We start from the raw sequence: 227,914 nt of genomic DNA, 5'->3' as shown, positions 1-227,914 counted from the left end.
CCGTTCCCTTCGCACGTCCGGTCCGGTGAAGGCCGGCGCGTCGGTGGGGTGGACCGGGAGGCCCTCGTGGGCCCGGTGGTGGACCGTGAGGCCGAAGCCGAACGGTTGCGTGTCTGGGCGCGGGATCTGCGGCGGGGGCGTCCGTTGCCGTGGGTTGCGCTGTCGGCGGCGCAGGCCGAGGAGCTGCGGGGCATCGAGGCCGTGGAGGAGAGCCTGGAGGGACGTACGGCGCGCGCCGTGGGGCGGGCGGAAGCGCACCTCGCGGGGCGGCCCGGCGGGCACGTCGCGGGGCGCACCGCTGGACGGGCTGAGGCGCACCTCGCGGGGCGCGCCACGGCCATGGGCGGAAGTGAGCTGGGCGGGGCGGGAGTCGCGGGGTTGCGGCGGCCTGTGCCGGGGTGGCCGCGCGGGCTGCGGGCGGTCCTCGCCCGGCTCGCGCCCGGTTCCCCGCTGCTGCCCATAGGGGCACGGGTGGCCGTCGGGTGTGCGCTGGCGGGCTGGGCGTCGATGGCGGTCGGCGTCGGGCACCCGTACTGGGCCGTGGTCACCGCTGCCTCCATCTACCAGGCCAACACCACCCTCTCCTGGCAGCGCGCGTTGCAGCGCACCCTCGGCAATCTGCTCGGGCTGGGGTTGTTCACCGCGCTGCTGCCGCTGATCCACACCGGGCAGCTCGCGATGATCGCGTTGGCGCTGGCCTTCCAGATCGGCGCGGAGGCGTGCATCACCCGTAACTACTGGCTGGGCTCGGTGTGGGTCACGCCGATGGCCCTGCTGTTGACCGAATTCGGTAGCCATCTGCCGGCAACGACGCTGATCGCGGACCGCTGGATCGACACCGTGGTGGGTGCGGGGGTGGGCCTGGTCTGCTGCATCGCCGTGACGAATCGGCGGGCGGCGGACCGTATCGACGTCGCGCTGGAGCGGGTGGCGCGGGCGGAGGCCGCCGCCTCCCGGCTGCTGGCGGCGGGCCCGGCGGATGGGGCGGGAGCAGCGGACGGTACGGGGCGGACGCAGACGACGCAGACGCCGGAAGGGACAGCAGGGACGGCAGGGGCGGCGGGGGCCGACGACGCTCTGGAGGCCGGTTGGGCGCGGGATCGGCTGGTCGGCGCGCTGGTCGAGCTGCGCGAAGCCGCGGAGGTGGCGGCCGGCGAGTGGTGGCAGCGCGCCCTGCCGGAGGAGCGGATCGCGCACGCCGAGCAGCAGGGGCATCGTGCGCTGGCGGGTCTGGTCCGGCGGCTTTCGGCGCCGGCGCTGGCCGCCTGAACTGCGCGCCCGGGCGCCCGCCCGCGCGGCGGCCGGCGACCTGCGGAAGGCACAATTGGGGGCGTACGGAATGGCCGAGAGGAGTGCGGGTGACCGAGGACATCGTCGCAGGGGTGCTGCGCCAGTGGCAGCAGGTGCACCCCGGGCTGGACACCGGCCCGATGGCGGTGATCGGGCGGCTCAACCGCTGTTCCGCGCTGCTGCAGCAGGCGGCCGACGCGCCGCTGCGACGGGCCGGGCTCACCCGTCCGGAGTTCGACATCCTCGGTACGTTGCGCCGGATGGACCGCGAGCTGACCCCGGGGCGGGTGGCCCGTGAGACGTTCGCTTCCGGCGCCGCGGTGACCAAGCGCGTGCGGCAGTTGGAGGAGCGGGGACTGATCGCGCGGCGGCCCGACGACCGGGACCGGCGGGTCGCGCATCTCTCGCTCACCGACGAGGGACGCGAAACCATCGACCGGCTCCTGCCCGAACAGCTCCGGTACGAGGCCGCGCTGCTCGACGGCATCGGTGATCAGCGGCAGGAGGAACTCTCCGAGGCGCTGGGCGAGTTGTTGGTCGTGCTGGAAGGGCGGCTCGGCAGCTTGATGGAGTGAGGCGGGCGGCGGACGCCCCCGCCGCCCCCACACTCGCAACCCGCGCCCGCCCCCACCTCCGCGCCCTCGCCCACACCCTCCCCCGCACAGATTCTTCTTCCCGGTGGGCAGGCGTACCCGCCGCGCGAACCCGGCGGCCTCGGATCCGTACGTTCCGGCCGCCGGGCCGCGTCCCTCACGGTTCCAGGCGTGCGATCCGGCCTCGTTCGCCGGCGGCCCAGCAGCCCAGGTCAGGGGTGCAGTCGACGGTGTCGTACGAGCCGTTGTCGAAGGAGTGCCAGGTACGACCGCCGTCCAGCGTGAGGTCGCTGCCGGACGGGCCCACGGCCAGCGCGAGGCGTCGGGAGTGCGGGAGCCAGGCGACGCCGGAGCGGTATGCCTGCGGGGGTGCGGGGGTCGCCTTCCAGCTGGCGCCGGCGTCGTTGCTGAGGGCGGCGGCGTGGGGCGAGGGCTGGTCGGGGCGATAGTCGCCGCCGACCGCGAGGCCGTGGGTGCGGTCGCGGAACGCGAGGGCGAAGACGCCGCGGGCCGGGTCGCCCGCCGGGAGGGGCGCGTCGCTGACCGACCAGGTACGGCCGCGGTCGGCGGTGTGCAGGACGCGGGCGGTGGCCGCGCCACCGGTGGCGATCCAGGCGTCGTGGCTGCCGCTGGAGACCAGGCACTGACCGCTGGCGGCGAACGCGGCCTCGCCGTCCTGCGCCGGGGGCATCCCGTCCGACGGCAGTACGCGCCAGCTGCGTCCGCCGTCCCCGGTGGACAGGATGCGGTACTTGCCGTCAACGGGGTCGCTGAGTGCGATGCCGTGGCGCCGGTCGAAGAAGGTGAGGCAGTCGTAGAAGGCGCGGGGATCGGCGTTGCGGAAGCTTTCGGTCCAGGTGGCCCCCGCGTCGTCGGTACGGAAGACCCGCGAGGCCGCTCCCTCGCCGATCGCGAGGATCACCGCCCGGCGCGCGTCAAGTGCCTCGATGTCGCGGAACTCCAGCGCCCCGGCACCGGGCGGGGAGATGTCGGTCCAGTGTTTGCCCCCGTCGTGGGTGCGCAGGACGGTGCCGGACGTACCCGCGACCCAGGCGGTGGTACGGCTGACGGCCGCCAGGCCGCGGAAACGGGCGGTGCTGCCGCTGCCCTTGAGGCGCCAGTGCCAGCCGGCGTCCGGGGTGGGACGCGTGGCGGCCGAGGGTGCTGCGCCGACCGGTGCGGCCGCCGCCTGTGGGACGGCGGACGGCACCGCGAACGCCGTAAGCGCCGTAATTGCCGTAAGCGCCGTAAGTGTCGCGGCAGCGGAAAGGGCGGCGCCCCGACGCAACGGCCTCCGTGCGGAACCAGGGGCAGGCTGCCTTCCCTTGTCGTACCTGCCCGAAATCCAGCCGCTGCACAACGAGCGCCCCATGCGCCGCATTCGCCCCACCCCGCTCAGGTTGTGCGCTGGAAGCTAGTCCAGCCCGACCTTCCCGTCCAGACCACAAGAAGGCCGGTGAACAGCCGGCGCGGTGGGCACAGTCAGCACAGTCGACGCAACCAAGGCAGTAAGGGCAGTAAGGACAGCAAGGGCAGTAACCGCAATAGGAACAGACAGAACAGACAGAGGAGTCAGAGCAGTCAGGACAATCAGGGCGAGTTGAGTGCGCGGCAGACGCGCGGGTTCCTCGTAATGCCCCGGCTTGCGCCGCCGACCGCGGATACTGACATAACGTCAACCGCTCGTCGGCGTCGCCAAAGAGGGCATTTCGCAAAATTCAACGGCGCGTGACACAGGTCACGTGGGTTCCATGGGAATCCAATGCACCTCACGCGACGGCCCGGCCGTCCTAGTGGTTGTAGACCCAGGAATTCGCAACAATTGCAAGGGAGCCGGCGATGTCCAGCGTCATCGACCAAGCCGTTCAGGCCCGACTCATCGCAAGCGCTCCCCAGTCGCGGGCAATCCCGGCGAGCCTGCGCTACGACCGCGCCGACCCCTTCGCGGTTCGCTTGGCCTTTCCGCCCGCCGCTTCGCTGGACGGGGCGGAAGTGACCTGGACGTTCGCGCGGGAACTGCTGGAGGAGGGTCTGCGCGAGCCGGCCGGTGCGGGCGACGTGCAGATCTGGCCGGCCAATCCCGACGGCGAACGCGACGTGGTCGTGGTGGAGTTCCACACCCTCGACGGGATGGCCCTGGTGCAGTTCGACGCGCAGGACCTGCGGAGTTTCCTGGACCAGGCGTACGAGATCGTGCCCAGGGGCGGCGAGATCCAGCATCTGGACGTCGAGGCCGACTTGGCCGCCCTGCTGCGCGGGGCGTGAAGCCGGAGCTCCACCCACCCGTTCCCGTTCCGGACACGCCTGATCGCGTCCCTCCCCCCGAGCGACTGACGCCTCCTGGCCGGCCCGACCGCCGTACCGGCCCGACCCTCCCGCGCCCCTCCTACCGCCCCGCCCCCTCCCTCCCCTTCACCCTCTCCTGCCCCTCCACTCCCTCCCCGGCGTCCCCGAACAGGTGCGCCAGTTTCAGGTCGAGCATGCGGAGCGCGTCCTGCGGCTCATGGACGCCCAGCAGGACGTAGGTGGCGAGCCCGTCGACGGCGCTGATCAGCAGCATCGCCTCGTCCTCGGTCGCACGCTCCGGGGATAGCTCACCCCGTTCGGCGGCCCGCCGGAGCTGGTCGGCGAAGAAGGCGCGGAGCTGCGGGATGCCGTGCTGCGCTTCGGCGCGCAGGGCGGGGTCGTGCACGGCGCGGGCGTAGTACGCGGCGCCGACCAGGAGACCGATGCGGCTCTTGTCGTCCAGCGGCAGCATGCCGGACAGGCAGGCGCGCAGGACGGCGCGTGGTGTGGGTTCCTGGTCGAGCGATTCGATGCGTTCGCGGATCCGGCCGGCCGCCAGCCGGTTGATGTGCTGGAGGGCGAACACCAGCATTTCGTCCTTGGTGCGGAAGTAGTGCTGCAGCCGGCCGAGCGAGATGCCGGCCTCGGCAGCGACGTCGCGCAGGCTGGCGCCGTCCAGCCCGCGGGTGCTGGCGATCCGCCAGAGCGCCTCGGAGATTTCCTGGCGCCTGGCTTCGTGGTCCACCTTCTTGGGCACGGACGCGACTTCTTTCTTGCGGTGGGCGGGAGCGCAGGGGCTGCCCTGCTCCCGCCCCGGGCTTGGTGGCTTCGCGGGCTTTGTGACCTCCGGCGCACCACGGTTCTCGTGCGTGAAGGGCCTTTCCCGAAGTCGGCGACATGTCGGGCAGGGCCCGGCGTGCAGCCGCCCGGTCCGCTTTTACAAGTCGCTCGTACGGTTATAACGTACCCGTACTCAATACGCTTGACTTGGAAACCGGTGACCCGCATGCCCGAACCCGCCACCCCGCTGCTGCGACCGCCCCGCCACCGCGTCGATCCCCGGGCGCGCCGCTGGTGGACGCTCCAGGCCCTGCTGACCCTCAGCGGCCCGATGCTGCTGATCGCGCTCGTGATGGCGGTGCTGTCGATACTGTTCTTCCCCGGCGCGCTGCCGTGGCTGGGGCCGTTGCTGCTGGTCGTGCTCGTCGTGCCGGCCGTCGGCTATCTGCTGGTGATGCCCCGGTGGCGGTACGCGGTGCACGCGTGGGAACTGGGCGGGCGTGCGGTGTACGCGGCGGGCGGCTGGTTCTGGCAGAAGCGGCGGATCGCGCCGCTGTCCCGGGTGCAGACCGTGGACACCGTGCGTGGTCCGCTGCAGCGGCGGTACGGGCTGGCGACGGTGACCGTGACCACCGCCTCGACCGCGGGTGACATCAAGATCGCCGGACTGTCCGACGCGGACGCCGAGGAGCTGTCCCGGCGGATCGGTGAGGCCGCGCAGGACGTACCGGGTGATGCCGCATGAGCGCGCCCCGGGACCCCGGGACGCCCGGGCTCGCGCCGACCGCGTCCGGCACGTCCCCCACCGCTCACCCTGACGCTCCCCCTTCCGCGCCCGCCACCGCTCCCCCCACCTCAACCGCACCGTGGCGGCGGCTGGACCCCCGTACGCTGCTGGTGCACTGCGGCTGGATGGGGGCGCCGCTCGCCTCACTGGCGCTGACGGCGCTGGCCACCGGAGGGCGGATCACCACCGGCGCCTGGATCACGCTCGCCGCCATCGCCGCCTCGTTCGCCGTCGTCACCACGCTCGGGCTGATCCGGTGGGCCCGTACGGAATTCCGGGTCACCGCGGACACCCTGGAGGTACGGAGCGGGCTGCTGAACCGGCGGTTGCGGAGCGTGCCGCTGCGCCGGATCCGCACCGTCGACCTGACGGCGTCGCCACTGCACCGGCTGCTGGGCGTGACCGTCCTGCGGGCGGGTACGGCGGGCTCGGGGGACGGCGGCAGCGAGCTGTCGCTGGAGGCGCTCACGGTCGCCGAAGCGGACCGACTGCGAGCGGAGTTGCTCGCCCGGGCCGAGGCCGAGGGCGCGGCGGACGACCCGGTGGTGGCGCGGATCAGCTGGCGCTGGCTGCGCTATGCGCCGCTGACCTTCTGGGTCGTCGGCGGGGTGTTCGTCGTGGCGGGGTCGGTCTACCGGGCGCTGGACGGGATGGGCATCGAGCCGTGGAAACTCGGCTTCGTGCAGCGGGCGTTCGCCGAATTCGGCGCGAGCGCGCTGTGGCTGACGGTGCCGGCGGCACTGCTGGTCGTGCTCGCGCTCGGCTCGGTCGGCGCGATCGCTCTCTACGTCGAGAACTGGTGGCACTACAGCCTGGAGTGGACCGACGCCCGCTCGCTGCGGGTGCGCCGCGGGCTGTTCACCACCCGCTCGGTGACCATCGAAGGGACCCGGCTGCGGGGTGTGCTGCTACGCGAACCGCTGCTGCTGCGGGCCGGCGGCGGCGCACTGGTCCGCGCGGTGGCCGGCGGGCTGGGCAACCGTGAGGAGAACCGCAAGCGCAGTGGGCTGCTGCCGCCGGCGCCCCGCACGGAGGCGCTGCGGGTCGCGAGCGGCGCGCTGCGGGCGGCGTTCCCGGAGGCCGAGCCGTTGACCGGGCATCCGCGGGCGGCGCTGCGCCGGCGGCGGACGCGCGGCCTGCTGTTCGTGGTGGTGCCCGGCGCTGCCGTCCTCGCGGGTCTCGGTGTGGCGTTCACGCCCGTACTGCTGCACTGCGCGTGGATCTACGCGGCGGTCACCACGCCGGTGGTGTGGTGGCTGGCCCGCGACGCGTACCGCAGTCTGGGGCACGGCATCCGCGGGGCGTACCTGGTCGCCCGGTCGGGGACCTTCAGCCGCGACACCCTGGCGCTCCAGCGGTCGGCGATCGCCGCCTGGACGTTCTCCACCTCGCCGTTCACCCGCCGCTCCGGGCTGGTGACGCTGACCGCGGCGGTCGCGGCGGGCGAGGACGGATACCGGGTCCGGGACCTCGCGGCCGAGGCGGCGCCTGGCTTCGCGGCGGCGGTGACCCCGGGGTTGCTCGACGAGTTCCTGGTCCACCGGCAGGGCTAGCCCCCGGGCCCGTCGGGAGGGCCCGTTCCGGTCCACCGGAAGGGCCCGTTCCCGGTCCGCCGGGACGGCGCGTGCCCGGCCCACCCGGTGGCGCGGCTGCGTGGGAGGCGCCAGGGGGCGCCAACTGCCATAGGCGAGGGGGATATCCAGCACACCCCCGTCAACATGAGATACATCACACCCCTGTCGCGTGCACGGCGAGAGTGGGCACACCGTCTTACTGGACGAGCCTTGCCCATGCCCGACAGCCGTGAGGGAGCAGCGCGATGAACACCGTCATCGACCAAGCCGTCCAGGTCCGTCTCATCGCGACGACTCCCGGCCCGTACGCGGTCCCCGCGATGCTGCATTACCAGCCCGCCGACCCGCTCGCGGTGCGGATGTCCTTTCCGCCGGAGATATCGCTGGACGGCTCGGCGGTGGACTGGGCGTTCGCCCGTGAGCTGCTGGACGAGGGGCTGCGGGCGCCGGCCGGGCGGGGTGACGTGCGGGTGCGGCCGAGCGGCCCGGACCGCACGGTGATGGAGTTCCACGCCGACGAGGGCATCGCGATGGTGCAGTTGAGAACCGAGGACGTGCGGCAGTTCCTCGCCCGTTCCTACGCGGTCGTGCAGGCGGGCAGCGAGTCGGCGCACCTGGGCATGGACCGCGCCCTGGCGGAACTGTTCGGCGCAGCGTGAGCCGCTGACGGCTGACGGGCGGGCCGGGCGCGGGGAACGGAAGCGCCCGGCGGGCCGGCCGGCCGGAAACGGACTTCAGCACCCGGCGACACACGGCGACGCCCACGTCCGGCGCCGAAAACGGCGCAGAAACCTGCGCAGAAGCCGCGGAACCCAGCGACCCGGCACCCCCACACGCACCGGAAACCAGCACCGGCACCCCCAAACGCACCGGTGCGGCCGCCGGCCCCGCGAAGGACCAACTGCCGCACCGGCGCCGTCCCGCCGTTCCTGGCGCTGCCGAAGCGCCGTTCCTAGCGCTTGGGGAATCCGAATCCGTAGCCCTGCTGCTTCATCCAGGGCAGCAGCCGGTCCAGAGAAGCGACGGTTCGGGAGCGGTCGCCGCCGCCGTCGTGGAAGAGGACCGTGGGGCCGTTGGTGAGTTCGCCGCGTACCGTCGCGTCGATCGCCTCGACGCTGCCGCTCTCGAAGTCCTTACTGTCGACGTTCCAGCCGAGCGGGCGCATGCCGTGGTCGGCGGCGAGCCGGCGGCTGTAGGGAGTGAAGGCGCCGCCGGGGGCGCGGTAGTACTCGACCTTCGCGCCGCCCGCCGCGTCCTCGATCATCTTCTGCGCGTCGAGTATCTGCCGGGACTGGTAGCTGTCCGGCTGGTGGTCCATGCCGGTGTTGTGGCTGACGGTGTGGTCGCAGAGCTTGTGCCCGGCGGCCACCACCTGCTGGACCAGCTCGGGGTGGGCCCGGGCCTGCGGGCCGATCATGCAGAAGACCGCCTTGACGTCATGCTTCTTCAGCACCTCCAGCACCTTCGGGGTCCAGACGGGGTCCGGGCCGTCGTCGATGGTGATGTTGAGGCTGCGGCCGGGGCGGTCCGAGGCGTGCACGATGGACGGGTCGACGGGGGCGATGCGGGGCGCCTTCTTGGGCTGCTGGGAGTTGCTGAGGGTGTCCGCCTCGGCCTGGGAGGGCCCGCCGAGTTGGCCGGAGGCGATCGCCCCGACGATCCCCAGCGACACCACGGCCGCCGCCACCACTCCGATGATCCCGCCCTCAATGCCGAAGCGCCGCGCCATCGTTATCCCGTCCCTCGTGCCGTGCTGGTGTCCGTACCGGACGGCGCCGGGCGCTGGTCCGCCCGGCCGCCTTCCACCACCACAGATGCACGGGGGAGCGAGCAGGCTGCTCCTGTTACGGATCCATCATGAAACTTATTGATACTGGACCCATGCCACGTGTACTTCTGATCGAGGACGACGCCGCCGTACGGGACGGGGTGACCCTGGCGCTACGGCGGCGCGGCCACGAAGTGGCGGCGGCGGCCAGCGGGGAGGAGGGCCTCGCGGTCCTGCCGGGTTTCCGGCCCGACATCGTGCTGCTCGACCTGATGCTGCCCGGCAAGGACGGCTTCCAGGTGTGCCGGCTGATACGCGCCGAGCGGCAGCTGCCGATCATCATGCTCACCGCACGTGGCGACGATCTCGATGTGGTGCTCGGCCTGGAGGCGGGCGCCGACGACTACATCGTCAAACCGGCCCGTGGTGAGGTCCTGGAGGCCCGGATCCGGGCGGTGCTGCGTCGTACGGCGCTGCCCGCCGACGGTGCGCCGGCCGTGGAGCCGGGGCCCGCTCCGGTCGAGACGTACGGCGAGCTGGCCATCGACCGGGCCGGGCTGGTGGTCGGCAAGGGTGGCCAGGACCTGGCGCTGGCGCCCTCCGAGATGAAGCTGCTGCTGTTCCTGTCGGCCACCCCGGGGCAGGTCTTCAGCCGTCAGCAGCTGCTGGAACACGTCTGGGAGCACAGCTATCACGGCGATGCGCGGCTGGTGGACGCCTGTGTGATGCGGCTGCGGACGAAGATAGAGGACATCCCGCGCAGCCCCCGTTACGTGCAGACCGTGCGCGGCTTCGGCTACCGCTTCGGGCCGCTGTGAACCGCCTCGGCCGCCGGGTGCCGTCGCGCACCCTGCTGCGCGGACTGCGGGCCCGGCTCGTGGTGGGGTTCCTGGTGGTGGCCGCCGTCAGCGCGCTGACCACCGCGCTGCTGACCTACCGCGAGGCCCGTAACGCCATCCTCCAGCGCTCCCAGGACATCGCCGTCAACGATCTGCGCGCGCAGGTCAATTCGCTGGCGCCGGAGCTCACGGTGCCGCCGGCGCAGGCGGACCTGGACAACTTCCGGGTCCAGCTGGAGCGCTCCGGAAAATCCCGCGAATGGGATATTTCGGTGCATTACCGCGGCGTGCCGGACAGCGACGAGGGCGGGCTGCGGCGCGGGGTGGTGATCCCCGCCGACCTCAAGTCGTCGGTGGAGAAGCGCCATGTGCCGGCCTTCCAGCGCATCGACCGGGCCGGTGCCCCCTGGCTGGTGATCGGCATGCCGGTCCGGCAGTCCGACGGCCAGGCGTCCGCACTGTCCGTCTACGCCCAACTTCCACTGAGCGCGGAGGAAGCCAACGTCGAGGCGCTGGTGAGCGCCGCACAGCGGGGCGCGCTGCCGGTGCTCATCCTCGCGGTGATCCCGGCGCTGCTCGCCGCGCGCGGGGTGCTGCGGCCCGTACGGGGCCTGCGGCAGGCCGCCGGGCGGATCGCCGAGGGCAAGCTGGACACCCGGCTGGAGGTCAAGGGCGCCGACGAACTCGCCGATCTGTCGCGGACCTTCAACGACATGGCGGCCCGGCTGGAGGAGAGCATGGCCGAGCTGCGCCGGCTGGAGGCCAACTCCCGGCGGTTCGCGGCCGATGTCTCGCACGAGCTGCGGACGCCGCTGGCGGCGATGACCGCGGTCACCGACGTGCTCGACGAGGACGCCGACTCCCTCGACCCCGACACCGCCTCCGCGGTCCGGCTGATCAGCCAGGAGACCGGCAAGCTGGCGCGGATGGTGGAGGACCTGATGGAGGTCTCCCGGTTCGACGCGGGCGCCGCGGCGCTGCACCCGGACGAGGTGGACGTCGGCGAGACCATCCGGAAGACGCTGCAGGCCAGGGCCTGGCAGAAGCGGGTGACGGCGGAGCTGCCGGAGGACGTGCGGGCCCGGCTCGATCCGCGGCGGCTCGACGTGGTGGTCGCCAACCTGGTCGGCAATGCGCTGCACCACGGCGGCGAGCCGGTCCGGGTGGTGCTGCACGCGCCGGAGCCCGGCGCGGACCGGCTGCTGATCGAGGTCTTCGACAGCGGCCCCGGCATAGACCCCGAGGTGCTGCCGCACGTCTTCGAGCGCTTCTACAAGGCGGACTCGGCCCGCGCCCGCTCGGAGGGCAGCGGCCTGGGCCTGGCCATCGCGATGGAGAACGTCCGGCTGCACGGCGGGACGATGCGGGCCGCCAACTGCCCCGAGGGCGGTGCGGTGTTCACGGTCGATCTGCCGCTGCGGCACGACGAGCCGAACGAGACGGCGGACGCGGAAGGGGCGGACGCGACGAGCGCCGCGGGCCCCCGCACCGCGAAGGAGAACGACGTATGAGCACCACGAACGCCCCCGTACGGCGAGCGGCACGGACCCGGCGGGTGGTCGGCGGCGTGGTCTCCGGCGCACTGGCCGGTGCGCTGGCCGGCTGCGGCATCGCGCCCACGGACGTGATCGATGCCGGTGAGCCGGCGAGCGGGGTCAAGTCACCGGGCCAGCCGGCGGCCGACGTCCAGCTGTTCTTCTACGGGCCGTCCGGGCTGCGCTCGGCGACCCGCCCGGCGAAGGCCCCGGTCGATCCCGAGCAGGCCATCCAGCTGCTGATGGACGGGCCGAACCACGCCGAGCGGATGCGGGGCCTGTCCAGTGTGCTGCCGAAGTTCCCCGGCCGGCTGACCGCCGCCACCGGCGAGGGCACCGTCGTGATCACCCTGCCGATGAACGCCAAGCTGCTGGACTCCGCCTCGCTGAACCAGCTGGTGTGCACCGCGGCCAACGCCCGGGTGCCCGGGAACAAACCAGCCGGGCAGGTCGTCGTGACCCTGGTGGGCGACAGGGTGCGGGTCGGCCCCATGGTGTGCGGCGGCAACAACGCCTTCCCGGTGGTCCAGCCCACCCCGACGGTCTCGCAGCCCAGTCCCACCGGCACCAGCACCGGCTCCGGCAGCATCGGCGGCGTAGGCTGACAGCACCGGCAAAGAGGCCACGGTACGGGGAGATGTGATGACCGAGCGCAAACCCCCTGGGGTCACCTTCGAGACCTGGGTCGACAGGCAGATCCGTGAGGCGACGGAGCGCGGCGACTTCGCCCGCCTGCCCGGCGCCGGCAAGCCCCTCCCCCACCTCGACCAGCCGTACGACGAGATGTGGTGGATCAGGGAGAAGATGAGCCGGGAGCACCTCTCCTGTCTGCCGCCGACCCTCGCCCTGCGCAAGGAGGCCGAGGAGGCCCTGAAGGCGGCGGCCGTCGCGCCCAGCGAGGCCGCCCTGCGCCGCATCCTGACGGCCGTCAACGACAAGATCCGTGCGGCGCTGCGCACCCCGCTGGAGGGCCCGCCGCTCAACCTCACCCCGTACGACATCGACGAGCGGGCCCGTGAGTGGCGGGAGCGGCACGGCAGTTGAGCGGACGCGGCGGCCCGTTCCGGCCCGTTGTCACGCCGCCGGTCCCAGGCGGACGCGCAGGAAGCACGGGCGGTACAGCGCGACATCTCCGTTGAGCCGGGAGTCGGGCGGGACGCCGGGCGGGCCCAGCCAGTTGATGTCGTAGCTGAGCAGCAGCCGGCCGTCCGCGGTGAATTCCGGGTGGGCCTGGGGGTTGTAGACGACGACGTGCCGCGGGTCGGGCGCCGGCGGACGGGGCGGGGTGAGGTGCCCGTGCGGGCCGTGCCAGGGGCCCTGGGGTGCGCAGGCCCAGTAGCTGGTGAGGGAGCGCATCCCGGCGGAGCCGTCTCCCCCGGTGTCCATGGTGAACAGCACCCAGGCCGGGCCGTCGCGGACGACGGTGAAGGCGCTGCCGACGCCCCGCCGGCCGGCGACCCGCAGCACCGGCCGGGCCCGCTCCGGCCGCCGTTGCCACCGGCCGCCGTCCCGGAACCGCCAGCTCCCCCGGTCGGCGAGCCGCCCGGCCGGGACCCGGGCGAGCCAGGCGCCGGAGCCGGGTGCGGACGGCGGGTCGTCGCCGCCGAAGACGTAGGTCCAGTCGCCGTGCCGGACCGCGGCGGCCCCGTAGAGGACCCGTTCGCCCGGGTCGGCGGCGGTCCGGCCCACGGCCTCGCGGATGCTCTCCAGCCGCAGGCCGGGCAGCGAGAGGGTGGCGACCTCGGTGGCGCGTGGCACCCCGAAGATCCACGGTCCCGTCCCGGGCGCGCGGTTCCACAGCAGGACCCGGACGACCTTCTCGTGCGCTCCGGGCGTACGCGGCTCCACCACCGCCCGCACCGGCCAGCGCAGGCCGCCGCCCGGCGGGTCGGGGAAGAACGGCCCCGGGGCGGACGGCGGGCCGCCGGTCAGGGTGCGTTCCGGCCGGCCCGAACGGGACATCAGCACGGCGGAGTTGTGCCGCAGGAGTGGCGTTCCGCCGCCGTCGGCGGTGCGGCGGTGCGGCCCGCCCCGCCGGCCGGGCGGTGGCTGGATGCGGTCGAGGTAGGTGTCGGAGAAGAGCCAGAGCGTACGGCCGTCGGGGAGGCGCACCGAGTGGGTGCCGTCGCCGCCCGTCCAGTCGTCGCCCCGGGTGTTGTCGTCGCCGTAGCGGGCGAACGCGGCGGTGCGGCGGGAATCGACCGACCAGGAGGCGATCCGGCGGCCGGTGCAGGGTGCGGCACGGTCGGGCGCGGCGTCTCCCGGCAGCGTCCAGAGGGGGGCGGTGGCGGCCAGCAGCAGGGCCGCGGCGGTCGTGGTGCGCGGGGTCGGTGCCGTGGGCATCGCGTTCCTCGTTCGGGTGCGGTGCCCACCGTACAGAACCGGTCAGTGACGCATAGATATGAACATCCATGAGTGGTCAACGAGTGCAACGTCACAGCTGGAGCCCCTGCTCCAGCTAACGGTCGTTCGCTTAGCCTGCTGCCATGACCGCCGAGTCCACCGAACTTCCCCTGGCCGCGGCCTTCCCTGATGCCGACCGAGAGCAGTGGCAGCGTCTCGTCGAAGGCGTGCTGCGCAAATCGGGCGTCACGCAGGCAACGGGTGCCGCCGCCGAGGACGCCCTCGCCACCGACCTCCAGGACGGGATCCGCATCCGCCCCCTGTACACCGCAGAGGACGGCGCGGCCCCCGTGGGCCACCCCGGCTTTCCGCCGTTCGTACGCGGCGGGAGTCCCGAGGGCACGACCGTGGCCGGGTGGGACGTACGCCAGCGGCACGTGCAGACCGATCCGCGGCGCGCCAACGAAGCGGTGCTCGCCGACCTGGAGAACGGCACCACCTCGGTCTGGCTGACCGTCGGGGACGGCGGGGTGCCGGTGGCCGGTCTGGCGGAGGCGCTCAAGGGCGTCTATCTGGACCTGGCCCCGGTGGTTCTGGACGCGGGCGCCGATTTCGCCCCGGCCGCCGAGGAGTTGCTGCGCCTGTACGCCGCGTCGGGTGTGCCGCTGAGCGAGGCCGTCGCCTCGCTGGGCGCCGATCCGCTCGGCCTGCTGGCCCGTACCGGCGACGACAGCAAGCTGCGGGTGCAGCTGGAGGCGGCGGCCCGGCTGGCCGGCCGCTGCGTCGCCGAGGCGCCGGGAGTGCGCGCGCTGACCGTCGACGCGCTGCCCTACCACGAGGCGGGCGGCTCGGCGGCCGAGGAGCTGGCTGCCTCGCTGGCCACCGGCGTGGCCTATCTGCGGCAGCTGACCGGCGCCGGGCTGGACGTCGACGACGCCTGCCGGCAGCTGGAGTTCCGCTACGCCGCCACCGCGGACCAGTTCCTGACCATCGCCAAGCTGCGCGCGGCGCGCCGGCTGTGGGCGCGGGTCGCGGAGGTCTGCGGCGTCGCGCCGGAGGCGTCCGCACAGCGTCAGCACGCGGTCACCTCCACGGTGATGATGACCCGTCGGGACCCGTGGGTGAACATGCTGCGCACCACCGTCGCGGGGCTGTCCGCAGGGGTGGGCGGCGCGGACGCGGTGACGGTGCTGCCGTTCGACGCGGCGCTCGGTGTGTCCGACGCGTTCGCCCGCCGGATCGCCCGCAACACCCAGTCGGTGCTGCTGGAGGAGTCGCACCTGTCCAAGGTGATCGACCCGGCGGGCGGCTCCTGGTACGTGGAGCACCTCACCGACGAACTGGCCCGCGCCGCCTGGGCGTTCTTCCAGGACATCGAGGGCGCCGGCGGCCAGGCCGCGGCGCTGCGCTCCGGGATGCTCGCCGACCGGCTGGCGGCCACCTGGGCGCGCCGCAGCGAGGACCTGGCGCGCCGGCGCGAACCGATCACCGGTGTCAGTGAGTTCCCGCACCTCGCCGAGGCGCCGGTGGACCGCGAGCCGGCACCCGCCCCCGTCGGCGGGGGATCCCCCCGGACGGGCTCCGGCGGAGGGCTGCCGCGGGTGCGCAGGGATGATGCGTACGAGCGGCTGCGGTCGCGCTCCGACACCCACCTGGCGGCGTCCGGGGACCGTCCGAAGGTGCTGCTGGCGGGCTTCGGCCCGGTCGCGGCGCACACCGCCCGGGTGGCCTTCGCCGCCAACCTCTTCCAGGCGGGCGGCATCGAGCCGGTGCAGGAGACGGTGGACGCGGAGTCGGCGGCCGGGGTCTTCGCCGGTAGTGGCGCGCGGATCGCCGTGCTGTGCTCCAGCGACGCGGTGTACGGCGAGCAGGCGGCGGCCGTGGCGGCCGCGCTGAAGTCGGCCGGGGCGCTGCGGGTTTACCTCGCCGGCAAGCCGGGCGAGCGCCGGGAGGAATTCGAGGCGGCCGGGGTGGACTCCTTCGTCTTCGCCGGCTGCGACGCGGTCGAGGTGCTGTCCTCGGCCCTGGACGTCATGGAGGTGGCGTGATGGTGGAGATCCCGGACTTCAGCACCGTGGAGCTGGGCACGCCGGACGCCTCGTCCGGTGACGGCCGGTGGGCGGAGGCGGTGGCGCAGGCCACCGGCAAGGGCGTCGCGGACCTGACCTGGGAGACGCCCGAGGGCATCGACGTCAAGCCGCTCTACACCGAGGCGGACCTGGCGGGGCTGGACTTCCTGGGGACGTACCCGGGGATCACACCGTATCTGCGCGGCCCGTACCCGACGATGTACGTCAACCAGCCGTGGACCATCCGGCAGTACGCCGGCTTCTCCACCGCCGAGGAGTCCAACGCCTTCTACCGCCGCAACCTCGCGGCGGGCCAGAAGGGCCTGTCGGTCGCCTTCGACCTGCCGACGCACCGCGGTTACGACAGCGACCATCCGCGGGTCACCGGCGACGTCGGCATGGCGGGCGTCGCCATCGACTCGATCTACGACATGCGGCAGCTCTTCGCGGGCATCCCGCTGGACAAGATGACGGTGTCGATGACGATGAACGGCGCGGTGCTGCCCGTTCTCGCGCTGTACATCGTGGCGGCGGAGGAACAGGGCGTACCGCCGGAGAAGCTGGCCGGGACCATTCAGAACGACATCCTCAAGGAGTTCATGGTCCGCAACACCTACATCTATCCGCCGCAGCCCTCGATGCGGATCATCTCCGACATCTTCGCGTACACCTCGCAGAAGATGCCGCGCTACAACTCCATCTCGATCTCCGGCTACCACATCCAGGAAGCCGGCGCGACGGCCGACCTGGAGCTGGCGTACACCCTCGCAGACGGGGTGGAGTACCTGCGCGCGGGGCTGGCGGCCGGTATGGACGTGGACGCCTTCGCCCCCCGCCTGTCGTTCTTCTGGGCGATCGGCATGAACTTCTTCATGGAGATCGCCAAGCTGCGCGCGGCCCGGCTGCTGTGGGCGCGGCTGGTCCAGAAGTTCGACCCGAAGAACCCCAAGTCGCTGTCGCTGCGCACCCATTCGCAGACCTCGGGCTGGTCGCTGACCGCGCAGGACGTGTTCAACAACGTCACCCGGACGTGTGTGGAGGCGATGGCGGCGACGCAGGGCCACACCCAGTCGCTGCACACCAACGCCCTCGACGAGGCGCTCGCCCTGCCGACCGACTTCTCCGCCCGGATCGCCCGCAACACCCAGCTGTTCCTGCAGCAGGAGTCGGGCACCTGCCGGGTGATCGACCCGTGGGGCGGCAGCGCCTACGTCGAGCGGCTGACCCACGACCTGGCGCAGCGGGCCTGGCAGCACATCGAGGAGGTCGAGGCGGCCGGCGGCATGGCCAAGGCGATCGACGCGGGCATCCCGAAGCTGCGGGTGGAGGAGGCCGCGGCCCGTACCCAGGCGCGGATCGACTCGGGCCGGCAGGCGCTGATCGGCGTCAACAAGTACCGGGTGGAGACCGACGAGGAGATCGAGGTCCTCAAGGTCGACAACTCCGCGGTGCGGGCCCAGCAGATCGAGAAGCTCAAGCGGCTGCGCGCCGAGCGCGACGAGGACGCCTGCCAGCAGGCGCTGCGGGCGCTGACGGAGGCGGCGAAGTCCAAGCCCGGTACGGGACTTGAGGGCAATCTGCTGGCGCTGGCGGTGGACGCGGCCCGGGCGATGGCGACGGTCGGTGAGATCTCGGACGCCCTGGAGACGGTCTACGGGCGGCACTCCGGCCAGATCCGTACGATCTCCGGTGTGTACCGAGACGAAGCGGGCCCCTCCTCCGGTGTAGAGCGCACCCGGACGCTGGTGGCCGAATTCGAGCGGGCCGAGGGACGCCGGCCGCGCATCCTGGTGGCCAAGATGGGCCAGGACGGCCATGACCGCGGCCAGAAGGTGATCGCCACGGCCTTCGCCGACCTGGGCTTCGACGTCGACGTCGGCCCGCTGTTCCAGACGCCGGCCGAGGTCGCCCGCCAGGCCGTCGAGGCGGACGTGCACATCGTCGGGGTGTCGTCGCTGGCCGCCGGCCATCTGACGCTGGTGCCCGCGCTGAAGGAGGCGCTGGCGGCGGAGGAGCGGGAGGACATCACGATCGTGGTGGGTGGGGTGATCCCGCCGCAGGACGTGCAGCCGCTGCGCGACATGGGCGCCGCGGCGGTCTTCCTGCCCGGTACGGTCATCCCCGATGCCGCGCACGACCTGGTGCGCGACCTGGCGTCGGTCCTCGGCCACGAGCTCTGAGCGGGGGGCCATGCCTGCGACGATCGATGTCGAACGGTACGCGGAGGGTGTCCGCGCGGGTTCCCGGGCCTGGATCGCCCGCGCCGTCACCCTGGTCGAGTCCACCCGCCCCGACCACCGGGCGGCGGCGCAGCGGCTGCTGGTCGCGCTGCTGCCGTACTCGGGTTCGGCCCGCAGGGTGGGCATCAGCGGGGTGCCGGGTGTCGGCAAGTCGACGTTCATCGACGCGCTCGGCACGCTGCTGACCGGGTTGGGGCACCGGGTGGCGGTGCTCGCCGTCGACCCGTCCTCCAGCCGTACCGGTGGCTCCATCCTGGGCGACAAGACCCGGATGGAGCGGCTGGCGACCGACCCGGCGGCGTTCGTCCGCCCCTCCCCCACGTCCGGGACGCTGGGTGGGGTGGCGCGGGCCACCCGCGAGTCGATCGTGGTGATGGAGGCCGCGGGCTACGACGTCGTCCTGGTGGAGACGGTCGGGGTCGGCCAGTCCGAGACGACCGTGGCCAACATGGTCGACACGTTCCTGCTGCTGACCCTGGCGCGCACCGGCGACCAGCTCCAGGGCATCAAGAAGGGCGTCCTGGAGCTGGCGGACCTGGTGTCGGTGAACAAGGCCGACGGTCCGCACGAGCGGGACGCCCGCTCCGCGGCCCGCGAACTGGCCGGCGCGCTGCGGCTGTTGCAGCCTGCGGACGCGGCCTGGACGCCGCCCGTGCTGACCTGCAGCGCCCGCGAGGGCACCGGCCTGAAGGACCTCTGGGACCGCGTGGAGCAGCACCGCACCCTGCTCGAATCCACCGGGGCGCTGGCCGAGCGCCGCCGCACCCAGCAGGTCGACTGGACCTGGTCGATGGTCCGCGAGCGGCTCATCGACCGGCTCCAGGAACACCCGGAGGTGCGCCGGCTGGGCCCGGAGGTCGAGCGGGCGGTGCGCGACGGGGAGCTCACCGCGACGCTGGCGGCCGAGCAGCTGCTGGCGGCGTTCGGACCGGCGGACGGTGCGGCCGGCTGACGCCTGGCGCCGGCCCGGGTGTTGCGCGCGACTTCGCAATAGTGACGGGTCCCGGGGTACTCACCCGGGCACCTGAGTAGCCGTGCTCATGACGGCCCCCGCACCCGGCCCCGAGGATGGCGAGGACCGTACGGGCGGGACGACCGAGCAGCATTCGGGGGGCCATCATCACTCCGCAGGACGTCGAACAGGGGCTGTACGAGGGCAATCCGCTGGCCGCTCTGATCGAGGGCTTCTGCCTGGCCCCGGCGGCCGGCGGCGATCTGGAGTCCCGCCCGGTCATCCACGTCCAGCTGCGGCCGGAGGCGACGCTGTCGGCCGTCGAGGCCGACCGGCTGGCCCGGCTCTGCCAGCAGGGCGTCCGGCGCCGGCTCGCCGCCACCGGCCGGTACGCCGGCGCCCCGTCCGAGGAGTGCCCCGCCGTTCAGGAGCTCGCGATCGTCCTGCATCCGTACGGCACCGGCCCGTTCGCCGCGGTCCGCGAGGACGGCTGAGACCCGGACAGCACACCTAGGGCATCTCTTCCAGGGCCGCCCGCGTCCGCCGGCCCCGTTCGTCGAAGTGGGCCACCGCCATGTCCCGGAACCGCCGGGCGGCCAGGGAGAGATAGCGGTCCTCGGACCGCACCAGGTCGAGGGTGCGTACGCAGTCGGGGGTGTCCAGCCGCAGCCAGCCGAGCGGTGCCCCGGAGAGGTCGGCCCGGGCGAGCGAGGGCATCAGGCCGATGCCGAGACCGGCGGCGATCAGGAAGTGGGTGGCGCCGGGTTCGTCGCCCTCGCAGGCGATCACCGGGCGCCGTCCGGTCGCCGCGAACAGCCGCTCCAGCAGGGCGCGTTGCCAGTGCCCCGGCCGGGTGGTGATGAAGGGCTCCTCCACGAGGTCGGCCGGCGCGATCCGGTTCCGCCCGGCCAGCGGGTGGGCGAGCGGCACGGCGAGCAGCACCTCTTCGTCCAGCAGCCGTACCGCGTCGAGGCCGGGTCCGGGCAGCGGCTGCGAGGCGAAGCAGAAGTCGGTCTCCCGGGAGCGCAGCCGGCCGAGCATCCTCTCCGGCGTGCACTGGAAGCACCGGACGGCGACGCCGGGGTACGCGGCCCGGAAGGCGGCCAGCAGTTCGGTGAGCGGCAGCAGGGTCTCCGCGGCGACCGCGACGCTGCCGTCGTCGAGCCCGGCGGCGTCGGCGACCTCCCGCCGGGCGTCGTCGAGTTCGTTCAGGGCCCGCTCGACCCGGGCCAGGAAGGCGGATCCGTAGCGGTTGAGCCGGATCGTCCGTCCCTGCCGGTCGAAGAGCGGCACGCCGAGTTCGGCCTCCAGCCGGGTGATCGTGCGGCTCACCGAGGGCTGGGCCACCCGTAGTTCCTCGGCCGCCCGGCTGATGTGCTCACGGCGCGCGACCTCCCTGAAGTAGCGCAGCGACAGCAGATCCATCGGCTCGTGGGGCCTTCCAGCGGTGTGTGACGCGACCGGGAGATCGTCACACACCGCGGGCCCGCGGGGCCGCTCGGCGGGTCAGCCGCGTACCGGCACCGTCGCCCACACCGTCTTGCCCGAGGTGTCCGGCGACGTCCAGCCCCACTCCACACTGAGCTGGTCGACGATGTGCAGCCCGCGGCCGGATTCGGCCAGCGGGTCCTGCGGGGTGACGACGGGTGTGGTGGTGGCGGCGTCGGACACCGCACACAGGACGGCACTGTCCTGCCGGGTCAGCGCGAGCCAGGCGGGGCAGAAGCGCAGGGGCGTGCCGGGGGTGCGCTCGTCGGCCGCCGGGGAGCCGTAGCGCAGTGCGTTGCTGACGAGTTCGGAGACGACCAGGGCGGTGTCCTCGGCGGCGTCGGCACACACCCGCCAGCCCTTGAGGGTCGCGCGGGTGAACTGGCGGGCCTCCGCCACGGTGTGGGCGGAGCTGCTGAGGGCGCATGCGGCGAAGCCGTCGGGATCAGGCAGCCACCAGCTCTCCTCACGCGCTTCATCCCGAAGGGCGCCGTGCACGGTCTCTGCCGGATGTGCCGTCATCAACATCTCCGCTGAAGGGATTTCGGGTCTGGGCCGAACTGCCTCGGAGAGCTAATATCCTCGTCAGCCGTCCCTCGATGCAAGTGCATCTGCAATTACATCGGTAAGGACGGCCGCAGAGGGGCTCGTTCACGCCATCGTGATCGCGGGCCCGTGATCGGTCGGAGGAGCCTCCTCCAGCAAGGGAGCAACTGTGATGAAGCCGGTGACCAACGGCATACGGGCGACCAGCATCGAGGGCGCGGTCTGGCGCAAGAGTCGCCGCAGCAACCCCAGCGGCAACTGCGTTGAACTGGCCGTTCTTTCGGACGGCGGGGTGGCGGTGCGCAACTCCCGGTTCACCTCCGGGCCGGCACTGGTCTACACGCGCGACGAGATGGCAGCCTTCGTCCAGGGCGCCAAGGACGGCGACTTCGACGATCTCGTCAAGCGCGTCTGAGGCATATGCCGCCGAGATTGGCGCATATGTCGTCCGGGTAGTCACCACGGCTGTACGAACACTCGTGGCGGTGGGACACTGGGCGTTCGCCCGACCACTCAGGGGAGTCAGCATGAGCGCCGCGCAGCCGAGCAGCGAGCCGTCCCTGCGCCGCTATCTCGACCATCCGCGGGGCGGTCCGACCGTCCTGCGCATCGTGCTGGGCACCCAGTTGCGCCGGCTGCGGGAAGCCGCGGGCATCACCCGCGAGGCCGCCGGCGACGCGATCCGCGGTTCGCACGCGAAAATCAGCCGTCTCGAACTCGGCCGGGTGAGCTGCAAGGAACGGGACGTCGCCGACCTGCTGACGCTCTACGGCGTCACGGACGAGGGCCTGCGTGCCGACTTCCTGAAGCTGGCCCGCCGCACCAGCAGCCCCGGCTGGTGGCACCAGTACAGCGATGTGCTGCCGGGCTGGTTCGAGACCCACCTCGGCCTCGAGGAAGCCGCCTCGGTGATCCGTACGTACGAGGTCCAGTTCGTGCCGGGCCTGTTGCAGACGGCGGAGTACGCCCGCGCGGTGGCGCAGCTCGGCCATCCGCGGTCGAAGCCCGAAGAGATCGACCGGCGGGTTCAACTCCGCGTTCAGCGGCAGCAGTTGCTCACCCTGCCGGATGCGCCGCGGGTGTGGGCGGTGATCGACGAGGCATCGCTGCGCAGACCGCTCGGTGGCCCCGAGGTGATGGCGGGCCAGCTCAGACATCTGCTGAAGATGGCCGAACTGCCGAACGTGACGCTGCAGATCGCGCCGTTCAGCCTCGGTGGGCTGGCGGCGGCCGGTGGCCCGATCACGATCCTGCGGTTCCTGGAGCCCGACCTTCCCGACATCGTCTACCTGGAGCAGCTGACCAGCGCGCTCTATCTGGACAAGCGGGACGACGTCGATCACTACCTCGCGGTGATGGACCGGCTCAGCGCCCAGTCGGAGTCGCCGCGCGAGTCGTTGGCGATACTGGAGCGGCTGCTCAAGGAGAACTGACACCGGCGGCGCGCGGACCGGGGGCGGTTCCTGCGGCCGGTGACGAGGCGGCGCCCGCGGGCCCCGCCTCGCGTCCTTTCCCGCCTACACCTTGCGGGCCACACCCCCGTACTCGATCCACTCCTGGGTGAGCTGCTTCGGACCGATGTCCGCATCCGGCTTCCAGGTGGACACCTCCAGCAGGCCCGGCTCCAGGATCTCCAACCCGTCCAGGAATCCGGCGAGTTCATGGGCCTGGCGCACCCGGCCCCACTGCCCGTGGGTCTGCACCCGCATGAACTCGGTGACGAAGTCCCGCGTCGCGGCGTCCTCGCTGACCAGTTGGCACACCACGAGGAAGCTGCCGGGCGCCAGCCGGTCGGCGACCCGCTTGATCAGGCCGGCCGGGTCGTCGGAGTCCGGGATGCAGTGCAGTACGGAAACGAACAGCGCGGCCACCGGCTGGTCGAAGTCGATGAGCCGCTCGACCTCCGGGCTGCCGAAGATGCCGTCGGTGTCCCGCATGTCCGCCTGGATCACCGCGGTGTTGGCGTTCTCCTCCAGCAGCGCCCGGCCGTGCGCCAGCACGATGGGGTCGTTGTCGACGTAGACGACGCGCGCGGCCGGGTCGATCCGCTGGGCGACCTGGTGGACGTTGTCCTGCGTGGGAAGACCTGAGCCGTGGTCGATGAACTGCCGTATGCCGTGCTCGCCGGCCAGCCAGCGGACCACCCGCTGCAGGAAGCGCCGATTGTTGATCGCCAGCACCTGGGTGCTCGGCACCACCTTGCTCAGCTCTTCGCACGCCTCGCGGTCGACGGCGTAGTTGTCCTTGCCGCCCAGGTAGTAGTCGTACATCCGCGCGACGCTCGGGATCGTGACATCGACGGCGCCGGACTGCGGTTGTGTCTCCTGGCTCATTCCACACTTTCCTGTCGCTCGACAGCCCTCAGCGATGGCGCAACGGTGGACTCGTTCCGTGTCGGAACGACCACGCGGCGCAGCGTCCAACATACCTATCGCGTGGCGGATGTTGCAGACGGGAGACGGGATAATTGCTCGTCAGCAGCCGGTAAAACAAAGCCAGTTGTCCGACCGCCGGGACGCGGCCGTCCGACGCCCCGCCACCTGCCGACTTCCGGCCACGCCTGTCCGTGGCCGCTTCCCAGCGGCTACCGCAGCGCGGCCTCGACCAGGCCCCGGATCTCCTCCTCCAGCACGCCCCCGCCGCCCAGCAGCCGGTCGAAGACCAGTCCGTCGACACAGGCCAGCAGGGTCAGGGTGCGGCCCTCGGCATCCGCCGCACCGCGTGCGGCGAGGAAGTCGCGCAGGGCGGTGCGTGCGGCGTTCTCGCGCGGTACGAGGATCTCCCGCAGTTCCGGGTGGCGCACGCTCTCGACGGCGCACGCGTACCGCGCGAGGGACCGCCGCCGGCCGTCCCCGGTGAGCCGCCGCTCGGTGAACGCGGCGAGCCCGGCCACCAGTTCCTCGACGTCCCGCGGCGGCGGCGCCTCCCCCGCCTGCCGCAGCTCCGCCTGGTCGAGGTCGACCAGGCGCCGGACCAGCGCGGTGAGCAGCGCCTGACGGGTGCGGTAGTACGCGGAGGTGGTGCCCGGTGGCAGGTCCGCTGCCCGGTCCACGGCGCGGTGGGTCAGTCCCCGCATTCCTGCCCCGGCGAGCACGTCGAGGGCGGCGTCGGCGAGAACGGTGCGTCGGTCGGTGGTCACCACCCCTTTCTACACCTGTAGAGAGAGGCCGGGTACGCTCCTTCTACATCTGTAGAAGATCGTGCAGGGGCATCGGGAGAAGAGGGGCCTGGCATGGGCAGCAGCGCGGTGGTCGTCGGCGGGGGCATCGGGGGGCTGGCCACGGCCGTCGGCCTGCGCCTGATCGGCTGGGACGTGACGGTCGTCGAACGGGCCCGCGTCCTCGACGACGCGGGCGCGGGCATCTCCCTGCACGCGAACGGCATCGGCGCGCTGGACGCCCTCGGCGTCGGCGACGCCGTACGGGCGGCCGCCCGCCCGCAGTACCTCGGCGGCACCCGGACCCCGGACGGAAGCCGGCTGGCCGTCATGGACGGGGCCGCGCTGGAGCGCGCCCTCGGCACTCCGATCGTCGGCATCCCCCGCGCCGCGCTGCACCGGATACTCCGCACCGCGCTGCCGGCCGAGTCCCTGGTGATCGGCTCCGAGGTGACGTCCGTGGACCGCTCCGACCCCGCCCGGGTACGGATCTCCCTCAAGGACGGCTCGCTCGACGCGGATCTGGTCGTGGCCGCCGACGGCGTCAACAGCCGGCTGCGCCGCGGGCTGTTCCCCGGACACCCCGGCCCGGTCCACAGCGGGTCGACCGTGCTGCGCGCCCTCACCGCGCACCCGGTCGAGCTGCGGACCGACTTCGAACCGACCTGGGGGCGGGGCGCCGAGTTCGGCCATCTCGCGTTCACCGACGGCCGGGCCGAGTGGCACGCCGTCCTCAACTCCCCGGCCGGCGTGCGCTACCCGGACCCGCTCGCCGAGATGCGCCGCCGGTTCGACGGCTGGCACGACCCGATCCCGGCGCTGCTGGCCGCGACCAGGCCCGAGGACGTCCTGCACCACGACATCACCGAGCTGGCCACGCCGCTGCCCGGCTACGCCGTGGGCCGCGTCGCGCTCCTCGGCGACGCGGCCCACGCCATGACCCCGAACCTCGGCCAGGGCGCCTGCCAGGCGCTGGAGGACGCGGCCACCCTCGCCGCCGCGCTCCGCACCGAGTCGACCGTGCAGGCGGCGCTGACCCGCTACGACGCCGAGCGGCGCCCCCGGAGCCAGGCCGTCGCCCGCGCCGCCCGCCGGGCCGGCCGCCTGGGGCAGCAACTGACCCACCCCGTCGCCGTCGCCCTGCGCAACACCGCGCTCCGGCTGGCGCCGTCCGGCGTGGCCGTCCGCACCCTCCTGCGCCACGCCGACTGGACACCGCCGCGACTGGGCTGACGGGCAAACAGGGGAGGCCGGCTCCGCCGCGGCGGGTTTCTCATCGCGCTCTCACGCCGCCCTTATCGACCGGTCACGCCCGTTTCCTACGGTCATCGAAGGAGCGTCGCGCACCCGGCCGACGGCCTGGAGGAGCGTGCACCGTGTACCACCTGACCGGCGTGACCACCTGCTGCCGAAGCGGCCGGGACGGGGACGGGGTGCGGGTCCTGGACGAGGTGGGGTTCTTCGTCGAGGACGGAGGGACGCTGGTCGTACGCGGCCCGGCCGGCCCGGGCATGTCCACGCTGCTGCGGATCCTCGGCGGGCTGGAGCGGCCCAGCCGGGGCAGTGTCGTGCTCAACGGCACGGATCTGGCCGTCGTGACCGAATGCCGGCTGGCCCGCATCCGGGCGGAGGCGATCGGTACGGTCGCGGGCGGCGGCGGTGCCGGGGCGGCTCCCTCGGTGCCGGCGGGCCTGTCGCCCGGGCTGACCGCCCGGCAGAACGTGGCGGGCGCGCTCGTACCGCTGCGGCTGCGCCCGGCCGACCGCCGGGAGCTGGCCGGCGAGGCGCTGGCGGAGGTCGGGCTCGGCGACCGGTCCGAGGCGTATCCAGGGGAGTTGGACGAGGGGGCGCGGCGGCGGGTGGCGCTGGCGCGGGCATTGGTGAAGCGGCCGGCGGTGCTGCTGGCGGACCGGCCGACGGACGGGCTGGCCGGGGACGCGCGGGCCGGGATGGCCGAGCTGTTCGCACGGCTGTGGAGCGAGCGGCGGGTCAGCTGCATCGTGGCCACCGAGGACGAGGCGCTGGTCCGGCGGGCGCCTCGGCTGGTGACGCTGTCGCAGGGGCGGGTGACGGCCGCGCCGCGCCGACGTCGACAACCGGCCACCGCTGCTGGTGGCCCGGATACCGGGGCGGTAGAAGGGAGAGATGACCACGGAGAAGTGTGAGCCGAGTCCGGAGCCGAGGGCGACCGCACCGGGTACGCCGCCGCCCGGCCTCGCGGAGATGGTCCGCGCCAACCAGGCCAACTGGGACGCCCGTACCCCCGTTCACGTGGCGAGCGCGTTCTACGGGCTGGACGGTTCGCGGTGCGCCGAGGACTGGTTCGCGCCGTTCGAGTGGGTGGATCTCGGCGAGGTGGCGGGCCGGGACGTGCTGCATCTGCAGTGCCATCTGGGCACCGAGACGGCCGCGTTCGCCGAGCGGGGCGCGGCGCACACCGTGGGGCTGGACTTCTCGGCGGCGGCCGTCACCGAGGCCCGCCGGCTGGCCGGCGAGGCGGGCCTGGCGATGGAGTTCGTCCGGGCGGACGTGCACGACGCCGTGGCGGCGCTCGGCGGCCGCCGCTTCGACGTCGTCTACACCGGCAAGGGGGCCCTGTGCTACCTGCCGGACCTCACCGCCTGGGCGGGCGTCGTCAACGCGCTGCTCCGGCCCGGCGGAACGTTCTACCTGGTGGAGTTCCATCCGCTGCTCGACGCGCTGGGGCCGGGCCCGAGCCCGGATCCCGCGCGTCAGCAACTCCGGCTGCACCACGACTACTTGGCGGGCCGTGGGCCCCTCCGGAGCGACAGCCCCGCCACCTACACCGACGGACCTCCCCTCCAGGGGGCGACGACCAGTTACGAGTGGCGGCACGGCCTCGGTGAGGTGATCTCGGCCGTGGTCGGCGCGGGGCTGACCGTCGAGCTCGTACGGGAGACCGAGCTGCTGCCCTGGAAGCGGTTCGACTCCATGGTGCGGGCCGAGAACGGCTGGTGGCGGCTGCCGCCGTCGGAGCCGATCATTCCGCTGCTGTACGCCCTGCGGGCGGTGAAGCCCACGGAGCAGGCGGCGGGCTGAGCGGGCCGGTCGGGTGAGCGTCGCGGCCCGCGGACCGGCGGAGATCAGCCGAGCCGCCGGTACACCGTCCGCAGCAACTGGTCCTTCGCCGGGCCGGTGACCCGCCACTCCAGGTGCCACTCGTCGGCGGTGACGGCGGTGAAGGTGCCCTCGTAGCGGTCCGCGGCGCACGGGTGGACGGCGCTCCACCGGCCGGTGGAAAGGTCGAGGTCGTGGAAGGTCCGGCCGTCGGCGAAGTCGACTTCCGCGGTGCCGTCGGGGCGGGGCCGCAGGCGCAGCGTGCGGCTCGCCGGGTACGTCGTGCCGTCCCACGTCAGCCGGCCCTCCTCGACGTGCAGCAGCGCCTCGTCGCCCGCCTCCGCCGCCGCGTCCGGCCGGAATCCGGCGGTCCCGCGGAAGCTGCCGTGGGTGCCGGTCCGCAGATCGCGGACGGTGCGTTCGATGCTCCAGCGTCCGGCGAGGTACCCGGCGACATCGGCGACCGGGTACGGCGCCGGCTCCCGTACGCCCCGGTGCGCCGGCTGTGGCGCGGACTCGTTCGACGACATCCCCCCATTGTCCCGCCCGGGCCCGCCGTCACCCCATCGGCCCCACCCGCGCCGCGTCCCGCTCTCCCCCGGCCCCTCGTACCGTGCGGACCCGCAGCGCCGGTCTTACGCTCAGTGGCAGTGACGTCACGTGGTCCGGCGGCCGTGCGCCGTCGGCCGGGCGCGCGTCGCCACCGCCTCGTACGAGCCCGGAGACCGGAGGCACCACCATGCCGGAGCTGTTCATCGGCGGTCAGTGGACCGCAGCGGCCAACGGGCAGGTGCGGGAGATCCGCTGCCCGGCGGACGGCACCCTGGTCGCGACTGTGGACGAGGGCGGGCCGAAGGACGCCGCCGCGGCGATCAGCGCGGCCCGTACCGCCTTCGACGACGGGCCCTGGCCCGGGACGCCGGCCGCCGAGCGCGGCCGGCTGGTGCTGCGCGTCGCCGAGCTGCTGGAGCGCGACAAGGACGAGCTGGCCAGGGCGGAATCGCTGGACACCGGCAAGCGGCTGGTCGAGAGCGAGTACGACATGGACGACATCGCCGCCTGCTTCCGCTACTTCGGCAATCTGGGCGCGTCCGGCGGCACCGACCGGGTCGTGGACACCGGCATCGCGGCGGCGGACAGCACGGTGCGGCACGAGCCGGTCGGCGTCTGCGCGCTGATCACCCCGTGGAACTACCCGCTGCTGCAGACCGCCTGGAAGGTCGCCCCCGCGGTGGTCACGGGCAACACCTTCATCCTGAAGCCCAGCGAACTGACCCCGCACACCGCCATCCATCTGATGCGGCTGCTGGACGAGGCCGGGCTGCCGGCCGGTGCCGGCAATCTGGTGCTGGGCACCGGCCAGGACGTCGGCGCGCCGCTGACCGAGGACCCCCGGGTGGACATGGTGTCGTTCACCGGCGGGCTGCTCACCGGGCGGCGGATCATGGCGGCGGCCGCGCCCACGGTGAAGAAGATCGCGCTGGAACTGGGCGGCAAGAACCCGAACATCGTCTTCGCGGACGCCGATTTCGACACCGCCGTCGACTACGCGCTGATGGCGATCTTCCTGCACTCGGGCCAGGTCTGCTCGGCGGGCGCCCGCCTCCTCGTCCAGGACGAGCTGCACGACGCGTTCGTCGACGAGCTGGTCACCCGTGCCCAGGGGATCCGGCTCGGCGGGCCCTTCGACGAGCACGCCCGGACCGGACCGCTGATCTCCGCGGCGCACCGCGCGAAGGTCGAGCGGTACGTCGCGGCCGGACTGGAGGAGGGCGCGGTGCTGCTCTGCGGCGGCGCGGCCCCCGACGATCCCTCGCTGGCGAACGGCTTCTACTACCTGCCGACGGTGCTGGACGAGTGCACCCCGGACATGTCGGTGGTGCGCGACGAATCGTTCGGCCCGGTGCTGACCGTCGAGCGGTTCCGCGACGAGGACGAGGCGGTCTCGCTCGCCAACGACACGGTGTACGGGCTGGCCGGGGCGGTGTGGACGCAGGACAGCGGGCGTGCGCACCGGGTCGCGCGGCGGCTGCGCGCGGGGACGGTGTGGATCAACGACTTCCACCCCTATGTGCCGCAGGCCGAGTGGGGCGGGATGAAGCAGTCGGGCATCGGGCGGGAGCTGGGTCCCGCCGGGCTGGCGGAGTACCAGGAGGCCAAGCACATCTGGCGCAATACGGAGCCGCGGCCGCAGAGGTGGTTCGAGTGACCGGTCCCGGCCCCTCGCGTCCGGACAACGGGCGCGAAGCCGCCCCCCACGACAACTCCCACGATGACGCCTCGCTCGCCGAACTCGGGTACAAGCCCGAGCTCAAACGCACCCTGGGCAACTTCCACACCTTCGCCGCCGGCATCAGCTACATCTCGATCCTCACCGGCACCTTCCAGCTGTTCTACTTCGGCATCGCGCACGGCGGTCCGGCGTACTGGTGGTCCTGGCCGATGGTCTTCGTCGGGCAGCTGATGGTGGCGCTGTGCTTCTGTGAGCTGGCCGCCCGCTACCCGGTGGCCGGATCGATCTACAACTGGGCCAAGCAGCTGGGCGGCCCGCACGTCGGATGGCTCGGCGGCTGGATGATGCTGACCGCGTCGATGGTGTCGCTGTCGGCGGTGGCGCTGGCGTACCAGGTGACGCTGCCGCAGATCTCGTCGTGGTTCCAGTTCATCGGCGACGGGACGGGGAAGTCGGCGGCCGCCAACGCGGTGCTGCTCGGCACGATCCTGGTCACCTTCACCACCCTGGTCAACGCCTTCGGCGTCAAGCTGATGGCCCGGATCAACTCCGCCGGCGTGGCGATCGAGCTGATCGCCGCCGTCATCCTGGTCCTGCTGCTCGCCGCACACATCACCCGCGGGCCCAGCGCGGTCCTGGACACCTTCGGCCTGGGCGAGGGCCAGTCCCTCGGCTACTTCGGTGCGTTCCTGACCGCGTCGCTGGCCTCGGCGTACGTCATGTACGGCTTCGACACCGCGTCGTCGCTCGGTGAGGAGTCCAAGGACCCGGCCCGCAACGCGCCCCGGGCGATCCTGCGCGCGCTCATCGCGTCGTTCCTCATCGGCGGTCTGATCCTGCTCTTCGCGCTGCTGGCGGTGCCCGACCTGCACGCCAAGGAGCTGTCCGTGGACGGCCTCCAGTACGTGGTGCTCGCCACCCTCGGCTCGACGGTGGGGCTGGTCGTGCTGTGGTGTGTGGTCATCGCGATCACCGTGTGCGAACTGGCGGTGCACACCGCCGGCATCCGGCTGGCCTTCGCGATGGCCCGGGACAACAACCTGCCGGCCGCGTCGCTGCTGGCCAAGGTGAGCCCGCGCTTCCAGACACCGGTGCTGCCCGCCGTCGTCATCGGTCTGGTGGCGGTCGGCATCCTGTTCCTCAACGTCAACCAGCCGCAGATCTTCTCGGTGATCACCAGCATCGCGATCATCATGATCTACCTGGCCTACCTGGCGGTGACCCTGCCGATGCTGGTGCAGCGGCTGCGCGGCAACTGGACCCCGCGGGAGGGGAAGTTCTCCCTGGGCAGGTTCGGGCTCCCGGTGAACTTCCTCGCCGTCTGCTGGGGCATCGGAATGTCGGTCAACCTGGCCTGGCCGCGGGCCGCGGTCTACAACGCGACCGGCCCGCAGCACTGGTACCTGCGCTGGGGCGCGTTCCTGTTCATCGGCGTCGTGGGGCTCGGCGGCTTCGCCTACTACTGGTTCGTGCAGCGCAAGAAGACGGGTGTGCTCGCCATGCACGCCGCCGTCCGGCCCGACGACGACATCCCGGACTCCCCCACCCCCCGCACCCCCTGACTGGAGACGGCACGATGTCCCAAGAGACGCCCGTGGACGAGTTCGACTACGTCGTGGTCGGCGGCGGCACGGCCGGTTCCGTCGTGGCCGCCCGGCTCAGCGAGGACCCCGACGTCACCGTCTGCCTCCTGGAGGCCGGCCCGTCCGACGTCGGTGACGACAACGTGCTGCGCCTGGACCGCTGGATGGGGCTGCTGGAGTCCGGCTACGACTGGGACTATCCGGTCGAACCGCAGGTGGAGGGCAACAGCTTCATGCGGCACGCCCGCGCCAAGGTGCTCGGCGGCTGCTCCTCGCACAACTCCTGCATCGCCTTCTGGGCACCGGCCGAGGACCTCGACGAGTGGGCGGCGCTGGGCTGCACGGGCTGGAGCGCGGCCGACTGCTTCCCGCTCTACCAGCGGCTGGAGAGCAATGACGCGCCCGGCGACCACCACGGCCGCAGCGGCCCGGTCACCCTGCGCACGGTCCCGCCCCGCGACCCGTGCGGCGCCGCCCTGCTCGAAGCCTGCGCGGCGGCCGGCATCCCCACCACCCCGTTCAACACCGGCGAAACCGTCGTCCGCGGCGCCCACTGGTTCCAGATCAACTGCCGCCCCGACGGGACGCGTTCCTCGGCGTCGGTGTCCTATCTGCACCCCGTCATGGGCGACCGCCGCAACCTCGACGTACGGACCGGACTCCAGGCCAAGCGCCTGAACTTCGACTCCGCGCGGCGCTGCACGGGCGTGGACTACCTCGCCCCCGACCTGATCCACACCCGTACCGTCAACGCCCGCCGCGAGGTGGTCGTCTCCTGCGGCGCCATCGACTCACCCAAGCTGCTGATGCTCTCCGGCATCGGACCGGCGGCTCACCTCAGCGCCCTCGGCATCGAGCCGCTCGTCGCCGCCCCCGGCGTCGGATCCAACCTCCAGGACCACCCGGAGGGCGTGATCATGTGGGAGGCGAAGCAGCCGATGGTGACCTCGTCGACCCAGTGGTGGGAGATCGGGATCTTCGCCGACACCGAGCCGGGCCTCGACCGGCCGGATCTGATGTTCCACTACGGCTCGATGCCCTTCGACATGAACACCTACCGGCGCGGCTACCCCACCTCGGAGAACGCTTTCTGCCTCACGCCGAACGTCACCCGCGCCCGCTCCCGCGGCACGGTCCGGCTGCGCACCCGCGACTTCCGCGACAAGCCCAAGGTCGACCCGCGCTACTTCACCGAGGAACACGACGTACGCGTCATGATCCACGGTCTGCGCCTCGCCCGGAAGATCGTCTCCCAGGACCCGATGGCCGGCTGGGCCGGCGCCGAACTCGCTCCCGGACCCTCCGCACACACCGACGCCGAGCTGTTCGCCTACCTCCGCGACACCCACAACACCGTCTACCACCCGGCCTGCACCGTCCGGATGGGCGCACCCGACGACCCGGCGGCCCCCCTCGACCCGCAGCTGCGCGTCAAGGGCGTCACCGGTCTGCGGGTGGCCGACGGCTCGGCGATGCCGCTGCTGACGACCGTGAACCCCTGCATCACCACGATGATGATCGGGGAGAAGTGCGCAGACATGATCAAGGGCGCCTCCTGAGGGCGCCCGCTCGACAGGAGAGTGGCCCCACCCTTGGGCGGGGCCACTCCCACATTCACGACCTACGAGGTGGGCTCCCTTCGCCGGCATTGTCCGGATCAGGTGCTTGGGGTCGCCGTCCGGTCTTGCGACCATTCGGCCTCTCAGCCCGACCGTCGTTCACGTCCTCAGCGAAAGCCAGGGCTCTCTAAACCTGAGGCCACTTCGGCACGAACTCCCTCGCTCGCCCCGTAGGTCTAAGTACAGAATACTCCGCACATACCGGAATGGAACCCCCAAATCGGGCAGATTTCGAACGGCTCCACGCGCGGCCGGCACCCAGCTGAGCGACCGCGGCCCGCACACGAAAAATGCGGACCGGGAAGCTTCCCGATCCGCACTCGTTGGTACGTGGTGTCCGAGGGGGGACTTGAACCCCCACGCCCGATAAAGGGCACTAGCACCTCAAGCTAGCGCGTCTGCCATTCCGCCACCCGGACTAGGTGTCATCGTCGTGGGGCGTTCCCCGCGGCGACATGGATAACCATACCAAGCTTTCGGAGTGCCTTTCACCTGCGTATCTGTGGGGGCACGAGCCGCGGGTACGGGCGGGAGGCGCCGCCGGGGGCCGCGTCGGGTCCCCGGCGGCGCGCAGGTCAGGGCATCAGGTGGTAGTCGGGGAAGTTGCCCGGCAGGCGCTCGCCGGGCGGGCCCTGGGTCACCGCGCGGACCAGGAGCTCACCGCCGACGAAGGCGCCGCGCCAGGAGTTGCCGAAGCCGCCGAAGAGCTCGTCGCGGTCGCCGCGGGAGCGGGGGGCGCCATGGCCGATCTTGAAGGCGCGGATCTGGGGGGCGAGCCGGTCGTAGGTGTCCTGGTCGTCGGTGGAGAGGGTGGCGACCAGGGCGCCGTTGCTGGCGTTCATGGCGGCGAGCAGCTCGGCCTCGGTGTCGACGAGCACGAGGGTGTCGACGGGGCCGAAGGGCTCGGCGTGGTGCAGCGGGGAGGACGGCGGCGGGGCCAGCAGGGTCGTCGGGGGAAGGTAGGCGGAGGTGTCCTGGCCGGGGAGGAAGCGGCCGTCGGCGAGGCTGCCGCGGTGCAGCGGGACGGCTCCCCGGGAGATCGCCTCGGCGGTGAGGTCGGCGAGTTCCTTGGCCTTGGCGGCGTTGATCAGGGGGCCGAAGTCGAGCTCGGGGAGGGGGTCGGCGGGGTCCGCGACGGCCAGGGGGTGGCCGAAGCGGACGGCCCGTACGGCCGGGAGGTACGCGGTGAGGAACTCGGCGAAGGCGTCCCGCTGGACCACGAAGCGGGGGTAGGCGGTGCACCGCTGCTTGGCGTAGTCGAAGGTCTTGCGCAGCAAGGGGGTCAGGGCCGGCCAGTCGGTGAAGTTCCAGATGCCCCAGGTGTTGAGGCCCTCCTGTTCGAGGATGTGGCGTTTGCCCAGGTCGGCGACGGCGGTGGCGACGCGGGCGCCGGTGTCCCGGCCGCCGACGAAGGACACGCAGCCGATCTCCGGTGCGCGGACCAGGGCGGGCGAGAGGTCGCCGCCGCTGCCGCTGACGAGGGTCACCGGGACGCCCTCGCGGGCCGCCAGGGCGCAGGCGAGGGTGAGACAGGCCAGCCCACCGTCGGTGGGGGTCTTGGCGATCACCGCGTTGCCGGCCAGCGCCTGGACGAGCATCGCGTGGATGAGCACCGACATCGGGTAGTTCCAGCTGGCGATGTTGCTGACCGGGCCGGGCAGCGGCACGCGGCCGGCGAGCATCCGGTCGATCTCGGAGACGTACCAGCGGACGCCGTCGATGGCGCGGTCGACGTCGGCCCGGGCGAGCTTCCAGGGTTTGCCGATCTCCCAGACGAGGAGCAGGGCGAGCAGGTCGCGGTGCTCGGTGAGGGCGTCGAGGGTGGCGTCGACGCGTGCCGTGCGCTCGGCGAGCGGGACGTGGCGCCAGCCGCGGTGCTGGTCGAGCGAGGCGCGTACGGCGTGCCGGGCGGCGTCCGCGTCGAGGCGGGGCGGGCCGGCGATGGGGGTGCCGTCGACAGGGCTGGTGGCGGGCAGCGGATCGCCGTCCGGGTGCCAGGTGCCGGCCCAGAGGTTGAGGGCCTGGCCGTCGCGGAACGCCTCGGGGGCGGCGGTCAGGCTGCGCCGCCAGGCGTCCGGCCAGGAGGTGCCTGGCTTGAGGGTGAGCTGCGGGGTGGTGGCCATCGGTGTCTCCGCTCTCGGTGCACGGCCGGAGGGGCAGGGTGGTGGCGCTCGGCGGCTCCCGAAGGAACCGCTACTGGACGGTAGTGCTCCCGGGGGCACCTCGGGGCGGGGTGCGGGCCAGGTATGGCGAGTCTCACGCGGGTGGGTGCGTCGCAGAGCTGACGCAGGGCCAGTTCGTGGACGGAGCGGGCGAGTTGGCCGGAGCGAGCGGCGGCGTGCCGTTCGTCTTCGTCGTCAACTACGCCTTCGGCGCCGGCGATTACCGCGAGGTGGTGCTGGACCTGATGGGCGTGTACGTGCTTCGGCGCCCGGGCCCACGACGGCGCCGGGTGCCCCCTTCCGCAGCCGATCAGCCGCGAGGTGGTCTGGGGGCGGCGGACGGCGACGGGGGTGGGCGGTGCCGCCTCGGCACCGCCCACCCCCGTCGTCCGCGCGTCCCGCTCAGCCGGCGGCGGGTCCGGCCGTCCCGGCGGGCTGCTCGCCCGCCTCCTCCTGCGTACGGTCGGCGATCGCCCGGTGGTGGCGGACCACCTCGTCGATGATGAAGTTCAGGAACTTCTCCGCGAACGCCGGGTCCAGCCGGGCGTCCTCGGCGAGCCGGCGCAGCCGCTCGATCTGGGCGGCCTCGCGGGCCGGGTCGGCGGGCGGCAGGCTGTGCCGGGCCTTGAGCTCGCCGACCTGCTGGGTGCACTTGAAGCGCTCGGCGAGCAGATGCACCAGGGCGGCGTCGAGGTTGTCGATGCTGCCGCGCAGGTAGAGCAGGCGCTCGCGGGCCGCCTGGTCGGCGACGGAGGCCGCCTCGCCGCCCGCCGGTGCTGTCCCGTCGCTCATGTGCCTCTCGCCATCCGTGGTCGTTCGGTGATGATCGGATGCACACTACCCGGCCGGGGGCCGGCGACCCGGGCCGGTCTCGCGGATCGGACGTCCGGCGGATCAGCCGCGCAGCCGCCGGAGGCAAGGGGTGGACCGCCGGGCCGTGGACAGCGAGCCGGCGTGCTCGCCGCGCGATGCGGAGGAGTTCGGCCCAGGCCCGGCCGGTGCGGGCGGCCCGCGTCGACCGGCCTTGCCGCACCGGGTGCGTACGCCCGGTGGCGGGCTCCCCCACAGAACCCACCACCGGGCTGTCTTGCGCGGGCCGCGCCGGCGGCCCGGGCTCCGTCGCGGGCGCCGCGGCCCCGGTCCCGAACACGCGGCCGTTTCCCGGCCCCGGCTCATGGGCATACCCACGCCGCCACCGGTCCATCCCTCCTGTGTGGCCCCGCACTTGCGGTGTTCCGCCGGCCCACGGCCCGGCATGTCCGGACCGTCCCCGTTCCGCCCGCTCCCCCGGCTGCCGGCCGAGGACATACGCGTCCCGCCGGCCGGGACCCGGCACCGGCTCGACGTGACGATCGGCGTGCGGCCCCGCCGTCCGGCCTCAGCCCTGCGTGCGCTGCCGCTCGTGGTAGCTACGGCGGGTGTGCTCGGTGTGGGCGCGCATGACGGAGGTGGCGCGCGCACGCGGGCACGCCCGGTGACGTACCTCACGAACCACCCCGTACCGCCCGTCAACCCCTGGGACAATGACGGCCGTTGGGCGGCCGACCGACCCTCGGCCGCGGACCGCACAAGGGGGCCACACCGGATGAGCACGGACCGCATTCCGCTCGCAGGGGCCGACGTCGCCGTCGTCGGCGGCAGCATCGCCGGCTGCGCCACGGCACTGGCCGCGCACCGCGCCGGGGCCGCCCGGATCACCGTCCACGAACGCACCGACGGCCACCTCGCCGACCGCGGCGTCGGCCTCGCGGTGCACAACGACCGCTACGCCGAACTGTCCGCCGCCGGCTACCTGGACGCGGCGATGCCGTGGGTGCAGCTGACCACCCGCCGCTGGTACGTCCGCGACGGCGCCGCCCCGCTCGGCCGGCAGATCGCGGCACTGCCCTTCCCGTTCCGCTCGTACTGCTGGGGGCCGCTGTGGCGGGAGTTACGCGGGCGGCTGCCGGCCGACACCGTGTTCCGGCAGGGGGTGACGGTCCGCGCGGTCAGCGACGCCGCGGACGGCCCCCGCCTCCACCTGGACGACGGTGCCGGCGGTCGCCGTACGGACCGCTTCGACCTGGTCATCGGCGCCGACGGCTATCGCTCGGTGGTCCGGGAGGCCGCGTTCCCCGGCGTCCGGCCGCGCTACGCCGGCTACCTCGCCTGGCGCGGCGCCGTCCCCGCCGAGCGGCTGACGGAACTCGACTTCCCGGGCCTGGGGCCGGCCCCCTGGGCACAGGAGGACTGCGTCTACGGCGTCTTCCCCGGCGGCCACGTCATCATCTACCGCATCCCGGACGGCCACGGCGGCCACCGCGCCAACTGGGTGCTCTACACCTCCCCGCCCGCCGGCGACGGCCTCGACCTGGACTCCCCCACCAGCCTGCCGCCCGGCACGCTCACCGAGGCGATGCACACCCGACTCGCCCACGTGGCACGGGAGTTGCTGCCGCCCTACTGGGGCGGCCTGGTGGGCCTGACCCCGCCCCACGAGGTGTTCATCCAGCCGATGTACGACTTCACCGCGCCGCGCTACACCGCCGGGCGGCTGCTGCTCGCGGGCGACGCGGCCACCGTGGCCCGCCCGCACACCGGCGCGGGCGCGGTCAAGGCACTCCAGGACGCCGCCGCCCTGGAGACCGCGCTGCGCGCTCTGCCCGAGCGGCCGGACGCCCTGGAGACCTACGGCACCGAGCGCGGCGCGACCGGCCGCACGATGGTCGAACTGGGGCGGGGGCTGGGCCGGTTCCTCGTCCAGGACACCCCCGACTGGCGCACGCTGGACCAGGCCGGTGTGGCGGACGCCTGGGCCGCCGCCGACGGCTCGGGAGCGTTCGGCGGCCGTGCGCTGCGGAACGGCGTCCGCACGCCGCCCGACTGACGCGACACCGGCGCCCGCCGGCCCGGGCGCCGGGGAGGCCACGCGCCCCGGGGGCCCGCCGGGCCGCCGGGCCGGGCGTTCCCGCGCTCGGCCGGCGCGCCCGCTCCCGCCGTGCGGCGCCCGGGACGGCGGGCTGCCGCGGAGCCGGCCGCAGCCCCGCCCCGCACGTGCAGGACAATGAGAGCGTGCAGGTCACCTCAATAGGACAGCGGGGTGACGCACGGCAACCTCCGCATCAGGGGCCGCTTCGGCCCCAGCACGTACGGCAGCGCTGAATCCAACACGTGGGATTGATCAGGCATGGGACGAGTCACGGAACGACGCAGGGTGATCCGCATCCGGGACGGGGCGGTCTCCACCCGGCCGGACACGCTCGTGGCCGAGGAACCCCTGGAGATCCGGCTGAACGGCAAGCCGCTGGCGATCACGATGCGTACGCCCGGTGACGACTTCGCGCTCGCCGCGGGCTTCCTGGTCAGCGAGGGCGTGCTGGGCGCGGCCGAGGAACTGCAGAACATCCTGTACTGCGCGGGCGCCACGGAGGACGGGGTCAACACCTACAACGTGGTGGACGTCAAGACCGCGCCCGGCGTCGTGATCCCGGACCTCACCCTGGAGCGCAACGTCTATACGACGTCGTCGTGCGGGCTGTGCGGCAAGGCCAGCCTGGACGCGGTGCGCACCACCGCCCGCTGGCAGCTGGACACCGCGCCCGACACCCCGGTCCGCATCGAGCCCGCGACGCTCTCCGCCCTTCCCGACCGGCTGCGGTCCGCCCAGCGGGTGTTCGAGCGGACCGGAGGGCTGCACGCCGCGGCGCTCTTCACCACGGAGGGGGAGCTGCTGGACGTCCGGGAGGACGTGGGGCGGCACAACGCCGTCGACAAGATCGTCGGGCGGGCACTGCAGCAGGGGCGGCTGCCGCTGTCGTCCGCGGTGCTGATGGTCTCCGGGCGGGCGTCCTTCGAGCTGGCGCAGAAGGCCGTGATGGCGGGCATCCCGGTGCTGGCCGCGGTCTCGGCGCCGTCCTCGCTGGCGGTGGACCTGGCCCAGGAGACCGGGCTGACCCTGGTCGGGTTCCTGCGCGGCACCTCCATGAACGTCTACGCGGGCGAGCACCGCCTCACGCTGGACGCGACGGCGACCACGGGCTGAGCCTCGCGCGGCCGCTCGGACCGGCCGGCCCCCTCCGCCGCTGCGCCACTGCCGCCCGGGTCACTCCCCCGGCAGCGCGACCCGGGTCAGCAGGGCGATCAGCTGCTCGCGTTCGGCGGGGGTCAGGGCCGCGGTCAGCTCCGCGTTGGCCTCGTCGCCGAGCTGCTGGGTGCGGCGCAGCCGCCGTCTGCCGTCGGCGGAGATCCCGATGGCGTTCTTGCGCCGGTCCGTGGGGTCGGGGGTACGGGTGACCAGCCCGTCCCTCTGCAGGTCGTTGACGAGCGCCACCATGTCCTTGGGGTCGATGCCGAGGGTCCGGCCGAGCTCCGCCTGGGAGACCGGGCCGAGGTCGGCGACCGCCGACAGCACGGCGTGGTGCATCATCCGCATGCCCTCGGTGGCCAGGGCGTCGGCGACGAGGCGGTGGCCACGGGCGGCGGCGCGGCCCAGCAGCCAGCTGGGGAGCGCGCGGATGCGGCTGGGGGCGTAAGGGGTGTCGGACATGGGGCCACCCTATCGAGAAACCGTTGGGCTCCCCAACGAAAAGTCCCGGAAAACCATTGGCTCACCCAACGGTATGGGGTTATCGTTGGGGCACCCAATGAAACCGGTCGGACTCACCGACCGCTCCCTACGGAGGTGCCGGCCCGTGCGCCGTGTCCGATTCCACGCCTACGGCGGTCCCGAAGTCCTGCGCGTCGAGGAGGCCGAGCCGCCGGTGGCCGGTCCCGGTGAACTCCTGGTGCGCACCGAGGCGATCGGGGTCACGCTCCCCTGCGTGCGCCGGACCCACGGCGACGGCAACGGCGGCGGCGACCCGCTGCCCGCCGTGCCCGGTGGGGAGATCGCCGGAACGGTCGTCGCGGTCGGCCCCGAGGTCACCGGCTTCGCCGTCGGTGACCGCGTCACCTCGCTCACCTTCAAAGGCTCCTACGCCGAACTCGCCCTCGCGCCCGCCTTCCTGGCCGACCGCATACCGGACGACGCGAGCGCGGTGGAAGCGGTGGCGCTGGTGCGCAGCGGCCAGGTCGCGCTCGCCGCGCTGAGCACCGCCGCGCCGCGGGACGGCGAGTCCGTCCTGATCACCGGCGCGGCCAGCGCCACCGGGCATCTCGCCGTCCAACTGGCCAAGCTCCAGGGGGTGCCGCGCGTGGTGGCCGCCGTCAGCTCCGCCGCCAAGGCGGAGTTCCTGTACGGGCTCGGCGCCGACGAGGTGGTGACCTACGACCAGGACTCGTGGGGCGAGCCGGCCGACATCGTGCTGGACGGCGTCGGCGGCGAGCTGCTGCCGCGCGCGCTGGCCGCCGTGACGGAGGGCGGGCGGCTGATCTTCTTCAACTCCGGTGGCGGCACGGTGCCGGCGTACGAGCTGCTGGCGGGCTCCAAGACCGTCACCGGCCTGACGATGCGCCGGTTCACCACCGTCCACCGGGAGCGCTACGAGCAGCATCGCGCGCAGCTGTGGGAGCTGGCCGGAGCCGGCCGGCTGCGCGTCGCCATCCATGCCGAACTCCCGCTGGAGGAGGCCGCGAAGGCGCACGAGATCATCGAGGCGCGGGCCAATCTCGGCAAGGTGGTGCTGCGGCCGTGACGCCCGCGGGACGCCTGCCGGACCGGCCGCACCCGCCGTACGTCCCGGCCCCCGGGCGCATCCCTCACACCCGGCCCGCCCGGCACACCCGCCGCACCCGGCGCAGTGTCTGCGGGCCGGGAGAGTGAATTCCGGCTGCCGCACGGAGAACCGACGCAGGCTCCTTGTCGCGGTCCGCACGCGGCAGTAGCTTCCGTCAGGGATGCACATAGGACGTTGGATGTCCTGATGACCCGACCGCCGATCCCTCGAAGGGCAGGCCGGACCATGACGTCAGTTCTCCGCGTACACCCCAGTCCCCACGGAAGACCTCACGGGCCCCGGCGCCGCCGCGGGCCCGCCCTGCTCGCCGCGCTCACCGCCGCCGTCCTCACACTGGTACCGACCGGCCCCGCACACGCCACGCCTGACGGGGCGTCGGGCGATCCCGCCGCCACCGCCCCGCCCCCCGCCGGCGGTTTCGAGCAGCAGGTCCTCTTCAAAGCCGCCCAGGAAAAGGGCTACTTCTGCTTCCGGATACCGGCCGTCGTGAAGTCGTCGCACGGCACCCTGCTGGCCTTCGCCGAGGGCCGGCGGCACGACTGCGGCGACTCCGGCGACATCGACCTGGTCGTCAAGCGCTCCACCGACGGCGGCCGCACCTGGGGCCCGCTCCAGGTCGTCAACCACGGCGACGGGGACACCCACGGCAACCCCGCGCCCCTCGTCGACCGCCGTACCGGGCGGATCCTCCTCGCCGAGACGTATAACAAGGGCCGGACCGACGGCCTCAGCTGCGACGTCCCCTGTGACCGGACCCCGCACCTCCAGTACAGCGACGACGACGGCGCGACCTGGTCCCCGCCCCGGGACCTGACCCCCACCATCCGTCCCCCGCAGTGGAATTCCTGGTACGCCACCGGCCCCGTGCACGGCATCCAGCTCACCCGCGGACGGCACGCCGGCCGGCTGGTCTTCGGCATAAACTCCGAGAGCTACGCGGACAGCCGGGTCACCGCCAACCACGCCGCCCTGGTCCACAGCGACGACGGCGGCGCCACCTGGAAGGTCGGCGCGCTGGACACCTGGCCCATCGCCGCCGACGGCACCTTCCGCCAGAAGCCGTCGGAGATGACGCTCCTGGAGCGCTCCGACGGTTCGATCTACGTCAACGGCCGCGAGCAGGACGGCACCGACCTGGGCCACCGCACCGCCGCGGTCAGCCGCGATGGCGGCAACTCCTTCGCCGCGCCGTTCCGTGCCGTCCCCGACCTCTACGCGCCGATGGTGCAGGGCTCGGCGCTGCGCCTGCCGCACTCGGCCGCCGCGGGCGGGCGCAGCCGCACCCTGTTCGCCGCGCCCGCCGACCCCGACCGGCGCCGCACCATGACCGTCCGCTCCTCCTGGGACGAGGGCCGCACCTGGGAGGGCGTCGACCGGGGCGCCCGGGTCACCACCGACTGGTCCGGCTACTCCGACCTGGTCGCCGTCTCCCCCGAGGTCACCGGCCTGATGTACGAGGGCGGCGCGGTCGACGCCCGGGACGAGATCCGGTTCGTCCGGTTCACCGAGGACTGGCTCGGCCCGCGCCGCGCCCCGGACCCCACGACCCGCGACCTCGCGCCCGGCGCCCGGCCGGCCCTCGTCCTCGGCGGCGCGAGCCCGACCGACGGCCGGTTCGGCAGGGCGCTCTCCTTCGACGGCAAGGACGACGCGGTACGTCTGCCGTTCCGCGGCTCACTCCCCCTGGGCACCCACGACTTCACCTGCAGCCTGTGGTTCCGCTACGCCGCCCCGAGCGGGGAGGCGCCGCTGCTGTGGATGGGCGGGGTGGGCACCCGGTCCCCGCAGGTCGCGCTGGAGGGCGACCCGAAGAACAACCGGATCATCGCCCGGCTCACCGCGGTCGACGGCGCCCGGCCTGCCGCCACCGCCCAGGCGGCGACCGGCGGCGCGTACAACGACGGCGCCTGGCACCACCTCGCGCTGCGCCGTACCGCCGGGCGACTGGAGCTGACCGTGGACGGCACCGGGACCACCGTCGCCGCCGACGTCCCCGGCTCGGTCAGCCGCGGCTCGGTCTTCGGCGTGCACCTCGGCCAGCGGCCGGACAGCCGCGCCCAGTTCACCGGCGCGCTCGACGACGTACGGGTCTACCGGCGCGCGCTGACCGACGCCGAACTGTCCGCCGTACGGTCCGGGGACTCCTCGGTGCGGGCGCCGGTGGTGCTGGCGCTGCCGCTGGACCGGGTGAGCGGACCGGCCCGGTAGGACGCGTCGCCGGCCGCGGCGGGGGCGTCCTCCCGCCGCGGCTCGGCGCGGGCGGCGAACCGCTTCGCCAGCACCGCACACACCATCAACTGCATCTGGTGGAACAGCATCAGCGGCAGCACCATGAGTCCGGCCTGGGCGCCGAAGAGGACGCTGGCCATGGGGAGCCCGGCGGCCAGACTCTTCTTGGAGCCGGCGAAGGTGATGGCGACGCGGTCCCCGCGGGGGAACCCCAGCTTCTTCGCGCCGTAGGAGGTGGTCGTCAGCATCACCGCGAGCAGGACCGCCTCCACCCCGAGCAGGCACAGCAGCCGCAGCAGGGACACCTGGTGCCAGATGCCCTGGACCATGCCGGCGCTGAAGGCGGTGTAGACGACGAGCAGGATCGATCCGCGGTCGACGTGGCCCAGCACCTTCTTGTGGCGCGTGAGGAAGGGTCCGATCCAGCGCCGCAGCACCTGCCCGGCCAGGAACGGCAGCAGCAGCTGACAGACGATCGGGACCAGCGAGCCGGCCGAGAAGCCGCCGCCGTCCCCGTGCAGCAGGAGCCCGGCCAGCAGCGGGGTGACCACGATGCCGACGAGGCTGGAGAACGAGCCGGCGCAGATCGCCGCCGCGACGTTGCCGCGGGCGATCGAGGTGAAGGCGATCGAGGACTGGACCGTGGACGGCACCAGGCACAGGAAGAGCAGCCCGGTGTAGAGGGTCGGCGGCAGGACGTACGGGACCAGCGCGCCGGCGGCCAGCCCGAGCACCGGGAAGACGGCGAAGGTGCAGGCCAGCACGGTGAGGTGCAGCCGCCAGTGGCGCAGGCCGTCGAGCGCCTCGCGGGTGGAGAGCCGGGCGCCGTAGAGGAAGAAGAGCAGCGCGACGGCGCCGGTGGAGGCGCCGCCGGCGACCGTGGCGGCCGGTCCGCGGGCGGGCAGCAGGGCGGCCAGCGCGACGGTCCCCGCGAGCGCGAGGAGGTAACCGTCCACGGGGAGCCAGGAGGGCAGCTTGAGCAACGGGCGGTGCATCGTCTCTCTTCGGTCGGCGGCTCTCGGGCGGCGGCCCGGACGGTGCCCCATCCAGGGTGCCGGGCGCGACGGCGATCGGGAACCCCGCTTACCGTGGTCACTGTCATCATGAAACGCGATGAACATGTTGAGCAGGAGGCCCATGTTCGAGCCCGCGCAGCTGCGCACCTTTCTCGCGGTGGCACAGACGCTGAGCTTCACGCAGGCCGCGCACCGGCTCGGGCTGCGTCAGTCGACGGTCAGCCAGCACGTACGGAAGCTGGAGGAGGCCGCCGGGCGGCGGCTGTTCGCCCGGGACACCCACGGCGTGCAGCTGACCGAGGACGGCGAGGCGATGCTCGGCTTCGCCCGGACGATCCTGGAGGCGAACGAGCGGGCCGCGAGCTTCTTCGCGGGCACCCGGCTGCGCGGCCGGCTCCGCTTCGGTGCCTCGGAGGACTTCGTGCTGACCCGGATGCCGGAGGTGCTGGAGGAGTTCCGCCGGGAGCATCCCGAGGTGGATCTGGAGCTGACCGTCGAGCTGTCCGGAACCCTGCACGAACTGCTGGCGGCCGGACGGCTCGATCTCGTCCTTGCCAAACGGCGTCCGGAGGACCCGCGCGGCCGGCTGGTGTGGCGCGACCGGCTGGTGTGGGTGGGCACCGAGCGACTCCGGCTGGATCCCGAGCGGCCGGTCCCGCTGGTGGTGTACCCGCCTCCGGCGGTGACCCGGGCCCGCGCGCTGGAGGCGCTGGAGAGCCAGGGCCGGCAGTGGCGCATCGCGTGCACCAGCGGCAGCCTGAACGGACTGATCGCCGCAACTCGGGCAGGTCTGGGCGTCATGGCACATGCGAAGGGCATGATCCCGCCAGGTCTGGTCCAAGTTCCGCCGCGGGCCGGACTGCCGGAACTGGGCGGGGTGGATTTCGCTCTTCTCCACGGGGACCGGGACCGCGCGGCGCGCGGCCCGGCGGAGGCGCTGGCCGACGCGATCCTCGCGGGCGGCGACAGGCTGCAGTTCCCGTAGCCGCGGGGGCTTTTCCGGGCGGATCGGCCGGTCGGCGCGAGAACCGGTGGCAGGTGCAGAGATTTGGTGCAGATATGGTCCCGGCGTCGTGATCGTACGGCGTCGAAGCGGCTGGATCATGTCCACGCTTCTCCGGAGTAGCCCGTTTTCTCCGGTTGGCCAGTTCGCGCGGGGACGTCTTCGCGCCGTGGTACCGCACTGCCGGATGTCGTCCCTGTGGGGTACGGTCGCGGCCTTGTGAGCAACACCACGAGGAGCTGGGTCATTGCGCGAGTTCACCGTCCCGCCTTTGGCGACCGCGCCCCGGGTCGGCGGGCTGGCGGATGCCATCTACGACCACGCCGAAGCCGATCCCGATCGCGTCGCCCTCGCCCGTAAGGACGACGAGGGCAACTGGGAGGACGTCACCGCCGGACAGTTCCGGGACGAGGTCCTCGCCCTGGCCAAGGGACTGCTGGCGCAGGGCGTCCGGTTCGGTGACCGGGTCGGCATCATGTCCCGTACGCGCTACGAGTGGACCCTGTTCGACTTCGCGCTCTGGTCGATCGGCGTCCAGTCCGTACCGCTCTATCCGACGTCCTCGGCCGAGCAGGTCTTCTGGATGCTGCACAACGCCGGCGTCTCGGCGTGCCTGGTCGAGCACGAGGACCACGCGATGACCGTCGGCTCGGTCATCGACCGGCTTCCGCAGCTGCGCAAGCTGTGGCAGCTGGACGCGGACCCGGTGGCCGAACTGACCGCGGCCGGTGCGCACATCGAGGACGACGTGGTGCACCGCCACCGCATGGCCGTCACCCCGGACGCCACCGCGACGATCATCTACACCTCCGGCACCACCGGCCGCCCCAAGGGCTGTGTGATCACTCACGCCAACTTCATGGCCGAGGCCGACAACATCGTCATGCGCTACGAGACGGTGTTCACCTCCAAGCACAACGACGAGGCGGCGACGCTGCTGTTCCTGCCGCTGGCGCACGTCTTCGGGCGGATGGTCCAGGTCGCCGCGATCCGCGGTCAGGTCAAGCTGGGGCACCAGCCGGAGCTCGCGGCCCGTGCGCTGCTGCCCGATCTGCAGACCTTCCGGCCGACGTTCATCCTCGCGGTGCCCTACATCTTCGAGAAGGTCTTCGCCGCGGCACGGCGGAAGGCGGAGGCCGAGGGCAAGGTCGCGCCGTTCGACAAGGCGGTCGACATCGCGGGCCGCTATGCCGAGGCGCAGGAGAACAAGGCGTTCGGCCTCGGCTCCGGCCCCGGCGCCTCGCTGCGGATGCAGCACCAGCTCTTCGACAAGCTGGTCTACAGCAAGGTCCGGGCGGCGATGGGCGGCCGGATGCGGTACGCGATGTCCGGCGGCTCGGCGATGGAGCGCCGGCTCGGGCTGTTCTTCGCCGGCGCCGGCGTGCGGATCTTCGAGGGCTACGGCCTGACGGAGAGCACCGCGGCCGCCACCGCCAACCCGCCCGAGCGGACCCGCTTCGGCACCGTCGGCACCCCCATCCCCGGCACCACCGTGCACATCGCGGAGGACGGCGAGATCTGGCTCTACGGCGGCCAGGTCTTCCAGGGCTACCACAACGACCGCAAGGCGACCGACGCCGTGCTGCACGACGGCTGGTTCTCCACCGGTGACCTGGGGGCCCTGGACGAGGACGGCTATCTGACGATCACCGGCCGCAAGAAGGAAATCCTGGTCACCTCCGGCGGCAAGACGGTCTCGCCGGTGGGCCTGGAGGAGCGGGTGCGGGCGCATCCACTGGTCGCCCAGTGCATCGTCGTCGGCAACGACCGGCCGTTCATCGCCGCCCTGGTGACGCTGGACCCCGAGGCGGTCGCCCACTGGCTGGCCATGCGCGGCAAGCCGGAGATGCCGCCGACGGACCTGGTGCGCGACCCGGACCTGGAGACCGAGATCCGGCGGGCCGTCGTGGCCGCCAACACCCTGGTCTCCCAGGCCGAGTCGATCCGAACATTCCGGATACTGGCCCACCAGTTCAGCGAGGAGCACGGGCTGCTGACCCCGTCGCTGAAGCTGAAGCGCAAGGCGATCGAGACGGCGTACTCGGTGGAGGTGGACGCGCTGTACCAGGGGTGAGTCGGGGCAGCGGCACGCGCCGCCCGCACCGCATCCCCCGTACGGCGGAGGCGGATCGCCCCGGGCCGGATGTCCGGCCGGTCTGCGCAGTCCTCACGGCCGGGGCGTTCACTCAGTGCGAACGGGCATCGGCCGTACGCGGGAATGCCGGGCAGCGGATGATCGTTGAACGAGTGGCAAGACGAACGTCGACGTAAGGACCGATTCCCCCGTGAGCAAGGTTCCCGCCATCACGCTCAACAACGGCATCGCCATGCCGCAGCTCGGCTTCGGCGTCTGGCAGATCCCCGACGACGAGGCGTTCACCGCCGTCGGTCAGGCCCTGGAAACCGGCTACCGCAGCATCGACACCGCGGCGATCTACGGCAACGAGGAGGGCACCGGCAAGGCGCTCGCCGCCTCCGGCATCCCCCGTGAAGAACTGTTCGTCACGACCAAGCTGTGGAACAGCGCCTCCGAAACATGGACGCGGGACAGCGTCCTCCGCGAGTTCGACCTGTCCCTCAGCAAGCTCGGGCTCGACTACATCGACCTGTACCTGATCCACTGGCCGCGGGCCATGCGCGACGACTACCTCACGATCTGGCGGGCCTTCGAGGAGATCGCGCAGAGCGGCCGTGCCAAGGCCATCGGCGTCTCGAACTTCCTGCCGGAGCACCTGGAGCGACTGATCGGCGAGACGTCCGTTGTCCCGGCCGTCAATCAGATCGAGCTGCACCCGCATCTCCAGCAGTCCGAGTCGCGCGCCGCGCACGCCCGGCACGGCATCGCAACCGAAGCGTGGTCGCCGCTGGGCCAGGGCAAGGACCTCCTGGCGGACACGACCATTGCCGGGCTCGCCGAGAAGTACGGCAAGAGCCCCGCGCAGGTCGTGCTGCGCTGGCACATTCAGCTCGGCAACGTCGTGATCCCCAAGTCGGTGACCCCGTCCCGGATCCGGGAGAACATCGACGTCTTCGACTTCGAGCTGGACGCCGAAGACCTGAGTTCGCTCGCCTCCCTGGACGTGGGCAAGCGCCTGGGGCCCGACCCCGCCACCTTCGACGTGTGACCTGGTGCTGCCGATTCCGCCGCTGCCGTTGTTCGGCAGCGGCGGACCTCGTTAGCCGGGCGGGAGGCAGGCTCGCCTTTGCAGGGTGGGCGCGACCCATGCACATCCCGGCGGCGTCGTGGTGAGCGCGGATGGTCGTGCGAAGGACGATCGCGACCTCACACAGCCCCGGGCGCCCCAGTGGTCTGTTCGGTGGTCAGGCGGGCCCGCCAGTCACGGACGTAGTCATGGGACATGGAGGCCAGGCGGGCTATCTCCGCGTCGTCGCGACCGTCGGCCCACGCCAGGATCCGGGTCACGGTGCGGTTCCGCGCGGCGCGGAAGTCCTTGAGCATGCCTTCGAGGCGTTCGACCTCCTCGCCTTCGTGGACAAGCTGCTGGTCGACGGCGGCCCGTTCGTCGGCGCGCAACTGCTGCAGATAGGCGGACAGGCCCGTCAGGACCAACCCTTCCTCGTGTGCGGCGCTCTGGAAGCGTTCTGCCAGGGCCGCCAGCAAGCAGTCCGGCACATCGGCGAGGGTGGCTCCGGGAGGCTTGGCCGCCTCCCAGGTGTCCCTGCCGGCCTCTGCCGTCTCCAGCCAGCGGCGGGCCTCCGTAGGAGTACGGTCGCCGCACGCGCGGGCGCGATAGGCGTACAGGGCGGCACGGTGGCCGTAGAAGGTGAAACCGTCCTCGATCTGCCGGTCGGCGGCGCGGCACATCCGCCCCGGGACACCGCCGTAGCCCGAGTCGGGCCGGTAGTCGGCGTAAGCCTCCAGTTCCGCGTCGGTGGCCACTCCCCAGGACGGGTCACACAAGTCGGGGTTGCTCGCGAGGAACTCGCTGACCTCGACCCGCCATGTGGGGACCGGGCTCATCCGGAGCCTGGGCCAGATGACCTCTCCGGAGGAAGCGAAGGTGTAGGTGGCGGCCTGCTCGATGTCGTCCCAGGCGGTGGCGGCCTCGGCGGACCACTCCAGTTCGCCGTCCGGCCCCGTACGGTGTATCGACTCCACGAGCCGCTGTACGGCGGGCAATATGCGCCATGCGAGCGCATGCAGCTCCTCGGCGGTGAAGAAGCGCCAGGAGTAGCCGCGCTGCTCGTCGTGCGCAAGGTGGGTCAGCAGGTACACGAGAACGCCGGGGGGCGGCAGCGTCCCGTCGCCGAGTGCGCTGCGCGGTACGCCGGGGAGCTGGCTGTCCAGGTTCTCGCGCGAAGCCCGCCAGTCGATGTCACCGAACCAGACCGCACCACTCCGGGCGTCGACGGCCAACCATTGGTGGTATCCCACTCCCGGGCCGTACCGCTCCTCTTGCTGCTCGGCGTCTTCGTCGTGCCAGACGTATTCGGCGGGGGGCGGCGTCAGCTCCACGGCTACGAAGCCGTCCTCCGGGCGGTAGCCGGTGAGGATGCGAGCCGTGCTCGGTGCGCTGTCGGCGGCGGTCATGAGGGGTTTCCTCTCGGTGGAACAGCAACCGCCGCAACCGTAGAGCGCCCGTCGATCACTAGTTCAATTTTCAGTCACTTGCGACCCACTCGGCACAGCAGGCGCGCGCATCCCGCGCCTCGGCGTCCGCAAGGTCTACGCGCGTGCATGCGGACATCAAGTTGGCCACATTCACACGGTCTTCATGATTTGCTCACCTCACGGCCCAGGTGGTCCTGCGCTGGCACCTCCAGCTCGGCAACGTCGTCAGACGGCGCCGTGGCGCGCGGCCGGGTCCCGGCCCGAGTGGCGGGCCGGGCCGAGCGCGGCAAATGTGGAGAGTGAGCGCGGTGCGGTCCCGTGGTGCGCCCTGGGCCCGGCGCCTCGTTCCGCCCTGTCCTCCCGGGCCGCCACGGCACGGGAGGCGCCCCCGTCGAGGAGGCCACGATGCCTGAACCCACCCCCGCCTATCAGCCCGGGACCCCCTGTTGGGTCGATCTCGCGGCCCCCGACCAGCAAGCCGCCATCGACTTCTACTCGCAGGTGTTCGGATGGACCGGAGAGATCGGGCCGCCCGAGACCGGCGGCTACGCCGTGTGCCTGCTGAACGGCAAACCGGTGGCCGGCATCATGGCCGCGATGGCCATGGGCGGCCAGCCCCCGCCGCCGACCGTCTGGACCACCTACCTGGCCTCGCGCGACGCGGATGCCGACGCCCAGGCGGTGAGCGACGCCGGCGGCACGATCCTGATGCCCGTGATGGACGTGATGACGCTCGGCCGGATGTGCATCGCCGGCGACCCCACCGGAGCGGTCTTCGGGATCTGGCAGGCCGTGGACTTCCCCGGCGCCGGCATCGTCAACGAGCCCGGTGCGCTGATCTGGAACGAGCTCAACACCACCGACCCCTCGGCCGTCTCCGCCTTCTACAAAGCCGCCCTCGGTATCGAGAGCGCCCCCATGGAAGGCGCCGACAACTACTACGCGCTCAAGGTGAACGACCGCCCGGTGGGCGGAATGCAGCCGATGTCCGAGCAGATGCCGCCGGACACGCCGTCGCACTGGCTCGCGTACTTCGCGGTGACGGACACCGACGAGACCGTCGAGAAGGTGACCGCGGCCGGCGGGGCGGCGCTCCAGCAGCCGTTCGACATGATGGCCGGCCGGATGGCCGTGGTGACCGACCCGCAGGGCGCCACCTTCGCCGTCATCAACCCCAAGCCGATGAACCAGGGCTGATTTCCCGGCACGCCCCGCTGCGCCACGGCGCGGCGGGGCTCGTCGTCCCAGCCGGCGACCCCACCCGACGGCCGCCGTGGCGGTGCCCCTAGGGTCTTGGCCTGTGGCAACTCCGGGATGGATGCCGCCGACGGACACCGAGCGGCGGCTGTGCGAAGCGACGGCGCGTGGTGACCGGGACGGACAGGTCGCGGCGATAGCCGGTGAGGACCTGTATCTCGCGGCGCCGCAGCCGGGCCAGGACCCGCTGCCCGTCTACGACGACCCGGTGGCGGGCGGCACCTGCATCCCCGTCCTGACCCGGGGCATGCTGCCGCCCTGGCAGCCGCAGCAGTTCTTCGACCGGGTCTCGCTGGCGGAGCTGGCGGAGGACTGGCCGAACGACCGGTGGCGGCTCGCGGTCAACCCCGGCACGCCGTGCGCCGCGTACCTCGCCGCGGTCCCCGCACAGCGGGCCGGCTGGCTGCGGGCCCGCGCCCAGGTGGGCGCCCGCCCCGGCGGACTGCTGGTCACCCACTTCGGCGGGCCGCTGCACGGCCCGCTCGCCCTGGGGCTGGCGTGCGGCGCCCCGCTCGCGGTGCAGCACAGCGTGCCGTGGAACGAGCTCGGCACCGTCTTCCTCGACCATGCCGCGGACGCCCGGACGCTGCACGAGCAGTGGTCGGTGACCGACCACGCCGGCTGGCAGCAGCGGCTGGACCAGCTGCTCGGCGGCCAGTTCGTGCCGGCCGGCACCGAGACGGCACTGCGCGCCCGGGCGCAGCGGCCGGCCACCGGGGACGACGGGCGGGACGCCGACGCCCGGGGTCAGGCGCAGCCCGCGGACGCCGGGGACGCCACCGGGGCCACGGCTGACCTCCCCGCGCTGGTGACCTCCTACGAGGAGCGGTTCCGCGCGGACGGACTGCTGCCGCCCGACGGCCGGGTGGTCTCGCTGCGCGCACTGGACCTCGCGCACGCCGTGGCGCTCGTCCGCTGGGGCCTGGGTGCCCGCCTGTGCGCGCCCCAGCAGGCCGAACAGGCGGTGACGCGGGTCGGCGCGCGGGCCCGGGAGACGTACGGCTCGTGGCAGGAGTTCGCCGCGGGTTACGCGCTGGGCCGGGTGCTGGCGTTCGACAACGGCTGGTTCGGGCCGCAGTACGCGGAGACCCTGCACCTCCACCGGGTCCTCACCCAGGACCCGTCCTCGCCGTGGCAGGGCCTGCCCTTCGCCTGAGGGCGGACGGCGCGGGCCGGCGCCGCGCACCGGCCGCAGACGCGGCGACCGGAACGCGGGCCTTCGGTGTAGACGTATGCCATGGATGTAGCGGTTTGCCTGTTCACTTCCGACCTCCGGGTCCACGACCAGCCGGTGCTGCGCGCCGCGCTGCGCTCCGCGAAGCGTGTGGTGCCCCTGTTCGTCGTCGACCGGGGCGTGGCCGACGCGGGCTTCATGGTCCCCAACAGGGCCGCCTTCCTGGCCGGCGCGCTGGCCGCGCTCGACGCGGGACTGCGGGAACACGGCGGCCGGCTGGTCCTCCGTACGGGGGATGTGGTCGCCGAGACCCGCCGGCTCGCCGCCGAGGCCGGCGCCGGGGAGGTGCATGTCGCGGCCGGGGTGAGCGGCTACGCGCTGCGCAGGGAGCGGCGGCTGGCCGACGGACTGGCCGGGGACGGGCGGGCGCTGGTCGTGCACGACGCGGTGATCACGGCGGTGCCGCCCGGTGCGGTACTGCCCTCCGGGCCGGGCCGGGACCACTTCGCGGTGTTCACCCCGTACTTCCGGCGCTGGCAGGCCGAGGGCGTGCGCGCCGTGGTGGCCGCGCCGCGGTCGGTGCCCGTCCCGGAGGCGGTGCGTTCCGGCGCCCTCCCCTCGGCGCGGGACCTGTGCCCGGACGGCACACCGTCACCGGCCCTCCCCGAGGGCGGCGAGGGCGCCGGACGCCGCCTGTTCGGGAACTGGCAGCGCTCCGGGCTGGCCGGCTATCAGGACGGCCAGGACGATCTGGCCGGCGATGCCACCTCGCGGCTGTCGCCGTATCTGCACTTCGGCTGCCTCTCCCCGGTGGAGGTGGTGCACAAGGCGGCCGCGCACGGCGGCGCCGGTGCCGAGGCTTTCGTACGGCAGCTGGCCTGGCGGGACTTCCACCACCAGGTGCTGGCCGCCCGCCACGACGCGGCACGCGCGGACTACCGCACCAGGCACGACCGCTGGCGGTACGACGAGGCCGAGGTGACGGCCTGGAAGGAGGGCCGCACCGGCTACCCGGTGGTCGACGCCGGGATGCGGCAGCTGCTGCACGAGGGCTGGATGCACAACCGGACCCGGATGCTGGTGGCGAGCTTCCTGACCAAGACGCTGTACGTGGACTGGCGAGTGGGCGCGCGGCACTTCCTGGACCTGCTGGTGGACGGCGATCTGGCGAACAACCAGCTCAACTGGCAGTGGATGGCGGGCACCGGCACCGACACCCGGCCCAACCGGGTGCTGAACCCGCTGGTGCAGGCCCGGCGGTTCGACCCGGAGGGTGCCTACGTACGCCGCTGGGTGCCGGAGTTGGCCGGTGTCGAGGGCGCGGCGGTGCACCGGCCCTGGCTGCTGACCGACCCCGGGCCGGCCGCCGGCGGCTATCCGGAACCCGTGGTGGATCTGTCCGACGGGTTGCTGCGGTTCAAGCGGGCGCGCGGGCAGGAGTAGTCCCGCGGCGGTGGTGGACGTACGTCCGGCCGTCGTCCCCGGCCCTCGCCGGGGCCGGAGAGCCACGGCGTCGGGGATGATGCAGGACGTAACCAGGGAGAGGACGGATACGACATGGGCGACAGCGGTATGCGCCGTGGGATGGACCGGACGCTGCTGGACCGCGCGCTCGGCGCGGCGGGACCGCGGAAACCGCCCGGCCGGCCCACCTGGGCCCAGTGCCGCACCGCACTGCGCCGTACGCCGCTGTCCGTGTGGCACGACGATGTGACGGACTGGGCCGCGAGCCTGACGTACTACTCGGTGCTGGCGCTGCTGCCGTCGCTGATCGTCACGGTCTCGCTCATCGGCCTCGCCGACCCGTCGGCCACCGAGCAACTGATCAACCAGATCAGCTCGATCGCGCCCGCCGAGTCGGGGCCGACCGTGCACCGGGCGCTGGTGAGCATGGCGCAACAGCGCACCGCCGCCTGGGTGGTGGTGGGCGGCGCCCTGGTCAGCGCACTGTGGTCGTCGTGCAGCTATCTGGCGGTGTTCCGCCGGGCGCTGCACGCCATGCACCGTACGAAGGACGACCGGCCGCCGTGGCGGAAGGCGCCGCGGATCCTGGTGACCGCGTTGCTGCTGATGGCGCTGCTGATCAGCAGTGCGGTGGCGCTGCTGGTGAGCGGTCCGATCGCGGCCTGGGCGGGGCGGGCGGTCGGGCTCGGCGAGGCCGGCGAGGCGACCTGGAACCTGCTGAAGTGGCCGCTGCTGCTCGTCCTGGCCACGGTCCTCGCGATGGTGCTGTTCCGCTCCGGGCCGCCCAGCTCACGCGGCGTGCGACGGGCCGCCCCCGGTGGGGTGGTCGCCGTCCTGCTGTGGCTGGTGTCGTCGGCCGGCTTTGCCCTCTACGCCTCGTACGTGGGGACCTTCAACCGGCTCTACGGCTCGCTCGCGGGGTCCGTGGTGTTCCTGATCTGGCTGTGGTTCTCACATCTGTCGCTGCTGTCCGGCGCCATGTTCAACGTCGAGCTGGCGCGCGCCGGCCGGGTGGTCAAGCCGCGCTCCGGCGACTGAGGGCGGCTGCCCGGCGGGCCGGGCGCCTCAGCGGGCGCCGTGGGCCGGGGCGATCTCGTCGATACGACGGGCCAGAGCGAAGTCGAGATGCGTGATCCGGCCGCCGATGCTGTGGGTGTTCACCGCGACGCCGAGCCGGTTGTACCCCAGGCTGAGATCGGCGTGGTGGTTCAACTCCTCCTGGATCCGGGCGATGTGCACCACCATCACGGCCGCCGGCAGATGCCCGTGGAAGGCGTAGGTGCGCCGCAGCATCCCTCCCTCGGCGGACCAGCCGGGCAGCTCCGCGAGCCGCTCCTCGATCTCCTTCTCGTCGAGCGGTTCCACCTGAGCGCTCATGGCATCCACCTCTCGCCGTGTGCCGTCACCGGTGAGCCCGGTGACGTCTGCCCGGTCCCGCGCCCCTGCCCGGTCCCGTGTGTCCGCCTGCCGTAGCGCGACCCCACATCTCGATCGTACGTCGCGGCACCCATCGGTTAACGTCACTGCCATGACGACCGCTGCCGTGTCCGAGCCGGCGACGACCACCGGTGTGGGGGCCCTGTTGCGTGAATGGCGCGACCGGCGCCGCATCAGCCAGCTGGAACTGGCGCTCCGCGCCGACTCCTCGGCCCGCCACATCAGCTTCATCGAGACCGGGCGCTCCCGTCCGAGCCAGGAGATGGTGCTGCGCCTCGCCGAGCACCTCGACGTCCCCGTACGGGAGCGCAACGCCCTCCTGATCGCGGCGGGCTACGCCCCCACCTTCCCCGAGACGCCCCTGGACGACCCCGCGATGGACGCCCTGCGCACCGGCATGGAACGGCTGCTGACCGGCTACGAGCCGTTCCCCGCGCTCGTGGTGGACGGCATGTACCACGTACAGGCGGCGAACCGCGGCATCACCATGCTGCTGGAGGGCATCGACCCGGCCCTGCTGCGGCCCCCGCTCAACGCCATGCGGATCACCATGCACCCGGGCGGGCTCGCCCCCCGCATCCGCAACTACCCGGAGTGGCGCGCCCATCTCCTCGCCCAGATGGACCGTCAACTGGCCCTCATGCGCTCGGCACCGCTGCGCGCGCTCTACGACGAGGTGAGCGGCTATCCCCTGCCGCCGGGCAGCGGCGAGCAGAGCACCGGGTCCGCCCATGCCCCCTTCGCCCTCCCCATGGTGATCGAGCACGGAGGCACGGTGCTCTCCTTCCTTTCCACCATCGCCACCTTCAACACCCCCATGGACGTGACGGTCTCCGAACTGGCACTGGAGACCTTCCTCCCTGCCGACCCGGAAACGGCCGCCTATCTCCAGCAACGGGCCCGGTAGCGGCCGGAGTTGCCGCGTACGGCCCGAAGCGGGCCTCTCCGGCTCAGGAGAGGCCCGCTGCTCCCGCTACGCGGCGGCCGGCACCCGGTCGAGAAACCCGGACACGGACCGGATCCGCCCGTCCTCGCCCAGCCGCGCCACATCGAACCCGGCGACCGGCGCCGACCCGTCCGCCGCACTGACCAGCTCCCACCCGAACCGCACCAGGTCGTGGTGCCCGTCCACGTCCCCCACCTGCCGGAACGCGAAGCCGGGGAACTGCCCCTGGGCACCGGCGATGACGGCCGCCAGCCCCTCGTGTCCCGCGACGTCCACCAGCGGGTCGGTGTAGGTGGCCCCCTCGTCGAACGCCACCGCCACGGCCTTCGCGATCGCCTCGTCCGTCCCCGCGTTCCACGCCGCGAAGTACCGCTCAACCGCCGTCGCGTACCGCTCGTCCTGTCCCATGACCCGCTCCTTCTCTTCCACATCTCCGTCAACGAAACGCACTTCACAGACCGGCCCACGGGGCGGAGTGCGCCGCCCCGTGAACCGCTGCCCTCAGCCTGCCGGGCGACGGCGCGGAGGGCGATTACGCGGGAGGTAATGACGGCGGGGCGGGGGATGGCGGCCCCGCCGGCCGACCCACCGCGCGGGGCGTGGCAGGGATGTACGCCGCGCTGTTCAGCGAGTGGAGACGGCCGGGCACCGCTGCTGAAGCCGGAGACCGTCACCGAGTGCGCCCGTCCACCACCGCGGAACCGACCTGATCACCGGCAACGACGACGTCTTCGGCCTGGGCCGCGGTACGGGCGGCCACCGGGCGCCGGGCAGCGAAGTCCCGGGCGCGTCCGAGGGCTGCTCGGCCGGGTGGGTTCGGGGGCGGTGCCGGTTGCCCGGGGGATGGCGTTGCGCAGCTCGTCCGGCGGCATAGCCTTGGGGGTATTGCCTCGCTTGCCCCGGTTTTGTGCCGCTGGGCGGCATCCGGCGGTGACTGCGGCAACCCGCGCCACCCGTGTCGCGGGGGTGGCCGGTGAGCAAACACCGACGAGAGGACAAGCCATGAGCAACCCGAGCCCCGACGAGAACGCCCCTCCGAACGGGTCCGCGGAGGCCGCGGACACCCAGGCCGCCCTGATCGAGCTCGCGAACAGTGTGGCGCTGCTGCCGCAGACCCCGCCGGTGGAGGGCGAGGAGGAGCGCCCCGAGGGCTCCATCGCCCTGCCGGTGATCGAGCAGGACGGCAATCGGTACATTCCCGTGTTCACGACCGAGGAGGCGCTGGTGGCGGCCGGTGGGGACCCTGCCACCGCGCTGCGCATACCGGTCCTCGAGCTGGCCGCGAACTGGCCGGCGGACGACCTGTGGCTGGCGGTGAACCCGTCCGCCGAGGAGGGCCTCGCGCTGCCCGCAGACCTGGTGCGGGCGCTGCCCGTGCTGAGCCAGAGCGGAGGCCAGGTCGGGGCTCCGGGCCAGGTCGGCGGGGACGGGGGCCCACCCCTGCTCTGAGCGCCCGCCCGGGCCGGCTGCCGTTCCCCCCGCCGGAGTGCGGCGCCGCGGTGGCCCGCTCGGGTGCGTACCGACCTCGTCCCGGGCCGGCCGGACGCCGGGCCCGGGGTGGGTGTGGTCAGCCCTACCTCCGGGTGCGGGGAAGCCCCCGGGGGCTCCGGGGGTGGTCCGGCTGTCGGTGGGCGGGGCGGAGCCGAAGACTCGGGGTATGACGACGGGTGGTCTTGGGGTTTCCGCTGCGGACGCGCCGCCGGGCGGTGACGCCGCGGGGCTGTCGCGGCCGGCGGCGGCCGGGTTGCCGAGGTGGCGGCGCGGCTCCTGCGCGGTGCGGATGCCGCTGGTGGGCGCGGCGTACGCCGGGGGCTGGGTGGCCTTCTTCGCCCTCGGGGACAGCTGGTGGCAGCTGGCGGTGGCCGGCGGCTGGGCGCCGGTGTTCGGGCAGATCGCGCTGGTCAGCCATGACCTGGCCCACGGGCGGATCTTCCGCGGGCGGCGGGCGAGCGGGATCGGCGGGCGGCTGTGCGGCAACCTCGGCGTGGGGATGTCGTACGGCTGGTGGATGGAGAGGCGGTCCCGGCAGCACGCCCACCGCCCGCAGGAGGAATTCTCCGCGGAGGGGTCACCGGGCCTCCTGGCATGGGCGCGGCGGCAGGCCGGCGCCGCCGGGGGACCGCCGCGGGGCGTCGGGCGCCACCGGCTGCAGCGGTTCTTTCCGCTGCGCACGCTGGAGGGGTGCCTGCTGCGGGTGGCGAGCATCCGGGCGCTGCGCTCCCCCACACTGACGTGCTGGGGTACGGAGGCCGTGCTGCTGCTGGCGCACCTCACGCTCTACCTCGGTGCGCTGTTCCTGGTGCTGTCGCCCGGCAAGGCGCTGGCGTTCCTGCTGGTGCACCAGGGGGCCTTCGGGATGTTTCTGGGCCGGGCGTTCCCGCCCGCTCACCGGGCCGCGACGAGACCGGCGCAGGCCGGCCGGTGACGCCCGGCCGGACGGCCCGCGCCGGCAGTATCGAGCCCGCCGGGCCGCTCGGCTGGTACGCGACTGCTCAGGTGGTTTCCCGGCCCGCCGGGGCGGCTGCCGGAAGCCGCTCCGGCTCCGGGGACTGCCCCGCCACCTGCGACTGCTCCGCCTCCGGGGCCTCCGGCAGGCGGCCGGTGCGCCGGGCGGCCATCCAGGCGTAGACGAGGATGCCGGCGAACAGGAACAGCACGCCCTGGTAGATCGCGGCGTAGCCGGCGCCGGCGACGAGCCAGAAGGTGAAGCCGAAGGCGGCGAGGGCCAGGACCAGGTCCCGGGCGAAGCGCGCGGGGCGCACCTTGTCGCGGCGGCCGGTGAGGAGGAAGTAGACCTGGGCGCCGGCCGCGAGGAGGTACGGCACGGTGGCGGAGAAGGTCGTGATGAGGACGAGGATGTTGAAGACGCCGCCGGCGCCGATGAAGTAGTTGATGACGGTGAGGGCGCTGGCGAGGACGCCGGCGGCCAGCACGCCGAAGGTGGGGACGCCGCGGCGCTTGATCAGGAAGGGCGCCGGGAAGAGACCGTCCTTCGCGGCGGCGTACGGGGACTGGGCGCTCATCAGCGTCCAGCCGTTGAGGGCCCCGATGATCGAGACGACCGCCGCGCCCGCGACCAGCGTGCCGCCCCAGTGGCCGCCGAACATCGCGTTCACCGCGTCCGAGAACGGGGCCGTGGACCTGACCAGCTTGTCGTGCGCGACCGTGCCGAAGACGGCGAGGGTACCCAGCAGGTAGACCACGGCGGCGCCGAGCGTGCCCAGGACGGTGGCCCGGCCGACGTTCCGCTCCGGATCGCGGACCTCGCCGGCGCTCATCGCGGCGGACTCCACGCCGACGTAGGAGTAGAGGAGGATCGCGGCGGCCGCGGACATCCCGCCGAGCGCGCTGCCGCTGCCCTCGTGGAACGAGCCGAGGTTGTGGGGGTCGAAGAAGAACAGCCCGACGACGGCGATGAACAGCAGCGGAACGAACTTGAGGACGGTGGAGACCAGCTGGACGGCGCCCACGTAGCGGGTGCCGGCGAGGTTGGCGAGGGCCGGCAGCCACAGGGCGCCGAGCGCGACCACGAGATCGGTGCCTGCGGAGGCGTGGCCGGGCACCAGGACGTGCACGTAGCCGACGGCGGCGACCGCCAGCGCGGCGTTGCTGACCCAGGTCATGGTCCAGTACGACCAGGCGGAGAGGAAGCCGGCGAAGTCGCCGAAGGCTTCCCGCGCGTAGACGTAGGGGCCGCCGGTGTGCGGGTGGCGCTCGGCCAGCCGGCCGAAGACCAGGGCCAGGGCGATGGCGCCGACGGTCAGCACGCCGAGGGCGACCAGGCTGATGGTGCCGAACGGTGCCACGGACGCCGGCAGCAGGAAGATGCCACCACCGATGATGTTTCCCATCACCAGGCAGGTGGCGGTCACCAAACTCATCCGGAACGGCTGCTTGGCTTCATTCTGCAGGTCAGTGCCGGTCTCGGGGTGCTGAGCGACAGGGCTGCGGTGCATGCGTGGGGCGTCTCTCGTCGTGCCGGGTGCCCGAGGTCGCCGGGCCACAGCACATGGTCACCGCCGAGGGGCACGCGTCAAAATCGCCGGGAATACTGCGGCCCGGGGCGCCTCCGGGCGAAGGATCTGCGGCCGGACGGCCCTCCGGCCGTAATCCCCCGATCCGCGATGCTCAGTGATCGGACCGTCGACGGCCGGTGCCGACGCCCTTCAGGACCGCCGGTCACCAGGGCCTTCCACGCGCTGCGGCGCTCTCGCTCTGCTCCCCGTCCCGCTTCCCGCCCGCGCGGGCCAGGCCGGGGGTCGGCGCCCGCTACCGGCCGGACGGTTCGTTCGTGGCTTCTTCCAGGGGGAGTTGGGGGCCGTCGGCCTCGCGGAGCCAGCGGCGCAGCACCCGGTGGACGGCCTCGGCACCGGTCAGCGGCTCACCGTCCGGTGAGGGCGGGGTCAGTTCGGCCGGCCAGAGGAGGAAGGGGTGGCTCTGTGCGCCGCCCAGGCCGCCGTGCGAGCCGATCTGCTCCTCGAAGGCGTGCACCGCGCCGGTCGCCGGGTCGCAGGCGGAGTTGATCATGAGGTCGGCGGCGTGCGGGAAGTGGGCGGTGCGGCGTACCGCGGCGGCGGCATCCGCCCCGAACGGCGCCAGCGGGTCGCTGCCGAGCACGCGGCCGGTGTCGAGACGGTGTTCGGCACCGGCCGGACCGAGCACCACGGGGCCGTGCTCGGCCGAGCGGACCAGCACGAAGCCGATGCCGGGGTGGTCGGTGAGGGTGCCGAGCAGGGCCGGGTACCGGCGGTCCAGTTCCTCGCGGGTGATCCGGCCCGGCACGTCGGGGAACGACACCAGGCCCAGGTTGCCGGAGGCCAGCACGAGCGGGTGGGTGGTGTTGCCGTCGCGCTCCACCGGGCCGGCGTCCCCCGGGGCGTCGCCCACGGGTTCCTCGGGGCGGTGCAGGGCGGCGCGCGCGGCTTCCCGGGCCTCGGCACCGCTCGGTGTCCGGCCGGCGCGCCGCCGCACCGGGAGCCCGCAGCCGGCGCGTACGAGGGCGCTCAGGCTCAGGCCGTAGTGCTGGTGGAAGGTCGGGCCGTGGCTCTGGCCGTGGTCGGAGAGCAGCACGATGCGGTAGGGGCGCGGGGCGTGTGCGGCGGCCCTGGCGATCAGTGCGACGGCCCGGTCGAGACTGCGCAGGACCCGGTGGGTGTCGCGGTGCGCGGGCCCCGAGTGGTGGGCCACTTCGTCGTAGGCGACCAGATCGGCGTAGACGGCGGTGCGGCCGGCGAGCAGGTCGCCCATGACGGCGGCGACCACCACATCGCGTTCGACGACGGTGGCGAAGGCCCGGATGACGGGGTACAGGCCGCCGCGTTTGACCCGCGGCAGCTCGCGGCGGCAGCGGGTGCGCAGCGACTGGACGATTTCCCGGACGACCTCGGCGACGAACGAGACGGCGGTGCGGGTGGCGTTGGCCGGGTCGGAGAAGTACGCGAAGTAGCCGGCCCGGGAGCGGTTGTGCCTGCCGCGCCGGGCGGCCACCGACATCACGAGCGCGACCTGGTCGGCACCGCCGCTGAAGAGGTTGCCGCGGCTGGCGCCGTCACAGGCGAGCAGCCCGCCGTCGCCGGTGCGCTCGACGGCCCGGCGCTGGAGTTCGGCGGCGCTGGTGGGGCGGTTGCTGACGACCAGCCGGCCGGTGTCCTTCTCGTACCAGCGGAAGGCGGGCAGGTCCTCGTTGCTGCCGTGCAGCAGGGCGAGCTGGCTGGCGCCGGTCTGGCTGGACCAGTCGGTGCGCCAGGGGGTGAGGCGGTGGCTGGTGCCGGTCCAGCGGGCGACGGTCGGCATCAGGGGCCGCTCGCCGCTGGTCGCCTCGCGCAGCAGATCGTGGCCCAGGCCGTCGAGCTGGAGGAAGACCGTGCCCGGGGTGTCCGGGCGGGGCGCGGCGGGTGCGGCGGCGCCCGGCGAGCCGCACCAGCCTGCGGTGGTACGCCTCGTCGTTGCGGACCGCGAGGAAGGCGGAGGTGGCCGAGGAGGCCGCGGACATCGCGGCCGCGACGATCACCGCGGTCTCCGGTGCGGCCTGGCCGCGGCCCGCCGGGATCAGGTCGAGGGCGAGCAGCAGCAGCGAGCCGTTGAGGAAGAAGACCAGCAGGCCGAGGACGAGCGCCGGCACCAGCAGCAGGGCCCGCACCAGGAGCGGCCACACCAGCGCGCTGAGCAGGCCGAAGGCGCCGGCGCCCAGGGCCGCGGTGAACGCGGTACGGGTGAGGCTGTCGCCGCTGCCCGACTGGAGCCGGAAGTCGGGCAGCAGTGCGGCGAGCAGCAGCAGGGTGAGGCTGGACATCAGCCAGACCGCGAGCACCCGGAAGAGGGCGCCGCCGAACGCTTTCCACCGCGCCATCCGCACGCTCCGTCCCACCGCAGACTCCGGTCCACGCCGGCTGCGCGGCCGTGCCGCCAGCGTGTCACAACGCGGACGAGGGCCGCAGTCCCCGGTGCCCGCGGCGGCCCTTCCCCCGGCAACCGGTTCACCGGTCGGATGGGGGAGGATCGGAGGATGGAGGTCACCTGGTGGGGACATGCCACTGTGACGGTCGAGGACTCCGGAGTGCGGGTGCTGACCGACCCGCTGTTCGTCCGCCGGCTGGCGCATCTGCGGCGCCGGCGGGGGCCGCTGCCGCCCCCGGAGGCCGCGCGCGCCGATCTCGTGCTGGTCTCGCATCTGCACGCCGACCACCTGCACCCCGCGTCGCTGGCCCGGCTCGCGCCGGGGACCCGGCTGGTGGTGCCGCGCGGGGCGGGCGCCGCGGTGCCGGCGCTGCGCAGGGTGGCCGTGGCGCGGGAGCTGCGGGTCACCGAGCTGCGGGCGGGCGAGGAGTGCCGGGCCGGTGCGGTGACGGTGCGGGCGGTGCGGGCGGCGCACGACGGGCGGCGGCTGCCGTACGGGCCGCGCCGGGTGCCCGCGCTCGGTTATGTCGTGCACGGCACGGCGCGGACGTACTTCGCGGGTGACACCGGGCTGTTCGAGGAGCTGACGGACGAGGTCGGGCCGTGCGATGTGGCGCTGCTGCCGGTGGGCGGCTGGGGGCCGTTCCTCGGGCCCGGCCATCTGGACGCGCGGCGGGCCGCGCAGGCGGCGGCGCGGCTGGCGCCGTCCAGCGTGGTGCCGGTGCACTACGGCACGTACTGGCCGATCGGGCTGGATGCCGTACGGCCGCACGAATTCCATGCGCCGGGCGTCGAGTTCGAGCGCCAGGTCGGGCTGATGGCGCCGGAGGTGACGGTGCACCGGCTGGAGCACGGGGCGTCGGTACGGCCGGAGGTCGTGCGGTGAGCGCGTGGACGGCGGCGGCCCTGGCGTCCGCGGCCGCGCTGCCGCGGGCGGGCGAGGTGTGGGCGAGCGTGCCGCCGGAGTCGACGCAGCAGGCGGTGGGGTATCCGTCGCTGTTCCTGCTGGTGGTGCTGGGTTCGCTGGTGCCGGTGGTGCCGACGGGGGCACTGGTCAGCTCGGCCGCGGTGGTCGCGCTCCATCACACCGCGCCGTACTCCCTGCTGTTCGTCTTCGTGGTGGCGGCCAGTGCGGCGTTCCTGGGTGATGTGGGGCTGTACTGGCTCGGGCGGCGCGGCAGTCACTCCCGTAACGGCTCGCGCTGGCTGTCGCGGCTGCGCGACCGCGCCGCGCCCGAGCGGCTGGAGCTGGCGCAGCGCAAGCTGCACCGGCACGGCGTGCTGGTGCTGGTGCTGTCGCGGCTGGTGCCGGCCGGGCGGATCCCGGTCATGCTGGCGTGTCTGCTCTCGGCGATGCCGCTGCGGCGGTTCGTCCGCGGTGACCTCCCGGCGTGTCTGGCGTGGGCGGCGACGTACCAGCTCATCGGGCTGCTGAGCGGTTCGCTGTTCAGCGAGCCGTGGCAGGGGGTGGCGATGGCGGTCGGGCTGGCGGTGGTGATCAGCGCGGCACCGGCCGGGTGGCGGCGCTTCGGTCCCGCCGGGCGCGGCGGCGGGGACGGCGCCTGAGACACCCGGACGGCTCGTCCCCGTACCGTGCCCGCGCGGCGGCCGGGCCGGCTCAGCTCGCGGCCAGGCCCTCCTCGGCCCCGGTCAGCACCCGGGACGCGCCGACCGGCAGGTCCCAGAGGTCCTCGCGGGGCCGGCCGGTGGTGGCCCAGGCGGCGCGGACCCGGCGCAGCGGCTCCAGCGGCGGCTCGCCCGAGAGCAGGAACGTCGACCAGTGCATCGGCACCATGACCCGGGCACCGAGGTCCTGGCAGGCCCGCACCGCCTCCTCCGGGTCGGTGTGCACCGGCCGCAGCATCCAGCGCGGGTCGTACGCGCCGATGGGCAGCAGCGCCAGGTCGATGCCGGGGTAGCGGCGGCCGATCTCCTCGAACCAGTGGCCGTAGCCGGTGTCCCCCGCGAAGTGGACCCGTCGCCCGTCGGGTGCGGTGAGCAGCCAGCCGCCCCACAGGGAACGGCAGGTGTCGGTCAGGGTCCGCTTGCTCCAGTGGTGGGCGGGCACGAAGTCGACCCGCACCGGGCCGCCGGGGGCGGGCAGTTCGACCGCCTCCCACCAGTCCAGGTCGGTGACATGGGTGAAGCCGCGCCGGCGGGCCCAGCGGCCCAGTCCGGCGGGGAGCAGCAGCGGGGTGTCCCGGGGCAGCCGCTTGAGGGTGGGGACGTCGAGGTGGTCGTAGTGGTTGTGGCTGATCAGGACGGCGTCGACCGGCGGCAGGTCCTCCCAGCGCACGCCCACCGGGGTGACCCGGGCGGGCGTACCGAGGATCTTGCGGGACCACACCGGGTCGGTGAGCACGGTCAGGCCGCCGATCCGGATGATCCAGCTCGCGTGCCCGGCCCAGGTGAGCGCGAGGGTGGTGGCGGTGGCGGCGGGCATCGGGCCGGGTTCGAAGGGCAGTTGCTGGATCTCCAGGAGGGTGCCGGGAGCCGGGCGGAGCTTGCCCTCGCGGGCGATCCGGGCGAGCGCCCGGACGCCGGGCAGCGGCGCGGTCAGCCGGTCGGTGAAGTCCCGCGGCCAGGTGCGGGTTTCGCCCAGGGGGCGGGGCTCGGCGAGCGGCGGGGCGGTGGTGGACAGGGCCGGCGCGCGGGCCTGCTCGGCGTACGGGAGCCGCTCGGTGTCGGCGGGCTGCTCGGTGAGGGAGCGCTCGGTCTGTTCGGTCATCGAGGGGCTCCATTCGGTGGACGGTACCGGGGCAGGTGGGGGTGGGTCGCGGGCGGCGCCCGGGGCCGGCGGCTCAGCCGTCCGCGGCGGCCGTGAGGGCGGCCAGTGCGCGCGAGAGGGCGGTCAACGCCTCGCTGATGTGCGGGAGTTCCAGCGGGTCGGGGGCGTCCAGGGCGCGTTGCCGCAGCTCCCGGTCGGTGCCGAGCAGGCCCTCGGCACCGAGCCGGACCCGCAGGGCGCCGGGCGCGTCGCCGAAGCGGTGGCCGCCGCGCGCCGCCCAGGGCGCCAACTTCCTTTCCAGCGCGGTGGATTCGACGATGCCCCGGGTGGCGAGGGGGCGGCGCAGCGGTTCGAGGTCGGCGTACAGGTGGCTGCCCGAGCGGGGCGGGCGGCAGACGGCGCCGGCGTCGGTGACGGTGCGGTGCAGCGCGGCGGCGAGCGTGCCGTGCAGTCTGGCGACGGCGGCGATGCGGGCGCGTACCGCCTCGGGTTCGCCGAGTGCGTGGGTGACGGCGCAGCCCAGCGGGCCGGGCAGCGGGGCGTCGAGGCCGGTGAGCGCGTCCAGCGCGGCGGCCCGCAGCTCGGCGCCCCGGCCGGTGGCGGGGAACCGGGCCAGCGCCACCGGCCAGGCGTCGGGCACGAGTGTGGCCCGCAGGTCGGTGAGGACCACGACCCCGTCGGGCAGCATCTCGGCGGGGCTGAGCACGACGGTGTCGTGCGGATCGTGCAGCAGGTCGCGGCGGGACTCGTCGCTGAGGACCCAGAGCCCCTCCCCGGCCGCCGCCTCACACACCTCGTGCAGCTGTTCGGGCGCCGGGCAGGTGCCGGTCGGGTCGTCGGCGACGGAGAGCACCAGCACCCGCGGGGTGTCGCCGTGCATCCGGGCCCGGTGGACGGTCTCCAGCAGCGCGAACGGATCGGGCATGCCGCCCGACTCCACCGGTACGGGCGCGAGGTGCACCGGCCGCCCGAGCAGCCGGGCGGGTGGCGCGTACCACTCGGCGCAGGGCCGTGGCAGCACCACCCCGCCGTCGGCGGCGGCGTACAGCGCGAGCAGCAGAGCACCCGCCCCGGGCCCGGCCAGGACCTGGCCGGGCCCGGTGTCCAGGCCGCGGCGTTCCCAGTAGCCGCAGGCGGCGATGCGCAGCGGGTCCCCACCGCCCGGCGGCTCGGCGTCGGTGCGGCCGGCGGCCGCGGACAGGTGCGCGGCGAGGTCCGGGAGGACCGGCAGGCCCGGCGGCGGCTCGGGCGGCGGCTCCGGGACGGTCCGCTGCATCCGTACCTCCACTCCACGACGGCGGGTCGATCGTGGGCCCCTCAGACGAGGGGCGGCCCCGACCACCTTGGCAGATCGCGGGGGTGCCGCCCGGGGGCGACACGTCAGCGGGGGCCTAATGGGCCGAGCGCGCCACCGCTTCGTAGTGATGCACCGTCACCACCGCGCCTCTCCCCCAGTCCTGCTGCTCGGTGCGGCGACGGACCCAGCCGCGCCGCTCGTAGAGGGCGATGGCGTCGGTGTTGGTCGACTGGACCTCCAGGACGGGGTTCAGGCCGCGGGCCGCCGCCTCCTCCTCGACGGTCCGCAGCAGGCGCAGGCCGAGACCGAGGCCGCGGGCGGCGGGAGCGACGTACAGCCGGCTGACCTCGCTTCCGCACAGCGCGGCGTGGCCGACGACCCGGCCGTCCGCCTCGGCCACCCAGGCGGCGCTCAGCCCCGCGGGGGTGAGCCAGCCCGGCGGGTCGTCCGGCCAGTGGTGCGGATAGCCGCTGTGGGTGTGAACCTGGGCGAGTACGGCCACGCAGGCATCGAGGTCGGTGTCCCGTCGTCTCCTGATCATCGGGGCATGCAAGCACGTTTTGCCCTCTCCGGGGTACAGGAGCCGCATGCGATCACTACTGAGCAACCTCGACCGGCGCACCTTCAACCTGATCGCCGCGCGGGAGTGGCCGGGAGCGCAGCGGGTGCTGCCCCGGCTGACCCGGAGCGCCAATCACGGGCTGCTGTGGATGGGCATCGCGGCGGGCGGGGCGGCGCTGGGCGGGCGGCCGGCGCGGCGGGCGGCGCTGCGCGGGGTGGCCTCGCTGGCCGTCGCCTCGGCCACGGTGAACACCCTCGGCAAGCGTTCGGTGAGACGGGCGCGACCACTGCTGGACAGCGTGCCGGTGATACGGCGGCTGTCCCACCAGCCGTTCACCTCCTCCTTCCCGTCGGGGCACGCGGCCTCGGCGGTGGCGTTCGCCACCGGGGTCGCCTTCGAGAACAAGTGGTGGGGGCTGGCGCTGGCGCCGGTCGCCGCGTCGGTGGCGTTCTCCCGTGTCTACACGGGCGTGCACTATCCGGGCGATGTGCTGGCGGGGGCGATGCTGGGGGCGGGTGCCGCGTTCGCCGTACGGGGCTTCGCGCCCACCCGGGCCCAGCTGGCGCCGCCGGCCCGGCCGCGCGCCGAGGCGCCCGCGCTGCCCGGCGGGCGCGGTCTGGTGGTGGTGGCGAACCAGGGTTCGGGGGCGCGCACCGGCACCCGCCCGGACCGGAGCGACGAGGTGCACGGGGTGCTGCCGGAGGCCGAGGTGGTGATGTCCGACGGGCCGGACGGGCAGCCGCTGGAGAAGGTACTGGAGGCAGCCGCGGAACGGGCGCGGGAGTTGGGCGGTGCGCTGGGCGTGCTCGGCGGGGACGGCACGGTCAACGCCGCGGCGGGGGTCGCGGCGCGGTACGGGCTGCCGCTGGCGGTGCTGCCCGGCGGGACGCTGAACCACTTCGCCTACGACCTGGGGGTGGAGACCGTCGCGGCGGCGGCGCGGGCCGTGGAGACCGGTGAGGCGGTCGCGGTGGACCTGGCGCGCTTCCGGACCGAGCCGCACAAGCAGGGGCAGAACTTCCTCAACACCTTCTCGGTCGGGGTGTATCCGGAGCTGGTGCGGATCCGGGAGCGGTGGGCCGGCCGGATCGGCGCCTGGCCGGCCGGGGTGCTCGCGGCGTGGGAGGTGCTGCGCAGCGCCGAGCCGCTGAGCGTGCTGATCAACGGCCGGCAGCGGGAGGTGTGGCTGCTGTTCGTCGGCAACTGCCAGTACCGGGGGCTGGGGTTCGCGCCGGTGCGCCGGCACGACCTGGCGGACGGGGTGCTCGACGTGCGGGTGGTGCACGGTGGCCGGCTGGCCCGGACCCGGCTGCTCGCCGCGGCTCTGATGGGGACCCCGCGCAGCTCGCCGGTGCTCGGCGAGGCCCGGCTGCGGCGACTGCGGATCGGTGGGCTCCCGAACGGCGCGACGGTCGCGTTCGACGGTGAAGTCGCCAACGTCCGAGGCGAGTTGACACTGGAGAAGGATCTGGAGGCGCTGACGGTGTACCGCCTGCTGCCCGATTAGCGGGGAAGGGTAGTGATCGCATTATGAGACGCCACTCTCATGATGCGAGACCGCGGCGTACGGTGTGAGCTCCACGCCGCAGCCTTGCGAAGGAGCTGGACCATGCCGCAGGAGACCGCCGTCTACACCCACGGCCACCACGAGTCCGTACTGCGCTCCCACACCTGGCGCACCGCCGCCAACTCGGCCGGATACCTGCTCGATTCGCTGAAGCCGCACATGCGGATCCTGGACATCGGCTGCGGGCCGGGCACCATCACCGCCGACCTGGCCGCGCTGGTCCCGGACGGGCAGGTCACCGGCCTGGAGTACGCGCCCGAGGTGCTGGCGCAGGCGCGCGCCACCGCCGCCGGGCGCGGGCTGGACAACGTCAGCTTCGCGGTCGGCGATGTCCACGCGCTGGACTACCCCGACGACACCTTCTGCGTCGTCCACGCCCATCAGGTGCTCCAGCACGTGGGCGACCCCGTCCAGGCGCTGCGCGAGATGCGCCGGGTCACCAAACCGGGCGGGCTCGTCGCCGTCCGCGATGCGGACTACTCGGCGATGACCTGGTACCCGGAGGTGGCGGGGATGACCGACTGGCAGCGGCTGTATCTGCGGGTGGCCCGCGCCAACGGGGGCGAGCCGGACGCCGGGCGCCGGCTGCACGCCTGGGCCCGGCAGGCCGGCTTCGCGCCGGAGGCGGTCACCGCCACCGCCGGCACCTGGTGCTACCGGACCCCGGCCGAGCGGTCCTGGTGGAGCGAGCTGTGGGCGGACCGCACGGTCAGCTCCTCGTACGCGCGGATCGCGGTCGGCAGCGGGCACGCCACACGGGAGGAGCTGGACCGGATCTCCCGGGCCTGGCGGACCTGGGGAGCCGAGGAGGACGGCTGGTTCGCGGTGCTGCACGGCGAGATCCTCTGCCGGGTGTGACCGGGCGCGGGGCCCTCCGTCCTGACGCGGACGGCTCCGCACCTTCCCCCTGACGGCCCAGCGCCACCCCCTTTCGGGCAGATAAATCCTATTAATGCCGGTATGGATGAGTCGTGACCCGACAACGACTGGCCTCCATAGCCGCGCTGACCGCAGCCCTGGCGGCGGGCTGCGGTACCCAGCCGACCGCCGCCCCCGACCACCCCTCCCCACCCGCCCGGCCGGGCGCCGCCCAGGCGTCCACCGCGCCCGGCTTCACCCTCCTGGCCACCGGCGACGTGCTGCCGCACGGCGAGATAATCAAGCAGTCCGGCAGCGACGCGCACGGCGACGGCCATGACTTCCACGCGATGTTCGCCGGGGTGAAGCCGGTGGTCTCCGCCGCCGACCTGGCGATCTGCCACATGGAGACGATCTACGCCAAGGACAGCGGGCCGTTCACCGGGTACCCCGCCTTCAAGTCCCCGCCCCAGGTTGCCGCCGCCCTCAAGGACGCCGGCTACGACTCCTGCTCCACCGCCTCCAACCACACCCTGGACGACGGCGCGGACGGTGTGCGCCGCACCCTCGGCGCGATGGACGCGGTCGGTCTGCGGCACACCGGCTCGGCCCGCTCCGCCGCCGAGGCCGCCCGGCCCGATCTCCTCACGGCCGGCGGCGCGAAGGTCGCCCAGCTCTCGTACACGTACGGGACCAACGGGATCCCGCTGCCCGACAAGGCGCCCTGGACGGTCAACCTGATCAACCAGAAGAAAATCATCGAGGATGCCCGGGCGGCCCGCAGGGCGGGCGCGGACGTGGTCGTCGTCAGCATCCACTGGGGCACCGAATGGCAGCAGCCGATCGACGAGCAACAGCGCACCCTGGCACGGGCGTTGACCGCCTCGCGAACCGGTGACCGGCCGGACGTCGACCTCATCCTGGGCACCCACGCGCACATCCCGCAGGCGTACGAGAAGGTCAACGGCACCTGGGTCGTCTACGGCATGGGCGACCAGCTCGCCGGTCACATGTTCAACCACAGCGACCAGCCGGACGGCCGTGGCAACCTGAGCTCGATGGCCCGCTTCACCTTCGCCGCGCCGGCCCGGCCGGGGCAGCGCTGGACGGTCCGCAAGGCGGAGTTCATCCCCCAACTCACCGATGTCAACGACCGGTTCCGAATCGTCAACCTCAACGCGGCGCTCGCGGCGCAGCCCGGCCGCGGCGACTACGCCAGGGCCCGCGACGCCATCCGGGACGCCGTCCTGGCCCGCGGCGCGGATCGGTCCGGGCTGATCATGGCCAAGTGATCGCGCACCGGCGGGCAGCCCAACTAGGGTTGCCCGCATGGACATTCTCGGGACCTCATTGCGGGTGTGCGTCGGTGATCTCAATGCCGCGATCGACGTCTATGAACGGCTGACCGGCGCCGAGGCGATCCGGTTCCAGCGCGGCGGAGTGGCGGTCGCGGCCGTCGGGTGCTTCTTCCTGATGAGCGGTCCCGAGGCGGAGCTCTCGGTGCTGCGGAAGATCACCGCCACGCTCGCCGTGCAGGACGTCGACGAGGCGGTGGCCGACCTGAAGGCCGTCGGCGCGGACATCATCGCCGGTCCGCTGCCGACGCCCATCGGCCGCAACCTGGTGGCCCGTCACCCGGACGGTTCGATCTTCGAGTATGTCGACCGCCGGCAGGGCGCGGAGGGCTGAGCAGCCCCCCGCGCCCCCGCCGTCACGACCCGGTGCTCAGGACATCTCCAGGACGATCTTGCCGCGGGTGCGGCCCTCCTGGCTGCGACGGAGCGCCTCGGCGGCCTCCGACAGCGGGAAGACCGCGTCGACGTGCACCGTCAGCTTTCCGGCGTCCGCGAGCGCACCGAGCGCGGTCAGACCGGCGCTGTCCGGGCGCACCCACACCAGGTGGCCGCCCTTCTGCGTGACCTCGCCGTCAGCGATGGAGGCCACCCGGCCGCGGTCCTTGAGCAGTTCCTGCGACAGGTCGACGACGCCGCCGCCGACGAAGTCCAGCGCCACGTCGACGCCTTCGGGGGCCAGCGCGCGCACCCGGTCGGCGAGGCCCTCGCCGTAGGTGACCGGCTCGGCGCCCAGGGACCGCAGGAAGTCGTGGTTGCGCTCGCTGGCGGTGCCGATGACGCGGACGCCCTGGGCCACCAGGATCTGGACGGCGAGCGAGCCGACGCCGCCGGCCGCGGCGTGCACCAGGGCCGTCTCGCCCGCCGCGGTGCCCACCCGGCGGCTCGCCTGATAGGCGGTCAGCCCGGCGAGCGGCAGCCCGGCGGCCTGCTGCCAGTCGAGCGCGGCGGGCTTGCGGGCCAGGGTCCGCACCGGGGCGGCGACCAACTCGGCGTAGGTCCCGTGCTGGATCTCGTCCTTGCGGACGTAGCCCATGACCTCGTCGCCGACCTCGTACTCGGGAACGTCCGCGCCGAGCGCCTCGACCACACCCGCCACGTCCCACCCCGGGATGAGCGGGAAGTGCGCGTCCACCATCGGGTCCAGATAGCCCGCGAGGACCTTCCAGTCGACGGGGTTGACCCCGGCCGCCTTGACCCGGATCAGGACCGAGTCCGGGGCCACCTTGGGGTCGGGCTGGTCGCCGTACTCGAGGACGTCGGGGTCGCCGTAACGCTTCGCACTGATTGCCTTCATGATCGCCACAACGTGTGACGGCCCGGGATCATTCCTGGCCCGGGGAGAAGGTCACCGGATCGGCGCACGCCGCCCGGGCCCGGCCCGGTCAGCAGGGCTGCGCTCCCAGCGCGCGCAACAGGAACGGCAGCAGTTCGCGGACCGCCGCGTCGCCGGAGGAGGAGTCGTCGGTCGTGCCCGCGTGCGCCGCGTCGGGGGTCAGGAAGAGCCTGCTGACCATCGAGCCGACGACCAGGTCGGCGAGCACGTGGGAGTCCTTGAGCGGCGGGATGTCGCCGCGGTCGACCGCGCGGCGCACCACCGTGGCGGCCCGGTCGCGGACCGGCTGGATGATCGCGGTGTCCAGCACCCGGGCCAGCGCCTCGTTGTGCGCGGCTTCGCCGATGAGGACGTGCAGCAGCCGGCCGCCGGGGCCCTGGAGCGTGCCGGCCTTGTCGCGCAGCAGCACGGCCAGGTCGCCTTCGAGGCTGCCGGTGTCCGGCTGCGGGCCGAGGTCGCTCGCCCAGCGGACGGCGGTGCCCACGACCAGGTCTTCCTTGGAGCGCCAGCGGCGGTAGAGGGTCGCGGTGGAGACCCCCGCCCGTTTGGCGACCGCCGCGGTGGTCAGCCCGCCGTAGCCGCTCTCCTGGAGGACCTGGACGGTGGCCTCCAGCAGGGCCCGGTCGCGTCCGGCGTCGCGCGGGCGGCCCCGGGCCGGCTGCCGCCCGGCGGGGGCGGTCTGATTGCTGTCGGTACGTTCGGCCACCCCCGGAGTCTACCGGTCACCCATTACGAAACGAAAAGTTTTCGTTTCATGTAGCCTCGGCGGCATGGCATCGCACACCCCCGTCACCGCCCCCACCACCGAGCTGGACGCCGCCGCCCTGGTCGGCCGCCTCCGCCGCACCTTCGCCACCCGCCGCACCGCCTCCCCGGACTGGCGTCGCGGCCAGCTCGAAGCCCTGCGCACCCTGCTCACCGAGCACCGCGACGAGTTCCTCGACGCGCTCGCCGCCGACCTCGGCAAGGGCCCCGAGGAGGGCTACCGCACCGAAATCGGCTTCACCCTCAACGAGATCGAGCACACCCTCGACCGGCTCGACGACTGGCTGGCGCCGCGCCCCGCCGAACTTCCCGAACGGCTGCTCCCGGCGACGGCCCGGGTGGTCCGCGAACCGCTCGGCACCGTTTTGGTGATCGCCCCCTGGAACTACCCGCTCCAGCTGGCCCTCGCCCCGCTCGTCGGCGCCCTCGCCGCGGGCAACTGCGCCGTCGTCAAGCCCAGCGAACTCGCCCCCGCGACCTCGGCCGCGCTCGCCCGGCTGCTGCCCCGCCATCTGGACCCCGAGGCGGTGGCCGTCGTCGAGGGCGCGGTCCCGGAGACCACCGCACTGCTCGCCGAGCGCTTCGACCACATCTTCTACACCGGCAACGGCACCGTCGGCCGGATCGTGATGGCGGCCGCCGCGCGGCATCTGACGCCGGTCACCCTGGAGCTCGGCGGCAAGAGCCCCGTGGTCCTCGACCGGGGCACGGACCTGGCGGCCGCCGCCCGGCGGCTGGTCGCCGGCAAGTTCCTCAACGCCGGCCAGACCTGCGTCGCGCCCGACTACGTCCTCGCGATCGGCGAGACCGCCCGGGCCGTCGAACCGCACCTCGCCGAGGCCGTCCGCGAGGCGTACGGCGACGATCCGGCGACCGCCCCGGAGTACGGACGGATCGTCAACGAACGGCACTTCGACCGGCTGACCGCCCTCCTCGACAGCGGCCGCACCGTCCTCGGCGGCACCCACCACCGCGCCGACCGCTACCTCGCACCCACCGTGCTCGCCGACGTCTCCCCCGACTCCCCGGTGATGCGGGAGGAGATCTTCGGCCCGGTGCTGCCGATCGTGCCGGTGCCGGACCTGGACGCGGCGATCGCCTTCATCAACGACCGCGACAAGCCGCTGGCGCTGTACGCCTTCACCGAGTCCGACCACACCAAGCACCGCCTCCTGACCGAGACGTCCTCCGGCGCGCTCACCTTCGGGCTGCCGGTCGCCCATCTCACCGCCCCCGACCTGCCGTTCGGCGGGGTCGGCGAGAGCGGCATGGGCCGCTACCACGGCGAGTACTCGCTCGACACCTTCAGCCACACCAAGGCGGTACTGGACAAGCCACTGGGATGACACCCACCCGGCACCGCCGCCCGTACGCGAGGGCGAACGCGGGCGTAGGGGCGCCCCAGGGGGCACCCCGGTCACCGGGCGCGCGGGCGGTACGCAAGCGCAACCACCCGCCGACAGTCGCGGCGGCCCGCGGCGGGCTACGCCGGCCGCATCCGGTACTCGTACCGCTCGGGGAGCGGGTGTTCGGTGCGGGCGCGGGTGCGGACGGTGTCGGTGACCGGGCCGCCGTCCGCGAGCAGCCGCTCGGCGATGGCGTACCAGGTGTCGCCGAGGGTCTCGTCGCCCTCCCGCAGGTCGGCGATCTCGAAGCCGGCGTCGAAGATCTCCCGGGCGGCGGCCGGCCGGCCCTGGGCGAGCCGGACCCGGGCGGTCAGCAACCGGAAGCACCCGCGGTCCAGTTCGGTCCGCGGCAGGCCGGCCAGCAGCGCGTCGGCGGCCTCGGTCCGGCCGGCCGCGAGCAGTGCGGGGACGGCCTCCCGGGCGAGCGCGGTGCGCACCGCGTGCCGGACGCGGGCGTGCGGGCCGCCCGCCGCGGCCGCGCGGGCCGCGGCGGCAGCGGCCTCCGCGTACCGGTCGGCGGCCCGGGCCGGCTCGCCCGCCGCGGACTCGGCGACGGCCAGGCAGTACAGCGGCAGCGCGCCGGCGCCGTGGGCGAGCGCGCGCTCCCAGCTGCGGACGGCCTGGGCCCGGTCCCCGGCCTGCCACTGGGCGAGGCCCAGGTGGTAGTCGGTGGCCGGGCCGGACGGCGCGGACTCCAGCAGTTCGCGCCAGGCCGGCGCCGTCAACGCCGCGCCGGGCAGCGGGTCCTCGGCGGGCAGGGTCCCGGTCCGCAGCAGCGTCAGCCAGGGTTCCTGCTCGGGCCCGAGGGTGGCCGCGGCGAAGGGCGTGCCGGGCAGGTCCAGGCCCGCCCGGGCGACCTCCAGCGCGCCCCAGCCGGAGCCGGTGGCCAGCGACTCCTTGGGTTCCCGGTCGGCGTACGGCAGCCAGGCGGCGTAGGCGGCGTCGACGTCCGCCCGCGGCAGGGCCGCCTCCAGCCGGTCCGCGACCTCGCCGCGGGCCGCCGCCCATTCCGTGCCGTGCACGGTCGCCGGGTCCGCCGCCAGCGGGCCGTACGCCTCCAGCCAGCTGAACTCGGCGCCGCCGTCGAGCGGCAGATGCTCCAGCTGGGTGCGGGCCAGCCCGGCCTGGATCTCGGCGTAGCCGCCGGTGCCCGGCTCGGTGAGCCAGCGCTGCCAGCGCCGCCCGGCCCGGCCGGCGCCCCACAGGAAGAGCTTGCGGCCGCGCAGCGTGTCGGTGGAGGTCTGCACCAGGCCGTGGCCTTCGGCGTCGAGCGAGGTGATCCAGCGGCGGGCGCCGTCGGGCAGGTCGTAGAAGTAGTCGGCGGGGAACTCGCTGCGCAGCGGGTAGGTCCGGTCCGCGCCGTCGCACTCCGGGACCGGGACGCGCCGCAGGGTCCGTTCGTAGCCGAAGTGCCAGGCTTCCTCGGCGGGCGCCAGGACGCGGCTGCCCTCCGCCTCGGGGACCGCGATGTTGGACCACCAGTAGACCGGGGCGGTGTGGTGGTGCGGGTTGCGGATCCGTACGCCCACGTAGAGGAAGTCGGAGCCGTCGGGCAGCCACAGGTCGACCTGGAAGGGCAGGTCGCGCAGCCGCTCCCACTCCCACAGCCGCAGCATCTCCCCGCCGTCCGGGGCGGGCACCCGGGCGGCGTGCAGCGGGGCGCAGGAGAGGGTGGTGTGGCCGGTGGCGCCGATGTTCCACTCGATGCCGCCGGAGAACCAGGCGCCGTTGAGCGCGAAGGCGGCGGGCTGGAGGACCGGGTTGCGGTAGAGCAGTTCGCGGCCGGTCGGCTTGTGGTGCAGGGAGTGCACGCGGCCGCCGAGGCCGGGCAGGACGGTGGCGCGCAACCGGTCGTTCTCGACGACCAGCGCGTCGAGGTCGGTGCTGCGGCGGTCCCGGCCGTAGCCGTCGCGCATCCGGGTCGGCAGGATCGAGCGCAGCGGCTGGTAGCCGAGCTGCCGGGCCATGTCGGCGGGCAGCCCGGCGTCCTCGGGTACGTCGACGCGGTGCAGGTCGTGGCCGCCGAGGAGGGCGGGGAGCGGGTTGTCCGGGCCGAGGGGGGCGGCGGGAAGGGTCAGGGTGGTGCGTCGCACACTCGTGGCCACGGCTGCCTCGCAATGCTGGACCGGGCCACCCCGGCTGCGGCGGCCTCCTGTTGACCATGGAACCCCGTGCCCGCCGGTCTGAACAGGGCCGTTCGCGGCCAGGTGCGGTCAGGGTTGCGCAAAGACGTCCTCAAGGAGGCCGGCGAGCAGGGCGGCACCGTCCCCCGACGGGTCGCGGTCCGGATCGTAGATCGTGACGTTGACGCCTGCACAGCGCGGCGAGGCCGCCAACGGGGCGAGCAGTGCGCGCAGTTCACCGGTCAGCAGCCCGCCGGGGTCGGGACTGTCGACGGCCGGCATGACGGAGGGGTCGAGGACGTCCGCGTCGAGGTGGATCCAGAAACCGTCGAGCGGGGGGCTCTGGAGGTGCTTCAGCGTGTCGCGGGCCACCGCGTCCGGGCCGCGCCGCCGGATCGCGCCGACCGGGGTGTGGCGGATGCCGAGCCCGGCCATCTCCTCCTGGTCCTCGTCCGCGTCGCGGATCCCCAGCACGCACACGTCCGCGTCGCGGACGTACGGCCGCAGTCCGTCGAGGTCGGTGAGGTCCGCCTGTCCGCGCCCGGTGATCTGCGCGACGCCCTCGCCGGCGGCGGCCCCCAGCGGACCCGACACGGCGACGTTCCCCGGGTGCCGGAAGTCGCCGTGCCCGTCCACATAGGCCACGCCGTAGCGGCCCAGCCTCCGCAGTCCGAGTACGGCACCGAGCAGGATGCTGCAGTCCCCGCCGAGCACCACGGGGAAGTCGCCGTCGCGTACGTGCCGCTCGACGCGGCCGGCCAGCTTGCGGGTGTAGCCGGCGAGGGCGGCGGCGTTGAAGTCCCCGTCCTCCCCCTCCCGCCACTCCCCCAGGTCGTAGCGCGGCGGCACCACCACCCCGCCCTCCAGCGCGCCGAGCCGGCGCAGCAGGCCCTGCTCGCGCAGTGCCCCGGCGAGCTTGTAGCAGCCGGGGACGCATCCGGGCGCGGGCGGCCGGAGCCCCAGGTTGGAGGGAGCATCAATGAGGACCGTGCGACGCATACGGAGATCCTCACACAGGTCACCCGGGAGGAACGGGGACTCGGGAAGATCCGCCGGGCCGGCTCGCCACGGCGTCGGGACCGGCCGGAAGGGCCGTCAGCGACCCGCCGGATCCTGCTGGTTGGCGAGCCGGGACGGCACGGCGGAGGACGACGCCCGCACGCGGCACGGGATCAGGCCGTCCCCTCCTCGGTCATTTCGCTGGTGATCGCCCAGCGCTCGTGGTCGCGCCAGGCGCCGTCGATGAAGAGGAAGTCCGGGGAGAAGCCCTCCAGGCGGAAGCCGGCCCGCTTGACCAGGGCGATCGACTGTTCGTTGGTCGGCTGGATGTTGACCTCCAGACGGTGCAGACCCAGCTCCGTGAACGCGTACCGCAGCACGAGGCGCAGGCCCTCGCTCATCAGGCCGCGGCCCGCCGCGTGCGCGAAGGCGCCGTAGCCGATCGCGCCGCAGCGGAAGGCGCCGTGCACGATGTTGTTGACGGTGAGGTAGCCGGCGATCCGGCCGCCGGGGAGTTCGCAGATCAGGAACCCTTCGCGGGTGGGTTCCCGGAGCCGGTCCAGGTAGCTGTCGTAGGCGTCGCCGGTGGCCGGCGGGAAGAGCCAGGGGTGGTGCAGTGCGGTGCTCTCCCGCGCGGCGGTGGTGAACTCTTCCCGGTCGGCGGCGGTGAAGGGCCGGATACCGACCCGTGGGCCCCGTGCCAGGTAGCGGTCGCTGGTCGTCATTCGCAAGAGCGTACGGAGCGACGGTGGGGGCCCGCCAGCCGGTGGGCGGCTACCGCCACACCGGCGCGTCGGCCGACAGGTGGCCCGGCGGGGACGCCCAGGTGGCCGGGGAACCGTCGAAGGTGACGGGCGGCAGGGCGTGGCGCAGCCGGCCGAGCGGGCTGTCGGTCTCCCCCAGGTGGGGCGCGGGGTCGTAGCCGGCGTCGCCGTCGGCCGGGTCCGCCGGGGCGAGGCCGTGGGTCAGCCACCGGGCGGTGCGGGCGAGCGCGAGCGTGGCGAGGAAGGAGCCGCCGGTGCGGGTCCGTTCGGTCAGTGCGCGCAGTACCGCGGCGGCCAGGAGGTAGCCGGTGCCGTGGTCCAGCGCCTGGGCGGGCAGGGCGCCGGGGGTGCCGCCGCGCGTCGCTCCGCCGCTGCTCCGGTGCGCGTCCTCGGCGTCGGCGCCGGGGCCCGCCTCGACGGCGGCGATGCCGGTGGCCACCTGCACCAGACTGTCGAAGCCGCGGCGCCCGGCCCACGGTCCGTCGTCGCCCCAGGCGGACAGCCGGGCCACGACCAGTCCGGGGCGGCGCGCGGCCAGCGCCTCGGGGGTGAGGCCGAAGCGGTCCAGCGCGCCCGGGCGGTAGCCGCTCACCACGACGTCGGCGCCGGCCAGCAGTTCCTCGAAGGCGGCCCGGCCGGCCCGCGAGCCGAGGTCCAGCGCGGTGGAACGCTTGCCGAAACCGGTGTCGCTGTGGGCGTCCTGACTCTCCGGCAGCTGGGGCGCGTCGATCCGCAGCACGTCCGCGCCGAGCAGCGCGAGCGTGCGGGTGGCGACCGGGCCGGCGATGACGCGGGTGAGGTCGAGGACCCGGAGCCCGGCGGCCGGCAGCGTCGCACCGCCGGCCGTCGGCGGCAGCGGGCGCGGCGGTGTGCCGGCGCCCGGGGTGCCCGGGCCGTCGAGGGCTTCGAGGGTGAGCAGCGGGTGGGCCGCGACCGCCACGCCCTGGGGGTGCGCCGCCCACTCCTCGGGGCTGCGGGCCGCCACGGCGAGGCCGCCCGCCGCGTGGACGGTCTCCTCGATCTCCTCGGCCCGGCGGCCGGCCAGCACGGTCCCGACCTCCGGCACACCTGCGGTCGCGGGCAGGTCCAGGGCGCGCAGCAACCGGGCGCGGTGGTGCGGGTAGTTGGCGTGGGTGCGCACCCAGCCGTCGGCGGTGCGCCAGAACCGGGAGAGCGGCGCGAACGTGTCGGGGGTGCGGCCGTCGATCCGCAGCCGGCGCTCACTGAGGAAGGCGGTGGCGACCGCGCCGTCCTCGACCCGTACGGCGGGGACCGGGCCGCCGTCCCGGCGGGCGGCCAGTTCGGCCGCGGCCAGCGCGCAGACCGCGACCGTCGCCCGGGCCAGCGGCATGACGGGGAGCCGGGCCGGCAGCAGGCCGGGCGGCCCGCCGTAGGAGATCCGTCCGGTCAGCGCCGGGTCGCCGCCGAGCGCCCGCCACGCCTGCTCCGTACCGTCCCGCCCACCGCTGCCCCGTTGCCCCATGCCCGCAGTGTGGCACGGCGCCGGGTTCAGGCCCGCGCCGCTTCCCGTTCCGCCGCGCTCGGTGCGGCGAGCGCCAGCCGTCGGTGGAAGCGGCGCAGCATCAGCCGGGCCATGACGGGGTGGACGTGGCGTACCAGGGCGAAGTAGAGCCGGCCGGCGGTGTTGTGGAGGCGGACGACGGTGCCGAGCGTGACCGTGCCGTCCGCGACGAGGATCGAGGCGCGGAAGTCCAGGTGGCGGGCGTCCTCGCCGAGCAGGATCTCACCGCCGGCCCGACCGACGACCGGGAAGGACGCGCCCAGCAGCACCCCCTCCCAGGCTTCCGGTTCGCGTGGCATCCCCGGCAGCAGCCTCATCTGCCAGGCGTCCCGGAAGTCGGTGCGCGGGAAGGCCCGGTGAGCCAGCCGGGCGGCGGCGGGGAGTTCGACGGCGCGGGGGCGTTCCCAGCGCAGCCGGTGGAGCAGCCGGACGCGGGCCGGACGGCGGGCCGGGGTGGCCGGGGCACGGCCGGTCGCGGCCCGTTCGAGGTTGTCGAAGAGTTCCTCGACGACCGTGCCGTGCACGGCACGGATCACCAGCGACCACAACAGGCGGCGGGCGAAGGGGAGTTGGCTGCGCAGTACGTGTTCCACCCGGCAGCTGGCGGGCGTCAGCGGGTGCACGGTGATCTCATGCCAGCCGTCCTGGCCGCCGGTGAAGGCGAAGCGGATACGGCGGCCCGGCTCGTAGGCGTCGACGCGGTAGCGGACGGGGCCGTGTCCGCCGTCGGCGCCGACGCCCAGCGGGCGGTCGAAGCGCATGGCCGGCCAGACGGGCGTCGGGAAGAGCGGGTCCCGGTCGCCGCCGAGCCGGTCGAGCAGGGCGCCGACGGCCTCGGCCGGGGCGGCGACGGTGCGGGCATGGACGTCTCTGACGGTACGCACGGAGCGCCTCCATACGGTTGCGTATGTTTGACCGTACGGTAGCGTATGGACATGGCACGACAGCGGGCGAGGGAAGCGGGCGGCGGCGCGGCACGGCAGCGGCTGACCGCCCGGGACTGGGCCGACGCGGCCCTCACAGCCATCGGGGAGGGCGGCCTCGCGGCGGTGGCGGTGGAGCCGCTGGCCGCCCGGCTGGGCGCAACGAAGGGCAGTTTCTACTGGCACTTCGCCAATCGGGACGCGCTGATCGAGGCGGCGCTGGAGCGCTGGGAGGAGGTCGGCACGGAGGCCGTCATCACCGAGCTCGAGGCCGAACCCGACCCCGCCGGGCGGCTGCGCCGGCTGCTGCGGCGGGCCATGGACGGGGCCGCGGAAGACCCCCTGGAGGTCTCCCTGCTCGCCACCGCGGGGCAGCCGCGGGTCGCCGCGGCGCTCACCCGGGTCACCGAGCGGCGGCTCGCCTATCTCGCCTCACTGTTCGCCGAGGTGGGGTTCACCGAGGACGAGGCACGGCGCCGCGCCCTGCTCGCGTACACCGCCTACCTGGGCCACACCCAGCTGGGGCACGCGGTCCCGCAGAGCCTGCCGGCCGGCGCCGCGCATGAGCGCTATCTCGACGGGGTGATCGACACGCTGGTGCGCCCGGCCCGATCCCCGAAGAAGGAGAAAGAGCCGAACTCGTCCGGAAATTAACCAAGTTGGCCGAACTGCGCGTAGACGATCTCGGTGCCCCCGGCATGAAGTGGAGATCAGCGCGGCCCATACGGCGCGCTTCAGCGTTGACATCTCACCCACGAGCGGGTTCGAGTCCACTCCAACCCCTCGGGCACGGGAGGATTTCGTGGCCGAAGCAATCCCCTACTTCCAGGACCGCAGCTGTCCGTATCACCCGCCGGCCGGCTACCGGCCGCTGCGCGAGGCCGGGCCGCTGACCCATGTCACGTTCTACGACGGCCGCAAGGTATGGGCGGTGACCGGCCACGCCGAGGCCCGGACGCTGCTGAGCGACCAGCGGCTGTCCGCCGACCGGCAGAACCCGGCCTTCCCGATACCGGTCGAGCGCTTCGCGGCGCTCCGCCGGGTGCGCACCCCGCTGATCGGGGTGGACGACCCGGAGCACAACACCCAGCGCCGGATGCTGATCCCCAGCTTCAGCACCAAGCGGGTGGCCGCCCTGCGGCCGGAGATCCAGCGGATCGTGGACGAACTGCTCGACCGGATGCTGGCGCAGGGCCCGCCCGCCGAGCTGGTCTCCGCCTTCGCGCTGCCGGTCCCGTCCATGGTGATCTGCTCGCTGCTCGGCGTCCCGTACGCGGACCACGAGTTCTTCGAGGAGGAGTCCCGGCACCTGCTGCGCGGGCAGACGGCCGAGGAGGCGGAGGACGCCCGGATCGCGCTGGAGGAGTACTTCACCGGGCTGATCGCGCACAAGGAGAAGAACCCGGGCGACGGACTGCTCGACGAGCTGATCGCGGACCGGCTGCGGGCCGGCTCCCTGGAGCACGAGGAACTGGTCCGGCTCGCCATGATCCTGCTGGTGGCCGGCCACGAGACCACCGCCAACATGATCTCGCTCGGCACCTTCACCCTCCTCGAACACCCCGATGAGCTGGCCCGGTTGACGGCCGAGGAGAGCCTGATGCCGGCCGCCGTCGAGGAGCTGCTGCGGTTCCTGTCGATCGCCGACGGCATGCTGCGGGTGGCGAAGGAGGACATCGAGATCGGCGGGACGGTGATCCGCGCCGACGACGGGGTGCTGTTCCCCACCTCCCTGATCAACCGGGACGACACGGCCTATCCGTCGCCGGACCGGCTCGACCTCAGCCGCTCCGCCCGCCACCACGTCGCGTTCGGTTTCGGCATCCACCAGTGTCTGGGCCAGAACCTCGCCCGGGCCGAGATGGAGATCGCCCTGCGCTCCCTGTTCGCCCGGATCCCGGATCTGCGACTCGCCGTGCCGGCTGCCGAGATTCCGTTCAAGCCGGGAGACACTCTGCAAGGAATGATCGAACTGCCGCTGGCCTGGTAGCGGCCAGGTCGGCGGACGACCGAAAGGGGTCCGGAATGCGGATCACCATCGACAGCAACGTCTGTATCGGCGCCGGCCAGTGCGCCCTGACCGCTCCGGGGGTGTTCACCCAGGACGACGACGGTTTCGGCGCCCTGCAGCCCGGCCGCGAGGACGGCGCGGGCGACCCGCTGGTGCGGGAGGCCGCCCGCGCCTGCCCCGTGCAGGCCATCACGGTCACGGACGACTGAGCCACCCCCTTCGCGGCCGGTGCGGCCGCTGCGCGCGGAGAGCCGGCCCCGGCCCCCGCGGCGCACCCGACACCCACCGCCCCTGACGTCATCCCTACGGCATCCACCCCATCCGCTACCGCAACACCCCTTGCGTGACGGGCAGTTCGAGGACCCCGGTGTCCCCGGGCGCGCTGGTGACCGTCACCGGCTTCACGCCGCGATTGCCCGCATAGGCGTCGTCGCTCGCGGCGAGGACCAGGCGCAGTCGGTGCCCCGGCCCGTAGCGGTGCACGATGCCCGGCAGTTCCACGGTGAACCGCCGGGTCACATCGGGCACCCGGGCCGGGGCCACCAACCGGTGCACCAGCGTCTTCCTGCCGTCCGGCGCGACATCGTAGAGCTTGGCGAAGAGCACCAGCTTGTCGGCCGCGTCCGAGGAGTTCTGCACCTGCTCCGTCCGCGGCGAGACCACCTTCAGCGTCACCCTGGGCGCGCCCACCACGTCCACCGGCCGGCCGGTCACCGGTGCGGACGTCCAGTCCAGGAAGGTGCCCCTGGCGTCGAACGGCTCGGGGTCCTTGAGGCCGAGCAGGCCCGACAGCGAGCTCTCCGAGTGGCTGGTGGCGACCCGCAGATTGCGGTACGTACGGCTGCCGCGCGCCACTTTGCCGCGCGCGCCGACGAGCTTGCCGTCGCCGGAGAGGTAGAGCCGCAGGTTCGCCGCCGGGACGGCGGACGCGGTCCCGTAGGCGGACCCGCCGGTCACCCAGTCCCGGTAGTACGCGAACGCCGGGCCGGTGCCGGCCGCCGTGCGGTGGCGCAGATACCGGTCGAACCAGGAGAGGATCCGCCGCCCGACGTAGCTGTCCGTCAAGTTGCCCTTCGCCAGGTCGAGTTCGCCCTTCGCGGGGTGCTTCATGCCCCCGCTGTGGCCCCACGACTGCCAGATCATCCGGGCCGGGGTGCCCTGAGCGGTGAGGGCGCGGTAGGTGGCGGTCGCCTCGTTGAGGTTGAAGAGGGTGTCGGCCTGGCCCTGGACCAGCAGCGTCGGCGCCTTGACCGACTTCAGGTAGGAGACCGGGGAGACGCTGCGCGCGTAGTCGAGCATCGCCTTGGTCTTCTCGGCCGGATAGCGGCCCGAATCCAGCAGCCGCTTGGTCTCGCAGGCCCGCGCGACGAAGTGCAGACAGCCCGCGCCGCCGGTCCGCGACCGGTCCAGATTCGGGTGCAGCAGCCCCTGCGCCTCGCCGAGCAGGAAGAACCCGTCGGTCCACTGCCACTTGTACGCACCGGGCAGCGGCCCGCTCACCCCGTGCGTCCGGCCGGCGTTGTCCGGGTCGAGGGAGTAGGAGAGGTCGTTCCAGGTGATGAGCGGGACCAGGGCGTCGACGCGGTGGTCGACCGCCGCGGTGGCCAGCTGGATCGCGCCGCCGTAGGAGCCGCCGATCATCCCGGCCCGCGGATCGCCCGCGCCGTCCGTGACGACGTAGTCGATGCGGGTGCCGTTGTCGGCCGTACGGGTGCCGGCCAGCAGGTCGAGCAGTCCGCTCGCCGCCCGGCCGTCGATCCGCGGGTCGTCGAGCGAGATCGGGCACCCGGTCTTGCCGAAGCCGAGGCCGGACCAGGCCAGCGCCACATAGCCGCGGGCGGCGAAGGACTTGGCGATGGCATCGGTGGAACCGTCGGCCTTGCTGCCGCCGAAGCCGTTGGTGGTGAGCACGGCGGGCGCCGGGTGCGCGGCATCGACGCCGGCCGGGCGGTAGACGTCCGCGTCCAGGGAGCAGGTGCGCTCCCCCGCGCGGACGGTGACCTTCAGGGCGCTGACCTTGTACGGGTCGGCGGCCGCGGCCGCGGGGGCACTCTGAAGGAGGGGCGCGGCGAGGGCGCCGGCGGCCAGCAGGGCGAGGGACGTGCGGAGTACGGGGCGGGACACGGCTCGGGACTCGCTGGGCACCAGGACCTCCACAAGGACACGTCGTACCAGCCAGTCGGTAACGGCGCGCTCATGTTGTGACACGAGTAACGGACGTGTCAACGCTCCCGGCACGCGTCTCTGTTAGGACGTCCGTTCACCACCGTCCCCTGGGCGGGGCGGAGTTGGGACGTACCGTGCGGCCGCGGTCCGCCGGGGTCAGGTGAGCGCCGGGACGGCGCAGCGGAGGGTGCCCGCCGTGGCGTCCAGCTCGGCGGCGACGCCCAGCGGAACGGTCAGCGCGGAGGCGCCGTGCCCGAAGCCGAACTCCTCGGCCACCGGCACGCCGAGACCGCCCAGCCGGTCCACCAGCACCTCCCGCACCCGCTCGTAGGGACCGCACTGCGCCCAGGAGCCGAGCAGGATCCCGGCGACGCCGTCCAGCCAGCCGGCGCGCAGCAGCTGGGTCAGCGCCCGGTCGATGCGGTACGGCGGCTCCCCGACGTCCTCCAGGAGCAGCAGGGCGCCCGCCGCGCCGGGCCGGGCCCGCGGCGTGCCCAGCTCGCTGGCGAGCATGGCCAGACAGCCGCCGGCGGTGATCCCGCGGGCGCGGCCGGGCACCAGCGGCCGGGACGACGGGGAGACGAGCGTACGGACGGTCTCCGGCACGAAGAGCATGCGGCGCAGCTGCTCGCGGGTGGCGTCGTCCTTGAGGAAGACCTCGCCCGCGACGGCCGGCCCGTGCAGGGTGGACACCCCGGCGCGGACCGCGAACGCCTCGTGCAGCACGGTCACGTCGCTGAAGCCGATCAGCGGTTTGGGGTCCGCGGCCCTGATGGCGTCCCAGTCCAGCAGGTCGACCATCCGCTGGGCGCCGTAGCCGCCGCGCGCCGCGAAGACCGCCTTGACGGACGGGTCGCACCAGGCGTCCTGGAAGTCGCGGGCCCGGTCCGCGTCGCTGCCCGCGAGATGTCCCAGGACGGGGTGGACGTCCCCGACGTGCGGTGCGGGGACCGGGTCGAGGTCCCAGCCGCGCAGCACGTCCAGGCCGCGGTCCAGCCGCTCCGGCAGGATCGGGCCGCTGGGCGCGAGCACCACGACCCGGTCGCCGGCCCGCAGCCGCGGCGGCCGGCGCAGCCCGTCGGTCGTCGCGCCCGTCATCGGTCCAGCTCCAGTGCGGGCACGTCGTCGCGGCGGAAGCCGAAGGTCTGGGCGTAGAGGGAGAGTTCGGCCTCGATCGCCCGGACGATGGTGTCCGCACGGCGGAAGCCGTGCCCCTCGCCCGGGAACGTCAGATAGGCGTGCGGGATGCCGCGCCCGGCCACCGCGGCGAGGAAGCGTTCGCACTGGGCGGGCGGGCAGATCACGTCGTCCAGGCCCTGGAGCAGCAGGAACGGGGCGGTGATCCGGTCGGCGCGGTGCAGCGGCGAGCGCTCGCGGTAGCGGTCGGGGACGTCGGCGAGCGGGCCGATCAGCGACTCCAGGTACTGCGATTCGAAGTCATGGGTCTCACCGGTGGCCCAGCCGGCCAGGTCCAGGACCGGGTAGCTGATGGTGCCGCAGGCGTAGAGGTCGGTGGCGGTCAGTGAGGCGGCCGTGGTCCAGCCGCCGGCGCTGCCGCCGCGGAGGGCCAGGCGGGCGGGGTCGGCGGTGCCCTCGTCGGCGAGTGCCCGGGCGACGGCGGCGCAGTCCTCGACGTCCACCACGCCCCACTGCCCGCGCAGCCGCTCGCGGTAGGCGCGGCCGTAGCCCGTCGAGCCGCCGTAGTTGACCTCGGCGACGCCGATGCCGCGGGAGGTGAAGTAGGCGATCTCCAGGTCGAGCACCATGGGGGCGTGGCTGGTGGGGCCGCCGTGCGCCCACACCACGAAGGGCGGCAACTCGCCCTCGGGGGCGGTGTGGTCGGGGTGGTGCGGCGGATGGATGTGGGCGTGGACCTCCCTCCCGTCGGGGCCGCTGAAGGTACGGCTCCGGGGCCGGGAGTAGTAGGCGGGGTCGACGACGTCGACGTGCCGGCGGGCGATCACCCGGGCGCGGCCGGTGCAGGTGTCCAGCTCGACGATCTCGTACGCGCTGTGCGGGCCGGCGGCGATGCCGATGACCCGGCTGCCGTGCGCGGCGAGGGTGGGCGCCCACTCCGTCCACGGGCCCGCCGCGTCGACGAGGTCCCCGGCGACCGGGTCGAGGATGCCGAGGGCGGTGGCGCCGCGGCCGTGGATGACGGCGAGGGTGCCGTTCTCCAGCGGCAGGAACCAGCGCTGTCCGAGGTTCCACAGCGGGCCGGCGAACTCCTCCTCACGGCCGGGGCACAGGGCGTGGCGCACCGGGCCGCCGTCGCCGGCCGCGTCGAGGTCCAGGCGCTGCAGCTCCCACCAGCCGCCGAGGTCCGAGGCGCACAGCAGCGAGCCGTCCGGGGCCCACTCGACCTGCGGGACGGATTCGCCGCTCCCGCCGGTGCCCGGCGTACCGGAGCCGCCGAGGGCCCCGGCGACCGGCCGGACGTCCTTGAACGCGCCCTCGGCGGTGACCTGGGCCAGCATCACCAGGGTGCCGTCCCAGGGCATGTGCGGGTGGTCCCAGGCGAGCCAGGCGACCCGCCGCCCGTCGGGTGAGCGGCGCGGGCCGGTGACGAAGCGGTGCCGGTCGTCGCTCAACTCCCGTACGGAGGAACGTCGTTCGGCTGCCGAGCCGTCGAGCGGCACGGCCGCGATCACCCGGCGCACCTCGGTCGGCCGGTCGCCGGTGAACTCCTCCAGGACGCACCACACCTCGCCGCGCTCCGGGCACAGCACCGGGTCGGCCCAGCGCAGTCCGCCGCCGGTGCCGGAGAGCGGGGTGAGCGGGCGCGGCGCGGCGCCGCTGTCGGGTTCGTAGGCGTAGAGCCGCTGGTCGGTGAAGTCGCTGAAGACGACGAGCGGGCCGCGTGCGGTGACCGTGCCGGCCCAGGGCTGGCCGCCGTACTCCAGCACCCGGCTGCGGACGTTCCAGGGCGCGGGCAGCACCGACGCGCACCGGCCGTCGGGCCGGCGGCGGACCAGGGCCCGCCGGCCGCCCTCGGCGGGCCGCGGCTCGGTCCACCACACCTCGTCGCCGACCATGCCGACGAAGGCCGGCCGGCCGTCGTGCGCCGCGACCGTGCCGGCGTCTACCGGTGACGGCCAGGTGCCGTAGGGAGCGGTGGTGACCATGGTGCGATTCCTCTCGTCCACCGGTCGGGCAGTGCGCGGCGCGGGGTCAGGCCGCGCGCAGGAAGTGATCGAGCACCCGGACCCCGAAGTGCAGCCCCTCGACCGGTACGCACTCGTCCACGCCGTGGAAGAGCGCCTGGTAGTCGAAGCCCTCGGGCAGCTTCAGCGGCGAGAAGCCGTAGCCGGTGATGCCCAGCCGGGAGAACTGCTTGGCGTCCGTGCCGCCGGACATGCAGTACGGCACGACGTGGCCGTCCGGGTCGAAGCGTTCGATCGACGCCCGCATCGCGGCGTAGGTCGGGGAGTCGACCGGGGCCTCCAGGGCGACCTCGCCGTGGTGGTAGTCCCAGCTGACCTCGGGCCCGGTGAGTTCGTCCATGGTCGTACGGAACTCCGCCTCGCCGCCGGGGACCACCCGGCCGTCCACATAGGCGACGGCCGACCCCGGGATCACATTGACCTTGTAACCGGCCGTCAGCATCGTCGGGTTGGCGCTGTTGCGGACGGTCGGCTCGACCAGCTTGGCGGACGGGCCGAGCTTGCCCAGCAGCGCGTCGACGTCGCAGTCCGGTGCCTCGACGTCCACCTCGATGGCGTGCAGCGCGGCGAGTTCGCGCAGGGCGGCTCGCACGGTCGGGGTGAGCCGGACCGGCCACTCGTGCTCGCCGATCCGGGCGACGGCGGCCGCGATCCGGCTGACGGCGTTGTCGCGGTTGACCTTCGATCCGTGCCCGGCCCGGCCGCGGGCGGTCAGCTTCAGCCAGGCCGTGCCGCGCTCGCCGGCCGCGATCGGGTAGAGCTGCATGCCGCCACCGGCGTGGAAGGTGAAGGCGCCGGACTCGCTGATGCCTTCGGTGCAGCCCTCGAAGAGGTTGGCGTGGTGGTCGGCCAGGAAGCCCGAGCCGTCCTCGGCGCTGGCCTCCTCGTCGGCGGTGAAGGCCAGCACGATGTCCCGCCGCGGCCGTACGCCGGTGCGCGCCCACTGCCGTACTGCGGCGAGCACCATCGCGTCCATGTTCTTCATGTCGATGGCGCCCCGGCCCCAGACCACGCCGTCGCGGACCTCCCCCGAGAAGGGGTGCACGCTCCAGTCGGCGGGCTCGGCGGGCACCACGTCCAGATGGCCGTGGACCAGCAGCGCATCCGCCGCGGGGTCGGTGCCGGCGATCCGGGCGACGACGTTGGTGCGTCCCTTGCTGCGCTCCAGCAGCGTCGGTTCGATGCCCGCGTCGGCCAGCCGCTCGGCGACGTACTCGGCGGCCGGGCGCTCACGGCAGGCGCCGTCGCCGGCGTTGCTGGTGTCGATCCGGATCAGGTCGGAGGTGAAGCGCACCACCTCGTCCAGCGCCTGCCGGTCCACCCCGGCCGCCTGCCCGGCGACGGGGTCCGCGGTCCTTGCGACCTCAGCCATATTGTTCCTCCACGGCCGACGAGACGACGGTGGTCACCGTCTTGAAGCACCGGATGGCTTCGTACATGTTCTGACTGGTATACGCCACGCGGCGTTCCCCGCTGCGCTCCACGCCGGGCACGCAGGTCGCCGCGCCCACCAGATGCTCGGCGTCGAACTCCAACTCGAAGCGGAACGGGCCGCGCCGGGCGGGTTCATGACGTACCGCGAGCGCCGCGCCCTTGCGGGCGGCGGCCCGGATGTCGGCGGCCGTGCGGGCCGGTGGCCGGCAGACCGCGGCGTAGCGCGACACATAGTCCTTGACCGCCACCCCGGGGGCCTGCGGGGCGTAGCCCAGGGCGTCCTGGCAGGTGCGGTCGTCGCCGGTGACCAGCACGACGGGCACGCCGTACTCGGCGACCACAAGGGAGTTGAGGTAGCCCTCGCTCGCCCGGGTGCCGTCGACCCAGACGCCGGTGAGCGAGTTGGCGAGGTAGGTGTGCGCGAGGACGCCCTCGGTACCGGCCCCGGTGTGGTAGCCGACGAAGGCGATGCCGTCGACGTCGCCGTGCTGGACGCCCTCGACCATGCTCAGCGACTTGTGCTTGCCGGTGAGCATCTGCGCCCGCTCGTCGAGCTGTTCCAGCAGCAGATTGCGCATGGACCAGTGCGCCTCGTTGACCAGGACCTCATCGGCGCCACCGTCGAAGAATCCGACAATCGCCGCATTCACGTCGGACGTGAACATATGGCGGCAGCGCTCCCACTGCGGCGTACCGGGAAGCACGTCGGCGGGCCAGGTCACGCCGGTCGCGCCTTCCATATCGGCGGAGATGAGGATCTTCACATTCACCAGTCCTATCGCAGCTAGGAGGCGGTACGCACGAGTCCTGACATCACTCGTTCACAACGGTTTCGAGGGCGCCGGGTGGGACTTGTCCACCCTAACCAGGCGCCCGCGAGTGACACCCCGTCCAGCCCCTTTCAGGGCCGCACTGTTGGCCGCAACACCACTCACAGCAGGGCTCCGGAGTCCCCGAATGCTCGTGTGGCGCACGATCCCACACAGTTTCTGTCGCAAAGCGGAAGGACTTCCGCCAGAATTCCGATCGAGTACCGACGGACTTCTGTCAGCTGCCGACGGCACTTGCCCGGTGAGGTAGAACATGCCGGACCGGCCTCCCACATGATGAGACAGAGGCAGAAATATGAGCAACGCACTCAACGGCGTTCGGTTAGCACAGCCCGACGACATGCGGGCCGACACCGATGAAGAGCAGCTGTCCAGGCTCACCGAACTGATCACACAGACTCTTTGCGAACGCAATCCGCGCTTCCGGGAACTACTGGAGCACGGCGCCCACCCCCAGGTCACCCGGCTGATCGCGGAGGTACTGCGCGGCGGCCGGCCGCTGCCCGAGACCGTGCGGGCGGTCATGCTGCGCAGCGGCACCGACCTCCACCTCGTCGCGTCCGCGCTGGGCGACTGCCTCGTCAGCGGCCCCGGCGAGGCTCCCGGCCTGCTGATCCCCGGCGCACTCGCCGACGGCCCGGACGGCCGGGCCCGGCTCAAGGGCGTGCTGCGCCACCGCGCGGCCGCGGTCGGTCACGCCGTGCCGGCGCAGGACGCCGCGGCCTCCGTACGCTCGGCGTCCCGGCTGCTGGACCTGGCCTCCGCGCACGACGGCCCCGACGCCGGCGTGATGTTCGTCGACGACCACCTCTCCTCACTGATCCTCCTGGAGGACGAATCGCTGACCCGCACCCTGATCGCCCGCCGGCTGAGCCCGCTCGCGGGACTGTCGGCGGAGCGGTGCGAGCGACTGGAGGCCACGCTGCTGGCGTGGCTGGGCGGCATGGGGGCGCCCGAGGTGGCCAAGGCGCTCAGCATCCATCCGCAGACGGTGCGCTACCGGATGCGCCAGCTGGAGAAGCTGTTCGGCGCCCGGCTCCGCGATCCGCGGACCCGCTTCGAGATCGAGATGGCGCTGCGCTGCCGGCGGCTGATCGCGGGCGCGCACCACCGCCGGGCAGCCGCGGCCCGCCGCCGGGTCCCCCGCCAGCGCCGCCCCGTGCCCCGCCCCTAGGAGGCCCCCGGGAAGCCCGCCCCGATCTGTCCGGTTTGGCGAATGTCACACGCCACCCCACGTCGCAAATATGGACAATTCACCCCGCTCGCCCGGGGTGCCCGCTCGTGCGCCACGTATCGTCCAGCCTCATGCACGGAACCCGCACCTCGACCTGGACGCGCCGCGGGCTGGCCGCGGCGGCGGCCGCCGGATCGCTGCTCACGGTGCTCACCTCGGCCTCCTCCGCCTCTGCCGCGGCCGTCACCGCCGACGCCCGGCTCGACGGCAGCAAGGTCGTGTGCACCTCGAAGAAGCCCGGGCTGGCCCCGACGCTGTCCCACGACATCGCCGACGCCCTCGACGGCCGCAAGGGCGCCTCGGCGCTGGCCGTCTACGACCGGCACACCGGGACGCACTGCGAGTTCCGGGCCGGCTCCCGCTTCGACTCGGCGAGCGTGGTCAAGGTCACCGTGCTCGGGGCGCTGCTGCGGCAGGCCCAGGAGGCGCACCGCGCGCTGACCCCGCAGGAGGTCCGGCTGACCACCGCCATGATCACCAAGTCGGACAACGCCTCGACCGACGCGCTGTGGCACCGGCTCGGGCCCGCGGCGGTCCGGCACTTCCTGGCCCTGGCCGGGATGCGGGACACCGTTCCCGGCCAGGGCGGGTCCTGGGGTCTCACCCAGATCACCGCCGCCGACCAGCTCACGCTGATGCAGCTGCTCACCACGGACAACACCGTGCTCACCCCGGCCTCCCGCGGCTACGCGCTCGACCTGATGCACCGGGTCGCCCCCGACCAGCGCTGGGGCGTACCCGCCGGTGCGCCGGCCTCGGCGAGCGTGCACGTCAAGAACGGCTGGCTGCCGCGCACGGCCGGCGGCTGGCGGGTGCACAGCGTCGGCACCTTCACCGACAACGGTCACGACTACGGGATGGCCGTGCTCTCCACCGGAAGCCGCACCATGGGCGACGGCGTGGCCACCGTCGAGAGTGCCGCCCGCGTCGTCCACCGCGACCTTCAGGGCTGACCGCCGCCCGGCACCGGCCCACCTCCGCGCGGGGCAGCTCCGCCCCTGCACCTGAACACGGGCGAACTCCCGTAGCAGCGGCAGCAGTTCACGCCCGGACAGCCGCCGGCCCGCAACCGGGCTGCTCCGAGGCGTCGTTGGCGACGAAGACCGCGATCCGCCGGGTGGCGGGCGCGCCGTGCTTCTCGTCCCGGGGGCCGATCACCCGCGCAGGCAGCCGCCGCTGCCTGAACTCCCCCGCGCGGTACAACTATGCACTCGCCCGGGTGACCCGCCGCCCGATCGCCCCCGCGGGCCACCGAACGGCGATATCAACGCCCAATGACGCAGGCAGACCTCACGGGGGTTCCCGAGACGGCGTTGTGGACGCTCCATCACCGGGCCGCCGAAGCCGCTCGCCCCGACACGGTGCTGCCCGACCCTCGCGCCGTACGGCTCGTCGCCGAGCTGGACTTCCCCTTCCGGGAGCGGCTGGGCGCCGTCCGCCCCTGGGTGGCGCAGGCCATCGCCCTGCGCGCCCTCGGCTTCGACCGGGTGGTGCGTGACTTCCTCGCCACCCACCCGGACGGCACGGTGATCGCGCTCGGCGAAGGACTGGAGACCCAGTTCTGGCGGGTGGACAACGGTCGCGTCCGGTGGGTCGGCGTCGATCTGGCCGGCCCGCTGGTGCTGCGCGAGCGCGTCCTGCCGCACGGGCCGCGGCAGCGACTCATCGCCTGCGACGTCCGCGCCACCGCGTGGATGGCGGACATCGATGCCTCCCGCGGTGTCCTGGTGACCGCGCAGGGCCTGCTGATGTACCTGCAACGGGCCCAGGCCATCCGGCTGCTCGCCGCCTGCGCCGGGGCGTTCCCCGGCGGCACGATGGTGTTCGACACCGTCTCCCGGCGCTTCAGCGCCCGCACCCGTGCCGGGGCGAAGGGGCCGGGCGGCCACCGTCTGCCCGCGATGTCCTGGGGCATGGACGCGCACGAGCGGGACCTGCTGCGCACCGCCCATCCGGCCATCACGGAGGTGGCCGACGTGCCCCTGCCGGCCGGCCGTGGCCTGGTCGGCTATCTCGCGCCGCGCGCCGGGACCCTGCCGCTGCTCCGCGGCGACCGCCCGCTCATCACCCGGCTTCGCTTCGGGCCCGGTCCACGCCCCGGAGAAACTCCGCCACCCGCTCGGCGATCCGCTCCGGACCCGCATCACTGACCGCGCGTGACGCCTCCGGCCACACCTCGGCCGTGGCGTGGCGCAGCGTACGCGCCCGGGCCGCGCCGGGGCCGGGAAGCAGACCTTGAAGTCCCGCGTGCCGGAGGCGCTCAGCCGCCCTCGATGTGCTCCGCGACGATCCGCTCGAACGCCGCCGCGTCGCGGAACGCCCCGATCCGCCGCCGTGCCCCTTCCGGCCCGATCCGGGGCACCGGAAAGTCGACCTCCACCACGGCGCCCGCTCCACCCGCTTCCTGCCCCCGAAATTCGTTACGAGGGAGGGAAGTTCAGCCCTTCAGCCGGCTCAGCCGCTCACCCCCTCAGCCTTCCGTGCCCGCCGCGTCGAGGAAGGCCGCCACGGTCGCGGAGAAGCCGGCGGGGTCGTCGAGCCACGGGAAGTGGCCGGCGCCCGGCTGGACGGTCAGTTCGGCGCGGGGGAACGCCTCGGCGACGGTGGCGGCTACGCGGGGCAGCGGCCCGCCGTCCCATGCGCCGGCCAGGACCAGGACCGGCGCGTCCAGCCGTGCGAGGGCGGCGCGGGCGGTGGCGGGATCGAAGGCGCCGGCGGTGGCGTAGCGCTCCGCGGCCGGCTCGTTGGTCTGGGCCACCTCGTCGGCGGCGTGTGCCCGGGCGGCGGCGTCCCAACGGCCGTAGAAGAACGGCATCGCGGCGTCCCAGTCGGCATCGGTCGCGGAACCGGTCCAGAGGGCGTCGAAGGCGGCACGGGCGCCGGGGAACCACGGTTCGGCCGCGCGCAGGTCGGCCGCCTCTTGGCGGTGCTCGACGGTGAAGTCGACGCCCAGGGCGCGGGCCCGCGAGGCGACCAGGGTGAGGGAGCGGACGCGGTGCGGGTGGCGGGCCGCGTGGAGCAGGGCGAGGTCGCCGGCCGCGGAGTGCGCGAGGATGTCGACGCGGGACAGCCCGAGGTGCTCGCGCAGCGCCTCGACGTCGTCGACCTGCCGGTCACAGCGGTAGGTCGCCGGGTCGGTGGGGACGCCGGAGTCGCCGGTGCCGCGCAGGTCGAGCCGGACCAGCCGGCGGTGCCGCGACAGGCCGCCGAGATCGCCGAGGTAGGCGGAGGCGCGCATGGGGCCGCCGGGGAGGCAGAGCAGGGGTTCGCCCTCCCCCACGAGGTGATAGGCGAGGGCGGTGCCGTCGGGTGCGGTGAAGGTGGGCATGGCGTCATGATCGACACCGCGCGATGATCTTGGCAAGGGGCGTGCGGCGCGACGGACGGCGGCGAGCGCCGCCGGCCGCCGCGCCGGGAGGCGGACGCTCAGTCCTCGTGACCGAGTTGCAGGTCCCGTTCGGTGCGGCCGCCGCCGGCCACCTGGAGGACGGTGGCCACCGGTGGGTACCCGGCGGCGATCACGGTGTACTCACCGGCCGACAGGTCCACGAAGCGGAACAGCCCGTCGGCGGCGGTGGTGGCGGTGTCGACGACGTTGCCGGCGGCGTCCAGGAGGGTGACCCGGGCGTCCTCGACCGGACGTCCGCCGCCGGCCCGTACCGTCCCGCGCAGCACCGCCCCGCCGGCGAGTTCGATGTCCTGCCGGGTCTCCCGGGACGCCTGGACGGTGACCGGCAGGGCGGCCGGCCGGAACGCCGGGGCGCTGGAGGCGAGGGTGTACTCGCCGGCCACCAACTCCCCGATCACATAGGCGCCTTCACGGCCGCTGCGGGTGGTCGCGACGACCTCGCCGCGGACGTCGGTGAGGGTGACCATGGCGTCGCGGACGGGCGTGCCGTCGGCGGTGGTGACGGTGCCCGCGAGGCGCCCGGCGCCGCCGAGCACCACGTCCAGCTCGACCGGCCGCTCGCCGACGGTGACGCTGACCGCCTGCGGCTGGTGCCCGCCGGCCGCCGCGATGAGCACGTACGAGCCGGTGCCCGGCGTGCTCAGCGCGTACCGCCCGTCCTCGCCGGTGGCGCCGCGGCCGATCTGCCGCCCGGCGACATCGATCAGGGTGAGTGCGGCGCGCGGCACGATGGAGCCGTCGTGGTGCTGGACGGTGCCGCAGACGGGGACGCCGGAGTGGCCGGCCGCCGCGTAGGCGTGGGCCTTTCGGTAACTGCTCGCGGATCCACGGGAGTTGACCGGCGGCTGGTCGGCGGGCGGGCGGGCCTGCGGCACGGCGGCGGTGTCGGCCCCGTCGCCGTACGGCGGGTGCGGGGTCGGGGCGGCCTGCGGGGCATGGGAGGTGTGGGACACCAGCGGTTTCTCTTTCAGGAAGACGGCGAGCACGAAGCCCAGGACGAGCACCGGCACGAGGTAGAAGAAGATCCCCGGCATGGCGTGTGCGTAGGCGGCGACATAGCTGTCGCGCAGCGAGGCGGGCAGCGCGCGCACCAGTTGCGGGGTGATCGACTCCGGATCGGGCAGCCGCGTCGACGCCGGCAGCCGGTCGTCGAGCCGGCGGGCCAGCCGGTCGGCGAGGAGGGTGCCGAAGAGGGCCGCGCCGACGCTGCCGCCGATCTGCCGGAAGTAGTTGGTGGCGCTGGTCGCGGTCCCCAGGTCGGAGCGGCGTACGGAGTTCTGCACGGCGAGCACCAGCACCGGCAGCACGCAGCCGATGCCGAGGCCGAGGATCCCCATCCAGAGGCTGTACTCCTCGCGCGGGGTGTCCTGCCGGAGTCGCGTCAGCAGCCACATCCCCACCGCGGCCGCCGCGCAGCCCAGGAGGGGGAAGACCTTGTAGTGGCCGGTGCGGCTGATCAGCCGGCCGGAGACGACGGAGGCCAGCACGATGCCGCCCATCATGGGCAGCATCAGCAGACCGGACGCGGTGGCGGAGGCGCCGTCGACCATCTGCAGGAAGGTCGGCAGGTAGCTCGCCGCGCCGAAGAGCGCGAGTCCGACGGCGGCACCGATCAGGCCGGTGATGTTGAAGACCGAGTCGCGGAACAGCCGCAGCGGGACGAGCGGTTCGCTGGCGAAGTACTCGACGGCCAGGAACAGCAGGGCGGTGCCGAGCGCTCCGGCGCCGAGGCCGAGGATGACGCGCGAGTTCCAGGCGTACTCGGTGCCGCCCCAACTGGTCAGCAGCACCAGGCAGGTGGAGAAGGCGGCGAGCAGCAGCGCGCCGGCGATGTCCAGTTTAGGGCGGCCGGCGGGCCGGGGCAGCTTGAGGACGAAGGCGATGAGCAGCAGCGTCAGCGCGCCGAACGGGACGTTCAGGTAGAAGCACCAGCGCCAGGAGACGTGGTCGGTGCAGAATCCGCCGACCAGCGGCCCGGCCACGGAGGCGATGCCGAAGGCCGCGCCGATCAGTCCCAGGTAGCGGCCGCGGGCCCGGGGCGGTACGAGGTCGGCGATGATCGCCTGCACGCCGATCATGAGCCCGCCGCCGCCGGCGCCCTGGACGGCCCGGAAGAGCACCAGCTCGTGCATCGTGCGGGACCAGCCGGTCAGCGCCGAGCCGGCGGTGAAGACGAGGATGGCGAAGAGGAAGACGGGCTTGCGGCCGAAGAGGTCGCCGAGCTTGCCGTACAGCGGCAGGCCGATGGTCGAGGCGAGGAGATAGGAGGTCACCGCCCACGACATCGTGCCCAGGCCGTGCAGCTCGCCGACGATCTTCGGGAGCGCGGTGGCGACCACGGTCTGGTCGAGGGCCGCGAGCAGCAGCGTGAGCATCAGCCCGAGGAAGACCGCGCGGAAGCGGCGCGGGCTGAGCGCCACCGGCGCGCCCCCGCCCGGCCCGGCCGCTCGCGTCGCGGCGGCCGGAGCCGTCGTCGCGCCGGGTGCGGGCGGGCCGGTCCGGCCGGCCCGCGCGCTCAGGGTGGTCCCGCCCACGTGCTGCTCCCCTCGTCACGCCTGTTGCCGCCCAATTACTCGCATCGGGCGACAACAGCGATCAAGCGGGACGAAGGGGGATCTGCCGGGCGGGACCGGACGTCAAGTACCTTGCCCCGGGCGCCCATTGGGCTCCCATCAGGGCTTTCGGTACGGATGCGTTCCGACGGGCCGCACGCTTCGGCTCACCGGAAACCACCCGAACCGGTGAGTGTGACGACACGCGCCCAAGGTGACGGAAGTGACGCGGCGTCACTTCTCCATGTGAGCGGCGAGCTTGTCGAGGAGCGCGTCGTAGATCCGTCCGAGGCCCTTCGGCGCGAAGGTCTTCTCGAAGAAGCCGCCGACACCGCCGGCACCCTGCCAGGTCGTGGTGACGACGACCTTGGCGCGCTTCTCACCGGCCGGGGTGACGACCCAGGTGGTCACCATGGAGGAGTTGCGGTCCTTCTCGACGAGCTGGCCGTCGGTCGGCTCGTCGACCTCCAGCAGGCAGTCGCGCACCCGCTTGCTGGTGGCCTGGAGCTTCCAGTGGACGAGGGTGCCCTTGCCGTCGCCGCCCTCGCGGACCTCGTACTCGCTGAAGTGCTCCGGCAGCAGCTGCCGGCGCGTACCGGCGTAGTCGGCGAGCGCGTCGAACACGTCCTCCGGGTCCGCCGCGATCTCGCGCTGCGTGGTGGCCTCGACCTGCCCCATGTGCGTCTTCCTCCAGTAGTCGGCTGCCGCTCCTGCGATGCGCCGCCAAGCCAACCACCACTGGGGGGCACGCCCAAAATCCGGGTTGACGAACCACAAGGGAACACATGTTCTATTATGGCGGACGGGGGGTCGTCAGGATCCAGAAGGAGGCCCGATGCGCTGGGAAAATCTGGGCGAAAGTCCCTCCGCGCTGTTCGGCACGGATGTCGTCAGCCGGACGATCGACACCCCCGAGTTCCACGGGATCACCTTCCACGAGGTACGCGCCCGCTCGATCGTCAACCGCGTACCGGGCGCCTCCCGGATGCCGTTCGAATGGACGGTGAACCCCTACCGCGGGTGCAGTCATGCCTGCGTCTACTGCTTCGCCCGCAAGACGCACAGCTATCTGGACCTGGACACCGGGCTGGGCTTCGACTCCCAGATCGTGGTGAAGGTCAACGCCCCCGAACTGCTCCGCCGCGAGCTGACCGGGCGCCGCTGGCGCGGCGACCACATAGCGATGGGCACGAACGTCGACTGCTACCAGCGCGCCGAGGGCCGCTACCGCCTGATGCCCGGCATCCTCGCGGCGCTGCGCGACCACGCCAACCCGTTCTCGATCCTCACCAAGGGCACGCTGATCCTGCGCGACCTGGAGCTGCTCCGGCAGGCCGCCGCGGTCACCGACATCGGCATCTCGGTCTCCGTCGGCTTCCTGGACCGGGAGCTGTGGCGCACGGTCGAGCCGGGCACCCCGGCACCGGAACGCCGGCTGGACGTGGTGCGTACGCTCACCGCGCACGGCATCCCGTGCGGTGTCCTGATGGCCCCGGTGATCCCGTTCCTCGGCGACTCCCCGGAGCAGCTGCGGGCCACGGTCCGGGCCGTCGCGGAGGCGGGCGCGGGCTCCGTCACCCCGCTCGTCCTGCACCTGCGGCCCGGTGCCCGGGAGTGGTTCATGGCGTGGCTGGGCCACCACCACCCCCGGCTGGTGCGGCGCTACGAGGCGATGTACGCGGACGGCGCCTACGCCCCCAAGTGGTACCAGCGCCGGATCACCCGCCAGGTCCACGAACTCGCCACGGAGTACGGCATCGGGCCGACCCGGCCGGGCGCGGCCCGCCGCATCCCGCCGACCCCGGCCCCCGCGGCCGGCCGAGCGGCCGAAACCGCGGCGGAACCCACCCAGTTGACCCTGCTCTGACGCCTGACGCCTGACGCCTGACGGCGGCCCGGTGGGGCCGTCGCCCGCTCACCCCGCGGGGACCACCCCGTCCAGGGCCCGCGCCAGACGGTCGCGCGCCTCCGTCTGGGCGGCGATCCGCTCGTCGAGGGCGGCGAGCCGCTCACGGGCGATCCGCAGCCCCTCGGCGGACGGCGGCGCGGTGGTCATGTCGCCGTCCAGGCACGCGAGGAAGCACCGGACGTCGGCGAGGGTGAGCCCGGCCGTCAGCAGATGCCGGATGTTGCGCACCCGTACGGCCGTGCGCGCGTCGTAGACGCGATAGCCGTTGGCGGCCCGCTCGCAGGCGATCAGCCCCTCGCGCTCGTAATGGCGCAGCGCGCGCGGCGACGCACCGGTGATCCGCGCCAGCTCGCCGATCCGCATCAGGGCTCCTTCCGTGGGCCGCCGGTTTCCGCACCGTTCTACAGGACGGCCGGCGGACGGGGCCCGTTCAGCCCACCACCGCTCCCCCGTCGACCGGCAGCACCACGCCGGTCACGAACGAGGCCGCGGGCGCGGCGAGCCGGGTGACGGCCCAGGCCACCTCTTCGGGGCGGCCCACCCGGCCCATGGGCGTGTGCGCGATCTGCCACTTCCGAACGGCCTCCCGCCGCTCCGGGGACCAGCCCTGGTGCAGCGCGATCGGCGTCTCGATCGCGCCGGGAGCGACCGCGACGACCCGGACGCCGCGCGGTGCGAGTTCCACCGCCCAGCTGCGGGTGAGGAGTTCGAGGGCGGTCTTGGTCGCCGCGTAGACCGCGTTGCCGGGCCAGCCCCGCTGGCCGACGGAGGTGCTGACGTTGACCACCACCCCGCCGGTCCGCTCCAGGTGGGGCAGGGCCTCCTGGGTGAGCAGCACAGGGGCGACGAGGTTCGTCGCCAGTTGGGGCGCCATGCCCTCCCGGGTGTAGCTGCCGAGCGCGCCGTTGCCCACCACCGCGGCGTTGTTGACCAGTACGTCGAGCCGGCCGTACCGCTCCACCGCGTGGCGTACGGCGGCCTCGGGTGCCCCGTCCGCGGTGATGTCGGCGACGTAGGGCGTGATCCCGCCGCCCCCGGAGCCGTCCTGCGCCGCTGCCCCCTCGGCTGCCCCGGCCGCGGTCTCCGCCAGCGGCTCGGCCCGGCGGCCCACCGCCACCACCCGGGCGCCCTCCGCCGCGAAGGCGTGCGCCGTGGCCCGTCCGATGCCCGTACCGGCCCCGGTGACGAGCACGACCCTGCGATCCGATCCCGTTCCGGGCGCGTCCGGCCCGGTCTGCGTGGTGCGTTCCATGCCGGAAGTCTCGAACCCTGACGCCTGTGACAAGGTCAAGCGGCACCTCTCCCGGCGGCGGCCGCGCCCCTCCGCGGACGACGGCCGTTGCCCGGTCGTCCGCTTGACCGGGCCCCTACCCTCTCCGGCATGGACAGTTCCACGGGCAGCACGCGTTCCGGGCACCAGCAGCCGCCGCACCCCGTACGGATACGGGAGATGACCGAGGCCGATGTCGCCGGGGTCTCGGCGGTCCGGGTGCGCGGCTGGCAGGCGGCCTACCGCGGGCTGATGCCGCAGGCGTATCTGGACGCCATGAGCGTGACGGCGGACGCCGCGCGGCGGCGGTCGTGGTTCGCGCGCCGGCCACCGGAGGTGGCCGACCTGGTGGCGGAGGCGGCCGGCGAAGTGGTCGGCTGGGCGTCGGTCGGCCCGGCCCGGGACCCCGACATCGCCCCCGGCGCCGAGGAGTTGCCCGCGCCCCGGCCGACCGCCGGTGAGCTGTTCGCCCTGTACGTGACGCCCCAGCTGATCGGCACCGGCGTGGGACGCGCCCTGATGGCTGCCGGCACGGACCGCGCCCGGGCGAAGGGGTTCCGCGCCCTCTACCTGTGGGTGGTACGCGGCAACACCCGTGCCCGGCGGTTCTACGAGCGGGCCGGCTTCGTTCCGGACGGGGCGGAGGAGGCGTACGAGGTGGGCGGCCGCAGCGTCCCCGAAGTTCGCTACTGGCGCCCGCTCACGGCGAGGACGCCGTAGCCGCGGTGGACACCGGCAGGGGGCGCAGGAGCAGCAGCCCCCGAAGGCCATGATCGTACGGCGTGCAGCGAAAGCACCGCGCGCCGGTTTGCCTCCTTCTGACGTTTATGACTCCCGGGCGCGAGTCCGCCCCCTTTCACGCCGTTACCGGCGTGCACTCCCTCCTGTTTGGCTTGCTCCTGCGCACGGCCACCTTGTTCCCCACCGGCCGTTCTGCTCACTTCTGTTCACCTCCCGGGAGGGAATGTGTCCGTACCGGACAGTGTCACCGGTTCCGCCACCGACGAGCCCGCTCTCGAACCATCCGCAGACGGTGCGCCCACCAGCCTCGGCACACAGGCCGCGCGCCAGCTGGCGACCACCACCAAGTCCGAGCCGCAGATGCAGGCCATCACCTCGCGGTGGCTGCTGAAGTCGCTTCCGTGGGTGGACGTCAAGGGCGGTACCTACCGGGTCAACCGGCGTCTGCAACTCCGCGTCGGCCGGGGCCGTGTCGAGTTCGAGCAGAACGGTGCGGACGACATCAGGGTGATCCCGCGGACACTCACCGAGCTGCCCGCGCTGCGCGGTTACGACGACGGCGAGGTCCTCAAGGAGATCGCCGGCCGCTTCCGGGCCCGGGAGGTCCGGGCCGGCCAGGTCCTCTTCGAGGCCGGCCAGCCCGCCACCGAGGCGTACCTCGTCGTGCACGGCCGTTTCGCCCGCTACACGGCCGGCAAGTACGGCGAGGAGGAGATCATCGGCGTCGTCACGGACGGCGACCAGATGGGGGACGAGGCGCTCGGCCGGCCCGACCCGCTGTGGCGGAGCTCGGTACGGGCCGAGACGGCCGGCGTCCTGATGGTGCTGCCCTGGGACGTGCTCCGGGAGTTCACCGACCGGGTGCCGTCCCTGGCCGCCCATCTGACGGCGTACGCGGAACGGCAGCAGCTCCCCATGAACCGGAAGGGCGAGGCGGAGGTGCCGGTACAGGCGGGCCACGTCGGCGAGCCCACGCTGTCCGGCGGCTTCGTCGACTACGACCTCGCCCCGCGCGAGTACGAACTCTCCCTGACCCAGACCGTGCTGCGGGTGCACAGCCGGGTCGCCGACCTCTACAACGAACCGATGGACCAGACCCAGCAGCAACTCCGGCTCACCGTGGAGGAGATCCGCGAGCGCCAGGAATGGGAACTGGTCAACAACCGGGAGTTCGGGCTGCTGCACAACGCCGACTACGGGCAGCGGATCAGCACCCACACCGGCCCGCCCACCCCCGACGACATGGACGAGCTGTTGTCCATGCGCCGCAAGACCCGGCTGTTCCTGGCCCACCCGAAGGCGATCGCCGCCTTCTTCCGGCAGTGCAACAAACGCGGTCTGGTGCCGGGCACCGCGAACGTCGACGGGCACGAGGTCCCCGCCTGGCGCGGCGTCCCGATCTTCCCGTGCGGCAAGATCCCGATCAGCGAGTCGCACACCAGCAGCATCATCGCGCTGCGCACCGGTGAGGCGGACCAGGGCGTCGTCGGCCTGTACCAGACCGGCCTCCCCGAGGAGTTCCAGCCCGGCCTCAACGTCCGGTTCATGGGCATCGACCAGGCCGCCGTCATCAAGTACCTCGTCACCGCCTACTACTCGCTGGCCATCCTCGTGCCCGACGCGGCCGGGGTCCTGGAGAACGTCCAGATCGGCCGGAACGCCGACTGACCGGGTGGAGTCCCGAACCATGAGCACGCCCCCGAAGACCACGGCCGGATTCACGCTGCCCGGCCCGCCCACACTCACCCGCACCCCGCGGACCCGTCCCGGCGGCGCCGTCCCCGGGCTGAGGTACCGGCCCGCCGCCCCCGCCGACCCGGAAAAGGTCGAGGAGATCGACCGCAGGCTGGAGACCTGGGCCCGCGAGCTGGATCTGTTCCCCTCGGAGTGGAGCGGGGACTTCGCAGAGTTCCAGTTCGGCCGGGCCGTCGTCCTCCAGCACCCCGGCGCGGCCGACCTCGAACGCCTCACCGCCGCGGGCAAGTTGCTGCTGGCGGAGAACATCGTCGACAACTGCTACTGCGAGGAGGACGAGGGCAGGGGCGGCGCGCACCGCGGCCTCGGCGGCCGGCTGATCATGGCCCAGTCGGCCCTCGACCCGTACCACGGCACCCCCGAACACGAGGAGGAGTGGCGCCGCGGCGTGCAGGCCGACGGACCGCTGCGCTCGTACCACGTGGCCCTGAAGGACTACGCGGCCCTCGCCACCCCCAGCCAGACCGACCGGTTCGTCCACGACATCGCCCGGCTGCACCTCGGCTACCTCGCCGAGGCTGCCTGGGCGGAGACGCGGCACGCACCCAAGGTCTGGGAGTACCTGGTGATGCGGCAGTTCAACAACTTCCGCCCGTGCCTGTCCATCGTCGACGCCATCGACGGCTACGAGCTGCCCGAGGCGCTCTACGCCCGTCCCGAGATCCAGCGGGTCACCGCGCTGGCCTGCAACGCCACGACCATCGTCAATGACCTGTACTCGTTCACCAGGGAGCTGGCGAGCGATCCGGACCACCTGAACCTGCCCCAAGTCGTCGCCGCCAACGACCAACGCGGTCTGAAGGCCGCGTACTTGAAGAGCGTCGAGATCCACAACCAGATCATGGAGGCGTTCGAGACGGAGTCGGCCCTGCTGGCCGCCACCTCTCCCCTCATCGAACGGTACCTCCAGGGCCTGGCCGACTGGGTGTCCGGCAACCACGAGTGGCACGCCACCAACACCGACCGCTACCAGCTTCCGAACTACTGGTAGACCGCACCGCGCACCACAGCAAGGAGTCACCGTTGACCATCGCTCCCGCCGGCACCGCCCGCACACCGGTGCCGACCCAGTCCACGTACCAGTCCCGCGTCGCGGACTACTGGAACGCCGAGGAAAACCCGGTCAACCTCGAACTCGGGAAGATCGACGACCTCTACCACCACCACTACGGCATCGGGGGCGCCGACCGGTCGGTGCTCGACGAACCGGATCCCGACCGGCGCCGCGAGCGGGTCACCGCCGAACTCCACCGCCTGGAGCACGCCCAGGCCGAGCTCCTCGCCTCCCACCTCGGTGACGTCTCCGCCGCCGACCGCGTCTTCGACGCCGGGTGCGGACGCGGCGGCGGCAGCGTGGTCGCGCACCAGCGCTACGGCTGCTCCACCGACGGGGCCACCATCTCCGCCAAGCAGGCCGACTTCGCCAACGAGCAGGCCCGCAAGCGCGGCATCGACGACAAGGTGCGCTACCACCACCGCAACATGCTCGACACCGGCTTCACCTCCGGCGCGTACGCGGCGTCCTGGAACAACGAGTCGTCGATGTACGTCGAGCTGGACCTGCTCTTCACCGAGCACGCGCGGCTGCTGCGGCGCGGGGGACGCTATGTGGTGATCACCGGCTGCTACAACGACGCCTACGGGCGCGCCTCCCGCGAGGTGTCCCTGATCAACGCCCACTACATCTGCGACATCCATCCCCGCTCGGCGTACTTCAGCGCGATGGCCCGCAACCGGCTCGTGCCCGTACACGTCGAGGACCTGACGGAGGCCGCGCTGCCGTACTGGGAGCTGCGCCGGGAGGCCGACCATCTGGTCACGGGCATCGAGGACACCTTCCTGAACGCCTACCGCAACGGCAGCTTCCAGTACCTGCTGATCGCCGCCGACCGGGTGTGAGGACGCCGGGGCCGCGCCGCGCGTCGGCGCTGCCCCGGCGAGGCTCTCAGGTCTCCCGCTCCGCCGTCCCGGGGCCCCCGGGTGCCCCAGCGGCCCTGGCCCCCTCCCCGGCCCCGGACGGCTCCGCTCCCTTGGTCCCGCTGCCGCGCTGCGCCGGCACCTCGTGCACCCCCAGCCGTGCCAGCGACGCCGCCGCGGCGGCCGCCAGCCGGGGGTGGGCGACAGCGGCCGTGAGCACCGGGACGGCCCGCCGGTCACCCAGCGCGCCCAGGCCCTCCACGCAGGCGAGCGCCACCCGCCAGTAGGGGTTGTGCGGGGTCAGCAGCCGCTCCAGCGTCGCGATCAGCGCCGGTACGGACTGGGGCGCGCGCAGCTCGGCGAGCAGCCGGACCGGATGCAGGGCGTAGGCGGTGCGCAGCGGGTTGGTGGCGAGCGCGGCCGCCGCACGGGCGGTTCGTGGGTCGCCGAGCCTGCTCAGCGCGTGCGCGGCGGTCGCGCAGCGCACCGGGTCGCGGTAGTTCAGCAGCAGGACGAGCGTCTCGAAGGCGCGCTTGTCGCCGGCGCAGCCGAGGATGAAGGCGGCGATCTCCCTGGCCCACAGGGGGCGTTCCACGGCGACCAGCATCCGGGCCAGTTCCTCCCGCCCCGCGGGGGTGTTCTTGCGGGCCAGCCCCAGTAACCGCTCGTAGGCGACCAGATCCTGTGGGGAGCGGAGTTCGGCCCGCACCCGGTCCGTCAACTCGTGGAATTCGTCTTCCATTTGCCGCTTCCCTCCCGCCGGGCCACCCCGGTCCCTGCGACGTGGCCTGCACCACAGCCTAATGACCCCGACTACCCCTGGCGCTCTGGTTACCCACCGGTTAACCTGCTGGGACGAGCAGCACCCCTGCTCGGGCGGCCTGGTGACGCAGCCGCCACAGAGTGAAGTCGGTTCGGCACAGCACGACACACCTACGGAGACGACGGCACGGCCCCGGGACAGGGCCCGCCGCAGCTCCGCTCCCGCCGGCGCTGCCAGCAGCGCTGCGGCTGCCAGCGGCTTTTGCCGCGGCTCGGCCGCCGCGCCTTTTCCCTGGCCACGCGTCCGCGCGGACACCCTCAGTCGTCACTTCTCCCCTGCCTTCAGGGGAACACCCTCAGGAGTCTCGCGATGGGCCCTCACTCCACCCCAGATCTGCCAACTGAAGCCGCCCCCTTGCCCTTGGCCACCGTGGCCGTCGTCGGTCTCGGCACCATGGGCACCGGCATCGCCGAGGTCCTGACCCGGGCCGGCCGCGAGGTCATCGGCATCGACACCGACGCCACCGCGGCCCGCCAAGCCGTCGCCGCCCTCGAAGCCGCCACCACCCATGCGGTGCGGCGGGACCGGATCACCGAGCGCGAGCGCCAGGACGCCCTGGCCCGCTTCCGTACCTTCACCGACCTGCAGGCCGCCGCGGACGCCGACCTCGTCATCGAGGTGGTGCCCGAGGACTACGAGCTCAAGCGCCAGGTCTTCGCCGAACTGGACGCCGTGGTGCGCCCGGACACCATCCTCGCCACCGGCACCAACGCCCTGTCCGTGACCCGGCTCGCGGCCGACTCGCAGCGCCCCGAGCGGGTGCTCGGCGTGCACTTCTTCAACCCCGCGCCGGCCATGAAGCTGGTCGAGGTGGTCTCCTCGGTCCTCACCGCGCCGACCGCGGTCGCGGCCGTCACCCAGCTCGCCCGCGACCTGGGCAAGGACCCGATCGCAGTCGGCGACCGGCCCGGATTCGTCGCCGACGGCCTGCTCTTCGGCTACCTCAACCAGGCCGCGGCGATGTACGAGTCCAGGTACGCGACCCGGGAGGACATCGACGCCGCGATGCGGCTCGGCTGCGGTCTGCCCATGGGCCCGCTGGCGCTGCTCGACCTGATCGGCGTGGACACCGCCCGTACGGTCCTGGAGGCGATGTACGCCGACTCCCAGGACCGGCTGCACGCCCCCGCGCCGATCCTGGGGCAGCTGGCCGAGGCAGGGCTGACCGGCCGCAAGTCCGGCCGCGGCTTCTACACCTACGAGGCCCCCGGCAGCGGCACGGTGGTCCCGGACGCGGAGAGCCCGGCGGCCGCCGACGCACTCGGCGCCGGCCGTACGGTCGCCTCCGTCGGCGTCGCCGGGTCCGGCACGATGGCGAGCGGCATCGCCGAGGTGTTCGCCAAGGCGGGCTTCAAGGTCGTGCTGGCCGCCCGCAGCCCGGAGAAGGCGGAGAAGGCCAAGGCCCGGATCGCCAAGTCGCTGGGGCGCTCGGTGGACAAGGGCCGGATGACCGCCGAGGCCCGGGACGCCGCGCTGGCCGCGATCACCCCGGCCGGGTCGCTCGACGCCTTCGGGGACGTGGACCTGGCGGTCGAGGCGGTGGCCGAGGACCTCGCGGTCAAGCAGGAGCTGTTCCGGACGCTGGACAAGGTCTGCAAGCCCGGCGCCGTCCTGGCCACCACGACCTCGTCGCTGCCCGTCGTCGCCTGCGCCCGCGCCACCTCGCGCCCGCAGGACGTCATCGGCATGCACTTCTTCAACCCGGCGCCCGCCATGAAGCTGGTCGAGGTGGTGCGTACGGTCCTGACGGCCGACGACGTGCACGCCACCGTGCGGGCGGTCTGCGCCAAGGTCCGCAAGCACCCGGTGGACTGCGGTGACCGGGCCGGATTCATCGTGAACGCGCTGCTGTTCCCGTACCTCAACAACGCGATCAAGATGGTCGAGCAGCACTACGCGACCCTGGACGACATCGACGCCGCCATGAAGCTCGGCGGCGGTTACCCGATGGGCCCGTTCGAACTCCTCGACGTGGTCGGCCTGGACGTGTCCCTGGCCATCGAGAAGGTGCTGCACGCCGAGTTCCGCGACCCCGGGCTCGCCCCGGCGCCGCTGCTGGAGCACCTCGTCGCGGCCGGCTGCCTCGGCCGCAAGACCGGCCGCGGCTTCCGTGAGTACGCCCGGCGCTGACCCGTGGCGCCGCTCCCGCCCGACAGGGGGAGGCTGGGGTGGACTGCTGGAACCCGACGGCGGTCCACCCCCGCTCACAAGGGCGGAGGCGGCACCTCATGCCGCAGGCCGCGTAAATATGCAGTACCGTCCCCACATGTCCCAGCCCGCTCGTACGCAGCCCTCCGACACCCCCGACGCCACTTCTCCCGGCACCCGCCGCGCGGCCGCACAACGGCTCAAGATGCGCCGCGAATTGTCGGCGGCGGCCATGGAGCTGTTCGCGACCAAGGGCTACGAGGCGACGACGGTCGATGAGATCGCGGCCGCCGCGGGCGTCGCCCGGCGGACCTTCTTCCGCCACTTCCGCTCCAAGGAAGAGGCGATCTTCCCCGACCACGACGACACCCTCGTACGGGCCGAGGCGGTCCTGGACGCCGCCCCGCCGCACGAGAACCCGCTCGACACGGTCTGCCGCGGCATCAAGGAGGTCATGCGGATGTACGCGGCCTCCCCGGCCGTCGCGGTGGCCCGCTACCGCCTCACCCGCGAGGTACCCACCCTCCGCGAGGCCGAGATCGCCTCGGTGGCCCGTTACGAGCGACTGTTCACCCGCTATCTGCTGGGCCACTTCGACGAGGGCGCGCACCGCGAGGGCGACGACGACCCGCTGCTCGCCGAGGTCGCCGCGTCCGCCGTGGTCACCGCGCACAACCACGTCCTGCGCCGCTGGCTGCGGGCCGGCGCGGAGGGCGATGTCGAGGCGCAGCTGGACCACGCCTTCGAGATCGTCCGGGAGACGTTCGGCGCCGGCATCGGCGCGGGCCGCACCACCACGGGGGAGCAGCCCGCGGCGGCCGTCTCCAGGGAGGGCGAGGTGCTGGTCGCGGTGGCCCGCACGGACGCCCCGCTGGAGGAGGTCATGCGCACGATCCGCAAGGCCATCAAGGAACGGAAGTAGCGGCGGAACCTCCACCACCGCACAACGTCGCGGCCCGGAGCCCGGGTACGGACCGGGCCGCGACCCGAACGGCCTAATCCCGTCCCTGCGTACGCTGCGTAGGGGCGGGATTTCTTTGCGTGACGACCATGCCTCCGATCGGGGCATCTGTTGCTCATGCGTGCCCCCTGGATGACATCTGAGAGAAATTCTTGGCACTCAGTGTCTTGTCGACTGGCACGCGGTGTCATACGTTGAGGGTGTCCGGGCGGCCGGCGTGCAGTGAACCATCGCGCGCCGGCTGTCCCACCAGCCCTACGCGGCTGGCCGCCCGGACGCCTGCGTCACAGGCACCCCCAGCAGCCGCTGGGCTCCGCGCTCACCACAGCGCTGCCAGGCACCGCGGCCGACGGCTCTGCGACCACCGCAGAGGCGACGGAAGCGGCGCCACCCCGGCCGAACCGACGGCACCACCTCCCGCTCCACCCCCGACGTTCCCTCAAGCCGTTTCCCAGACGAGCTTCGCCGGAGGCACACCGTGAACAAGATCCTGGACGCAATCCTCTCCCCCGACGCCACCAGCGCAGACTTCGCCGCGCTGCCCCTCCCCGAGTCCTACCGCGCGGTGACCGTGCACAAGGACGAGGCCGAGATGTTCGCCGGCCTGCCCACGAAGGAGAAGGACCCCCGTAAGTCGCTGCACGTCGAGGACGTGCCGGTGCCCGAGCTCGGCCCCGGCGAGGCGCTGGTGGCCGTGATGGCCTCCTCCGTGAACTACAACTCCGTGTGGACCTCGATCTTCGAGCCGCTCTCGACGTTCGCGTTCCTGGAGCGCTACGGCAAGCTCTCCCCGCTCACCAAGCGCCATGACCTGCCGTACCACGTCATCGGCTCCGACCTGGCCGGCGTCGTGCTGCGCACCGGTCCCGGCGTCAACGCCTGGGGCCCCGGCGACGAGGTCGTCGCGCACTGCCTGTCCGTCGAGCTGGAGTCCTCCGACGGCCACAACGACACCATGCTCGACCCCGAGCAGCGCATCTGGGGCTTCGAGACCAACTTCGGCGGCCTGGCCGAGATCGCCCTGGTCAAGTCCAACCAGCTGATGCCCAAGCCCAAGCACCTGAGCTGGGAGGAGGCGGCGGCGCCGGGTCTGGTGAACTCCACCGCGTACCGCCAGCTGGTCTCCCGCAACGGCGCCGGCATGAAGCAGGGCGACAACGTCCTGATCTGGGGCGCGAGCGGTGGACTCGGCAGCTACGCCACCCAGTTCGCGCTGGCCGGCGGCGCCAACCCGATCTGCGTGGTCTCCAGCGACCAGAAGGCGGAGATCTGCCGGAAGATGGGCGCCGAGGCGATCATCGACCGCAACGCCGAGGGCTACAAGTTCTGGAAGGACGAGCGCACCCAGGACCCGAAGGAGTGGAAGCGCTTCGGCAAGCGCATCCGCGAATTCACCGGCGGCGAGGACATCGACATCGTCTTCGAGCACCCCGGCCGCGAGACCTTCGGCGCGAGCGTCTACGTCACCCGCAAGGGCGGCACCATCACCACCTGCGCCTCGACCTCGGGCTACATGCACGAGTACGACAACCGCTACCTGTGGATGTCGCTGAAGCGGATCATCGGCTCGCACTTCGCCAACTACCGCGAGGCGTGGGAGGCCAACCGCCTGATCGCCAAGGGCAAGATCCACCCCACCCTGTCGAAGACGTACACCCTCGAGGAGACCGGCCAGGCGGCGTACGACGTGCACCGCAACCTCCACCAGGGCAAGGTCGGCGTGCTGGCGCTGGCCCCCGAGGAGGGCATGGGAGTGCGCGATGAGGAAATGCGCGCCAAGCACCTCGACGCCATCAACCGGTTCCGGAACGTCTGAGCCTCTCGGGCTTTCCTGAACCCCGAAGATACGGGCCTGATATGACTGAGCGTCAGAAGGATCGTCCGTGGCTGATGCGGACCTACGCCGGGCACTCCACCGCCGAGGCGTCCAATGAGCTGTACCGGCGCAACCTCGCCAAGGGCCAGACCGGTCTGTCGGTCGCGTTCGACCTTCCGACGCAGACCGGTTACGACCCCGACCACATCCTCGCCCGCGGTGAGGTCGGCCGGGTCGGGGTCCCGGTGTCCCACCTCGGCGACATGCGGCGGCTGTTCCAGGACATACCCCTGGACCAGATGAACACCTCCATGACCATCAATGCGACGGCCATGTGGCTGCTGGCGCTGTACGAGGTGGTCGCCGAGGAGCAGGGTGCCGACATCAGCAAGCTGTCGGGCACCACGCAGAACGACATCGTCAAGGAATACCTCTCGCGCGGGACGCACGTCTTCCCGCCCGGGCCGTCGCTGCGGCTCACCACCGACATGATCACGTACACGGTGGCGCACCTCCCCAAATGGAACCCGATCAACATCTGCAGCTACCACCTGCAGGAGGCCGGGGCCACGCCGGTGCAGGAGATCGCCTACGCCATGTCCACCGCCATCGCGGTGCTGGACGCGGTGCGCGACTCCGGCCAGGTGCCGCCGGAGAAGTTCGGCGACGTCGTGGCCCGCATCTCGTTCTTCGTGAACGCGGGCGTCCGGTTCGTCGAGGAGATGTGCAAGATGCGCGCCTTCGGCCGCATCTGGGACAAGATCACCCGCGAGCGCTACGGCATCGAGAACGAGAAGCAGCGCCGCTTCCGCTACGGCGTCCAGGTCAACTCGCTCGGGCTGACCGAGGCGCAGCCGGAGAACAACGTCCAGCGCATCGTGCTGGAGATGCTGGCCGTGACGCTCTCCAAGGACGCCCGCGCCCGCGCCGTCCAACTCCCGGCCTGGAACGAGGCGCTGGGGCTCCCCCGCCCCTGGGACCAGCAGTGGTCGCTGCGCATCCAGCAGGTCCTGGCGCACGAGAGCGACCTGCTGGAGTACGAGGACATCTTCGCCGGCTCGCACGTCATCGAGGCCAAGGTGGACGCCCTGGTCACCGACTGCCTCGCGGAGATCGAGCGGATCCAGGAGATGGGCGGCGCGATGGCCGCGGTGGAGTCCGGCTACCTCAAGTCGCAGCTGGTCTCCGCGCACGCCGAGCGGCGCGCCCGGATCGAGGCCGGCGAGGAGAAGATCGTCGGCGTCAACTGCTTCGAGGGCACCGAGCCCAACCCGCTCACCGCGGACCTCGACACGGCCATCATGACCGTCGACCCGGCCAACGAGGCACGCGTGGTGCAGGCGCTGCACGAGTGGCGGGACAACCGCGACGAGACGCGCGCCCAGGAGGCGCTGTCGGTGCTGAAGAAGACCGCGGCGGGCGACGCCAACCTCTTCGCGGCCACCCTGGAGTGCGCCCGCGCCGGCGTCACGACCGGCGAGTGGTCCTGGGCGCTGCGGGACGTCTTCGGCGAGTTCCGGGCACCCACCGGTGTCTCCAGCGCTCCCCTGGCGGTCGCCGCCGAGGCGGGCACCCCGCTGGCCGCGGTCCGCGAGAAGGTCGCCAAGACGGCGGCCGAGCTCGGCACCGGCAAGCTGCGGCTGCTGGTCGGCAAGCCCGGCCTGGACGGTCACAGCAACGGCGCCGAGCAGATCGCGGTACGGGCCAGGGACGCCGGCTTCGAGGTGATCTACCAGGGCATCCGGCTCACCCCGGAGCAGATCGTCTCGGCGGCGGTCGCCGAGGACGTGCACTGCGTGGGCCTGTCCATCCTGTCCGGCTCGCACGCCGAGCTGGTACCGGACGTCCTGGACCGGCTGCGCCGCACCGGCGTGGATGACATGCCCGTCATCGTCGGCGGCATCATTCCCTCCGCCGACGCCACCGCGCTCCGGGAAGCCGGTGTGGCGGCCGTCTTCACCCCCAAGGACTTCGGTATCACGGAGATCATCGGCCGTATCGTCGACGAGATCCGGAAAGCCAACCAGCTCGACCCTCTGGAGGTCCCCGCATGACAGCCCCCGGCAATCGCCTGCGGCCCCGTCGCTCCTGTCTCGCGGTCCCCGGCAGCAATCCGCGTTTCCTGGAGAAGGCCCAGGGCCTCCCGGCGGACCAGGTCTTCCTGGACCTGGAGGACGCCTGCGCCCCGCTCGCCAAGGAGGGCGCCCGGCACTCCATCGTCGAGGCGCTGAACGGCGGCGACTGGACCGGCAAGACCCGGGTCGTGCGGGTCAACGACTGGACGACGCACTGGACGTACCGGGACGTCATCACGGTCGTCGAGGGCGCGGGGCCCAACCTCGACTGCATCATGCTGCCCAAGGTCCAGGACGCCCAGCAGATCGTGGCGCTGGACCTGCTGCTGACCCAGATCGAGAAGACGATGGGCTTCGAGGTCGGCCGGATCGGCATCGAGGCTCAGATCGAGAACGCCAAGGGTCTGGTGAACGTCGACGGGATCGCCGGCGCCTCGCCGCGCCTGGAGACCATCATCTTCGGCCCGGCCGACTTCATGGCGTCGATCAACATGAAGTCCCTGGTGGTCGGGGAGCAGCCGCCCGGCTATGGCGCCGATGCCTATCACTACATTCTGATGCGCATTCTGATGGCGGCAAGGACCTACGATTTGCAGGCTATCGACGGCCCGTACCTTCAGATTAAGAACATTGACGGCTATCGCGAGGTGGCCGGCCGGGCCGCGGCCCTCGGCTTCGACGGCAAGTGGGTACTGCATCCGGGTCAGGTCGATGCCGCCAACGAGGTGTTCTCGCCCTCCCAGGAGGACTACGACCACGCCGAGCTGATCCTGGACGCCTACGAGTGGCACACCTCGGAGGCGGGCGGCAAGAAGGGGTCGGCGATGCTCGGCGACGAGATGATCGACGAGGCGAGCCGGAAAATGGCGCTCGTCGTCTCCGGCAAGGGCCGGGCCGCAGGCATGATCCGTACATCCAAGTTCGAAGCCCCGGAGGCGTGAGCACGATGCAGTTCGGCCGTACCTATGAGGAATTCACCGTCGGCGATGTGTACAAGCACTGGCCGGGGAAGACCGTCACCGAATACGACGACCACCTCTTCTGCCTGCTCACGATGAATCACCACCCGCTGCACATGGACAGCAACTACGCGGAGCAGACCACCGACTTCGGCAAGAACGTCGTGGTCGGCAACTACATCTATTCGCTGCTGCTGGGCATGTCGGTGCCGGACGTCTCCGGAAAGGCCATCGCCAACCTGGAAATCGAGTCGCTGAAGCACGTGGCGCCGACCTTCCACGGCGACACGCTCTACGGTGAGACGACGGTGCTCGACAAGACGCCGTCGAAGTCCAAGACGGACCGCGGCATCGTGTATGTCGAGACCAAGGGCTACAAGCAGGACGGCACCCTGGTCTGCGTCTTCCGGCGCAAGGTCATGGTCCCCACGGCCACCTACATCAAGGAGCGCGGCGGCGAACAGCCGGGCCGCCCGGAGCTCAAGGCCCCCGCGGCCAAGAAGGAGAAGTAGTCGCCATGACCCGTCTTGCACAGACCGAGGGCCTGACCGACATCCAGCGGGAGATCCTCTCCACCGTCCGCGACTTCGTGGACAAGGAGATCCTGCCGGTCGCCACGGAGCTGGAACACCGCGACGAATACCCGTCGCAGATCGTCGAGGGCCTGAAGGAACTCGGCGTGTTCGGCCTGATGATTCCCGAGGAGTACGGTGGCCTGGGTGAATCCCTGCTGACCTACGCGCTGACCGTCGAGGAGATCGCCCGCGGCTGGATGAGCGTCTCGGGCATCATCAACACCCACTTCATCGTGGCGTACATGCTCAAGCAGCACGGCACGCAGGAGCAGAAGGACTATTTCCTGCCGAAGATGGCGGCGGGTGAAATCCGGGGCGCCTTCTCGATGTCGGAACCGGCGCTGGGCTCGGACGTTTCGGCCATCTCCTCCAAGGGCGTGCGGGACGGCGACGATTACGTCCTCAACGGCCAGAAGATGTGGCTCACCAACGGCGGTTCGTCCACGCTCGTCGCGGTGCTCTGCCGCACGGACGAGGGCCACCCGGAAGGCACCGCTCCGCACAAGTCGATGACGACCTTCCTCGTGGAGAAGGAGGCCGGCTTCGGTGAGGTGCGGCCCGGCCTGACCATCCCGGGCAAGATCGACAAGATGGGCTACAAGGGCGTCGACACCACCGAGCTGATCATGGACGGGCTGCGGATCCCCGCCGATCGGGTGCTCGGCGGCACCACCGGACGTGGCTTCTATCACATGATGGACGGCGTCGAGGTCGGCCGGGTCAATGTCGCGGCGCGTGGCTGCGGCGTCGCCCAGCGCGCCTTCGAGCTGGGCGTTTCCTACGCGCAGCAGCGGCACACGTTCGGCAAGCCGATCGCGCAGCACCAGGCCATCCAGTTCAAATTGGCAGAAATGGCAACAAAGGTCGAAGCGGCCCATGCAATGATGGTTAACGCCGCTCGCAAAAAGGACTCGGGTCAGCGAAACGACCTCGAGGCGGGCATGGCGAAGTACCTGGCCTCCGAGTACTGCAAGGAGGTGGTGGAGGACGCGTTCCGTATCCACGGTGGCTACGGCTTCTCGAAGGAGTACGAGATCGAGCGGCTCTACCGCGAGGCCCCGATGCTCCTGATCGGTGAAGGTACCGCCGAGATCCAGAAAATGATCATTGGTCGCCGGCTACTCGAGGAGTACCGAATCCAGGGGTGAACATCCCATTTGGGCGGTTTTGGTCTAGACGAAGATCACACCCCGTCATCGTACTTCGGCCACGGATTGGCTCTGGCTCTTGGCCAGTTGCCGCTCGCAACCGATAGCATCCCCGGAAAGCCGCCGTCCCCCGTATCCCTACGCGGCATCCTCCGCTACGAAGGTCATCCATGCCCCACAGCCAATCCTCTGCACAACGCGGTCGCGTCCGCCTCGCGCGCGGAGCGTCGCCGTGGCTCCTGCCGACCGTTGCCACGGCAGCGGTCAGCCTCGCCCGGTCCCGCCGGTCCGGTCGCTGGGCGGCCGTTGCCGTACCCACCACCGCCCTGGCGGCGGGCATGCTGTGGTTTTTCCGCGACCCCGAGCGGGAGATCGCTCAGGGCCGCGTCATCTCCCCGGCCGACGGCGTGGTGCAGAGCATCATGCCGTGGAAGGACGGACGCACCCGCGTTGCGATCTTCATGAGCCCGTTGAACGTGCATGTCAACCGTGCGCCGCTGGCCGGCACGGTGACGTCCGTGGAGCACATCCCCGGCGGATTCGTTCCGGCGTTCAACAAGGAGAGCGAGAACAACGAGCGGGTTGTCTGGCACTTCGACACCGAGCTCGGTGACATCGAGATGGTGCAGATCGCCGGCGCGGTGGCCCGCCGTATCGTCCCTTACGTGCCCCAGGGCACCAAGGTGGAGCAGGGTGAGCGGATCGGTCTGATCCGCTTCGGCTCGCGCGTCGACGTCTACCTCCCGGAGGGCGTCGAGGTGGCGGTCGAGGTCGGCCAGGCGACCACCGCGGGGGTGACTCGTCTTGACCGTGATTGATCCCGAGACACAGGCGGGCTGGGCGCCCGAGACCGACGAGGACGAGGACGACATGCCGCTGTCCACGCGGCTGTCAATAGCGGACACCCTCACTCTCGGCAACGCCATCTGCGGTTTCATGGCCGTGTACTTCACGACCACCGGCGTGCTGATCCCCCACCTCACGGGGACCGAGGACGGCGGGATGGCGCGGCACAGCGCGGCCATGGCCGTGATCCTGATGCTGTTCGCGTCGGTCTTCGACCTCTTCGACGGCCTGGTGGCGCGCAAGCTGCGGGCCTCGGCGATGGGGGCCGAGCTCGACAACCTCTCCGACCTGATCAGCTTCGGGCTGGCGCCCGCGTACTTCGTCGTGACCTGGGGCATGGTCGCCCAGGACGCCCACCAGCGGGTGTCGGTGGTCGCGGCGGTGGTGGTGCTGCTGGCGGTGGTGCTGCGGCTGGCGCGGTTCTCCTGCGTCACCCTGCGCGACGGCATCTTCCAGGGCATGCCGAGTCCCTTCGGCGCGCTGACCGTCGTCGCCATCGTGCTGCTGGAGCTGCCGTTCCTGCCGACGCTGCTGGCGATCATCGGGGTGGCCTGGCTGATGGTGAGCCGGGTCGAGTACCCCAAGCCGCGGGGCCGGCTCGCGGTGGCGATGCTGAGCTGGATCGTGCTGAGCATGGGCATGCTCGCGGCCTGGGCGCTGGACGCGCCCGGCGGGCAGCTGCTGCTGCAGACCGGCTGCTCGCTCCAGGTGGTCCTGGGCGCGATGATCCCGCTGTTCGCGACGGCCCGGAGGGTCAACACCTTCCGCGACAACCGCCGCGAGTCCCGCGCCGAGTCGCGCGCCGCGCAGCTTCCCTAGCGGTCCACCACGTCGTACGACGACGGGAGCCCCGGGCGAATCGATCGCCCGGGGCTCCCGTCGTGTCTGCGGCCGTCGGGGCCGCGGCGCCGGCTCAGACCAGGAAGTCGCGTGCCAGGCTCTCCGCCGCCCGCTCCAGCAGCGGGCCCGCCTCGGCCATGCAGCGCGCCGGGTCGGACTCCAGGTCCGTCAGGGCGTAGGCCCGCCGGATACCGGCCCGGTCGAGGGCCTCCTGGGGCAGCTGGAGCCGGCCGCAGACCGCGACCACGTCCAGGCCGGCCGCACGGGCCGCGGCGGCCACCCCGGCCGGTGCCTTGCCGTGCAGCGTCTGCTCGTCCAGCGAGCCCTCGCCGGTGATCACGAACGTGGCCTTCGCCAGCGCCGGCCCGAAGCCCAGCACGTCGAGCATCACGTCGATGCCCGGCCGGAACGCCGCGTCCAGGCCGACCAGCGCGCCGTAGCCGATGCCGCCCGCCGCGCCCGCGCCGGGCGCCAGGGCGTACTCCGCGGCCTTGGGACCGACCGCGCGCTCCAGCACCTCGGCGTAGTGCGCCAGCGCGGCGTCCAGCGTCGCGACGTCGTCCTCGCCGGCGCCCTTCTGCGGGCCGTAGACGGCGGGGGCGCCCTTGGGGCCCGTGAGCGGATTGTCGACGTCGCTGGCGAGCACGATCTCGGTCCGCGCCAGCCGGGGGTCCAGGCCCGAGAGATCGGCCGTGGCCAGCTCGCCCAGCGGGCCGCCGCCGGGGCCGACCGGCTCACCGTCCGCATCCAGGAAGCGCGCGCCCAGCGCCGCGAGCATGCCCGCGCCGCCGTCGGTCGTGGCACTGCCGCCGACGCCGAAGACGATCGAGGTCGCGCCCGCGTCGAGGGCCGCGAGCAGCAGCTCGCCGGTGCCGTACGTGGTGGCCGTCAGGGGCGCGAAAACGCCCCCGGGGAGGTGCTGGAGACCGGATGCCTCGGCCATCTCGACCACCGCGGTGCCGTCCGCGCGCAGCGCGAAGGTGGCCGTCACCGGGGTGCCGGTGGGGCCGGTGACCCGCGCCTCGTGGCGGGTGAAACCGGCCGCGAGCGCCGCGGCGACCGTGCCGTCGCCGCCGTCCGCGACCGGGACGGCCGCGACGTCCAGCCCGGGGACCGCGCGCCGCAGCCCGGCCGTGACGTGCTCGGCGACCTCGACGGCCGTGAGGGAGCCCTTGAACTTGTCCGCGGCGATCAGCACATGTGCTGTGTTTGTCCTTGCTGCGTCCGCCACCGTGTTTCCCCTTGCTTTCGAACTGGCAGTCGCGCCGCTGTGACCTTATCCGGCGAGCGGCCCCGCGAACAGGGCATACCGCTCCGCGGACGCTTCCGAGCGCCCGGGGGGTGCGCCTCGAAGATCGGCCGGACAGGCCCTAGGCTCGCGCCGTGACGACCATGGATTACGCCACCTATATCGCCGGCCTGCCCCGCGTGCTCGCGGGGGCGGGCGCCGTCTTCCGGGACGCGGACGGCCGCATCCTGCTCGTGGAGCCGAACTACCGCGACACCTGGATCCTGCCGGGCGGCACCGTCGAGTCGGACGCCGGCGAGTCGCCCCGCCAGGCCGCGCGCCGGGAGACCGCCGAGGAGATCGGCCTGGACGTCGAGCTGGGCGCGCTGCTCGCCGTCGACTGGGTGCGCGGGGAGGGCCGGCCGCCGCTGGTGTCATACCTCTTCGACGGCGGAGTGCTGGGCACCGAGCAGCTGGCCTCGATCCGCCTTCAGGACACCGAGCTGCTGTCCTGGCGCCTGGTCCACTGGGACGAGGCCCAGACGCTGGTGAACCGGGAGATGGCGCTGCGCCTCGGCGCGGCCCTCAAGGCCCTCGCGGACGGGTGCGGCCCGGCGGAACTGGAGGACGGCGTGCCGCCCGTGGGCGCGCGCGGCACCCGTAAATGAGGTGAGGGACGGGCGGCGGCGTCCCTAGGCTGCCGCCATGGAAGAGATCGCCGCCAAGGTCGCCGGGGTGCCGGGAGTCGTCGGAGTGATGCTCGGGGGGAGCCGGGCGCGCGGGACGCACCGGCCGGACTCCGACTGGGACCTGGGCGTCTATTACCGGGACGAGCCCGACCTGGCGGCGCTGGAGGCGCTGGCCGCGGAGGTGACCGGCGGGCCCGTAGAGGTGTTCGCGCCGGGGGCCTGGGGCCCCTGGGTCAACGGCGGGGCCTGGCTCGTCCTCCCCGACGGCAGCCACGTGGACTGGATCCTGCGGGACGTCGACCGGGTGCGGCGGGTGTGGGAGGAGTGCCGCGCGGGCCGCTTCGAGACGGGTGTCCAGGCCGGCCATCCGCTCGGGTTCTGGTCACCCGCCTATCCGGGCGAGGTGGCGCTGGGGCGGGTGCTGGCCGACCCCTACGGGGAGCTGGCCCGGCTCCAGGACGCGGTCCGGGACTATCCGGAGGCGCTGCGTACGGCGCTGACCAGCGCGGCCGTGTGGGACGCGGGGTTCTCGGTGGCGATGGCGGGCAAGTCGTACGGGGCCCGGGACGTGCTGCACGCGGCCCTGTGCCTGTCCCGGGCGGTCGGCCACCTCGTGCAGGCGCTGCACGCGCACCACCGCGTCTGGTGCCTCAACGAGAAGGGCGCGCTCGCGGCGGCCGCGACGATGCCGGACACCCCGCCGGGCTTCGCCGACCGCGCCGCCGCGTTGCTCGCCCGGCTCGGCGGTACGCCGAAGGAACTGCGGGGCTCGCTGGACGAGGCGGAGCGGCTGGTCGCCGAGGTGCGGGGCGTGGTCGCCTGACGGGCGGGGCGTGGTCGCCTGACGGCGAGCCCGCGAGGTGTCGGGCGGGCGCCGTCAGCGGCTGATGCCGACCGCGTGCCCGTAGGTGCGGGTGTCGGGGAGGAAGTCGAGCATGGCGCGGGCGACGTCCGCGCGGGTGATGGTCGCGCCGGCCGGGCCGGCTTCGACCGCGTGGCGGTACCGGCCCTCCCCCGGCTTGTCGAGCAGGCGGGGCGGGCGGACCGCGGTCCAGTCGAGACGGCTGTCGCGCAGGACGGACTCCATCCGCTCCAGGTCGGTGTAGACGTCCTTGAGGACCGCCCACAGGAGCGGCCCGAAGACCCGGTGGCTGAGGAAGGACTGCCCCGCGCCGGTGCGGTTGAGCGGGCCCGCGCTGACCACGACGAGGCGCCGCACACCGGTCGCGGTCATCGCCTCGGCCACCGCACGGGCCGAGGTGGAGGCGGGCCGCAGCGGGTCGTGCCGGCCGGCCTGGCCGATGCCGGAGAGCACCGCGTCGGCACCGTCCACGACCGTCTTCACCGATGCGGCGTCGAGCGGGTCGGCGCGGACGACGGTCAGCCGCTCGTGCCGCTCGGTCAGCTTCTCCGGGCTGCGCAGGGCGGCGGTCACCTGGTGGCCGTCGGCCAGGGCATGGGTGACGAGTTGCCGGCCGACGCCGCCGGACGCGCCGAGGACGGTGAGTTTCATGGTCTCTCCCGGAGCACCAAAGGGGTGAGTGAGCACTTACCCACCAGTGTGGGTGAGTGCTCACTCACCTGCCAATGTAGGCTCGACGCATGACCCGAGACGCCGCCGCCCCGCTGACCGGGGGCGCCCTGACGCGCTCCCGCATCCTCGACGCCGCCGCGACGCTGATGACGACGGTGGGCCTGACCCGTACGACGACGAAGCAGATCGCCCGGGAGGCCGGCTGCTCCGAGGCGGCCCTCTACAAGCACTTCCGGAACAAGGAAGAGATCTTCGTCCGGGTGCTGCACGAGCGGGCCCCGCTGTTCTCGGACGCGCTGGAGCAGCTCCCGGACTCCGTGGGCGACGCGCGCGGCCCGGCCGGGCATCTGAAGGACGTGGCGCTGGCCGCCGTCCGGTTCTACCGCCGCTCCTTCCCAATGGCGGCGTCGCTCTTCGCCAGCCCGGAGCTGCTGGAGACCCACCGCCGCAAGCTGAACGAGCTGGGCACCGCGGGCCCGCAGAACGCGGTCCAGCACCTGGCCGGCTATCTGCGGGCCGAGCAGTCGCTGGGCCGGATCACCGCCGGCATCGATCCGCACGCGGCCGCCACGCTGCTCATCGGGGCCTGCTTCCACCGCGCGTTCCTCGACCTGTTCTTCGGCACCGAGGCACCCCCCGGTGCGCTGCCCCCGGAGAGCGAGGAGGACTTCGCGGCCGAGACGGTACGAGCCCTGCTCGACGGCCTCCGGCCGCCGGGGGCGTAGCGGTCGTCCGCCGCGCTCGCGCCGGGTGGGGTGGCGGCATCGGGCGGGTGCGCCGCGCGCACGCGCGCGGCCGTCAGTCGCACGCCTCCGCGGGGAAGAGTGTGTCCTCGGTGCGTTCGAAGGCCAGCAGGCGGCGCTTGCGGTCCAGGCCGCCGCCGTAGCCGGTGAGGCTGCCGTTGGCGCCGACGACGCGGTGGCAGGGAACGATGATGCCGACCGGGTTGCGCCCGTTGGCGAGGCCCACGGCGCGGGCCGCCGAGGGCACGCCGAGCCGGGCGGCAAGCTCCCCGTAGGACATCGTCCGGCCGTACGGGATCGTGCGCAGCGCTGCCCAGACCCGGCGTTGGAACGGCGTGCCGCGCAGGGCGAGTGGCAGGTCGAAGGTGGTCAACTCGCCGCGGAAATAGGCCCGTAGCTGGGCGATGGTCTCGGCGAACGGCTCCTCGGCGGGGTCGGCCGGCGTGCCGAAGCTCTCCTGGGGCGGGCGGTGGCGCTGGTCGGTCATGTAGAGGCCGGTGAGGGCGTCGCCGGCGGCGACGAGGGTGAGGGCGCCCATCGGGGTGCCGTCCAGGACGGTGTGGGTGAGCGGCGTGCCGGGCACAGGCCCGGTCAGGTCTGCGGTCACGGTGTCGGCGTCAACGGTCATGGCTGGGGGCTCAGTTCGTCGGAAGGTGGTTGATGGGGTGGCCGTCGGTCGCCCAGAGGTACTGGACGGCGTAGGCGCGCCAGGGGCGCCAGCGCGCGGAGTACCGGACGAGGGCGGCGGGGGTGTGCGGCAGGCCGAGTCCGGCGGCCGCGCGGCGCACCCCGAGGTCGGTGGGGGTGAAGGCGTCCGGGTCGCCGAGGCCGCGCATGGCGACGCATTCGACGGTCCAGGGGCCGATGCCGGGCAGCGCCGCGAGCCGGGCGCGGGCCTCGTCCCGGTCACTGCCGACGCCGAGCCGCAGGGCGCCGGAACCGAGGGCGGCGATCACGCCGGTGAGGGTGGCGCGCCGGGTACGGGGCATGGCCAGTGACTCGGGGTCCAGCTCGGCGAGCGCGGCGGCGGACGGGAAGAGGTGACCGAGCCCGCCGCCCGGGTCGTCGATGGGCTCGCCGTGCGCCCGGACCAGCCGCCCGGCGTGGGTGCGGGCGGCCGCGGTGGAGACCTGCTGGCCGAGGACCGCGCGGAGGGCGAACTCCTCGGCGTCGACGGTGCGCGGGACCCGGCGGCCGGGTGCCTTGTCGACGAGCGGCGTCAGCGTCGGGTCCTCCCGCAGCAGCCCGTCGACGGCCTCCGGGTCGGCGTCGAGGTCGAGCATCCGGCGGCAGCGGGCGATGGCGCCGGCCAGGTCGCGCAGATCGGTGAGGGCGAGCCGGCAGTCGATGTGGTCGGGGCGCGGGGCGAGCGCGACGATGCCGTGCCCGTACGGCAGGCGCAGGGTGCGGCGGTAGGCGCCGTCCCGCCACTCCTCGACGCCGGGGACGGCGGTGGCCGCGAGGTGGCCGAAGAGGTTGTCGGGGTTCAGCGGCTGCCGGAAGGGCAGCCGCAGGGCGAGGGTGCCGGGCACCGCCGCGCGCGGCCCGGGCTTCGCGCGTTGCCGCAGTTCGGTCGGCGAGAGCGCGAAGACCTCCCGTACCGTCTCGTTGAAGCTGCGGATGCTGGCGAAGCCGGCGGCGAAGGCGATCTCGGCCATCGGCAGCGCGGTGGTCTCCACCAGCAGCCGGGCGGTCTGGGCCCGCTGGGCGCGGGCCAGGGCGAGCGGCCCGGCACCGAGTTCGGCGAGCAGCTGCCGCTCTATCTGGCGGGTGCTGTAGCCGAGCCGGGCTGCGAGGCCGGGGACACCGTCGCGGTCGACGACACCGTCGGCGATCAGCCGCATGGCCCGCGCGACCAGGTCGGCCCGCTCGTCCCACTGCGGCGACCCGGGGCTGGCGTCCGGACGGCACCGCTTGCAGGCCCGGAATCCGGCCTGCTGGGCGGCCGCCGCGCTCGGGTAGAACCGCATGTTCTCGGGCTTGGGCGGCACCACGGGGCAGCTGGGACGGCAGTAGATACGCGTGGTGAGGACGGCCGTGTAGAACCAGCCGTCGAAGCGGGCGTCCTTGGACTGCACGGCGCGCAGACAGCGCTCGGTGTCGGTGTGCATGCCTTCAAGGATTGCGCAGCGCCCCGGCCCCGGCTGGCGGAAATCCGACGTCAACGTCCCGCCACCAGCGATGCCGCCGACAGCGATGCCGCCGACAGCCGCGGCGTGCGCCGTCGGCCTGCGGCACGGCACCGGCGGTCGGCACGGGACGCCGGGGCGCCGCTGCCCGCCCGGCCCGTCGGCCCTTCGCGCCCAGCGGCCATTGCGCGGCCGGTCTCGGCTCTGCACTCCCCGCTTCGCCGGAATACCCCCAGGGGTACTCCTGTTAGGGTGAAGTCAGATACCCCGGGGGGTACATCACGTTCGAGAGGAGTCGTAGTCGTGTTCTTCGTCGACACCCTGGAATTCGAGGGCCTGGGCAACCGCAGCTACCTGGCCGGCGGGATGCGGACCGCGCTGGTGGTGGATCCACCCCGCGACATCGATCAGGTCATCGCCGCGGCGGCGCGGCGCGGGGTGCGCATAGCCTTCGTGGCCGAGACCCACCTGCACAACGACTACGTCACCGGTGGGCTGGAGCTGGCCCGCGTGACCGGGGCCCGCTACCTGGTGCCGGCCGGGGCGTCGGTCGCCTTCGCCCGCACCCCGGTCGCCGACGGCGACACGTTCCCGGTGGACGAGCACCTGGCCCTGCGGGCGCTCGCCACTCCCGGCCACACGCCGCACCACACCTCCTACGTGCTGGAGGAGGACGGCCGGGCGGTGGCGGCGTTCACCGGCGGGTCTCTACTGATCGGCACCGTGGGCCGGCCGGACCTGGTCGAACCGCGGCTGACCGAGCAGCTGGCCCGCGCCCAGCACGCCTCCGCCCGCCGGCTGGCCGACGAGCTGGACGACGGGGTGCCGGTACTGCCCACCCACGGTTTCGGCAGTTTCTGTTCCTCTTCCCCGGCGGAGGGGGAGGCGACCACGATCGGTCAGGAGCGCCGGACCAACGACGCGCTGACCCGGGACGTGGACACCTTCGTCGCCGAGATGCTCGCCTCACTGGACGACGTGCCCGCCTACTACGCGCACATGGGCCCGGCCAACGCCGCCGGCCCCGCGCCGGTCGACCTCACCCCGCCCGCGCCCGCCGACGCCGAACAGATCGCTGCCCGGCTGGCCGCGGGTGAGTGGGTGGTGGACCTGCGCAATCGGATCGCCTTCGCCCAGGGGCATGTGGCCGGTTCGTTCAACTTCGAGGGTGCGGGCAAGCTCGCCACCTACCTGGCCTGGCTGGTCCCGTGGGGCAAGCCGGTCACCCTGCTGGCCGAGACGCCCGAGCAGATCGCCGCCGCGCAGCGGGAGCTGGTCCGGGTCGGCATCGACCGCCCGGCCGCCGCCGCCACCGGCGATCCGGCCGGCTGGGTCCGCGCGGGCGAGAAGCTCGCCTCCTTCCCGCGCGCCCGCTTCGCCGACCTCGCCGCGGTGCGCGAGCGCGGCGAGCGGGTGGTGGTGCTGGACGTGCGGCGCGCTGCCGAGCGTGCGGACGGGTTCGTCGACGGCTCGGTCCACCTCCCGGTCCACGAGCTGCCCGGCCGCCTCGGCGAGGTACCCGAGGGGGTGGTGTGGGTGCACTGCGCCGGCGGGATGCGCGCGGCGATCGCCGCGTCCCTGCTGGACGCCGCCGGACGGGACGTCGTCGCCGTCGATGACGGCTTCGACGCCGCCACCGCGGCGGGCCTCCCCCTCGCCACGCCCGACAGCACCGACTGAGCGACCTGCACGGAGTAGTCAAACGATGTTCTCGCTTCTGCGCCGCGGCCCTGCCCGCCTCACCCCGCAGCAGGCCCACCGGCAGACCCGTGACGGGCAGGCGGTCCTGCTTGATGTCCGCGAAACACCGGAGTGGCAGGCCGGGCACGCGCCCGGTGCGCTGCACCTGCCGCTGAGCCGCCTGAGGGCCGGGGCGGCGCTTCCCGAGGCCGTACAGGGCAGGCCGGTGGTCACCGTCTGCCGCTCCGGGAACCGCTCCCGCACAGCCACCGGCATCCTCGCCGCCCGCGGTGTGGAGGCCGGCGACGTCGTCGGCGGGATGACCGCCTGGGCCCGTGCGGGCCTGCCGGTCACCGGGGGCCGCGGCACCAGCGGTGGCACAACGTGAGCGTGCTGATCCTGGCCCTGGTCGCCGGCGCCGTGGTCGGGCTCGCGCTCGGCGCGCTCGGCGGGGGCGGCAGCGTGCTGGCCGTGCCCGCGCTGATCTACCTGCTCGGCTTCGCCCCCGCGGCGGCCACCACCGCGAGCCTGGTCATCGTCACCGCCACCTCGCTGACCGCCCTGTACGCCCACGCCCGGGCCGGGAACGTGCGCTGGAAGGCGGGGATGCTGTTCGCGGCGGCCGGACTGGTGCCGGCCGCGGTGGCGGGCGCCGCGGCGGCGCACCTGCCGCAGGCCCTGCTGACGGCCGCCTTCGCCGCCGTGGCCGCGCTGGCCGCGGCGCGCATGCTCCGCCCCGCCCGCGCGGCGGCCGGGCACCCGCAGCGGGCGGTGCGCCCGGCCCGGGCGGCCCGGGCCGGTGCGGGACTGGGGGCGCTGACCGGACTGCTCGGGGTCGGCGGGGGCTTCCTCGCCGTCCCTGCCCTGGTCACGGTGCTGGCGTTCGAGATGCAGGCCGCCGTCGGCACCAGCCTGCTGGTCATCTCGGCGAACTCGCTCGCCTCGCTCGCCACCCGCGGCGCCACGACGGCCGGCGCCGACTGGGCGGTGATCGCCCCCTTCACCGGGGCCGCGATCCTCGGCGCCTGGGACGGCAAGCGCCTGGCCGCCAAGGTCACCGGCACCCTGCTGAAGCGCACCTTCGCGCTCGTACTGCTGGCCGTCGCCGCCTTCATGCTCGTCGACGCCTTCGCCTGAGCCGAGCGGCTGGGCCGGCAGCACCGGCAGCTCAGGCCAGCGAGAGGAACAGCTTCTCCAGACGGGCGCGCATCTGCTCCCGGTCCTCCGGCGCGGCCATGTCCGCATCGGTCAGGCAACGCTGCAGACCGGTGGCGATGATCGCGAAACCCGCCTTGTCCAAGGCCCGGGAGGCAGCCGCGAGCTGGGTGACCACGTCCTCGCAGTCACGCCCCTCCTCGATCATCTTGATCACACCGGCGATCTGGCCCTGCGCCCTGCGCAGCCGGTTGACCACCGTCTTCAGTTCCTCGGCCGCCATCGTCAATTCCACCGCGCACACTCCCTCGTCGGATACCCCCTTGGGTATCCTATCGAAGGGGGTAACTCATGAAGAGCAAAGGAAAGTCCCCGTGGCACTCACCACCTCCCTCACCGCCGACCAGGCCCACGCTCGCCTCGCCGAGCTGATCGTCATCGACGTGCGCACCCCCGGCGAGTACGCCGCCGGCCATCTGCCCGGCGCCCACAACATCCCCCTGGACCACCTCGACGCTGCCCTGCCCGCCCTGAGGAGTGCCGCCGGCCGCGGCGGCCTCCTCCTCGTGTGCGCCTCCGGCGCCCGCTCCGGCCAGGCCCGTGAGCGCCTGGCCGGGCACGGTATCGCCGCCGCCAGCCTGACCGGCGGCACCACCGCCTGGACACAACTCGGCCACGACGTCCACCGCCCCGCCGGCACCCGCGCCGCCTGGGCGATGGAACGCCAGGTCCGCCTCGCCGCCGGCTCCCTCGTCCTGGCCGGCCTGCTCACCGGCCGACGCCGGCCCGCCGCCCGCTGGCTGTCCGCGGGCGTCGCCGGCGGCCTGGTCTTCTCCGCCCTCACCGACACCTGCGGCATGGCCAAGGTCCTCGCCAAACTCCCCCACAACCGGACCGAGCCCACCGACCTCGACGCCACTCTCGCCACCCTGGCCGGCTGACACCGACCGGCACGACGCACGGCGTCCCGGCAGTTCACGTTCCATGACGCGCGGGGAGAGCCGGGCCACCTCCTCGTCCAGGACGTCGTACTCGCGCGCTCCGGCGGGCCGGGACCGCAGCCGGGCGACGGCGACGTCCAGGCAGCAGGGGTCCACAGCACGCCGCCGGCTCCTCCTGTCCGCCCTGTGCTCTCTTCCGGTATGCCGCACGGGAGTTGAGCCCTGGTCCCGTCAGCTCAGTGGTGAGGGACGGCGAGAATCCCAGAGCCCCCACGGCGTTGCTGTCCACGACGGCCGAGCACACCGTGCACCGCTTCGTCGGTTCAACGGTGGTGCCATACGAGCGTGTAGCGCCAGAACAGCCGGCGGCGCAGTTGGGCGCCGGGCAGGACGGCATGGGCCTCGCGGACGATGTCGGGAAAGGCCATGTCGGCCGGCCGGGTCGCCGCCGTCATCGAGAGCGGACGAGGTGCTGCGCGGCCCTTGTTCTTGAGCCAGCCCGTGGCGGCGTTGAGTGGGGCGGCCGCGGCTGCGAGCAGGTGGTCGCCGGGAGTCGTCGGGTGCGACAGGCCGAGGATCACCAGGGTTCCTCCGGGCGCCAGGTGCCGGCGGAAGACGGTGAGCGCCTGGGTGAACGGCAGATGGTGGATCGTGGCGACACAGGTGATGACGTCGTAGGTGTCGGCGGGGATCCCGGTCAGCGCGTCTGCGGTCGTGAAGGTGACGGGGGTTGCCGGAGGGGTCAGCTCCTGCGCCCGGGCGGTGATCTTCGGGTCGGAGTCGACGCCGTGCACCGTGCCGGCGCGCGTGGCCAGGAGTCTGGCCAGGTCGCCGCTGCCGGAGCCGACGTCCAGGGCACGGTCGAAACGCCGGGGGAGCTGCCGCAGGATCCAGGGGTGGTAGTGGGCGTTGTGGTCCCAAGGGTGGGCGGCGTTGAACCGGTCAAGTGCGTGGAGGAGGCGGTGTGGCAGTGTCGTCATACCGTCATCCCATCAAGATCCTGGGGACCGGGTCAGCGCCGTGGCCGAACGGCTGGGTGCGTTGGGTAGACGCCTCGGTTGGATGAGCGGTCATGCGCGTGCGGGGTGACGGGTCGGTCAGTGCACCCGGGTCGCGAACGCGTCGTATGCCTGTGCGTCGAAGAGCACGAAGCGGACCTCCTCCACGGCGGTGTCCGTCGTACGGACCGTCTCGACGGCGATGCGGGCGCCGTCGTCCATGGGCCAGCCGTAGATGCCGGTGGAGATGGCGGGGAACGCCACCGTCCGGGCGCCCAGTTCGTCGGCGACGCGGAGCGACTCCCGATAGCAGGAGGCGAGGAGCTCGGAGCGGTCCTCGTTGCGGGCGAAGACCGGCCCGACCGTGTGGATGACCCAGCGGGCGGGCAGTCGGCCGGCGGTGGTGGCGACGGCCTGGCCGGTGGGCAGGCCGCGGCCGTACCGGGAGGCGCGCAGGGCGCGGCACTCGGCCAGGATCTCCGGGCCGCCGCGCCGGTGGATCGCGCCGTCCACTCCCCCGCCGCCGAGCAGCGAGGAGTTGGCGGCGTTGACCACGGCGTCCACGGCCTGTTCGGTGATGTCGCCCTGGACGAGGGTGACGGAGGGGCGCTGGGTGCTCATGGTGCTCGAGCCTAGGGCGTTTCAGCGGCGGTTCGCGCGCAGGCGGCGCCACACCGCCTTGGCGGCGTAATGGCCCGACATGCCGTGGACGCCGGGACCGGGCGGGGTCGCCTGGGAGCAGAGGAACACGGCGGGGTGGGCGGTTTCGTACGGGACGCGGGTGAGCTTCGGCCGGATGAGCAGGCGCAGGCCGGCCGCGGAGCCGGTGGCGGTGTCGCCGCCGACGTAATTGGCGTTGCGGGCCGCGAGTTGGGGCGGGCCGGCGACGGCGCGGGCCAGCACGAGATCGCGGAAGCCGGGGGCGAAGCGCTCGATCTGCCGCTCGATGGCGTCGGTCGCGTCGCCCTCCCAGCCGTTGGGGACGTGGCCGTACGCCCAGAAGGTGTGCTTGCCCTCGGGGGCGCGGGTGCGGTCGATCAGGCTGGGCTGAGCGGTGATCAGGAACGGGACGGACGGGGCCCGGCCGTGCGTGGCGGCGTCCAGGGCGGCGCCGATCTCGCCACTGGTGGGGCCGATGTGGACGGTGCCGGCGCGCCGGGCCGGCTCGGCGGTCCACGGCACCGGCCCGGACATCGCGTAGTCGATCTTGAAGACGGCGGGGCCGTAGACGACGTCGCGGTAGGCGTTGCCCAGGCCCGCGATCCGGGCCAGCGCCGTCGGGGAGGTGTCGAAGACGTACGCCCGGGCCGGCGGCAGGTCGTCCAGGCGCTTGACCTCGAAGTCGGTGTGCACCGCGCCGCCGTGGGCACGCAGCAGACCGGCGAGCGCGTCGGCGATGGCCTGGGAGCCGCCGCGCGCCACCGGCCAGCCCTTGGCGTGCGCGGCGAGCGCGAACATCAGGGCGATGCCGGAGGTGCCGAGGCCGCCGAGCGGGGCGATGGCGTGCGCCGCGAGACCGGCCAGCAGACCGCGGGCCTTCTCGTCCTGGAAGCGGCGGTTGAGGAGGGTGACGGGCTGCGCCGCGAGCAGGCCGAAGCGGGCGTAGGTCAGCGGGTCGCTGGGCGGGCCCAGCCACTGGGTGCGCAGGAAGTCGTGCGCCATGCTGTCCCACCGGCCGATGAACGGCGCGAGCAGCCGCCGGTACGCGCCGGCGTCACGCGGGCCCAGGGACATCGCGGTCTCACCGACGGTGTGTCCGAGCACGGCGGCCGTGCCGTCCGGGAAGGGGTGCGCCATCGGCAGGTCGGGGTGCAGCCACTCCAGCCCGTACCGCTCCAGCGGCATCCTGGCGAAGGCCGGCGAGCCCACGCCCGTCGGGTGCACCGCCGAGCAGGGGTCGTGCCGGAAACCGGGGAGGGTCAGCTCCTCGGTACGGGCGCCGCCGCCGATGGTGTCCTTGGCCTCGAAGACCTCCACGGACATGCCGCGGCGGGCCAGTTCGACGGCCGCCGTCAGGCCGTTGGGTCCCGCCCCGATCACCACGGCATCGAGCATCCTCGGCACCTGCGCCACTCCCCTCACGTCCGACCCTCATCCGTGAGGATCAGTTGGCGGCTGCCAGCAGTCCGAGGATACGCCGCGCGGTTTCGGCGTCACGCGCCGCCGTGAAGGGCAGCGCATTGCCGCCCTCGATGCGGAACGGCTGCCCCGCGACCGTGCCGCTCGCGCCGCCCGCCTCGTGGACGAGCAGCAGCCCGGCGGCGTGATCCCAGGCGTTCTCCCAGCTGAAGGCCGTGGCGTCCAGCTCGCCGCGGGCTATGTGGAGGTATTCCAGGCCCGCCGAGCCGCAGGGCCGCGGTGCGACGCCGCCGGTGTCCAGGGCGGCCAGCACCCGCTTCTGGTCGTCGTCGGTGAAGTCGTGGTGGGACGTGGCGACGTCGAGGACCGCGTCCGCCGCCGGGCTGCCGGTTCGCAGCGGTATTCCGTTGAGTTCGGCGCCGGCGCCGCGGCGGGCGATCGCCATCAGGCCGAGCGCCGGGGCGTACGTCCAGGAGGCCAGCACCTCGCCGCGGTGGGCGAGCGCGACGAGCGTGGCGAAGCCGGGGTCGCCGTGCACGAACTGGCGGGTGCCGTCGACCGGGTCGACGATCCATACGGGGGCGTCGCCGCGCAGGGCCTCCAGCACGCCGGCGTCGGCGTGCACCGCCTCCTCACCGACCACCCGGGAGCCGGGCAGCAGGGCCGTCAGCGCGGCGGTGAGGTGTTCCTCGGCGCGGCGGTCGGCGATGGTGACGAGGTCGTGCGGGCCGTTCTTCTCGACGATGTCCTCGGCGGCGAGCTGCCGGAAGCGCGGCATGATCTCGTCGGCCGCGGCCCGGCGGACGGCGGCCTCGACGGCGGCCAGGTCCAGCTCGGACAGGTCCGGCGAGAGGGTCATCGGGGGTGCTTCGGTGAGGTTCGCGGTATCTCCCGAATCTTGGGTACGAAGTGCTTCGATCATGCGTCCATCGAACCACGAGCCACTGACACGGCAGCTGGACTCCAGGTGAACTCCGGATGCCGCCGAGGGCACCGCGCGGGGCGGCGAGCCGGCGGCGCCGGCGGCCGGCCCGCGCTCCGCCGCGCCGTAGTGGCCCCGCCGCCCGTCCGTGGCCCCTCGCGTACGGGCCTCAGCGCCCCACGGCGTACCCCTGCATCCCCCGCGGATTGGCCGCCGCCGACAGCACCCCGGTCTCCGGGTCCCGCGCCACCGCGCACAGCCGCCCCTCGGACCAGGCGTCACCCACCGTGACCAGGTGGCCGCGCCGCCGCAGGTCCTCGACGGTCCGCTCCCCGATCCGTGACTCCACCGTCACGCCGCCCGGCCGCATCCCGCGCGGGAAGAAGGAACCGGGGAAGGAGTCGTGGTGCCAGTTCGGCGCGTCGACGGCGCCCTGGAGGTCGAGGCCGCCGCGGACCGCCCCGCGCAGCGCCACCGCCAGGAAGAAGTGCACCTGCCACTGGTCCTGCTGGTCGCCGCCCGGCGTGCCGAAGGCCATGACGGGGACGCCGCCGCGCAGCGCGAGGGACGGCGTGAGGGTGGTGCGGGGGCGGCGTCCGGGCGTGAGCGAGTTGGGCAGGCCCTCCTCCAGCCAGGCCATCTGCAGCCGGGTGCCGAGCGGGAAGCCGAGGGCCGGGACGACCGGGTTGGACTGCAGCCAGCCGCCGGAGGGGGTGGCGGAGACCAGGTTCCCCCAGCGGTCGACGACGTCGAGGTGGCAGGTGTCGCCCCGCGTGGCACCCCGCCGGTCCACCTCGGGCGCCACGTCCGCCGGCACGCCCCCGGGCACCCCGCGTGCGACGGTCGGCTCGCCCGCGCCGCTGCCGGGCCCGCCCAGCGGGTCGACGCCGCCCTCACCGGCCGCGACCGCCGACGCGTGCTTGCCCAGCCGCGGGGCGCGGCCGTCCGGGCTGCCGGGCCGCAGCTCGTACGAGGCCCGCTCGCCGATGAGTGCCCGCCGCCCGGCGTTGTACTCCGCGCTCAGCAGGGCGTCGAGCGGCACCTCGGCGGCGTCCCCGTACCACGCCTCGCGGTCGGCCATCGCGAGCTTGCTGCCCTCGATGAGCAGATGCACGTACTCGGGACTGCCGTAGGCGGGCAACTCGCCGGGGAGGAGGGCGAGTTGCTGGAGGAAGACGGGGCCCTGGGACCAGCCGCCCGCCTTGGCGACGGTCCAGCCGTTCCAGTCGTGGGTGACCGGCTCCTCGTACGTGGCGGCGAAGGCCGCCAGGTCGTCGCCGGTGAGGGTCCCGGCGTGGCGCTCGCCCGAGGTGTCCAGGGCCGGGCGGGCGGCGAAGGCGGCGAGCGCCTCGCCGATGAAGCCCTCGCGCCAGATGCGGCGGGCGGCGTCGATCTGGGCCTCACGTCCGGCCGCCGCGGCCTCCGCCTCCGTGATCAGCCGCCGCCAGGTGGCCGCCAGCGGCCGGTTCCTGAGCAGCCCGCCGGGGGCGACGGACCGGCCACCGGGGAGGTAGAGCTCGGCGGAGGAGGTCCACTCCGTCTCGAAGAGTTCCCGGACCGTCTCGACGGTCTCGCCGATCCGCTCGACGGCGGGGTGGCCGTGCTCGGCGTAGCCGACGGCGTACCGCAGCACCTCGGCGAGCGACTTGCTGCCGTGGTCGCGCAGCAGCAGCATCCAGGCGTCGAAGGCCCCGGGGACCGCGGCGGCGAGCGGCCCGGTGCCGGGCACCAGGTCCAGGCCCAGCGAGGTGTAGTGCGCCACGCTCGCACCGGCCGGCGCCGGGCCCTGGCCGCACAGCACCCGCACCGGCCCGTCCGCCGGGGCCAGGAGGATCGGCACCTCGCCCGCCGGCCCGTTCAGGTGCGGCTCGACGACGTGCAGCACGAAGCCGGCCGCCGCCGCGTCGTAGGCGTTGCCACCGTCCTCCAGCACCGCCATCGCCGACTGGGACGCCAGCCAGTGCGTGGTGGAGGCCATCCCGAAGGTGCCTTGGAGAGTGGGGCGGGTGGTGAACACGGGCGGCTCCTCATCTGCTGCCGGGCGGCTGGACTACGAGCGGGCGTTTGAACGCTCAACGGACGCGTTCCCTCCGTACTCTCCCCCCACGGCCGTGCACCGCACACCCTCCCGCGCGCCGTCCGGCATCCGCCGGGACGGTCCCGTGCCGCGCGGCACCCCAACCACACGCGGGACCGGGGAAGTTGCCCCCTGCCGCCGGCCGGCCGGCGCTCGCCGTCGCCCTCACCGCCGGCGTCGCCTGCACGACCTCACCCGGCTCACCCCGGCCGGCGCCCGAAACTCGCAGGACGGCGGGCGGCGTGCTGCGTACGCTCGCTCCATGACCGGCACCGACGTCCCGCACGACCAGCCCGCCCGCCGTCCGCTCGTCGCCCTCCTCACCGGCGCCGGAATCTCCACCGACTCCGGCATCCCCGACTACCGCGGCCCGAACGGACTGTGGCGGCGGGATCCGGAGGCCGAGAAGCTGGTGACGTACGACGCGTACATGGCCGACCCGGAGATCAGGCGGCGGTCGTGGCGGATGCGGCAGGAGAGCCCGGCGTTCCGGGCGCAGCCGAACGCGGCGCACGAGGCGGTGGCCGCGTTGGAGCGGTCGGGGACGCCGGTGCGGGTGATCACGCAGAACGTCGACGGGCTGCACCAGCTCGCCGGGGTGCCCGAGCGCAAGGTGCTGGAGCTGCACGGCACCGTCCGGGCGGTCACCTGCACCCGCTGCCACGCCCGGTCGTCGATGCGGGAGGCACTGGACCGGGTGGCCGCGGGCGAGCCCGATCCGGCGTGTCTGGTGTGCGGCGGCATCCTGAAGTCGGCGACGGTGATGTTCGGCGAGCGGCTGGACCCGGAGGTGCTGGGCACGGCGCTGGGCGTGGCCAAGGCGGCGGAGGTCTTCCTGGCCGTCGGGACGACGCTTCAGGTGCAGCCGGCCGCCTCGCTCGCGGGGGTGGCGGCCGAACACGGGGCGCGGCTGATCATCGTCAACGCCGATCCGACCCCGTACGACGCGCTCGCCGCCGAGGTGATCCGCGAGCCGATCGGCAGTGCGCTGCCCCCGCTGCTGGCGCGGCTCGCGCAGCCGGCATGAGGCAGGCTTGACCCGTGCGGAACGAAGAGGAGAACGGCGTGCGGGGCAACCACCACGGCGAGTACAAGGTGCCGGGCGGCAAGCTCGTGGTCGTGGACCTGGACGTGGTGGACGGGGCGCTGCGCGGCGTACGGGTCGCCGGGGACTTCTTCCTGGAGCCGGACGAGGCACTGGACGCCATCAACGGGGCGCTGGAGGGGGCGTCGGCGGACACCGACGCACGGGCCCTGGCGGCCCGGATCGACGCGGCCCTGCCGGCCGGTGCGGTGCTGTTCGGGTTCAGCAGCGAGGCGGTGGGCATCGCGGTCCGCCGCGCCGTGGCGGACGCCGCGGAGTGGACCGACTTCGACTGGCAGATCGTGCACGAGGGACCGCAACCGCCGGCGCTGCACATGGCGTTGGACGAGGTGCTGACCGGCGAGGTGGCGGCGGGGCGGCGGCCGCCGACGCTGCGGGTGTGGGAGTGGGACCGTCCCGCGGTGATCATCGGCAGCTTCCAGTCGCTGCGCAACGAGGTCGACGAGCGCGCCGCCGCGCGGCACGGCGTGACCGTCGTACGGCGGATCAGCGGGGGCGGGGCGATGTTCGTGGAGCCCGGGAACACCATCACGTACTCGCTGTGCGTCCCGCAGTCCCTGGTGCAGGGGCTCAGCTTCGCGGAGAGCTACGCCTACCTCGACGACTGGGTGCTGGGCGCGCTGGGCGACATGGGGATCCGGGCCTGGTACAAGCCGCTCAACGACATCGCGACGGACGCCGGGAAGATCGCCGGGGCGGCGCAGAAGCGCCTGGTGGCGGGCGGCGGGGCGGTGCTGCACCACGTGACGATGTCGTACGACATCGATGCCGGGAAGATGGTCGAGGTGCTGCGGATCGGGCGGGAGAAGCTGTCCGACAAGGGCATCGGCAGCGCGCGGAAGCGGGTGGACCCGCTGCGGCGGCAGACCGGGCTGCCGCGTGCCGAGGTCATCGAGCGGATGATCGCCTCCTTCCGGGCCCGCTACGGCGGCACGCGGGGCGAGGTCACCGAGCAGGAGCTGGCGCGGGCCCGGGAGCTGGCCGCGGGCAAGTTCAGCTCCGCGCAGTGGCTGGCCCGCGTGCCGTAGCCATCAGCAGCGCGTAGAGCGCCAGTGCGGCACCGAGGCCGACCGCCCAGCCGTAGTCGGCCAGCGGCTTGAGGAAAGGGATCAGGCCGTCGGCGGGGAAGGGGCCCTTCCCGGGGTGCGAGTACGAGCCGCCGACGGCGAGCAGGCCCCCGACGGCGAACGCGGTCACCGCCCGCCAGTTCCAGCCGGCCGTGTACCAGTAGCGGCCGCCGGGACGGTAGAGGGCGGCGAGGTCGAGGACGGTACGGCGGACGATCCAGTAGTCGGCGATGAGGATGCCGGCCACCGTCCCCAGCAGCCCGCCGACGACCCCGAGCCAGGTGAAGATGTACAGCTCGGGGGTGGCGGTGAGCTTCCACGGGAAGACGAGCACGCCGACCACGCCCGTGATGAGCGCGCCCGTGCGGAAGCTGATGAACCGGGGGGCGAGGTGGGCGAGGTCGTAGGCCGGGGAGACGACATTGGCGGCGATGTTCACGGAGATGGTCGCGATCAGCACCGTGACCAGCGCGAAGAGCAGGCCGAAGACGTTGTCGGCCTTGCCGGCGAGGGCGACCGGGTCCCAGATCGGGGCGCCGTAGACCGCCTGTGAGCCGGAGGTGACCAGGACGGACAGCAGGGCGAAGGCCGTCATGGTGGTCGGCAGGCCCAGCGACTGGCCCCAGACCTGGGCGCGCTGGCCGGCGCCGAAGCGGGTGAAGTCGGGGATGTTGAGGGAGAGCGTGGCCCAGAAGCCGATCATGCCCATTAGGGAGGGGAAGAAGACCGGCCAGAAGTCCGCACCCCAGCCCAGGGCGCTCGGCTGGTCCAGCAGCGGACCGAACCCGCCCGCCTTGACCGCCACCCAGACGAGCAGCGCCACCGCGCCGACGAGGACGAACGGGGCGGCCCAGTTCTCGAAGCGGCGCAGGGTCTCCATCCCCCGGTGGATCAGGGCGAGTTCGGCGGCCCAGAAGACCAGGAAGCACAGCCACAGGGTCCAGGGGTAGCCGGCGACGGCCGTGGCCCGGGCCCAGTCACCACCGAGGATCTTGCCGAGCAGGATGTAGATGCCCTGGCCGCCGATCCAGGTCTGGATGCCGAACCAGCAGCAGGCGACGGCGGCACGCACCAGCGCGGGGAGGTTGGCGCCGCGCACCCCGAAGGAGGCCCGGGCCAGGACCGGGAAGGGGATGCCGTACTTGGGCCCGGCGTGGCCGGTGAGCAGCATCGGGACGAGGACGACGAGGTTCGCCAGCGCGATGGTCAGCACCGCCTGCCGCCAGTCCATGCCGAGCGCGACCAGGCCCGAAGCGAGCGTCCAGGAGGGGATGTTGTGGGCCATGCCGACCCACAGGGCGGTGAAGTTGTAGGTGGTCCAGCGGCGTTCGGCGAGCGGTACGGGGCGCAGGTCGGCGTTGACGTAGCGGCCGTGGGACGGGATGGCGCCGGGCGCCGGTTCGACCCGGCCGTCGGGGGCGGTCAGCTGGTCCGGCGGGGTGGATATGGGGAGTTCCGGCGGCACGGGTGGGGAGGTCGCGGGCATGCGGGGGCCTTTCGTCCGGGTCGGGCCGCCGGTCTCCCGGGGCCCGCTCAGTCGGCGAACGCGGGGATGATCTCTGCTCCGTAGGCGTCGATGGTGGATTCCTTGGCGTCGTGCATGGCGTAGAGCGCGAACTGGTCCACACCCAGTTCCTTGAGCCGGCGCAGCTTCTCGATGTGGGCGGCGGCCGGGCCGAGCAGACAGAAGCGGTCGATGACCGCGTCCGACACGAAGCCGGCGTCGGGGTTGCCCGAGCGGCCGTGGTGGGCGTAGTCGTAGCCCTCCCGGGAGGCGATGTACGCGGTCAGCTCGTCCGGCACCATGCCGGAGTGCTCGCCGTAGCGTGCGACGAGGTCGGCGACGTGGTTGCCGACCATGCCGCCGAACCAGCGGCACTGCTCGCGGGCGTGGTCGAGGTCGTCGCCGACGTAGGCGGGTGCGGCGACGCAGATCGTGACGTCGGCCGGGTCGCGGCCGGCGTCCGTGGCGGCCTGCCGTACGGCCTTGATCATCCACTCGGTGAGGAAGGGGTCGGCCAGCTGGAGGATGAAGCCGTCCGCCAGCTCGCCGGCCATGGCGAGGGCCTTGGGCCCGTAAGCCGCCATCCACACCGGGAGCTTGCCGTTCCTGATCCAGGGGATCTTGATCCGGTGGTCGCCGACGTACGCCTCCCGCCCCTCGGCCAGCTCGCGGATGGCGCCGATCGCCTCGCCGAGCCGGGCCAGGGTGTTCGGCGGCCGCCCGGCCACCCGCATCGCGGAGTCGCCGCGCCCGATGCCGCAGACGGTGCGGTTGCCGTACATCTCGTTGAGGGTGGCGAAGGTGGAAGCGGTGACTTCGGGGGCGCGGGTGGAGGGGTTGGTGACCATCGGGCCGACGATCAGGCGGTCGGTGTGTTCCAGGATGCGGCTGTAGAGGACGAACGGCTCCTGCCACAGGACGGTCGAGTCGAAGGTCCAGCCGTAGCGGAAGCCGTTGCGTTCGGCGCGGCGCATCAGGGACACGACGGCGGAGGAGGGCGGGTCGGCCTGCAGGACAACTCCGAAGTCCACGGCGGCGCTCCTTAAAAGAGGTGCTGGAACGGGTCCTGGGAAGAGATCCGGCGGGATCCCCGGGCGGGGCCGGGCCCCTAGACGAGGTACTGACAGGTGCCGCGCGGGATGTACTGGCCGTGTCCCGCGCGACCGGTGAACGTCCGCCGGTCGATGACGAGTTCACCGCGCGAGAGCACCGTTTCGACCTGTCCGGTGAGGGTTTTCCCCTCGTACGCCGAGTAGTCGACGTTCATGTGGTGGGTCTCGGCGGAGACGGTCTGCCGGGCGGCCGGGTCGTAGATGACGAGATCGGCGTCGGAGCCGGGGGCGAGGGTGCCCTTCTTCGGGTAGAGGCCGAACATCCGGGCCGGGGAGGCGCAGGCGATCTCGATCCAGCGCCGGCGGCTGATCCGGCCCTCCACGACGCCTTGATGGAGCAGGTCCATCCGGTTCTCGATGCCGGGCATCCCGTTGGGGATCTTGGAGAAGTCGCCGCGGCCGAGCTCCTTCTGCCCCTGGAAGCAGAAGGGGCAGTGGTCGGTGGAGACGACCTGGAGGTCGTTGGTGCGCAGTCCGCGCCACAGCGCGGCCTGGTGCTCGCGGGGCCGCAGCGGCGTGGAGCAGACGTACTTGGCGCCCTCGAAGTCCGGTTCGGCGAGGTTGTCGGTGGACAGGAACAGGTACTGCGGGCAGGTCTCGCCGAAGACGTTCAGCCCCTTGTCGCGGGCCTGGGCGATCTCGGCGACGGCCTCCTCGGCCGAGACGTGGACGACATAGAGCGGGGCGCCGGCGACCCGGGCGAGCTGGATGGTGCGGTGGGTGGCCTCGGCCTCCAGCAGCACGTGGCGGACCTCGCCGTGGTAGCGCGGGTCGGTCCGGCCCTCCGCCAGTGCCTGTTCGACCAGCACGTCGATGGCGATGCCGTTCTCGGCGTGCATCATCACCAGGCCGCCGTTGTCGGCGGAGCGCTGCATCGCCCGCAGGATCTGCCCGTCGTCGCTGTAGAAGACCCCGGGGTAGGCGGTGAACAGCTTGAAGGAGGTGACGCCCTCGGCCACCAGGAGGTCCATCTCCTTGAGGGTGTGCTCGTTGACGTCCGAGAGGATCATGTGGAACGCGTAGTCGACGGCGCACTGGGCGTCGGACTTGGCGTGCCAGGTGTCGAGTCCGGCGCGCAGCGACTTGCCGCGGGACTGCACCGCGAAGTCGACGATGGTGGTGGTGCCGCCCCAGGCCGCGGCGCGGGTACCGGTCTCGAAGTTGTCGGAGGAGAACGTCCCGCCGAAGGGGAAGTCCAGGTGGGTGTGGGCGTCGACGCCGCCCGGGATGACGTACTTCCCGGTGGCGTCCAGGACGCGGTCCGCGGACTCCCGCCAGCCGTCGGCGGTGGGACTGCCGTGCGCGGCGAGCGCGGCGACCCGGCCGTCCTCCACCAGGACATCGGCGTGCATCTCATCGGCGGCGGTGATCACCAGTCCGCCCTGGACGACCGTACGGCTCACCATCACAGCTCCCTACCTGACGCCACGTCACAGCTGGTCTACACCCGTAGATTCCGGTCGAGAAGTGGACACCGTAGAAGCATGTCACCCACCGTGGCAATACCGTGACGGTTAATCGGGGCCGACGATCGTGTTGCGCCGACGATCAGTCGCCCGGTTCAACGCGGGCGCGGCCCCGGAGGGGTGCGGGGGTGGCGGGATGGGCAGATATCCGCCGACGCGGACGGGCAATCCTCGCCGGCGCCGCTTCATCAGGACGGACGACGCGCGGCACACGGAAGGCGGCAGGTCATGGAGCAGAACACGCCGTGGGAGTTCTCCGACGACCGGGGGCGCCTGGTGGTGGCCGGGGCACGGCCGGCACGGATCGTCGCGTACATACAGGCCGGGGCGACGCTGTGGGACCACGGCATACGCCCGGTGGGGATCTTCGGGTCCCAGCACGACGCGGCCGCTCCCGACCCCGCCAAGGGCGGTGACCTGCCGCTCGCGGAGATCGAGTACCTCGGTTCGGGCACCACGCTGCACCCGGACACCCTGCTGGCGGCCGAGCCGGACCTGGTGGTGGCGGTGACCTATGACGGCGAGCAGGTCTACGGGCTGGAGCAGAAGACCGCGCTGGAGGTGGAGGCGCATGTGCCGGTGGCCACCGTCGCGGTGGGCCCGGGACGCAGCCTGGCCGAGGTGCGCGAGCGGTTCGCGGCGCTGGCCGGCTCGCTGGGCCGGGGCGAACCGCTCGGTGCCGCACGGGAGTTGGACGCCGCGGAGGACGCCCTGCGGCAGGCGACCGGGGGTGCGCCGGGGCCCCGGGTGCTGGCGCTGTCCCCCGCCGGGCCCGACCGGGTCCACCTCGCCCGGCCCGGTTCCTGGCCCGATCTGCGGGCGCTGGCCGAGCACGGCGTCGGCCTGGTGGATCCGGCGGCGGGCGCCGGGGTGAACTGGTCCACGGTCGGCTGGGCGGAGGCCGCGGAACTGTCCCCCGACATCGTCCTGATGGACGTACGGGCCAACGCCGCCCGCCCCGAGAGCCTCCGGGCCGACGAGCACTGGCGGGCGATCGAGGCGCGGGCCCGGCTGCTGCCCTGGAACCCGGAGGCGTCCTGCAGCCGGCGTGCGCACACCCGGTTCTTCACCCTGGTCGCGGACACGGTCCGGGAGGCGGCGGGGGCGTAGGCCCGCGCCACGGGTGGGTGGCGGCGGAACGGCACCGGCCGCCCCGCCCCCGCTCACCGCTTCCGTGCGGTGTCCGCGCTACGTCCCGGCCAGCGTGCCCTGCGCCGTACGGAGCGCGTCGGCGAGCAGGCCGGCGCCCTCCTCGGCCTCCGCGACGGTCAGCGACATCGGGGGCGCGATGCGCAGCGAGGCGCCGCCCTGCCCGCCCTTGCCGATCAGCAGGCCGCGCTCCCGGGCCGCTTCCAGGACGAGCGAGGCGGCCTCCGGTGAGGGCTCGTCGGTGCCGGGGCGGACCAGTTCGAGGCCGATCATCAGGCCCCGGCCGCGGACTTCGCGCACCAGGTCGAGGCCGGCCGTGACCGCCCGCAGCCGCTCGATGAGCAGCCCGCCGACCCGCCTGGCGTTGCCCTGGAGGTCGTGTTCGAGCAGGTGGTTGAGGTTGGCCAGGCCGGCGGCCATGGTGACCGGGCTGCCACCGAAGGTGGAGATGGAGTTCGCGGTGAGCGAGTTCATCACCTCGGCGCGGGCCACCACCCCGCCGACGGACATGCCGTTGCCGATGCCCTTGGCGAAGGTGAGCAGGTCGGGCGGGCCGTTGTCGGCGTGCGCCTGCCAGCCCCAGAAGTGGTCGCCGGTACGGCCCCAGCCGGTCTGCACCTCGTCGCTGATCCACAGGATGCCGTGCCGGGCGAGCACCTCGCGGAAGGCGGCGTAGAGGCCGTCGGGCGGTGCGGTGAAGCCGCCGACGCCCTGGACCGGTTCGGCGATCAGCGCGGCGACCCCGCCGGCGGTCTGCTGGAGCATGTCCTCCAGGTCGGCGACGCAGGCCGCGATGAAGTCCCGGTCGCTCAGCTCCGCGTACGGGCCGCGACTGCGCACCCCGCCGTGGACGTAGAGCGTCTGGAGGGGCGAGAGGCTGGTCGGCGACCAGCTCTGGTTGCCGGTGATGCCGACGGTGGAGAAGGAGCGTCCGTGGTAGCTGTTGCGCATCGCCAGGATCTGGTTGGAGCGGCGGTGCGTGGTGGCCAGCAGCAGGGCCGTGTCGTTGGCCTCGGTGCCGGAGGTGGTGAAGAAGACCCGGGCGTCGGGGATGCCGGAGAGCGCCGCGATCCGCTCGGCCAGCTCGACCATGGGGCGGGAGAGATAGAGCGTCGAGGTGTGCAGGATGCGGCCGGCCTGTTCGCTGACGGCCTTGGTCACCTCGGGCAGCGCGTGGGCCGTCATGGTGGTGAGGATGCCGCCGAAGAAGTCGAGGTAGCGGTTGCCCTCGGCGTCCCAGACGTACCGGCCCTCGCCGTGGGTGAGTTCGAGCGGCCGCTCGTAGTAGAGGCTGAGCCAGGAGGGCAGTACGGCCTGGTGGCGGGCGTGCAGGGTCGGCGGTTCATGGGGGACGTGGGTCACGGCTGCACCAGCCCGTCGTAGGCGTCGGGGCGGCGGTCGCGGTAGAACGCCCACTGCTGGCGGACCTCGTCGATCAGGCCGAAGTCCAGGTCACGGACGACCAGTTCCTCCTTGGAGTCGCTGGCGACCCCGCCGACGAACTGCCCGCGCGGATCGACGAAGTAGCTGGTCCCGTAGAAGTCGTTGTCGCCGTACTCCTCCACGCCGACCCGGTTGATCGCCGCGATGAAGTACTCGTTGGCGACCGCGGCCGCGGGCTGCTCCAGCTGCCAGAGATAGGCGGACAGGCCGCGGGAGGTGGCCGAGGGGTTGTAGACGAGCTGGGCGCCGTTGAGGCCCAACTGCCGCCAGCCCTCCGGGAAGTGGCGGTCGTAGCAGATGTAGACGCCCACCTTGCCCACCGCGGTGTCGAAGACCGGCCAGCCGGCGTTGCCGGGCTTGAAGTAGTACTTCTCCCAGAAGCCCTTGACCTGCGGGATGTGGTGCTTGCGGTAGCTGCCCAGGACCGTGCCGTCGGCGTCGATCACGGCCGCGGTGTTGTAGTAGAAGCCGGACTGCTCGACCTCGAAGACCGGGACGACGATGACCATGCCGGTCTCCCGGGCGAGGTCCTGCATCCGCCGTACGGTCGGGCCGTCGGGGACCGGCTCGGCCCAGCGGTAGTGCTCCGGCTCCTGCACCTGGCAGAAGTACGGAGCGTTGAAGACCTCCTGGAAACCGATCACCTTCGCGCCCTGCGCGGCCGCCGCTCTGGCGTACTCCTCGTGCTTCGCGATCATCGATTCGGTGTCGCCGGTCCAGGTCGCCTGAACCAGTGCGGCACGCACAACATCGGCCATGAGCTGCTCCTTTGTCGATGCGTCAGCCTGCGGCGCACGCGGGGATCCCCAGCGCGATCTACGCGTGTGGAGGTGACCGTAAGCCTCGCTACGCACCGTGGCAAGACCATCTCTCCCGTGGCGCGCCCCGGGAAGCACCGCGACATCCCGGAAATCACGACAGGCAAACTTGCAAGTTTGCCTGTCGTTCTTCTAGGGTGGAGATATGCCGGAAAAGGACCAGGAACGCCTGGCGACCGATCTGCGCGCGACCGTCTCGCAGCTCATGCGACAGCTGCGCGCCACGTCGCCGCGCGCCGAGCTCACCGCGTCCCAGCGCTCGGCGATCTCCCGGATCGAGACCGACGGGCCGGCCACCATCGCCGCGCTGGCCCGCGCCGAGCTGGTGCGCCCGCAGTCCATGCGGCTGACCGTCGGCGCGCTGGAGGAGCGCGGGATCCTCTCCCGCAGCCCGCATCCGACGGACGGCCGCCAAGTGGTCTTCTCGCTCACCGACGAGGGCCGCCGGATGCTCGCCGAGATCCGGCAGGCCAAGCAGAACTGGCTCGCGGTGGCCATCGCCGAGCGGCTCACCCCGGAGGAACAGCGGACCCTGGAGGCCGCTGCCGGGCTGATACGGCGGCTGACGCAGGAATGACCGACCCCTCCGCCGCACCGGCGGGTCCGGCCAGGACGGGCGCCGTGCCGGGCCGTCCCGGAGAGCCCGCGGGCACCGACCGGGCCTTCGGCGCCCGGCTGATGACGCCGCTGCTGCTCGGCTCGCTGCTCAACCCGGTCAACTCGACGATGATCGCCACCAGCCTGGTGGCGATCGGCCGCGACTTCCACGTCGGCGCCGCGGATACCGCCTGGCTGATCTCCGCGCTGTACCTCGCGAGCGCGGTGGGCCAGCCCTTCATGGGACGGCTCGCCGACCGCGTCGGCCCGCGCCGGGTCTTCGTCGCCGGTGCGCTGGCCGTCTGCGCCGCCGGGCTGATCGGCGCGCTGGCACCGACCTTCACCCTGCTGATCGTCTCCCGGGTCGTCCTCGGCATCGGCACCGCGGCCGCCTACCCCGCGGCGATGGCGGTCCTGCGGGCCGAGTCGCGGCGGCTGGGGCTGCCCACGCCCCGGCGCGTGCTCGGCCGGCTCTCCCTCGCCGCGCTGGCCAGCGCCGCCCTCGGCCCGTCGCTCGGCGGCCTGCTGACCGCGACCGCGGGCTGGCGGGCGGTGTTCGCGGTCAACCTCCCGCTGTCGCTGCTCGCCCTCGCCGGCGCGCTGGCCTGGCTCCCGGCGGACCGGAAGGCCGCCGCGGCGACCGGCGGGCCGAGCGACGCCGGGACCGGCCGACGGACCCGCCGGGCGGCCGGACGCCCCGCGCCCGCGCCCGGCTCCCTCGACCCGCTCGGCATCGGGCTCTTCGCGGCCGCACTGACCTGCGCGATGTTCTTCCTGCTGCGGCTGCACGAGCCGCAGTGGGTGCTGCTGGCGCCGACCGCCGCACTCACCGCGGTCCTGGTGTGGTGGCAACTGCGCCGCCCGGAGCCGTTCCTCGATCTGCGGATGCTGGCCGGCAACCGCGCGCTGGTCCTCACCTACCTGCGGCAGGGCCTGACCTACCTGGTCATCTACTGCGTGCTCTACGGCTTCAGCCAGTGGCTGGAGGAGGCGCACGGCTACTCGTCCTTCCACGCCGGCCTGATCATGCTGCCGATGTCCGGTGCGGCCGCCTTCTGCTCGCTCGCCGGGGCGCGGACGAAGGGCATCCGCGCCCCGCTGACCGTCGCCGCGGCCTGTCTCGCCGCCGGCAGCGGGGTCTTCCTGCTGCTTCAGGGCACCAGCCCGCTGTTCGCGCTGCTGTGCGCCGCGGCACTCTTCGGCGTCCCCCAGGGGCTGGCCTCCACCGGCAATCAGGCCGCCGTCTTCGTCCAGGCCCCGCCCGACGGCGTGGGCGCGGCCGCCGGACTCCAGCGCACCGCCCAGTACCTCGGCGCGATCACCGCCTCCGGGCTGATCGGGCTGCTGTACGGGCAGCGGGCCGCGGACCCGGGGCTGCACCGGATCGCCCTGATCGGTGTCGTGCTGGGCCTGCTGCTGCTCGCCCTGACCCTCGCCGACCGCACCTTGCGCGCCCGCAGAGCACCGTGAGCGCCCGACCTCCCGTCACCACCACACAAGGAGTACGCATGCCCGCCACCACCCTCGACCCGCAGACCGCCCTGGTCCTGATCGACCTTCAGAAGGGCATCGCCGGCCTGCCCACGGCACCGCTGCCCGCCGCCGAGGTCGTCGAGCGCGGCGCGCGGCTGGCCGCGGCGTTCCGCGCCCGCGGGCTGCCCGTCGTCCTGGTCAACGTGACCGGCGTCGCGCCCGGCCGTACGGAGTCCGCGCCGCGCGGCGCCACGCCGCCCGCCGACTGGGCGGAGCTGGTGCCCGAACTCGACCGGCAGCCCGGCGACCTCACCGTCACCAAGCAGCGGTGGGGCGCCTTCCACGGCACCGAGCTGGACGCGGAGCTGCGCCGCCGGGGCGTGACGCAGATCGTCCTCGCCGGCATCGCCACCAGCATCGGCGTGGAGTCCACCGCCCGCGCCGCGCACGAGCACGGCTACCACGTCACCGTCGCCACCGACGCGGTGACCGACATGGACGAGGCGGCGCACCGCAACAGCGTGGCGAAGATCTTCCCGCGGCTGGGGGAGACCGGCACCACCGAGGCGATCCTCACGCTCCTCGGGTGACGCCGGCCGGGTCGGGCGGCGCCGGGCGTTGGGCCGGCCGGCGCTCGTGCCAGCGCAGCGCGTCCTGGAGCTGGGCGGCCAGCGAGATCAGCCGGGGCTCGCTGTGGGCCGGGCCGAGGAGCTGGGCGCCCAGCGGCAGTCCGTCGCCGCTGAAGCCGGCCGGGACGCTCACGCCCGGCCAGCCGAGCACGTTCCACGGCCAGGCGTACGGGCAGGCGGCGATCATGGCCTTGTCCGTCTGCCAGCCGTTCAGTGCGGCGAGGGTGCCGATGCGCGGGGGCGGGGTGGCGGTGGTCGGCGTCAGCAGGACGTCGTAGGGGCCGAACAGGGCGCCGATACGCCGCTGTTGACGCTTCTCGACGGCGCGGGCCCGGCGCAGTACGGGCCCGCCGAGCAGCCGGCCCATCCGCGCCGCGCCCCGGGTCCGGCGGTCCAGGAGGCAGCGGTCGGGCACCCGGTCCGCCCACTCCCCCACCCCGGCCGTGGCGCGCGGGACGAAGGCCAGTCCGATCAGCCCGTAGTCCGGCTCGGCCTCCTCCACGAGGTGGCCGAGCCCGGCCAGGGTGCGGGCGACCGACGTCACCGCGGCCCGCACGTCGGGGTGCAGCGGCTTGCGGGTGAAGGTGAGCGGCGCCTTCCAGGAGAGCGCGATCCGCAGCCGCCCCGGGTCGCGTCCGGCCGCCTCACGGGCCGCGACGGCCGGCGGCCGGTGCAGGTCGCCCTCGTGGTTGCCGCTGGCCACGTCCAGCAGCAGCGCGGCGTCCTCGACCGTACGGGCCAGCGGGCCGATGCCGGTGATGCCCTGGAAGGACTCGGGGTCCGGCCAGGTGGAGATGCGCCCGCGCTGGGGCTTGATGCCGACCAGGTGCGACCAGGCGGCGGGGATGCGGACCGAGCCGGCCCCGTCGGTGCCGAGCGCGGCCGGTACGAGGCCGGCCGCGACGGCGGCGGCCGAGCCGCCGGAGGAGCCGCCGGGGGTGTGCGCGAGGTTCCACGGGTTGCAGGTGTTGCCGAAGGCCGGGCCCTCGGTGAACGGCCACTGCCCCAGCTCGCAGGCGTTGGTCTTGCCAACGATGACGGCGCCGGCCGCGCGCAGCCGCCGGACCACCTCGGCGTCGCGTTCCTTGGGCGGGAACTCACCGGCGCAGCCGAACGCGGTCGGCTCACCCGCCACGTCGGTGTCGTCCTTGACCGCGACCGGCACCCCGAGCAGCGGCAGCCGCTCCCCGGCGGCCAGCCGGCGGTCGGCGGCCGCGGCCTCCAGCAGCGCCGCCTCGGCGCGTACCCGGCGGAACGCGTTGACGGTGTCCTGGGTGGCCTCGATGCGCTCCAGCGACCGGCGGACCAGCGCGGTCGAGGAGACCCGGCCGTCGGCGAGCGCCCGGGCCTGTTCGGCCAGGCCCTCCCACTCCCCCACCTCGCCGATGTACCGGGCCGGGGCTCCGGGCCCGCTCTCCTGGCTCTCGTCAACGCTCACGCTGCGTGCCCTCCCTGGGACCGCCCATTCGAACGAACGGTCCCAGGAGGCTAGTCGCCACCGCCTTGACCATCAACGACGCCGCGCGGCGCGGCACATCGACGACACACGGACGGCACACAGCGCCCCGCCGCGGGTCGGCGGTGTTACCGTCCCCGGCCCCCGCCAGCGGCGCCACGAGGGGTGGACCCGCGCCGAGCCGTACCTTCTCCGCCGCCGGGGCGGTGCGGCGGGCTGCGCGTCCGAAGCGGGCGAGAGGGCGCGGCCAGGGGCCGGAGCCCACTCGGGTCAACTACCCGACGACAGGGGGCATTTCGGGTGCCGGGACGCGTCCCGGCGGCCCCGCCCTCGAACACCCGGCCGGGGTGCCGCTACGCTCCCCCGCCATGGATGACACCCTGCTGCTCCTGACCGTCGCGGCCGTGGCCCTCGTCGTGGGGCTGGCGGCCGGCTGGGCCGTGCAGTCAGCCGCGGTCCGCCGGAGGCTGGCCCGCGAGAGGAGCTTCTTCGGGCTGCCGGAGGGTTCGGAGTGCGTCCTGGTCACCCACCGGGACAGCTCCTCGGCCCAGTGGAGCATTCCGCGCCACGACGCGCTGGCGCTGCTCGGGCTGGCCGCGGTGATCGAGAACTGCGGGGCGCACCCCGAGGTCGCGCCGCACGACACCGGTCTGCAGGGCTTCGGCGCGCGGACCGAGTTCTGCGTCGGTGATCCCACCGCGCACCGCAGGCTGGCGGCGCACCTGGCGAGTCTGCTGCCGGGCGTCGCGGTGCACCCGGGCGACGAGTCCGGCACGGGCCGCGGCACGTTCGCGGTCGGCGGCTCGTCGTACCGGGTGGAGCCCGGCGCGGTGGAGTACGTCCTGCTGGCCCGGCTGACGGCCGGGGAGGGCGGCCGGCCGGTGTTCCTGGCGGCCGGTCAGCGGCCGGTCACCCACCGGGCCGCGGTGCGCCACCTCGTGCGGAACCGGGCCCGGCTGGCCCGTAAGCACGGTGCCGACGGCCAGTTCTGCCTGCTGCTGAAGGTGGTCAACTCGCAGGCGTACGGCCCCGATGTGGTCGAGCTGGTCGCCGATGTCACCAAGGCCGCGACGACGGCGGCGGAGAGCAAGGGGCACCGGGCGGCTTCCTGAGCCCGGTGCGGCGGCCGGCCCGCGGCTGCGGCTGACCGGCGCAGCCGGCGGGCGGCTGCCCGGGCGGTCTGCGAGGCTCGACGGCATGATCGCCGGACTTCGTTCGACCGCGCGGCACTGGACCACCGTGGTGCCGGTGCTGGCGGTGGTGCTGCTGGCCCTGACGTGGGGACGGTCGCTGCCGCCCCCGCTCGTCGGGTTGGTGGCGTACTTCCTGGCCGGGGCGGTGCTGGCCGCGGTGCACCACGCCGAGGTGATCGCGCACCGGGTGGGTGAGCCGTTCGGGTCACTGGTGCTGGCGGTCGCGGTGACCGTCATCGAGGTGGCGCTGATCGTCACGCTGATGGTGGACGGCGGGGAGAAGAGTGCCGCGCTGGCCCGGGACACCGTCTTCGCGGCGGTGATGATCACCTGCAACGGGATCGTCGGGCTGTGTCTGCTGGTCGGTTCGCTCAAGCGCAAGGTGGCGGTGTTCAACGCGGAGGGGACCGGCGCGGCGCTGGCCGCGGTCGCGACGGTGGCCGGGCTCAGCCTGGTCCTGCCGACGTTCACCACCACCACGCCGGGCCCGCGGTTCTCCACCCCGCAGCTGGTCTTCGCCGCGCTGGCCGCGCTGACCCTCTACGGCCTGTTCGTGACCACTCAGACCATCCGGCACCGGGACTACTTCCTGCCGGTGACCTCGACCGGCGAGGTGATCGACACCGAGGACCACGCGGATCCGCCGACCGCGCGGGCCGCGCTGATCAGCCTGGCCCTGCTGGCGCTGGCGCTGATCTCGGTGGTCGGGCTGGCCAAGGCGGTCTCGCCGACGATCGAGTCCGGCGTGGCCGCGGCCGGTCTGCCGTCGTCGGTGGTGGGCATCGTCATCGCGCTGCTGGTGCTGCTGCCGGAGACCGTCGCGGCGGTCCGCGCGGCCCAGCGCGACCGCGTGCAGACCAGCCTCAATCTCGGCCTGGGCTCGGCGATGGCCAGCATCGGGCTGACCATCCCCGCGGTCGCGCTGGCCACGGTCTGGCTGCCGGGTCCGCTACTGCTGGGCCTGGGCGCCAGCCATATGGTGCTGCTCGCGCTGACCGTGATCGTCGGCACCCTGACGGTCATCCCCGGGCGCGCCACGCCGTTGCAGGGCGGCGTCCATCTCGCGCTGCTGGCGGCGTACATCGTGCTGGCCGTCAGCCCGTAGCGCGGGTCCCGGGCGCGGCGGCCGGCGCGCGCCGCGTGCCAGCTGATCGGGTAGGGAACCCCGCGCGTGCGGTGTCGCTCCCGCTCTCACCCGGGGCCGCGTGAGAGCACGTAGGAGATGGAGTCGGATAAGCACACAACTTCCCGTTCCCGGCGGTGGTTCCTCCAGGCCGCGTTCGCGGTCGGCGCGCTGTCCGCGGGCCGCGTCCTGTTCGGGCCGGACGAGGGGGCGTCGCCTTCGGGCGCGGAGGAGCAGGGGAAGGGCCGCCCGCCGCGCGCGGCCACCGCGGGCGGCGGTCCGGCCGCCTCGTCGGGGCACACCGGCGGGGCGAGCACCACGGAGACGTACCGGCTCCGCCCGATGGCCGGCGAGCCCTCGCTCTCCGGCCCCGGCGCCTCGCCGCCGCACCCGGAGGTGGCGCACGTGCTCTCCACCGACCGCCGGGAGATCTTCCTGACCTTCGACGACGGGCCGCACCCCCGCTACACCCCGGAGATCCTGCGGGTCCTGCGCCGGCACGACACGCAGGCCACCTTCTTCGTCATCGGGGAGCGCGCCGCGGCCTTCCCCGGCCTGCTGCGGGACATCGCCGACCAGGGCCATGTCGTCGCCAACCACACCTGGACCCACCCTCAGCTGCCGACCCTGCCCCCGGGTGCGGTCCGCAGTGAACTCGGCCGTACCAGCAGCCTGATCGACGACGTCCTGGGCGCCGCACCGACTCTCGCCCGGGCCCCGTACGGCGCCTGGGACGACCCCTCGCTGGACATCTGCAACGAGCTGGGCATGTCGCCGGTCGGCTGGGCGGTCGACTCGGAGGACTGGACGAGCCCCGGCGTGCCGGAGATCGTCGACACCGTCATGGCGGAGATCCGCCCGGGCGCGATCGTGCTGTCGCACGACGGGGGCGGCGGGCGCGGCCAGACCGTCGGCGCGCTGGACCGGTACCTTCCCCGCCTGCTGGACGACGGCTACCGTCCGGTGCGGATCACCCCCTGAGGAGCGGGCGGGACGGGGCCGGGGCGCGCGGCACCACATCGGCGACAAAGGGCATCAATGGGTGAGAACGGTCACCCGGCGTGCTGACACCGGTGTCAATGGTTTATCGTTCAAACGCAAGCGGGCTCCCCCCGTGCCCGCTTTGCCGCCCCGGCCGAATTCCCCCGTTCGGCCGGGGCCTCTCTTTTTTCGCGGCCCGTTCCTTTCGCGGACCGGGCCGGCGCCCGTCACCTCAGGTACGAGGCGCCGTTGACGTCGAGCACCGCCCCCGAGGACCAGAGCGCCTCCGGCGACGCGAGGTGGTGCACGGCCGCGGCGATGTCCCGCGGGGACGCGACCCGGCCGAACGGGCTCTGCTGCCGCACCTCGTCCGTCAGGCGCTCGGCGACCCGTTCGGTCTGCACGAAGCCGGGGGCGACGGACGCCACACCGATCCCGTACGGCGCGAGGTGCACCGCCAGCGACTGCCCCATCGCCTGCAGCGCCGCCTTGGAGGCGCCGTACGCGGGATGGTCCGGCTCGCCGCGGAAGGCGCCGCGCGACCCGATGTTGATGATGCGCCCCTCCACCTCCCGCTCGATCATGTTCCGCGCCGCGCAGTAGCTCAGGTGCGCCGCCCCCAGCAGGTTCACGTCCACGATCTGCCGCCAGGCGTGCTGCCACTCCTCGAAGGAGGTGCGGTCCAGCGGGTGCGCCACGTTCACGGCGGCATTGTTGATCAGGACATCGACGCCACCCAGCCCGTCCACGGCCGCCTCGACGACCGCCTCCGCGCCCTGCGGCGTGCCGACATCGCCCCCCACCAGGACGTGCCCGCTCCCCGCCAGCCCCGCCAGCGTCTCCTCCGCCGCGCCGCGCCGCGCGCCGTAGTGCACCGCGACCCGGTCCCCACCCGCGGCGAACGCCTCCGCGACGGCCCGCCCGATCCCCCGCGAGGCCCCCGTCACCACAACCGCCCGGCTCATCGGCCACCTTCCCCTCAACAGCTCGGCCCACCACACGCCCTGACGGAAACGATCTTAGGGAACGCGCCGGAGCCGGGCTCGGGCGGGCAGCCGGGCCGTGCGCCGCCGCCCGCCGTCCTCCGTCTCCCGCACTGCGCGTGCCGCCGTTCGCGACCTGTCGTTGAATGCGAAATGTCCGCAGCTGCCCCGCAGCGCCGGCCTCATCGGGAGCCTGGATGCCGTTGCCGAAGTCCCCGGGCGCCACCGCCGCGCCGGAGGCCGCCCTCACGAAGGGGGCCCTGCGGCGGCTCGGACAGTGGTGTGCCCGGCACTGCGTGGTGGTGCTGGCGCTGTGGCTGGCCGCGCTGGTGGGCCTCCAGCTCCTGCAGCGCGCGTACGGGGGCGAGTACTCCGACGACTTCGCGTTGCCCGGCGTCCAGTCGGCGCAGGGCCGCGAGGTGCTCCAGCGACACGAGCCGAAGGCCGGCGGCTACAGCAGCCAGGTGGTGCTGCACGACGCGGCCCGGCCGCTCACCGCCTTCGGCAGCCGGATCGGCAGCGCCGTCACCGCCCTCGGCGCACTCCCGGACGTGCTGTCCGCGCAGAGCCCGCTGCCGCCGCCCGGCGCACCGCCCGCCAAGCCCCCGCCGGGGACGCCGAATGTCGGCCCGCTGTCCGACGACGGGCGGACGGCGTACATCACGGTGCGCTTCAGCGTCCAGCCGTCCACCCTGTCACCGGACTATCTGCACGGCGTCGACGCGGCCGTGCAGCCGCTGCGCGCCGCGGGCGTGCAGGTGGAGTACGGCGGGCCGCTGGGCGAGCTGGCCCGCCCCGCGCCCGACGACCGGACCAGCGAGGTGATCGGCTTCGCGGTCGCGGTGCTGGTGCTGCTGACCGGCTTCGGCAGTGTGCTGGCGGCGGTGCTGCCGTTGGTGACCGCGCTGATCAGCGCGCTCTGCGGGCTGGCCGGCCTGGGACTGCTCGCGGCCGCCTTCCTGTTCGCCACCGTCTCGCCCACCCTGGCCACGATGATCGGCCTCGGCGTGGGCATCGACTACGCGCTCTTCCTGCTCACCCGGCACCGGCAGAACCTGATGGACGGCTCCGATCCGGTCACCGCGGCGGGCCGGGCCGTCGCCACCAGCGGCCGCGCGGTCCTGGTGTCGGGCTGCACGGTCGTCATCGCCCTGATGGGGCTGTGGGTCTCGGGCCTGACCTTCATCGGGAAACTGGGCGTGGCGGCCGCCCTGACCGTGGTCTCCGCGGTGCTCGGCGCGCTCACCCTGGTACCGGCGCTGCTCGGACTGATCGGCCGCCGGATCGACCGGCTGCACGTCCGCAGACCGATCGCCGAGACCGACGCCGCGCCGGGCGAGCAGCCGCGCGGCACCTGGCACCGGTACGCGCAGCGGGTGGAGCGCCGCCCCTGGTGGTATCTGGCCGGCGGCGTGCTCGTGGTGTGCGTGCTGGCCGTCCCGCTCTTCTCGATCCAGCTCGGTCACATCGGCGACGGCGCCGACCCGAAGTCCTTCACCGACCGGCGCGCCTTCGACCTGATGTCCGCGGCGTTCGGCCCCGGCTCCAACGGGCCGCTGACGCTGGTCGTCGACGAGTCGGACGTCCCGCAGGCCGACCGCAAGATGCTGGCCACGCAGGCCGGGCAGGTGCTCGCCCAGGTCCCGGGCGCGGTCTACGTCACCCCGCTCAAGGCCACCCCGGACGGCGCGGTGCTGACCGGCACCGCGTACTCCGCGCAGTCCCCGCAGGATGCCGGGACCACCGCGCTGGTGAACCGGCTCAAGGACGAGGTGCTGCCGCGGGCGGTGCGGGGCACCGACGGGCACGGCTATGTGACGGGGACGACGGCCGGCCAGGTCGACTTCCTCGACCTCGTCTCCAGCCGGCTGCCGCTGATCATCGCCGTGGTGGTGGCGCTCGCCTTCCTGCTCATCCTGATCGTCTTCCGGGGCGTGCTGGTCGCGCTGAAGGCGGCGGTGCTCAACGTGCTGTCGATCGCCGCCTCGTACGGCGTGGTGGTCGCCGTCTTCCAGTGGGGCTGGGGCGGCCCGGCGCTCGGCGTCGCGGGCACGGTGCCGATCGAGAGCTACGTCCCGATGATGATGTTCGCGATCGTCTTCGGGCTGAGCATGGACTACGAGATCTTCCTGCTGTCGCGGGTGCACGAGGCGTGGCTGCGTACCGGCGACTCCCGGGGCAGCGTCGCGCACGCCCTGGAGATCACCGCCCGGGTCATCACCTGTGCCGCCCTGATCATGGTCAGCGTCTTCGCGGCCTTCCTGCTCAGCGACAACGTCGTGGTGAAGATGCTGGGCCTGGGGCTGGCCGTGAGCGTGCTGATCGACGCCACCGTGGTCCGGCTGCTGCTGGTCCCGGCGGTGCTGACGCTGCTGGGGCCGGCGGCCTGGTGGACGCCGCGGTGGCTGGACCGGATCCTGCCGCGGGTGAACGCCGAGGGCGAGGAGCGGCTGCCGGACCGCGCGCCGTACCCCGCGGGGCACGGGTAGGCGGGCGGGTGCGGAAGGCTGCGGCGCGCCCGATGATCGAACCATGGCCCCGACCGCCGAGCACGGCTCGGCCCCGTACCCCGTGATCCGGCCGATGCTGGCCACGATCGGGCCGCTGCCCGACGAGCACGAGGAGGCGGAGTGGGCGTTCGAGGCCAAGTGGGACGGCGCCCGCTGCATCGTCAACACCCCTGGTGACGGCACGGTCCGGCTGGTCACCCGGGCGGGCAACGACGCGACCATGACGTATCCGGAGCTGGCTCCTCTCGGTGAGCAGTTGCGGGGGCGGTCCGCGGTGCTGGACGGCGAGGTGGTGGTGCTGGACGCGCGCGGGCGGCCGGACTTCGGGCTGCTGCAGCGGCGGATGGGCGTGGTGAACCCACGCCGTACGGCCCGGCTGGCGATGGAGCACCCGGTGCATCTGGTGCTCTTCGACCTCATGCACCTGGGTGGTTCGCTGCTCGGCTCGCCGTACCACGAGCGCCGTTCCCTGCTGTCGGGGCTGCGGCTGCGGGGCCCCAACTGGTCGGCGCCCGCCTACGTCGCGGGGCATGCGCAGCAGGCGTGGGACGCCTCGCTGCAGGGCGGGCTGGAAGGGGTCGTGGCCAAGCGGCTGGGCTCGGCGTACCTGCCCGGCGTCCGCTCACCCGAGTGGCGCAAGACGAAGCATCTGCAGACCCTCGACGTGATCATCGGAGGGTGGACGGAGGGGCACGGCAGCCTCGCCGGACTGCCCGGTTCGGTGCTGGCCGGCGTCGCGGAGCCGGCCGGGCTGCGTTACGTCGGTTCGGTCGGCTCGGGACTGTCCGACCGGGAACGCCACGGGCTCGCCCAGTATCTGGGGGTGATCCCGCGCGACCACTCCCCGTTCGTCAACCCCGTGGACGCGTCGGGCGTGCACTGGACCGAGCCCCGGCTGGTCGCCGAGATCACGCTCACCGGCTGGACCGCCGCGGGGCGGCTGCGGCATCCGGTCTGGCACCGGCTCCGGCCCGATCTGACGCGGCTCGGCTGAGCTTCGCGGCGGGGACGGCTGCCCCGGTGAGACGGGTGCGGGAAGGCTACCGACGAGTTCCGCCACCACCCACCGGGAAGTCTTCCGCGGGTCCACGGAGCCCGTCCCACCCTTTCGGAATTCCGGTCTCGATAATGGCAGTGACAAGGGCAGCGATATCGCCCTTCCCGACATGCCGGCACGCGACGGTGCGCCGGGCGGCTGATACGCGGGGATAACCGCGCGACGCGGGGAAGGCTCGCCCTGAGCACGGCGCGCATCCGCGGACGGAAGGAGCCGGCGATGCCCTCCCAGCACACCGACACCAGCACCACGTGCGGCAACACCGAATACGGCAGAACGTCCTTCAAGCGCTCCAGGAGCCACTTCGCGGACCGCATCACGGCGGACGGCCGCGACGGCTGGCCGGTCGAGGCCGGCCGCTACCGGCTGGTGGCCAGCCGCGCCTGCCCGTGGGCGAGCCGGGCCCTCATCTCCCGACGGCTGCTCGGCCTGGAGGGCGCCCTCTCGCTCGCCGTCGCCGACCCCCTCCAGGACGACCGCAGCTGGCGCTTCACGCTCGATCCGGACGGGCGGGACCCGGTGCTCGGCATCCACTTCCTGCGCGAGGCGTACGACGCCCGCGAGAAGGGCTACCCCGGCGGGGTCAGCGTCCCCGCGATCGTCGACGTGCCCAGCGGCAAGCTGGTCACCAACGACTACCAGCAGATCACCCTGGACTTCGCGACGGAATGGCGGGCACTGCACCGGGCCGGGGCGCCCGACCTGTACCCCGAGGCACTGCGCGAGGAGATGGACGTCGTGATGGCGGGCGTCTACCGCGACGTCAACAACGGCGTCTACCGGGCCGGTTTCGCCACCGGGCAGGGCGAGTACGAGGCCGCCTTCCACGATCTGTTCCGGCGCCTGGACCTGCTGTCGGAGCGGCTGTCCGAGCAGCGCTACCTGATGGGCGACACCCTCACGGAGGCCGACATCCGACTGTTCACCACGCTGGTCCGCTTCGACGCCGTCTACCACGGGCACTTCAAGTGCAACCGCTTCAAGCTGGCCGAGGACCCGGTGCTGTGGGCGTACGCCAAGGATCTCTACCAGACGCCGGGCTTCGGCGACACCGTCGACTTCCACCACATCAAGCAGCACTACTACCGGGTGCACACGGGCATCAACCCGACCGGCGTCGTCCCGCTCGGCCCGGACCTGTCCGGCTGGCTGACGCCGCACCACCGCGAGGAGTTGGGCGGCCGCCCGTTCGGTGACGGCACCCCTCCGGGACCGGTGCCCCCGGACGAGGAAGTGCCGCCCAGCGGCCACCCCGAACGGCTGCGGCTCGGCTCCTTAGGGGGTCCGCACCCGCGCACCGGCTCCACTGACCGGGGCCGCCCCGCCGTGAGACCCTGAGAGAACAAACAGGGACGCATAACGACAAGCGGTGCGAACTGCGCGATGCCGAGACCCTGAGATCCCTGCGAGGAGTGAGACCGATGAGGATGGTCCTGAAGGCGCAGATACCGACCGAAGCCGGCAATGATGCCCTCCGGAGCGGCAGCATGCCGAAGATCATGGAGACGGCCGTCGCCGCCCTCAAACCGGAGGCCGCCTACTTCACCCTCGACGGCGGCGACCGCACCTGCTTCTTCTACTTCGACATGCAGCAGTCGTCACAGATGCCCCCGGTGCTCGAATCGTTCTTCATGGAGCTGCACGCGAAGGTCTCGATCCAGCCGGTGATGAACATGGACGACCTGCGCATCGGTCTCGGGGACCTGATGAGCGGCACCTGACCCGCACCCTCACTCCGGTCCGGTGTCCTCCGGGGATCCGTGCGCCAACTCGCCCAGCACGCCGAGGGCTTCGGCCAGGGCGCCGTGGGACGGAGAGGCGAGCGCCAGCCGTACGGCGTTGGGCGCGTGACCGGTGCCGACGGCGAACGCCCCGGCGGGGGTGACCGCGATACCGCGGCGCGCGGCGGCCGCGACGAAGGTGTCGGCCCGCCACGGCTCCGGCAGTTCCCACCAGCAGTGATAGGCGTGCGGATCGGCCCGTACCCGGAAGCCGGCGAGCCGCTCGGCGACCAGGAGCTGGCGCGCCGCCGCATCGCCCCGCTTCGCCTCCTCCACGGCCGCCGCGGTCCCGTCCGCCATCCAGCGGGTCGCCGCCTCCAGCGCGAAGCGGGACGCCGTCCAGGTCCCCGAGCGCAGCGCCGCGGCGGCGTCCTGGGTGCGGCCCGCGGGCACCGTGAGGAAGCCCAGGGACAGCCCGGGCGCCAGCCGCTTGGACAGGCTGTCGACCACGAAGGTGCGCTCCGGCGCGTGGGCCGCGAAGGGCGGCAGGTCGTCGCGGAGGAAGCCGTAGATGGCGTCCTCAATCGCGTACAGGTCCAACTCCGCAAGGACATCGGCGAGTTCGGCACGGCGGGCGTCGGGCATGGTGTGGCCGAGCGGGTTGTGCAGCGTCGGCTGGAGGTAGACGGCGCGCAGCGGGGCGGCGGCCCGCAGCGCCCCGGGCGTCAGACCGTGTTCGTCCATGGCGAGGGGAACGAGCGTGACGCCGAGGCGGGCCGCGATGCCCTTGACGACGGGATAGGTGAGCGCTTCGACGCCGAGGCGCTCGCCGGCCGGGACCAGGGCGGCGAGGGCGGCGGCCAGGGCCTGCCGGCCGTTGCCGGCGAACAGCAGGCGGCCCGGGTCCGGGGCCCAGCCACCGCGCGCGAGGTGCGCCGCGGCGGCCTGCCGGGCGGCGGCCGTGCCGGCCGCACCCACCGCACGGAGCGCGCCGGCCAGGGCGTCCGGGCGCAGCAACGGCTCCAGGCTCTTGGCGAGCAGTGCGGGCTGCTCCGGCAGGACCGGGAAGTTGATCTCCAGGTCGACCGCGGCCTCCCCCGGTTCGGCCAGTGCCGGCTCGACCGTCGGGGCGGCCGCGCGGACGAAGGTGCCCCGGCCGACCTCGCCGACCGTCAGCCCCCGTCGGCCCAGTTCGCGGTACACCCGGGCCGCCGTCGAACTCGCGATCCGCCGGTCGCGGGCGAACCGGCGCAGCGGCGGCAGCCGGTCGCCGGGGCGCAGCCGGCCCGCCGCGATGTCCGCGGCGACCCCCTCGGCGATCGCCCGGTAGTCGTCCATCGCTCACTCCCCAGCCGCACGGCGCATCGGCACATTGCACCGAGCACATTGTTTTTATTGCGCCGAGAGATTGCCCCTCATAGCATCGAGGTGTCAAGTCGCCGCAGAGGGGATGCGCAGGGTGGGAACCGCAGTTTTCGAAGAGATCACCATCGGCTACGAGGACCGGGGCACCGGCGAGGCGCTGGTCCTCGTGCACGGCCATCCGTTCAACCGCTCGATGTGGCGCCCGCAGATCGAGCACTTCGCCCGGGCCGGCTGGCGGGTGATCGCCCCGGACCTGCGCGGTTACGGCGAGAGTTCGGTGGTGCCGGGCACCACCCCGCTGGAGACCTTCGTACGCGACACCGTGGCCCTGCTCGACCGGCTGGGCATCGAGCGCTTCGTCCTCGGCGGCCTGTCGATGGGCGGGCAGATCGTCATGGAGTTCCACCGGCTCTTCCCGGACCGGATACGCGCCGTGGTCCTCGCGGACACCTTCGCCGCGGCGGAGACGGCCGAGGGCCGGGCCGCCCGCCACGCCATGGCGGACCGCCTCGTACGGGAGGGGATGGACGGTTACGCCCACGAGGTCCTGACGAAGATGATCGCGCCGCACACCGCCGCACGCCGCCCCGAGGTGGCCCGCCACGTCCTGGGAATGATGACCAGCACCCCGCCCGAAGGCGCGGCCGCGGCGCTGCGCGGGCGCGCCGAACGCCCCGACTACACGGACCTGCTCGCGGATATCGCGGTGCCGGTGCTGGTCGTGGTCGGTGCGGACGACGAGTACACCCCGGTGAGCGACGCCCGCGTCCTCCACGAGGGCGTGCCCGCCGGTACGTTGGCGGTCATCGAGGGGGCGGCGCACATGCCCAATCTGGAGCGGGAGCAGGAATTCAACGCCGTGCTGGCGGAGTTCCTGGACGGCCTGCCGGCGGTGTCCGCACCGGCCGCTCAGCGCGCGTCGTAGTCGCCCCGGTTCGCACCGGGTGCCGAGCCGCCACCGGCCTCCGCGTCCCCGCCGGCCACCTCCCCGTACGCCAGCAAGGCCGCGTGCGGGAGCACCAAGGTGCCATCGGATTCCGTGAACTCGGCGGCCAGCGCGGTGAAGTGACGCCGGATCCGCTGGGTGGTGGCCGGTCCTTGGCCGGTCACGATCCGGCCGATGGTCGCCACTCCGGCCGCCGGGCCGTGCCACCACTCCTCGGGCGTCGTCCGGTGGTCCCAGACCAGCGGACGGCAGCCGGCGCGCACCAGTCCCGCACCCCGCAGCAGACCGGTCAGACCGTCCGCCGTGCGCGGGAAGTCGTCCTCGGGTGCGAGCGCCGGCAGATGCGGCGGGCGCGGCACGCCGGCGGCCTGGACGGCGCGCCCGAGGAGCGCCTGTCCCGATGCCGGCGGCGCGGCCCAGACCGTCAGCGCGATCCGCCCGCCCGGCCGGGTCACCCGCCGCAGCTCGGCCAGGGCCGCGCGCGGCCGTCCGACGTGATTGAGGACGAAGTTGCCGACGGTGGCGTCGAACCGGCTGTCGCGGAAAGGGAGTTGCGGCAGCGCGGCGATCTGGACGCGGGCGCCGGGCACCGCGTCGCGGGTCCGGCGGGCCATGTCGGGCTCGGCGTCCACGGCGATGACCCGCGCGCCGCGCGCACCCGCTGCCGCGGCGACCGAGCCGGTGCCCGTCCCGACGTCCAGCACCCGCGTCCCCTCCCCCACCCCCGCCGCGTCCAGCAGCCACGACACCGTGTGCGCGCAGAGCCTGCCGAACCCGATCGCGTACGCGGCCGCGCTCCCCGCCCACACCCGGCGCTCGCTGTCATCGAACGGCGTCCCCACCGCAGCCCCCCGACTTCCTTTGCTTTCAAGGGTGTTACCCAGCCGTAACCTACCGACGGGTTACCACAGGTAAGGAACGGACCTTACTCTCCAGTCACCTCGGACCGGCGTACGCCCCTCCTGTCCTCGGACAGCGTACGGCCGGCCCGCTTCGAGATCTGGAGCAGAAGATGACGCCCTCCCGCACGACGCTGCGTGCCGCGATCGGCACCGTCTCGGCGGCCGTACTGGCCACCACGGTTCTCATCGCGCCGGCCACCGCCGAGGCAGCCGCACCGGAGTCCGCCCGGACCGCGGCCGCGGCCGCCGGGCCCGACGTCCGGTTCGTCGACCTCGAGGGCGACGGCGGGGTCACTCTCAAGGCTAACGTCTTCACCCCGGCCGACGCCGACGGCACCAAGCGCTACCCGGTCATCGTGCTGCCCACCAGCTGGGCGATGCCGCAGGTCGAATACATGGCGCAGGCCAAGAAACTGGCCGACGCGGGCTATGTCGTCGTCGGATACAACTCGCGCGGGTTCTGGCAGTCCGGTGGGCAGATCGAGACGGCCGGTCCGCAGGACATCGCCGACGCCTCGAAGGTCATCGACTGGGCGCTCGCCCACACGCCGGCCGATCCGCAGAAGGTCGGCATGGGCGGCGTCTCGTACGGGGCCGGGATCAGCCTGCTGGCGTCCGCGTTCGACAAGCGGATCAAGGCGGTCGCGGCGCTCAGCGGCTGGGCGAACCTGATCGACTCGATCTACAGCGGGCGCACCCAGCACGTGCAGGCGGCGGCGATGCTCGGCGGCGCGGGCGCGCTGACCGGGCGGCCCAGCCCCGAACTCCAGACGATCCTCAAGAACTTCTTCGCGTCCAACCTCGCCAAGGAACCGGACATGATCGCGTGGGGGAAGAAGCGCTCCCCCGCCACCTACCTCGACCGGATCAATGCGAACGGCGCGGCGATCATGTTGGGGAACGCCTGGGGCGATTCGCTCTTCCCGCCCAACCAGTACGCCGACTTCTACGAGAAGCTCAAGGGCCCCAAGCGGCTGGAGTTCCGGCCCGGCGACCACGCGACGGCCGAGGCGACCGGGCTGTTCGGGCTCCCCAACGACACCTGGACCAACACCGAGCGGTGGTTCGACCACTACCTCAAGGGCGTGGACAACGGCATCGACCGCGAGTCGCCGGTCCTTCTGAAGTCCCGCTCCACCGGGGCGTACGAGGGCTACAAGAGCTGGCAGGACGTACCGTCCGCGCACCGCAGGATCGAACTGGACGGCAGCCAGCGGATCAACACCAACTGGGACTCCGGCGCCGACGGCGGGATCATCTTCCTCTCCAGCATGCTGGACCAGTTCCTGCGGCTGCCGCCGATGGCCTCGATCCCGCTGCTGCCGCGCTCGCTGGCCGCCGTCTGGAAGTCCGAGCGCTACGCGACCGGGCAGCGGGTCCGCGGCACCACCCATCTGCACACCACCATGACCAGCACCGCCGAGAGCGGCACCGCCATCGCGTACCTCTACGACGTGGGCCCGCTCGGTCTCGGCAAGCTGGTCACCCACGCGCCGTTCACCTTCCACGACAAGACCCCGGACCAGCCCTTCGGCGTCGACCTGGACCTGTTCTCCACCGCCTACGACGTCCCGGCCGGCCACCGGCTCACGGTGGTCGTCGACACCGTCGACCCGCTCTACATCGAGCACAACCCGAGCGGCGCCCGGCTGACCTTCTCCTCGCCGGCGGACGACCCGTCGTACGTCTCGGTCCCGGTGCGCGACTGAACGACGGCACCGGCTTCGCCTCAGCCGTAGGTCCCCGGTCCTACGGCTGACGGCCGAAGCGGCGGGCGGCACAGGCCCGTTAGCCTCCCGCCCTCACCGTCAGGCCACCGGCACGCGACGCCGGGCAACGCAAGCGGGACGCGCTCGAACGACTGCGGGACGACGAGGACGCCTGGGTGTCCACGGCCTCCCGCGACGGCACGCCGTGCCTGGTACCGCTGTCGTTCGTCTGGCACGGCGAGCGGCTGGTGATGGCCACCAGGAAGAACAACCCGACGGCCCGCAACCTCGCGGCCAACGGGGCGTGCCGGATGGCCCTGGGGCCCACCCGGGACGTGGTGCTCCTGGAGAGCACGGCGGAGGTCCTCGCCTCCGACGCGCTGCCGGAGGACACCGGTGCGGCGTTCGCCGCGAAGCTCGGCTGGGACCCGCGGGGCCGCGACGCCTGGGTCTTCCTCTCCTTCCGGCCGCACCGGATTCTGGCCTGGCGGGAAGTGAACGAGCTGCCGGAGCGGGAGTTGATGCGGGACGGGGTGTGGCGGGTCCAGGCCGTGTCTTTCGGATCAGCCCGGGGCCGGTGTGCCCGGAATCGTCCCCTGCGGGATGATCGTGGACATGGGGAATCCAGCACCGCACCCGCATCTGCCCACGACCGAGTCAGCCGTCGCCGCCGTCCGTGACCTCGCCGACGCGCACGGCCTGGAGGTCACGGTCACCGACGACATCGGCGCGGACCGGACCTCCCGGCGGACCGCCGCCGGGGCGTTCACCGTCCTGGACCCGGACGGCTCGCTGCCGCACGAAGCCTTCGTGGAGCTCGGCGGAACCCCGGCCGTCACCGTCCAGCTCTTCCCGGAGGACGATGCGACGATCACCGTGGACGGGGTGGAGTTCGCCGATGTGCCGCGGGACGCGGTACCGGCGTTCCTGCGCTCGGTGTACGGCGGACTCGCCCACGTCACGGCGCGGTTCTTCCCGCCCGGGCAGTGGCTGGTCGTGCCGCTGCCCGGCGACGAGACGTACCGGGAGCTGATATTCCACGGCGCGCTCAGCCCCTGGATGGCGCGCCGCGTCCGCTGAACGGCGGGCGCCGGACGGGGACGCCCGGGCCGCCGGGGGCGCCGCTCACCGCACGGGCGGCTGAGGGCCGCCGGTCATCAGGTTGCCCGGCTCCGCCGCCGCCACGGCGACGGCCTCGACCTTGGGGTTGCGCTGCTGCCGCCGGGCGACCCAGTTGGCCAGCCAGGACAGCAGCATGCACATCCCGATGTAGACCGGCGAGATGACCATGACGACGGGGATGAACGGCAGGTCGTAGTCGAGGTTGGAGGCGATGAGCTTGCCGGCGTGCAGGAACTCCTCGTAGGTGATGAGGAAGCCGAGCGAGGTGTCCTTCAGGGCGACCACCAGCTGGCTGATGATCGCCGGGAGCATCGCCCGGACCGCCTGCGGCACCAGCACATGCGTCATGACCTGGGTCTTGCGCATGCCCAGCGCGTAGGCGGCCTCCCGCTGACCGCGGTCGACGGCGTTGACGCCGCTGCGGAAGACCTCGGCGAGCACCGAGCCGTTGTAGAGCGTCAGCCCGGCGACCAGCGCGGGCAGCGGCGCCACCTGAAGCGCCACGTAAATGAAGAAGATCATGACCAGCAGGGGCATCGCCCGGAAGAACTCCACCACCAGCGTGCACACCCAGCGCAGGGCCCGGTGGTCGGAGAGCCGGCCGACGGCCAGCACCGCGCCGAGCGCCAGCGACAGCACCGCCGCGAGGACGAACGCCTTCAGGGTGTTGCCGAGCCCGTTGAGCAGCAGCTCCTGAATTCCCTTGTAGAGGAAGGGACTCCACTTCGCCGCGGTGAACTGCCCGGTGGTGAAGAGGAGGTAGAGGACCCAGCCGGCCAGCGCGAGGATCGCGACCGTCGCGCCGATGGCGTAGAGCCGGTGCCGCGCCCGGGTCCGCGGGCCCGGAACGTCGTAGAGGGCGGTCGTGGTGATCATGAGGCGACTCCGAAGCGCTTCTCCAGGACGTTGAAGATCGCGCTGATGGTCAGGGTCACGAGCAGATAGCCGACGGCGATCCAGAAGAAGGTCCAGATGATGTTGTAGCCGCGCTCGCTGAGCGGCTTGTAGACACCGAGCAGCTCGACGACGCTGAAGGCGCCGGCGATCGCGGAGTTCTTGGCGAGCGCGATCAGCGTCGAGCCGATCGGCGGGATCACGGACCGGAACGCCTGCGGGAGGACGATCTCGCCGAGCGTCTGCGGGAAGGTCATGCCGAGGCTGCGGGCCGCCTCGCCCTGGCCGACCGGGACGGTGTTGATGCCCGACCGCACCGCCTCGCAGATGAAGGCGGAGGTGTAGCAGCCGAGCGCCAGGATGGCGAAGAGCTTGAAGGGCAGGACCAGCCCGAAGCGCGGCAGGCCCAGTACGACGGCGAAGAACAGCAGGGTCAGCGGCGTGTTGCGCAGCACCGTCACCCACGCCGTGCCGAACACCCGCAGCGAGGCGACCGGCGCGACCCGGAAGGCCGCCATGAGGAAGCCGAGCACGAGCGCGAGCAGCGAGGCGTACACGGTCAGTTCGACGGTGCCCAGCAGACCCTCCCCGTAGAGGGAGAGGTTGTCGAGGAGAACGTTCATCGGTCGGTTCCTTGGCTCCTCAGGTCGCCGGGTAGCGGTCGATCGGGGGCGGCTCGGGGGCGGGGACCCCGGACAGGCCGAGGGTCGCGTCGTACGCCTTCCTCCAGTTGCCGTTCTTCTCGGCCGCGGCGAGCGCGTCGTCGAGCGCGAAGCGCAGCGCGTTGTCGGCGCGCGGGACGCCGATGCCGTACGGCTCCTCCGAGAACGGCTTGCCGACCACCTTCAGCTCCTCGGGCACCTTGGCGGCGTAGCCCAGCAGGATCGCGTCGTCGGTGGTGACCGCGTCGACCTGATAGGTGAGCAGGTTGTCGACGCACACCGAGTAGGTGTCGTAGGCGACCAGGACGGCCTTGGGGTACTCGGCCTGGATGCGCTGGTACGGCGTCGAGCCGGCCGCCGAGCAGACGCGTTTGCCGGCCAGGTCCTGCGGGCCCTTGATGTCGTTCTCGTCGGTGCGCACCAGCAGCGACTGGCCGGCCAGGTAGTAGGGGCCGGCGAAGCCCACCAGCTTCTTCCGCTTGTCGTTGATGGTGTACGTACCGACGTACATGTCGATCTGGCCGTTCTGCAGGGCCGTCTCGCGGTTGGCGGAGGAGATCGTCTGGAACTGGATGGTGGACGGCGGGAAGCCGAGGGCGGCCGACATCATCTTGGCGATCTCGATGTCGAATCCGGTGTAGATCCCGGTGGCCGGGTCCTTCTCGCCGAGGTAGGGCTGGTCCTCCTTGACGCCGATGACGAGATGGCCGCGGCGCTTGGCCCTCTCCCAGGTCGGCGACTCCGGCAGGCTGAAGTTCTTCGCGACCGGGTACGTGGGCAGTTCGCTGCCCTTGGGGCCCTTGACCGGCGGGCTGCCCTCCCGGCCGCAGCCGGCGACGGCCAGCGTGAGCAGGGCGAGCGCGAGGGCCACCAGGGTGCGGCGCAGGCGCGTGGAGTGACGGTGCGGCATCGCGGCGCCCCCGTTCAGTGCTTGAGGATCTTGGAGAGGAAGTCCTTGGCCCGCTCGCTGCGCGGTGCGGTGAAGAACTCCTCGGGGGTGCGGTCCTCGACGACCCGGCCGTCGTCCATGAACACCACGCGGTTGGCGGCGGAGCGGGCGAAGCCCATCTCATGGGTGACCACGACCATCGTCATGCCGTCCCGGGCGAGCTGGCGCATGACCTCCAGCACCTCGTTGATCATCTCCGGATCCAGCGCGGAGGTCGGCTCGTCGAAGAGCAGCACCTTGGGATCCATGGCCAGGGCGCGGGCGATGGCCACCCGCTGCTGCTGACCGCCGGAGAGCTGCGCCGGATACTTGTCGGCCTGGGAGGCGAGCCCCACCCGGTCCAGCAGCTCGCGGGCGCGCCGCGCGGCCTCGTCCTTCTTCATCCTGCGGACCTTGACCGGCGCCAGCATGATGTTCTCGAGCACGGTCTTGTGGGCGAAGAGGTTGAAGGACTGGAAGACCATGCCGACGTCGGCACGCAACTGGGCAAGCGCCCGGCCCTCGTCGGGCAGCGGCCGGCCGTCCAGTTCGATGGTGCCGGACTCGACGGTCTCCAGGCGGTTGACGGCCCGGCACAGGGTGGACTTCCCCCCGCCCGAGGGCCCGATGACCACGACCACCTCTCCGCGGTGAACGATGAGGTCGATGTCCTGGAGGACATGCAGCTTTCCGAAGTGCTTGTTGACCCCGCGCATCTCGATCAGCGCATCACCGGCCATATGCAGTCCTGCCCACTCTCATCCGTACAGCGAGAGCCTGCAACCTACCGGCGTAAAAGGGATGCTTCTCCACTGACACGCACGTATCAGCAGATAGGGGTTGATAAGTCAGCCAATCCCGCCGCACGCGCGCCGGCGTCAGGTCTCGGAGACCTCGGCGTAGAGCTGGGAGAGTTCCGGCGCGCCCGTGTCGGCCCAGTCGTGGCCCGCCGCCACCACGTCGACCTCCCGCCCGGACGCCAGCCGGACCACCGGCTGCCCGTCCGGCCAGACGTGCCAGACCGCACCGGGGACCGTACGCACCAGGACCGTGCCGAGGTAGAGGCCCGCGTCGTTGCCCAGCCAGGGCAGCACCTCCGGGTCGTCCCGCCAGACCGGCTGGAGCTGGTCCAGCCGCTCCAACGACCGTACGGAGTCGTCCAGTTCCACCCCCGCGGCAGTGGCCTGGGCCCGCAGCAGCGGGCATTCGGACAGCAGCTCGACGACGCTGCCGGGATCGGCCCGCACCGACTCCGCGAGCGGCACGGAACCGTGTGCGCGGTGCCGCTTGCGCCACTTGTCCAGGAAAGACATGTTCATGGTCTGCAGGGTCCCACCGGACCTGTGGCCGGGGCCACAGGCGCGCGGCGTGATCGCGCGCCGTTCGTCACCTTGACGCTCCCCCTCCGCCTCCCTACCTTCATGGCGCTCGGATCGGATCGGCGCGATCCGCGGGAGCCTCTCGCACCTCGGGGCGCCCGCCGGATCGCCGCGCACACCTGCCCGTTGACGCCTCCCGGAGGGACACCGACCGATGCGCCTACGACGATGGGGCAACGCCCTGACCCTGCTGCTCGCCGTGACGGCGTCGCCGTCCGTCGCCCCGGCCGGCGCGGCCGCCGCCTCGCCCGGCCGCACCGCGCGCCCCGGCGCCCCGCAGCCCCTGGCGAGGCTGTTCGACAACACGGCCGTCAGTGACAACTCCCGTCCCGGCGCCGCGGACTTCGACGGCGCGGGCCACTCGCTGTCCGCCCAGGATCTGGCGGCGGCCGGCTGGTCGCCGGGCAGCGTCCTCACCCTCGACGGGGCACGGCTCAGCCGGCCCCGCACGGCCGCCGGGCAACCGGACAACGTACGGGCGGACGGGCAGGCGGTGGCGGTACGCGGCCGGGGCGACGCGCTGGCGTTCCTGGTCGCCGGGACGGGCGGCACGGCCGGCGGCACCGGCACCGTGCGCTACCGGGACGGCTCGCGCAGCTCCTACGAACTCACCGCGCCCGACTGGCGGTCCGGCCCGCTGACCACCAAGGCGGTCGCACTGCCGCATCTGAACGGCGCCGGCGGGCAGTCGGCGGGGCCGGTGCGGCTGTACGCGGTGGCGGTGCCGCTGCGGCCGGGGCGGGAGGTCGCGTCCGTGGTCCTGCCCGGGGCGTCCCGCTCCGCCGGGGCCCTGCACGTCTTCGCGGTCGCGGTACGGGACACCGCCCGCGGACGGACCGGCAGTTGGGCGGCGAGCACGGCCGGCTACCGGGCCGTCGGTCCGTGGACGGACCGCACGCTGCGGCTGGTCGTGCACAGCGGCGCGGGCGGGCCGGGGGCGCGGATCCGGATCGCCAACACCTTCGCGGCGGCGCCGGTGGAGATAGCGGCGGCCAGCATCGCGGTACGCGGCACGGGCGCGGCGGCGAAGCACGCACCCGTCCCGCTGACCTTCGGGCGGGGACGGGCCGGCGTCCGCGTGCCGGCCGGCGCGGAGGCGTTCAGCGATCCGGCGGCCTTCACCGTGCCGCCCGGCACCGATCTGCTGGTGAGCCTCCACCTGCCGGGGACGGTCACGGCGGCGCCGGTGCACCAGGAGGCGGCACAGCTCTCGTATCTGAGCGCGGCCGGCAGCGGGGACCGCACCGGGGACGCCGGGGGCGCGGCCTACCCGGAGACGATGAGCAGCTGGCCGTTCCTGACGGGAGTCGACGTCCGGGGCGGCCCCGGCTCGGTCGTGGCGCTGGGCGATTCGATCACCGACGGGGTGAAGTCGACCAGCGGCGCCAACCACCGCTGGCCGGACGTGCTCGCCGCCCGCTTCCAGGCGCAGCACGCGCTGCCGCGCTACGGCGTGCTCAACCACGGCATCTCGGCGAACCGCGTCGTCACCGACCGCTATCAGGGCGACGGGGTCAGCGCCGACACCGGCGGGGTCAGCGCCGGGCACCGGCTGGAGCGCGACGTGCTGGCGCAGCCCGGGGCGCGAACGGTGGTGGTCTTCGAGGGCATCAACGACGTGCGCTGGGGGACCTCGGCGGAGGAGGTCGTCGCCGGTCTGCGGGCGCTGGCCCGGCGGGCGCACGAGCGGGGGCTGCGGGTGGTCGTGGCGACCGTCGCGCCCTGTGAGGGCTACCCCGACTGCACCGCCGCCGTCGAGACCCGTCGCCAGGCGGTCAACACCGCCGTCCGCGCGGATGCCGGCGCCGCCTTCGACGCGACCCTGGACTTCGACGCCGTCCTCCGCGACCCCGCGCACCCGGGGCGGATGCTGCCCGGCTACGACAGCGGGGACCACCTCCACCCCGGAGACGCGGGCCTGCGGGCACTGGGCGAGGCCGTGGACCTGCGGACGCTCGTACCGGGGCGGGGGTGACGCGTCAGACGTCGAGGTCCACCACGACCGGGGCGTGGTCCGAGGCGCCCTTGCCCTTGCGCTCCTCGCGGTCCACGTAGGCGTCGGAGACGGCCTTGGCGAACGGTTCGTTGCCGTAGACCAGGTCGATACGCATCCCGCGGTTCTTCGGGAACGCGAGCTGCCGGTAGTCCCAGTACGTGTAGGGCCGGTCGTACTTCAGGGGGCGCGGCACGACGTCCGTCAGGCCGGCCTCCCGCAGGGCGGCCAGGGCGGCGCGCTCGGCGGGCGTGACGTGGGTGGCGCCGACGAACACGGCGGGGTCCCAGACGTCCTCGTCGGTGGGCGCGACGTTGTAGTCGCCGAGGACCGCGAACGGGCGGGTGCCCGCCGCGTCCTCGGCGACCGCGGTCTTCAGCGCCTCGAACCAGCCGAGCTTGTAGGTGTAGTGCGCGTGGTCGACCTCGCGGCCGTTGGGGACGTACACCGACCAGACGCGGGCCCCGCCGCAGGTCGCCGAGACGGCCCGCGGCTCCTGGAGCCCGTCGTAGTCCGGGCCGCCGGGCAGGCCCATGACCACGTCGTCGAGCCCCACCCGGGACAGCACGGCCACGCCGTTCCACCGCCCGTTGGCGTTCACCGCGGCCTCGTATCCGAGCTCGCGCAGCTGCTCGAACGGGAATTGCTCGACGGCGCACTTGGTCTCCTGGAGGCACAGCACGTCCGTGCTGCTGCTCTCCAGCCAGGCCAGCAGCCTGGGGAGGCGGGCGGTGATCGAATTGACGTTCCAGGTCGCGATGCGCATGTCTGCCAACTTACAGCGAGGTACTGACAGCCGGGGTCCGCAGCCGGCCGGCCTCAGCCGACCGGGAGGCTGCCGCCGGGCGAGAGCCGGCGGTGGTCGGTGCCGCCCAGCTTGTCGATCATGGAGTCGTAGATCGGGCGGGCATGGTCCCGGAGCAGGCTGTCGTGGATGTCGACGGCCCGCCGCGGCGCCACCTCACGGAGGTAGTCGATCACCTCGGCGACCTTGTTCCAGGGCGCGTGCACGGGCACCAGCAGGGTGTCGACCGTACGGCCCTCCGGGACGGTGAGCGCGTCCCCGGGGTGGAACACCGCGCCGCCGTCCAGCAGGAAGCCGACGTTGGTGACGCGCGGGATGTCGGGGTGGATGACGGCGTGCAGCTGACCGTGCACCTCGACGTCGAAGCCGGCCGCGGTGAAGGTGTCGCCCTCCCCCACCGTGTGCACCCGCCCGGGGAAGGCCGCGGAGAGCTGCTCGGCCACGCTGGCCAGGGTCCAGATCTCCGCACCCGGATTGGCCTCCATACCGGCCCGCAACCGCTCCTCGTGGAAGTGGTCCATGTGCTCATGGGTGACCAGGATCGCGTCCGCGCCGACGGCCGCGTCCTCCTCGGTGAAGACACCGGGGTCGATGACGAGCGTCTGCCCGTCCTTCTCCAACCGGACGCAGGCATGGGTCTTCTTGATGAGTTCCATGGGGCCATCTTGCCGCGCGCCCGCCCCTCGCACGGCCGTTCGCCGCGCCTGCACCGCGCCCGCCCGCCCCCGGGCGGTCAGCTCTCCGGGGTCGTCTCTTCCTTTATGACCTGCTGGGCCACGCGGAAGGCGGAATTGGCGGCCGGAACGCCGCAGTACACGGCGGTGTGCAGCAGGACTTCCTTGATCTCCGAAGGGGTCAGGCCGTTGCGCAGGGCCGCGCGGGTGTGCAGGACCAGCTCGTCGTGGTGGCCGCGGGCGACCAGCGCGGTGAGCGTGATGATGCTGCGGGTACGGCGGTCCAAGCCGGGGCGCGTCCAGGTCTCGCCCCAGGCGTAGCGGGTGAGGAAGTCCTGGAAGTCGCCGGTGAAGTCGTCGGCGGCGGCCTCGGCCCGGTCGACATGGGCGTCGCCGAGCACCTCGCGGCGGATCTTGATGCCCGCCTCGTACGCGCCGCCGCGGGCCGGGTGCGGCTGGGCGATGCCGGACTCGATGGCGACGGGCGGCGCCTGCGGGGGCGGCGGGGGCGCGATCTGCGGCTTGGGGGCGGCGGCGCCGATGGCGGCCGGGCTGCCGGGGCCCGGCTTGTCGTGCCAGGCGGTGCTGAAGTGCCGGATGAGCAGCTCGGTGACGGCCGCGGGCTGCTCGACCGGCGCGAGGTGGGAGGTGCCGGGCACCAGCGCCAGGCTCGCGTCCGGTATCCCGGCGACGAGCGTGCGGGCGTCGGTGGTCGGCGTGACCTGGTCCTCGGAGCCGACGACGACGAGCGTGGGGACGCCGATGCGGCCGAGGGAGGACCGGACGTCGAAGGAGGCGAGCGCCTCGCACGCGGCGATGTAGCAGCCGGGGTCGGTGGTCCGCACCATCTGGACGGCCCATTCGACGATGGCGGTCTGGGCGCCGGCGAAATCGGGGGTGAACCAGTGCTCGGGCGCGGTGCGGGCGATCGGGTCGAGCCCGTTCGTCCGGATGACCACGCCGCGCTGCCGCCAGGCGTCCGCGGTGCCGTAGCGCGGCGACGAGGACACCAGCGCGAGGGAGGTGACCCGGTGCGGGCGGGTGGTCTTCTCACTCACCCGACCACGCTACCCACTCCGTGACGCGATCCTGACACCCGGGTCAGGAAGAGCCGTCGGAGTGTGCCCTCCGCCCACGCCCCCGAAGCGGAGTTTGCGCAGGTCAGGGCCTCACCGCCAAGACGACGTAGACAACTGGATGACCCGGCTCGTCGTAGCTCACCATGATCCGCTCGTCCGGCCCCGGCGCCTTGCTCGTGATCAGGACCAAGGGCTGCTAGCCCAGAGAAGCGACGTTGCGGGTGTGCATCGACATCTCGCTAACACCCTTCGCGCTCTCAAGTCTCACAACTGCCCCTATGACGGAGGTCATGGCTGTGTGGGCCTGACCAGGTGGAACACCTCGCGGGCGGCGTAGCGTTCGAGGCATCGGACAATCTCGCGTCGCGTCTTGCCCTCCTTGACGCCACCGCGACCGCGCACTCAAGGCGGTCGCGGTATTCGCGAAGACCTACGGGGCAAAGTTCCCCAAAGCCGTCAAGAAGATCACCGACGACGTGGACGAACTGCTCGTGTTTTACGACTTCCCCGCAGAGCACTGGATCCACCTGCGCACCACGAACCCCATCGAGTCCACCTTCGCAACGGTTCGGCTCCGCACGAAGGTCACCAAGGGCGCCGGCAGCGCGTCACCTGCCCTGGCTAGGGTCTTCAAGCTGGTGGAGTCCGCCCAGCAGCGGTGGCGAGCCGTGAACGCATCCCACCTCGTCGCGCTGGTCCATGCCGGGGCCAGCTTCGAGCGGGGCGTGCTGGTCGAGCGATCCGCGGTCCGCGCGGCATGAACACCACCGACTGCCGCCGGTCAGAAAACTGGTGGCACGCCCAGCCCACCCGTGGTGAAGATCGCGCATGACCACCTTCCTGGAGACCGACCGGCTCATCCTGCGCGCGTTCACAGCGGCCGACACTGACCGTCTCCTCGCCCTGCACAACGACCCCGAGGTCACGCGCTTCATCAACGGTGGCCGTCCCACCAGCCGCGAGACGATCGAGACGCGGACCCTGCCGCGGCTCCTGCACGACTACCCGTGCTGGGGGACCCGTGGGTACTGGGCCGCGCAGGAGAGGATCACCGGCACCTTCCTGGGTTGGTTCGAGTTCCGGCCGCTGGAGGAGCACAGCCCCGCTGTGGTCGAACTCGGCTACCGGTTGAGCCAGGCGGCGTGGGGGCGCGGCTACGCCACCGAAGGCTCCAGGGCCCTGATCCACAAGGGGTTCACGGATCTGGACGTCGAGCGGGTCACGGCGAACACAATGGCCGTCAACACTCGGTCCCGTCGTGTCATGGAGAAGGCGGGCCTGTCCTTCGTCCGGAACTTCACCGGGGACTGGCCGGAGGCGATCGAGGGCTCCGAGCACGGTGAAGTCGAGTACGAACTCACCCGGACCGAGTGGGAACAGCCTCGGTAGACGTCAACGGCCCCGTCCACGACTCTTGACGATTCCTCATGTTCCTTCACCTTCCGACCCGATGGCGCATCCCGTAGCCAGCACCGAACCGTCCGGACGGTCAGAACTGTGCCAGCGCCTGGCAGGTCGGCCAAGAGCGGGGCGAGCAGCGTTTAGGTGGCGGTCAGGGGCGCGTAGGGGTGGCCGGGCAAGCTCACGATCCAGCGGTGGTCGGGGAGTTGGGCGAGCACCGGCGGGCTGGTCGCGGCCGTCCTGCACTCCGTGGAGGCAGATTGAGCGGTGAACTGCTCCCGGAGCGGCGGGCCTCGACAGCCACGCACATGACCCCACGGTCCAGCGCTGCGACCGGGAAGGTTGCCTCACTTGATCTGCTGTTCGGTGCGGGCTTGGGGCAGCCCTGCCGCCTCCGCGGGGGTGGTCGGTCGTGCCGCATATCGGTGGCGCATGGCGTCGCTGGCTGCCGGGCCTGCGGTGAAGACGTAGGTGTCGCTGTCGTCGAGCCGGCGGCCGGTCTTGGCGTCGACGACGACGGGCTCGACTTCCTCGCCGCTGTGCGCGTCGATGAGGATCATGCTGCGTTCGGCCGGCGTGAGGCGGGAGTTACCCCACGCGGCCAGGGCGACGACCACCGGTCGGAGGGAGCGCCCGAGTTCGGTGAGGACGTACTCGTGGCGTACGGGGTTGGTCTGGTAGGGCCGGCGCTCCAGTAGTCCGTCGGCGACGAGGGTCTTCAGTCGGGTGGTGAGCATGCTGGAGGAGATGCCCAGACTCTCCTGGAACTGGTCGAAGCGCGTGTAACCGTCGAAAGCGTCGTGGAGGATCAGCAGCGTCCACCACTCGCCTACGTGTTCCACCGTCGTGGACAGTGGGCACTCCCGGTCCTCCAGCCTGATCCGGCTCGCCATGGCAGCCATCCCCTCGGTTACTGCTAAAGTCGAAGTTAGTAGCTTCTACTTTAGCAGTAATGGCGGGAGCGGTGCCTTCTGCGCCCGCACCCGGAACGGAGCACACCGTGACCACACCCCTCAGCGAATCCCTTGAAGGCCGACGTGCCCTGGTCACCGGCGGCACCAAGGGCACCGGAGCCGCCATCGCCCGACGTCTCGCCCAGGCCGGCGCGACCGTGCTGGTCACGGCCCGCAGCCGCCCCGACACCGTCGAGGAGAAGGCGTTCATCACCGCCGACCTGTCCACCGCCCAGGGCGCAGTCCACGTAGCAGCCGAAGTGGACGCCCGCGTGGGAGGCGTCGACATCCTGGTCAACACCCTCGGCGGGTCCGAGTCGCCGGCTGGCGGGTTCGCCGCGCTCGGCGAGGACGACTGGGCCAGGGAGCTGAACACGAACCTGCTGGCCGCCGTCCGCCTGGACCGCGCACTCCTGCCGCACATGATCGCCACAGGTAAGGGTGTGATCGTGCATGTCACCTCTATCCAGCGCCGCATGCCGCTGTGGAACGGAACCCTGGCCTACGCCGCCGCCAAGGCCGCCCTGACCACCTACAGCAAGGGCCTGGCCAACGAGGTCGCCCCGCACGGTGTCCGCGTCAACACCGTCTCGCCCGGTTTCGTGCAGACCTCGGCCGCCGACAACCTCGTCGCCCGGATCGCCCACGACGCAGACATCACGCAGGAAGCGGCGCTGGGCCGGCTCATGGACTCCCTGGGCGGGATCCCGCTGGGCCGTCCCAACCGGCCCGAGGAAGTCGCCGAGCTCGTCGCCTTCCTCGTCTCCGACCGCGCCTCGGCCATCGTCGGCGCCGAACACGTCATCGACGGCGGCACCACCCCCACCGTCTGAACCCGCCACCACCCCAAGGAGCGTCATGCACGACAACCAGCCCCGAACCAGCACCCCGGACACCCTGCCCGAGGTGATCACCCGCTACCTGACAGCGCACCGCGCCCACGACACCGCCAGCGCACTCACGGCGTTCACTCGCGAAGCCACAGTGATCGACGACGGCAACACCTACGAGGGCATCGAGGCGATCAGGGAGTGGCTCGACCGATCGGCCACCGAATTCACCTACACCATCCACCTCACCGGCGCCCAGCAGACCGACGCAACCCGCTACATCGCCACCCACCACCTCGAGGGCAACTTTCCCGGCGGGACCATCGATCTGCGCTACCAGTTCACACTCCGCGACGGCCTCATCGAACGCCTCGTCATCGAACCCTGAGTCCCTGCCGGCGCCACCCGTTGCCGCCTCAGGCGAAAAACCCCGCTCGCCCCGCAATCTCGGTGACTCACCTTCCTGCCAGGTCAGGCCGCCAATTCAGGGGCCGTCCGCCCCAGCGGATGCCTTTCTCGCTGCAAATGCGGGCGCGTTGCTTGCGTTCGGCGGCCAGGACGTCGCGGTGGCGAGCGGTGGCGTCGCGCCACCGGAGGTAGGCGTGCAGGCTCGGGTCTGCACGGTGTGGTTGGGTGATCGGAGTTGGCGATGGTGAACTGCCGCAGTGGTCCGAAGTGCGCCTCGATCGGTTGGCCCACGAGGCGTATGTCGGGTTGAAGCACAGCTCGACCTTGTGCTTCTTCGCCCAGCGGCGGATGCCAGCGCCTTGTGGACGGACAGGTTGTCCAGGATGACGCAGATCGGGTGCCGTCGGGCCGGGCGGCACCTATCGAATTCACCGCGGCCAGCGAATCGGTGGCGCTCTTCCTTCGGCGGTTGACGCCCCACAGGGTGTCGTCGCCGAGCGGGTAGCAGCCGTGGCAACAGCCGCACGCCGTGCGTGTGCCCGGCTCTATCGCCGAGCCCGCCGCAGCACACAGTCCCCGCAGAGCCCTCCGCCGGGTACGCGGTAGTACAGGCAGCAGCTGCGTCGTGAGAATGCCGGAAGGGTGGGATCCAACGTTCCGGTGTCGCGCAGATGCGGGTCTTCGAGCAGGCAGACGGCGAGTGCCACGGCGCGATCCGCCGCTTCCGGCCGGCTCGACCTGCGACACCAGTCGTGCAGCACACGGAGGGTGCCGACCAACGCCGAGGCGGCGTTGCCCCACAGCACCTGGGAGGAGAGCCGGGACTCGGCGCTGATGGCGTGGTGCAGCGGCACCAAGTGATCGTGCAGTACGGCCGCTTGCAGCCGGCACGCGAGGCTCTGCTCGGAGGCCGACGGCAGGGAGGTCGGCGCGGGCAGCCAGAGTTCGTCGGGTGTGCTCCGATTCGGATGCCACCACAACGCGTCGCTGTCGAGATCGGGGATGTCCCCAGCCACCGCCGCGGGTGCCAGAGCAATCGACCACAGTCGCCCGGCGAGTCCCTGGTAGACAAGGGAGGCCGCGACCCCGCGGTCCGCTGTGCCGAGCTGTGCGGCGACCGTTTTCAGACGATGACGCAATGCCGACTGGTGTCCCCCTCGGTACAGCTCCGACAGGGGAAGAAATCCCTGGTCGCGAGGTGATCCGAGGTCGGTCCGGACGGTGAAGAACGGTCCCACGGCGGCGGTGCGACCGAGCGTTGCGGTCATCGGCTCCTGCGGCACCGTTCCTCCTCAGTTCGGGGTGGGCGGCTCGGGCCCGGCCGGATCGCCCTGGTGGTCGGAGCATCCAAGAGACGCTGCCTCAGCCTCAAGCCCGGAGCTTCGCGCACCATACCGATGGGCAGCCGCTGGAGCGGTGTGTCCTCCGCGGGGGCGGTTTCGACCCACCAGCAGGACGGCGCCCACCGGTATCAGGCATGACGCGAACTCGCCGACCACACCGACACCGTCGGACCTCTCAGCGGTCCACGAGGCGCAGAAGGTACGTGTCCATGATCCATCCATGGCGGGCACGCGCCGCAGCCCGCACCTGACGGATGCGGGAGGCGGCAGCACCCAGGCCGCTCACCCGCCGCCTGCCGGAGCTGGGGGCGGCACCCTGGGGGGCTGGTCCACATTCGAGAGGCCGAGGTGCCGGATCACGGCTGGGCATGTGGGCGCCCGATGGCACCTGGGAAAGGGAGACCATCCTGCGCCATCGGCCGCTCCAGGGTGGACCATGGAAGCCCAAGCACTCCATAGGTACGGGGCGGGGTCGCGGGCTCTGGCCCGCGGAGGCCCCTTGTGGTCCAGCGCATGGAAGGAGTGCCCGTGTGAGCACAGCCGGTGGGCGTCCGGGTGGCACCGGCCAGCCCGAGGGGCGATCGTCGCAGCCGAGTGGGCTGATGGATCTTCTCGGCGTTGCTGCGGTGCTGTTGGATGCCGAGGGGCGGATCGATTTGTGGAGCCCGGAGGCCGAGGAGCTGTTCGGCTATACCGCTGAGGAGGCGCTCGGGCAGTACGCTGCGCCGCTGCTCGTTCACGAGCAGCAATGGGATCTGATGATCAAGCTGTTTGCCGAGGTCATGGATACCGGAGAGAGGTGGGCCGGGGCATTCCCCATCCGGCACAAGGACGGCAGCACTCGCTTGGTGGAGTTCCGCAACATGCGGCTGCTGGACGGCCTCGGTGACTTCTACGCCCTTGGTCTGGCCACCGACGGGTCAACGCTTCGGGAGGTCGAACGGGACCTTGCCCTGTCCACCCGGCTGATTTCTCAGTCGCCCATCGGGCTGGCGATCCTCGATACCGAATTGCGGTACGTCGCCGTCAACCCCGCTTTGGAGCGGATGCACGGCATTCCCGCGGAAGACCACCTGGGTCGGCACTACCGCGAGATCATGACCTCGGCGAAGTTCGAGGGGCCGGAGGCCGGGATGCGGCAGGTCCTCAAGACCGGGGTCCCCATGGTCGACGAGTACACCATCGTGGGCCACACCCCCGCCGACCCACGCAAGCACGCCTGGTCGATCTCGCTGTACCGACTGGACGACCCCCAGGGGCGGGTCCTCGGGGTGGCCGACCTGGTAGTGGATGTCACCGACCGTTATCAAGCGGCGACGGAGGCCGCCGAGGCCCGACGGCGCCTGGCCTTGATCGCCGACGGCTCCGCTCGCATCGGCACCACCTTGGAGGTCGAGCAGACCGCCCGGGAGCTTGCCGGCGTCGCCGTGCCCGAGCTCGCCGACATGGCCACGGTCGACGTCCTCGATTCCGTCCTCGACGAGCACCGTCCGCCCTCGGGCGACGGTCCCGCGCTCTTCCGCGCCCTCGCGGTGCAGGCCGCCTATGTCACCGAAGCCGTCCAGGCCGCCGACCCGCCCGGCGAGATCGCTGCTTACGACGCCGACCGCCTGCCCACCGAATGCGTACGCACCGGCCGGCCGATCTTGATCTCCCACATGGATGACGCCGCCATGGCCCGCATCGCCCGGGACGACCGCGCCGCCACGGTGCTGGCCCGCGCCGGCGTGCATTCCTACATGCTGCTCCCGCTCACCGCTCGCGGCCAGATCCTTGGCTTCCTGGGGCTGAGCCGTGCCCGTAACCCGCAGCCCTTCGATGAGGACGACCTCGCCCTCGCCGGTGAGCTGGCCTCCCGCGCCGCGGTGTGCATCGACAACGCCCGCTCGCACCAGACGGTCCGCAATGCAGCCGAGACCCTTCAGCGCAGCCTGCTCCCGGATCACCCGCCGCACCTCCCCGGCCTTGAGGTCGCTTCCCGGTACCGGCCTGCACAAGCGGCCTACGAGGTCGGTGGCGACTGGTACGACGTCCTCCCGCTCGACGGCGACAAGACCGTGCTGGTTGTGGGAGACGTCATGGGCAGTGGTATCGACGCCGCCGTCACCATGGGCCGCCTGCGCACCGGCACCAACGACTTCGCCGACCTCGACCTGGACCCTGCCCAGGTCCTCCATCACCTCGACAAGATCACCTCAGGGCTTGAGCAGTACATCGCCACCTGCGTCTATGCCGTCTACGATCCGCACCGCGCGGAGTGCCACATCTCCACCGCAGGCCATCTGCCGCCGGTCCTGGTGCGCAATGGCAAGCACCCGGAACTGCTCGACCTTCCGACCGGCACCCCACTCGGGGTTGGTGGCGTGCCCTTCGTGACCACGACCATCCCCGTCGGCGCTGGTGATCGGCTGGTCCTGTACACCGACGGCCTCGTCGAGGTCCGTCATCACCCCATCGACGAACGCCTCAACACCCTCCTGCGCCTGCTGGACGCACCCGACCGCACGTTGGAGGAAACCTGCGACCGACTCCTTCGCGAACTCCGGCTTCCCGCTGATCCGGATGATGTCGCCGTGCTCATCGCACGCATGCAACCCTTCGCATCCGACTCTTGAAGTACGCCCCAGTCCGGCAGATCGCGAGAATGATCATCTGCGCGGGGCTGAAGACCGTCGGATGGATCACGCCTGACACGTCCCTCCCAACCCACTCGAACCGGCCGCGTACCGCCGTGACGGGCGGCCGGTATGCCCGATGCGCAGGGCCTCACCCGACGACGACTTCACCAAGCCCGGTGACGAGGGCGGCACCCCGAGCGGTGGACCCAGCACGTCACCCTCAGCCATTGCGCCTTCGGCGACATTCCCTGGACACCGAACAAAACTCAGGACAGACGTTTACATCGGGGTCAACCGTAAAGATCGAGCCTGCCCAACCGCTCAGGCATGCGAGGCTGCCCGCTCCCCAATTCCAGGCACGAGACCATAGAACTAACAAGCCATCACATTCAGCTGACGACGCGCCAGCTAAATCAGCATGCACCCTGCCAGAGGTGGTGACAGGTGGCGGCACATGCACATGCGTAAAACCGCCCTACACCACCTCTGAGCTGCATAGATGCTGGCCAACCCAGTACACCCGTAACATTGCCGCCAACCCGGTGCCAGTGGAAGCCGAAGCGGCAGTGCCCCGCGAGGCCCGGGCCGCAGGACACCGGGGCGGAGCCGGCCCGGCTGCGGACCGAGGACACCCAGCTGGTCACAGCCGAGAAGGAGTGGTCGCTCGCGCGCGAGATCCTGCGCCGGGCAGCGGCCTGTTTCGCGAAGGAGATGAAGCGAAGACCTGCCCGCTGGGACTATCAAGGGACGGAGCGGAGCCCCAGACACCCACCGCAGGCCGTCATGACCACCGATGCAAGAAGCCCGCCGGCGGAAACAGGCGGGGCTTCGTCGTGTCACCAGATCTCACACGATTCGCACAGACCCCATAGACGCCTCCGCATCACAAGGCTCCGAGCTGGACTTAGAGATCCCGCGGGTAGGGGCGCCGTCGCGAGCGCCGCGATACCGCCGCCCGGACCAGCGGAATCTCCCCGTGATCGAGCGATGTTCGGTCGTGGCGACGGACCCGCGAGGGCGGTTTGGCGTCGGGGGGCTGAGTAGGGCCCCATGCGCTCGACCGAGAATTGACAGTTCGTTACTCGTTACCACTGGGTTCTCTGGTACGTCTGGCCGAAACGGTCGAAACCTGACAGGGCACACATGCCCCACGCCTCCGAATTCCGGACCGAGACGTATTGCGTTGGAGCGCACTCCAACTCCTAGGTTCGGAAGCATGCGATACATCAAGCTCGGAACGACCGGACTGGAAGTCTCCGCCATCACCCTCGGCTGCATGAGCTTCGGCGAGCCGGACCGGGGCGGCGAGCCCTGGTCGCTGGGCGCGGACGCCAGCCGGGACATCATCAAGCAGGCCCTCGAGGGCGGCGTCAACTTCCTCGACACGGCCAATGGGTACAGCGCCGGAAGCAGCGAGGAGATCGTCGGCCAGGCGGTCAAGGACTTCACCCGGCGCGAGGAGGTCGTTCTCTCCACCAAGGTCTGGATGCGGATGCGCCCCGGCCCGAACGGCGCCGGGCTGTCCCGCAAGGCGATCTTCGCCGAGCTCGACGCCTCCCTGAAGCGACTGGGGACCGACTACATCGACCTGTACCAGATCCACCGCTGGGACTACGACACCCCGATCGAGGAAACCCTCGAGGCGCTGCACGACGCGGTCAAGTCCGGGAAGGTCCGCTACATCGGAGCCTCTTCCATGTACGCCTGGCAGTTCACCAAGGCCCTGTACCTGGCTGACCTGAACGGCTGGACCCGGTTCGTGTCGATGCAGGACCACTACAACCTCATCCACCGGGAAGCAGAGCGGGAGATGCTCCCGCTCTGCGCCGACCAGGGCATCGGCGTGATCCCGTGGAGCCCGCTGGCGCGGGGCAGGCTGACGCGGGCCCGGGACACCGCCACGGCGCGTGCCGAGACCGACGAGGGCGGCAAGATCCTCTACCGCGACGGGGACCAGGCAGTGGCCGAGCGCGTCCACGAGATCGCGGGCAAGCGGGGTCTGTCCCCGGCCCAGGTCGCCCTGGCCTGGGTCATGCGCAACCCGGCGGTGACCTCGCCCATCGTCGGGGTTACCAAGCCGGCCCAGCTGGCCGACGCGGTCGCCGCGGTGGACGTCGAACTCGACGAAGACGAGGCCGCCTACTTGGAGGAGCCCTACCAGCCGCACGAGGCCGCCTACCTGGAGGAGTCCTTCTACAAGTCGCGCCCTGTGGCGGGCTCCCGGTAGTCCGGGCTACCGCCGGGCCTTCGACGAGTCCTTGGCCTCGGCCTCACCGGGATCCGTGTTGATGTGGGACTCCTACATCTCTACATCTGAAAACGGAGCACCGGTGCCCACCGTCGAAGCATGGGCGATCGAGCCCTTGTGGCGATCAAGTGGTCGCGGATGACCGACGGATGCGGGATCCCGCCGGACTGTGTCGTGACCGGCGCGAACCGGCACGACTCCCCGTTCCTGCGCCCGACGCCAGAGAAGCTCGGGCGTTTCGAGCTCGCGTTGCCTGAGCAGATCACGGTGCACCTTGACGCGGGCTACGACTCCACGGTCACCCGCACACTGCTGACCGAGCTCGGCTGCGAGTGGCGGACCCAGCCCAAGGGCGTCGTGATCCCGATCAACCACACTCGCCGCTGGGTCGTCGAGCGCACCAACTCCTGGTACAGCCGCGGCTTCAACTTCACCCTGTCCTGCACGGAACGCCGAGCGGTCGTCATCAACGCACTGCTCGCGTTGATGACCGCGATCATCGTGATCCGACGCCTCATCCGCGAAGCCTGGACCAGCCAACGCTGGGACACACGGCCAGCCCGCCGACCATGACGCCTTGTCCTCTACCCGCGGAATCTCTAAGTGACCTTCCAGGTATCGCAACCTGATCCGGAAGGCCCACACACGGGAGTTGTGGACACCAACTCCCGTTGATCGGGCTGGGAGAGGACGCTGTGCCTCTCGGGATTTCCGCTGGTGGAGTGCCTGGACGGTGGGCCTCGGAGTCACGGGGTCCGGTTTCGTGCCTCGCCGTCCGCGCCAGATGCATCAGGTGATCAGGCCGGCGCTGATCAGCCAGATGTGCTCACAGGTCGAAGATGCCTTTTGCAACGCCTCGCGGGATTCCTGCGAGGCGTGGTAGAAGGTCCGTTCGATCATCCAGCACAGGGCGCGTGCCATCGCTGAGGCTTGTTCTGGTCCGGTGCCGGCCTGGATGCCGGCTCGTTCCAGGACGGCGGTGATGGCGGTGATGAACAAGTCTGCCGTGTGGCTCCACAGCTCGCCGATCTCCGGAACGGTCAACGACAGGTCGATGGCCGTGCGCATGACCAGGCCGTGCTCGTTCCACAGCTCGACCGTGCGCTGCATGGCTGCTGCGATGGCCTGGCGCGGCTCGTCGGTCTGCGCGGTGGCGCGGGACCGCTCCCACAGGTGCTCGACGGTCCGGGCCACGAGTGCCGTGACCACTTCTTGTTTGGAGCCGAAGTAGAAGTACAGGGCGCCGCGTGTGATGCCGGCGCCCTGGGCGATGTCGCCGACAGTCATGGCGTCGTAGCCCTTTTGTGCCAGCAGAGCTTCGCAGGTGTCCAGAATGGCCCGCTCCCGGACATCGCCCTTGCGTTCGGTGGCGCGCCGGCTCCGCGCAGAGTGGTGGCTGGGCATCAGAGCTGAGCACCCTCGGCGAAGTCGGTCGTACGGGAGAGTTGCTCCCAGGCGCGGATGTCCTCGTCCACGGCCGTGCGCGCGGCGGTGACCAGTCGCAGCGCATCCGAGCCAAGGACAAGGTGAGCCGGCGGCTGGTCGACTGATGCGATGTGGACCACGGCGTCCCCGGCCTTGGCCGGGTTGCCCAACTGATTCCCGCTGGCTTTCTGCCGCGCTTCCCGGATGGGGGTGAACAACTCGTCGTAGTCTTCGATGGACTGCGCGGCGCGTGTCATGGACCGTCCGGCCCAGTCGGTGCGGAAGGAGCCGGGCTCGATCGCCGTCACATGGATCCCGAACTGTGCGACCTCCTTGCCCAGTGCTTCCAGGATGCCTTCCAGGGCGAACTTGCTGCCGCAGTAGGCGGACATGCCGGGCACGGCCATCAGCCCGCCCATGGAGGTGACGGCCATCAGGTGTCCGCGGCGGCGCCGGCGCATGTGGGGCAGGGCTGCCTGCAGGGTGGCCACTGCCCCGAATACGTTGACCTCGAACTGCCGCCGCACCTCGGCCAGCGGGGTCTCCTCGAAGGTGCCCTCCAGGCCGTAGCCGGCGTTGGCGACGACGACATCCAACGGACCGACGCTCTGCTCCACCTCCGCGACCACACTCGAGACGGCGTCGCCGTCAGTCACATCCAGGATGCGGCCGTGAGCGTACCCGGGTTTCAGCGCGTCGAAGGCCCGCAGGTCCTCCTCGGAGCGGACCGTTCCCACGACGGTGTGCCCGGCGGCCAGGGCGGCCTGGGCGAAGGCACGGCCGAGGCCCGTGCTGACGCCGGTGACGAGCCACTTCTGCTGCTGCACTGTTCCTCCAGAAAGGTCTCACGAGAAGCCGGACTGCCCCCTCACTCGGAAAGTCTACACTGCGTCGAGTGTAATCAACATGGTGTTGATTCTGTTGTCCCCACGGCACCATGCTCAGCCGAGGTCAATCCAGCCGCTCACCGACCCGCTCGCTCCGGCTGAGACGATCACGCTGCAGGTGGAGTGATCACGGCATCGATGCCGTCCTGGATAGGGCCCTGTACGGGGCTGAGCCCGCGCTGCTTCGGCAAATTGGTAGCCGCAGTACGACGGGAGCAAGCCGCAGATCGACCGCGCGCCGGCCCTGGAGTCTGTCGCTGGGGGATCGCGTCCTGCTGGTCACGGCGTACCGGCGCACAAACTTGACCATGCGCCAGCTGGCGCCGCTGTTCGGGATCTCCAAGTCGGCCGCGGACCGCATCATTGACCACATCGGTCCGCTGCCGGCACTCCGGCAGCAGAGCCGGTTCCACAGGGACACCGTCCTCATCGTCGACGGCACCCTGGCGCTCACCCGCGACCACTCAGTGAGCCTTCGCCAACTTGAAGACGCTGGTCAGGGGGCTGGCGTGACCGGCTCTCGGGGTGCTCACGCTGGTCGCGGGCGGCAGCCTGAGGAGTAGATCGTCCGTCAGCGGTTGACCTCGAAATTCGTCAGAACAAGCAGGGCACGCAGGAGACGCGTCGCGTGAGCGGGATCGGTGCGGAGCTTGGTGAGGATCCGCCAGATCAGGCGCCCCCTCTCGTCGGTCAGGGCGAGGAAGTGCAGGCCATGACGGTGGTGCTTTCCGGAGTAGTTCCGCCGGTCGGCCTTTCCGGTCTGACGCATGGTGGCGATGAGGGTGCCGTCGATCAGGACCACCTCCCCGCCCTGATTCAGGGCGCGGTCCAGGCGCGGGGCTTGGGCGGCGAGCAGGGTGATCAGCTCGTCGCGCCAGCGACGGACGGTGGACTCGGACACGTTGTTTCCGCCGGCCATGTCGGCCAGGCGCTGGTCGTGTCACAGCACGGCCAGGACGATCACCGCGATCTTTCCGGGCGGCAGGATCCGCCACCTGGACCGGATCGCTTTCAGGTGGTGCCGCAGCAGATCGGCGAGGTGATTGACGGTGCGCGTGGACGGCGGCAGTCGGCACTGGTAGACGAGCGGGCAGGGGTCCTCGGCGTGCTCTTTGGTCGGGAGCATGGTCTCCTCCACGTCCGGTGCGCGGTGCGGGATCAGCATCACCGTCCGTCCACCCACCTGCCCGGGCGCTGGCGCGGCCGAGGCGCGCTCGTCGGCGAGCTGCTCGCTCACTCACTCAAGGACACGTTCGGCGACGGCAAGTTCGTCCCGCTCCGCCCGTACTTCGGCCAACTGCTTGGCCAGCTGTTCCTCGAGTTCGTCCAGTTCTGCGCGCCGCGCGCTGATCCGTTCCAGAATCTCGGACCCATGCACAGGATCGTAGAAGGCCACCCGACCGCACGGGGCAGGAACAGGTAAGCCGACCAGGCTCTTCTGCCTCCTCCGGCACGTCGACCACCCCGGGCCGGCCTCCCGACGCTCTCGCTCGCTCGTCGGCGTCAACCTGGTGATTGCGAATAACCCGCAAGTGGGACCTCTGATCAGGTCTCCCCTGGATCAACCGCCGGCCGCACCGTCCCAGCTCGAAGTACGCGACCCATCCGATAAACGAGGCTTTACGGACAAGAGAAGGATCATTCCGCAAGCGCGCTTGCATGCTGAATCGTTCCCTCGCGGGAGCGTCTGCATGCAACATCGCCGACGACAAGGAGCCCGTGGAATGCGGACGGCACCGTCTGGGGCGTCGCGGACGGCACCGTCTGGGGCGTCAACTCCGCCGGCAACATCTACCGCTACACCGGCGACCAGGAAAGCGGCCACTGGAAGCAGATCAGCGGCGGACTCAAGGCGATCTCAGCAGGCTCCCGCACCTCGGTCTGGGGGGCGAACGCCGGCGGGAACATCTACCGCTACACCAATAACGACGCCAGCCCCTGGGTGCAGATCCCCGGCGCGCTCACCGACATCGGAGCAGGAGTGGACGGCACCGTCTGGGGCGTGAACTCGGCCGGCAACATCTACCGCTACACCGGTGATCTGCCGGGCTGACCCCAACCACTCGGCACCCCGCCACCGGAAGTCAGGCTGGTCACGTCCTCCAGGGCGTGACCAGCCCTGGCACAAACAGGAACCGCGAGCCGACCTCCCGGTCAGACGATCTACGCCGGAGACTGCAGCCCACAGCCAGCCTGAGTGTTACGGAGGGCAGTCACACCAGCCTCCTGACCTGCCGCTTCAAAGTGACGGAGGCTCAGTGGCCGAGCAGTCGAAGAGCTATCGATACTCCACGGCCCACGAGATGACTTCCTATGCCCGTCGTGCGCCGTCCACCGACAGCGCGATCCCGGTGATGTACGAGGCGGCGTCCGAGCAGAGCCAGACCGCGGCCGCGGCCGCCTCTTCCGGCGTCGCCATCCGCCCCAGCGGTGTCATCGCCTCCTGCATCGCGATCAGGTCGGTGCCGGCCGCGACCCGTTCGAACCCGGGCGTGCGGGTCGGGCCGGGGCAGACCGCGTTGACGCGAATACCGCGCGGCGCGTAGTCCACCGCGGCGACCTTCGTCAGGCCGACCACACCGTGCTTGGCGGCGACGTAGGCAGGGGCGGTGGGGATCGCGTACAGACCGCCGTTGGACGCGACGTTGACGATCGCGCCTCCGCCGCGGCTTTCCAGAGCGGGCAGCTCGTACTTCATGCACAGGAAGGTCCCGCCCATGTTGACGTGGGTCACCCGCTCGAACTCCTCCGGGCTCATCTGGTCCAGCTGCCGGTGGTGGGAGTCCAGGCCGGCGTTGTTCACGGCGAAGTCGAGACCGCCGTAAGCCTCGACCGTGCGCTCTACGGCCGTGCGCACCGCGTCCTCGTCGACGATGTCCACGCGCAGTACCAACGCCTTCCCGCCGTCCTTCCGGATCATCTCGGCGGTCGCGGCCGCAGTGGCCTCGTCGATGTCGGTGACGGTGACGCCGGCGCCTTGGCGGGCCAGTTCGATTGCCGCCGAACGGCCGATTCCGCTGCCGGCGCCCGTCACGAGTCCGGCCTTTCCGGTGAAGTTGCTCATGATGATCCTCCAATGGATGCCGTGCCTGGCGGTGTCCGACCCGCTCGGGCGATCTGACCAGGGATTCCGCGGTGGCCGACGGCGAAGACCCGGCTTGTGTGTGTGGGGGCGCGCCGGAGGCGGTGGTTTTGACTCTCCGTGGCGCGTGCGTTCCGGCCGTCACGGCTCTCCGCGCCCCTGCGGTCGCGAGCGTCCCCGGCCCGCCTTCGGGGGGTGCCGGGCTGTCAGGCCGGTGGTCAGGCGAGGGGCACGACGATGCCGTTTCCCTGCTTGCCTGACTCCGCCTCGTCCAGCAGCAGCGATGCCAGCGTGATCCGGGAGATCCGGGGCGGCAGCAGCGGGCGGCGCAGGTCCGCCAGCGGCACGACGCGGCGGGTGGAGCTGAGGGGCCCGTCGGTGACGTCCGGGGCATGGAAGACCGTGGCACCGGCCTTCAGCGCGATCTCGTCGGCCTCGGCCTTCTCCCGCAGTTCCGATCCGACGAACATCCGCATCACGCCCGCGTAGATGAGTCCTCCCGACCGGCTGGAGACACCCGAGCCCAGGGCCCCCAGCCACACGGTGCGGACGCCCGCTGCGGCCAGCCGCCTGGCGCCGGCGGTCAGTGCGCCTGGGCCGTCACCCTTGCTGATGCCGATGGCCGAGACCACCACGTCTATGTCGCTCAGGGAGGGAAAGCCGTTCGGGTCGGTGACGTCCGCCTGCCGGTTCTCCGCCTGCCGGGACGCCGGCACGGTCACCCGGGCCGGTGTGCGGACCAGGGCCACGACCTCGTGACCGCGATCCAGCGCCAGGTCGACGAGTGTGCCGCCGGTGCGGCCCGAAGCTCCGAGTATGGCGATGCGCATGATCTTCCACTTCCTGACTAAACAAGTGTTGGTGAGTTGAGTAAACAACCGTTGGTTAGCGGTGTCAAGGCGCAGCCCCAGGTAAGGTGAACGTGTGTTGTTTATCTGTTCACCCAGGTAGGAAGGGGGGCGAAGATGTCGTCTCAGGAGCCGTCCGTTCCCCGCCGCCGCAATCCGCGGGGGCAGGGGGAGGTACTCAAAGCCCAGCTCGTCGACGCGGCAGCCAAGCTGCTGGCCACGCTCGACCAGCCCGAGACGCTCACCCTGCGCCAGGTCGCACGCGAGGTCGGAGTGGCACCGGCCAGCATCTACAGCCACTTCACCGACCTCAGCGCACTGATCCAGCACGTCCTACGACTGCGCTACCAGGAACTGGCCCGGCTGATGGACGAGGCCGCACAAGTCGCCGGCCCCGCCCCCCTGGCCGACCTCACCGCGCGGTGCGCCGCCTACGTGCACTGGGGTGTCAGCCAACCCGGCCACTACCGCACCCTCTTCGGCGGCCGCATGCCCGCCGACCTGGTGCCCGGCTCGGCCCACGGCGCCGGCGCCGAACCGCTCACCGCCGTCGTGACCTCCCTCGCGGCCGCTGCCGTCCCGGAACGCAAGCAGCCCACGGCGGAACGACAAGCACAGGCCGGCCTCATGCTCTGGACCGCCCTGCACGGGCTCGTCAGTCTTTACAACGACCACGGCACGATGCCCTGGCCACCCCTGAACGATCTGATCACCGACGTGGTCTGCCTGCACACCGGCCGGCCGGCGGCCGAGACCGCGAGCCTCCTGAGACAGCACGAAGGACGATTCGGGCCGCCTACCCGCGCAGCTCACAAAGACCGCGACACCGCCCTGCTCGACCCCTCCCCGCCCGCCGGCAACGAACACGGCATTACGCCGGAGGCAGGTTGAGCGCCAGCGCGTTTCATGGGCTCACGCCCTGCTTCATGAGCACACCGTGGGGCCGGGCACAGACACACCACCGATGCCCCGGGACCTGGGAGTTGGCCCAACGAGTGTTCCGCCGCCGGTACGGCCCCGGCGGCTCCGGTGCGGCTTCCGGGATGGCGACCGAACGGGCGGACCTCGAGCACGATGGCGATCCGGATGTCCGACGGGTAGAGGCTGCGCAGGTAGCGGCAGAACTGCAGGAACCTCGTCCGGTTCTTCTGCGGCTTGATGTGGCCGTAGAGCTTGTCCTGGGCCAGGTCGTAGGCGGCGAACAGGTGCCGGACCGCGTGCGGCCGGGTGTAGGTCGCCCGCCAACGGGGCCTCGGCTCCCGGTCGGGGTCCTTGTGCCGTCCGCCGCGCTCGGCCCATTGCCGTCCGGGAGGGGGCTGGAGGTTGAGCGGGCCGAACTCGTCCAGGCATAAGACGACTTCGGGTTCGCCGTCCTCGGGTATGACCTCGACGTCGGCGATCGCGTAGAGGTTCTCGACGCGGGCCTTCTTGGCGGCATAGTCCGGGTCGCGGGAGGTCTTCCAGGTCTTTATGCGCTGAAAGGACACGCCCTCCTCGCGGAGCAGGACGCGCAGGCCCTCGTGGCTGATGTCGTCGACACCCCCTCGTCGACCGGGAAGTCGGCCAACTTGGCCAGGCTCCAGGTCGAGAAGGGCAGGCCGTGCTCGGCAGGCTTGGACTTGCGATCTTCTTGATGTCGCGCCGCTCGGGCAGGGTGAACGTCCTGGGCCGGCCGCCCTGGTACTTCGGGTAGAGCGCCTCGAAGCCGTCGGCGTTGAAGTTGTGGATCACGTCCCGAACCCGGCTCGCGTCACTATGCGTTGGGGTCACGCAGGCCGACTGCGTCATGCCGCCAGAACGGCTCTGCATAGACCAATGTCCCCGTCATCCATGGCTCATGCTCCGGGAACCTGATGACCTGGAAGGCGCCGTCCGGGATGCGCAGGGATGGCTTTCGAAAGCCCAGGCCACCACCGGGCGCGAAGCCGAAACGCGAGTAATAGCCCGGATCACCCTCCAGGAAGACGAGGGGAACAGCCCGTTCGGCGAGGACCCCCAGTCCGTGTCGGACCAGGGCCGAGCCGATACCCCGCTTATGGAGCTCAGGCATCACGGCCAGCGGACTGAGTACTTGCACGTCAACCAGCCGACGAGGGGCGTCGAGAAGACTGCGGGTGAACATGACATGCCCGACGACCTGCCTGTCGTGCTCGGCGACCAGCGAGAGACCGTCCTTCGGTGTGATGGTGTCCCGCAGGGTATCGACCAGGTCGGCCACGACAAGGCCATGGTCACCGAACGCCTGCAGGTGAACATCCCGCACGGCCTGTCTGTCACTCGGAAGTTCTTCGCGAAGATCCATGCCCGGAGGGTAAAGGCCCCTCCGGGTGGCTTGCACACGCTTTTGGAGCCGGAAGGACACGCGGCCAGTGACTGCTCAGTTGCACACCGGGACCAGCATCCGAACCGAACGCTCTCTCCGACGGGGCGAAGGTTCGCTGATGCGGCACTAGTGGCCGCCCCATGAACGGATTTCATCTGCGGGCTCGCTGTCTCTGCTCCCGCCGCCACCCCTGAGCCGACCGGCCATCCTCTGTTCGGGGGGGAACTCTTCTTCGTCACGTGCCCCGGGCTTGCATCGCAGCAGGGCAGCACGGTTGTCTGCTGCATGCCTGGCTGTACGTGGCGGCCAGTTCCGGGTGGCGCAAACCGACCCTGCCACCGACGGAGAACACCTCCTCAAACGATGTCAGCACAGGCCGTCAGATTCTGATCTTCACGCACCTCCTGCCGGGTCGGGGCAGGAACAAAGGAGAGCGTGATGCTCATTGACCAGTACGTCACCGACGTGCGCCGCCAGATGACCGGCGACGCTGCTACTTCTGCTGCCCCACCGGGACAGGCGCAGGTCCCGGCACGGCGTCATCGACCTGCGGGCCTCAATCGCTCCGCGGGGCATCGAGCTGGTCCTCGGCAGGACTGGCGGCGGACGCGTCTTGGTCCTTGGACCTCAGGACTGCCACCTTGACGCCGCTCTGGACGCGCACCGGCAAGAAGTGGAGGACCGCGGACACGTCCCCTTGTGGACCAAGGACACCCCACACGACCCCATGCCGCGTCCGATGCGCCGCAGCCGCGCTGGGCAGACAACGAGCAAGACGGCCAAGCCCGTAGACCCTCACAGCGTAGAACCACACCTGGCCAGTGCACTGCTGCGCCGAGGGCAGCGTTGCCCTGCCGGTCGCCGCCACGGTTGAGGCGACGGTATTGCCGACTGCCCGAGGAACGCTCGACAGGGCTGACCCCGCACAGCGCGGCGAAGGACGCCTCACTGCCCAGGCGCTCCGGGTTGGCCTCCATCGTGATCAGCAAAGTGACGGCCGTGTCCGGCCCGATGCCCACCACATTGAGCAGCTGCGGGGCGTGGCGTTCCACGAGCCGGGCCAGGCGGCCTTCCAGGTCCTGGATCTGGTCGGTAAGCTGCCCGATTCGCTGGGTCAGCAGACCCAGGGTCATGCGGGTGGCGTGCAGCACCGTCTCTTCACCGTCCTCGTCGTTCTTCGGCAGTTCGTCGTCTCGTACGGCGTGCCCGGGTTGGACTGTTTATTGGTCTGTCCGGGTGATATTCGAGTCAATACGGTGGTGCTCTATTGGCCATTTCGGGTTAATGGTGGGGACCGTTTTCCGGTGGGTTGCCCATCTCTCCGGGGAGAGATGGGCAACCCCTGTGGTGCGCGGGTGCGTGGTACATGTCGGCGTGCCCTCTTTCTGTCCCGGTGTGCAAGCGGTGACCCGGTTCGCGTATACCGGCGCCGTGCGACGCGGGCCCCGGTGGGAGTTCTTGGGCGGCCCTCTCAGCTGAGAGAGGTTTGTCATGGAACCGATTACGGGTTGGTGGGGAGCTCCGGCGGTAGCCGGCGGGGTTCGGCCGGTTGTACCGGCCGGTGGATCCGAGGTGGCCGCGGTACGGGGGCTTGCGGTCGCGCCCTTCAGTGCGGCGTTCTCCACGGTGACGATCCCGGCGGGCACGAGCCCGCTGGCGGTGACGGTGGCGCCGAACGGCAACGTCTACGTCGGCAACGCCAATTCCAACAACGTGACGGTGATCAGCAGCACCACGAACACCGTCCTGGCCACCGTCCCCACCGGTTCGAACCCGGCCATGATCGCGGTGGCGCCGAACGGCAACGTCTACGTCACCAACCAGAGCTCGAACAACGTGACGGTGATCAGCAGCGCCACGAACACCGTCCTGGCCACCGTCCCCACCGGCGGGGGCCCGTTCGCACTGGCGGTGGCGCCGAACGGCAACGTCTACGTCGCCAACAGCACTTCGAACAACGTGACGGTGATCAGCAGCGCCACGAACACCGTCCTGGCCACTGTCCCCGTCGGCGCGGTCCCGGACGCGGTGGCGGTGGCTGCGAACGGCAACGTTTACGTCGCGAACCGGAACGCGAACACCGTGACGGTGATCAGCAGCGCCACGAACACCGTTCTGACCACCCTCCCCACCGGTGGGTTCCCGGGCGCGGCGGCGGTGGCGCCGAACGGCAACGTCTACATCGCCAACCAGACCTCGAACAACGTGACGGTGATCGACAGCGCCACGAACACCGTCCTGGCCACCGTCCCCGCCGGCACGGTCCCGGGAGTGATTGCGGTGGCGCCGAACGGCAACGTCTACGTCACCAACACCGTTTCGAACAACGTGACGGTGATCGACAGCGCCACGAACACGGTCCTGGCCACCGTCCCCACCGGCGGGGGCCCGTTCGGAGTGGCGGTGGCGCCGACCGGCAACGTCTACGTCGGCAACAGCAATTCCAACAACGTGACGGTGATCAGCAGCACCACGAACACCGTCCTGGCCACCGTCCCTGTCGGCGCGTTCCCGTTCTCGGTGGCGGCGGCGCAGAACAGCAATGTCTACGTCACCAACGCCAACTCGGCCAACGTGACGGAGATTTCGCCGTTGACGGTGACGACCTCGCCGGCGTCGCCGGTGTGCGGGCAACCGGTGACGTTCAACATTTCCGGGGGGACTCCCAACGGGACGGCGGTGGTGGACTTCGGGGACGCCAGCCCCAAGGTCACCGTCCCCCTGGACGCCACCGGGAGCGGGCAGACCACCCACACCTACACCGCGGGTACGTTCACCGCGACCGTGAACGGCAACCCCACCTCCGTCACCCTGAGCCCCAACCCCACGACGACGACGCTGTCGGTGACGCCGAACCCCTCCACCTGCGGGCAGAGCGTGACCGTGTGCGCCACCATCACCCCGGCACCAGCCACCACCTCCGTGCCGACCGGCACGGTCACCTTCACCCTCCCCAACAGCCAGACCCAGATGGTCCCCGTCAACGCATCGGGGCAGGCCTGCTTCACCACCACCGCCCTGACCACCGGCACCCTCACCGCCACCTATAGCGGTGACAGCTGCTTCACCGGCTCCACCGCCGGCACCCCCGTCACCGTGAACCCCACCCCCACCACGCTGACCGCGCAGCCAGGCACGATCCGGCTCCGGCTGACCCCGCTGCCCGAGTTCTACATCCCCACCCTCAGCGCCACCCTGACGACCACCTCGGGGATGCCGGTGGCCGGTCAGCCGGTGACCTTCACCGCCACCACGCTCTTCGGCCCGGTCAACCTCGGCACCGCCGTCACCGACGCCAATGGCACCGCCACCCTCCACAACGCCGTCGTCCCCGTCTTCGCCGTCGCCACCCCCTTCTACACCGCCACCTTCCCCGGCACTGCCTGCTACACCGCCGCCACCGCCCACAACATCCTGCTGTTCATCCCCCTCCCCGGCTGACCTCGTCGGATCCGAAAACCCCAGGTCACCTTGTCTGCTGCGACGGGAGGAACACGTCGTGCCCCAGCTGCATGAGTTGGCCGCCCAGACCCGGTTCATCTCGTACATGCCGTCGATGGGGCCAGGATCCGGCAACGGCGCATCCACGAGGCTGAAGGCGTCGAGGTGCCATGCGAGGAAGTCGCTCGCGCTACGAGGCTCCGAATGAGCCGCACCGTCGTGCTGAACGCCAGCGATCTCGCAGATCTGCCCCTTCCCGGCGTGAAGACGATCGAGGTGCTCGGCTTCCTGCCGTCCGACCAGAGCGACCCCATCGCATTGGACAGGTCGTTACTTCCTGGGCGTCGAGGGAGCCGGCGCCCACCCGTACCGGTTGTTGCGGGACGCGATGAAGCAGAGCGGCCAGGTCGGAGTCGCCCGCATGGCGCTGCGCGGTCCGGAGCGTCTCGTGGTCCTCCGGGAGCAGCCACCGGCTCGGAACATCTCCGCGCACGCGGAGATGGGCGCCCGGTATAGCCCTACGTCCACGCCACCTCGGACAAAACCGGGAGCTTGGAGGATGCTTCCAGCGCGTTGGGGTTCCCCTACGGCGACTTCGAGAAAGTGCACCGCTGCGGAGTCCTCTCCGCGGAGTCACGCGCCGGGCAGTACAAGCACACCGACATAGAGGTCGCCGTGGCTCATGTGCACGGAATGCTGCAAGAACTTTCCTGAGCCGGACTCACACCCCGCCTGCCGTCCCCGCACCGCCCTGTGCCAATGCACCCACCCCGCGGTCTCACGGGCACCGGCGGCAGTTCGGGAGCAGCCAACCGCTCCCCGTCCTACCGTGCCTCGCCGAACCGGAAGCCGGGCATCGGTGTCCCCGGTCCGATTCGCGCGACGCGCTCACCAGCCAGCGGGCCCGCGCCACCATCGCCTCCCACCTTCTCAACGCCCGCGAGCCGTTAACCCTCAACGACCCGCAGCAACGGCTCGGACACAAGCTCCCTGGCGGCACCCGCTGCTACGCGGCGGTCCTGCAACGCACCCTCACCGTGTTCTGCAAGAAGGCCGACTACTTCGCCCGCAACTTCCACGCTGCCCGTTCTACGTCCCCAAGCAGTCCACCCGCGGCCAACTGCTGGCCGTCAAGGACCGCATCGCCCAGATGCTCCAGCAGTTCGACCTCACCGACGGCGAACGCGAAGCATCGAAGGAGACCGCGAAGCGGTCACCGCTCTCGCCGAACGCCTCGCGGACACCACACCCGCCGGACCGACCCCGCGAGAACTCGGAACGACGGACGGCTTCATCCCCCTGCCCCGCCTCATGAAGACGATCACACGACCGAATGGAGACGATCCCAAGCAGCTGCTCTCACTCGCCCAGGCGAACACTCAGCTGGCCGCCCGGCTCCCGGAACCCGAGCGCAGCCGCCACACGTCGGGATGCCGCGGGGCCTGCGCCCGTGACAGCGGCACCTGGATCGGCCCCGTCTGGTGGCCGGTCTTCCGGCCGGACTCCTCGGTTCGCTCCCGGGCGGCACCGCATGACACCTCACATGGACGGCCGCACGGTGCGGCTGACGACGGACGGCCCCGGCCTCGCCCTAAGCTCGGCGCCGTGACGTGGCTGCGGGCGCTGGGGCTGATCGTGCGCTCCGGGCTGACGATTGAGAGGACCCGGCTCGAGCCGCTGGTCGCACTGCGCGCCGCGGCCGGAGTGGCGACCGTGATCGGGCTCGCGCTGTGGCTCGTCTCCCCGGCCTTTGCCATGTCCGCCGCGTTCGGAGCCTTCTCGGCCGGCACCGCCACGTTCCAGCGGAGTTGGCGACCGCGCAAGGTGCTCGCGCTGGCCGCCGGCGCGGGCCTGGCGCTCAGCACCTTCCTGGGATATCTGGCGGGAGCGCACCCCGTGCCGTTCCTCCTGCTGCTCGCCGTGTGGTCCTTCGGCGCCGGAATGGCCTGGGCCGCGGGCTCGACCGCCGGGATCGTCGCGGCCGCCACGATCGGCATCATGCTGGTGACCATCACCCTGCCGACCACCGTGGTGCAGGCGCTGGAGCACGCCGCGGTGATCGCCTTCGGCGGTGTGGTGCAAGCGACGCTGATCCTGCTGTTCCCGATCCGCCGCTGGGGAGCGCACCGGGACGCGCTCGCCTGCGCCCTGGCCGCCGTGGCCGACTACGCCCGACGGCTGCGGCACGACCCGGTGGCCCCCTTCGCCCCGGAACCGATGATGACGGCCCGCGAGGCCGCTGCGGTCACGCCGTGGCAGGCACGCCGGCGGCCCGCCGCCCTGCACGGCCCCCGCGGCCTGGCCGAGCGCATCCGCCCGGTCCTCGCCTCCCTCGCCGACCCCCGGGTCGGCGCTCCGGCGGAGGGGTCGGAACGCGACCGGACGCGGGAACTCCTGAAGGCGGCCGGCGAAGTGCTGGACGCCGCTGCCCACTCGATCCGCCGCGGTACCCCCGTCCGGGTGCCCTCCGAAGCCATGGAGGTCCTCCGGGGCGGGGAGGAGGAGGTGCTGCGGGGGCCGGCGCGGCTGGCAGCGGTGCGGCTGTTCGATCTGCTGCGCGAGGTCGTGGAGACCGCGGACAGCGGCGACACTCACGCGGCGAAAGCCCCGGCACTGGTGCGTCCGACCATGTTCCGGATGGTGCCGGTCGTGCTGCGTGCGATGCTCCGCGAGCTCACCTGGGACTCGACTGTTCTCCGGCACGCTGTACGTCTCGCCGGGGTGGCTTGCCTCGGCTACCTGCTCGGCAATGCGCTTCCGCTGGGCCACGGCTACTGGGTGCCGATCACCTCTGTCATGGTGCTGCGGCCCGACTTCCACCAGACCTACTCCCGTGCTGTGGCCCGGTTCGCCGGCACTCTCGTCGGCGTCGGACTGGCCACCGGAGTGGTGCAGGTGGCTCACCCGGGCGCATATCTGTCCGGTGGGCTGGCCGTGGTCTCGGCCGGGTTGATGTACCTGCTGATGCACACCGGGTACGCGGTCTCGCAGTCCTTCGCCGCAGCGTATGTCGTCTTCCTGCTCGGGATGGGGGGCGAGGAGTGGCACCAGACGGTGCGGGACCGAGTGCTGCTGACCCTGCTCGGCGGTGCGCTCGCGATGCTGGCCTATGTGGTCTTCCCAGCCTGGGAGACCCCGCGGCTGCTGGACCGTCTCGCGGACTGGCTCGCCGCGAACGGGCGGTACGCGGCGGCGGTGGTCGGCAGCTACGCGGATCCCGGCGGCGGGCATCGCGCGGAAGTGCGGCAGGCACTGCTTGCCGCCCGTAAGAAGGAGGCTGCGTGGGACGAGGCTTTCGAGCGGTCCAAGCAGGAGCCGGTGAAGCATCGTGGCCTGACCCGCAGTGCGGCCCAGGAGGCGTATGACGCGCTCAAGTCGATGGGGCGGGCGGCGATGCTTCTGGAGGCCCATCTGCCGGGACGAGGGGTGCGGCCCGTCCCGGAGGCCGCACTGTTCGCGGCGGCTCTGCGGGCGGACACCGCGCGTGCGGCGCGGGACGTACGCGAGCGGCGGGCCCCGGGGTGGGAGCGGGTAGCGGCGGTGCTCGACGCCTGGGAGGGCGCGGACGGCGGTGATGATCAGGTGGTGCGGCGTGGCGCGGAACTTTTGCTGGGGGCGCTGGAGGAGCTGACGGCTGCGCTGGGCACGACACCGCTGGAACGGGATGTCGAGTCGGTCCGGGAGGCGCGGGAGGACCGACAGGAGAGACCGGCACCGGAGGAAGAGGCGGCAGATGCGGAAGAGGAACAGGAACTCCGGCGGGGGCGCGGTGACGGCTCGGCTCCGCCACCCAAGGACGGCGGATAGGCAGCGCCGCGTTCCGTGCGGCAAGCCGGGGTTTCGTGCCGGGAACCGGACAGCGGGACGTGCGCACGGCCGGAGCCGTGGGCGGTGAGCGGTGTCAGGTCTCCCCGGAGGCCGGTTGGCCGGTCTCCTCATCGGGATCGAGGAAGTACGGATTCTCCATGATCATGCCGTTCAGCCAGACCTTCGGATGGGCCTTGATCAGTGGGACGATCAGGTCACTGTGGAACAGCTCCAGGTCGTACATGCATATCCCCACCTGGGGATGCGACCGCAGCCACCGGGTCGCGTGCATCTCGTACCGGACCAGGTCCTGGACGAAGGCGGGCTGCACCAAGGGCTGGGCCCAGCTCATATCGGCGGCGAGCCGGGCGCAGGTGCCCTGGTCGGACGGGAGCATTTCGTCGGACCATGCGTACATACGGGCCAGTGTGCGGTCTCCGTCGAAGATCCCGTCCCGCAGATACTCATTCGGGCCCCTGATCTGGAGATTGTTGCCGCCCCGGCCCACCGCGGGAGCGGCAGAGGCCAAGACGTCGCGAAAAGTACAGTCCTCGCCCTCGGTGCCCAAGAGGAGGCAGATGTGCCCTGCACTCAGCCCCTCCGCCAAGAACGGGGTCATGAGCCGATCCCGCTCGGCACGTCCCCGGTACAGGGCACAGATGTGGTCGCCAGGAGTCAGCGGTACTCCGCCCAGGCGAGCGACAGTGGCCACGGGGGCGTCGGCACTCCGTTGATCCACGTGATCCTCCCGATCAGGGTCGGCCGCCCAGGACGCTCCACACCCGGGTGGCGACGTGCATGTTCAGCCGGCTGTCGACGTCCCCGAGGTCGCTGCCGGTGACCTCGCGGATGCGCTGGAGCCGGTAGCGCAGGGTGCTGCGGTGGATGGCCAGGGCGGCTGCCGTGGCGTCGTAGTTGCCGCCGCACTCGAAGTACTGGGAGAGGGTCTGGACCAGGTCCGAGTGGTGTGCGGCGTCGTAGTCCAGGAGCGGGCCGAGCCACTCGCGGACGAACTGCTCGACGTCTCGGTAGCTGCCTCCCGGCCCGAGGATGCGGTAGAGGCCCAGTTCGTCGAAGGTCGTGGTGCCGTGGGGGGACTGCGAGCGCTGACGGACCTCCAGGGCGCGCAGCGCTTCCTGGAACGAGCGCGGGATCTCGCTCGGGGTGTCGCACCGGCCGCCCACGCCGATCGAACCGGTGGGCGAGCCGAGTTCGCGGCCCACTGCCTCGTGCAGGGCCTTCGCCTGCGGACGGCCTTGCAGTACGAGGACGGCCATCCCGGACCGTCTGGCCAGCAGTGACCGCATCCGCAGCCCGGCTGCCGACCTGCCGACCGCGTGCACGAAGGTGTCGTCGGCCGGTCGGCCCGCCCATTGCACGGCGGCGAGATAGTGCGGACCGTGCAGATCATGGCCGACGGCGGCGGCCCGGGCGTAGGCGCTCGCGTCGTCGGTGCCGGTGATCAGGTCGTCCACAAGTTCGCGTCGTAGCCGCAGTTCCACCTCGGCGAGGTTGCGCAGATGGGCCAGTTCCAGGGCCAGCGCAGTGCTGGCGTAACCGAGGGCGAACCGTTCTACCTCGCCGACGCCTGCTTCGGGGTCGATCAGGGCCACGGTGCCGAGGACCTCGCCCCGGTACCGGGCCAGCGCGATGACCCGTTCCGCCACCCGCACCGGCCGCGGCCGGCGGGCCGCATCCTGCAGAAGCTCTTCGTGCGGGGTCGCCTCAAGTTTGGGGTAGGGGTCGGGGCGGCCCGGGCCCGCCCAGGCCCGCAGATTGCCGAAGCGGTCCTCGATGGCGACCGGGTAGCCGGTGAGCAGGTGGAGGGCCCCGGCGATGCCCTGTACGCCGTCGTCGTTCGCGGAGGCGTCGCTGAGCATCTCGTGGACGGAACGCTGATGCTCCAGTTCGGAGACGGAGGTGGTGAGCCGGGCGTTCGTGGCCGCACGGTCCTCACTGAGCTGCCGCAACTGCTGGTTACGGTCGCGTTCCGCGCGCCGGGCCAGGGCTTGCGTCAGGGCCGCCGCGGTCTGCTGAGCCAGCACCCGCAGCAGGAAGTACTCGTCATCGGTGGGCCGGGACGGTGCGCTGACCACCAGGTGGCCGATGGAGTTCGCCGTGCTGTGCAGCGCGAGGCTCCAGCCCCATTCCCGATCCGGCACCGTGACCGGCCCGTCCTGACCAGCCAGTCTCCGGACCTGGGCATCGAGGTGGGGGGTGGCTTGGGGCCAGTCGGCGGGCGTGCGGGTCAGGCCGTTGTCGAGCGTGAGGTAGGCGGCCTCGGCGCGGCACGGACCGAGGGTGCCAACGGCGGTGAGGGCCCGTGTCAGGACGTCGCTCTCGTCCGGCGCGTCATTCATGATCATCGAGAGCACCACAAGGCTGTACAGGTTCGCGAGGTGCTCGCGGCCCCAGCTGCTCCGGGGGGAGCTGCACGCCGTGCCCGAGGTCGTGGCCATGGTGGGATCACGGGCCTTTCTGATCGCCCGGGATTCACCCTACCCAATGACGCAGATATTGTCCGATATGTCGGTCTTGATCAGCTCACCCTGGCAGACCGAGATTGCCTACGGATTTCGGCCTCGCAGGGGCAGGCCGCGGGTCGCCTGCGTGGCGAGACTGAAGCGGCCAGGCGTGAACCCGTAGCAGTGGCGTGTCGCCGGGAGGAGGGCACATGAGCCAGCGGGATCGTCGGACCATCGCGTCCTACCCCACCTATCCGGAGGCCGAGCGCGCCATCGACTACCTGTCTGACCAGGGCTTCCCTGTTGAACGAACCGCCATCATCGGCCACGACCTGCAACTCGTCGAACAAGTTGTCGGTCGTGTCGGCTTCGGGAGGGCGGCGCTGAGCGGGGCCGCGTCCGGTGCTCTCCCCGGCGCTCTGATCGGCTGGCTTTTCGGTCTGCTCGATTGGCTCAACCCGGTGCTGTCGTCGCTGCTGCTGGCCCTCTACGGGCTGATCTTCGGTGCGCTGATCGGCGCGCTGCTCGGACTGCTTCTGTACGGCCTACAGCGCGGGCGCCGCGACTTCGCTTCCGTCAGCGCGATGCAGCCGAGCCGGTACGAGGTCGTGGTGGACGCCGAGGTGGCCGATCAGGCCGCCAAGCTGCTCAACCGGCTCGGGAGCGCGGCGGCCGGCACCACCGCCACCGAGAAGTGAGACCCGGCGGCACAGGGCGCGCGAACACTTCCGTGGCTTTCGATGAAGGAGTATCCCCATGGCTAAGGCAGTCGGCATTGACCTCGGAACCACCAACTCGGTGATCGCCGCGTGGGAGGGCGGTGAGGCGACGGTTCTCCCGAATTCCGAGGGCAGCCGCACGACCCCTTCGGTCGTCGCGTTCACCGACACGGGCGAGCGGCTCGTCGGCCAGTTGGCCCGCCGCCAGGCGATCCTCAACCCCAAGGGAACCATCTACTCGGCAAAGCGCTTCATCGGCCGCCGCTTCGACGAGATCTCGGACGAGGCAAAGGCCGTCGGCTTCGACGTGGTCGCCGACGACCATGGCAATGCGCGCTTCGAGGTACGCGGCAAGCTGTACGCGCCGGAGGAGATCAGCGCTCTGGTGCTGCGCAAACTCGCCGACGATGCCGCGAAGCAGCTGGGCGAGAAGGTGACGGAAGCCGTCATCACCGTCCCCGCCTACTTCAACGACGCCCAGCGCACCGCGACGAAGGACGCGGGGCGCATCGCAGGGCTGGAGGTCCTGCGCATCATCAACGAGCCCACGGCGGCGGCGCTCGCCTACGGGATGGACAAGAAGGGGCACGAGACCGTGCTCGTCTTCGACCTGGGCGGCGGCACCTTCGACGTCAGCCTGCTCGACGTCGGCGACGGGGTGGTCGAGGTCCGGTCCACCGCGGGCGACAGCCACCTGGGCGGTGACGACTTCGACCGGCGGCTGGTGGACTACCTGGCGGACAACTTCCAACGGGACAACGGCATCGATCTGCGGAGCGACCCGCAGGCCCTGCAACGGCTTTTCGAGGCCGCGGAGAAGGCCAAGACCGAACTCAGCTCGGTCACTCAGACGCAGGTCAGCCTGCCGTTCATCACCGCGGACGCCGCCGGCCCGAAGCATCTGACCGAGACGGTCATGCGGTCCACGTTCGACCAGATCACCTCCGACCTGGTCGAGCGGACCATGGAGCCGGTCAAGCAGGCGATGGCCGACGCCAAGATCAGCGAGAGCGATATCGACGAGGTCATCCTCGTGGGCGGCTCCACCCGTATCCCCGCCGTCCAGAACCTGGTCCGCCGGCTGACCGGAGGCAAGGACCCGAACATGAGCGTCAACCCCGACGAGGTCGTGGCCATGGGCGCCGCGATCCAGGCCGGAGTGCTCAAGGGCGACGTCAAGGACGTGCTGCTGCTCGACGTCATCCCGCTGTCGCTGGGTGTGGAGACCCGCGGCGGTGTGATGACCAAGATCATCGAGCGGAACACCACCATCCCCGTGCGGCGCACGGAGACCTTCTCCACCGCCGAGGACAACCAGGGAGCGGTCGACATCGTCGTCCTGCAAGGAGAGCGCGAGCTCGCGCAGGACAACCGCGTCCTGGGCCGCTTCCAGCTCAAGGACATCCGCCCCGCGCCCCGTGGCGAGCCGCAGGTCGAGGTCACCTTCGACGTCGACGCCAACGGCATCCTGAACGTCACCGCACGTGACAAGGACACCGGCGCCGAGCAGGGCATCACCATCAGCGAGGGCTCCAACCTCGACCAGAGCGAGATCGAGCGGATGGTCCAGGAGGCCGAAGCGCACCGCGGCGAGGACCAGGCGCTGCGCGCGGCGGTGGACGCCCGCAACGAGCTGGACGCCGTGGCCTACCAGGTCGAACGCCGGCTGAACGAGCTGGGCGACGCCGCACCCGCGCACGAGAAGGCACGGGCCGAGATGCTCGTCACCGACGCCCGGGAAGCCGTCAAGGGAGAAGCGCCGCTCGACAAGGTCAGGTCGCTGACCTCCGAACTCCAGCAGATCCACGCCTCGCTGGCCTCCCACCAGGCAGGCGCGGGCCCGTCCGCGGAGGAGCGGGCCACGGCGGACGCCGGGGCAGGCGGTGCTTCGGGCAGCTCCGCCGGATCCGACGACGACGTGGTCGACGCCGAATTCGACAAGAGCTGAGGTGCGGCGATGTCCACCGAACAGGAGCCCGCGACGCCCCAGGACGAGCTGAGCCAGGCCCCGCCCCCGGACCAGCCGGAGGTGGACGACCACGCCGCGGCCCTCGACGAACTCCAGGACCGCTGGCGCCGCGCCCTCGCGGACCTCGACAACCTCCGCAAGCGCCACGCCAAGGAGCTGGACGCCGTACGGAACGAGGAACGCGCCCGCACCGCGGCGGCCTGGCTGCCGGTGGTCGACAATCTGGACCTGGCGCTCACCCATGCCGGCTCCGATCCGTCCGCCGTGGTCGAAGGCGTCAAGGCCGTACGCGACCAGGCGGTCGACGTGCTCCGCCGGCTCGGGCATCCCCGCTACGAGGAGACCGGAGTGCCGTTCGACCCGGCCGTGCACGAGGTCGTCGGCACCGTCGACGACCCCGATACCGAGCCGAACACCGTCGTGCAGGTGGTGCGTCCCGGCTACGGCGAGGGGAGCCGGCAGCTGCGCCCCGCGGCCGTCATGGTCAGCAAGCGGCAGGAGTGACGCCTCATGGCACGGGACTACTACGACGTGCTCGGGGTGCAGCGCCAGGCGAGCGCCGACGAGATACAGCAGGCATTCCGCAAGCTGGCCCGCAAGTACCACCCCGACATCAACAAGGACCCGCAGGCGGAGGAGCGCTTCAAGGAGCTCAACGAGGCGTACAGCGTGCTGTCCGACCCCAAGACGCGCAAGCGCTACGACCGCTTCGGCGAGGACTTCCGGCAGATCCCGGAGGGCTGGGAAGAACGGGTGGGCGCGGGCGTGGGGGCCGGGGCGGGAGCCCAAGGCCGCGGCCGCGGCGGCCGGGTCCGGTTCACCGACTACGGCGAGGGATTCGACGGCTCCGGCATCAACTTCGAGGACCTCTTCGGCGGGCTGTACGGCCGCGGCGGAGGCGGCAGACGCCGGGGCCCGGTTCCCGGGGCCGACCAGGAGGCCGAGCTCCAGCTCGGTGTCGAGGAGGCGTACCACGGCGGCCATCGCAGCATCACCCTCGCAGGGCCCGGCGGACAGCGGACCTACGACGTCAACATCCCGCGTGGCGTAGTCGACGGACAGCGCATCCGGCTGGCCGGGGAAGGCGGCAGGGGCAGCGACGACGGTCCCCCGGGAGATCTGTACCTCCGCGTACGGATCAAGCCCGATACGCGATTCCGCCTGGAGGGCCGGGACATCCACGTCGCGCTTCCCGTCACGCCCTGGGAGGCGGCGCTCGGCGCGACGGTACCGGTGCCCACGCCCGGCGGCACCGCCAAAGTCACCGTCCCCAAGGGCTCGTCCAGCGGCCGCCGGCTGCGGCTGCGCGGCGAGGGCATGCCCAACCCCCGTGGCGCCAACGGAAATCTCTACGCGGAGGTCCGCATCATGGTGCCGCCCGAACTCAGCGACCGGGAGCGTGAACTCTTCGAGAAGCTGGCTGCCGTGTCCACCTTCGACCCGAGGAAGCCACGATGACCCATGATCCGCGGCGCGCTGCCGCCGGGCAGGAGGCCGGGCATCGCCGGCCGACGGCGCCGGACAAGCAACGGGCCCTGAACGTCGTTGTCCGCAACTACGCCCTCGCGCCCGTCGACAGACTCAGCCTGGACGTCGTGGCCCGGCGCTCCGGACTCCACCCCGATCTCGTCCGGCGCTTCGTCACCCTCGGCCTGGTCGACGCCACCCGCGACCACAGCGGCCGGCTGTGGTTCGGCCCGGACGCGCCCGCAACTCTCGCCCGCATCCAACGGCTACGGGCCGGGCTCCCCCTCAACTACGCCTCCCTCGGTCTGGTGCTCGACCTGCTCGACCGGATCAGCGAGCTGGAGGCCGCGTTGAGACGCAGCAACGCCGGCTCGAGGAGTGATGAATCGTGGATATGAACCGGCTCACCCAGAAGTCCCAGGAAGCCCTTCAGGAAGCGCAGACGATCGCCGGCCGGATGGACCAGACCGAGGTCGACGGTGAACATCTGCTGCTCGCCCTCCTCGACCAGCCGGACGGGCTGGTGCCGCGGCTCTTCGACCAAGCGGGCGCCGACACCAAGGCGTTGCGCGCCTCACTCATGAGCGAGCTGTCACGCAGACCGAAGGTGACCGGACCCGGCGCCACACCCGGGCAGGTGTACGTCACCCAGCGGCTGGCCAAGCTGCTGGACACCGCCGAGCAGGAGGCCAAGCGCCTCAAGGACGAATATGTGTCCGTGGAGCACCTCGTCCTGGCACTGGTCGACGAGGGATCCAGGACCGCGGCGGGACGCCTGCTCAAGGAACACGGCATCACCAAGAACGGCTTCCTGTCCGCGCTGACCCGTATCCGCGGAAACCAGCGTGTCACCTCGGCGACGCCCGAGGGCGCGTACGAGGCGCTGGAGAAGTACGGCCAGGATCTGGTCGCCGAGGCGCGGAGCGGCAAGAAGGACCCGGTGATCGGCCGGGACTCGGAGATCCGCAGGGTCATGCAGATCCTCAGCCGCAAGACCAAGAACAACCCCGTGCTGATCGGCGATCCGGGCGTCGGCAAGACGGCCATCGTGGAGGGCCTGGCACAGCGGATCGTCCGCGGCGACGTCCCCGAGGGGCTGCGCGAGAAGACCATCTTCTCCCTCGACATGAGCTCGCTGGTGGCGGGCGCCAAATACCGCGGTGAGTTCGAGGAACGACTGCAGGCCGTGCTGAGCGAGGTCAAGGCCGCCGAGGGGCGCATCCTGCTCTTCGTCGACGAGCTCCACACGGTCGTCGGAGCCGGCGGCGGCGCCGAGGGCGCCATGGACGCCGGGAACATGCTCAAGCCGATGCTCGCCCGCGGTGAGCTGCACATGATCGGCGCCACCACGCTGGAGGAGTACCGCAAGCACGTCGAGTCCGACGCCGCCCTCGAACGCCGCTTCCAGCAGGTCATTGTGGACGAGCCGAGCGTGGAGGACACCGTCTCCATCCTCCGCGGCCTGCGCGAACGTCTTGAGGTCTTCCACGGCGTGAAGATCCAGGACACCGCGCTGGTCGCCGCGGCCACCCTCAGCCACCGCTACATCTCCGACCGCTTCCTGCCGGACAAGGCCATCGACCTCGTCGACGAGGCCTGCGCCCGGCTGCGCACCGAGATCGACTCCATGCCGGCCGAACTCGACGAGATCACCCGCCGGGTGACCCGTCTGGAGATCGAGGATGCGGCCCTCGCGAAGGAGACCGACGCCGCCAGCCGCAAGCGGCTGGAGGAGCTCCGGCGCGAACTGTCCGACCTGCGCGCCGAGGCCGACGCCATGAACGCCCAGTGGGAGGCCGAACGCCAGGCCATCCGGCGAGTGCAGGAGCTGCGTCAGGAACTGGAACAGGTCCGTCAGGAAGCGGAGGAGGCCGAGCGGAACTACGACCTCAACCGCGCCGCCGAACTGCGCTACGGCACGCTCACCGAACTGGAGCGCAGGCTGGCCGCCGAGGAGGAGGCGCTCGCCAGCAAGCAGGGCGAGACCCGGCTCCTGCGCGAGGTCGTCACCGAGGACGAGATCGCCGAGATCGTCGCCGCCTGGACCGGCATCCCGGTGACCCGGCTGCAGGAAGGCGAGCGGGAGAAGCTGCTGCGGCTCGACGAGATCCTCACCGAGCGGGTGATCGGCCAGGACGAGGCCGTCAAGCTGGTCACCGACGCCATCATCCGGGCCCGCTCCGGCATCCGCGACCCGCGCCGTCCCATCGGCTCGTTCATCTTCCTCGGCCCCACCGGCGTCGGAAAGACCGAACTGGCCAAGGCGCTCGCCGCGGCACTGTTCGACACCGAGGAGAGCATCGTCCGTCTCGACATGAGCGAGTACCAGGAACGGCACACCGTCAGCAGGCTGGTCGGAGCGCCGCCCGGATACGTCGGCTACGAGGAGGGCGGTCAGCTCACCGAGGCGGTACGCCGCAAGCCCTACTCCGTGGTCCTGTTCGACGAGGTCGAGAAGGCACACGCCGATGTCTTCAACACCTTGCTGCAGGTACTCGACGACGGCCGGATCACCGACGCCCAGGGCCGCACCGTCGACTTCCGCAACACCGTCGTCATCATGACCTCCAACATCGGATCCGCCCATCTGCTCGACGGGGTGACCCCCGAGGGCGAGATCAAACCCGATGCGCGGGCCCTGGTCATGGGCGAACTGCAAAGCCACTTCCGCCCCGAGTTCCTCAACCGCGTCGACGACGTCGTGCTGTTCAAGCCGCTGGGCATGGCCCAGATCAAGCGCATCGTCGAGCTGCAGTTCAACGACCTGCGTCGGCGCCTGGCCGAACGCCAGATCAGCGTCGAGCTCACCGATCAGGCCCGCGAGCTCATCGCCCAGCAGGGCTTCGACCCCGTCTACGGGGCACGGCCGCTGCGCCGCTTCATCTCGCACGAGGTCGAAACGCTCGTCGGGCGAGCCCTGATCCGCGGCGATGTGGCCGACGGCTCGACGATCCGGGTGGACGCCCAGAACGGTGAACTGGTCGTGACGTACGACAGGCCGGCCCGGGCCGACCACGGAATGGCTGCGTGAGAACGGTGGCAACGAGCCGGAGCAAGACGGTCGTCTGTGAGTCGTGCGGCCGCAAGAACCGGGTGCCGCCAGCGGGGGACGGGCGCCCCAAGTGCGGAAACTGCGGTACCCCGTTGCCCTGGATCGTCGAGGCCGGCGACGACGACTTCGCGGAGATCGCCGAACAGGCGGCGCCCGTCGTCCTCGTCGACCTCTGGGCCACCTGGTGCGGTCCCTGCCGCAGGGTCAGCCCCGCGCTGGAACAGGTCGCCCGTGAGCTCGCCGGAAAGATCAAACTCGTCAAGGTCGATGTGGACCAGGCCCCCAGGCTGTCCCAGCGATTCCAGGTGCAGGCCGTGCCGACCCTGCTCCTTCTCGACAAGGGAGAGGCGATCGCGCGACAGGCCGGCGCCGCCCCCGCCAACGTGCTGCGCCAATGGGTCGAGGAGACCGTCGCGGGTCGCCGCTGATCCCGTCCGCCAAGGAAGGACGACCATCATGACTACCGAAGGCGACTGGCACCTGTCGCTCGTGCGACCGGTGACGCCGCGCACCCCCGAGGGCTGCGAGGAGTGCCTGCGCCTCGGCTCTCCCTGGGTGCACCTCAGGCTGTGCCTGACCTGCGGACACGTCGGATGCTGCGACTCCTCGCCACTCAAGCACGCCCGTCTGCACGCCGCCAACGTCGGCCACCCCATCGTGCAGCCCCTCGAGCCGGGAGAGAACTGGCGCTGGTGTTACGTCCACGAGGCCGTGGTCTGATGCCTGCCGCGGGTCCGGACGGGATACCCACCGAAACCCCCGATCAGCACGGCGCCTACCCCCGGCTGACGCCGCAACAGCTCGATGCGCTGGCCCAGTACGGCGAGTACCGCCCCACGCGGCGGGGCGAGGTGCTGTTCCGCGAAGGCGAACCGTGCGAGGAGTTCCTTGCCATCGTCAGCGGGATGGTCGAGGTCATCCACGACTACGGCGGTCCCGACCAACGTACCGTGGCGGTACACGGCCCCGGCCGCTTTCTGGGGGAACTCGGTCTGCTCGAAGGCCAGACGGCGTTCGACACCGCGGTCGTACGCCAGCCCGGCCAGGTCCTCGCGGTCCCGGTGGAGCGCCAGCGAGCCCTGGTGGTACGCGATCCGGTCCTCGGGGACCTGGTTCTGCGCGCCTACCTCGGCCGCCGGTCCCTGCTCATCGGCCTGGGCGCCGGCTTCCGGATCCTGGGCTCGTGCTACTCGCCCAACACCCTGCGGCTGCGTGAATTCGCCGCCCGCAACCGGCTACCGCACCGATGGATCGACCTGGAGAAGGACAAGGAAGCCGAGGCGCTGCTGCGCCGGTTCGGCATCCGTCCGGACGAGACCCCGGTCGTCATATGGAAGGGAGAGCAGGTACTGCGCAATCCCAGCATCGCGGACCTCGCCCGCCTCATCGGACTCCCCACCTCTGCGCACGGCGACGGTGCATACGACCTGGTGGTGATCGGCGCGGGCCCGGCCGGGCTCGCCGCCGCCGTCTACGGCTCATCCGACGGCCTCGTCACCGTAGCCGTCGACGCCATAGCCACCGGAGGCCAGGCCGCCACCTCCTCGCGCATCGAGAACTACCTGGGCTTCCCGTCCGGGATCTCGGGTGGCGAACTCATGGAACGCTCGGTGCTCCAGGCCCGCAAATTCGGCGCACAGCTCACCGTCCCCGCCGAGGTCACCTCGCTCGAACCGCGCGACGGCCGGTACGCCCTCACCTTCGCGGACGGCTCCGAGATCCAGGCCGCCACCATCGTCCTGGCCTCGGGAGTGCGCTACCGCAGGCTCGACGTCCCCGGCATCGACCGGTTGGAAGGCTCCAGCGTCTACTACGCCGCCACACTCCACGAAGCCAACCTGTGCCGGATGGACCCCGTGGCCGTGGTCGGCGGGGGCAACTCCGCGGGCCAGGCGGTGCTCTTCCTCGCCGAATACGCACCCAAGGTGTATCTGATCGTCCGCAGCGGCGACCTCGACAAGGACATGTCGCGCTATCTGGTGGACCAGGTGACACGCCATCCGAAGGTCGAGGTGCTGACCCACACCGAAGTGCGCCAGGTCAACGGAGAGGGCACCCTGCAGTCGTTGACCGTGGAGGACAACGCCTCCGGCGACCGTCGCGAACTGCCGGCCCGCGCCCTGTTCGTGTTCATCGGCGCCCGGCCGCACACCGAGTGGCTGAAGGACGTGGTCGCGCTGGACCGACGGGGGTTCGTGCTCACCGGCGCCGACGCCCGGGCAGCGGCCGACGAGAACATCTGGGAATCGCTCGGGCGCGGGCCACTGATGCTGGAGACCACGATGCCGGGTGTCTTCGCCGCGGGTGACGTCAGGAGCGGGTCCGTCAAGCGGGTCGCCTCCGCCGCCGGGGAGGGCGCCATAGCCGTCCGGCTCGTCCATGAACACCGGGCCCAGGAAGGCAATCTCGTCCGCGGGTCCGGCGTGAGCGAGCCTCGGTCCGTGCCGGGCCAGTCGGTGTCCTGACGCCGGCCGTCCTACTGCTGGTGGCCGGTGCGGCGCTGGGGTCGTGGCTCGCGCCGGCGGCGGCTGGGGGCTCGCATTCGTCTCCCGGCGCTGAGCCGGGCGAGGCCAAGTTCGCGGCGCTCGGCGTGCCGGGGATCGTCGTCGGCGGGCTGGTGGTGCGGCTGTGGGGCCGGTTTCGACGGGCGGTGGGCTGCCGGGGATCGTGCGGGTGGCGGCGGTCGCTCGGCGTTGTTCCTGGTGTGGCGGATGCGGCGGGCGCCCCGCTGAGGGGGCCGGTGTCGTGCCTCCCTGACCGGGGATGCCGCCGCAGGCACTATGGCAGGCATGGCTGCACACTCTCTGACGGTCGGCTTCGACCTCGACATGACGCTGATCGACTCGCGCCCGGGCATCAAGGCCGTCTATCAGGAGCTGTCGGCCAGGACCGGCACCTTCATCGACGCCGACCTCGCGGCGAGCCGGCTGGGGCCCCCGCTGGAGCATGAGATCCGCCACTGGTTCCCCGAGGAGCGGGTGGCGGAGACCGCTGCTCTCTTCCGCGAGCTGTATCCGCAGTACGCGGTCGCGGCGACGCCCGCCATGCCCGGCGCCCGGGAGGCCATCGACGCGATCCACGCGGCGGGCGGCCGGGTGATCGTGGTGACGGCGAAGTACGAGCCCAACGCCAAGCTGCACCTGGAACACCTCGGCCTCGACGTGGACGCCCTCTTCGGCTCCCTGTGGGCGGCGGGCAAGGCCGAGGCGCTGCGCAAGCACCATGCGCAGGTCTACGTCGGCGACCACATCGGTGACGTCGTCGGGGCGCACACCGCGGGCGCGCTGTCCGTCGCGGTCGCCACCGGCCCGTGCGATGCCACGGAGCTGCGCAACGCCGGTGCCGAAGTGGTGCTCGCGGACCTGACGGAGTTTCCGTCCTGGCTGGAGCGCTATGTGGCGGAAGGGGCGGACGGGGGCGACGGCGCCGCCACCTGACGGCGCGGAGCGGTGGCGGAGCGAATCACTCCGGCCGCGGCGATCGGAAAAACGAGGCCCATCAGCGTGCACAGCCAGGAGAAGCCGGACGGCAGCGGTTCGGTCCCGAGGAACAGCGGGCCACCGTGGCGAGAGTGGCCACTGCGCCGACCAGGAACATGACCGCGCCGCCGACCAGGGTCGACCCCGGCACCCGGTCCCACCGGTGCACCGGAAAGATCGTCCTGGTCTGCGATGGCCTGCCCTCCGCGCGTAGGCCACGCGACCGACCACGACTGGCTCACCATCGTGTGTAACTGCCCCCGTATGCATCGGACTTGAACCGGTGGAGGGCGTCTGGTCGCTGTTACATCGACCGGCAACAATCCGAAGAGCTCAGCAGGGGTGATCCCGCAGGCTATCCCGGCCGGCAGCGCACATGCCCCCCCTTGGCCGCTCACGCCTGCCTGACCGTCCTGCGCGCCCGCCATGACGACCCGAAGGGCGCACCTTCCGCGGGTTGCCGACTTCGAGCGCTCCACCGTTCGGGTGGCGTGACGTCAATATGGTTGTCAACGACGTAGTGCAAATGGGTTACTTTACGCATCCGAACAGGTGGGCCGCCCATCCCTCCACGGGGTGGCAGCTGGCTCACCGTCGGCCCCAGGGACGGCGTTCCAGGCCGCTGTGCCTGGCCGGGGTTCGGCTGCCGTCCTGACCGTTTCCCTGCGTGCCCGCAGAGGCAGCGGTTTCGGGCCGGCGTGTGCCCTCACCACTGTTTCGATCGGCTGAGCGGGAGGGCCGTCCGCGTTCTCGGCGACAGAGCGCTGACCCCTTCCCAGGCCCATAGGCCGATGTGGCCACGTCGGCCGCTCGGGCTCCCAGGCGGCTGTGAGCCGCCGACTCCAGGCCCCGGCAGGAAAATCCACGGCAGCGCCCACTGATCACTGACGCCACGGGCCGCCGAGGACAGACCGTTCTGCGCACATCCAGTCCGTCTGAGCAGGAGGCACATCATGCCTTTCATCCAGCAGAGCACATCGGGCCCAGTGACAGGCTCCGCCGAGGACTTCGCCCCCATCACGGTCACCGGCGGGCAAACCGCCCCACTGCTGCCCGGTGAAACCGCAGACGTCACCCTCACCTTCACCAACCCGAACAGCAATGTAAGGGCCCAACTGACCTCCATTGCCGCCGGCGATGTCGTCATCGACACCGTTGCGAACGCCGACGACATGACGTACTGCCACGATCAGATCGAACTGTCCACAGCCGGCGTGGGCCCCCTGCCCACGCTTGACCTCAGCCAGGCCAACCTGCCATTCGTGCTGGCTGACGCTGTGAAGTTGAAGGAAGACGCCGACATCCGCTGTCAAGGGATGACGTTTCACACCACGTGGACGGTCCAGGCCCAGGCCGTCCGCTGAGCCCGGTCCTCATACGCCATCGAATGAGCCGCGCGATGGACTGCGTCCCGGCGTAAACCGAAGGCGTAGCACACGGCGGCACTCCTAGTAATCAGCTACAGGGACCAGCCGTGGTCCCCAGCGCGCCGCTGGGACCACCGTCGCGCTGCGCGGGCGGCTGCGTCCACGGCACCAGATCGCCGCCGCGCTCACGTCGCCGTCAGCCTCAGCGCCAGGCCCAGGCGTGCTCGCCTTCTCCCCACAGGCAGCCAGGCCACACTACGAACGAGGGGCGGCGCCGGTTACCACAGCGGAAGGGGAGGAGCTGCTGGCCCGGCCGTACGCGGAGCGCCGTGCGCGGCTGAAGGAGCTGGTCGCAGGGCACCGGCTGGCGGAGTCGTGGGCGCTCCCCCCCCAGCACGGCCGACCGGAGGTGGTCACCCAGTAGTTGGGCGCAAGCGGACCTGCCTGCTGCGTCTGCTGGACGTTCTCGGTCCACTTCACCTCGTTGCCCTCCTTGAACACCCGCAATGGTGTCCAGATAACTCTTCAATTCGCTCACCATGGCGGCCGTAGCCGCCATGGACGTTGCGGTCGGCCAACTGGGGACAGGCGCTCAGCAGCGAGGATGCCTGACCCGCGCCACGCCGGCGGTACGTCGAACACCGGCTGCAGGAGTTCCTGCCTCCCCTCACCAGCATTCTGCTGCGGCGCCTCACCCGAGCCGAACCAGCGGCCCCGCTCCCCGGTTCGTGGCTCAGACGTAGACGTAGGCGCTGGTGAGCGTGCTCGTACCGGAGTCGGTAGTGACGGTGATGTCCACCGTTCCGGCGGCTGGGCTCGGGGGCACGACGACGGTCAGGACGGTGTCGGACTGGACGCTGTACTGAACAGGCGCATCGTTGAACGTGACCAGGCTGGTCGTCGACAGGTTCAGGCCGTAGAGGTTGATGACGTTCCCGCCGGGGACCGGGCCGGTGCTCGGGCTCACGGCGCTGAGGAAGGGCGGATCGATGTACGCGTAGGTGATGGGTTGAGGGGTGATACCGCCAGCCGTGGTGACGGTGACGGGAACCAGGCCGGGTGTGGCGGCAGGTGGGACGGTGACGGTGATCAACTGGTCACTGACCACGGTGGGCACGGCGGGCACCGAGCCGAACCGCACCTGCGTGGCGGTGCTGAACCTGTTCCCCTTGATGCTGATGATGTTCCTGCCGGCGGTCGGGCCGGTTCCCGGGACCAGACTGTCCAGCTCGCTGCCCGGAGCGTAGACGTACGGTTTGGGATTGCTGGTGCCTCCCGGAGTGGTGACGGTCAGCAGGGCGACACCGACGCCGGGTGGGGGGACCACGAGAATCTGGTTGGGCGTGTTGGCCATGATGGTGCCGGGCACCTGGTCGAATTTCACCGCGGTGGCACCGGCCAGGTTGGTGCCGGTGACGGTCACGATGTTGCCGCCGGCCTCCGGCCCCGCCGGGGGACTGATCATGTTGATGAGCGCCAGGATGGTGACGGTGTTCGCGCCGTTGTTGGACACGTACGCGGTCAGCCCACTGGCGGCGACCCCGACGCCGGTCGGCTGATGGCCGACAGCGACGGTGCTGCTCACGGTGTTGGTGGCGGTGTCGATATAGCTGACCGTGTCGGAGCCGTTGTTCGCCACGTAGACGTGGCTGTTGTCCGGGGTGACCGTCACGCCCCACGGCGTGGTGCCCACGGGGATGGTGGCGATGATTGTCCGGCTGACGGTGTCAATGACGCTGACGGTGTTCGCGGTGCTGTTGGCCACGTACAGGTACCGGCTGTCGTTGGTGATCGCTGCGCCATAGGGAGCCGACAGGCCAGTGATGGTCGCCACGACCGTGTTGGTGACCGTGCTGATCACACTGAGCGAGTTACCGCCCTGGTTGGTCACATACACCTCCAGGTCGTTGGGGGCGGCTACCACCCATGTGGGCTTGATCCCGACCGGGATGGTCGCGACGACGGCGCGGGTGACGGTGCTGATGACACTGAGGGTGTTCGAGTTCTGGTTGGCGACGTAGGCGAACAGGCCGTCGGGGCTCACCTGGATACCGAAGGGGCTTTTCCCCACCCCGATCGTGTTGGTGACTGCAAAGAGATTGCGCTGCACCACACTGACAGTGTTCCCCCCACTGTTGGCCACGTAGAGGTAGACATTGTCCGGGGTGAGCGCGACCCCTGCGGGAGCGATCAACGGGGCCGCAGGGGTGGAGATCGTGAGCGTTCCGGTATCGAGAATGCTGACGGTCCCCGAGGCGTTACTGGCCGCGTAAGCGAGCGGCGGCCCCAGAGGGCTGGTCGCCACTCCCAGCGGCTTGGTCCCCGCCGGGAGTGTCGCGATTACTTGCGGGGACGGGGCGGCAAGAGTTGCCGAGGCGTCGTGAATCGACGGTCTTGGGGGCGTGGTTGTTTCCTGTGCCTTCATCGTGCACCCATTTCCTGAGCAGGATGTAGCAGGCGATTGCTCGTCTGCCGAGTCCGGATACTCGACGCCTAGCGGAAACACGTTGCGCGGGGCGACCTTTGAAGGCGAGCCCATATACGTCGAGTTCCCCGGCCCGAAGCAGTAAACCGAAGAAGTGGGCACACTGGCAGGCGGATTGGAGGCACTTCACACCGTATGAAAAACGCCCTGTACCCCCTTCCGCACCCCTTGAACTCGATATCACCACCGCCGCAGGAACCGCCCCCATCTGCGCATCAACCCGAGCAGAGCATCCATCCATGGGTACCCGAGGCCAGTGGCGCCCCGGGGCGGCTGCTGCGGTCCGGCCGCCAACTTCGGCCTCGAACACGACAACTCCGACGTGTCGATGGCCCGCGCCGAGGACCAGCTCCTGTCCGGCATGAGAATCCCGTGGAGGCTGATGATCCTCGCCGACGCTTCTCCTGCCGTACCACTCGGGCAACTTGGGGAGCGGCCGCAGCATCTGGCGGAGGTATTGGCCAGGCGCTTGGGGAGCGAAGCGACCGGGATAGTCGTATGCCGGAAGAGCCGGGAAGAGCGGCGAGCTTCCCCACTCCCGAGGTCTTATAAGGTAATCGCATTCACCACATATGCTTCATCGAGCGTGAACTCACTCCTTCCCCTCGTATGGACAGGTTCAGTTCAATCGGTTGAGGCCGCTTCGCAATCGAGCGCATTCCTCCTCCATCTGACGGCCTGTTGCCTCGCGGTTCCGATGCGGCTGGCTTCTTTGCGCAGGTCAGCCGACCTGCGCGCGAACTGATCGCCTACGAGGGAAAGAAGGCTATGGCATGTCTGCCCACATCACCGCTCTCCACCCGAGCACGGGCCCAGCCGCAGGCGGCAATACCGTCGCCATCAGCGGCTGCGGGCTCGCCGCTACCAGCGATGTCACCTTCGACGCCGCTTCGGCCCCAAGCTTCACCGTCACCTCCGACACCACGATCACGGCGGTTGCGCCGCCCGGAAGTGGAAGCGTTCAGGTCAGCGTTGTCACTGCCGGACGCCCCAGCAACAGCCTCACATACTCCTACGCCGGATCAGCGGAATCACCGGTCCTCAAGGCGATTGCGCCGCAGGCGGGCGATCCGGCCGGTGGCAGCGGCATCATCGCTGTGGGCTCCGGTTTCACCGGCGCGACGGCGGTTGACTTCGGTGGTACCGCGGCGGCCGACTTCACGGTTGCCTCCGACACCATCATCGGGATCACCACTCCGCCCGGGGCCGGGACGGTGCCGGTAAGGGTCACCACGCCCGGTGGCACCAGCAATGGCGAGTCGTTCACCTACAGCGCCTCACTGCCGCCCAAGCTCGTGGCAGTGGACAACGTCATCCTCGCTGTCGTCCCGTCCGGAACCGGAACGGTGCCCGTCACAGTCACCACACCCGCCGGCACCAGCAACCCCGTGCGCTTCACCTACGTCTCGGCACCGGTCCTCAAGGCGATTGCGCCGCAGGCGGGCGATCCGGCCGGTGGCAGCGACATCATCGCCGTGGGCTCCGGTTTCACCGGCGCGACGGCGGTTGACTTCGGTGGTACCCCGGCGGCCGACTTCACGGTTGCCTCCGACACCATCATCGGGATCACCACTCCGCCCGGGACCGGGACGGTGCCGGTAAGGGTCACCACGCCCGGTGGCACCAGCAATGGCGAGTCGTTCACCTACAGACAACGTCATCCTCGCTGTCGTCCCGTCCGGAACCGGAACGGTGCCCGTCACAGTCACCACACCCGCCGGCACCAGCAACCCCGTGCGCTTCACCTACACCTGATGGTGAATCCCGATGAGCCGCTTCCAACCTGAAGTTCCCACTTCGTTGGCGCGGACTGGGGCGGGGTGCTCGGGCCGGTCGACGGCGTGATCCTCAAGGGGCGATCGTCCGCCATGTAACCGGTTCCGGGCACCACGCGGCGGTGCCGCACGACGATCACAATCCGCCCCGGCACTACTACGGAACTCGATGGACATCGCCTCGTCGTTCACGTCCACCGACTGCACGGCCGCTGCGCATCGTCCGCATCAACGAAGAGCCCTACGAGATCCATTGGCCTTCGGCACCCACTTCGGCGAGGAACCCGACAACCTTGCCGGCGACACCCCGCTTGACTCGGCCATTGATGAAGAGCCGTGTCCGGAAGCCGCTCCCGTTGCAGCCGCCCTGCAGTACAGGGAGTGGGGCAGGTGCTCCGGCGTCGTACCGTGGAACGATCACACCTTGCTGGCGATCAACCCTCGGTCCGAGACCCACCAGCTCCCAACTCGCACCACCGACCGCGGTCTGTCGAATTTCCTCTTCGGAGGGGACGAAGCCCGCTACTACTCCATGCGGGTGGCTCGCTACCGGCGCCCATCGCTGGCATATGAGTCAATCGGCTTGGCTTGGTGGCGCCAAGCGGGCCGACCAAGTGCCCACCCCACGAGGTGTGGCGACAATTGAATGCCTGCCGCCCAGTCACACTCTAGGCGGCAGTGCAAACGGTCCCGATGTGGGGTCGCTTGAGAGTGGAGGCTTGGCTCGATCAGCCGGTGCGATGGGTGATTTGGCGCCGGCTGATCGGCACGTCTTCCTCGCTCGCAGAACCCCGCAGCGTGGCAAGGCATCGCTGACAACCGGTCCACCGTCCGGCTCGAGAGTGGTGTACAGCAGGTAGCCGTCGTCATTGGCCCCGTCCAACACGCTGACCTCGGCCGCCGGTCGGACGGCAGGCCCCAGGGCAACCTGGCGTCGTCGCTTTGCGAAGGTGCCACGCACACGTCGACAGACCGCGGCGTGGGCTGAGTTGGCCGGCGGTGTCGACGAGGTAGCCGTGACGCGGCCGGTGCGACCGCGAGCGGCCGGGATATGGACTTTGGGTTCGTTACCCGGGCCCTCTGCGACGAGTCGCTGATCGCACTCGCCTGGTGCCGCCCCTCGTTGCCATCCGGCAAGGTCTGTCCGCCAGCGACAAACTCGGGTTTTTTGTCATGGGCTTGCTGGGCGTGTCGCGCTCGGCGGCGGACGGGGAACGGCGGCCGGGCCACGTATCACTGCCGACGTTGCGTCTCTCGAACGGTGCGCGCTCTGCCATATGGGTGATGCGGCGTCAAGGGCATTGCAGGTGCGCTCACTCGGGTGGGTTACTGATGACCATCCAATCCGGTGGGCCGCCCATCCTCTCGGGGGAGGGCAGCTTGGCCTACCTTTGCTGATCCCACTTGAGAGCGTAGGCGGCGGTACATACCTGGTGCCGCGGCGGGTGTCCTCCCGCGCAGAGGAAGTGAATGCATCATCCGGTGCCGTTCATCGACATCGGCTGGTTTGGCGGCTCACGTCACCTCTCCCTGGGGACGCCATGCGAACTGCCCGTACTTTACGTTCCATCCTCGGTGTCTGCGCCCTGACCGTGGCGCTGACCGCGGGGCTGGCCGCAGTCCCGAACACGGCACACGCTCAGACGCCTGTGCTGTGCAGTGAAACCTCGCTGGTGAACGCGATCACTGCGGCCAACGCGGCCGGCGGCGACACCCTGGCGCTCGTTCCGTTCTGCACCTACCAACTCACCAGCGCGCACGGCAGCACCCCCACCGGTCCGGTGGGACTACCGCCCATCACCACCCCGATCACCCTGCTGGGGATGGGCGTCACCATCACCCGCGACCCGAGCGCGCCGGCCTTCCGGGTCCTGCAGGTCCAAGGTGCCGCGAACGTGCCAGGCACCAAAGGCCAGTTGAGCCTGGTCGGGGTCACCGTCCGAGGCGGCAGTGCCGTACCCCCCTTCCCCGGCGGCGGCATCTCGAACCTGGGTGGCACGGTCTCCCTGCTCACCAGTTCCGTGACCGGCAACACCGCTGTCGCCGGGGGCGGGATCTACAACGACAACGGCGCCGTATCGCTGACAGCCAGCTCCGTCACCGGTAACACCGCCACCTCCGGCGGGGGCGGCGGCATCTACGTCAACTCCGGGGGCGTGAACTTGCTGGCCACCACGGTGAGCGGCAACACCCCGGACAACTGTGCTCCGTCAGGCAGCGTCATCGGCTGCACCTGACGGCCCGGCCGGCCTGTCGGCCGAATGCTCCACCAGACAACCCACATCACCGCGACGGCGAACACAGCCGTCCGGTCACGGTTCGTCATTCCCACTCAGGCACCACAACGAAGGAGCAACACCATGCCTATCTCCCCCAACCAGGGATCAACCGGAGGCGGAACCACCGTCACCATCACCGGGACCAACCTCGGCGGCGCCACCTCGGTGCACTTCGGCACCAAGACAGCCACCATCACGGCCAACACCCCCACCTCGGTCACCGTCATCAGCCCGTCCGGCACCGGCACGGTTCCGGTGACCGTGACCACCCCCGGCGGCACCAGCAACCCGCTGTCGTTCTTCTACGTCGGCGCACCGTTCAAGTCCAGCATCTCCCCGGTATCCGGCATCACCGGCGGCGGGAATACCGTCACCATCAACGGCACCGGCCTGACCACCGCCACCGCGGTGCACTTCGGTGCCGCCACGGCGACCCCGACCGTGGTCAACGACGGCCAGCTGACCGTCGCCGTACCGGCGGGCGCGGCGGCCGGGCCGGTGAGCGTCAGTGTCACCACCGCGGGCGGCACCAACAACGGTCTGACCTACACCTACGTCGACGGCCCCACCCTGGGCACGCTCAGCCCCGCCTCCGGCCCGGCGTCCGGCGGAACTGCGGTGACCATCCCCGGCACGAACTTCACCACCACCCAGTCGGTCACCTTCGGATCCACGCCCGCACCGTTCTCCGTCATCAACGACAGCACCCTTTCCGTCGTCACCCCGCCCGGGGCTGTGGGTGCCACCGACGTCACCGTGACCACCAGCGGTGGTAGCGCCACCGCCACCGGTGGCTACACCTACCTGGCCGGGCCCGGCATCTGACCCGCCATCTGAGCCGCTGACGGCCTGGTGATGGCCATCAGGCGTGCGGACATCAGGCCCGGACAGGGTGCGCCCTTCCCCTGCCCGGGCCCACCTCACTTCCCTCACGAGCCTCGGCCCGGCGCATCTCTTCTGCGGCCGGCCGGGGCTCACGCTCTCGAAGGAACACGGCCGTGAATAGCTCAGCACATTCGCCAACCGCTTCCGCCGCGCAGGCCCTTGCCGCAGCCACGCCCGCCGTCATTTCCGTCTCACCCACCTCGGGTTCCACCGCGGGTGGTACCACCGTGACGGTCACCGGCACCGGCTTCACCGGCGCCACAGCAGTCCGATTCGGCGCCACACAGGCGCCCTCGTTCACCGTCGTCTCCGACACACAGATCACCGCCACCACCCCGCTCGGGACCGGCACAGTGCAGGTCACCGTCACCACCCCGATCGGCACCAGCAACCAATTCGTCACCTACACCTACGTCACCACGCTCGCGCCGGTCCTCTCATCGGTGAGTCCTGTTTCGGGTCCGTCGGCCGGCGGCACGACGGTCACACTCACCGGCACGGGGTTCACAGGCGCGACCGCGGTACGGTTCGGCGCTACGCCGGCTTCGTTCGTGGTCAACTCCGCTACACAGATCACAGCGACAGCTCCTGCAGGATCCGGCACGGTGCAGGTCACCGTGACGGGACCTGGAGGAACGAGTAACGGTGTGCCATTCACGTACACGACGGCTCCGGTGCCCACCCTGACCTCGGTGACCCCCACATCGGGCCCGACGGCCGGCGGCACAACAGTCACACTCACCGGCACGGGGCTGGCCACTGCCAGCGCGGTGCGGTTCGGTGCCACGCCCGCAGCCTCCTTCACCGTGGTCTCCGACACCCACATCACTGCCGTCGCCCCTGCCGGGAACGGCACCGTACCGGTCACCGTCACGACCTCGGGCGGCACCAGCAACGGGATCTCCTACACCTACTCCGCGGCTCCCATCCTGAGCGGCGTCAGCCCCAACCAGGGCCCCACCTCGGGCGGGAACACCGTCACCCTCACCGGCGCCAACCTCACCGGAGCCACCGCGGTCGCCTTCGGCGCCACCCCGGCAACTTCCTTCACGGTCGTCTCCCCGACCCAGATCACCGCCGTGGTGCCTGCGGCCACCGCAGGGCCGATCGGTGTCACCGTCACCACCCCGGGCGGCACCAGCACCCTCCCGAGCGCCTACTTCTACGTCAGCACCCCGGTCCTCACCGGCGTCGCCCCGCCCTCGGGCCCGCTCTCGGGCGGGAACACCGTCACCCTCACCGGTGTCCACCTCATCGAGGCCACCGCGGTGCGCTTCGGTACCACCGCAGCGTCAGCGTTCACGGTGGTCTCGGACACCCAGATCACGGCTGTGGTTCCTGCGGGAGCCGCGGGTCTGACCGATGTCACCGTCAGTACCGTCGGCGGGACGAGCAACGCGGCCTCCTACACCTACCTGCCGGCACCCGTTGTCACGACTCTGATCCCAAGTCAGGGGCCCGCCTCCGGTGGCATCACCTTCACCCTCACCGGCACCAACCTCGCCCAGGCGACCACGGTGCTCGTTGGCGGCGCGCCTGCCGGGTTCACGGTCGTCTCCGACAGCCACGTTGTCGTCGACGCCCTGCCCGGAGCCGCCGGGCCGGTCACTGTCACCGTCACCACGCCCGGCGGCACCAGCGCCCCGAAGACCTACACGCGAGTCGGCTCACCAGGGATCTGATGCGCCGCGTCAGCTTATGGTTATGGACTGGCGGGGAGGCATGGGCCTCATTCTGAGGCCATCAGTTAGCCGCTTCGGACCAAGCACTCTGGTGTCAGAGCACCCGGTGGACGGCCCCAGAGCATTCCGTCACCACGGCACGTTCCGCGTGTCCGCCTGAGGGGTCGCGTAGCCGCGCGGCCCCTTTGCGCTGTCGCTGGACCATGACGAAACTCCGTAATCCGTGCCGAAGTTGTCCCATCGCGGTGGGTCGCAGTGCTTCGCGGCCGCATTGATCGTCCCGTCGCCCAGACTCTTCGATCGATGACTGTCCGGCTTGAACGGGCGATGTGCGCGAAGTGCTGTGGGAGCCACTTGTGTTCGGGGTCATCGATCGAGGCGAGACGCTCGGCCGGCCAGCGTTCGAAGAGCACCGGTGCGCGGTCGATGCGCGGGATGTTGCCGGTGTCCATCAGGAGGTGGCGCAGGTAGGCCGCGGCTCGCAGTTCGGGAGGCCCTGGATGGCCTCGAGGGTGAGCGGGACGCGTCCGGATGCGGGCGCGAAACGGGTGCACGCCCCGGGTCCCGCGGCGTGTGGCTCCTTCACCACGGGCGCGTGATTCTGTCGGTGTCGAGAGTTACAGAGCCGTTGATGGCCAGGACCTGGCCGTTGACCGTCACGCCGGCGTTCACGGTGATCGAAGTCTGGGCCAGGACCCTTCCTGCAAAGTCGGTGTCAGTGCCCAGAGTGGCTGAACTACCGATCAGCCAGATGACGTTCCTGGCCGTGGCGCCATTGATGAGGAGCACGTGGCTCGCGGTCGCCGTCGTCAGGGTCGATCCGATTTGGAAGATCCATTCGGCGTTGCGGTCGCCCTGGGCATCCAGCGTGACCGTGCCGGTGAGCCCGATGGAAGAGGCGGCGTTGTAGACGCCGGGAGGCAGTGTCTGGCCGCCGAGGTCTCCGGTGATGCCGGCGTCCGGGATCTGGCCGACGGCGTCGTTGTACGTCGTGATCAGGTCGGCATGAGCTGCGACGGCGGCGGCGTCCGAGTTGTGGATACTTCCGTTGACCTGGCCGGGCGGGAATCCGGTGATGGAAACTCCCGGGCTTACCCCGAGATCTCCGGTGACGATCGAGAGACCGGTGTTGGTGACCGACGCTCCGCCCAGGACCGCGAAGCGTCCCAGATACGTGTAGGCGTCCGCAGCGGTGGTGGTGCCACCAAGGGTGGTGACGGTGACGTCCGCCGAGCCGAGCGTTCCGGCCGGTACCACGGCGTCGATCTCGGTGTCGGAGGCGACCCGGAAGGAGAGGGCGGGTGTGCCGTCGAAGGTGACGCTGGTGGTGTAGGAGAACGCGGTCCCGGTGATGACGACGAGATTGCCACCGTCCACCGGCCCCGAGTCGAGGGTGACGGCGGTGACGGAAGGCGAGTTGAGATACGTATAGGTGACTCCGCTGGCGATTCCGCCCCTGGTGGTCACGGTGACCCCTACCGGCCCCGCGGAGGCCGCCGCTGGGACGGTCACGGTGAGCTGGCCGTCCGAGTCGACGGTGAACACGGCGGCCTGCGTACCGAATCTGACCTCGCTCGTGGTGTAGAGGCCGAGGCCGGTGAAGACCACCGTATTGCCCCCTCCCAGAGGGCCCGCGGGAGGCGGGTCGATGCGGAAGGAGGGCGGCGGCAGGTAGTAGAAGGTGCCGACAACCCCCGTTCCGCCGGCGGTTGTTACGGAGACCGGAACGGCGCCGTGACCGGAGGGGGTGATGGTGTCAGTCGTGGTGTCGCTGACGACCGTGAAGCTCGTGGCCTGGCGGGAGCCGTAGTGCACGGCGGTGGTGCCGGTGAAGTGGCTGCCGGTGAGGGTCACCGCGTCGCCCCCACCGGTGGATCCTTGGTTCGGCGAGACTGGCATAGGGGCTCCCTGAGTGCATCGCCGACGGACGGGGCGTGTATCGAACCAGCGCCTCCTTCGACGACACAGCGGCGCGAATACACCAAGTAGCTCACTGGTGACACCCAGCGTCAATGCCCAAGGCCCCCATCCGGCCCGCAATGGAGGCGCGTTCAGTGCTTCGCGCCAAACGGCCACCACCGGCGCACCACCCGCGGGCCCAGCAGCGTCGTAGGCCCGCGAGGTAAGGCCCGTCAGGCGCAGCCAACGATCACGGGTGCGTCCACTGGTTCCCTGGCCTGCCGTTCGCCGAGCCGGCAGCCCGCCGCTCCTGGTCCAAGCGGCGCACCAGGCCGTCTCTGCGCCGGACACGTTGCCGGGCCTGGGTGCTTCCGTGCGAACCGAGGTGGCCGGTCAAGGCCCGGTGGTCAGAGGGTGTGAGTGCGGTGTTGCGGCGGGCCAGGGGCTGGCAGTCGGCCATGACCGGCTGGTCGGCATGGTAGGCCGAATTCCGGCCCAGGGCGCGGTCGGGGTGTGGACGCAGATGAGGAAAGCCCCCGGGTACAGGTGCGGGTCGTGGCGAGCGCGACGATGCGGCGCAGCCGGGCTCCGTCGGTGACGACCTGGGCCGTCGAAGGCGCCGTGGCGGGCGAACCCGGCGCGGCGGGCTTCCGCCTCCGCTCCGGCCGGTCCGGTGAGGGCCGGGCGGTTGCCACCTACTTCGGCGTCTGGAAGCCGCCGATCTTCTGCTCGAGCAGTCGGCCTCAGCGCGCGATGAGAACGCAGGTCGGGAGTTTCCCACCGTCTCGACTGGCACAAGCAGAACTGCCTTAGACCGTGTCCTACATGGTCAGTTTGAGGAGTCGTTTGTAGCAGCAGAGGGCGGCCGCCAAAGCGAGAAAGGCCAGGTGGTTGCCTGGTTCCTGCAGCTTGTGGCTGCGCGAGGATCGCGACACGTGGAAGAAGACCGTTCAGGCGGCCGGCGGGCGCCCGCTGCTGGTGTACCTGCCCGTTGAGAAGTCCGAGCTGCTGCGGCGGCTTGACCAGCGCAATCAGCCCGTCGGCGAGGCCAACGCGCTGACCGTCCCCCCGAGGCCCTGGACGACTTCTTCGCCCGCTTCGAGCCCCGGGCCGACGACGAGAACGCGATCGTCTACACCGGCGACGTGGACGCGGTGGACGCGGCCCTGGCAGGCCGCTGACATGGCCGTACGCTCCAGGTGCCCGGGCGGGGAGCGTGACGGCCCCCGCCCGGGCACCCGGCCTGTTCACCGCCCCAGTCGTACGCCTCGGTGGGTCAGATATCGGGTGCGGAGACGTAGGTGAACGATCCGGTGGCGTTGCCGCCGGGGCCGGTGACGGTGACGTCGAAGGTGCCTTCGGTGCCGCTGGGCGGGGAGGTGGCGGTCACGGTGGTGTCGGAGAGGACCGCGAAGGGTGCCGGAGTGCCGTTGAAGGTGACCTGGTCGGTGGCGGCCAGGCCGGTGCCGGTGATGGTCACCGAGGTGCCACCGGTGGTCGGTCCCGAGGTGGGGCTGACGCCGGTGACGGTAGGCGGGTCGACGTAGGTGTAGGACAGGCCTTCGGCACGGCCGCCGGGGGTGACCACGGTGACGGTGACCCCGCCTGCCGCCGCAGCCGCCGCGGCCCTGACGGTGAGTTGGGTGTCGGAGACCCTTTGGATGACGGCTCGGGTGGGACCGAAGTACACATCGATGGCTCCGTCGAGGTTGCGGCCGGTGATGACGATCTCCTGGTCGCTGCCTGCGAGGGGACCCGCGGCGGGGCTGATACCGGTGAGGACGGGGACCGGCCGGTAGTAGAACTGTCCGAGGGTGCCGGTGCCGCCCGCGGTGGTGACCGTCACGGGGACGGCACCGGACCCCGCGGGGGTGATGGCGGTCAGCGAGGTGTCCGTGTTGGCGGTGATGACGCCCTGAGCGGTGCCGAAGCGCACGGCGGTGGCGTTGGCCAGGTGGTGGCCGGTGAGCGTCACGGTGGCGCCGCCGGCTGTGGCGCCCTGGTCGGGAATCACGGTCGTGGCCAGGACACCGACGGTGCCCGCGACGGAGTTGGTCACGTAGGCGTGTGTGCCGTCGGGGGCGAACGCAATGACGGTGGGTCCGTCCCCGAAGTCGATGTTCTCGACGACGGCGTTCGTGGCGGTGTCGATCACACTCACCGTGTCCGGCTCGGCATTCGCCACGTAGGCATGCTTGCCGTCCGGGCTCACCGTCGTCAAACGTGGCTGGGCGCTGACACCGATGGTGGCGGTGACGGTGTTGGCGGCGGTGTCGATCACACTCACCGTGGAGTCGCCGACGTTCGTGACGTAGACATGCGCCCCGTCGGGGGCGACCGTCAGCAGGATGGGGAGGGTACCGACGGGGATCGTGTCAGTGGTGGTGTTCGTGGCGGTGTCGATCACGCTCACCGCGTTCGAGGCGAGACACGCGACGTAGACGCGCGTCCCGTCCGGGGTGATGGCCACGCCGATCGGCGCATCCCCCACGGGGACGGTGGCGGTGACGGTGTTCGTGGCGGTGTCGATCACACTGACCGTGTTCGTAGGCTGTCCCGACACATAGACGCGGGTGCCGTCCGGGGAGGCCGCTACTACCGAAGCTCCCGCTACGGCGACGTCCGCGACGATAGCGTTCGTGGCGGTGTCGATCACGCTGAGCAGACCGTCTGCGTTGATGGTCACATATGCCCGGGTGCCGTCCGGACTGATCGCCACGAAGGTGGGAGCGGCCCCCGTGGGGATGGTGGCGGTGACGGTGTTCGTGGCGGTGTCGATCACACTGACCGTGTTCGAGCCCCGGTTGGCTACATACGCGCGGGCCCCACCGGGCGTCAGGGCGATTCCCTGGGGCGTGTCACCCACGGGAATGGAGACCCCCGCCGCGAACGAGGCGGTGAACCCGGCAGCGCGCGCCTGAGCGGCCTGCGGCGATGGCGATGGCGATGGCGATGGCGATGTCAAGGTGAACATGACACTCCCTCAGGTCGGCGGAGGAACTTTCCCCCGCACACGGAAATGTCTGCTCCACCGCATGGGCCAACAGCGAGCAGGCGACCGGCCCCAGACCGGCACCGGTCAAATACACACCCGAATGGGCGGCCCGAAACGCGGATAACAGCAGTAACCCACCACCGCACGTTGCACCACAAGAGATCGACAGAATTTCACCCGTTAGGCCCTATCGTCGTGCTGCCGCTGTCTCTCTTGCAGCCTCACCTTGGCCGGCGACAGCAACGGACATGCGATCTCCCACAGCCCACCCCACCGTCCACTCTCCATAGCAAACCATCGGACACCTCGCCACGTCAGAAGGCCCTTAGACCGTGTCCTACATGGTCAGTTCGAGGAGCCGCTTGTAGCAGCAGAATGCTGCTACAAGCCCGAGAAAGGCCAGGTAGTTGCCTGGTTTGCGCTCGTATCGGTGGTTGAGGCGGCGGTAGCCGGTCAGCCAGGACATGGTGCGTTCGATGACCCATCGGCGGCGGCCGAGTCGTTCACTTGAGTCGATGCCCTTGCGGGCGATGCGGACGCCGATGCGTTTGCCCGAACCGGGCTTACCCCGGTCCACGGGGCTCGGACCTGCACGTTCGCCCCCTTTTTCGCTCGGACGTGAGCCGAGTCGAGGACCGCACGGGACAAGTCCACCAGACCCTTTTTGTCCAGGAGTTGGAGAACCTTCTGGTGCAGTCGGCCCCAGACCCCCGCACGGGACCAGATGACAAAACGGCGATGCACGGTCGACTTCGACGCCCCGAAACACGGTGGCAGCGCTCGCCAGGCGCAGCCGCTGACGAGTACATAGATGATCGCGGCGAACACCGCCTCATCATCGATGTTCGCGACTCCACCGCCCTGCGGCCGCACCCGAGCCGGCGGGATCAGCGGCTTCGCGATCTCCCACAATCCATCCGGAACGATCCATCCCCAACGTCACTCCCCATGCCCAGCACAACAGCCAACCGACCATGTAGGACTCGGTCTTGGCCCTGGAGACCGCACGAACAGACCAATAAGGTGCAGGGCGTTCGGCATTGGGGCTCTCGGGGAGCGAAGGAGTACGACCTGATTCGCCGCGGGGAACCGGAGTACAGCGGTACCCACGTCGCCTCACGCGCTCTCACACAGGTCTCACAGACTGCACAGACTCCCCCGGGCGGTCTTCTCACTCACCCGACCACGCTACCCACTCCGTGACGCGATCCTGACACCCGGGTCAGGAAGAGCCGTCGGAGTGTGCCCTCCGCCCACGCCCCCAAAGCGGAGTTTGCGCAGGTCAGAGCCTCACCGCCTAGACGACGTAGACAACCGGATGACCCGGCTCGTCGTAGCTCACCATGATCCGCCGGTACGGACGCGGGTGCCTTCCCGGGTGCGGCTTTCGCAGTACCCGCACCGGATGGCCACCGCGCATCCCGTTCTCAGGGGCAGCCCAAAGCAGTGAGCCTCGACGACACGACGGCCAGATGGTGCGAGGTCGCCCACGCTCGCCACTCCGTTCCGCCGCCTGCTTTCGCCCGCTGCCGTTTCGCGCATTCCTCAAGACGAGCGTCTCCCCACGACGTACCCGCGCCGGTGGGCGGCCAGTAGGGCGAGGAGACCAGGTCACGGCTGAGGGTGAAGAAGTCGTCGTTGCCGGGACGGGTCTTGGGGTAGACAAAGACCTGCCAGTCTGCCGCTGTGGTGTAACGCATGTTGGGATGCGGAGTCCCACGAGCCTGCAGCGGCATTCGCGGGTGCGTCACACCGAAGTCGCCGAAGTCAGGCACTTCTCCACGCCACTGGTCGCGAACCTGCTTCCAGAGAAGCGCATCTTCCCTCACTACCGGCGTTGCTCGTCCGCGCGGGAAATTCGTCAGATTGACCGGGAAGGCACCAGCAGCCACGCACTCATGGCGCCAAGGCCACTGCGTCATGTGCTTGAGCGTGTCCAGCACCTCAACTGCCAGTGCTGTCCTTCCGTCCCGAGAATGCACAGGCCCAGCGTCAATGATCAGATCTATTTCCTCCGGCGCAGCGCGGAGTGTTCGGAGCATCTCGCGGACTCGTTCATCGTCCGGGCGGCATTCTTGTGCGTCACGAGCCGACGAGATGCGTAGACAACCGCCCTGCTGGTGCCACGCCATCACCGCACGAACCTCGGCGAGCGTCTCGTCGGTATCAGTACCTCTGAAGACCGGGCACATCGCGACCTGTCGCCAGCTCAACGACTCGCCTAACCTCACCATCGGACCGCCCGCATCGCCCTTGAGTACCTGCGCCGCCGGCAAGGCTCCGCAGTCAACCGTGAGGACCATTCCATTCGGAACATCTTCCATGGCACGGTCACAGAAGGTCTCCAGGAGATCCCGAACGTCGCAGTCGGGCACGACCTCCATCACCGGACGAATCTGGGACTGCACCTCCGCCGACGCATGCCCCAGTGCCAGAAACTCCCCCGCCTTGCCCTTGAGAATGGGAACGTAGGCCACCGGCTCCCCCAAGCACAGCACGCACTCAACCAGTTGAAGTACCAACCACTCTTCTCAGAATGACGCATCGTTCCCCTACTCGACAGAGTCTCGAATCAGCCATCCCGGCTCAAAGTGCGGCGAACGCCGCGAGGTCGGCCTCATCCCGTGCCCCGGAGCAAACAACGCGGCAGCGAAAACCTGGTGTGCGGGGCCGACGGAACCGGGTAATGTCCTTGTCATGTTCTTCCAGACGCCGATTTACGAGTGAGAGCGTGATGGGCCCCTGCTGACGTCCTTCGATGTCGCCGCGCCCGTCCCCCACCGATGAATCCGTAGATCACTTCACAACATTCCGGGAGAACCCGTGAGCAAGAACATCAACAACCCCGTGGGCATGGGCGGCGGCCAGCGCAAGAGGCTGTCGCGCGCCGAACGGCAGAACAACGG

General features: G+C 72.0%; 196 protein-coding genes, 1 tRNA gene and 10 pseudogenes (1 of these 207 cut by a window edge). 118 read left to right on the top strand and 89 right to left on the bottom strand.

Translation table 11 applies throughout. From position 1 onward, the window contains the following. Together OO62_RS40655 and OO62_RS17325 are read left to right on the top strand one after the other, a co-directional pair. On the top strand, positions 1–1,269 hold the 3' portion of the coding sequence (locus tag OO62_RS40655; RefSeq protein WP_338326206.1) for an FUSC family protein. 912 nt of this gene lie to the left of the window's left edge; 1,269 of the gene's 2,181 nt are visible here — the last part of the coding sequence; its start codon lies off the left edge, out of view; the stop codon is at positions 1,267–1,269. 89 nt (positions 1,270–1,358) lie between these two features. Next, positions 1,359–1,865: a MarR family winged helix-turn-helix transcriptional regulator gene (locus OO62_RS17325; protein ID WP_033268306.1), complete on the top strand. Its 507-nt coding sequence runs from the start codon at positions 1,359–1,361 to the stop codon at positions 1,863–1,865. Positions 1,866–2,040: 175 nt separating this feature from the next. On the opposite strand, the gene OO62_RS17320 is transcribed toward OO62_RS17325, so the two are convergent. Next, positions 2,041–3,093: a WD40/YVTN/BNR-like repeat-containing protein gene (locus OO62_RS17320; protein ID WP_228332573.1), complete on the bottom strand. Its 1,053-nt coding sequence runs from the start codon at positions 3,091–3,093 to the stop codon at positions 2,041–2,043. Between the two features lie 629 nt (positions 3,094–3,722). Here OO62_RS17320 and ssgD (OO62_RS17315) point away from each other — a divergent pair. Further along, positions 3,723–4,148: a spore wall synthesis regulator SsgD gene (ssgD, locus tag OO62_RS17315; RefSeq protein WP_033268305.1), complete on the top strand. Its 426-nt coding sequence runs from the start codon at positions 3,723–3,725 to the stop codon at positions 4,146–4,148. A gap of 121 nt (positions 4,149–4,269) precedes the next feature. Here the strand turns inward: ssgD (OO62_RS17315) and OO62_RS17310 are convergent, their stop codons facing one another. Further along, positions 4,270–4,926, bottom strand: coding sequence for a TetR/AcrR family transcriptional regulator (locus OO62_RS17310; protein WP_051733323.1), 657 nt, complete (start codon positions 4,924–4,926; stop codon positions 4,270–4,272). 249 nt (positions 4,927–5,175) lie between these two features. On the opposite strand from OO62_RS17310, the gene OO62_RS17305 reads away from it, so the two are divergent. From OO62_RS17305 to ssgD (OO62_RS17295), 3 genes are all read left to right on the top strand, one after another. Continuing rightward, positions 5,176–5,694, top strand: a complete 519-nt coding sequence (locus OO62_RS17305) for a PH domain-containing protein (RefSeq protein WP_033268349.1) — start codon at positions 5,176–5,178, stop codon at positions 5,692–5,694. After that, positions 5,691–7,289 carry a PH domain-containing protein gene (locus OO62_RS17300; protein ID WP_033268304.1) on the top strand — a complete coding sequence of 533 codons (1,599 nt, stop codon included), beginning with the start codon at positions 5,691–5,693 and terminating at the stop codon, positions 7,287–7,289. Before OO62_RS17305 ends, OO62_RS17300 begins: the two co-directional genes overlap by 4 nt. Before the next feature lie 266 nt (positions 7,290–7,555). Continuing rightward, on the top strand, positions 7,556–7,969 hold the full coding sequence (ssgD, locus tag OO62_RS17295) for a spore wall synthesis regulator SsgD (protein ID WP_033268303.1): 414 nt from the start codon (positions 7,556–7,558) through the stop codon (positions 7,967–7,969). Positions 7,970–8,262: 293 nt separating this feature from the next. On the opposite strand, the gene OO62_RS17290 is transcribed toward ssgD (OO62_RS17295), so the two are convergent. Continuing rightward, positions 8,263–9,039, bottom strand: a complete 777-nt coding sequence (locus OO62_RS17290) for a polysaccharide deacetylase family protein (RefSeq protein ID WP_033268302.1) — start codon at positions 9,037–9,039, stop codon at positions 8,263–8,265. 152 nt (positions 9,040–9,191) lie between these two features. Here OO62_RS17290 and OO62_RS17285 point away from each other — a divergent pair, with 152 nt between their 5' ends. Genes OO62_RS17285 through OO62_RS17270 form a run of 4 tightly spaced genes read left to right on the top strand, consistent with a single transcriptional unit; the run spans position 9,192 to position 12,496 of the window. After that, complete coding sequence (locus OO62_RS17285) at positions 9,192–9,896, top strand: response regulator transcription factor (protein ID WP_033268301.1); 705 nt, start codon at positions 9,192–9,194, stop codon at positions 9,894–9,896. Continuing rightward, entirely contained in the window at positions 9,893–11,428 is a 1,536-nt protein-coding gene (locus OO62_RS17280) for an ATP-binding protein (protein WP_051733321.1), read from the top strand. The genes OO62_RS17285 and OO62_RS17280 overlap by 4 nt, the downstream gene beginning before the upstream one ends. Continuing rightward, entirely contained in the window at positions 11,425–12,057 is a 633-nt protein-coding gene (locus OO62_RS17275; protein ID WP_033268300.1) for a GerMN domain-containing protein, read from the top strand. Before OO62_RS17280 ends, OO62_RS17275 begins: the two co-directional genes overlap by 4 nt. A 37-nt stretch (positions 12,058–12,094) precedes the next feature. Continuing rightward, on the top strand, positions 12,095–12,496 hold the full coding sequence (locus OO62_RS17270; protein ID WP_033268299.1) for a DnaJ family domain-containing protein: 402 nt from the start codon (positions 12,095–12,097) through the stop codon (positions 12,494–12,496). Between the two features lie 30 nt (positions 12,497–12,526). Here OO62_RS17270 and OO62_RS17265 read toward each other — a convergent pair whose 3' ends face one another. Then, positions 12,527–13,795 (bottom strand): glycoside hydrolase family 183 protein, encoded by a 1,269-nt coding sequence (locus OO62_RS17265; RefSeq protein WP_033268298.1) that lies wholly within the window; start codon positions 13,793–13,795, stop codon positions 12,527–12,529. A 143-nt stretch (positions 13,796–13,938) separates the two neighbouring features. On the opposite strand from OO62_RS17265, the gene OO62_RS17260 reads away from it, so the two are divergent. From OO62_RS17260 to OO62_RS17245, 4 genes are all read left to right on the top strand, one after another. Next, on the top strand, positions 13,939–15,843 hold the full coding sequence (locus tag OO62_RS17260) for a methylmalonyl-CoA mutase subunit beta (protein WP_033268297.1): 1,905 nt from the start codon (positions 13,939–13,941) through the stop codon (positions 15,841–15,843). Continuing rightward, entirely contained in the window at positions 15,843–18,044 is a 2,202-nt protein-coding gene (scpA, locus tag OO62_RS17255; RefSeq protein ID WP_033268296.1) for a methylmalonyl-CoA mutase, read from the top strand. The genes OO62_RS17260 and scpA overlap by 1 nt, the downstream gene beginning before the upstream one ends. Before the next feature lie 10 nt (positions 18,045–18,054). Next, entirely contained in the window at positions 18,055–19,056 is a 1,002-nt protein-coding gene (gene meaB / locus OO62_RS17250; protein WP_033268295.1) for a methylmalonyl Co-A mutase-associated GTPase MeaB, read from the top strand. A 116-nt stretch (positions 19,057–19,172) separates the two neighbouring features. Next, positions 19,173–19,550, top strand: a complete 378-nt coding sequence (locus tag OO62_RS17245; protein ID WP_051733319.1) for a hypothetical protein — start codon at positions 19,173–19,175, stop codon at positions 19,548–19,550. A gap of 16 nt (positions 19,551–19,566) precedes the next feature. Here OO62_RS17245 and OO62_RS17240 read toward each other — a convergent pair whose 3' ends face one another. Next, positions 19,567–20,481, bottom strand: coding sequence for a LysR family transcriptional regulator (locus tag OO62_RS17240; protein WP_033268294.1), 915 nt, complete (start codon positions 20,479–20,481; stop codon positions 19,567–19,569). 81 nt (positions 20,482–20,562) lie between these two features. Then, positions 20,563–21,066, bottom strand: coding sequence for an ATP-binding protein (locus OO62_RS17235; protein ID WP_051733317.1), 504 nt, complete (start codon positions 21,064–21,066; stop codon positions 20,563–20,565). A 196-nt stretch (positions 21,067–21,262) separates the two neighbouring features. Here OO62_RS17235 and OO62_RS17230 point away from each other — a divergent pair, with 196 nt between their 5' ends. Next, a complete protein-coding gene (locus OO62_RS17230) occupies positions 21,263–21,505 on the top strand; it encodes a DUF397 domain-containing protein (RefSeq protein ID WP_033268293.1) in 243 nt (80 codons plus the stop codon). Between the two features lie 112 nt (positions 21,506–21,617). After that, entirely contained in the window at positions 21,618–22,523 is a 906-nt protein-coding gene (locus tag OO62_RS17225; protein WP_033268292.1) for a helix-turn-helix domain-containing protein, read from the top strand. Between the two features lie 84 nt (positions 22,524–22,607). Here OO62_RS17225 and OO62_RS17220 read toward each other — a convergent pair whose 3' ends face one another. Then, the gene (locus OO62_RS17220) at positions 22,608–23,423 is read right to left on the bottom strand and encodes an SAM-dependent methyltransferase (protein ID WP_033268291.1); all 816 of its coding nucleotides are present in this window, start codon (positions 23,421–23,423) and stop codon (positions 22,608–22,610) included. A gap of 251 nt (positions 23,424–23,674) precedes the next feature. Continuing rightward, positions 23,675–24,229, bottom strand: a complete 555-nt coding sequence (locus OO62_RS17215) for a TetR/AcrR family transcriptional regulator (protein WP_033268345.1) — start codon at positions 24,227–24,229, stop codon at positions 23,675–23,677. Positions 24,230–24,322: 93 nt separating this feature from the next. On the opposite strand from OO62_RS17215, the gene OO62_RS17210 reads away from it, so the two are divergent. The 3 genes from OO62_RS17210 (at position 24,323) to OO62_RS17200 (ending at position 27,307) form a co-directional block, all read left to right on the top strand. Next, on the top strand, positions 24,323–25,480 hold the full coding sequence (locus OO62_RS17210; RefSeq protein WP_033268290.1) for an FAD-dependent monooxygenase: 1,158 nt from the start codon (positions 24,323–24,325) through the stop codon (positions 25,478–25,480). Between the two features lie 143 nt (positions 25,481–25,623). Further along, positions 25,624–26,412, top strand: coding sequence for an ATP-binding cassette domain-containing protein (locus OO62_RS17205; RefSeq protein ID WP_063739020.1), 789 nt, complete (start codon positions 25,624–25,626; stop codon positions 26,410–26,412). After that, on the top strand, positions 26,393–27,307 hold the full coding sequence (locus tag OO62_RS17200) for a class I SAM-dependent methyltransferase (RefSeq protein ID WP_033268289.1): 915 nt from the start codon (positions 26,393–26,395) through the stop codon (positions 27,305–27,307). Before OO62_RS17205 ends, OO62_RS17200 begins: the two co-directional genes overlap by 20 nt. A gap of 44 nt (positions 27,308–27,351) precedes the next feature. Here OO62_RS17200 and OO62_RS17195 read toward each other — a convergent pair whose 3' ends face one another. Beyond that, the gene (locus OO62_RS17195; protein WP_033268288.1) at positions 27,352–27,855 is read right to left on the bottom strand and encodes a DUF6314 family protein; all 504 of its coding nucleotides are present in this window, start codon (positions 27,853–27,855) and stop codon (positions 27,352–27,354) included. 209 nt (positions 27,856–28,064) lie between these two features. Between OO62_RS17195 and OO62_RS17190 the strand changes: the two genes are divergently transcribed. Genes OO62_RS17190 through OO62_RS17180 form a run of 3 tightly spaced genes read left to right on the top strand, consistent with a single transcriptional unit; the run spans position 28,065 to position 32,700 of the window. Continuing rightward, positions 28,065–29,534 (top strand): aldehyde dehydrogenase family protein, encoded by a 1,470-nt coding sequence (locus OO62_RS17190; RefSeq protein ID WP_033268287.1) that lies wholly within the window; start codon positions 28,065–28,067, stop codon positions 29,532–29,534. Next, on the top strand, positions 29,531–31,120 hold the full coding sequence (locus OO62_RS17185; RefSeq protein WP_033268286.1) for an APC family permease: 1,590 nt from the start codon (positions 29,531–29,533) through the stop codon (positions 31,118–31,120). The genes OO62_RS17190 and OO62_RS17185 overlap by 4 nt, the downstream gene beginning before the upstream one ends. A 14-nt stretch (positions 31,121–31,134) precedes the next feature. Next, positions 31,135–32,700 (top strand): GMC family oxidoreductase, encoded by a 1,566-nt coding sequence (locus tag OO62_RS17180; protein ID WP_033268285.1) that lies wholly within the window; start codon positions 31,135–31,137, stop codon positions 32,698–32,700. Between the two features lie 391 nt (positions 32,701–33,091). On the opposite strand, the gene OO62_RS17175 is transcribed toward OO62_RS17180, so the two are convergent. The 3 genes from OO62_RS17175 to OO62_RS17165 form a co-directional block, all read right to left on the bottom strand. Continuing rightward, a tRNA-Leu gene (locus OO62_RS17175) sits at positions 33,092–33,179 on the bottom strand. Between the two features lie 156 nt (positions 33,180–33,335). Continuing rightward, positions 33,336–34,883 carry an aldehyde dehydrogenase family protein gene (locus OO62_RS17170; protein ID WP_033268284.1) on the bottom strand — a complete coding sequence of 516 codons (1,548 nt, stop codon included), beginning with the start codon at positions 34,881–34,883 and terminating at the stop codon, positions 33,336–33,338. A gap of 441 nt (positions 34,884–35,324) precedes the next feature. Then, positions 35,325–35,714, bottom strand: coding sequence for a chorismate mutase (locus tag OO62_RS17165; RefSeq protein WP_033268283.1), 390 nt, complete (start codon positions 35,712–35,714; stop codon positions 35,325–35,327). Between the two features lie 793 nt (positions 35,715–36,507). Here OO62_RS17165 and OO62_RS17160 point away from each other — a divergent pair. Beyond that, the gene (locus OO62_RS17160) at positions 36,508–37,788 is read left to right on the top strand and encodes an FAD-dependent monooxygenase (protein ID WP_033268282.1); all 1,281 of its coding nucleotides are present in this window, start codon (positions 36,508–36,510) and stop codon (positions 37,786–37,788) included. Positions 37,789–38,088: 300 nt separating this feature from the next. Then, positions 38,089–38,943 carry a formate dehydrogenase accessory sulfurtransferase FdhD gene (gene fdhD / locus OO62_RS17155; RefSeq protein ID WP_033268281.1) on the top strand — a complete coding sequence of 285 codons (855 nt, stop codon included), beginning with the start codon at positions 38,089–38,091 and terminating at the stop codon, positions 38,941–38,943. Between the two features lie 60 nt (positions 38,944–39,003). Here the strand turns inward: fdhD and OO62_RS17150 are convergent, their stop codons facing one another. Next, positions 39,004–39,447, bottom strand: a complete 444-nt coding sequence (locus OO62_RS17150; protein ID WP_033268280.1) for a MarR family winged helix-turn-helix transcriptional regulator — start codon at positions 39,445–39,447, stop codon at positions 39,004–39,006. 145 nt (positions 39,448–39,592) lie between these two features. Between OO62_RS17150 and OO62_RS17145 the strand changes: the two genes are divergently transcribed. Together OO62_RS17145 and OO62_RS17140 are read left to right on the top strand one after the other, a co-directional pair. Continuing rightward, positions 39,593–40,534 (top strand): quinone oxidoreductase family protein, encoded by a 942-nt coding sequence (locus OO62_RS17145; RefSeq protein WP_033268279.1) that lies wholly within the window; start codon positions 39,593–39,595, stop codon positions 40,532–40,534. 267 nt (positions 40,535–40,801) lie between these two features. Next, complete coding sequence (locus tag OO62_RS17140) at positions 40,802–42,784, top strand: sialidase family protein (protein ID WP_033268278.1); 1,983 nt, start codon at positions 40,802–40,804, stop codon at positions 42,782–42,784. Here the strand turns inward: OO62_RS17140 and OO62_RS17135 are convergent. Continuing rightward, positions 42,667–43,800: a bile acid:sodium symporter family protein gene (locus OO62_RS17135; RefSeq protein ID WP_099870995.1), complete on the bottom strand. Its 1,134-nt coding sequence runs from the start codon at positions 43,798–43,800 to the stop codon at positions 42,667–42,669. The genes OO62_RS17140 and OO62_RS17135 overlap by 118 nt on opposite strands. A gap of 142 nt (positions 43,801–43,942) precedes the next feature. On the opposite strand from OO62_RS17135, the gene OO62_RS17130 reads away from it, so the two are divergent. The 3 genes from OO62_RS17130 (at position 43,943) to OO62_RS17120 (ending at position 47,949) form a co-directional block, all read left to right on the top strand. Next, the gene (locus OO62_RS17130) at positions 43,943–44,806 is read left to right on the top strand and encodes a LysR family transcriptional regulator (RefSeq protein WP_033268277.1); all 864 of its coding nucleotides are present in this window, start codon (positions 43,943–43,945) and stop codon (positions 44,804–44,806) included. A 265-nt stretch (positions 44,807–45,071) separates the two neighbouring features. After that, a complete protein-coding gene (locus tag OO62_RS17125; RefSeq protein ID WP_033268276.1) occupies positions 45,072–46,898 on the top strand; it encodes an AMP-dependent synthetase/ligase in 1,827 nt (608 codons plus the stop codon). Positions 46,899–47,109: 211 nt separating this feature from the next. Beyond that, positions 47,110–47,949 (top strand): aldo/keto reductase, encoded by an 840-nt coding sequence (locus OO62_RS17120; RefSeq protein ID WP_033268275.1) that lies wholly within the window; start codon positions 47,110–47,112, stop codon positions 47,947–47,949. 158 nt (positions 47,950–48,107) lie between these two features. Here OO62_RS17120 and OO62_RS17115 read toward each other — a convergent pair whose 3' ends face one another. Continuing rightward, positions 48,108–49,376, bottom strand: a complete 1,269-nt coding sequence (locus OO62_RS17115; protein ID WP_033268274.1) for a hypothetical protein — start codon at positions 49,374–49,376, stop codon at positions 48,108–48,110. Between the two features lie 426 nt (positions 49,377–49,802). Here OO62_RS17115 and OO62_RS17110 point away from each other — a divergent pair, with 426 nt between their 5' ends. The 4 genes from OO62_RS17110 to OO62_RS17095 all read left to right on the top strand — a co-directional run bounded on the left by OO62_RS17110 (position 49,803) and on the right by OO62_RS17095 (position 54,330). Beyond that, positions 49,803–50,594 (top strand): VOC family protein, encoded by a 792-nt coding sequence (locus tag OO62_RS17110; RefSeq protein WP_033268273.1) that lies wholly within the window; start codon positions 49,803–49,805, stop codon positions 50,592–50,594. Positions 50,595–50,715: 121 nt separating this feature from the next. Then, entirely contained in the window at positions 50,716–51,810 is a 1,095-nt protein-coding gene (locus OO62_RS17105; RefSeq protein ID WP_051733315.1) for a DUF1266 domain-containing protein, read from the top strand. A gap of 81 nt (positions 51,811–51,891) precedes the next feature. After that, entirely contained in the window at positions 51,892–53,271 is a 1,380-nt protein-coding gene (locus tag OO62_RS17100; protein ID WP_033268271.1) for a cryptochrome/photolyase family protein, read from the top strand. 114 nt (positions 53,272–53,385) lie between these two features. Further along, complete coding sequence (locus OO62_RS17095; protein ID WP_033268270.1) at positions 53,386–54,330, top strand: YihY/virulence factor BrkB family protein; 945 nt, start codon at positions 53,386–53,388, stop codon at positions 54,328–54,330. 27 nt (positions 54,331–54,357) lie between these two features. Here the strand turns inward: OO62_RS17095 and OO62_RS17090 are convergent, their stop codons facing one another. Further along, positions 54,358–54,669 (bottom strand): 4a-hydroxytetrahydrobiopterin dehydratase, encoded by a 312-nt coding sequence (locus OO62_RS17090; protein ID WP_033268269.1) that lies wholly within the window; start codon positions 54,667–54,669, stop codon positions 54,358–54,360. Positions 54,670–54,820: 151 nt separating this feature from the next. Here OO62_RS17090 and OO62_RS17085 point away from each other — a divergent pair, with 151 nt between their 5' ends. Further along, on the top strand, positions 54,821–55,636 hold the full coding sequence (locus tag OO62_RS17085; protein ID WP_051733313.1) for a helix-turn-helix domain-containing protein: 816 nt from the start codon (positions 54,821–54,823) through the stop codon (positions 55,634–55,636). Positions 55,637–55,702: 66 nt separating this feature from the next. Here OO62_RS17085 and OO62_RS17080 read toward each other — a convergent pair whose 3' ends face one another. Then, positions 55,703–56,083: a nuclear transport factor 2 family protein gene (locus OO62_RS17080; RefSeq protein ID WP_033268268.1), complete on the bottom strand. Its 381-nt coding sequence runs from the start codon at positions 56,081–56,083 to the stop codon at positions 55,703–55,705. Positions 56,084–56,677: 594 nt separating this feature from the next. Here OO62_RS17080 and OO62_RS17075 point away from each other — a divergent pair. Both OO62_RS17075 and OO62_RS17070 read left to right on the top strand, forming a co-directional pair. Further along, entirely contained in the window at positions 56,678–57,124 is a 447-nt protein-coding gene (locus OO62_RS17075; RefSeq protein WP_033268267.1) for an SseB family protein, read from the top strand. 208 nt (positions 57,125–57,332) lie between these two features. Beyond that, on the top strand, positions 57,333–58,100 hold the full coding sequence (locus tag OO62_RS17070) for a fatty acid desaturase (RefSeq protein ID WP_129322891.1): 768 nt from the start codon (positions 57,333–57,335) through the stop codon (positions 58,098–58,100). A gap of 67 nt (positions 58,101–58,167) precedes the next feature. Here OO62_RS17070 and OO62_RS17065 read toward each other — a convergent pair whose 3' ends face one another. Together OO62_RS17065 and OO62_RS36500 are read right to left on the bottom strand one after the other, a co-directional pair. Further along, entirely contained in the window at positions 58,168–59,556 is a 1,389-nt protein-coding gene (locus tag OO62_RS17065) for an amino acid permease (protein WP_051733335.1), read from the bottom strand. 388 nt (positions 59,557–59,944) lie between these two features. Beyond that, a pseudogene (locus tag OO62_RS36500) lies at positions 59,945–62,024 on the bottom strand (phage holin family protein). A 156-nt stretch (positions 62,025–62,180) separates the two neighbouring features. On the opposite strand from OO62_RS36500, the gene OO62_RS17055 reads away from it, so the two are divergent. Next, positions 62,181–62,957: an MBL fold metallo-hydrolase gene (locus OO62_RS17055; RefSeq protein ID WP_033268266.1), complete on the top strand. Its 777-nt coding sequence runs from the start codon at positions 62,181–62,183 to the stop codon at positions 62,955–62,957. Positions 62,958–62,995: 38 nt separating this feature from the next. Continuing rightward, the gene (locus tag OO62_RS17050) at positions 62,996–63,637 is read left to right on the top strand and encodes a DedA family protein (RefSeq protein WP_033268339.1); all 642 of its coding nucleotides are present in this window, start codon (positions 62,996–62,998) and stop codon (positions 63,635–63,637) included. 52 nt (positions 63,638–63,689) lie between these two features. On the opposite strand, the gene OO62_RS17045 is transcribed toward OO62_RS17050, so the two are convergent. The 3 genes from OO62_RS17045 to OO62_RS17035 form a co-directional block, all read right to left on the bottom strand. Then, positions 63,690–64,799 carry an MBL fold metallo-hydrolase gene (locus OO62_RS17045; protein ID WP_033268265.1) on the bottom strand — a complete coding sequence of 370 codons (1,110 nt, stop codon included), beginning with the start codon at positions 64,797–64,799 and terminating at the stop codon, positions 63,690–63,692. Positions 64,800–64,872: 73 nt separating this feature from the next. Next, a complete protein-coding gene (locus OO62_RS17040; protein ID WP_033268264.1) occupies positions 64,873–66,075 on the bottom strand; it encodes an aminotransferase class I/II-fold pyridoxal phosphate-dependent enzyme in 1,203 nt (400 codons plus the stop codon). 115 nt (positions 66,076–66,190) lie between these two features. After that, on the bottom strand, positions 66,191–66,637 hold the full coding sequence (locus OO62_RS17035) for a GNAT family N-acetyltransferase (RefSeq protein ID WP_051733308.1): 447 nt from the start codon (positions 66,635–66,637) through the stop codon (positions 66,191–66,193). Between the two features lie 46 nt (positions 66,638–66,683). Between OO62_RS17035 and OO62_RS17030 the strand changes: the two genes are divergently transcribed. From OO62_RS17030 to OO62_RS17015, 4 genes are all read left to right on the top strand, one after another. After that, positions 66,684–68,165 (top strand): bifunctional phosphatase PAP2/diacylglycerol kinase family protein, encoded by a 1,482-nt coding sequence (locus OO62_RS17030; protein ID WP_033268263.1) that lies wholly within the window; start codon positions 66,684–66,686, stop codon positions 68,163–68,165. Between the two features lie 102 nt (positions 68,166–68,267). Further along, the gene (locus OO62_RS17025) at positions 68,268–69,083 is read left to right on the top strand and encodes a class I SAM-dependent methyltransferase (RefSeq protein ID WP_033268262.1); all 816 of its coding nucleotides are present in this window, start codon (positions 68,268–68,270) and stop codon (positions 69,081–69,083) included. 113 nt (positions 69,084–69,196) lie between these two features. Then, entirely contained in the window at positions 69,197–70,375 is a 1,179-nt protein-coding gene (locus tag OO62_RS17020) for a CapA family protein (protein ID WP_033268261.1), read from the top strand. 37 nt (positions 70,376–70,412) lie between these two features. Next, positions 70,413–70,772 carry a VOC family protein gene (locus tag OO62_RS17015; protein ID WP_033268260.1) on the top strand — a complete coding sequence of 120 codons (360 nt, stop codon included), beginning with the start codon at positions 70,413–70,415 and terminating at the stop codon, positions 70,770–70,772. 36 nt (positions 70,773–70,808) lie between these two features. On the opposite strand, the gene OO62_RS17010 is transcribed toward OO62_RS17015, so the two are convergent. After that, positions 70,809–71,732, bottom strand: a complete 924-nt coding sequence (locus tag OO62_RS17010; protein WP_033268337.1) for an NADP-dependent oxidoreductase — start codon at positions 71,730–71,732, stop codon at positions 70,809–70,811. 88 nt (positions 71,733–71,820) lie between these two features. Next, positions 71,821–72,477: a TetR/AcrR family transcriptional regulator gene (locus OO62_RS17005; RefSeq protein ID WP_033268259.1), complete on the bottom strand. Its 657-nt coding sequence runs from the start codon at positions 72,475–72,477 to the stop codon at positions 71,821–71,823. Positions 72,478–72,541: 64 nt separating this feature from the next. Here OO62_RS17005 and OO62_RS17000 point away from each other — a divergent pair, with 64 nt between their 5' ends. Continuing rightward, the gene (locus OO62_RS17000; RefSeq protein ID WP_033268258.1) at positions 72,542–73,882 is read left to right on the top strand and encodes an aldehyde dehydrogenase family protein; all 1,341 of its coding nucleotides are present in this window, start codon (positions 72,542–72,544) and stop codon (positions 73,880–73,882) included. A 137-nt stretch (positions 73,883–74,019) separates the two neighbouring features. Here OO62_RS17000 and OO62_RS16995 read toward each other — a convergent pair whose 3' ends face one another. The 5 genes from OO62_RS16995 to OO62_RS16975 all read right to left on the bottom strand — a co-directional run bounded on the left by OO62_RS16995 (position 74,020) and on the right by OO62_RS16975 (position 80,234). Further along, a complete protein-coding gene (locus OO62_RS16995; protein WP_033268257.1) occupies positions 74,020–76,047 on the bottom strand; it encodes a DUF5107 domain-containing protein in 2,028 nt (675 codons plus the stop codon). Positions 76,048–76,155: 108 nt separating this feature from the next. Then, positions 76,156–77,064 (bottom strand): arginase family protein, encoded by a 909-nt coding sequence (locus OO62_RS16990; protein WP_033268256.1) that lies wholly within the window; start codon positions 77,062–77,064, stop codon positions 76,156–76,158. A gap of 173 nt (positions 77,065–77,237) precedes the next feature. Continuing rightward, positions 77,238–77,789: a GNAT family N-acetyltransferase gene (locus OO62_RS16985; protein ID WP_033268255.1), complete on the bottom strand. Its 552-nt coding sequence runs from the start codon at positions 77,787–77,789 to the stop codon at positions 77,238–77,240. Between the two features lie 49 nt (positions 77,790–77,838). Then, complete coding sequence (locus tag OO62_RS16980) at positions 77,839–79,341, bottom strand: CoA transferase (RefSeq protein WP_266105150.1); 1,503 nt, start codon at positions 79,339–79,341, stop codon at positions 77,839–77,841. Then, entirely contained in the window at positions 79,338–80,234 is an 897-nt protein-coding gene (locus OO62_RS16975; RefSeq protein WP_033268253.1) for a DUF2867 domain-containing protein, read from the bottom strand. Before OO62_RS16975 ends, OO62_RS16980 begins: the two co-directional genes overlap by 4 nt. A 45-nt stretch (positions 80,235–80,279) precedes the next feature. On the opposite strand from OO62_RS16975, the gene OO62_RS16970 reads away from it, so the two are divergent. The 3 genes from OO62_RS16970 (at position 80,280) to OO62_RS16960 (ending at position 82,493) form a co-directional block, all read left to right on the top strand. After that, positions 80,280–80,927: a TetR/AcrR family transcriptional regulator gene (locus OO62_RS16970; protein ID WP_033268252.1), complete on the top strand. Its 648-nt coding sequence runs from the start codon at positions 80,280–80,282 to the stop codon at positions 80,925–80,927. A gap of 148 nt (positions 80,928–81,075) precedes the next feature. Then, positions 81,076–82,263, top strand: coding sequence for a cytochrome P450 (locus tag OO62_RS16965; RefSeq protein WP_033268251.1), 1,188 nt, complete (start codon positions 81,076–81,078; stop codon positions 82,261–82,263). Between the two features lie 35 nt (positions 82,264–82,298). Beyond that, entirely contained in the window at positions 82,299–82,493 is a 195-nt protein-coding gene (locus OO62_RS16960) for a ferredoxin (protein WP_033268250.1), read from the top strand. Positions 82,494–82,608: 115 nt separating this feature from the next. Here OO62_RS16960 and OO62_RS16955 read toward each other — a convergent pair whose 3' ends face one another. The 5 genes from OO62_RS16955 to OO62_RS16935 form a co-directional block, all read right to left on the bottom strand. Next, positions 82,609–84,429: a CocE/NonD family hydrolase gene (locus OO62_RS16955; RefSeq protein ID WP_228332572.1), complete on the bottom strand. Its 1,821-nt coding sequence runs from the start codon at positions 84,427–84,429 to the stop codon at positions 82,609–82,611. 177 nt (positions 84,430–84,606) lie between these two features. Further along, the gene (locus tag OO62_RS16950) at positions 84,607–85,548 is read right to left on the bottom strand and encodes a S66 peptidase family protein (protein WP_033268249.1); all 942 of its coding nucleotides are present in this window, start codon (positions 85,546–85,548) and stop codon (positions 84,607–84,609) included. Next, complete coding sequence (locus tag OO62_RS16945; protein ID WP_033268248.1) at positions 85,545–87,575, bottom strand: S9 family peptidase; 2,031 nt, start codon at positions 87,573–87,575, stop codon at positions 85,545–85,547. The genes OO62_RS16950 and OO62_RS16945 overlap by 4 nt, the downstream gene beginning before the upstream one ends. Positions 87,576–87,621: 46 nt before the next feature. After that, entirely contained in the window at positions 87,622–88,986 is a 1,365-nt protein-coding gene (locus OO62_RS16940) for a M20/M25/M40 family metallo-hydrolase (protein WP_051733303.1), read from the bottom strand. Next, a complete protein-coding gene (locus OO62_RS16935; protein ID WP_033268334.1) occupies positions 88,979–89,812 on the bottom strand; it encodes a M55 family metallopeptidase in 834 nt (277 codons plus the stop codon). Before OO62_RS16935 ends, OO62_RS16940 begins: the two co-directional genes overlap by 8 nt. 361 nt (positions 89,813–90,173) lie before the next feature. Between OO62_RS16935 and OO62_RS16930 the strand changes: the two genes are divergently transcribed. The 3 genes from OO62_RS16930 (at position 90,174) to OO62_RS16920 (ending at position 93,262) form a co-directional block, all read left to right on the top strand. Then, positions 90,174–91,052, top strand: coding sequence for a PucR family transcriptional regulator (locus tag OO62_RS16930; RefSeq protein WP_033268247.1), 879 nt, complete (start codon positions 90,174–90,176; stop codon positions 91,050–91,052). Between the two features lie 131 nt (positions 91,053–91,183). Further along, positions 91,184–92,065, top strand: coding sequence for a serine hydrolase (locus tag OO62_RS16925; protein ID WP_033268246.1), 882 nt, complete (start codon positions 91,184–91,186; stop codon positions 92,063–92,065). Between the two features lie 321 nt (positions 92,066–92,386). Beyond that, complete coding sequence (locus OO62_RS16920) at positions 92,387–93,262, top strand: class I SAM-dependent methyltransferase (protein ID WP_078617210.1); 876 nt, start codon at positions 92,387–92,389, stop codon at positions 93,260–93,262. Between the two features lie 110 nt (positions 93,263–93,372). Here the strand turns inward: OO62_RS16920 and OO62_RS41340 are convergent, their stop codons facing one another. From OO62_RS41340 to OO62_RS16905, 4 genes are all read right to left on the bottom strand, one after another. Then, positions 93,373–93,495 carry a hypothetical protein gene (locus OO62_RS41340; protein WP_266105138.1) on the bottom strand — a complete coding sequence of 41 codons (123 nt, stop codon included), beginning with the start codon at positions 93,493–93,495 and terminating at the stop codon, positions 93,373–93,375. Between the two features lie 87 nt (positions 93,496–93,582). Next, positions 93,583–94,440 (bottom strand): alpha/beta fold hydrolase, encoded by an 858-nt coding sequence (locus OO62_RS16915; protein ID WP_033268245.1) that lies wholly within the window; start codon positions 94,438–94,440, stop codon positions 93,583–93,585. Positions 94,441–94,538: 98 nt separating this feature from the next. Further along, the gene (locus OO62_RS16910) at positions 94,539–97,055 is read right to left on the bottom strand and encodes an MFS transporter (RefSeq protein WP_033268244.1); all 2,517 of its coding nucleotides are present in this window, start codon (positions 97,053–97,055) and stop codon (positions 94,539–94,541) included. Between the two features lie 252 nt (positions 97,056–97,307). Next, positions 97,308–97,751 carry an SRPBCC family protein gene (locus OO62_RS16905; RefSeq protein ID WP_033268243.1) on the bottom strand — a complete coding sequence of 148 codons (444 nt, stop codon included), beginning with the start codon at positions 97,749–97,751 and terminating at the stop codon, positions 97,308–97,310. Between the two features lie 157 nt (positions 97,752–97,908). Between OO62_RS16905 and OO62_RS16900 the strand changes: the two genes are divergently transcribed. Continuing rightward, a complete protein-coding gene (locus tag OO62_RS16900) occupies positions 97,909–98,940 on the top strand; it encodes an Rv2578c family radical SAM protein (protein WP_033268242.1) in 1,032 nt (343 codons plus the stop codon). Positions 98,941–98,988: 48 nt separating this feature from the next. Here OO62_RS16900 and OO62_RS16895 read toward each other — a convergent pair whose 3' ends face one another. Then, the gene (locus OO62_RS16895) at positions 98,989–99,345 is read right to left on the bottom strand and encodes a MerR family transcriptional regulator (RefSeq protein ID WP_033268241.1); all 357 of its coding nucleotides are present in this window, start codon (positions 99,343–99,345) and stop codon (positions 98,989–98,991) included. Positions 99,346–99,412: 67 nt separating this feature from the next. After that, positions 99,413–100,234, bottom strand: coding sequence for an SDR family NAD(P)-dependent oxidoreductase (locus OO62_RS16890; RefSeq protein WP_033268240.1), 822 nt, complete (start codon positions 100,232–100,234; stop codon positions 99,413–99,415). 198 nt (positions 100,235–100,432) lie between these two features. Between OO62_RS16890 and OO62_RS16885 the strand changes: the two genes are divergently transcribed. From OO62_RS16885 to OO62_RS16870, 4 genes are all read left to right on the top strand, one after another. Further along, on the top strand, positions 100,433–100,972 hold the full coding sequence (locus OO62_RS16885) for a GNAT family N-acetyltransferase (RefSeq protein ID WP_033268239.1): 540 nt from the start codon (positions 100,433–100,435) through the stop codon (positions 100,970–100,972). 246 nt (positions 100,973–101,218) lie between these two features. Next, complete coding sequence (locus tag OO62_RS16880) at positions 101,219–102,661, top strand: family 2B encapsulin nanocompartment shell protein (RefSeq protein WP_033268238.1); 1,443 nt, start codon at positions 101,219–101,221, stop codon at positions 102,659–102,661. A gap of 19 nt (positions 102,662–102,680) precedes the next feature. Next, positions 102,681–103,739: a family 2 encapsulin nanocompartment cargo protein terpene cyclase gene (locus tag OO62_RS16875; protein WP_033268237.1), complete on the top strand. Its 1,059-nt coding sequence runs from the start codon at positions 102,681–102,683 to the stop codon at positions 103,737–103,739. Between the two features lie 32 nt (positions 103,740–103,771). Then, positions 103,772–104,647, top strand: coding sequence for a geranyl diphosphate 2-C-methyltransferase (locus OO62_RS16870; protein ID WP_033268236.1), 876 nt, complete (start codon positions 103,772–103,774; stop codon positions 104,645–104,647). Positions 104,648–104,693: 46 nt separating this feature from the next. Here the strand turns inward: OO62_RS16870 and OO62_RS16865 are convergent, their stop codons facing one another. Further along, positions 104,694–105,407 carry a HEAT repeat domain-containing protein gene (locus tag OO62_RS16865; protein WP_077193939.1) on the bottom strand — a complete coding sequence of 238 codons (714 nt, stop codon included), beginning with the start codon at positions 105,405–105,407 and terminating at the stop codon, positions 104,694–104,696. A gap of 390 nt (positions 105,408–105,797) precedes the next feature. On the opposite strand from OO62_RS16865, the gene OO62_RS16860 reads away from it, so the two are divergent. From OO62_RS16860 to pssA, 9 genes are all read left to right on the top strand, one after another. Next, positions 105,798–107,618 carry a 3-hydroxyacyl-CoA dehydrogenase family protein gene (locus OO62_RS16860; protein ID WP_051733302.1) on the top strand — a complete coding sequence of 607 codons (1,821 nt, stop codon included), beginning with the start codon at positions 105,798–105,800 and terminating at the stop codon, positions 107,616–107,618. A gap of 136 nt (positions 107,619–107,754) precedes the next feature. After that, entirely contained in the window at positions 107,755–108,558 is an 804-nt protein-coding gene (locus OO62_RS16855; RefSeq protein ID WP_099871557.1) for a TetR family transcriptional regulator, read from the top strand. Positions 108,559–109,075: 517 nt separating this feature from the next. Further along, positions 109,076–110,413 (top strand): crotonyl-CoA carboxylase/reductase, encoded by a 1,338-nt coding sequence (gene ccrA / locus OO62_RS16850; protein WP_033268234.1) that lies wholly within the window; start codon positions 109,076–109,078, stop codon positions 110,411–110,413. Between the two features lie 41 nt (positions 110,414–110,454). Beyond that, positions 110,455–112,467, top strand: coding sequence for a protein meaA (locus tag OO62_RS16845; protein WP_033268233.1), 2,013 nt, complete (start codon positions 110,455–110,457; stop codon positions 112,465–112,467). Next, positions 112,464–113,429, top strand: coding sequence for an HpcH/HpaI aldolase/citrate lyase family protein (locus OO62_RS16840; protein WP_033268232.1), 966 nt, complete (start codon positions 112,464–112,466; stop codon positions 113,427–113,429). The genes OO62_RS16845 and OO62_RS16840 overlap by 4 nt, the downstream gene beginning before the upstream one ends. A gap of 5 nt (positions 113,430–113,434) precedes the next feature. Further along, positions 113,435–113,959, top strand: coding sequence for a MaoC family dehydratase (locus OO62_RS16835; RefSeq protein ID WP_033268330.1), 525 nt, complete (start codon positions 113,435–113,437; stop codon positions 113,957–113,959). Between the two features lie 5 nt (positions 113,960–113,964). After that, positions 113,965–115,170, top strand: coding sequence for an acyl-CoA dehydrogenase family protein (locus OO62_RS16830; protein ID WP_033268231.1), 1,206 nt, complete (start codon positions 113,965–113,967; stop codon positions 115,168–115,170). Between the two features lie 170 nt (positions 115,171–115,340). Next, on the top strand, positions 115,341–115,988 hold the full coding sequence (locus OO62_RS16825; protein ID WP_030807016.1) for a phosphatidylserine decarboxylase: 648 nt from the start codon (positions 115,341–115,343) through the stop codon (positions 115,986–115,988). Further along, a complete protein-coding gene (pssA, locus tag OO62_RS16820) occupies positions 115,975–116,835 on the top strand; it encodes a CDP-diacylglycerol--serine O-phosphatidyltransferase (protein ID WP_069571083.1) in 861 nt (286 codons plus the stop codon). Before OO62_RS16825 ends, pssA begins: the two co-directional genes overlap by 14 nt. A 94-nt stretch (positions 116,836–116,929) precedes the next feature. On the opposite strand, the gene OO62_RS16815 is transcribed toward pssA, so the two are convergent. Next, complete coding sequence (locus OO62_RS16815; RefSeq protein ID WP_033268229.1) at positions 116,930–118,054, bottom strand: glycerate kinase; 1,125 nt, start codon at positions 118,052–118,054, stop codon at positions 116,930–116,932. A gap of 194 nt (positions 118,055–118,248) precedes the next feature. On the opposite strand from OO62_RS16815, the gene OO62_RS16810 reads away from it, so the two are divergent. Next, a complete protein-coding gene (locus OO62_RS16810; protein WP_199838969.1) occupies positions 118,249–118,752 on the top strand; it encodes an NUDIX domain-containing protein in 504 nt (167 codons plus the stop codon). Positions 118,753–118,789: 37 nt separating this feature from the next. Further along, complete coding sequence (locus OO62_RS16805; protein ID WP_033268227.1) at positions 118,790–119,596, top strand: DUF4037 domain-containing protein; 807 nt, start codon at positions 118,790–118,792, stop codon at positions 119,594–119,596. Between the two features lie 54 nt (positions 119,597–119,650). Here OO62_RS16805 and OO62_RS16800 read toward each other — a convergent pair whose 3' ends face one another. Then, complete coding sequence (locus OO62_RS16800) at positions 119,651–120,286, bottom strand: NAD(P)-dependent oxidoreductase (RefSeq protein ID WP_033268226.1); 636 nt, start codon at positions 120,284–120,286, stop codon at positions 119,651–119,653. 89 nt (positions 120,287–120,375) lie between these two features. On the opposite strand from OO62_RS16800, the gene OO62_RS16795 reads away from it, so the two are divergent. Continuing rightward, complete coding sequence (locus OO62_RS16795; protein WP_033268225.1) at positions 120,376–121,032, top strand: TetR/AcrR family transcriptional regulator; 657 nt, start codon at positions 120,376–120,378, stop codon at positions 121,030–121,032. A gap of 73 nt (positions 121,033–121,105) precedes the next feature. Here the strand turns inward: OO62_RS16795 and OO62_RS16790 are convergent, their stop codons facing one another. Both OO62_RS16790 and OO62_RS16785 read right to left on the bottom strand, forming a co-directional pair. Next, on the bottom strand, positions 121,106–121,588 hold the full coding sequence (locus OO62_RS16790) for a methylated-DNA--[protein]-cysteine S-methyltransferase (RefSeq protein ID WP_033268329.1): 483 nt from the start codon (positions 121,586–121,588) through the stop codon (positions 121,106–121,108). Between the two features lie 100 nt (positions 121,589–121,688). Further along, positions 121,689–123,161 carry a DNA-3-methyladenine glycosylase 2 family protein gene (locus OO62_RS16785; protein ID WP_033268224.1) on the bottom strand — a complete coding sequence of 491 codons (1,473 nt, stop codon included), beginning with the start codon at positions 123,159–123,161 and terminating at the stop codon, positions 121,689–121,691. A gap of 321 nt (positions 123,162–123,482) precedes the next feature. Here OO62_RS16785 and OO62_RS16780 point away from each other — a divergent pair, with 321 nt between their 5' ends. The 3 genes from OO62_RS16780 to OO62_RS16770 are packed head-to-tail and all read left to right on the top strand — an operon-like array spanning position 123,483 to position 125,996. After that, entirely contained in the window at positions 123,483–124,859 is a 1,377-nt protein-coding gene (locus OO62_RS16780) for an MBL fold metallo-hydrolase (protein ID WP_033268223.1), read from the top strand. Between the two features lie 25 nt (positions 124,860–124,884). Further along, positions 124,885–125,247, top strand: coding sequence for a rhodanese-like domain-containing protein (locus OO62_RS16775; protein WP_033268222.1), 363 nt, complete (start codon positions 124,885–124,887; stop codon positions 125,245–125,247). Further along, positions 125,244–125,996, top strand: coding sequence for a sulfite exporter TauE/SafE family protein (locus OO62_RS16770; RefSeq protein WP_033268221.1), 753 nt, complete (start codon positions 125,244–125,246; stop codon positions 125,994–125,996). The genes OO62_RS16775 and OO62_RS16770 overlap by 4 nt, the downstream gene beginning before the upstream one ends. 31 nt (positions 125,997–126,027) lie before the next feature. Here OO62_RS16770 and OO62_RS16765 read toward each other — a convergent pair whose 3' ends face one another. Further along, a complete protein-coding gene (locus tag OO62_RS16765; RefSeq protein ID WP_033268220.1) occupies positions 126,028–126,309 on the bottom strand; it encodes a metal-sensitive transcriptional regulator in 282 nt (93 codons plus the stop codon). Between the two features lie 79 nt (positions 126,310–126,388). On the opposite strand from OO62_RS16765, the gene OO62_RS16760 reads away from it, so the two are divergent. Then, on the top strand, positions 126,389–126,955 hold the full coding sequence (locus OO62_RS16760) for a rhodanese-like domain-containing protein (RefSeq protein WP_033268219.1): 567 nt from the start codon (positions 126,389–126,391) through the stop codon (positions 126,953–126,955). 323 nt (positions 126,956–127,278) lie between these two features. Here OO62_RS16760 and OO62_RS16755 read toward each other — a convergent pair whose 3' ends face one another. The 5 genes from OO62_RS16755 to OO62_RS16735 form a co-directional block, all read right to left on the bottom strand. Then, entirely contained in the window at positions 127,279–127,935 is a 657-nt protein-coding gene (locus OO62_RS16755; RefSeq protein WP_033268218.1) for a class I SAM-dependent methyltransferase, read from the bottom strand. A 117-nt stretch (positions 127,936–128,052) separates the two neighbouring features. Then, complete coding sequence (locus OO62_RS16750; RefSeq protein ID WP_033268217.1) at positions 128,053–128,574, bottom strand: O-acetyl-ADP-ribose deacetylase; 522 nt, start codon at positions 128,572–128,574, stop codon at positions 128,053–128,055. Between the two features lie 21 nt (positions 128,575–128,595). Next, the gene (locus OO62_RS16745; RefSeq protein WP_051733331.1) at positions 128,596–130,017 is read right to left on the bottom strand and encodes a phytoene desaturase family protein; all 1,422 of its coding nucleotides are present in this window, start codon (positions 130,015–130,017) and stop codon (positions 128,596–128,598) included. Between the two features lie 40 nt (positions 130,018–130,057). Next, positions 130,058–130,891, bottom strand: coding sequence for an inositol monophosphatase family protein (locus OO62_RS16740; protein WP_033268215.1), 834 nt, complete (start codon positions 130,889–130,891; stop codon positions 130,058–130,060). Positions 130,892–131,123: 232 nt separating this feature from the next. Continuing rightward, positions 131,124–132,971, bottom strand: coding sequence for a gamma-glutamyltransferase family protein (locus OO62_RS16735; RefSeq protein ID WP_033268214.1), 1,848 nt, complete (start codon positions 132,969–132,971; stop codon positions 131,124–131,126). A 322-nt stretch (positions 132,972–133,293) separates the two neighbouring features. Here OO62_RS16735 and OO62_RS16730 point away from each other — a divergent pair, with 322 nt between their 5' ends. After that, entirely contained in the window at positions 133,294–134,058 is a 765-nt protein-coding gene (locus OO62_RS16730; protein ID WP_033268213.1) for an SIR2 family NAD-dependent protein deacylase, read from the top strand. A 38-nt stretch (positions 134,059–134,096) separates the two neighbouring features. Next, entirely contained in the window at positions 134,097–135,164 is a 1,068-nt protein-coding gene (gene lplAB, locus OO62_RS16725; protein WP_033268328.1) for a lipoate-protein ligase LplAB, read from the top strand. Here the strand turns inward: lplAB and OO62_RS16720 are convergent. The 3 genes from OO62_RS16720 to hydA form a co-directional block, all read right to left on the bottom strand. Continuing rightward, the gene (locus OO62_RS16720) at positions 135,130–136,689 is read right to left on the bottom strand and encodes an NCS1 family nucleobase:cation symporter-1 (protein ID WP_033268212.1); all 1,560 of its coding nucleotides are present in this window, start codon (positions 136,687–136,689) and stop codon (positions 135,130–135,132) included. The genes lplAB and OO62_RS16720 overlap by 35 nt on opposite strands. A gap of 47 nt (positions 136,690–136,736) precedes the next feature. Continuing rightward, positions 136,737–137,738, bottom strand: coding sequence for a TIGR03842 family LLM class F420-dependent oxidoreductase (locus OO62_RS16715; protein ID WP_033268211.1), 1,002 nt, complete (start codon positions 137,736–137,738; stop codon positions 136,737–136,739). Positions 137,739–137,815: 77 nt separating this feature from the next. Further along, entirely contained in the window at positions 137,816–139,225 is a 1,410-nt protein-coding gene (gene hydA, locus OO62_RS16710; RefSeq protein WP_033268210.1) for a dihydropyrimidinase, read from the bottom strand. A 288-nt stretch (positions 139,226–139,513) separates the two neighbouring features. On the opposite strand from hydA, the gene OO62_RS16705 reads away from it, so the two are divergent. After that, entirely contained in the window at positions 139,514–140,395 is an 882-nt protein-coding gene (locus tag OO62_RS16705; RefSeq protein ID WP_033268209.1) for an ABC transporter substrate-binding protein, read from the top strand. 78 nt (positions 140,396–140,473) lie between these two features. Here OO62_RS16705 and OO62_RS16700 read toward each other — a convergent pair whose 3' ends face one another. Together OO62_RS16700 and OO62_RS16695 are read right to left on the bottom strand one after the other, a co-directional pair. Beyond that, the gene (locus OO62_RS16700; protein ID WP_033268208.1) at positions 140,474–141,796 is read right to left on the bottom strand and encodes an aspartate aminotransferase family protein; all 1,323 of its coding nucleotides are present in this window, start codon (positions 141,794–141,796) and stop codon (positions 140,474–140,476) included. Continuing rightward, positions 141,793–142,635 (bottom strand): nitrilase-related carbon-nitrogen hydrolase, encoded by an 843-nt coding sequence (locus OO62_RS16695; protein ID WP_033268207.1) that lies wholly within the window; start codon positions 142,633–142,635, stop codon positions 141,793–141,795. Before OO62_RS16695 ends, OO62_RS16700 begins: the two co-directional genes overlap by 4 nt. 205 nt (positions 142,636–142,840) lie before the next feature. On the opposite strand from OO62_RS16695, the gene OO62_RS16690 reads away from it, so the two are divergent. The 3 genes from OO62_RS16690 to OO62_RS16680 are packed head-to-tail and all read left to right on the top strand — an operon-like array spanning position 142,841 to position 145,355. Further along, complete coding sequence (locus OO62_RS16690; protein WP_033268206.1) at positions 142,841–143,272, top strand: MarR family winged helix-turn-helix transcriptional regulator; 432 nt, start codon at positions 142,841–142,843, stop codon at positions 143,270–143,272. Beyond that, positions 143,269–144,762 carry an MFS transporter gene (locus OO62_RS16685; protein WP_033268205.1) on the top strand — a complete coding sequence of 498 codons (1,494 nt, stop codon included), beginning with the start codon at positions 143,269–143,271 and terminating at the stop codon, positions 144,760–144,762. Before OO62_RS16690 ends, OO62_RS16685 begins: the two co-directional genes overlap by 4 nt. A 38-nt stretch (positions 144,763–144,800) precedes the next feature. Next, positions 144,801–145,355: an isochorismatase family protein gene (locus OO62_RS16680; protein ID WP_033268204.1), complete on the top strand. Its 555-nt coding sequence runs from the start codon at positions 144,801–144,803 to the stop codon at positions 145,353–145,355. Here the strand turns inward: OO62_RS16680 and OO62_RS16675 are convergent. Further along, the gene (locus OO62_RS16675; protein ID WP_033268203.1) at positions 145,339–146,832 is read right to left on the bottom strand and encodes an amidase; all 1,494 of its coding nucleotides are present in this window, start codon (positions 146,830–146,832) and stop codon (positions 145,339–145,341) included. The genes OO62_RS16680 and OO62_RS16675 overlap by 17 nt on opposite strands. A 386-nt stretch (positions 146,833–147,218) precedes the next feature. On the opposite strand from OO62_RS16675, the gene OO62_RS16670 reads away from it, so the two are divergent. The 3 genes from OO62_RS16670 (at position 147,219) to OO62_RS16660 (ending at position 150,147) form a co-directional block, all read left to right on the top strand. Beyond that, a complete protein-coding gene (locus OO62_RS16670; protein ID WP_033268202.1) occupies positions 147,219–147,962 on the top strand; it encodes a hypothetical protein in 744 nt (247 codons plus the stop codon). An 85-nt stretch (positions 147,963–148,047) separates the two neighbouring features. After that, a complete protein-coding gene (locus tag OO62_RS16665) occupies positions 148,048–149,148 on the top strand; it encodes a calcium:cation antiporter (RefSeq protein ID WP_033268201.1) in 1,101 nt (366 codons plus the stop codon). Positions 149,149–149,265: 117 nt separating this feature from the next. Further along, positions 149,266–150,147: a polysaccharide deacetylase family protein gene (locus OO62_RS16660; RefSeq protein WP_033268200.1), complete on the top strand. Its 882-nt coding sequence runs from the start codon at positions 149,266–149,268 to the stop codon at positions 150,145–150,147. A 227-nt stretch (positions 150,148–150,374) separates the two neighbouring features. On the opposite strand, the gene OO62_RS16655 is transcribed toward OO62_RS16660, so the two are convergent. After that, complete coding sequence (locus OO62_RS16655; protein ID WP_033268199.1) at positions 150,375–151,112, bottom strand: SDR family NAD(P)-dependent oxidoreductase; 738 nt, start codon at positions 151,110–151,112, stop codon at positions 150,375–150,377. 215 nt (positions 151,113–151,327) lie between these two features. On the opposite strand from OO62_RS16655, the gene OO62_RS16650 reads away from it, so the two are divergent. The 4 genes from OO62_RS16650 to OO62_RS16635 all read left to right on the top strand — a co-directional run bounded on the left by OO62_RS16650 (position 151,328) and on the right by OO62_RS16635 (position 156,418). Then, positions 151,328–153,619 carry an MMPL family transporter gene (locus OO62_RS16650; protein ID WP_033268198.1) on the top strand — a complete coding sequence of 764 codons (2,292 nt, stop codon included), beginning with the start codon at positions 151,328–151,330 and terminating at the stop codon, positions 153,617–153,619. A 43-nt stretch (positions 153,620–153,662) separates the two neighbouring features. Beyond that, positions 153,663–154,634, top strand: coding sequence for a non-homologous end-joining DNA ligase (gene ligD / locus OO62_RS16645; RefSeq protein ID WP_033268197.1), 972 nt, complete (start codon positions 153,663–153,665; stop codon positions 154,632–154,634). Between the two features lie 282 nt (positions 154,635–154,916). After that, positions 154,917–156,035, top strand: a complete 1,119-nt coding sequence (locus OO62_RS16640; protein ID WP_051733301.1) for a glutathione S-transferase family protein — start codon at positions 154,917–154,919, stop codon at positions 156,033–156,035. A gap of 83 nt (positions 156,036–156,118) precedes the next feature. Then, entirely contained in the window at positions 156,119–156,418 is a 300-nt protein-coding gene (locus OO62_RS16635; RefSeq protein ID WP_033268196.1) for a hypothetical protein, read from the top strand. Between the two features lie 9 nt (positions 156,419–156,427). Here the strand turns inward: OO62_RS16635 and OO62_RS16630 are convergent, their stop codons facing one another. Further along, positions 156,428–157,756 carry an aminotransferase-like domain-containing protein gene (locus OO62_RS16630; protein ID WP_033268195.1) on the bottom strand — a complete coding sequence of 443 codons (1,329 nt, stop codon included), beginning with the start codon at positions 157,754–157,756 and terminating at the stop codon, positions 156,428–156,430. A gap of 121 nt (positions 157,757–157,877) precedes the next feature. Between OO62_RS16630 and OO62_RS16625 the strand changes: the two genes are divergently transcribed. Continuing rightward, a complete protein-coding gene (locus tag OO62_RS16625) occupies positions 157,878–158,708 on the top strand; it encodes an alpha/beta fold hydrolase (protein WP_228332571.1) in 831 nt (276 codons plus the stop codon). On the opposite strand, the gene OO62_RS16620 is transcribed toward OO62_RS16625, so the two are convergent. Next, a complete protein-coding gene (locus OO62_RS16620) occupies positions 158,693–159,571 on the bottom strand; it encodes a class I SAM-dependent methyltransferase (RefSeq protein WP_078617207.1) in 879 nt (292 codons plus the stop codon). The two genes, OO62_RS16625 and OO62_RS16620, sit on opposite strands and share 16 nt — an antisense overlap. Positions 159,572–159,741: 170 nt before the next feature. On the opposite strand from OO62_RS16620, the gene OO62_RS16615 reads away from it, so the two are divergent. The 3 genes from OO62_RS16615 to OO62_RS16605 all read left to right on the top strand — a co-directional run bounded on the left by OO62_RS16615 (position 159,742) and on the right by OO62_RS16605 (position 162,420). Continuing rightward, positions 159,742–161,340: an alpha/beta fold hydrolase gene (locus tag OO62_RS16615; protein ID WP_033268193.1), complete on the top strand. Its 1,599-nt coding sequence runs from the start codon at positions 159,742–159,744 to the stop codon at positions 161,338–161,340. Positions 161,341–161,492: 152 nt separating this feature from the next. Next, positions 161,493–162,020, top strand: coding sequence for a pyridoxamine 5'-phosphate oxidase family protein (locus OO62_RS16610; protein WP_078617206.1), 528 nt, complete (start codon positions 161,493–161,495; stop codon positions 162,018–162,020). Further along, entirely contained in the window at positions 161,956–162,420 is a 465-nt protein-coding gene (locus tag OO62_RS16605; RefSeq protein WP_033268192.1) for a hypothetical protein, read from the top strand. The genes OO62_RS16610 and OO62_RS16605 overlap by 65 nt, the downstream gene beginning before the upstream one ends. Positions 162,421–162,465: 45 nt before the next feature. Here the strand turns inward: OO62_RS16605 and OO62_RS16600 are convergent, their stop codons facing one another. The 5 genes from OO62_RS16600 to OO62_RS16580 all read right to left on the bottom strand — a co-directional run bounded on the left by OO62_RS16600 (position 162,466) and on the right by OO62_RS16580 (position 166,265). After that, complete coding sequence (locus OO62_RS16600) at positions 162,466–163,338, bottom strand: amino acid ABC transporter permease (RefSeq protein WP_033268191.1); 873 nt, start codon at positions 163,336–163,338, stop codon at positions 162,466–162,468. Further along, on the bottom strand, positions 163,335–163,979 hold the full coding sequence (locus tag OO62_RS16595) for an amino acid ABC transporter permease (protein WP_033268190.1): 645 nt from the start codon (positions 163,977–163,979) through the stop codon (positions 163,335–163,337). Before OO62_RS16595 ends, OO62_RS16600 begins: the two co-directional genes overlap by 4 nt. Before the next feature lie 19 nt (positions 163,980–163,998). Further along, the gene (locus OO62_RS16590; RefSeq protein WP_033268189.1) at positions 163,999–164,928 is read right to left on the bottom strand and encodes a glutamate ABC transporter substrate-binding protein; all 930 of its coding nucleotides are present in this window, start codon (positions 164,926–164,928) and stop codon (positions 163,999–164,001) included. A 14-nt stretch (positions 164,929–164,942) separates the two neighbouring features. Further along, the gene (locus tag OO62_RS16585; protein WP_033268188.1) at positions 164,943–165,686 is read right to left on the bottom strand and encodes an amino acid ABC transporter ATP-binding protein; all 744 of its coding nucleotides are present in this window, start codon (positions 165,684–165,686) and stop codon (positions 164,943–164,945) included. 138 nt (positions 165,687–165,824) lie between these two features. Beyond that, positions 165,825–166,265 carry a DUF6278 family protein gene (locus OO62_RS16580; RefSeq protein ID WP_033268187.1) on the bottom strand — a complete coding sequence of 147 codons (441 nt, stop codon included), beginning with the start codon at positions 166,263–166,265 and terminating at the stop codon, positions 165,825–165,827. Positions 166,266–166,479: 214 nt separating this feature from the next. Here OO62_RS16580 and OO62_RS16575 point away from each other — a divergent pair, with 214 nt between their 5' ends. After that, a complete protein-coding gene (locus OO62_RS16575; RefSeq protein ID WP_033268186.1) occupies positions 166,480–168,300 on the top strand; it encodes an SGNH/GDSL hydrolase family protein in 1,821 nt (606 codons plus the stop codon). Between the two features lie 4 nt (positions 168,301–168,304). On the opposite strand, the gene OO62_RS16570 is transcribed toward OO62_RS16575, so the two are convergent. The 3 genes from OO62_RS16570 to pcaDC all read right to left on the bottom strand — a co-directional run bounded on the left by OO62_RS16570 (position 168,305) and on the right by pcaDC (position 170,855). Beyond that, positions 168,305–169,084, bottom strand: coding sequence for an exodeoxyribonuclease III (locus OO62_RS16570; protein WP_033268185.1), 780 nt, complete (start codon positions 169,082–169,084; stop codon positions 168,305–168,307). 53 nt (positions 169,085–169,137) lie between these two features. Next, positions 169,138–169,779: an MBL fold metallo-hydrolase gene (locus OO62_RS16565; protein WP_033268184.1), complete on the bottom strand. Its 642-nt coding sequence runs from the start codon at positions 169,777–169,779 to the stop codon at positions 169,138–169,140. A 77-nt stretch (positions 169,780–169,856) separates the two neighbouring features. Next, on the bottom strand, positions 169,857–170,855 hold the full coding sequence (pcaDC, locus tag OO62_RS16560; RefSeq protein WP_248782294.1) for a bifunctional 3-oxoadipate enol-lactonase/4-carboxymuconolactone decarboxylase PcaDC: 999 nt from the start codon (positions 170,853–170,855) through the stop codon (positions 169,857–169,859). A gap of 413 nt (positions 170,856–171,268) precedes the next feature. Between pcaDC and OO62_RS16555 the strand changes: the two are divergent. Both OO62_RS16555 and OO62_RS16550 read left to right on the top strand, forming a co-directional pair. After that, positions 171,269–171,637, top strand: a pseudogene (locus OO62_RS16555) (transposase); the annotation flags it as partial. A gap of 67 nt (positions 171,638–171,704) precedes the next feature. Beyond that, entirely contained in the window at positions 171,705–172,265 is a 561-nt protein-coding gene (locus tag OO62_RS16550; protein ID WP_033268182.1) for a GNAT family N-acetyltransferase, read from the top strand. Positions 172,266–172,624: 359 nt separating this feature from the next. Here OO62_RS16550 and OO62_RS16545 read toward each other — a convergent pair whose 3' ends face one another. Then, positions 172,625–173,170, bottom strand: a complete 546-nt coding sequence (locus tag OO62_RS16545) for a winged helix-turn-helix transcriptional regulator (protein WP_180290159.1) — start codon at positions 173,168–173,170, stop codon at positions 172,625–172,627. Between the two features lie 59 nt (positions 173,171–173,229). On the opposite strand from OO62_RS16545, the gene OO62_RS16540 reads away from it, so the two are divergent. Further along, on the top strand, positions 173,230–174,063 hold the full coding sequence (locus tag OO62_RS16540) for an SDR family oxidoreductase (protein WP_051733298.1): 834 nt from the start codon (positions 173,230–173,232) through the stop codon (positions 174,061–174,063). 25 nt (positions 174,064–174,088) lie between these two features. Then, on the top strand, positions 174,089–174,448 hold the full coding sequence (locus OO62_RS16535; protein ID WP_033268180.1) for a nuclear transport factor 2 family protein: 360 nt from the start codon (positions 174,089–174,091) through the stop codon (positions 174,446–174,448). Positions 174,449–174,515: 67 nt separating this feature from the next. Here OO62_RS16535 and OO62_RS40650 read toward each other — a convergent pair. The 3 genes and pseudogenes from OO62_RS40650 to OO62_RS40645 all read right to left on the bottom strand — a co-directional run. Continuing rightward, a pseudogene (locus OO62_RS40650) lies at positions 174,516–175,003 on the bottom strand (transposase); the annotation flags it as partial. A 10-nt stretch (positions 175,004–175,013) separates the two neighbouring features. Beyond that, entirely contained in the window at positions 175,014–175,751 is a 738-nt protein-coding gene (locus OO62_RS16530) for a (2Fe-2S)-binding protein (RefSeq protein ID WP_323135818.1), read from the bottom strand. A gap of 235 nt (positions 175,752–175,986) precedes the next feature. Beyond that, positions 175,987–176,097, bottom strand: a pseudogene (locus tag OO62_RS40645) (precorrin-6A synthase (deacetylating)); the annotation flags it as partial. 244 nt (positions 176,098–176,341) lie between these two features. Here OO62_RS40645 and OO62_RS16525 point away from each other — a divergent pair. The 3 genes and pseudogenes from OO62_RS16525 to OO62_RS16515 all read left to right on the top strand — a co-directional run. Beyond that, on the top strand, positions 176,342–178,426 hold the full coding sequence (locus OO62_RS16525) for a SpoIIE family protein phosphatase (RefSeq protein WP_033268179.1): 2,085 nt from the start codon (positions 176,342–176,344) through the stop codon (positions 178,424–178,426). A 1,219-nt stretch (positions 178,427–179,645) separates the two neighbouring features. Further along, entirely contained in the window at positions 179,646–180,656 is a 1,011-nt protein-coding gene (locus tag OO62_RS16520) for an aldo/keto reductase (RefSeq protein ID WP_033268178.1), read from the top strand. Between the two features lie 114 nt (positions 180,657–180,770). Next, positions 180,771–181,250: pseudogene (locus tag OO62_RS16515) on the top strand (transposase); the annotation flags it as partial. A 216-nt stretch (positions 181,251–181,466) separates the two neighbouring features. Here OO62_RS16515 and OO62_RS16510 read toward each other — a convergent pair. After that, a complete protein-coding gene (locus OO62_RS16510; RefSeq protein WP_033268177.1) occupies positions 181,467–182,081 on the bottom strand; it encodes a TetR/AcrR family transcriptional regulator in 615 nt (204 codons plus the stop codon). Further along, the gene (locus tag OO62_RS16505; RefSeq protein ID WP_033268176.1) at positions 182,081–182,929 is read right to left on the bottom strand and encodes an oxidoreductase; all 849 of its coding nucleotides are present in this window, start codon (positions 182,927–182,929) and stop codon (positions 182,081–182,083) included. Before OO62_RS16505 ends, OO62_RS16510 begins: the two co-directional genes overlap by 1 nt. A gap of 198 nt (positions 182,930–183,127) precedes the next feature. Between OO62_RS16505 and OO62_RS36495 the strand changes: the two are divergent. Further along, positions 183,128–183,468: pseudogene (locus tag OO62_RS36495) on the top strand (helix-turn-helix domain-containing protein); the annotation flags it as partial. 92 nt (positions 183,469–183,560) lie between these two features. Here the strand turns inward: OO62_RS36495 and OO62_RS40640 are convergent. From OO62_RS40640 to OO62_RS39615, 3 genes are read right to left on the bottom strand one after another with little or no spacing between them, the layout of a single operon-like run. Then, a complete protein-coding gene (locus tag OO62_RS40640) occupies positions 183,561–183,890 on the bottom strand; it encodes a transposase (RefSeq protein WP_228332570.1) in 330 nt (109 codons plus the stop codon). Between the two features lie 39 nt (positions 183,891–183,929). Further along, a complete protein-coding gene (locus tag OO62_RS40635; protein WP_228332569.1) occupies positions 183,930–184,226 on the bottom strand; it encodes a hypothetical protein in 297 nt (98 codons plus the stop codon). Further along, complete coding sequence (locus tag OO62_RS39615; RefSeq protein ID WP_157850151.1) at positions 184,227–184,385, bottom strand: hypothetical protein; 159 nt, start codon at positions 184,383–184,385, stop codon at positions 184,227–184,229. A gap of 270 nt (positions 184,386–184,655) precedes the next feature. Here OO62_RS39615 and OO62_RS40630 point away from each other — a divergent pair, with 270 nt between their 5' ends. Further along, on the top strand, positions 184,656–185,042 hold the full coding sequence (locus tag OO62_RS40630; protein WP_346009365.1) for a tectonin domain-containing protein: 387 nt from the start codon (positions 184,656–184,658) through the stop codon (positions 185,040–185,042). Between the two features lie 258 nt (positions 185,043–185,300). Here the strand turns inward: OO62_RS40630 and OO62_RS16480 are convergent, their stop codons facing one another. Together OO62_RS16480 and OO62_RS16475 are read right to left on the bottom strand one after the other, a co-directional pair. Next, a complete protein-coding gene (locus tag OO62_RS16480) occupies positions 185,301–186,053 on the bottom strand; it encodes an SDR family NAD(P)-dependent oxidoreductase (RefSeq protein ID WP_033268174.1) in 753 nt (250 codons plus the stop codon). A 236-nt stretch (positions 186,054–186,289) separates the two neighbouring features. Further along, positions 186,290–186,901, bottom strand: coding sequence for an NAD(P)-dependent oxidoreductase (locus tag OO62_RS16475; RefSeq protein WP_033268173.1), 612 nt, complete (start codon positions 186,899–186,901; stop codon positions 186,290–186,292). Between the two features lie 135 nt (positions 186,902–187,036). On the opposite strand from OO62_RS16475, the gene OO62_RS37000 reads away from it, so the two are divergent. Beyond that, complete coding sequence (locus OO62_RS37000; protein ID WP_078617204.1) at positions 187,037–187,810, top strand: TetR/AcrR family transcriptional regulator; 774 nt, start codon at positions 187,037–187,039, stop codon at positions 187,808–187,810. Positions 187,811–187,983: 173 nt separating this feature from the next. On the opposite strand, the pseudogene OO62_RS41545 reads toward OO62_RS37000, so the two are convergent. The 3 genes and pseudogenes from OO62_RS41545 to OO62_RS41740 form a co-directional block, all read right to left on the bottom strand. Beyond that, positions 187,984–188,707 (bottom strand): annotated as a pseudogene (locus OO62_RS41545) (helix-turn-helix domain-containing protein); the annotation flags it as partial. Next, positions 188,673–189,221: a GNAT family N-acetyltransferase gene (locus tag OO62_RS16460; RefSeq protein WP_033268171.1), complete on the bottom strand. Its 549-nt coding sequence runs from the start codon at positions 189,219–189,221 to the stop codon at positions 188,673–188,675. The gene OO62_RS16460 and the pseudogene OO62_RS41545, both read right to left, overlap by 35 nt. Before the next feature lie 857 nt (positions 189,222–190,078). Beyond that, a pseudogene (locus OO62_RS41740) lies at positions 190,079–190,435 on the bottom strand (transposase); the annotation flags it as partial. Between the two features lie 379 nt (positions 190,436–190,814). On the opposite strand from OO62_RS41740, the gene OO62_RS16455 reads away from it, so the two are divergent. The 4 genes and pseudogenes from OO62_RS16455 to OO62_RS16450 all read left to right on the top strand — a co-directional run bounded on the left by OO62_RS16455 (position 190,815) and on the right by OO62_RS16450 (position 196,490). Beyond that, the gene (locus tag OO62_RS16455) at positions 190,815–192,683 is read left to right on the top strand and encodes a virginiamycin B lyase family protein (RefSeq protein WP_033268170.1); all 1,869 of its coding nucleotides are present in this window, start codon (positions 190,815–190,817) and stop codon (positions 192,681–192,683) included. A gap of 105 nt (positions 192,684–192,788) precedes the next feature. Continuing rightward, a pseudogene (locus OO62_RS41735) lies at positions 192,789–193,001 on the top strand (Ku protein); the annotation flags it as partial. A 19-nt stretch (positions 193,002–193,020) separates the two neighbouring features. After that, complete coding sequence (locus OO62_RS41730; RefSeq protein WP_358245671.1) at positions 193,021–193,350, top strand: Ku protein; 330 nt, start codon at positions 193,021–193,023, stop codon at positions 193,348–193,350. Between the two features lie 938 nt (positions 193,351–194,288). Continuing rightward, entirely contained in the window at positions 194,289–196,490 is a 2,202-nt protein-coding gene (locus OO62_RS16450) for an FUSC family protein (protein ID WP_033268169.1), read from the top strand. 94 nt (positions 196,491–196,584) lie between these two features. On the opposite strand, the gene OO62_RS16445 is transcribed toward OO62_RS16450, so the two are convergent. Both OO62_RS16445 and OO62_RS16440 read right to left on the bottom strand, forming a co-directional pair. Beyond that, positions 196,585–197,202: an MEDS domain-containing protein gene (locus tag OO62_RS16445; RefSeq protein WP_077193899.1), complete on the bottom strand. Its 618-nt coding sequence runs from the start codon at positions 197,200–197,202 to the stop codon at positions 196,585–196,587. A 40-nt stretch (positions 197,203–197,242) separates the two neighbouring features. Beyond that, complete coding sequence (locus tag OO62_RS16440) at positions 197,243–198,949, bottom strand: PucR family transcriptional regulator (RefSeq protein WP_033268167.1); 1,707 nt, start codon at positions 198,947–198,949, stop codon at positions 197,243–197,245. A gap of 215 nt (positions 198,950–199,164) precedes the next feature. Here OO62_RS16440 and OO62_RS16435 point away from each other — a divergent pair, with 215 nt between their 5' ends. The 11 genes from OO62_RS16435 (at position 199,165) to OO62_RS16385 (ending at position 211,005) form a co-directional block, all read left to right on the top strand. Then, positions 199,165–199,653 carry a YflT domain-containing protein gene (locus OO62_RS16435; RefSeq protein ID WP_033268166.1) on the top strand — a complete coding sequence of 163 codons (489 nt, stop codon included), beginning with the start codon at positions 199,165–199,167 and terminating at the stop codon, positions 199,651–199,653. A 58-nt stretch (positions 199,654–199,711) separates the two neighbouring features. After that, positions 199,712–201,622 carry a molecular chaperone DnaK gene (dnaK, locus tag OO62_RS16430; protein WP_033268165.1) on the top strand — a complete coding sequence of 637 codons (1,911 nt, stop codon included), beginning with the start codon at positions 199,712–199,714 and terminating at the stop codon, positions 201,620–201,622. 9 nt (positions 201,623–201,631) lie between these two features. Further along, positions 201,632–202,147 (top strand): nucleotide exchange factor GrpE, encoded by a 516-nt coding sequence (locus tag OO62_RS36485; RefSeq protein ID WP_106974865.1) that lies wholly within the window; start codon positions 201,632–201,634, stop codon positions 202,145–202,147. 6 nt (positions 202,148–202,153) lie between these two features. Next, the gene (locus OO62_RS16420) at positions 202,154–203,101 is read left to right on the top strand and encodes a DnaJ C-terminal domain-containing protein (RefSeq protein ID WP_033268164.1); all 948 of its coding nucleotides are present in this window, start codon (positions 202,154–202,156) and stop codon (positions 203,099–203,101) included. After that, a complete protein-coding gene (locus OO62_RS16415; protein ID WP_078617202.1) occupies positions 203,098–203,508 on the top strand; it encodes a chaperone modulator CbpM in 411 nt (136 codons plus the stop codon). The genes OO62_RS16420 and OO62_RS16415 overlap by 4 nt, the downstream gene beginning before the upstream one ends. Further along, the gene (gene clpB, locus OO62_RS16410) at positions 203,499–206,141 is read left to right on the top strand and encodes an ATP-dependent chaperone ClpB (RefSeq protein WP_033268163.1); all 2,643 of its coding nucleotides are present in this window, start codon (positions 203,499–203,501) and stop codon (positions 206,139–206,141) included. Before OO62_RS16415 ends, clpB begins: the two co-directional genes overlap by 10 nt. 5 nt (positions 206,142–206,146) lie before the next feature. After that, on the top strand, positions 206,147–206,590 hold the full coding sequence (gene trxA / locus OO62_RS16405; RefSeq protein ID WP_033268317.1) for a thioredoxin: 444 nt from the start codon (positions 206,147–206,149) through the stop codon (positions 206,588–206,590). A 28-nt stretch (positions 206,591–206,618) separates the two neighbouring features. After that, entirely contained in the window at positions 206,619–206,882 is a 264-nt protein-coding gene (locus OO62_RS16400; protein ID WP_033268162.1) for a UBP-type zinc finger domain-containing protein, read from the top strand. Beyond that, positions 206,882–208,627: an FAD-dependent oxidoreductase gene (locus OO62_RS16395; protein WP_051733294.1), complete on the top strand. Its 1,746-nt coding sequence runs from the start codon at positions 206,882–206,884 to the stop codon at positions 208,625–208,627. The genes OO62_RS16400 and OO62_RS16395 overlap by 1 nt, the downstream gene beginning before the upstream one ends. 324 nt (positions 208,628–208,951) lie before the next feature. Then, a complete protein-coding gene (locus OO62_RS16390; protein ID WP_033268161.1) occupies positions 208,952–209,599 on the top strand; it encodes an HAD family hydrolase in 648 nt (215 codons plus the stop codon). Positions 209,600–210,594: 995 nt separating this feature from the next. Continuing rightward, positions 210,595–211,005 carry a hypothetical protein gene (locus tag OO62_RS16385; protein ID WP_033268160.1) on the top strand — a complete coding sequence of 137 codons (411 nt, stop codon included), beginning with the start codon at positions 210,595–210,597 and terminating at the stop codon, positions 211,003–211,005. A gap of 736 nt (positions 211,006–211,741) precedes the next feature. Here the strand turns inward: OO62_RS16385 and OO62_RS16380 are convergent. Continuing rightward, on the bottom strand, positions 211,742–213,313 hold the full coding sequence (locus OO62_RS16380) for an IPT/TIG domain-containing protein (protein WP_228332568.1): 1,572 nt from the start codon (positions 213,311–213,313) through the stop codon (positions 211,742–211,744). Between the two features lie 953 nt (positions 213,314–214,266). On the opposite strand from OO62_RS16380, the gene OO62_RS36995 reads away from it, so the two are divergent. The 4 genes from OO62_RS36995 (at position 214,267) to OO62_RS37950 (ending at position 220,114) form a co-directional block, all read left to right on the top strand. Then, positions 214,267–215,280, top strand: coding sequence for an IPT/TIG domain-containing protein (locus tag OO62_RS36995; protein WP_078617201.1), 1,014 nt, complete (start codon positions 214,267–214,269; stop codon positions 215,278–215,280). A 1,661-nt stretch (positions 215,281–216,941) separates the two neighbouring features. After that, positions 216,942–217,505 carry a hypothetical protein gene (locus OO62_RS16365; protein WP_078617200.1) on the top strand — a complete coding sequence of 188 codons (564 nt, stop codon included), beginning with the start codon at positions 216,942–216,944 and terminating at the stop codon, positions 217,503–217,505. A 123-nt stretch (positions 217,506–217,628) separates the two neighbouring features. Further along, entirely contained in the window at positions 217,629–218,372 is a 744-nt protein-coding gene (locus tag OO62_RS16360) for an IPT/TIG domain-containing protein (RefSeq protein WP_033268157.1), read from the top strand. Positions 218,373–218,545: 173 nt separating this feature from the next. Beyond that, a complete protein-coding gene (locus OO62_RS37950) occupies positions 218,546–220,114 on the top strand; it encodes an IPT/TIG domain-containing protein (protein WP_078617199.1) in 1,569 nt (522 codons plus the stop codon). 582 nt (positions 220,115–220,696) lie between these two features. Here the strand turns inward: OO62_RS37950 and OO62_RS41540 are convergent. The 4 genes and pseudogenes from OO62_RS41540 to OO62_RS16325 form a co-directional block, all read right to left on the bottom strand. Further along, complete coding sequence (locus tag OO62_RS41540; RefSeq protein ID WP_323135817.1) at positions 220,697–222,013, bottom strand: ice-binding family protein; 1,317 nt, start codon at positions 222,011–222,013, stop codon at positions 220,697–220,699. A gap of 1,276 nt (positions 222,014–223,289) precedes the next feature. Beyond that, positions 223,290–224,987 carry an IPT/TIG domain-containing protein gene (locus OO62_RS16335; protein ID WP_033268155.1) on the bottom strand — a complete coding sequence of 566 codons (1,698 nt, stop codon included), beginning with the start codon at positions 224,985–224,987 and terminating at the stop codon, positions 223,290–223,292. Positions 224,988–225,345: 358 nt separating this feature from the next. Next, a pseudogene (locus OO62_RS37430) lies at positions 225,346–225,935 on the bottom strand (transposase). 500 nt (positions 225,936–226,435) lie between these two features. Then, positions 226,436–227,530 carry a beta family protein gene (locus OO62_RS16325; RefSeq protein ID WP_248782293.1) on the bottom strand — a complete coding sequence of 365 codons (1,095 nt, stop codon included), beginning with the start codon at positions 227,528–227,530 and terminating at the stop codon, positions 226,436–226,438. Between the two features lie 301 nt (positions 227,531–227,831). Between OO62_RS16325 and OO62_RS40605 the strand changes: the two genes are divergently transcribed. Beyond that, positions 227,832–227,914, top strand: an 83-nt coding sequence (locus OO62_RS40605) for a DUF6243 family protein (protein ID WP_248782295.1), incomplete at its 3' end; no start/stop codon positions are given.

Source organism: Streptomyces lydicus (assembly GCF_000717345.1).
Taxonomy (GTDB): domain Bacteria; phylum Actinomycetota; class Actinomycetes; order Streptomycetales; family Streptomycetaceae; genus Streptomyces; species Streptomyces lydicus.
This window is presented reverse-complemented; position numbering and strand designations above follow the sequence as displayed.

Bases quoted from the DNA above. Each gene is read 5' to 3' on its own strand.
- OO62_RS16390 (WP_033268161.1), top strand. From the start codon at position 208,952: ATGGCTGCACACTCTCTGACGGTCGGCTTCGACCTCGACATGACGCTG.
- OO62_RS16670 (WP_033268202.1), top strand. From the start codon at position 147,219: ATGGATGACACCCTGCTGCTCCTGACCGTCGCGGCCGTGGCCCTCGTC.
- OO62_RS16550 (WP_033268182.1), top strand. From the start codon at position 171,705: ATGACCACCTTCCTGGAGACCGACCGGCTCATCCTGCGCGCGTTCACA.
- OO62_RS16865 (WP_077193939.1), bottom strand. From the start codon at position 105,407: ATGGAAGACGAATTCCACGAGTTGACGGACCGGGTGCGGGCCGAACTC.
- OO62_RS16460 (WP_033268171.1), bottom strand. From the start codon at position 189,221: ATGGATCTTCGCGAAGAACTTCCGAGTGACAGACAGGCCGTGCGGGAT.
- OO62_RS16420 (WP_033268164.1), top strand. From the start codon at position 202,154: ATGGCACGGGACTACTACGACGTGCTCGGGGTGCAGCGCCAGGCGAGC.
- OO62_RS17035 (WP_051733308.1), bottom strand. From the start codon at position 66,637: ATGATCAGGAGACGACGGGACACCGACCTCGATGCCTGCGTGGCCGTA.
- scpA (WP_033268296.1), top strand. From the start codon at position 15,843: ATGGTGGAGATCCCGGACTTCAGCACCGTGGAGCTGGGCACGCCGGAC.
- OO62_RS17235 (WP_051733317.1), bottom strand. From the start codon at position 21,066: ATGACGGCACATCCGGCAGAGACCGTGCACGGCGCCCTTCGGGATGAA.
- OO62_RS16895 (WP_033268241.1), bottom strand. From the start codon at position 99,345: ATGCGGATCGGCGAGCTGGCGCGGATCACCGGTGCGTCGCCGCGCGCG.
- OO62_RS17075 (WP_033268267.1), top strand. From the start codon at position 56,678: ATGAGCAACCCGAGCCCCGACGAGAACGCCCCTCCGAACGGGTCCGCG.
- OO62_RS16845 (WP_033268233.1), top strand. From the start codon at position 110,455: ATGACTGAGCGTCAGAAGGATCGTCCGTGGCTGATGCGGACCTACGCC.
- OO62_RS16400 (WP_033268162.1), top strand. From the start codon at position 206,619: ATGACTACCGAAGGCGACTGGCACCTGTCGCTCGTGCGACCGGTGACG.
- OO62_RS16585 (WP_033268188.1), bottom strand. From the start codon at position 165,686: ATGGCCGGTGATGCGCTGATCGAGATGCGCGGGGTCAACAAGCACTTC.
- OO62_RS16575 (WP_033268186.1), top strand. From the start codon at position 166,480: ATGCGCCTACGACGATGGGGCAACGCCCTGACCCTGCTGCTCGCCGTG.
- OO62_RS16605 (WP_033268192.1), top strand. From the start codon at position 161,956: ATGGGGAATCCAGCACCGCACCCGCATCTGCCCACGACCGAGTCAGCC.
- OO62_RS17040 (WP_033268264.1), bottom strand. From the start codon at position 66,075: ATGCAGCGGACCGTCCCGGAGCCGCCGCCCGAGCCGCCGCCGGGCCTG.
- OO62_RS16930 (WP_033268247.1), top strand. From the start codon at position 90,174: ATGAGCAACGCACTCAACGGCGTTCGGTTAGCACAGCCCGACGACATG.
- OO62_RS17095 (WP_033268270.1), top strand. From the start codon at position 53,386: ATGGGCGACAGCGGTATGCGCCGTGGGATGGACCGGACGCTGCTGGAC.
- OO62_RS36995 (WP_078617201.1), top strand. From the start codon at position 214,267: ATGTCTGCCCACATCACCGCTCTCCACCCGAGCACGGGCCCAGCCGCA.
- OO62_RS16640 (WP_051733301.1), top strand. From the start codon at position 154,917: ATGCCCTCCCAGCACACCGACACCAGCACCACGTGCGGCAACACCGAA.
- fdhD (WP_033268281.1), top strand. From the start codon at position 38,089: ATGGGACGAGTCACGGAACGACGCAGGGTGATCCGCATCCGGGACGGG.
- OO62_RS16990 (WP_033268256.1), bottom strand. From the start codon at position 77,064: ATGCGTCGCACGGTCCTCATTGATGCTCCCTCCAACCTGGGGCTCCGG.
- OO62_RS17030 (WP_033268263.1), top strand. From the start codon at position 66,684: ATGCGATCACTACTGAGCAACCTCGACCGGCGCACCTTCAACCTGATC.
- OO62_RS16650 (WP_033268198.1), top strand. From the start codon at position 151,328: ATGCCGTTGCCGAAGTCCCCGGGCGCCACCGCCGCGCCGGAGGCCGCC.
- OO62_RS16600 (WP_033268191.1), bottom strand. From the start codon at position 163,338: ATGATCACCACGACCGCCCTCTACGACGTTCCGGGCCCGCGGACCCGG.
- OO62_RS16945 (WP_033268248.1), bottom strand. From the start codon at position 87,575: ATGGTCACCACCGCTCCCTACGGCACCTGGCCGTCACCGGTAGACGCC.
- OO62_RS16900 (WP_033268242.1), top strand. From the start codon at position 97,909: ATGCGCTGGGAAAATCTGGGCGAAAGTCCCTCCGCGCTGTTCGGCACG.
- OO62_RS16635 (WP_033268196.1), top strand. From the start codon at position 156,119: ATGAGGATGGTCCTGAAGGCGCAGATACCGACCGAAGCCGGCAATGAT.
- OO62_RS16730 (WP_033268213.1), top strand. From the start codon at position 133,294: ATGACCGGCACCGACGTCCCGCACGACCAGCCCGCCCGCCGTCCGCTC.
- OO62_RS16480 (WP_033268174.1), bottom strand. From the start codon at position 186,053: ATGAGCAACTTCACCGGAAAGGCCGGACTCGTGACGGGCGCCGGCAGC.
- OO62_RS17245 (WP_051733319.1), top strand. From the start codon at position 19,173: ATGGCGAGGACCGTACGGGCGGGACGACCGAGCAGCATTCGGGGGGCC.
- OO62_RS17160 (WP_033268282.1), top strand. From the start codon at position 36,508: ATGAGCACGGACCGCATTCCGCTCGCAGGGGCCGACGTCGCCGTCGTC.
- OO62_RS16915 (WP_033268245.1), bottom strand. From the start codon at position 94,440: ATGCCCACCTTCACCGCACCCGACGGCACCGCCCTCGCCTATCACCTC.
- OO62_RS16925 (WP_033268246.1), top strand. From the start codon at position 91,184: ATGCACGGAACCCGCACCTCGACCTGGACGCGCCGCGGGCTGGCCGCG.
- OO62_RS17210 (WP_033268290.1), top strand. From the start codon at position 24,323: ATGGGCAGCAGCGCGGTGGTCGTCGGCGGGGGCATCGGGGGGCTGGCC.
- OO62_RS17270 (WP_033268299.1), top strand. From the start codon at position 12,095: ATGACCGAGCGCAAACCCCCTGGGGTCACCTTCGAGACCTGGGTCGAC.
- OO62_RS17080 (WP_033268268.1), bottom strand. From the start codon at position 56,083: ATGGGACAGGACGAGCGGTACGCGACGGCGGTTGAGCGGTACTTCGCG.
- OO62_RS16890 (WP_033268240.1), bottom strand. From the start codon at position 100,234: ATGGAACGCACCACGCAGACCGGGCCGGACGCGCCCGGAACGGGATCG.
- ssgD (WP_033268303.1), top strand. From the start codon at position 7,556: ATGAACACCGTCATCGACCAAGCCGTCCAGGTCCGTCTCATCGCGACG.
- OO62_RS17115 (WP_033268274.1), bottom strand. From the start codon at position 49,376: ATGACCGCCGCCGACAGCGCACCGAGCACGGCTCGCATCCTCACCGGC.
- OO62_RS16535 (WP_033268180.1), top strand. From the start codon at position 174,089: ATGCACGACAACCAGCCCCGAACCAGCACCCCGGACACCCTGCCCGAG.
- OO62_RS17010 (WP_033268337.1), bottom strand. From the start codon at position 71,732: ATGAAGGCAATCAGTGCGAAGCGTTACGGCGACCCCGACGTCCTCGAG.
- OO62_RS16825 (WP_030807016.1), top strand. From the start codon at position 115,341: ATGCCCCACAGCCAATCCTCTGCACAACGCGGTCGCGTCCGCCTCGCG.
- OO62_RS16785 (WP_033268224.1), bottom strand. From the start codon at position 123,161: ATGCACACCGACACCGAGCGCTGTCTGCGCGCCGTGCAGTCCAAGGAC.
- OO62_RS17225 (WP_033268292.1), top strand. From the start codon at position 21,618: ATGAGCGCCGCGCAGCCGAGCAGCGAGCCGTCCCTGCGCCGCTATCTC.
- OO62_RS16940 (WP_051733303.1), bottom strand. From the start codon at position 88,986: ATGGCTGAGGTCGCAAGGACCGCGGACCCCGTCGCCGGGCAGGCGGCC.
- OO62_RS16970 (WP_033268252.1), top strand. From the start codon at position 80,280: ATGGACATGGCACGACAGCGGGCGAGGGAAGCGGGCGGCGGCGCGGCA.
- OO62_RS17105 (WP_051733315.1), top strand. From the start codon at position 50,716: ATGCCGCCGACGGACACCGAGCGGCGGCTGTGCGAAGCGACGGCGCGT.
- OO62_RS17220 (WP_033268291.1), bottom strand. From the start codon at position 23,423: ATGAGCCAGGAGACACAACCGCAGTCCGGCGCCGTCGATGTCACGATC.
- OO62_RS17260 (WP_033268297.1), top strand. From the start codon at position 13,939: ATGACCGCCGAGTCCACCGAACTTCCCCTGGCCGCGGCCTTCCCTGAT.
- OO62_RS16395 (WP_051733294.1), top strand. From the start codon at position 206,882: ATGCCTGCCGCGGGTCCGGACGGGATACCCACCGAAACCCCCGATCAG.
- OO62_RS17130 (WP_033268277.1), top strand. From the start codon at position 43,943: ATGTTCGAGCCCGCGCAGCTGCGCACCTTTCTCGCGGTGGCACAGACG.
- meaB (WP_033268295.1), top strand. From the start codon at position 18,055: ATGCCTGCGACGATCGATGTCGAACGGTACGCGGAGGGTGTCCGCGCG.
- OO62_RS16565 (WP_033268184.1), bottom strand. From the start codon at position 169,779: ATGGAACTCATCAAGAAGACCCATGCCTGCGTCCGGTTGGAGAAGGAC.
- OO62_RS17085 (WP_051733313.1), top strand. From the start codon at position 54,821: ATGACGACCGCTGCCGTGTCCGAGCCGGCGACGACCACCGGTGTGGGG.
- OO62_RS16690 (WP_033268206.1), top strand. From the start codon at position 142,841: ATGCCGGAAAAGGACCAGGAACGCCTGGCGACCGATCTGCGCGCGACC.
- OO62_RS16860 (WP_051733302.1), top strand. From the start codon at position 105,798: ATGGGCCCTCACTCCACCCCAGATCTGCCAACTGAAGCCGCCCCCTTG.
- OO62_RS41540 (WP_323135817.1), bottom strand. From the start codon at position 222,013: ATGCCAGTCTCGCCGAACCAAGGATCCACCGGTGGGGGCGACGCGGTG.
- OO62_RS16385 (WP_033268160.1), top strand. From the start codon at position 210,595: ATGCCTTTCATCCAGCAGAGCACATCGGGCCCAGTGACAGGCTCCGCC.
- OO62_RS17140 (WP_033268278.1), top strand. From the start codon at position 40,802: ATGACGTCAGTTCTCCGCGTACACCCCAGTCCCCACGGAAGACCTCAC.
- OO62_RS16950 (WP_033268249.1), bottom strand. From the start codon at position 85,548: ATGACGGGCGCGACGACCGACGGGCTGCGCCGGCCGCCGCGGCTGCGG.
- OO62_RS16830 (WP_033268231.1), top strand. From the start codon at position 113,965: ATGACCCGTCTTGCACAGACCGAGGGCCTGACCGACATCCAGCGGGAG.
- OO62_RS16570 (WP_033268185.1), bottom strand. From the start codon at position 169,084: ATGCGCATCGCGACCTGGAACGTCAATTCGATCACCGCCCGCCTCCCC.
- OO62_RS16810 (WP_199838969.1), top strand. From the start codon at position 118,249: ATGGATTACGCCACCTATATCGCCGGCCTGCCCCGCGTGCTCGCGGGG.
- OO62_RS17065 (WP_051733335.1), bottom strand. From the start codon at position 59,556: ATGAGTTTGGTGACCGCCACCTGCCTGGTGATGGGAAACATCATCGGT.
- OO62_RS16475 (WP_033268173.1), bottom strand. From the start codon at position 186,901: ATGCGCATCGCCATACTCGGAGCTTCGGGCCGCACCGGCGGCACACTC.
- OO62_RS16655 (WP_033268199.1), bottom strand. From the start codon at position 151,112: ATGAGCCGGGCGGTTGTGGTGACGGGGGCCTCGCGGGGGATCGGGCGG.
- OO62_RS17190 (WP_033268287.1), top strand. From the start codon at position 28,065: ATGCCGGAGCTGTTCATCGGCGGTCAGTGGACCGCAGCGGCCAACGGG.
- OO62_RS17055 (WP_033268266.1), top strand. From the start codon at position 62,181: ATGGAGGTCACCTGGTGGGGACATGCCACTGTGACGGTCGAGGACTCC.
- OO62_RS16510 (WP_033268177.1), bottom strand. From the start codon at position 182,081: ATGCCCAGCCACCACTCTGCGCGGAGCCGGCGCGCCACCGAACGCAAG.
- OO62_RS17305 (WP_033268349.1), top strand. From the start codon at position 5,176: ATGCCCGAACCCGCCACCCCGCTGCTGCGACCGCCCCGCCACCGCGTC.
- OO62_RS16750 (WP_033268217.1), bottom strand. From the start codon at position 128,574: ATGAGCACCCAGCGCCCCTCCGTCACCCTCGTCCAGGGCGACATCACC.
- OO62_RS16695 (WP_033268207.1), bottom strand. From the start codon at position 142,635: ATGGCCGATGTTGTGCGTGCCGCACTGGTTCAGGCGACCTGGACCGGC.
- OO62_RS16800 (WP_033268226.1), bottom strand. From the start codon at position 120,286: ATGAAACTCACCGTCCTCGGCGCGTCCGGCGGCGTCGGCCGGCAACTC.
- OO62_RS16960 (WP_033268250.1), top strand. From the start codon at position 82,299: ATGCGGATCACCATCGACAGCAACGTCTGTATCGGCGCCGGCCAGTGC.
- OO62_RS16415 (WP_078617202.1), top strand. From the start codon at position 203,098: ATGACCCATGATCCGCGGCGCGCTGCCGCCGGGCAGGAGGCCGGGCAT.
- OO62_RS16665 (WP_033268201.1), top strand. From the start codon at position 148,048: ATGATCGCCGGACTTCGTTCGACCGCGCGGCACTGGACCACCGTGGTG.
- OO62_RS16720 (WP_033268212.1), bottom strand. From the start codon at position 136,689: ATGCCCGCGACCTCCCCACCCGTGCCGCCGGAACTCCCCATATCCACC.
- OO62_RS17275 (WP_033268300.1), top strand. From the start codon at position 11,425: ATGAGCACCACGAACGCCCCCGTACGGCGAGCGGCACGGACCCGGCGG.
- OO62_RS36485 (WP_106974865.1), top strand. From the start codon at position 201,632: ATGTCCACCGAACAGGAGCCCGCGACGCCCCAGGACGAGCTGAGCCAG.
- dnaK (WP_033268165.1), top strand. From the start codon at position 199,712: ATGGCTAAGGCAGTCGGCATTGACCTCGGAACCACCAACTCGGTGATC.
- OO62_RS17240 (WP_033268294.1), bottom strand. From the start codon at position 20,481: ATGGATCTGCTGTCGCTGCGCTACTTCAGGGAGGTCGCGCGCCGTGAG.
- ligD (WP_033268197.1), top strand. From the start codon at position 153,663: ATGGCCCCGACCGCCGAGCACGGCTCGGCCCCGTACCCCGTGATCCGG.
- OO62_RS16685 (WP_033268205.1), top strand. From the start codon at position 143,269: ATGACCGACCCCTCCGCCGCACCGGCGGGTCCGGCCAGGACGGGCGCC.
- OO62_RS17165 (WP_033268283.1), bottom strand. From the start codon at position 35,714: ATGAGCGACGGGACAGCACCGGCGGGCGGCGAGGCGGCCTCCGTCGCC.
- OO62_RS16835 (WP_033268330.1), top strand. From the start codon at position 113,435: ATGCAGTTCGGCCGTACCTATGAGGAATTCACCGTCGGCGATGTGTAC.
- OO62_RS17150 (WP_033268280.1), bottom strand. From the start codon at position 39,447: ATGTCCGACACCCCTTACGCCCCCAGCCGCATCCGCGCGCTCCCCAGC.
- OO62_RS16790 (WP_033268329.1), bottom strand. From the start codon at position 121,588: ATGGGCGCCCTCACCCTCGTCGCCGCCGGCGACGCCCTCACCGGCCTC.
- OO62_RS17290 (WP_033268302.1), bottom strand. From the start codon at position 9,039: ATGGCGCGGCGCTTCGGCATTGAGGGCGGGATCATCGGAGTGGTGGCG.
- OO62_RS17000 (WP_033268258.1), top strand. From the start codon at position 72,542: ATGGCATCGCACACCCCCGTCACCGCCCCCACCACCGAGCTGGACGCC.
- OO62_RS17025 (WP_033268262.1), top strand. From the start codon at position 68,268: ATGCCGCAGGAGACCGCCGTCTACACCCACGGCCACCACGAGTCCGTA.
- OO62_RS16985 (WP_033268255.1), bottom strand. From the start codon at position 77,789: ATGACGACCAGCGACCGCTACCTGGCACGGGGCCCACGGGTCGGTATC.
- OO62_RS17110 (WP_033268273.1), top strand. From the start codon at position 49,803: ATGCCTGAACCCACCCCCGCCTATCAGCCCGGGACCCCCTGTTGGGTC.
- OO62_RS16435 (WP_033268166.1), top strand. From the start codon at position 199,165: ATGAGCCAGCGGGATCGTCGGACCATCGCGTCCTACCCCACCTATCCG.
- ssgD (WP_033268305.1), top strand. From the start codon at position 3,723: ATGTCCAGCGTCATCGACCAAGCCGTTCAGGCCCGACTCATCGCAAGC.
- OO62_RS16580 (WP_033268187.1), bottom strand. From the start codon at position 166,265: ATGAACATGTCTTTCCTGGACAAGTGGCGCAAGCGGCACCGCGCACAC.
- OO62_RS16855 (WP_099871557.1), top strand. From the start codon at position 107,755: ATGTCCCAGCCCGCTCGTACGCAGCCCTCCGACACCCCCGACGCCACT.
- OO62_RS16440 (WP_033268167.1), bottom strand. From the start codon at position 198,949: ATGGCCACGACCTCGGGCACGGCGTGCAGCTCCCCCCGGAGCAGCTGG.
- OO62_RS16630 (WP_033268195.1), bottom strand. From the start codon at position 157,756: ATGGACGACTACCGGGCGATCGCCGAGGGGGTCGCCGCGGACATCGCG.
- OO62_RS16615 (WP_033268193.1), top strand. From the start codon at position 159,742: ATGACGCCCTCCCGCACGACGCTGCGTGCCGCGATCGGCACCGTCTCG.
- OO62_RS16740 (WP_033268215.1), bottom strand. From the start codon at position 130,891: ATGACCCTCTCGCCGGACCTGTCCGAGCTGGACCTGGCCGCCGTCGAG.
- OO62_RS17045 (WP_033268265.1), bottom strand. From the start codon at position 64,799: ATGACCGAACAGACCGAGCGCTCCCTCACCGAGCAGCCCGCCGACACC.
- OO62_RS16680 (WP_033268204.1), top strand. From the start codon at position 144,801: ATGCCCGCCACCACCCTCGACCCGCAGACCGCCCTGGTCCTGATCGAC.
- OO62_RS16595 (WP_033268190.1), bottom strand. From the start codon at position 163,979: ATGAACGTTCTCCTCGACAACCTCTCCCTCTACGGGGAGGGTCTGCTG.
- OO62_RS16520 (WP_033268178.1), top strand. From the start codon at position 179,646: ATGCGATACATCAAGCTCGGAACGACCGGACTGGAAGTCTCCGCCATC.
- OO62_RS17135 (WP_099870995.1), bottom strand. From the start codon at position 43,800: ATGCACCGCCCGTTGCTCAAGCTGCCCTCCTGGCTCCCCGTGGACGGT.
- OO62_RS16335 (WP_033268155.1), bottom strand. From the start codon at position 224,987: ATGTTCACCTTGACATCGCCATCGCCATCGCCATCGCCATCGCCGCAG.
- OO62_RS17265 (WP_033268298.1), bottom strand. From the start codon at position 13,795: ATGCCCACGGCACCGACCCCGCGCACCACGACCGCCGCGGCCCTGCTG.
- OO62_RS17195 (WP_033268288.1), bottom strand. From the start codon at position 27,855: ATGTCGTCGAACGAGTCCGCGCCACAGCCGGCGCACCGGGGCGTACGG.
- OO62_RS16840 (WP_033268232.1), top strand. From the start codon at position 112,464: ATGACAGCCCCCGGCAATCGCCTGCGGCCCCGTCGCTCCTGTCTCGCG.
- OO62_RS17090 (WP_033268269.1), bottom strand. From the start codon at position 54,669: ATGAGCGCTCAGGTGGAACCGCTCGACGAGAAGGAGATCGAGGAGCGG.
- OO62_RS16805 (WP_033268227.1), top strand. From the start codon at position 118,790: ATGGAAGAGATCGCCGCCAAGGTCGCCGGGGTGCCGGGAGTCGTCGGA.
- OO62_RS17100 (WP_033268271.1), top strand. From the start codon at position 51,892: ATGGATGTAGCGGTTTGCCTGTTCACTTCCGACCTCCGGGTCCACGAC.
- OO62_RS16545 (WP_180290159.1), bottom strand. From the start codon at position 173,170: ATGGCGAGCCGGATCAGGCTGGAGGACCGGGAGTGCCCACTGTCCACG.
- OO62_RS16885 (WP_033268239.1), top strand. From the start codon at position 100,433: ATGACCGAGGCCGATGTCGCCGGGGTCTCGGCGGTCCGGGTGCGCGGC.
- hydA (WP_033268210.1), bottom strand. From the start codon at position 139,225: ATGGTGAGCCGTACGGTCGTCCAGGGCGGACTGGTGATCACCGCCGCC.
- OO62_RS17300 (WP_033268304.1), top strand. From the start codon at position 5,691: ATGAGCGCGCCCCGGGACCCCGGGACGCCCGGGCTCGCGCCGACCGCG.
- OO62_RS16590 (WP_033268189.1), bottom strand. From the start codon at position 164,928: ATGCCGCACCGTCACTCCACGCGCCTGCGCCGCACCCTGGTGGCCCTC.
- OO62_RS16755 (WP_033268218.1), bottom strand. From the start codon at position 127,935: ATGACGACACTGCCACACCGCCTCCTCCACGCACTTGACCGGTTCAAC.
- OO62_RS17070 (WP_129322891.1), top strand. From the start codon at position 57,333: ATGACGACGGGTGGTCTTGGGGTTTCCGCTGCGGACGCGCCGCCGGGC.
- OO62_RS16660 (WP_033268200.1), top strand. From the start codon at position 149,266: ATGGAGTCGGATAAGCACACAACTTCCCGTTCCCGGCGGTGGTTCCTC.
- OO62_RS16920 (WP_078617210.1), top strand. From the start codon at position 92,387: ATGACGCAGGCAGACCTCACGGGGGTTCCCGAGACGGCGTTGTGGACG.
- OO62_RS17200 (WP_033268289.1), top strand. From the start codon at position 26,393: ATGACCACGGAGAAGTGTGAGCCGAGTCCGGAGCCGAGGGCGACCGCA.
- OO62_RS16775 (WP_033268222.1), top strand. From the start codon at position 124,885: ATGTTCTCGCTTCTGCGCCGCGGCCCTGCCCGCCTCACCCCGCAGCAG.
- OO62_RS17180 (WP_033268285.1), top strand. From the start codon at position 31,135: ATGTCCCAAGAGACGCCCGTGGACGAGTTCGACTACGTCGTGGTCGGC.
- OO62_RS17170 (WP_033268284.1), bottom strand. From the start codon at position 34,883: ATGGCCACCACCCCGCAGCTCACCCTCAAGCCAGGCACCTCCTGGCCG.
- OO62_RS16540 (WP_051733298.1), top strand. From the start codon at position 173,230: ATGGCGGGAGCGGTGCCTTCTGCGCCCGCACCCGGAACGGAGCACACC.
- OO62_RS17285 (WP_033268301.1), top strand. From the start codon at position 9,192: ATGCCACGTGTACTTCTGATCGAGGACGACGCCGCCGTACGGGACGGG.
- OO62_RS17015 (WP_033268260.1), top strand. From the start codon at position 70,413: ATGGACATTCTCGGGACCTCATTGCGGGTGTGCGTCGGTGATCTCAAT.
- OO62_RS16795 (WP_033268225.1), top strand. From the start codon at position 120,376: ATGACCCGAGACGCCGCCGCCCCGCTGACCGGGGGCGCCCTGACGCGC.
- OO62_RS17230 (WP_033268293.1), top strand. From the start codon at position 21,263: ATGAAGCCGGTGACCAACGGCATACGGGCGACCAGCATCGAGGGCGCG.
- OO62_RS16875 (WP_033268237.1), top strand. From the start codon at position 102,681: ATGAGCACGCCCCCGAAGACCACGGCCGGATTCACGCTGCCCGGCCCG.
- OO62_RS16360 (WP_033268157.1), top strand. From the start codon at position 217,629: ATGCCTATCTCCCCCAACCAGGGATCAACCGGAGGCGGAACCACCGTC.
- OO62_RS16705 (WP_033268209.1), top strand. From the start codon at position 139,514: ATGGAGCAGAACACGCCGTGGGAGTTCTCCGACGACCGGGGGCGCCTG.
- OO62_RS16905 (WP_033268243.1), bottom strand. From the start codon at position 97,751: ATGGGGCAGGTCGAGGCCACCACGCAGCGCGAGATCGCGGCGGACCCG.
- OO62_RS37000 (WP_078617204.1), top strand. From the start codon at position 187,037: ATGTCGTCTCAGGAGCCGTCCGTTCCCCGCCGCCGCAATCCGCGGGGG.